The sequence below is a fragment of the Kribbella sp. NPDC051936 genome (genome assembly GCF_040680955.1).
GTDB lineage: Bacteria > Actinomycetota > Actinomycetes > Propionibacteriales > Kribbellaceae > Kribbella.
The window spans coordinates 388,299-616,144 of the sequence record NZ_JBFAXS010000007.1 but is presented as its reverse complement, the minus strand read 5'-3'; the positions used below and the strand labels follow the sequence as shown (position 1 = coordinate 616,144).

At 69.3% G+C, this 227,846-nt stretch carries 212 protein-coding genes and 2 pseudogenes; 115 read left to right on the top strand and 99 right to left on the bottom strand.

Translation table 11 applies throughout. From position 1 onward, the window contains the following. Positions 1–278: 278 nt before the first annotated feature. Positions 279–836, bottom strand: a complete 558-nt coding sequence (locus AB0L64_RS27305; RefSeq protein ID WP_363714486.1) for a dihydrofolate reductase family protein — start codon at positions 834–836, stop codon at positions 279–281. 508 nt (positions 837–1,344) lie between these two features. Beyond that, positions 1,345–1,656 carry an EthD family reductase gene (locus AB0L64_RS27300; protein WP_363714484.1) on the bottom strand — a complete coding sequence of 104 codons (312 nt, stop codon included), beginning with the start codon at positions 1,654–1,656 and terminating at the stop codon, positions 1,345–1,347. 157 nt (positions 1,657–1,813) lie between these two features. Between AB0L64_RS27300 and AB0L64_RS27295 the strand changes: the two genes are divergently transcribed. Further along, the gene (locus tag AB0L64_RS27295; RefSeq protein WP_363714482.1) at positions 1,814–2,167 is read left to right on the top strand and encodes a helix-turn-helix domain-containing protein; all 354 of its coding nucleotides are present in this window, start codon (positions 1,814–1,816) and stop codon (positions 2,165–2,167) included. A 345-nt stretch (positions 2,168–2,512) separates the two neighbouring features. Here AB0L64_RS27295 and AB0L64_RS27290 read toward each other — a convergent pair whose 3' ends face one another. After that, entirely contained in the window at positions 2,513–2,794 is a 282-nt protein-coding gene (locus AB0L64_RS27290; RefSeq protein ID WP_363714480.1) for a hypothetical protein, read from the bottom strand. Between the two features lie 129 nt (positions 2,795–2,923). On the opposite strand from AB0L64_RS27290, the gene AB0L64_RS27285 reads away from it, so the two are divergent. Further along, positions 2,924–3,877, top strand: a complete 954-nt coding sequence (locus tag AB0L64_RS27285) for a cyclase family protein (protein ID WP_363714478.1) — start codon at positions 2,924–2,926, stop codon at positions 3,875–3,877. Positions 3,878–3,968: 91 nt separating this feature from the next. Here AB0L64_RS27285 and AB0L64_RS27280 read toward each other — a convergent pair whose 3' ends face one another. The 3 genes from AB0L64_RS27280 to AB0L64_RS27270 form a co-directional block, all read right to left on the bottom strand. Beyond that, the gene (locus AB0L64_RS27280; RefSeq protein WP_363714476.1) at positions 3,969–4,451 is read right to left on the bottom strand and encodes a hypothetical protein; all 483 of its coding nucleotides are present in this window, start codon (positions 4,449–4,451) and stop codon (positions 3,969–3,971) included. 61 nt (positions 4,452–4,512) lie between these two features. Next, positions 4,513–5,064: a hypothetical protein gene (locus tag AB0L64_RS27275; protein ID WP_363714474.1), complete on the bottom strand. Its 552-nt coding sequence runs from the start codon at positions 5,062–5,064 to the stop codon at positions 4,513–4,515. A gap of 53 nt (positions 5,065–5,117) precedes the next feature. After that, positions 5,118–5,573: a macro domain-containing protein gene (locus tag AB0L64_RS27270; protein ID WP_363714538.1), complete on the bottom strand. Its 456-nt coding sequence runs from the start codon at positions 5,571–5,573 to the stop codon at positions 5,118–5,120. A 186-nt stretch (positions 5,574–5,759) separates the two neighbouring features. Here AB0L64_RS27270 and AB0L64_RS27265 point away from each other — a divergent pair, with 186 nt between their 5' ends. Beyond that, on the top strand, positions 5,760–6,527 hold the full coding sequence (locus AB0L64_RS27265; protein ID WP_363714472.1) for a hypothetical protein: 768 nt from the start codon (positions 5,760–5,762) through the stop codon (positions 6,525–6,527). Between the two features lie 665 nt (positions 6,528–7,192). Here AB0L64_RS27265 and AB0L64_RS27260 read toward each other — a convergent pair. The 11 genes from AB0L64_RS27260 to AB0L64_RS27210 form a co-directional block, all read right to left on the bottom strand. Next, positions 7,193–7,783, bottom strand: coding sequence for an AAA family ATPase (locus AB0L64_RS27260; protein WP_363714470.1), 591 nt, complete (start codon positions 7,781–7,783; stop codon positions 7,193–7,195). 32 nt (positions 7,784–7,815) lie between these two features. After that, the gene (locus AB0L64_RS27255; protein WP_359937681.1) at positions 7,816–8,175 is read right to left on the bottom strand and encodes a YciI family protein; all 360 of its coding nucleotides are present in this window, start codon (positions 8,173–8,175) and stop codon (positions 7,816–7,818) included. A gap of 151 nt (positions 8,176–8,326) precedes the next feature. Next, positions 8,327–8,812: an AAA family ATPase gene (locus tag AB0L64_RS27250; protein WP_363714468.1), complete on the bottom strand. Its 486-nt coding sequence runs from the start codon at positions 8,810–8,812 to the stop codon at positions 8,327–8,329. Between the two features lie 403 nt (positions 8,813–9,215). Next, positions 9,216–9,770, bottom strand: coding sequence for a dihydrofolate reductase family protein (locus AB0L64_RS27245; RefSeq protein ID WP_363714466.1), 555 nt, complete (start codon positions 9,768–9,770; stop codon positions 9,216–9,218). Between the two features lie 171 nt (positions 9,771–9,941). Then, positions 9,942–10,373, bottom strand: coding sequence for a GNAT family N-acetyltransferase (locus AB0L64_RS27240; protein ID WP_363714464.1), 432 nt, complete (start codon positions 10,371–10,373; stop codon positions 9,942–9,944). Then, positions 10,373–10,975, bottom strand: coding sequence for a D-Ala-D-Ala dipeptidase VanX (gene vanX / locus AB0L64_RS27235; RefSeq protein ID WP_363714462.1), 603 nt, complete (start codon positions 10,973–10,975; stop codon positions 10,373–10,375). The genes AB0L64_RS27240 and vanX overlap by 1 nt, the downstream gene beginning before the upstream one ends. Beyond that, positions 10,972–12,039: a D-alanine--(R)-lactate ligase gene (gene vanA / locus AB0L64_RS27230; protein ID WP_363714460.1), complete on the bottom strand. Its 1,068-nt coding sequence runs from the start codon at positions 12,037–12,039 to the stop codon at positions 10,972–10,974. Before vanA ends, vanX begins: the two co-directional genes overlap by 4 nt. Further along, a complete protein-coding gene (locus tag AB0L64_RS27225; protein WP_363714458.1) occupies positions 12,032–13,024 on the bottom strand; it encodes a D-isomer specific 2-hydroxyacid dehydrogenase family protein in 993 nt (330 codons plus the stop codon). Before AB0L64_RS27225 ends, vanA begins: the two co-directional genes overlap by 8 nt. Positions 13,025–13,033: 9 nt before the next feature. Then, the gene (locus AB0L64_RS27220; protein WP_363714456.1) at positions 13,034–13,507 is read right to left on the bottom strand and encodes a VanZ family protein; all 474 of its coding nucleotides are present in this window, start codon (positions 13,505–13,507) and stop codon (positions 13,034–13,036) included. A 202-nt stretch (positions 13,508–13,709) separates the two neighbouring features. Beyond that, the gene (locus AB0L64_RS27215) at positions 13,710–14,837 is read right to left on the bottom strand and encodes a peptidoglycan bridge formation glycyltransferase FemA/FemB family protein (RefSeq protein ID WP_363714454.1); all 1,128 of its coding nucleotides are present in this window, start codon (positions 14,835–14,837) and stop codon (positions 13,710–13,712) included. Beyond that, positions 14,834–15,427 carry a M15 family metallopeptidase gene (locus tag AB0L64_RS27210; RefSeq protein WP_363714452.1) on the bottom strand — a complete coding sequence of 198 codons (594 nt, stop codon included), beginning with the start codon at positions 15,425–15,427 and terminating at the stop codon, positions 14,834–14,836. Before AB0L64_RS27210 ends, AB0L64_RS27215 begins: the two co-directional genes overlap by 4 nt. An 87-nt stretch (positions 15,428–15,514) precedes the next feature. Here AB0L64_RS27210 and AB0L64_RS27205 point away from each other — a divergent pair, with 87 nt between their 5' ends. Both AB0L64_RS27205 and AB0L64_RS27200 read left to right on the top strand, forming a co-directional pair. Next, positions 15,515–16,189, top strand: coding sequence for a response regulator transcription factor (locus tag AB0L64_RS27205; protein WP_363714450.1), 675 nt, complete (start codon positions 15,515–15,517; stop codon positions 16,187–16,189). Further along, positions 16,182–17,276, top strand: coding sequence for a HAMP domain-containing sensor histidine kinase (locus AB0L64_RS27200; RefSeq protein WP_363714448.1), 1,095 nt, complete (start codon positions 16,182–16,184; stop codon positions 17,274–17,276). The genes AB0L64_RS27205 and AB0L64_RS27200 overlap by 8 nt, the downstream gene beginning before the upstream one ends. Before the next feature lie 3 nt (positions 17,277–17,279). Here AB0L64_RS27200 and AB0L64_RS27195 read toward each other — a convergent pair whose 3' ends face one another. Then, the gene (locus tag AB0L64_RS27195) at positions 17,280–17,927 is read right to left on the bottom strand and encodes a dihydrofolate reductase family protein (protein WP_363714446.1); all 648 of its coding nucleotides are present in this window, start codon (positions 17,925–17,927) and stop codon (positions 17,280–17,282) included. Positions 17,928–18,005: 78 nt separating this feature from the next. Next, a complete protein-coding gene (locus AB0L64_RS27190) occupies positions 18,006–18,488 on the bottom strand; it encodes a DUF1990 domain-containing protein (RefSeq protein WP_363714445.1) in 483 nt (160 codons plus the stop codon). A gap of 65 nt (positions 18,489–18,553) precedes the next feature. Between AB0L64_RS27190 and AB0L64_RS27185 the strand changes: the two genes are divergently transcribed. After that, positions 18,554–19,843 (top strand): family 43 glycosylhydrolase, encoded by a 1,290-nt coding sequence (locus AB0L64_RS27185; protein ID WP_363714443.1) that lies wholly within the window; start codon positions 18,554–18,556, stop codon positions 19,841–19,843. Between the two features lie 42 nt (positions 19,844–19,885). On the opposite strand, the gene AB0L64_RS27180 is transcribed toward AB0L64_RS27185, so the two are convergent. The 7 genes from AB0L64_RS27180 to AB0L64_RS27150 form a co-directional block, all read right to left on the bottom strand. Next, on the bottom strand, positions 19,886–21,373 hold the full coding sequence (locus tag AB0L64_RS27180; RefSeq protein ID WP_363714441.1) for a sulfatase-like hydrolase/transferase: 1,488 nt from the start codon (positions 21,371–21,373) through the stop codon (positions 19,886–19,888). Continuing rightward, positions 21,370–22,389, bottom strand: a complete 1,020-nt coding sequence (locus tag AB0L64_RS27175) for an aliphatic sulfonate ABC transporter substrate-binding protein (RefSeq protein ID WP_363714439.1) — start codon at positions 22,387–22,389, stop codon at positions 21,370–21,372. The genes AB0L64_RS27180 and AB0L64_RS27175 overlap by 4 nt, the downstream gene beginning before the upstream one ends. Before the next feature lie 8 nt (positions 22,390–22,397). Further along, a complete protein-coding gene (locus tag AB0L64_RS27170; protein WP_363714437.1) occupies positions 22,398–23,192 on the bottom strand; it encodes an ABC transporter ATP-binding protein in 795 nt (264 codons plus the stop codon). After that, complete coding sequence (locus AB0L64_RS27165; RefSeq protein WP_363714435.1) at positions 23,189–24,007, bottom strand: ABC transporter permease; 819 nt, start codon at positions 24,005–24,007, stop codon at positions 23,189–23,191. The genes AB0L64_RS27170 and AB0L64_RS27165 overlap by 4 nt, the downstream gene beginning before the upstream one ends. Further along, positions 23,991–25,262 (bottom strand): ROK family transcriptional regulator, encoded by a 1,272-nt coding sequence (locus AB0L64_RS27160; protein ID WP_363714433.1) that lies wholly within the window; start codon positions 25,260–25,262, stop codon positions 23,991–23,993. Before AB0L64_RS27160 ends, AB0L64_RS27165 begins: the two co-directional genes overlap by 17 nt. Before the next feature lie 106 nt (positions 25,263–25,368). Continuing rightward, on the bottom strand, positions 25,369–26,391 hold the full coding sequence (locus tag AB0L64_RS27155; protein WP_363714431.1) for a zinc-dependent alcohol dehydrogenase family protein: 1,023 nt from the start codon (positions 26,389–26,391) through the stop codon (positions 25,369–25,371). Further along, complete coding sequence (locus AB0L64_RS27150; RefSeq protein ID WP_363714429.1) at positions 26,376–27,566, bottom strand: multidrug effflux MFS transporter; 1,191 nt, start codon at positions 27,564–27,566, stop codon at positions 26,376–26,378. Before AB0L64_RS27150 ends, AB0L64_RS27155 begins: the two co-directional genes overlap by 16 nt. Before the next feature lie 101 nt (positions 27,567–27,667). On the opposite strand from AB0L64_RS27150, the gene AB0L64_RS27145 reads away from it, so the two are divergent. Continuing rightward, on the top strand, positions 27,668–28,549 hold the full coding sequence (locus tag AB0L64_RS27145) for a helix-turn-helix transcriptional regulator (protein ID WP_363714427.1): 882 nt from the start codon (positions 27,668–27,670) through the stop codon (positions 28,547–28,549). 84 nt (positions 28,550–28,633) lie between these two features. Here the strand turns inward: AB0L64_RS27145 and AB0L64_RS27140 are convergent, their stop codons facing one another. Next, positions 28,634–29,308, bottom strand: coding sequence for a DUF4097 family beta strand repeat-containing protein (locus tag AB0L64_RS27140; protein WP_363714425.1), 675 nt, complete (start codon positions 29,306–29,308; stop codon positions 28,634–28,636). 138 nt (positions 29,309–29,446) lie between these two features. Here AB0L64_RS27140 and AB0L64_RS27135 point away from each other — a divergent pair, with 138 nt between their 5' ends. Beyond that, positions 29,447–30,382, top strand: coding sequence for an ATP-binding cassette domain-containing protein (locus tag AB0L64_RS27135; protein ID WP_363714423.1), 936 nt, complete (start codon positions 29,447–29,449; stop codon positions 30,380–30,382). Further along, complete coding sequence (locus tag AB0L64_RS27130) at positions 30,379–31,122, top strand: ABC transporter permease (protein WP_359937606.1); 744 nt, start codon at positions 30,379–30,381, stop codon at positions 31,120–31,122. The genes AB0L64_RS27135 and AB0L64_RS27130 overlap by 4 nt, the downstream gene beginning before the upstream one ends. On the opposite strand, the gene AB0L64_RS27125 is transcribed toward AB0L64_RS27130, so the two are convergent. The 3 genes from AB0L64_RS27125 to AB0L64_RS27115 form a co-directional block, all read right to left on the bottom strand. Further along, positions 31,106–34,219: a BTAD domain-containing putative transcriptional regulator gene (locus tag AB0L64_RS27125; protein WP_363714420.1), complete on the bottom strand. Its 3,114-nt coding sequence runs from the start codon at positions 34,217–34,219 to the stop codon at positions 31,106–31,108. The two genes, AB0L64_RS27130 and AB0L64_RS27125, sit on opposite strands and share 17 nt — an antisense overlap. 58 nt (positions 34,220–34,277) lie before the next feature. Then, positions 34,278–34,700 (bottom strand): DUF1801 domain-containing protein, encoded by a 423-nt coding sequence (locus AB0L64_RS27120; protein WP_363714418.1) that lies wholly within the window; start codon positions 34,698–34,700, stop codon positions 34,278–34,280. Between the two features lie 95 nt (positions 34,701–34,795). Beyond that, positions 34,796–37,090, bottom strand: a complete 2,295-nt coding sequence (locus tag AB0L64_RS27115) for a PQQ-dependent sugar dehydrogenase (RefSeq protein ID WP_363714416.1) — start codon at positions 37,088–37,090, stop codon at positions 34,796–34,798. 278 nt (positions 37,091–37,368) lie between these two features. Here AB0L64_RS27115 and AB0L64_RS27110 point away from each other — a divergent pair, with 278 nt between their 5' ends. Genes AB0L64_RS27110 through AB0L64_RS27100 form a run of 3 tightly spaced genes read left to right on the top strand, consistent with a single transcriptional unit; the run spans position 37,369 to position 39,050 of the window. Beyond that, a complete protein-coding gene (locus tag AB0L64_RS27110) occupies positions 37,369–37,632 on the top strand; it encodes a hypothetical protein (RefSeq protein ID WP_363714414.1) in 264 nt (87 codons plus the stop codon). Continuing rightward, positions 37,629–38,516, top strand: a complete 888-nt coding sequence (gene sigJ, locus AB0L64_RS27105; protein WP_363714413.1) for an RNA polymerase sigma factor SigJ — start codon at positions 37,629–37,631, stop codon at positions 38,514–38,516. The genes AB0L64_RS27110 and sigJ overlap by 4 nt, the downstream gene beginning before the upstream one ends. Before the next feature lie 27 nt (positions 38,517–38,543). Next, positions 38,544–39,050, top strand: coding sequence for an NUDIX hydrolase (locus AB0L64_RS27100; protein ID WP_363714411.1), 507 nt, complete (start codon positions 38,544–38,546; stop codon positions 39,048–39,050). Between the two features lie 9 nt (positions 39,051–39,059). Here the strand turns inward: AB0L64_RS27100 and AB0L64_RS27095 are convergent, their stop codons facing one another. The 6 genes from AB0L64_RS27095 to AB0L64_RS27070 form a co-directional block, all read right to left on the bottom strand. After that, positions 39,060–41,102, bottom strand: a complete 2,043-nt coding sequence (locus AB0L64_RS27095) for a PQQ-dependent sugar dehydrogenase (protein ID WP_363714409.1) — start codon at positions 41,100–41,102, stop codon at positions 39,060–39,062. 133 nt (positions 41,103–41,235) lie between these two features. Beyond that, positions 41,236–42,048: a MauE/DoxX family redox-associated membrane protein gene (locus AB0L64_RS27090; RefSeq protein WP_363714407.1), complete on the bottom strand. Its 813-nt coding sequence runs from the start codon at positions 42,046–42,048 to the stop codon at positions 41,236–41,238. A gap of 1 nt (position 42,049) precedes the next feature. Then, positions 42,050–42,652 carry a cell wall protein gene (locus AB0L64_RS27085; protein WP_363714405.1) on the bottom strand — a complete coding sequence of 201 codons (603 nt, stop codon included), beginning with the start codon at positions 42,650–42,652 and terminating at the stop codon, positions 42,050–42,052. Positions 42,653–42,665: 13 nt separating this feature from the next. Continuing rightward, entirely contained in the window at positions 42,666–42,899 is a 234-nt protein-coding gene (locus AB0L64_RS27080; RefSeq protein ID WP_241997717.1) for a septal ring lytic transglycosylase RlpA family protein, read from the bottom strand. 285 nt (positions 42,900–43,184) lie between these two features. Next, a complete protein-coding gene (locus tag AB0L64_RS27075; RefSeq protein WP_363714403.1) occupies positions 43,185–44,681 on the bottom strand; it encodes an MFS transporter in 1,497 nt (498 codons plus the stop codon). After that, positions 44,678–45,226, bottom strand: a complete 549-nt coding sequence (locus AB0L64_RS27070) for a helix-turn-helix domain-containing protein (RefSeq protein ID WP_363714401.1) — start codon at positions 45,224–45,226, stop codon at positions 44,678–44,680. Before AB0L64_RS27070 ends, AB0L64_RS27075 begins: the two co-directional genes overlap by 4 nt. A 274-nt stretch (positions 45,227–45,500) precedes the next feature. Here AB0L64_RS27070 and AB0L64_RS27065 point away from each other — a divergent pair, with 274 nt between their 5' ends. Continuing rightward, entirely contained in the window at positions 45,501–46,487 is a 987-nt protein-coding gene (locus tag AB0L64_RS27065; RefSeq protein ID WP_363714400.1) for a TerC/Alx family metal homeostasis membrane protein, read from the top strand. On the opposite strand, the gene AB0L64_RS27060 is transcribed toward AB0L64_RS27065, so the two are convergent. Further along, positions 46,471–47,712 (bottom strand): MFS transporter, encoded by a 1,242-nt coding sequence (locus AB0L64_RS27060; RefSeq protein ID WP_363714398.1) that lies wholly within the window; start codon positions 47,710–47,712, stop codon positions 46,471–46,473. The two genes, AB0L64_RS27065 and AB0L64_RS27060, sit on opposite strands and share 17 nt — an antisense overlap. 265 nt (positions 47,713–47,977) lie before the next feature. Between AB0L64_RS27060 and AB0L64_RS27055 the strand changes: the two genes are divergently transcribed. From AB0L64_RS27055 to AB0L64_RS27010, 10 genes are all read left to right on the top strand, one after another. Further along, positions 47,978–48,865, top strand: coding sequence for a phosphotransferase (locus AB0L64_RS27055; protein ID WP_363714396.1), 888 nt, complete (start codon positions 47,978–47,980; stop codon positions 48,863–48,865). A 345-nt stretch (positions 48,866–49,210) separates the two neighbouring features. Then, positions 49,211–50,209: an ABC transporter permease subunit gene (locus AB0L64_RS27050; protein WP_363714394.1), complete on the top strand. Its 999-nt coding sequence runs from the start codon at positions 49,211–49,213 to the stop codon at positions 50,207–50,209. After that, positions 50,206–51,156 carry a carbohydrate ABC transporter permease gene (locus tag AB0L64_RS27045; protein ID WP_363714392.1) on the top strand — a complete coding sequence of 317 codons (951 nt, stop codon included), beginning with the start codon at positions 50,206–50,208 and terminating at the stop codon, positions 51,154–51,156. The genes AB0L64_RS27050 and AB0L64_RS27045 overlap by 4 nt, the downstream gene beginning before the upstream one ends. A 28-nt stretch (positions 51,157–51,184) precedes the next feature. Beyond that, positions 51,185–52,846: an ABC transporter substrate-binding protein gene (locus AB0L64_RS27040; RefSeq protein ID WP_363714390.1), complete on the top strand. Its 1,662-nt coding sequence runs from the start codon at positions 51,185–51,187 to the stop codon at positions 52,844–52,846. Then, positions 52,847–55,141 (top strand): glycoside hydrolase family 95 protein, encoded by a 2,295-nt coding sequence (locus AB0L64_RS27035; protein WP_363714389.1) that lies wholly within the window; start codon positions 52,847–52,849, stop codon positions 55,139–55,141. It begins immediately after the preceding gene. A gap of 140 nt (positions 55,142–55,281) precedes the next feature. Further along, positions 55,282–56,295 carry an iron-siderophore ABC transporter substrate-binding protein gene (locus AB0L64_RS27030; RefSeq protein ID WP_363714387.1) on the top strand — a complete coding sequence of 338 codons (1,014 nt, stop codon included), beginning with the start codon at positions 55,282–55,284 and terminating at the stop codon, positions 56,293–56,295. Between the two features lie 494 nt (positions 56,296–56,789). Next, on the top strand, positions 56,790–57,482 hold the full coding sequence (locus AB0L64_RS27025; RefSeq protein WP_363714385.1) for a VOC family protein: 693 nt from the start codon (positions 56,790–56,792) through the stop codon (positions 57,480–57,482). A 65-nt stretch (positions 57,483–57,547) separates the two neighbouring features. Further along, the gene (locus AB0L64_RS27020; RefSeq protein WP_363714383.1) at positions 57,548–57,970 is read left to right on the top strand and encodes a carboxymuconolactone decarboxylase family protein; all 423 of its coding nucleotides are present in this window, start codon (positions 57,548–57,550) and stop codon (positions 57,968–57,970) included. 299 nt (positions 57,971–58,269) lie between these two features. Then, the gene (locus tag AB0L64_RS27015; protein ID WP_363714382.1) at positions 58,270–59,163 is read left to right on the top strand and encodes a hypothetical protein; all 894 of its coding nucleotides are present in this window, start codon (positions 58,270–58,272) and stop codon (positions 59,161–59,163) included. A 90-nt stretch (positions 59,164–59,253) separates the two neighbouring features. After that, the gene (locus tag AB0L64_RS27010; protein ID WP_363714380.1) at positions 59,254–59,496 is read left to right on the top strand and encodes a hypothetical protein; all 243 of its coding nucleotides are present in this window, start codon (positions 59,254–59,256) and stop codon (positions 59,494–59,496) included. Between the two features lie 383 nt (positions 59,497–59,879). Here AB0L64_RS27010 and AB0L64_RS27005 read toward each other — a convergent pair whose 3' ends face one another. Continuing rightward, positions 59,880–60,494, bottom strand: coding sequence for a hypothetical protein (locus AB0L64_RS27005; RefSeq protein WP_359937550.1), 615 nt, complete (start codon positions 60,492–60,494; stop codon positions 59,880–59,882). Positions 60,495–60,646: 152 nt separating this feature from the next. Between AB0L64_RS27005 and AB0L64_RS27000 the strand changes: the two genes are divergently transcribed. Beyond that, positions 60,647–61,642, top strand: coding sequence for an endonuclease/exonuclease/phosphatase family protein (locus AB0L64_RS27000; protein WP_363714378.1), 996 nt, complete (start codon positions 60,647–60,649; stop codon positions 61,640–61,642). Here the strand turns inward: AB0L64_RS27000 and AB0L64_RS26995 are convergent. From AB0L64_RS26995 to AB0L64_RS26985, 3 genes are read right to left on the bottom strand one after another with little or no spacing between them, the layout of a single operon-like run. Next, positions 61,631–62,275: a response regulator transcription factor gene (locus AB0L64_RS26995; RefSeq protein WP_359937544.1), complete on the bottom strand. Its 645-nt coding sequence runs from the start codon at positions 62,273–62,275 to the stop codon at positions 61,631–61,633. The two genes, AB0L64_RS27000 and AB0L64_RS26995, sit on opposite strands and share 12 nt — an antisense overlap. Next, a complete protein-coding gene (locus tag AB0L64_RS26990; RefSeq protein WP_363714375.1) occupies positions 62,268–63,380 on the bottom strand; it encodes a histidine kinase in 1,113 nt (370 codons plus the stop codon). Before AB0L64_RS26990 ends, AB0L64_RS26995 begins: the two co-directional genes overlap by 8 nt. Next, the gene (locus AB0L64_RS26985) at positions 63,377–63,862 is read right to left on the bottom strand and encodes a hypothetical protein (protein ID WP_355689116.1); all 486 of its coding nucleotides are present in this window, start codon (positions 63,860–63,862) and stop codon (positions 63,377–63,379) included. Before AB0L64_RS26985 ends, AB0L64_RS26990 begins: the two co-directional genes overlap by 4 nt. Before the next feature lie 159 nt (positions 63,863–64,021). Here AB0L64_RS26985 and AB0L64_RS26980 point away from each other — a divergent pair, with 159 nt between their 5' ends. From AB0L64_RS26980 to AB0L64_RS26940, 9 genes are all read left to right on the top strand, one after another. After that, complete coding sequence (locus AB0L64_RS26980; protein ID WP_363714373.1) at positions 64,022–65,701, top strand: sodium:solute symporter family protein; 1,680 nt, start codon at positions 64,022–64,024, stop codon at positions 65,699–65,701. A gap of 13 nt (positions 65,702–65,714) precedes the next feature. Further along, the gene (locus tag AB0L64_RS26975; protein ID WP_363714371.1) at positions 65,715–65,963 is read left to right on the top strand and encodes a hypothetical protein; all 249 of its coding nucleotides are present in this window, start codon (positions 65,715–65,717) and stop codon (positions 65,961–65,963) included. A gap of 97 nt (positions 65,964–66,060) precedes the next feature. Beyond that, the gene (locus AB0L64_RS26970; protein ID WP_363714369.1) at positions 66,061–66,828 is read left to right on the top strand and encodes a phytanoyl-CoA dioxygenase family protein; all 768 of its coding nucleotides are present in this window, start codon (positions 66,061–66,063) and stop codon (positions 66,826–66,828) included. Next, positions 66,825–67,727, top strand: a complete 903-nt coding sequence (locus AB0L64_RS26965) for an AraC family transcriptional regulator (protein ID WP_363714368.1) — start codon at positions 66,825–66,827, stop codon at positions 67,725–67,727. The genes AB0L64_RS26970 and AB0L64_RS26965 overlap by 4 nt, the downstream gene beginning before the upstream one ends. 341 nt (positions 67,728–68,068) lie before the next feature. Next, complete coding sequence (locus AB0L64_RS26960; protein WP_363714366.1) at positions 68,069–68,929, top strand: trypsin-like serine protease; 861 nt, start codon at positions 68,069–68,071, stop codon at positions 68,927–68,929. A 205-nt stretch (positions 68,930–69,134) separates the two neighbouring features. Next, complete coding sequence (gene leuS / locus AB0L64_RS26955) at positions 69,135–71,615, top strand: leucine--tRNA ligase (protein WP_363714364.1); 2,481 nt, start codon at positions 69,135–69,137, stop codon at positions 71,613–71,615. After that, positions 71,615–72,019 (top strand): YjbQ family protein, encoded by a 405-nt coding sequence (locus tag AB0L64_RS26950; protein ID WP_363714362.1) that lies wholly within the window; start codon positions 71,615–71,617, stop codon positions 72,017–72,019. The genes leuS and AB0L64_RS26950 overlap by 1 nt, the downstream gene beginning before the upstream one ends. A 100-nt stretch (positions 72,020–72,119) precedes the next feature. Then, positions 72,120–72,314 carry a hypothetical protein gene (locus tag AB0L64_RS26945; RefSeq protein ID WP_359937514.1) on the top strand — a complete coding sequence of 65 codons (195 nt, stop codon included), beginning with the start codon at positions 72,120–72,122 and terminating at the stop codon, positions 72,312–72,314. Positions 72,315–72,637: 323 nt separating this feature from the next. After that, positions 72,638–75,226 carry a helix-turn-helix domain-containing protein gene (locus AB0L64_RS26940; RefSeq protein WP_363714360.1) on the top strand — a complete coding sequence of 863 codons (2,589 nt, stop codon included), beginning with the start codon at positions 72,638–72,640 and terminating at the stop codon, positions 75,224–75,226. 629 nt (positions 75,227–75,855) lie between these two features. Here AB0L64_RS26940 and AB0L64_RS26935 read toward each other — a convergent pair. Continuing rightward, entirely contained in the window at positions 75,856–76,374 is a 519-nt protein-coding gene (locus AB0L64_RS26935) for a pyridoxamine 5'-phosphate oxidase family protein (RefSeq protein WP_363714358.1), read from the bottom strand. A gap of 53 nt (positions 76,375–76,427) precedes the next feature. Between AB0L64_RS26935 and AB0L64_RS26930 the strand changes: the two genes are divergently transcribed. From AB0L64_RS26930 to AB0L64_RS26920, 3 genes are all read left to right on the top strand, one after another. Then, entirely contained in the window at positions 76,428–77,270 is an 843-nt protein-coding gene (locus AB0L64_RS26930) for a DegV family protein (RefSeq protein ID WP_363714356.1), read from the top strand. Positions 77,271–77,607: 337 nt separating this feature from the next. Further along, entirely contained in the window at positions 77,608–78,699 is a 1,092-nt protein-coding gene (locus AB0L64_RS26925) for a ComEA family DNA-binding protein (RefSeq protein ID WP_363714355.1), read from the top strand. 280 nt (positions 78,700–78,979) lie between these two features. Further along, positions 78,980–81,160: a ComEC/Rec2 family competence protein gene (locus tag AB0L64_RS26920; RefSeq protein ID WP_363714353.1), complete on the top strand. Its 2,181-nt coding sequence runs from the start codon at positions 78,980–78,982 to the stop codon at positions 81,158–81,160. A gap of 112 nt (positions 81,161–81,272) precedes the next feature. On the opposite strand, the gene AB0L64_RS26915 is transcribed toward AB0L64_RS26920, so the two are convergent. Beyond that, entirely contained in the window at positions 81,273–81,902 is a 630-nt protein-coding gene (locus AB0L64_RS26915) for an isochorismatase family protein (protein WP_363714351.1), read from the bottom strand. A gap of 70 nt (positions 81,903–81,972) precedes the next feature. Between AB0L64_RS26915 and holA the strand changes: the two genes are divergently transcribed. Beyond that, positions 81,973–82,968, top strand: coding sequence for a DNA polymerase III subunit delta (gene holA / locus AB0L64_RS26910; RefSeq protein ID WP_363714349.1), 996 nt, complete (start codon positions 81,973–81,975; stop codon positions 82,966–82,968). Between the two features lie 42 nt (positions 82,969–83,010). Here the strand turns inward: holA and AB0L64_RS26905 are convergent, their stop codons facing one another. Continuing rightward, the gene (locus tag AB0L64_RS26905; protein WP_363714347.1) at positions 83,011–83,988 is read right to left on the bottom strand and encodes an NAD-dependent epimerase/dehydratase family protein; all 978 of its coding nucleotides are present in this window, start codon (positions 83,986–83,988) and stop codon (positions 83,011–83,013) included. 118 nt (positions 83,989–84,106) lie between these two features. After that, positions 84,107–84,367, bottom strand: coding sequence for a 30S ribosomal protein S20 (rpsT, locus tag AB0L64_RS26900; RefSeq protein ID WP_141859325.1), 261 nt, complete (start codon positions 84,365–84,367; stop codon positions 84,107–84,109). Between the two features lie 171 nt (positions 84,368–84,538). Between rpsT and AB0L64_RS26895 the strand changes: the two genes are divergently transcribed. Together AB0L64_RS26895 and AB0L64_RS26890 are read left to right on the top strand one after the other, a co-directional pair. Beyond that, entirely contained in the window at positions 84,539–84,700 is a 162-nt protein-coding gene (locus tag AB0L64_RS26895) for a hypothetical protein (protein WP_363714345.1), read from the top strand. A gap of 82 nt (positions 84,701–84,782) precedes the next feature. Continuing rightward, complete coding sequence (locus AB0L64_RS26890; protein WP_363714343.1) at positions 84,783–87,776, top strand: S8 family serine peptidase; 2,994 nt, start codon at positions 84,783–84,785, stop codon at positions 87,774–87,776. Between the two features lie 44 nt (positions 87,777–87,820). Here the strand turns inward: AB0L64_RS26890 and AB0L64_RS26885 are convergent, their stop codons facing one another. From AB0L64_RS26885 to AB0L64_RS26875, 3 genes are read right to left on the bottom strand one after another with little or no spacing between them, the layout of a single operon-like run. Next, positions 87,821–89,002, bottom strand: coding sequence for a hypothetical protein (locus tag AB0L64_RS26885; protein ID WP_363714341.1), 1,182 nt, complete (start codon positions 89,000–89,002; stop codon positions 87,821–87,823). Next, the gene (locus AB0L64_RS26880) at positions 88,999–89,505 is read right to left on the bottom strand and encodes a SigE family RNA polymerase sigma factor (RefSeq protein ID WP_363714339.1); all 507 of its coding nucleotides are present in this window, start codon (positions 89,503–89,505) and stop codon (positions 88,999–89,001) included. Before AB0L64_RS26880 ends, AB0L64_RS26885 begins: the two co-directional genes overlap by 4 nt. A 36-nt stretch (positions 89,506–89,541) precedes the next feature. Beyond that, the gene (locus tag AB0L64_RS26875; protein ID WP_363714337.1) at positions 89,542–90,447 is read right to left on the bottom strand and encodes a hypothetical protein; all 906 of its coding nucleotides are present in this window, start codon (positions 90,445–90,447) and stop codon (positions 89,542–89,544) included. 109 nt (positions 90,448–90,556) lie between these two features. Between AB0L64_RS26875 and lepA the strand changes: the two genes are divergently transcribed. The 6 genes from lepA (at position 90,557) to AB0L64_RS26845 (ending at position 97,274) form a co-directional block, all read left to right on the top strand. Further along, the gene (gene lepA / locus AB0L64_RS26870) at positions 90,557–92,446 is read left to right on the top strand and encodes a translation elongation factor 4 (protein WP_363714335.1); all 1,890 of its coding nucleotides are present in this window, start codon (positions 90,557–90,559) and stop codon (positions 92,444–92,446) included. Then, positions 92,447–93,355 carry an aminoglycoside phosphotransferase family protein gene (locus AB0L64_RS26865; protein WP_363714333.1) on the top strand — a complete coding sequence of 303 codons (909 nt, stop codon included), beginning with the start codon at positions 92,447–92,449 and terminating at the stop codon, positions 93,353–93,355. 71 nt (positions 93,356–93,426) lie between these two features. After that, positions 93,427–94,005: a TetR/AcrR family transcriptional regulator gene (locus tag AB0L64_RS26860; protein WP_363714331.1), complete on the top strand. Its 579-nt coding sequence runs from the start codon at positions 93,427–93,429 to the stop codon at positions 94,003–94,005. Further along, entirely contained in the window at positions 94,002–95,381 is a 1,380-nt protein-coding gene (locus tag AB0L64_RS26855; protein ID WP_363714329.1) for an MFS transporter, read from the top strand. Before AB0L64_RS26860 ends, AB0L64_RS26855 begins: the two co-directional genes overlap by 4 nt. Before the next feature lie 40 nt (positions 95,382–95,421). Beyond that, positions 95,422–96,048, top strand: a complete 627-nt coding sequence (locus AB0L64_RS26850; RefSeq protein WP_363714327.1) for an MOSC domain-containing protein — start codon at positions 95,422–95,424, stop codon at positions 96,046–96,048. Continuing rightward, the gene (locus AB0L64_RS26845) at positions 96,045–97,274 is read left to right on the top strand and encodes an MFS transporter (protein ID WP_363714325.1); all 1,230 of its coding nucleotides are present in this window, start codon (positions 96,045–96,047) and stop codon (positions 97,272–97,274) included. Before AB0L64_RS26850 ends, AB0L64_RS26845 begins: the two co-directional genes overlap by 4 nt. Here AB0L64_RS26845 and AB0L64_RS26840 read toward each other — a convergent pair. From AB0L64_RS26840 to kduI, 3 genes are read right to left on the bottom strand one after another with little or no spacing between them, the layout of a single operon-like run. Continuing rightward, positions 97,253–98,008, bottom strand: coding sequence for an IclR family transcriptional regulator (locus AB0L64_RS26840; protein WP_359942054.1), 756 nt, complete (start codon positions 98,006–98,008; stop codon positions 97,253–97,255). The two genes, AB0L64_RS26845 and AB0L64_RS26840, sit on opposite strands and share 22 nt — an antisense overlap. A gap of 19 nt (positions 98,009–98,027) precedes the next feature. Beyond that, positions 98,028–98,783: an SDR family oxidoreductase gene (locus tag AB0L64_RS26835; protein ID WP_363714323.1), complete on the bottom strand. Its 756-nt coding sequence runs from the start codon at positions 98,781–98,783 to the stop codon at positions 98,028–98,030. Next, positions 98,780–99,604 (bottom strand): 5-dehydro-4-deoxy-D-glucuronate isomerase, encoded by an 825-nt coding sequence (kduI, locus tag AB0L64_RS26830; RefSeq protein ID WP_363714321.1) that lies wholly within the window; start codon positions 99,602–99,604, stop codon positions 98,780–98,782. Before kduI ends, AB0L64_RS26835 begins: the two co-directional genes overlap by 4 nt. Before the next feature lie 139 nt (positions 99,605–99,743). Here kduI and AB0L64_RS26825 point away from each other — a divergent pair, with 139 nt between their 5' ends. From AB0L64_RS26825 to AB0L64_RS26810, 4 genes are all read left to right on the top strand, one after another. Further along, the gene (locus AB0L64_RS26825; protein WP_363714319.1) at positions 99,744–101,255 is read left to right on the top strand and encodes a sodium:solute symporter family protein; all 1,512 of its coding nucleotides are present in this window, start codon (positions 99,744–99,746) and stop codon (positions 101,253–101,255) included. Between the two features lie 54 nt (positions 101,256–101,309). Further along, positions 101,310–101,495, top strand: a complete 186-nt coding sequence (locus AB0L64_RS26820) for a tautomerase family protein (RefSeq protein ID WP_355485809.1) — start codon at positions 101,310–101,312, stop codon at positions 101,493–101,495. A 165-nt stretch (positions 101,496–101,660) separates the two neighbouring features. Further along, positions 101,661–102,686, top strand: a complete 1,026-nt coding sequence (locus AB0L64_RS26815) for an aspartate-semialdehyde dehydrogenase (RefSeq protein WP_363714316.1) — start codon at positions 101,661–101,663, stop codon at positions 102,684–102,686. Positions 102,687–102,695: 9 nt separating this feature from the next. Continuing rightward, positions 102,696–103,589: a hypothetical protein gene (locus tag AB0L64_RS26810; protein ID WP_363714314.1), complete on the top strand. Its 894-nt coding sequence runs from the start codon at positions 102,696–102,698 to the stop codon at positions 103,587–103,589. On the opposite strand, the gene AB0L64_RS26805 is transcribed toward AB0L64_RS26810, so the two are convergent. After that, positions 103,577–105,100, bottom strand: a complete 1,524-nt coding sequence (locus AB0L64_RS26805; protein WP_363714312.1) for a peptide-N4-asparagine amidase — start codon at positions 105,098–105,100, stop codon at positions 103,577–103,579. The two genes, AB0L64_RS26810 and AB0L64_RS26805, sit on opposite strands and share 13 nt — an antisense overlap. A 180-nt stretch (positions 105,101–105,280) precedes the next feature. On the opposite strand from AB0L64_RS26805, the gene AB0L64_RS26800 reads away from it, so the two are divergent. Next, entirely contained in the window at positions 105,281–107,116 is a 1,836-nt protein-coding gene (locus tag AB0L64_RS26800; protein WP_363714310.1) for an AMP-dependent synthetase/ligase, read from the top strand. Between the two features lie 102 nt (positions 107,117–107,218). On the opposite strand, the gene AB0L64_RS26795 is transcribed toward AB0L64_RS26800, so the two are convergent. The 4 genes from AB0L64_RS26795 to AB0L64_RS26780 all read right to left on the bottom strand — a co-directional run bounded on the left by AB0L64_RS26795 (position 107,219) and on the right by AB0L64_RS26780 (position 110,925). Continuing rightward, complete coding sequence (locus AB0L64_RS26795) at positions 107,219–107,899, bottom strand: IMP cyclohydrolase (protein ID WP_363714308.1); 681 nt, start codon at positions 107,897–107,899, stop codon at positions 107,219–107,221. Positions 107,900–107,933: 34 nt separating this feature from the next. Beyond that, on the bottom strand, positions 107,934–108,827 hold the full coding sequence (locus tag AB0L64_RS26790) for an MBL fold metallo-hydrolase (protein WP_363714306.1): 894 nt from the start codon (positions 108,825–108,827) through the stop codon (positions 107,934–107,936). Positions 108,828–108,931: 104 nt separating this feature from the next. Continuing rightward, positions 108,932–109,609: a Crp/Fnr family transcriptional regulator gene (locus tag AB0L64_RS26785; RefSeq protein ID WP_363714304.1), complete on the bottom strand. Its 678-nt coding sequence runs from the start codon at positions 109,607–109,609 to the stop codon at positions 108,932–108,934. Between the two features lie 17 nt (positions 109,610–109,626). Next, on the bottom strand, positions 109,627–110,925 hold the full coding sequence (locus AB0L64_RS26780) for an amidohydrolase family protein (RefSeq protein ID WP_363714302.1): 1,299 nt from the start codon (positions 110,923–110,925) through the stop codon (positions 109,627–109,629). Positions 110,926–111,096: 171 nt separating this feature from the next. Here AB0L64_RS26780 and AB0L64_RS26775 point away from each other — a divergent pair, with 171 nt between their 5' ends. The 4 genes from AB0L64_RS26775 to AB0L64_RS26760 are packed head-to-tail and all read left to right on the top strand — an operon-like array spanning position 111,097 to position 116,197. Next, positions 111,097–111,357 (top strand): hypothetical protein, encoded by a 261-nt coding sequence (locus AB0L64_RS26775; RefSeq protein ID WP_363714300.1) that lies wholly within the window; start codon positions 111,097–111,099, stop codon positions 111,355–111,357. A gap of 9 nt (positions 111,358–111,366) precedes the next feature. Beyond that, a complete protein-coding gene (locus AB0L64_RS26770; RefSeq protein ID WP_363714298.1) occupies positions 111,367–112,422 on the top strand; it encodes a serine protease in 1,056 nt (351 codons plus the stop codon). After that, entirely contained in the window at positions 112,419–113,516 is a 1,098-nt protein-coding gene (locus AB0L64_RS26765) for a hypothetical protein (RefSeq protein ID WP_363714296.1), read from the top strand. The genes AB0L64_RS26770 and AB0L64_RS26765 overlap by 4 nt, the downstream gene beginning before the upstream one ends. Then, entirely contained in the window at positions 113,513–116,197 is a 2,685-nt protein-coding gene (locus AB0L64_RS26760; RefSeq protein WP_363714294.1) for an AAA family ATPase, read from the top strand. The genes AB0L64_RS26765 and AB0L64_RS26760 overlap by 4 nt, the downstream gene beginning before the upstream one ends. Here the strand turns inward: AB0L64_RS26760 and AB0L64_RS26755 are convergent. Continuing rightward, on the bottom strand, positions 116,188–116,367 hold the full coding sequence (locus tag AB0L64_RS26755; RefSeq protein WP_363714292.1) for a hypothetical protein: 180 nt from the start codon (positions 116,365–116,367) through the stop codon (positions 116,188–116,190). The genes AB0L64_RS26760 and AB0L64_RS26755 overlap by 10 nt on opposite strands. Before the next feature lie 271 nt (positions 116,368–116,638). On the opposite strand from AB0L64_RS26755, the gene hemW reads away from it, so the two are divergent. From hemW to AB0L64_RS26740, 3 genes are all read left to right on the top strand, one after another. Beyond that, positions 116,639–117,865 (top strand): radical SAM family heme chaperone HemW, encoded by a 1,227-nt coding sequence (gene hemW / locus AB0L64_RS26750; protein ID WP_363714290.1) that lies wholly within the window; start codon positions 116,639–116,641, stop codon positions 117,863–117,865. Between the two features lie 99 nt (positions 117,866–117,964). Then, positions 117,965–120,349, top strand: coding sequence for a polysaccharide lyase 8 family protein (locus AB0L64_RS26745; protein WP_363714288.1), 2,385 nt, complete (start codon positions 117,965–117,967; stop codon positions 120,347–120,349). A gap of 79 nt (positions 120,350–120,428) precedes the next feature. Beyond that, positions 120,429–121,766: a M60 family metallopeptidase gene (locus AB0L64_RS26740; RefSeq protein ID WP_363714286.1), complete on the top strand. Its 1,338-nt coding sequence runs from the start codon at positions 120,429–120,431 to the stop codon at positions 121,764–121,766. 73 nt (positions 121,767–121,839) lie between these two features. Here the strand turns inward: AB0L64_RS26740 and AB0L64_RS26735 are convergent, their stop codons facing one another. Genes AB0L64_RS26735 through AB0L64_RS26720 form a run of 4 tightly spaced genes read right to left on the bottom strand, consistent with a single transcriptional unit; the run spans position 121,840 to position 126,509 of the window. Next, positions 121,840–123,099, bottom strand: a complete 1,260-nt coding sequence (locus tag AB0L64_RS26735; RefSeq protein ID WP_363714284.1) for an alpha-L-fucosidase — start codon at positions 123,097–123,099, stop codon at positions 121,840–121,842. Further along, positions 123,096–124,742: an extracellular solute-binding protein gene (locus AB0L64_RS26730; RefSeq protein WP_363714282.1), complete on the bottom strand. Its 1,647-nt coding sequence runs from the start codon at positions 124,740–124,742 to the stop codon at positions 123,096–123,098. The genes AB0L64_RS26735 and AB0L64_RS26730 overlap by 4 nt, the downstream gene beginning before the upstream one ends. A gap of 10 nt (positions 124,743–124,752) precedes the next feature. Continuing rightward, positions 124,753–125,646, bottom strand: coding sequence for a carbohydrate ABC transporter permease (locus AB0L64_RS26725; RefSeq protein ID WP_363714280.1), 894 nt, complete (start codon positions 125,644–125,646; stop codon positions 124,753–124,755). Then, the gene (locus tag AB0L64_RS26720) at positions 125,643–126,509 is read right to left on the bottom strand and encodes an ABC transporter permease subunit (RefSeq protein WP_363714279.1); all 867 of its coding nucleotides are present in this window, start codon (positions 126,507–126,509) and stop codon (positions 125,643–125,645) included. Before AB0L64_RS26720 ends, AB0L64_RS26725 begins: the two co-directional genes overlap by 4 nt. A gap of 286 nt (positions 126,510–126,795) precedes the next feature. Between AB0L64_RS26720 and AB0L64_RS26715 the strand changes: the two genes are divergently transcribed. The 6 genes from AB0L64_RS26715 (at position 126,796) to AB0L64_RS26690 (ending at position 136,471) form a co-directional block, all read left to right on the top strand. Further along, positions 126,796–127,884, top strand: coding sequence for a hydroxyacid dehydrogenase (locus AB0L64_RS26715; protein WP_363714277.1), 1,089 nt, complete (start codon positions 126,796–126,798; stop codon positions 127,882–127,884). Positions 127,885–128,077: 193 nt separating this feature from the next. Further along, a complete protein-coding gene (locus AB0L64_RS26710) occupies positions 128,078–129,913 on the top strand; it encodes a DUF2264 domain-containing protein (RefSeq protein WP_363714275.1) in 1,836 nt (611 codons plus the stop codon). Beyond that, a complete protein-coding gene (locus tag AB0L64_RS26705; protein WP_363714273.1) occupies positions 129,873–130,973 on the top strand; it encodes a LacI family DNA-binding transcriptional regulator in 1,101 nt (366 codons plus the stop codon). Before AB0L64_RS26710 ends, AB0L64_RS26705 begins: the two co-directional genes overlap by 41 nt. Positions 130,974–131,350: 377 nt before the next feature. After that, positions 131,351–132,673, top strand: a complete 1,323-nt coding sequence (locus tag AB0L64_RS26700; RefSeq protein ID WP_363714271.1) for an ABC transporter substrate-binding protein — start codon at positions 131,351–131,353, stop codon at positions 132,671–132,673. 106 nt (positions 132,674–132,779) lie between these two features. After that, positions 132,780–133,799: a LacI family DNA-binding transcriptional regulator gene (locus AB0L64_RS26695; protein ID WP_355689019.1), complete on the top strand. Its 1,020-nt coding sequence runs from the start codon at positions 132,780–132,782 to the stop codon at positions 133,797–133,799. 92 nt (positions 133,800–133,891) lie between these two features. Further along, positions 133,892–136,471: a DUF3376 domain-containing protein gene (locus AB0L64_RS26690; RefSeq protein WP_363714268.1), complete on the top strand. Its 2,580-nt coding sequence runs from the start codon at positions 133,892–133,894 to the stop codon at positions 136,469–136,471. On the opposite strand, the gene AB0L64_RS26685 is transcribed toward AB0L64_RS26690, so the two are convergent. The 4 genes and pseudogenes from AB0L64_RS26685 to AB0L64_RS26670 form a co-directional block, all read right to left on the bottom strand. Next, on the bottom strand, positions 136,446–137,270 hold the full coding sequence (locus AB0L64_RS26685; protein WP_363714266.1) for a DUF3097 domain-containing protein: 825 nt from the start codon (positions 137,268–137,270) through the stop codon (positions 136,446–136,448). The two genes, AB0L64_RS26690 and AB0L64_RS26685, sit on opposite strands and share 26 nt — an antisense overlap. A gap of 9 nt (positions 137,271–137,279) precedes the next feature. After that, a complete protein-coding gene (locus AB0L64_RS26680; protein ID WP_363714264.1) occupies positions 137,280–138,809 on the bottom strand; it encodes an NCS1 family nucleobase:cation symporter-1 in 1,530 nt (509 codons plus the stop codon). 92 nt (positions 138,810–138,901) lie between these two features. After that, positions 138,902–139,672 carry an MBL fold metallo-hydrolase gene (locus tag AB0L64_RS26675; protein ID WP_363714262.1) on the bottom strand — a complete coding sequence of 257 codons (771 nt, stop codon included), beginning with the start codon at positions 139,670–139,672 and terminating at the stop codon, positions 138,902–138,904. A gap of 93 nt (positions 139,673–139,765) precedes the next feature. Further along, positions 139,766–140,065, bottom strand: a pseudogene (locus tag AB0L64_RS26670) (EF-Tu/IF-2/RF-3 family GTPase); the annotation flags it as partial. Between the two features lie 177 nt (positions 140,066–140,242). Between AB0L64_RS26670 and AB0L64_RS26665 the strand changes: the two are divergent. The 10 genes from AB0L64_RS26665 to AB0L64_RS26620 all read left to right on the top strand — a co-directional run bounded on the left by AB0L64_RS26665 (position 140,243) and on the right by AB0L64_RS26620 (position 148,170). Further along, positions 140,243–140,893, top strand: a complete 651-nt coding sequence (locus AB0L64_RS26665) for a ThuA domain-containing protein (RefSeq protein WP_363714260.1) — start codon at positions 140,243–140,245, stop codon at positions 140,891–140,893. Continuing rightward, positions 140,878–141,981 carry a Gfo/Idh/MocA family oxidoreductase gene (locus tag AB0L64_RS26660; RefSeq protein WP_363714258.1) on the top strand — a complete coding sequence of 368 codons (1,104 nt, stop codon included), beginning with the start codon at positions 140,878–140,880 and terminating at the stop codon, positions 141,979–141,981. Before AB0L64_RS26665 ends, AB0L64_RS26660 begins: the two co-directional genes overlap by 16 nt. A gap of 49 nt (positions 141,982–142,030) precedes the next feature. Continuing rightward, entirely contained in the window at positions 142,031–143,053 is a 1,023-nt protein-coding gene (gene hrcA / locus AB0L64_RS26655; RefSeq protein WP_363714256.1) for a heat-inducible transcriptional repressor HrcA, read from the top strand. Between the two features lie 31 nt (positions 143,054–143,084). Then, the gene (gene dnaJ / locus AB0L64_RS26650; protein WP_363714254.1) at positions 143,085–144,227 is read left to right on the top strand and encodes a molecular chaperone DnaJ; all 1,143 of its coding nucleotides are present in this window, start codon (positions 143,085–143,087) and stop codon (positions 144,225–144,227) included. Continuing rightward, complete coding sequence (locus tag AB0L64_RS26645) at positions 144,228–144,944, top strand: 16S rRNA (uracil(1498)-N(3))-methyltransferase (protein WP_363714253.1); 717 nt, start codon at positions 144,228–144,230, stop codon at positions 144,942–144,944. Between the two features lie 50 nt (positions 144,945–144,994). Then, complete coding sequence (locus tag AB0L64_RS26640) at positions 144,995–145,324, top strand: helix-turn-helix domain-containing protein (protein ID WP_363714251.1); 330 nt, start codon at positions 144,995–144,997, stop codon at positions 145,322–145,324. A 98-nt stretch (positions 145,325–145,422) separates the two neighbouring features. Further along, complete coding sequence (locus tag AB0L64_RS26635) at positions 145,423–145,845, top strand: hypothetical protein (RefSeq protein ID WP_363714249.1); 423 nt, start codon at positions 145,423–145,425, stop codon at positions 145,843–145,845. Then, complete coding sequence (locus tag AB0L64_RS26630; RefSeq protein WP_363714247.1) at positions 145,842–146,051, top strand: hypothetical protein; 210 nt, start codon at positions 145,842–145,844, stop codon at positions 146,049–146,051. The genes AB0L64_RS26635 and AB0L64_RS26630 overlap by 4 nt, the downstream gene beginning before the upstream one ends. A gap of 23 nt (positions 146,052–146,074) precedes the next feature. After that, the gene (locus AB0L64_RS26625; protein ID WP_363714246.1) at positions 146,075–146,761 is read left to right on the top strand and encodes a response regulator; all 687 of its coding nucleotides are present in this window, start codon (positions 146,075–146,077) and stop codon (positions 146,759–146,761) included. Continuing rightward, positions 146,761–148,170 carry a HAMP domain-containing sensor histidine kinase gene (locus tag AB0L64_RS26620; protein WP_363714244.1) on the top strand — a complete coding sequence of 470 codons (1,410 nt, stop codon included), beginning with the start codon at positions 146,761–146,763 and terminating at the stop codon, positions 148,168–148,170. Before AB0L64_RS26625 ends, AB0L64_RS26620 begins: the two co-directional genes overlap by 1 nt. Here the strand turns inward: AB0L64_RS26620 and AB0L64_RS26615 are convergent. Beyond that, complete coding sequence (locus AB0L64_RS26615) at positions 148,163–149,290, bottom strand: Gmad2 immunoglobulin-like domain-containing protein (RefSeq protein WP_363714242.1); 1,128 nt, start codon at positions 149,288–149,290, stop codon at positions 148,163–148,165. The two genes, AB0L64_RS26620 and AB0L64_RS26615, sit on opposite strands and share 8 nt — an antisense overlap. Beyond that, positions 149,287–149,796 carry a SigE family RNA polymerase sigma factor gene (locus AB0L64_RS26610; protein ID WP_363714240.1) on the bottom strand — a complete coding sequence of 170 codons (510 nt, stop codon included), beginning with the start codon at positions 149,794–149,796 and terminating at the stop codon, positions 149,287–149,289. Before AB0L64_RS26610 ends, AB0L64_RS26615 begins: the two co-directional genes overlap by 4 nt. Before the next feature lie 104 nt (positions 149,797–149,900). On the opposite strand from AB0L64_RS26610, the gene AB0L64_RS26605 reads away from it, so the two are divergent. The 8 genes from AB0L64_RS26605 (at position 149,901) to AB0L64_RS26570 (ending at position 156,729) form a co-directional block, all read left to right on the top strand. Further along, positions 149,901–150,863, top strand: coding sequence for a hypothetical protein (locus tag AB0L64_RS26605; protein ID WP_363714238.1), 963 nt, complete (start codon positions 149,901–149,903; stop codon positions 150,861–150,863). Between the two features lie 151 nt (positions 150,864–151,014). Further along, positions 151,015–151,941: a PhoH family protein gene (locus AB0L64_RS26600; protein ID WP_363714536.1), complete on the top strand. Its 927-nt coding sequence runs from the start codon at positions 151,015–151,017 to the stop codon at positions 151,939–151,941. Continuing rightward, entirely contained in the window at positions 151,938–152,414 is a 477-nt protein-coding gene (gene ybeY, locus AB0L64_RS26595; RefSeq protein ID WP_355485772.1) for an rRNA maturation RNase YbeY, read from the top strand. The genes AB0L64_RS26600 and ybeY overlap by 4 nt, the downstream gene beginning before the upstream one ends. A 7-nt stretch (positions 152,415–152,421) precedes the next feature. Continuing rightward, positions 152,422–153,726: a hemolysin family protein gene (locus tag AB0L64_RS26590; protein ID WP_363714236.1), complete on the top strand. Its 1,305-nt coding sequence runs from the start codon at positions 152,422–152,424 to the stop codon at positions 153,724–153,726. Positions 153,727–153,745: 19 nt separating this feature from the next. Further along, positions 153,746–154,078, top strand: coding sequence for a cytidine deaminase (locus tag AB0L64_RS26585; RefSeq protein WP_355688989.1), 333 nt, complete (start codon positions 153,746–153,748; stop codon positions 154,076–154,078). Further along, positions 154,062–154,991 (top strand): GTPase Era, encoded by a 930-nt coding sequence (gene era / locus AB0L64_RS26580; RefSeq protein WP_363714234.1) that lies wholly within the window; start codon positions 154,062–154,064, stop codon positions 154,989–154,991. The genes AB0L64_RS26585 and era overlap by 17 nt, the downstream gene beginning before the upstream one ends. Beyond that, a complete protein-coding gene (locus AB0L64_RS26575) occupies positions 154,991–155,659 on the top strand; it encodes a GNAT family N-acetyltransferase (RefSeq protein WP_363714232.1) in 669 nt (222 codons plus the stop codon). Before era ends, AB0L64_RS26575 begins: the two co-directional genes overlap by 1 nt. Before the next feature lie 116 nt (positions 155,660–155,775). Further along, positions 155,776–156,729, top strand: a complete 954-nt coding sequence (locus AB0L64_RS26570; protein ID WP_363714231.1) for a hypothetical protein — start codon at positions 155,776–155,778, stop codon at positions 156,727–156,729. A gap of 55 nt (positions 156,730–156,784) precedes the next feature. Here the strand turns inward: AB0L64_RS26570 and AB0L64_RS26565 are convergent, their stop codons facing one another. Next, a complete protein-coding gene (locus tag AB0L64_RS26565) occupies positions 156,785–157,774 on the bottom strand; it encodes a GNAT family N-acetyltransferase (protein ID WP_363714229.1) in 990 nt (329 codons plus the stop codon). A gap of 158 nt (positions 157,775–157,932) precedes the next feature. Here AB0L64_RS26565 and katG point away from each other — a divergent pair, with 158 nt between their 5' ends. Continuing rightward, positions 157,933–160,140 (top strand): catalase/peroxidase HPI, encoded by a 2,208-nt coding sequence (katG, locus tag AB0L64_RS26560; RefSeq protein WP_363714227.1) that lies wholly within the window; start codon positions 157,933–157,935, stop codon positions 160,138–160,140. Here the strand turns inward: katG and AB0L64_RS26555 are convergent, their stop codons facing one another. Both AB0L64_RS26555 and AB0L64_RS26550 read right to left on the bottom strand, forming a co-directional pair. After that, positions 160,141–160,560, bottom strand: coding sequence for a PPOX class F420-dependent oxidoreductase (locus AB0L64_RS26555; RefSeq protein ID WP_363714226.1), 420 nt, complete (start codon positions 160,558–160,560; stop codon positions 160,141–160,143). A 60-nt stretch (positions 160,561–160,620) separates the two neighbouring features. Further along, on the bottom strand, positions 160,621–161,400 hold the full coding sequence (locus AB0L64_RS26550) for a hypothetical protein (protein ID WP_363714224.1): 780 nt from the start codon (positions 161,398–161,400) through the stop codon (positions 160,621–160,623). 283 nt (positions 161,401–161,683) lie between these two features. On the opposite strand from AB0L64_RS26550, the gene leuA reads away from it, so the two are divergent. The 11 genes from leuA to recO all read left to right on the top strand — a co-directional run bounded on the left by leuA (position 161,684) and on the right by recO (position 174,015). Next, positions 161,684–163,357 carry a 2-isopropylmalate synthase gene (gene leuA / locus AB0L64_RS26545; RefSeq protein WP_363714534.1) on the top strand — a complete coding sequence of 558 codons (1,674 nt, stop codon included), beginning with the start codon at positions 161,684–161,686 and terminating at the stop codon, positions 163,355–163,357. Between the two features lie 247 nt (positions 163,358–163,604). Then, entirely contained in the window at positions 163,605–164,705 is a 1,101-nt protein-coding gene (locus AB0L64_RS26540) for an ABC transporter permease (protein ID WP_363714222.1), read from the top strand. A 4-nt stretch (positions 164,706–164,709) separates the two neighbouring features. Further along, positions 164,710–165,606 (top strand): ABC transporter permease, encoded by an 897-nt coding sequence (locus AB0L64_RS26535; RefSeq protein WP_355688962.1) that lies wholly within the window; start codon positions 164,710–164,712, stop codon positions 165,604–165,606. 5 nt (positions 165,607–165,611) lie between these two features. Beyond that, entirely contained in the window at positions 165,612–166,691 is a 1,080-nt protein-coding gene (locus tag AB0L64_RS26530) for an ABC transporter ATP-binding protein (RefSeq protein WP_363714220.1), read from the top strand. Next, positions 166,688–167,755 carry an ABC transporter ATP-binding protein gene (locus AB0L64_RS26525; RefSeq protein WP_363714218.1) on the top strand — a complete coding sequence of 356 codons (1,068 nt, stop codon included), beginning with the start codon at positions 166,688–166,690 and terminating at the stop codon, positions 167,753–167,755. Before AB0L64_RS26530 ends, AB0L64_RS26525 begins: the two co-directional genes overlap by 4 nt. Beyond that, positions 167,755–167,973, top strand: coding sequence for a hypothetical protein (locus AB0L64_RS26520; protein WP_355688959.1), 219 nt, complete (start codon positions 167,755–167,757; stop codon positions 167,971–167,973). Before AB0L64_RS26525 ends, AB0L64_RS26520 begins: the two co-directional genes overlap by 1 nt. Positions 167,974–168,018: 45 nt before the next feature. Next, on the top strand, positions 168,019–169,884 hold the full coding sequence (locus tag AB0L64_RS26515) for an ABC transporter substrate-binding protein (protein ID WP_363714216.1): 1,866 nt from the start codon (positions 168,019–168,021) through the stop codon (positions 169,882–169,884). Between the two features lie 51 nt (positions 169,885–169,935). Beyond that, on the top strand, positions 169,936–171,384 hold the full coding sequence (locus tag AB0L64_RS26510; RefSeq protein ID WP_363714214.1) for a GNAT family N-acetyltransferase: 1,449 nt from the start codon (positions 169,936–169,938) through the stop codon (positions 171,382–171,384). 67 nt (positions 171,385–171,451) lie between these two features. Further along, on the top strand, positions 171,452–172,441 hold the full coding sequence (locus AB0L64_RS26505; RefSeq protein WP_363714212.1) for an aldo/keto reductase: 990 nt from the start codon (positions 171,452–171,454) through the stop codon (positions 172,439–172,441). After that, complete coding sequence (locus AB0L64_RS26500; protein ID WP_363714210.1) at positions 172,438–173,259, top strand: SDR family oxidoreductase; 822 nt, start codon at positions 172,438–172,440, stop codon at positions 173,257–173,259. The genes AB0L64_RS26505 and AB0L64_RS26500 overlap by 4 nt, the downstream gene beginning before the upstream one ends. A 12-nt stretch (positions 173,260–173,271) precedes the next feature. Next, on the top strand, positions 173,272–174,015 hold the full coding sequence (gene recO, locus AB0L64_RS26495; protein ID WP_355688950.1) for a DNA repair protein RecO: 744 nt from the start codon (positions 173,272–173,274) through the stop codon (positions 174,013–174,015). Between the two features lie 7 nt (positions 174,016–174,022). Here recO and AB0L64_RS26490 read toward each other — a convergent pair whose 3' ends face one another. The 4 genes from AB0L64_RS26490 to AB0L64_RS26475 all read right to left on the bottom strand — a co-directional run bounded on the left by AB0L64_RS26490 (position 174,023) and on the right by AB0L64_RS26475 (position 176,885). Continuing rightward, complete coding sequence (locus AB0L64_RS26490; protein WP_363714207.1) at positions 174,023–174,784, bottom strand: PIN domain-containing protein; 762 nt, start codon at positions 174,782–174,784, stop codon at positions 174,023–174,025. Continuing rightward, the gene (locus tag AB0L64_RS26485; RefSeq protein ID WP_363714205.1) at positions 174,781–175,197 is read right to left on the bottom strand and encodes a hypothetical protein; all 417 of its coding nucleotides are present in this window, start codon (positions 175,195–175,197) and stop codon (positions 174,781–174,783) included. The genes AB0L64_RS26490 and AB0L64_RS26485 overlap by 4 nt, the downstream gene beginning before the upstream one ends. A gap of 93 nt (positions 175,198–175,290) precedes the next feature. Continuing rightward, positions 175,291–176,250, bottom strand: coding sequence for a hypothetical protein (locus AB0L64_RS26480; RefSeq protein WP_363714203.1), 960 nt, complete (start codon positions 176,248–176,250; stop codon positions 175,291–175,293). Positions 176,251–176,270: 20 nt separating this feature from the next. Further along, positions 176,271–176,885, bottom strand: a complete 615-nt coding sequence (locus AB0L64_RS26475; RefSeq protein WP_363714201.1) for a hypothetical protein — start codon at positions 176,883–176,885, stop codon at positions 176,271–176,273. Positions 176,886–177,212: 327 nt separating this feature from the next. Here AB0L64_RS26475 and AB0L64_RS26470 point away from each other — a divergent pair, with 327 nt between their 5' ends. From AB0L64_RS26470 to AB0L64_RS26460, 3 genes are read left to right on the top strand one after another with little or no spacing between them, the layout of a single operon-like run. Continuing rightward, on the top strand, positions 177,213–178,052 hold the full coding sequence (locus AB0L64_RS26470) for an isoprenyl transferase (protein ID WP_363714199.1): 840 nt from the start codon (positions 177,213–177,215) through the stop codon (positions 178,050–178,052). Between the two features lie 36 nt (positions 178,053–178,088). Next, a complete protein-coding gene (locus tag AB0L64_RS26465) occupies positions 178,089–178,334 on the top strand; it encodes a hypothetical protein (protein ID WP_363714197.1) in 246 nt (81 codons plus the stop codon). After that, positions 178,334–179,224 carry a hypothetical protein gene (locus AB0L64_RS26460; RefSeq protein ID WP_363714195.1) on the top strand — a complete coding sequence of 297 codons (891 nt, stop codon included), beginning with the start codon at positions 178,334–178,336 and terminating at the stop codon, positions 179,222–179,224. The genes AB0L64_RS26465 and AB0L64_RS26460 overlap by 1 nt, the downstream gene beginning before the upstream one ends. Here AB0L64_RS26460 and AB0L64_RS26455 read toward each other — a convergent pair. Genes AB0L64_RS26455 through AB0L64_RS26440 form a run of 4 tightly spaced genes read right to left on the bottom strand, consistent with a single transcriptional unit; the run spans position 179,221 to position 182,835 of the window. Next, on the bottom strand, positions 179,221–179,862 hold the full coding sequence (locus AB0L64_RS26455) for a response regulator transcription factor (RefSeq protein WP_363714193.1): 642 nt from the start codon (positions 179,860–179,862) through the stop codon (positions 179,221–179,223). The two genes, AB0L64_RS26460 and AB0L64_RS26455, sit on opposite strands and share 4 nt — an antisense overlap. Beyond that, a complete protein-coding gene (locus AB0L64_RS26450) occupies positions 179,859–181,082 on the bottom strand; it encodes a sensor histidine kinase (RefSeq protein WP_363714532.1) in 1,224 nt (407 codons plus the stop codon). Before AB0L64_RS26450 ends, AB0L64_RS26455 begins: the two co-directional genes overlap by 4 nt. A 53-nt stretch (positions 181,083–181,135) precedes the next feature. Beyond that, a complete protein-coding gene (locus tag AB0L64_RS26445; protein ID WP_363714191.1) occupies positions 181,136–181,957 on the bottom strand; it encodes an ABC transporter permease in 822 nt (273 codons plus the stop codon). Further along, complete coding sequence (locus AB0L64_RS26440; protein WP_363714189.1) at positions 181,954–182,835, bottom strand: ABC transporter ATP-binding protein; 882 nt, start codon at positions 182,833–182,835, stop codon at positions 181,954–181,956. Before AB0L64_RS26440 ends, AB0L64_RS26445 begins: the two co-directional genes overlap by 4 nt. A 207-nt stretch (positions 182,836–183,042) precedes the next feature. Between AB0L64_RS26440 and AB0L64_RS26435 the strand changes: the two genes are divergently transcribed. Further along, complete coding sequence (locus AB0L64_RS26435; RefSeq protein WP_363714187.1) at positions 183,043–184,137, top strand: S-(hydroxymethyl)mycothiol dehydrogenase; 1,095 nt, start codon at positions 183,043–183,045, stop codon at positions 184,135–184,137. Here the strand turns inward: AB0L64_RS26435 and AB0L64_RS26430 are convergent. Further along, on the bottom strand, positions 184,134–185,504 hold the full coding sequence (locus AB0L64_RS26430; RefSeq protein WP_363714185.1) for an MFS transporter: 1,371 nt from the start codon (positions 185,502–185,504) through the stop codon (positions 184,134–184,136). The genes AB0L64_RS26435 and AB0L64_RS26430 overlap by 4 nt on opposite strands. A gap of 135 nt (positions 185,505–185,639) precedes the next feature. On the opposite strand from AB0L64_RS26430, the gene AB0L64_RS26425 reads away from it, so the two are divergent. Next, positions 185,640–186,587, top strand: a complete 948-nt coding sequence (locus tag AB0L64_RS26425) for a sigma-70 family RNA polymerase sigma factor (RefSeq protein WP_363714183.1) — start codon at positions 185,640–185,642, stop codon at positions 186,585–186,587. Here AB0L64_RS26425 and AB0L64_RS26420 read toward each other — a convergent pair. The 7 genes from AB0L64_RS26420 to AB0L64_RS26390 all read right to left on the bottom strand — a co-directional run bounded on the left by AB0L64_RS26420 (position 186,573) and on the right by AB0L64_RS26390 (position 191,885). Further along, positions 186,573–187,067 (bottom strand): GNAT family N-acetyltransferase, encoded by a 495-nt coding sequence (locus AB0L64_RS26420; RefSeq protein WP_363714181.1) that lies wholly within the window; start codon positions 187,065–187,067, stop codon positions 186,573–186,575. The two genes, AB0L64_RS26425 and AB0L64_RS26420, sit on opposite strands and share 15 nt — an antisense overlap. A gap of 83 nt (positions 187,068–187,150) precedes the next feature. Next, on the bottom strand, positions 187,151–188,125 hold the full coding sequence (locus AB0L64_RS26415; protein WP_363714179.1) for an aldo/keto reductase: 975 nt from the start codon (positions 188,123–188,125) through the stop codon (positions 187,151–187,153). Between the two features lie 84 nt (positions 188,126–188,209). Next, positions 188,210–188,644, bottom strand: coding sequence for a MerR family transcriptional regulator (locus tag AB0L64_RS26410; RefSeq protein ID WP_363714177.1), 435 nt, complete (start codon positions 188,642–188,644; stop codon positions 188,210–188,212). A 50-nt stretch (positions 188,645–188,694) separates the two neighbouring features. Then, positions 188,695–189,087 carry a Fur family transcriptional regulator gene (locus AB0L64_RS26405; protein ID WP_359932284.1) on the bottom strand — a complete coding sequence of 131 codons (393 nt, stop codon included), beginning with the start codon at positions 189,085–189,087 and terminating at the stop codon, positions 188,695–188,697. Positions 189,088–189,172: 85 nt separating this feature from the next. Then, the gene (locus AB0L64_RS26400) at positions 189,173–190,177 is read right to left on the bottom strand and encodes a metal ABC transporter permease (protein ID WP_363714174.1); all 1,005 of its coding nucleotides are present in this window, start codon (positions 190,175–190,177) and stop codon (positions 189,173–189,175) included. Then, positions 190,174–190,947: a metal ABC transporter ATP-binding protein gene (locus AB0L64_RS26395; protein ID WP_363714172.1), complete on the bottom strand. Its 774-nt coding sequence runs from the start codon at positions 190,945–190,947 to the stop codon at positions 190,174–190,176. Before AB0L64_RS26395 ends, AB0L64_RS26400 begins: the two co-directional genes overlap by 4 nt. Beyond that, positions 190,944–191,885, bottom strand: coding sequence for a metal ABC transporter substrate-binding protein (locus AB0L64_RS26390; RefSeq protein WP_363714170.1), 942 nt, complete (start codon positions 191,883–191,885; stop codon positions 190,944–190,946). The genes AB0L64_RS26395 and AB0L64_RS26390 overlap by 4 nt, the downstream gene beginning before the upstream one ends. A 51-nt stretch (positions 191,886–191,936) precedes the next feature. Here AB0L64_RS26390 and AB0L64_RS26385 point away from each other — a divergent pair, with 51 nt between their 5' ends. Then, entirely contained in the window at positions 191,937–193,220 is a 1,284-nt protein-coding gene (locus AB0L64_RS26385; protein WP_363714168.1) for a YibE/F family protein, read from the top strand. A gap of 108 nt (positions 193,221–193,328) precedes the next feature. Beyond that, the gene (gene eboE, locus AB0L64_RS26380; RefSeq protein WP_363714166.1) at positions 193,329–194,477 is read left to right on the top strand and encodes a metabolite traffic protein EboE; all 1,149 of its coding nucleotides are present in this window, start codon (positions 193,329–193,331) and stop codon (positions 194,475–194,477) included. Here eboE and AB0L64_RS26375 read toward each other — a convergent pair. Next, positions 194,436–195,674: an FAD-dependent monooxygenase gene (locus AB0L64_RS26375; RefSeq protein ID WP_363714164.1), complete on the bottom strand. Its 1,239-nt coding sequence runs from the start codon at positions 195,672–195,674 to the stop codon at positions 194,436–194,438. The two genes, eboE and AB0L64_RS26375, sit on opposite strands and share 42 nt — an antisense overlap. A gap of 91 nt (positions 195,675–195,765) precedes the next feature. Here AB0L64_RS26375 and AB0L64_RS26370 point away from each other — a divergent pair, with 91 nt between their 5' ends. Beyond that, positions 195,766–196,308 (top strand): helix-turn-helix domain-containing protein, encoded by a 543-nt coding sequence (locus tag AB0L64_RS26370; protein ID WP_363714162.1) that lies wholly within the window; start codon positions 195,766–195,768, stop codon positions 196,306–196,308. A gap of 13 nt (positions 196,309–196,321) precedes the next feature. On the opposite strand, the gene AB0L64_RS26365 is transcribed toward AB0L64_RS26370, so the two are convergent. From AB0L64_RS26365 to AB0L64_RS26355, 3 genes are read right to left on the bottom strand one after another with little or no spacing between them, the layout of a single operon-like run. After that, complete coding sequence (locus AB0L64_RS26365) at positions 196,322–196,618, bottom strand: DUF6703 family protein (protein WP_355688907.1); 297 nt, start codon at positions 196,616–196,618, stop codon at positions 196,322–196,324. A 28-nt stretch (positions 196,619–196,646) separates the two neighbouring features. Then, the gene (locus AB0L64_RS26360; RefSeq protein WP_363714159.1) at positions 196,647–197,750 is read right to left on the bottom strand and encodes a class I SAM-dependent methyltransferase; all 1,104 of its coding nucleotides are present in this window, start codon (positions 197,748–197,750) and stop codon (positions 196,647–196,649) included. Positions 197,751–197,787: 37 nt separating this feature from the next. Then, positions 197,788–200,838 carry an AAA family ATPase gene (locus AB0L64_RS26355; RefSeq protein WP_363714157.1) on the bottom strand — a complete coding sequence of 1,017 codons (3,051 nt, stop codon included), beginning with the start codon at positions 200,836–200,838 and terminating at the stop codon, positions 197,788–197,790. A 36-nt stretch (positions 200,839–200,874) separates the two neighbouring features. Here AB0L64_RS26355 and AB0L64_RS26350 point away from each other — a divergent pair, with 36 nt between their 5' ends. The 5 genes from AB0L64_RS26350 to AB0L64_RS26330 all read left to right on the top strand — a co-directional run bounded on the left by AB0L64_RS26350 (position 200,875) and on the right by AB0L64_RS26330 (position 205,498). After that, positions 200,875–201,186, top strand: a complete 312-nt coding sequence (locus AB0L64_RS26350) for an antibiotic biosynthesis monooxygenase (RefSeq protein WP_363714155.1) — start codon at positions 200,875–200,877, stop codon at positions 201,184–201,186. A gap of 103 nt (positions 201,187–201,289) precedes the next feature. Further along, positions 201,290–202,675, top strand: coding sequence for a glycine--tRNA ligase (locus tag AB0L64_RS26345; protein WP_359932311.1), 1,386 nt, complete (start codon positions 201,290–201,292; stop codon positions 202,673–202,675). 2 nt (positions 202,676–202,677) lie between these two features. Next, positions 202,678–203,343 carry a hypothetical protein gene (locus AB0L64_RS26340; RefSeq protein WP_363714153.1) on the top strand — a complete coding sequence of 222 codons (666 nt, stop codon included), beginning with the start codon at positions 202,678–202,680 and terminating at the stop codon, positions 203,341–203,343. A 1-nt stretch (position 203,344) separates the two neighbouring features. Next, entirely contained in the window at positions 203,345–204,466 is a 1,122-nt protein-coding gene (gene dusB, locus AB0L64_RS26335) for a tRNA dihydrouridine synthase DusB (RefSeq protein ID WP_363714151.1), read from the top strand. Between the two features lie 450 nt (positions 204,467–204,916). Then, on the top strand, positions 204,917–205,498 hold the full coding sequence (locus AB0L64_RS26330) for a dihydrofolate reductase family protein (RefSeq protein ID WP_363714149.1): 582 nt from the start codon (positions 204,917–204,919) through the stop codon (positions 205,496–205,498). Here the strand turns inward: AB0L64_RS26330 and AB0L64_RS26325 are convergent. Beyond that, positions 205,474–205,971, bottom strand: coding sequence for an ATP-binding protein (locus tag AB0L64_RS26325; protein WP_363714147.1), 498 nt, complete (start codon positions 205,969–205,971; stop codon positions 205,474–205,476). The two genes, AB0L64_RS26330 and AB0L64_RS26325, sit on opposite strands and share 25 nt — an antisense overlap. Before the next feature lie 103 nt (positions 205,972–206,074). Beyond that, complete coding sequence (locus AB0L64_RS26320; protein WP_363714145.1) at positions 206,075–206,962, bottom strand: NAD(P)-dependent oxidoreductase; 888 nt, start codon at positions 206,960–206,962, stop codon at positions 206,075–206,077. A gap of 163 nt (positions 206,963–207,125) precedes the next feature. Here AB0L64_RS26320 and ligD point away from each other — a divergent pair, with 163 nt between their 5' ends. Next, on the top strand, positions 207,126–208,103 hold the full coding sequence (gene ligD / locus AB0L64_RS26315; RefSeq protein WP_363714143.1) for a non-homologous end-joining DNA ligase: 978 nt from the start codon (positions 207,126–207,128) through the stop codon (positions 208,101–208,103). Positions 208,104–208,139: 36 nt separating this feature from the next. On the opposite strand, the gene AB0L64_RS26310 is transcribed toward ligD, so the two are convergent. Both AB0L64_RS26310 and AB0L64_RS26305 read right to left on the bottom strand, forming a co-directional pair. Next, positions 208,140–211,421, bottom strand: a complete 3,282-nt coding sequence (locus AB0L64_RS26310; protein WP_363714141.1) for a hypothetical protein — start codon at positions 211,419–211,421, stop codon at positions 208,140–208,142. A 26-nt stretch (positions 211,422–211,447) separates the two neighbouring features. Beyond that, on the bottom strand, positions 211,448–212,020 hold the full coding sequence (locus tag AB0L64_RS26305; RefSeq protein WP_363714139.1) for a TetR/AcrR family transcriptional regulator: 573 nt from the start codon (positions 212,018–212,020) through the stop codon (positions 211,448–211,450). Between the two features lie 110 nt (positions 212,021–212,130). Between AB0L64_RS26305 and AB0L64_RS26300 the strand changes: the two genes are divergently transcribed. After that, a complete protein-coding gene (locus tag AB0L64_RS26300) occupies positions 212,131–213,060 on the top strand; it encodes an alpha/beta hydrolase (protein ID WP_363714137.1) in 930 nt (309 codons plus the stop codon). Here AB0L64_RS26300 and mug read toward each other — a convergent pair. Next, positions 213,053–213,553 (bottom strand): G/U mismatch-specific DNA glycosylase, encoded by a 501-nt coding sequence (mug, locus tag AB0L64_RS26295; protein ID WP_363714135.1) that lies wholly within the window; start codon positions 213,551–213,553, stop codon positions 213,053–213,055. The genes AB0L64_RS26300 and mug overlap by 8 nt on opposite strands. Positions 213,554–213,694: 141 nt before the next feature. Here mug and AB0L64_RS26290 point away from each other — a divergent pair, with 141 nt between their 5' ends. The 6 genes from AB0L64_RS26290 to AB0L64_RS26265 all read left to right on the top strand — a co-directional run bounded on the left by AB0L64_RS26290 (position 213,695) and on the right by AB0L64_RS26265 (position 222,662). Continuing rightward, positions 213,695–214,972, top strand: coding sequence for a serine hydrolase domain-containing protein (locus AB0L64_RS26290; protein ID WP_363714133.1), 1,278 nt, complete (start codon positions 213,695–213,697; stop codon positions 214,970–214,972). A gap of 45 nt (positions 214,973–215,017) precedes the next feature. Beyond that, on the top strand, positions 215,018–216,415 hold the full coding sequence (locus tag AB0L64_RS26285) for a sigma 54-interacting transcriptional regulator (protein WP_363714131.1): 1,398 nt from the start codon (positions 215,018–215,020) through the stop codon (positions 216,413–216,415). A 1-nt stretch (position 216,416) separates the two neighbouring features. Then, positions 216,417–218,375, top strand: coding sequence for a VWA domain-containing protein (locus tag AB0L64_RS26280; protein ID WP_363714129.1), 1,959 nt, complete (start codon positions 216,417–216,419; stop codon positions 218,373–218,375). A gap of 312 nt (positions 218,376–218,687) precedes the next feature. Then, positions 218,688–221,342 (top strand): pyruvate, phosphate dikinase, encoded by a 2,655-nt coding sequence (ppdK, locus tag AB0L64_RS26275; RefSeq protein WP_363714127.1) that lies wholly within the window; start codon positions 218,688–218,690, stop codon positions 221,340–221,342. Between the two features lie 122 nt (positions 221,343–221,464). Then, positions 221,465–222,304, top strand: a complete 840-nt coding sequence (locus tag AB0L64_RS26270) for a class I SAM-dependent methyltransferase (protein ID WP_363714125.1) — start codon at positions 221,465–221,467, stop codon at positions 222,302–222,304. Positions 222,305–222,383: 79 nt separating this feature from the next. Beyond that, positions 222,384–222,662, top strand: coding sequence for a muconolactone Delta-isomerase family protein (locus tag AB0L64_RS26265; RefSeq protein ID WP_355688881.1), 279 nt, complete (start codon positions 222,384–222,386; stop codon positions 222,660–222,662). Here the strand turns inward: AB0L64_RS26265 and AB0L64_RS26260 are convergent. The 3 genes and pseudogenes from AB0L64_RS26260 to AB0L64_RS26250 all read right to left on the bottom strand — a co-directional run bounded on the left by AB0L64_RS26260 (position 222,659) and on the right by AB0L64_RS26250 (position 225,165). Next, positions 222,659–223,441: an acyl-CoA thioester hydrolase/BAAT C-terminal domain-containing protein gene (locus tag AB0L64_RS26260; protein WP_363714530.1), complete on the bottom strand. Its 783-nt coding sequence runs from the start codon at positions 223,439–223,441 to the stop codon at positions 222,659–222,661. The genes AB0L64_RS26265 and AB0L64_RS26260 overlap by 4 nt on opposite strands. Then, a pseudogene (locus AB0L64_RS26255) lies at positions 223,433–223,756 on the bottom strand (acyl-CoA thioesterase/BAAT N-terminal domain-containing protein); the annotation flags it as partial. The gene AB0L64_RS26260 and the pseudogene AB0L64_RS26255, both read right to left, overlap by 9 nt. A gap of 188 nt (positions 223,757–223,944) precedes the next feature. Next, a complete protein-coding gene (locus AB0L64_RS26250) occupies positions 223,945–225,165 on the bottom strand; it encodes a hypothetical protein (protein ID WP_363714123.1) in 1,221 nt (406 codons plus the stop codon). A 163-nt stretch (positions 225,166–225,328) separates the two neighbouring features. Here AB0L64_RS26250 and AB0L64_RS26245 point away from each other — a divergent pair, with 163 nt between their 5' ends. Then, complete coding sequence (locus AB0L64_RS26245; RefSeq protein WP_363714121.1) at positions 225,329–226,855, top strand: UDP-N-acetylglucosamine 1-carboxyvinyltransferase; 1,527 nt, start codon at positions 225,329–225,331, stop codon at positions 226,853–226,855. On the opposite strand, the gene AB0L64_RS26240 is transcribed toward AB0L64_RS26245, so the two are convergent. Next, positions 226,820–227,701 carry an alpha/beta hydrolase gene (locus tag AB0L64_RS26240; protein ID WP_363714119.1) on the bottom strand — a complete coding sequence of 294 codons (882 nt, stop codon included), beginning with the start codon at positions 227,699–227,701 and terminating at the stop codon, positions 226,820–226,822. The genes AB0L64_RS26245 and AB0L64_RS26240 overlap by 36 nt on opposite strands. Positions 227,702–227,846 lie beyond the last annotated feature (145 nt).

The window sequence follows — 227,846 nt, the reverse complement described above, 5'->3', positions numbered from 1 at the left end:
TGAGCGTCCACGAGCTCGCGGACGAGTGGTGTGTCGATGTCGGTCTGGTCGGCGTTGATATTGCGGGGACGCACGTGCCCATACCAGCGATCGAATCTGTCAGCCGTCAACCGAGTATCCAGGTCGTGCCGGGCGATGGATCACCGCGACGGCGAGCATGCTGCGCTCTTCAGAGGCCGGTTCCCATGCAAGGGCCGGCCGCTTGTGTGACCGAGGCGTCGTTCGGCGCGGTGAGTGCGAGGAGGACGCCGCGCTGCCGGTGAGTGGAACCCTGGGATTCAGTGCGCGCGGCGGTAGTGCATGGCCACCACGCCGTTGTGGAGCGGTTCCGCCGAGAGCAGTTCGAGTCGGCGCGTGTTGGGCAGCCCGCCCTGGTACAGCGTCGGGCCGTGGCCTGCGATCCGGGGATGGATGAGCAGCTTGTACTCGTCGATCATGTCCAGCCGGTCGAGCTCGGTCGCGAGCTTGCCGCTTCCGAGGAGGACCCCGGCGGGGGTCGCATCCTTGAGCTTCTGTACGGCCTCGCGCAGATCGCCGGCGAGGTGGTGGCTGTTCGCCCACGGGAAGTCCTTGCGCGTCGAGGACACCACGTACTTGGGCTTGGCCTCCAGCTTGACCGCCCACTCGCGCATGGCCGGCGGTGCTTCCTCGTCGCCGCGGGCGACGGCCGGCCAGTAGCTCTCCATCAGCTCGTAGGTGACGCGACCCCACAGCATTGCCCCGCTCTCGTCCATGAGACGGGTGAAGAACGCGTGCGTCTCGTCGTCGGCGATCCCCTCCTGGTGGTCGACGCAACCATCCAGGGTGAGGTTGAGGCTGAAGGTGAGAAGTCCCATGGCCGGCGAGTCTAGCGCCACTACGGCGGCGTTTCCGTCGTACGCCGCACCGCCTCCCAGGGACGCCATCGGTCCGGAATCCATTGCGCGGAGGGTCAGGGGGTTCGAGTGCCCTAAGCTCCAACCCCAGATTCGAGGCCGGTTCCACTCGGGAGACCGGCCTCCTGCGTGGCATGAGTGACTACTGGCTTGCGGAATCGGCGGGCTCTCGTCCAGATGCTTCCACCATCGAGGCGGGTCCGAAGCTCCATCGAGTCCACCCGAGCGAGGTGAGACCCGAGAGCCCGGCCGAACCGCATGCCGGCACGCATCCGAACCCCGCGCGACCCTCAGCCGCCGCCCCAAGCAGACAACCGCGCTTTCGTGACGAAGCTCCCGGCCACCCGGGGCGCCGCCAGAGCCCTAGCCGTACAGCGTCCGCGGGCGTCCGGATCTACCGAGGCGAGTGCGAGCACCGGTTCCCGCGGACATGGCGCACCGCGGATACGGCGGTGCTTCAGGGCCAGGCTCAGCAGGTGCCGTTCTGCACCGGAAAGTGCATGACGACCACACCGCCGGTGGCGTAGTTGGCGACATCCGCAGACGCCTCGCGGCCCTGCGGAGACGACCTCGCCGCGGTCAGGGCCGCAGCGTCGGCGAACTCGGCCTCGAAGACCGCGAAGTACGGCGTCTGCCCCTGCGTCGCTGTCACCTCGAAGCTGTAGCGAAACGCGAGCAGGCCCGGCATGCGCGCGACCAGCGGGAGATGCTTGCTCACGTAGTAGTCGCGGAAATGGTCGGGATCGGCCGGCTCGGGATACAAGACCAACAGCTTGTGCACAACAACCTCCGTTCAGGGGCGAGCGACCACCGATCGGTCGCACGACCCGGTAGTAATCGCCTCCCGAAGCCAATCCCCAAGCGCTTCGGAAATCGAATCGATGGGCAATACGATAGTGTGTCTGATATCGAAGCAGCAAGAGGGGACGGTACGACGGATGGCGGCACCCAGGCCGGGACGGGCGGTCCGAGGGTCGAGCACCGGCCGCCCACTGATGGCCGCCCTCGACCTGCTCGGCCGTAGGTGGAACCTGCGGATCATCTGGGAACTGCAACATGGGCCGGTCGGGTTCCGTGCATTGCAGGAGCGCTGCGACAACATGTCCTCAAGCGTGCTGCGGCAACGGCTGACCGAACTGGTCGACGCCGCCCTCGTCGAGCAGCATCCGGACACCACCTACGCCCTCACCGAGCTGGGCCACGGCGTCTACCGCGCGCTGCGCCCGCTCGTTCGGTGGTCCGCAGAGTGGGCCGCGACCCTCTCCGCCGCCGATTCCGAAGACACCCGCTAGCGATCGACCCTTGAAGAGCCCGCGGTACGGGTCGATGCCAGGATCCACAGGTACACACGCGGCGCCGGCAACACATGGGTGTACCACTCCAAGGCCTGTCGGGATCCCGCGACGCGACCGGTCACAGTCTGGATCAAGACGGTTCTGCGTTTCCCGAGGGCACCGAGTGGTTGGTCGGTGATCGGCTTTATCGACTGGAACGCCTGCGCCGCCGCGACGTGATCGGCGGCGAGTGGTCACCCCCGTGTTCGAGGTCATGCGGATCCTCGCCGATCTGCACGGGCCCCGCAATGTCCGGCTCGTGGTCTGGTTCGGCGCCTGACCGACCCCTGAGAGCGGATGAACTTACGTCAGACGAAGTGCGTGCTCGAGGTCGGACACGCACGCCCGGAGGTCCTCCACGGCGTCGTAGTGGCGAGTATCCAGATGTTCGAGAGTTCCCCACTGCATCTCAGCCTCGCCGGAGCTCCAGACCGTCAGCTGCCCCGCGATCTCATCCTTGCTCAGGATGAGCCAGGCTGCCGGCTTGTCGGTCAACGGGCCGTCGACGACTTCATGGGCCGCCCCAGCCTCTGCCCAGCGTTCACGCCGTTCGTGGGCGATGGCATGGAGGCTGGTCAGGTCCATGCTGCACATAGTCGCAGGCTTCGAGAGGCGAGTTCCAGCGATGGCGGCCGACCTGGTGGCCGGGGTGGAGGGGAGGGCAGGGATAGCCTGCCTAGGGGTGGTTTGGGTTGTGGGAGTGGAGGAGTTGGGATGGCGGCTGGGCGAGTGGTGCCGACTGAGGATGAGGTGCTCGGGTATTTCGACACGTTGTCCAACTGGGGACGGTGGGGTGAGGACGACGAGCTCGGCACGTTGAATCTCATTACGGACGACGTACGGCTCGCGGCGGCTCGGGGAGTGCGGTATGGGCGGAGTGTGTCGTGCGCGTGGGAGGTCGCCGTACCGGCGGAGATGGAGCGGGCGACTACGACGTGCCCGTGTGCCGCGGATATGCCGGGTGCGGAGCACATGCCGGCGGCGTTTCACGCTGATCGGCACTGGGGTTTCTCCAACGAGCGGCTGGGGATCCTGTTCCACGGCAACACGATCACGCACCTCGACTCGCCGTGCCACATCTACTGGGACGGCAAGATGTACAACGGGCGCTCGCACTCGTTGGTCGACGCGGAGACGGGATCGGCGTGGGGCGCTGTGACGGCGGCGGCGGACGGGATCGTGACGCGTGGTGTCCTGCTGGACGTGGCGAAGGTTCGTGATGTGCCGTGGCTGGAGCCGGGGCAGGGTGTGTTCCCCGACGACCTCGAGGAGGCTGAGCGCCGCCAAGGGGTACGGGTGCAGCCGGGCGATGCGGTGCTGCTGCGGACCGGATACGGCCGCGCTCGGCACGAGGCCGGTCCATCGGGCGGTATCACGCAGGCCGGCTGGCATGCGTCCTGCCTGCCGTGGCTGCATGAACGCGGGGTCGCGCTGATCGGCGCTGATACTCCGCAGGACGTTCAGCCGTCGGGGTACGACGCCGTACTGATGCCGGTTCATGCCGTGAGCCTTGTCGCGATGGGCCTGTGGATGCTCGACAACTGCGACCTGGAGGCGTGCGCGGCGACAGCTGCCGAGCTCGGTCAGTGGGACTTCCAGTTCGCGGTCGCGCCGGTCCGATTCGCGGGCACTTCCGGCAGCCCGGTCAACCCGATCGCGACGTTCTGATGGCAGTACGGCGCATCGAGAGGGCTGAACTCGATGGTCGCGGCCGGTATCGACTGTGCCGATGCCCGCAACGAGTTCACCAACACGTACGTCAGCCGGCCGTCGGCTGTGCCTTGTCGTAGTATCCGGGCTCGGCGATCAAGACAGATTCGAAGTAGTTGCCTTCGGCATCGTCGCGACCTTCGGGGGTTGTCGGGCGCCAGAGGGCGAGCAGCAGGTCGGGGGCGGTGTACGAATGTCCGTTCTCCTCTTCGAGGACTCGGGTCGTCCGGCGCAGGGCTTCCACGAGATCCGTGGCAGGGGTCCGGAAGATGTCCAGGCCGCCGTACGTCACGGTGACACCCGGGTCGGTCGGTCGCCCGAGCTCGATGGCCTCGGCACGATCGTCCGCGTCGAAGTACGCGCTGAGGAACAAGCCGCTCGGATGCATCACGCACCATCCCGCTCGGTCACCTGCAGCTCGGCAGAGCACCTCCGGCCCACCGAAATGCCTCATCGTCGCGACGATTTCGTGGCCCGTCGCGGCGAGTTCGAGCGGGCCGACGGACCTCGGCGGGTGCAGCTCGATGATCACCAGCTCATCATCTCCAGTCGCTGCTGCTGCGTGGAGCGGACACCCGGTGTGTTCGGGGTGCCTAGGCCCTGTCAGGGTCGGCCGCCGGAGTTCGGCGGGCTGTTCCGCGGTGCAGGGCGAGGTGGCCGCCGAGGAATCCTGCGCCGGCTATGACCGCGTTGCCGGCCAGGGCGAGTTTGGCGCCGGTTCGGTGGTTGCCGCGGAGTCGTGCGACGAGGGAGCTGGTGAAGAGGAGGATCGCGGTGTCGGCGCCGAGGGCGTGGACTGCGCCGATGCGGCGTTCGGAGCCTGAGAGGTCGGCCCAATCCGCGGCGCCTGCGAAGGCGGTTGGCAGCGACGCGAGTACGCCGAATCCGGCGAGCAGTGTCGACGCGCGACGCGAACCCGATCCGCCGGTGAGGTCCAGGAGAGACGTGCTGAGCCAGCAGCCCGTCGTCACGTCGGTGAGCGGTGGATGGAGTGAGTGACCGAGTACGTCGCTGTGCAGCGGGCTGCGCTGCATCCGCTCGGTGAACGGCCCGTACGCCAGCTCCTGGGCGCGAGCGATCCGCTCGGCGACCGAGCTTTCCCCGACCGCTCGAGCTACGCGTTGCGGCAAGGACTTCGATGCCACGATTTCACGATAGCGCCGGGTGGCCCTGCCGTGGAAGGAGTCGAGATCCCACCTCAGTGAAGCAGCGCCTCGCGGTGTGAGATGCGTGTGGTGGCCGGCAGGGCCCGCATGCTGTAGGCGGCGGCCATGAGTTGTGCTGCACGGGCCGGTGGTACGCGGCCGTATCCGGTGCCGAAGCCGGGCGCTGCGATGCTGCCGATTGTCGTGTCGCGGCTGACCGCTAGCAGGGCGGCCCAGAAGGCGTCGTGTACGGCGATGTCCATCCCGCCCGACAGCGGCATCGGCACGCGCATCGTCGGTGCATAGACCAGCCATCGGCAAGGGTCGTCGCCGGTGGCAACCATGTTCGCTGTTCCGACCGGTTGATAGCCGTGGTACTCGTCTGCGATGGCCGCCCAGACCGATCGTTGGACATCCGGCCAGTAGTCGGCGAGTGCCCGGTCGACACCGCCGTCCATCTGCCCGTAGCTGTTTCCCGCGGTCAGTACGGCGTCGACGTCCGGCAGCACGTCCAGCAACGACCCTCGCCGTACGTCCACCACGCCGTCGTCGATCTGTGCGGCGAGAACGTACGGCGTGGCTCACGGGCCGGTCGTACGACTCGTCGGCGACTGCTCGCGTAGACCTGGGCGGTGGGAGACTGAAAACTTCGATGTCGCGGCATCGGACTCGCGCCGATGAAGGGGAGTGGTCGGGTGGCGGGTGACCTGGGTGGGACGACGGTGGTCCCTGATCTGACGGTGAACTTGGTCGCGGCCGCGATCGCTGCGGGAGCCGGATGGGCTTGGGTTCCGGTCAAGCGAAGGATCAGGACGCGGCGGGCCCGTGGTTTCTGGCGGATGTACCGCGGGCGGGTCGGGCCGAGCATCGTGATCGGCCGGCACGACACGTTCAAGGACTTCGAGCCGAGCGGGTTCGTGGGTGGCGGCGATGCCATGGCGTTGCGGGAACTGCAGCGGATCTTCGACGAGATCGGCATCGGTTCGCCCGACATCATCCACTCGAACGCGATCGACGCGAACCTCCTGAAGCAGAGCAACCTGATCGGTCTCGGCGGGCCCGACGGGAACTGGCTCACGCGAATCGTGCTCGAGCGTGTCGTCACCACCATTCGGCTCGGCAGGCCGGAGATCCACGAGATCGCGATCGAGGACACCGTCGAGAACGAGGTGTACACGCCGTGGTTCAGGCCGAGCTGGGACGAGGGCGTGGACTACGGGGCGATGTACCGGATCCCGAATTCGTTGTTCGGGAAGGAGGTGCTGCTGATCGCGGGAGCGTTCGGGTACGGCACGTGGGCGGGGGTCCGGTTGCTCGCGGGCAAGGAGTTCCTGCGCCATCCGGCGGTGGCGGGGAATCGCCCGTTCGAGTGCCTGTACCGGGTCGACGTCGTGGGGCGCGATCCCGCGCGCGTCGAGATCCTGACGGTACGAGAACTGGCCGTCAGCCCAGGCGCGACCTGACAGACCTGCCTGGACCTGATGGGACCCGACGCTACGAGACCTGACGGAACCGGTCCGTCAGATGGCGCTGCGCCGGTTGGCTCCCGTCCTGCCGTGGCGTTTGGGCAGGCGGGGCGTCCCGTTGGCCGTGGACGCGCGCAGTCCCGCGGGACCGGCGCCGCGCACGTCGCGCTGCGCCGGTCGGCTGTGCCACGTGTCGTGCTGGCCGGTTGTCCGTCGTGCCGCACCGATCGGCTGTGCGTCACGCCGTACCGGTCGGGTGCGGGCCGTACCGGTCGGGTGTGTGTCAGGCCGTATCGGTTGGGTGTGCCGTGGCGGTTGGGTGTGCCGTGGCGGTTGGGTGTGCCGTGCTGTGCCGCCCGGCCGTGCGTCACGTCGTACTGGTCGGGTGTGCGGCTGGTGCCGTATGGCATCGCCGGGTCGAAGGCGCATGCCGAGGTGCGAGGAGGCGGTCCACCGCTCCGTCGCGTACCGCATCGCGGGGGCCTCTGAACTCCGGCGGGGCGATCGCCTGCATTGGGCCGGAAGGCTTGTCGGGCTCGGGATCGTGTTGGCGTCGCACCCACGGCTGCGATGGGCCGTATTGGTCGGGTGTGCGTCACGCTGCACTGGTCGGTCTGCGGCGTGTTCAGCGGGACTGTGGGGGTACGGCGGTCCGGCGTCGGTCAAGAAGTTGCGCGTGGGGTGGTCATGATTTGGTGGGCGGAAGTTTCTGGGGTCTGGGTGGTGGTGTCTACCCAGAGGTCGTAGTGCATTCCGTCGTGTACGCGTGCCTCGGACCAGCGGGAGAGGCCTGCTGGGTTCTTGCGGGTGACCTCGCGGCGTTCGAGTTCGGCCAGGTCGCAGCGGACTCCAACCGTGAGAACGTCGAGGTCTGCGAGGGTTGTGAACCAGTGGTCTCTCACCTCGGAGCCGAGCATCATCTCGTCGACGATGACCGGGTTGCCCGCCTGGACGAACTCGCGGACGGCGCGGTGGAAGCCTTGCAGCATGCGTAGTCCGATCGGCCCGTACGCGATTCCGCACACGGGTTTGCCGTTGTCGTCGGGCAGGTCGACGTACTGGAAACCCTGCGCGCGATGGGCCCCCATCGAGCCGCCCGCCCACTGGGAGGGGACCGTCGCGAAGCAGGTGTCCAGACCCATCAGCAAGTACGGCTCGTCGAGGGCGTCTTGTAGTGCGGTGCCGAGCGTGGTCTTGCCGGCGGACGAGGCGCCGTTGAGGAAGATGACCGAAGGCTTGGAGGTTCGCGTCACCCGCATGAGGATATCCGCGAGGCGCGATCAGCTCAGATGTCGAGCTCCGGGTCGCGCATGAACTTGCGGACGTCCTGGGCGCAGCGGCAGGCGGTGGCCTGTTTGGCGGCCCACTGGAGCGCGTCGTCGCGGGTGGGGACCTTGACGATCATGAAGCCGCCGATGAGCTCCTTGGTCTCCGGGAACGGGCCGTCGGTGACCAAGCCGTCGGTGGCGACGACGGCGTGCTCCACGTCGTTGTTCTCGTAGTCCAGGCCGCCGCCGAACACGTACACCCCGGCGTCGATCGCCTCCTGGACCACCGCGTGCGCGGCCTTGCCCACCACGGGCCAGTCCTCCTCCGCGAAGTGGTCCATCGAACCCTTCTCGAACGAGATCAGGTAATGCGGCATCTCATCACTCCTGTCCGGCGGCCGATCCGCGCCCGCCTCTCACCTGTGCAACGAACGCCGCACCGCGAATCCGACATGCTGCCGGCCGGATACGCAGGCGGTCGCGGGTACCAGCACATCCGGGTACGCCGTCGTACGGCTGGGGCCGCGATCAGGAGTCGGCGACCTTCAGGACGGTGTCGACGACTTCGCTCAACGGGCGTGCGGTGTCGATGATCGTTCCTTCCGGCACGCCTGCTCTCGTGGCGTGCAGGCGGAGTATGAACTCCCTTTGCTGGGCGTCTCCGCCCCAAGCGCCCCGGTTACGGAGTCTGTGCTCGAGTGTCTCGGCGTCCACGTCCAGCACGATCACCTTGTCGAAGAGATCGAGGAACTTGTGGAGGTTCCGCGATCCGCCGCAGAAGAAGGTGACCTCGTTCGTTGTGTCGGCGACGAGTTCGCGGACCTTGGCGACGTCCCAGATATGGTGCTCGTAGCGGATGTCACCTTCGGTCGGCGTACCGGTTTCCGGGTCTCCCTGATAGGCCAGCTCGTTGTCGCCGTCCACGGCGTTGTACCCGCGCCGCCGGAGTTCGTGGCAAACCGAACTCTTGCCGGTCCCGGAACCTCCTTCGACGAGGTAGTTGCGCTTCGCCATGCGCGCCATCGTAACGACCGGCGGTCGCGCTTGGGTTGCCTCTCGGGGTGTGCGGGTCCGTTCGTTCCCGGAGCGGCCGTGGCGCAGTACGTCCAGCTCGCCGAGGATGCTGGACACGGAGGCCGGGCCGGGATGATGGACGCCCGCCGGCCCTGATCGTCAGCGGCAGACCCGGTGGTCGCCGCAGGGTATGCACAGCCGGGTTTGCTCGGGCTCTTGCCCGGCTGATGTCTGCAGGGCGGTCGGCCGCGGCCCGCGTGCCTTCGGGTGCGAATCCGGGCGCGGTCTCGCGTGTTTGTGCGAGCGGTTCGGGTCTGCGTGGTTCGAGTGCGGGCTGGGGCGGCCGTCTGGTGCGTTTGTGCGGGTGGTTCGGCCGCCCCTGCTCGTCTCTGTTTGGTGCGGTTCAGTTTTGGGTGCGGCGGTAGCGTTCGTAGATCAGGCGGGTGGCGACTGTTCTGGTCTCGATGAGGTCCAGGGGTATGGGCTTGGTGACCGGGGGCAGGAACGGGGTGCCGCCGCCGATGACGACCGGGTGGCGGAGCATGCGTAGTTCGTCGACGAGGTCGAGCTCGATGGCTGCCGCGGCTAGGGCGGCGCCGCCGATACCGACATGCTTGTCGGTCGCGGCCAGCGCTTCGGCGATCTCGTCGGCCAGTGGGGCGGTGGCCAGCCGGGCGTTGCCTTCAACGCTGTCCAGCGTGCGGCTGAAGACGACCTTCGGGAGGGCACACCAGACCTCGGCGAAGGCTGCTCCTCGTTCGCTGTCTCTGAGCGACTTGTCCGTGTCCCAGACGAGCATGGTCTCGTACAGCCTGCGGCCGAGCAGCATGCAGCCCAGCTCGCTGGTCTCGGCGATATGGAAGCGGTACTGCTCATCGTTCGTGTCGCCCCAGTCGAGCCCACCGTCACGGTCGGAGATGTAGCCGTCCGCCGACACACCCATCGAGTAGATCAACATGCCGTCACCCCACCGTTGCCGAACCTCATCATCCCACCACTCCTAGTCTCCGGCAGCCCGCTTCCGGCCACCTCTTATCTGGACTACGAACAGCCCGGCCCCGATCCGACAAACCGCCGGACCCCAGATCCTCGAAGGTACGAAATCCGTCGCCGGCGTCGGCCTTGAGGCCTACCTGAGGGTCCTCAGGAAGCGGGACGAGGTTGTGGACTGGTTGCTGTAGCCGTGGGATTGGTAGAAGGTGTGGGCGGGGGTGCGGTGGTTGGAGCTGGTTACTTCCAGGCGGAGGCAGCCTTGGGTGGTGGCGAAGGACTCGGCGGCCTCCAGGAGCAGGGCGCCTACGCCTTGGCGGCGGGCTTGGGATGAGACGACCAGGGCTACGATGCGAGCCCAGGTGCCTTCGCGTTCGAAGAACGGGATGACGTGGACGGCGATGACGCCGAGGAGACGGTTGTCTGCCTCGGCGACGTACGCCGCCCCGGCCGGGTCCGCTGCCCACGCCTGCAGGCGGGCTGCGGTGACGGCCGGGTCCTGCTGCGGATAGCCCAGTTCTTCGAGCAACGCGTCGATGGCATCGGTACCGCGCGCCGGTCGGATCCGCATCACACGATCGGAAAGTCGAAGTACGTGTCGGGATACGGCTCGTCCCGCAGCGTGTAGTGCCACCACTCGTGGGCGCAGCCAACGAAACCGGCGGCCTCCATGACGGCGCGGAGGTGGTGCCGGTTCTGTGCCTCGAGCTCCGAGATTCCGGGTGCGCCGTGGTGCGAGATCGGGTCCATCAGGTCGTGGCCGCCGCCCATGGCCGCGAGTTCGCCGGTCCCCAACGAGTACAGCGTCAGGTCGACGGTGCTGCCCCGGCTGTGGCCGGATTTCACAGCCACGTAGCCCGACGAGATCATGTCGGTCCGTGCGATGTTCGGGTAGTGGCGCGACTTCGTCCTGCCGTCTTCCGGCTGCGACGACCAGCGCAGGAAGTGGTCCACGGCGCGCTGCGGGCGATATCCGTCCCACAGCAGCAGTCCGAAGCCGCGCGCCTCGGCCTTCCCCGATGCCGTTTCCAGCGCCGCGCACAGCGCCGTGGTCCCGACGATGCGGTTCACCAGATACCCGTCCACGGGTTTCCCGACGAAGTTGTCCCAGGTCGCGTACTTCGCGTCCCAGCGGATCCCGGGCACGTCGACGTACCCGAAGTCGGTGTTCACCGGAGCTTCCCGGTCAGCGTCACCGACACGAGCCGGTCGATCACCTCGCCGAGCGGTACGCCGGCCGCCGCCATCATCCGGGGATACCGGCTGTACGACGTCATGCCCGGGAACGTGTTCACCTCGTTGAGCACCGCCCGCCCGTCCGTCGTGAGGAACATGTCGACACGCGCCAGCCCGCGGCAGCCGAGCGCGCCGTACACCGCCTTCGCCGCCTCCTGGACGAGCACCCGTGCCGCGTCCGGGATGTCGGCGGGAACGATCGGCGTCGAGTTCTCGGAGCCGCTCTCCGGCGAGTCCTCCTGGTGGATCTTGAAGAACCCGTGGGTCAGCGCGATGTGGTCCAGTTCGCCGGTCATCAGATCCAGGTCGTTGCCCATGACCGCGCAACCGATCTCACTGCCGACGACGGCCTCTTCGATCAGGATCTTCGAGTCGAACTGACGCGCGGTCTCCAGCGCGGCCGGCAGCTCGTCACGATGCGAGACCTTGCTGACCCCGAACGACGAGCCTGACCGGGCCGGCTTCACGAAAACGGGGTAGCTGAACTGCTCGGCGTCGACCGGCTGATCTGCCGTGACGATCCAGAAGCTGGGCGTCGCGATCCCCGCGCTCCTGGCGACGGTGTACGTCAGCGCCTTGTCCATGCACTGCACGGAGCTCTGGATGTCGCAGCCCACGTACGGAATGCCGGACAGCTCGAGTAGGCCCTGGATCGCGCCGTCCTCGCCGCGCTTGCCGTGCAGAACGGGAAGCACCACGTCGAGGTTGATCGTCCGGTACTGCCCCACTCTGATCCGCGATCCCAACCGGTCGGACTCCAGGACGAGCAGGCCCTGCGTACTGCTGTCCGGCGACAGCACGACCGGGCTCGACTTGCCGATCTCCCAGTCCGGACCGGGACCGTCGCACAACTTCCAGGCGCCCTGCCGGGTGATTCCGATGTAGTACGGCTCGTACTTGTCCAGGTCGAGGTTCCGGGCGATCTCCTGCGCGGACTTGACCGAGACCGGGTGTTCCTCGGAGTCGCCGCCGAAGAGAATGCCGATCTTCAACTTATCCATGGTGCTCCCTGCTTCCGAAGTTCAGGCAATTGACGATGGAGTTCTCGACTGTGTCGCGGAGTGCGTGGTCGGTGTAGTAGGCGGTGTGCGGGCTGATCAGCACGTTGGGCAGCCGCTGCAGTCGCAGCAGCAGTTCGCTGTCGACCGGTTCGTTGCGGCGGTCGGCGTAGAAGATGCCTTCTTCGCCTTCGAGTACGTCGAGTGCTGCGCCGCCCAGCCGGCCGCTTTCGAGGGCGTCGATCAGTGCGGAGGTGTCGAGGAGTGCTCCGCGGCCGGTGTTGATCACGTACGCGCCGGGCTTGAGTTGCTCGATCCGGCGGCGGTTCAGCAGATGCCGGGTTTCCGCGGTGAGAGGCGTGTGGAGCGTCACGATGTCGCTCTGCAGCAACACGTCCTCGAGTGGGACCCGTAGACGCTTGTCATAGGCAGCGACTTGGCAGCCGAAGCCTTGCAGCCGGTCGATCACCGCGGTGCCGATCCGGCCGGTGCCGACGACGCCGACGGTCAGGTCGCGCAGTTCCCGCCCACGGATCGGTTCCAGGCGGTAGTCGTGGGCGTCGGTGCGGCGGAGGATCGATCTCATGTTGCGGATCGCCATCAGCATGAGCATCACCGTGTAGTCCGCGACGCTGTCGGGGGAGTAGGTGACGTTGCCGACCGTGACGCCGAGCTGTTCGGCGTACGTCACGTCGATGTGGTTGCAGCCGATGCTTCTGGTGGAGATGTACCTGACCCCGGCGCGGCTGAGTGCGCGAAGCGTGCGGTTCGTGACTCTGGTCTTGTGGCCGACGCTGATGCAGCTTCCGGCGACCAGGTCGATGGTGGCCTCGGAGATCGGTGCTGCGGTGATGATCGGGGTGATGCCGAAGTGTGCCGACAACTCCTGGAACAGTGCGGCTTCGTCCGGCTCGCATCCGAAGATCGTGATGCCCGCGAGCCGTTCGGCACTCCGTACGGCGGTCCCTGCCGGTTCGCTGTAGGTCATGCCTTCAAGTCAAGGGGAGGTGGTGTTGCCGGTCCGTATCCGGTTTTCGATATGCCCACGAAATGTGGGGTGCCACCAGGGGCGTGAGGCCAGCGCTGCCAGCCCGGCGCCGAGTGCGTTGAGCAGTACGTCGTCCACCGACGTCACTCGGTCGAGCCGCAGGACGAGCTGCGCGAGCTCGATCAGCACCGAGCAGCCCGCCGCGAGGCCCAGGACCCGCGGGAGCGACGCCAGCCTCGCGAACCGCAGGGGAGCGAAGAAGCCCAACGCTGCGAAGACCAGTAGATTGCCGACAATCTGCAAGGGTGACATCGACAACAGATCGCGCAACGGGACCAGGCTGAGCCGGCCGGCGACCTCACCCGCCCCGCTGCCCGGCAACATCGTCATCCAGACCCAGGGCACCGTCCCGTAGACCATGCCGACGTCGGCGACCGCCATCCACCACACCCGCGCCGACGCACGCCGCGGGACCGCGGGCATGGGCGTGGCGTACGGCGGGGATGCGGGGGTGTGGTGTGGGGTTGGCGGTGTTGACGAGGTTGGTGTGTGGGTTGTGTTGTGGGTGCTTCGTCGCAAGGCCAGTGTGCAGGTGAGGAGTATGGCCAGTGGGGCGGTTGCGACGGTCAGCAGCGCTACGCCGGTGTAGGTGCCGAGCAAGTGGGGCCAGTCGCTGATCATCGTGTTACTTCCGCTTGTTTCTCAGGTGTTCGCGTCGCCTCATGTACAGGTCGAAGGCTCGGTACATCACCGGGCGCAGCGGCAGGTCCCACTCGCCGACGTAGCGCACCGCCTGACCGCCGGTGCCGACCTTGAACTGGATGAGCCCGACGTGCGGATCGTCGGCGGAGAGCGTGGGAGTGATGCCGCGCAGGTCGTAGACGTCGCACCCCGCCGCCAGTGAGTCGCGGATCATTGCCCACTGACAGGCGTTCGAGCCGCGGACGTCGCGTTTCTCGGTCGCGGAGGCGCCGTACGAGTACCACGCGTACGCGCCGACCCGGACCAGGATCGTGGCGGCGACGAGGTCACCGGAATGATGTGCCAGGTAGAGCTTGATCCGCTCGGGATCCTCAGCGCTCATCGCCGCGAACATGGTCTCGAAGTACCCGAGCGGCCGGGGCGTGAAGTGATCGCGCGCAGCCGTGTGGACGTACAAATCGTGGAACGCCTTCAGGTCGTCTCCGGCGGTGACCTCGACACCCGCCTTGGCCGCCTTCTTGATGTTGCGACGCCAAAGCTGGTTCATTCCCCTGAGCACGTCGTCCTCGCTCCGGCCGGCCAGCGGGACCTCGTACTTGAACTGAGGCTGACCAGCGCCGAACCCATCCTCCGGGCTCTGCGGCAACCACCCGGCTGCACTCAGCCGGCTCGTCACGCGAGCGCCCAAAACATCGACGGCACCAGGCACCTCGGTAAGCCGCGCGACCTCCGGATCGGCGATCCCCGCCTTGACCTGATCGGCGCTCCAGCTGTGCGTGCGCAACGGCGGCACAAGCCGGATCGCGAACGCCCCCTGCGCCTTCAGGTACGCCGCCAGCGGATCGAGCCATCTGCTGAGATCACCGGTCCAATCAATGGACGGCCCCTCGGGCAGATAGGCCAACGTATGCCGTTCGAGCCGCGGCACCGGCCGATGCAGAACCAGCCCGGCCCCAACGAGCCGCGGGCCGTCGTACCAGCCGAGCGACTCGCTCCGCCACTCGGTCTTCACACGGCCCCACGCCGGCGTCTGCAGGAAGCTGACCGACCGCTGCGTGCCGATGTACGCGAGGTGCTCGGCGGAGCTGATCGGCGCGACGCTCAGCGTCACCCCTGCATCCTCGGGTCGTGCGTCGGGTCGGCGTACCGCGGCGGGCAGCCGTGGGAGACGGCCTCGGGCCGCAGCTCGTAATGCCACGGCTCGTTGTCGTAGATCTGGCACAACCCGTACCGCGCGCCGTGCTCGGCCAGCCAGGCCGTGGCGTCGGAGCGCCCGATGTCGATCGCCTGCCCCAGAACATGCGGGGACGTGGTGGGCGTAGCGACCCAGCGGGCCGCTTCCTCCATCGAGCCGTACTTCGAGACCGCGTCCCGCAACAGCTGCTTCTGGTACGCCGGTGTGCGCCACCCGCTGTTGACGTAGAACTTGACCCCGTCGTTCCCCGCGTCCGTCGCGGCCCGGCGCAGCGCGCCGAGCAGGGCGGGATCGAGGTTGCCGACTGCCGGGATGTGGTCGTCGAAGACCGTCAGACCCTCGGGTACGGCGCCGTCCGCCTCGCCGAGGGCGGCGCCGGCCGAGAACGACGGGAACGCCAGCGTCTGATGGACGAACACGCCGATGATCGCCACGTTCGCGACGACGAGGGCCGCGCGGATCGACAGTCGGGTACGGCGGCCTGGTGCCGGTGCGCTGACGGACATGTGTCCAGTCAAGTCAGCGCGGTGTTGCCGGCGCGTATCCGGTTTTCGATACGTGCGCGATATGTGCCGCCTCGTACTATCGAGGATGTGCGGGTGCTGATTGTGGAGGACGAACCCGAGATGGCCGACGCCATCCGCGACGGCCTGCGCCTGGAGGCGATCGCCGCGGACGTGGCCGGTGACGGCGACACCGCGCTGGAGCTGCTGAGCATCAACACCTACGACATCGCCGTTCTCGACCGTGACATCCCGGGCCCGTCCGGCGACGAGGTCGCCAAGCGGATCGTTGCCTCCGGCAGCGGTCTGCCGATCCTGATGCTGACCGCCGCGGACCGGCTCGACGACAAGGCGTCCGGGTTCGAGCTCGGCGCCGACGACTACCTGACCAAGCCGTTCGAGCTGCAGGAACTCGTGCTGCGTCTGCGCGCCCTCGACCGGCGGCGCGCGCACAACCGCCCGCCGGTGCAGGAGATCGCCGGACTGCGCCTGGACCCGTTCCGCCGCGAGGTCTACCGCGACGGCCGGTACATCGCGCTGACCCGCAAGCAGTTCGCCGTACTCGAGGTGCTGGTCTCTGCCGAGGGCGGTGTCGTCAGCGCCGAGGACCTCCTGGCACGAGCCTGGGACGAGAACGCCGATCCGTTCACGAACGCCGTACGGATCACGGTCTCGGCGCTGCGCAAACGCCTCGGTGAGCCGTGGCTGATCGCGACGGTGGCCGGTGCCGGCTATCGCATCGACACGGGGCCGAAGCATGGTTAGGGAGCCCGGGCTGAGCGTCCGGCTCAAACTCACGCTCAGCTATGCGGGATTCCTGATGCTCGCCGGCGCCTTGCTGCTGGCCGCCGTCTGGGCGTTCCTGCTGCGGTACGTGCCCGATCGGGCGATGCTCATCGTCCCCGACGGGATCGACGACGGTGTCTTCCCGGTCCGCTCCGTGCTGCTGCGCACGTTCGCGCCGCGGGCCGGCGTCGTACTGCTGATTCTGCTGGTCTTCGGTCTCGCGGGCGGCTGGCTCCTGGCCGGCCGCATGCTCGCCCCGCTCACCCGGATCACCGACGCCACCAGGCTGGCCGCGACCGGGTCGCTCTCGCACCGGATCCGGCTCCCCGGGCCGAGCGACGAGTTCCGCGAGCTCGCCGACGGGTTCGACACGATGCTGGCGCGGCTGGAAGCGCATGTCAGTGAGCAGCAGCGGTTCGCGGCCAACGCGTCGCACGAGCTGCGTACGCCGCTGGCGATCACCCAGACCTTGCTCGATGTCGCCCGTAACGACCTGAACAGCGACAACCGCGTCCTCGTCGACCGTCTCCGGGCCGTCAACAACCGCGCGATCGACCTCACCGAGGCGCTGCTCCTGCTCAGCCGCGCCGACCAGCGGTCGTTCACGCCGGAGCCTGTCGACCTGTCGCTGCTGGTGGAGGAGGCCGTCGAAACCTTGCTGCCGCTCGCCGAGAAGCGCGGTCTGACGATCGAGGTCTCCGGAGGCGTCGCCCTGGCCGGCGGCTCGCGTGCGCTGCTGCTGCAACTGACGACGAACCTCCTGCACAACGCGATCGTGCACAACCTGTCCGACCACGGCACCGTATGGATCACGACCGGCGTTCACTCCGGCACCGCGGAGCTGGTCGTCGAGAACACCGGCGAGGAACTCTCGCTGCGGCTGGTCGCCACGCTCGTCGAGCCGTTCCAGCGCGGCGCCGAGCGGACCCGCACCGATCACGGCGGCGTCGGGCTGGGCCTGGCGATCGTCAACACCATCGCCCGCGCCCACGAGGGGAGCCTGGCGCTGATGCCGCGGATCGGCGGCGGGTTGCGGGCCACCGTGCACGTGCCCGCCGCCCGGTAGGTCTCAGCCCTTCTTGAGCGTGAACGTCAGGTGCGTGACACCGCTCGGGGACGCGACCACCTCGACGGCGTACCTGTCGTCGAGCGCCTCCAGGCCGTCCCACAGCCGCACGCCGCGGCCGAGCACGATCGGGACCTGCGCGACGTGCAGGTAGTCGATCAGGCCCTCGGCGAGGAAGTCCCGGACGACGGTGGCTCCGCCCCCGACACGGACGTCGGCGCCGTTCGCCGCGGCCTTCGCCTGCTCGAGCACCTCGGCCGGGGTCGCGTCGACGAAGTGGTACGTCGTACCGCCCTCCATCTCGACCGACGCGCGCGGGCGGTGGGTGAGGACGAAGACCGGTGAGTGGAACGGCGGGTTCGGGCCCCACCAGCCCTTCCAGTCCGGGTCGTCCTGCCAGCCGGGCGGGCCGAACTTGCCGGCGCCCATGATCTCGGCCCCGATCCCCGGCTCGTGCTGCTCGGCGTACGCGTTGTCGACGCCGCGCGTGCCGCCGGGCAGCCCGTCCGCGGCGTGGAAGAACCGCGTTCCGACCAGCCACTCGTGCAGCCGCTCCCCGGCATGCCCGAACGGCGCCTCGAGCGACTGGCCGTCACCCGTGCCGTACCCGTCCAGCGAAATCGCGAAGTTGTGAACCCGCACTTCGGACATCTGAAGCTCCTTCACATCACCGGCACCGCCTCCCGGCGCCCTCACAGTAAGGTCGGAGCCGATCACCCCACCTTGACATCACCGCGAAAGAGCCCGGAAGTAGCGCTTCCGGTAGAACCGCTGGGCCAGGAGCGCGACAGGGTAGGCGACTCGCCACGCGCCTGGCGCCGCCTGGGTTCGGGAGCGGATCGTCAGCTGGACGGAGCCGTCCGGCCGCCGCTCGACCAGGAAGGTCTCCGTGCCCCGGACCGGATGCCCGCGGAGCGTGCCGTAGGTGAAACCCTTCAGCTCCGGCTCGTCGACGACCTCGAGGATCTCGACGGGTTCTCGGACGCGGAACGGGCCCAGGTGGGCGACCAGCCAGTAGCGGTCTCCAGGAGCCACGCGGTCGACGACGGCGGACTCGACGGAGAAGCCGCTGCGGGTCTTCACGCCCCAGCGCAGCACCTCGGTCGAGGCGAAGGTCCACAGCGGCGATCCGTGGCCGAGACGCACGGTGCGCTCGTACCCGGGCCGGATGCCCTCGTACGTCGCCGCAAGCTCCGGCAAGGCTGGTCTCACACCGCTCATCATGAACCTTTTTGCCGGTTCTTCACCGTTGAAATGAGTCTGACTAGCGTGCGCGCATGGAGATCAACAGGAGAACGGTTCTCGGCGGTTTGGCGGGGGTTGTCGGCGCGGCGGCGCTCCCTTCCACGGCGGCGTACGCGGATGCGGGGCGGTACCCGGCGGCCTGGCCCCACCCCGAGCCGTACGGCGCGGCCGACACGCGGCTGGATCTGTGGCCGCGGGACGACAACTCCTTCGTGCTGCCGCTCGAGCTGCGGCCGCGCGACGCGGAGCTCGGCCGGGTGTGGATGCGCGACACCTACGTGAACTGCTTCAAGGTCAACGGCCGCCCGCTGTACGTCGCGACGGGTACTACGCGCGTACCGGGCCTGCCTGCGGCCGGGCCGTGGAACGACGGCATCTTCGTCTGGACAGCGCCCTCGTTGCACGGGCCGTGGAAACTCGCCGACACGACCGGGATCCGGCCCGACGCCGAGCGGGGCAAGGTCTGGTCGCCCGAGTTCGTCGGCGAGAACACGCCCGGTCGCACCGTCGTCGCGCCGTGGCAGGAGTACTGGTACGACACCCAGTTCGGCAAGCGAGGCCAGGCCTGGGCGCCCGAGCTGCACTACTTCCGCGACACCTGGTACATCGTGGCCTGCATGGGCGACCACTCCCGCAAGGTCGGCTCGTTCCTGCTGATCAGCGAGGGCGGCGTCGAAGGACCGTACCGCCTGGCCGAAGGCAACCTGGACAAGCCGTTCGGGGACTCCTTCATCGGCGGACCGGGCTTCATCCTGCCCGGCGCGTACCACCACATCGACGGCGGCCTGTACTCCGAGGGCGACCAGGCTTGGCTCGTCCTGCACAACAACCTCTACGCGCAGTTCCGCGACGACATGGAGGACATCGTCCCGACGACCGGTCTGCCGGCGTTCCAGCAGAGCCCGTACACCCCAGAGCCGTACCTGGAGGGCGCGTACGTCTTCAAGCACGGCGGGAAGTACTACCTCCTGCACGCCGCCTGGGACCGGGCGTCAACGAACCCGGACGGCACCGCCCGGAACGCCTACGACCCGCCGGCGCCGGGCCGTGTCCAGTACCAGTACGACCTGATCATGGCGGTCTCCGACCACTTCGAAGGCCCGTACTCACACAGGTGGACAGCCGGTGTCGGGGCCGGCCACAACAACATCTTCACCGACGCCGCCGGCCACCTGTGGGCAACGTTCTTCCGCAACCCTGCCTTCGGCTACTGGTCGGACCTCACCCGCGCAGGCGACGCCGCCGTGCCAGGCGTCGTCCGGATGGAGTGGACCGGCCCGAGCAGCAACCGCATCTACGTGCAGCGGCGGAAGAACGCCTGACCAGACCGCGGGGCCCTCTCACTCAGAGGGCCCTGCGGCGCGTTACTTCCGGTACGTCGTCTCGTCGAGGCCGCTCATCGTCGGGTCGTAGCCGACGTCGCCCACGTCGTACATGGAGGTCATCCAGTGGTAGAAGTTGTCGCCCCGCTCGCGCAGCACCGTGTACAGCCGCCGCATCAGCTGCGACCGTACGCCGGCCTGCTCCGGGTGCTCGTACACGTTGAGCAGCTCGTCCGGGTCGAGCTCCAGGTCGTACAACTCGTTCACCGAGTCCGGATTCACCACGAGCTTGTACCGGTCCGTGCGCAGCATCCGTTGCGGATAGGGAAAGTGGTGCCCGTGGAACTCGCAGACGATGTCGTCGTCCCACTCGGCCGGCTCGCCACCTACCAGCGGCAGCAGGCTCCGCGAGTCGACCGCGTTCTTCGGGTCGGCCCCGGCCAGTTCGAGGATCGTCGCGGTGCAGTCGAGCAGGCTGACGAACTCGTTCCGTACGACGCCCTCCGGCTGCCCGGGCACCCGCAGCAGACCGGGCGTGCGGTAGATGTCCTCGTACATCGCCGGCCCCTTGTCGTGCAGCCGGTGCGAGCCGGTGAACTCCCCGTGGTCGCAGGTGAAGAACACCGACGTGTCGTCGGCCAGCCCGAGCCGTTGCATCGCGTCCAGCACCCGGCCGAGTTCGAAGTCGATCAGCGCGACGTACCCCTGGTAGATCGCGATCAGCTTGCGCGTGGTCTCGATCGGCATCGTGTCGAACGTCCAGTGCGCGCTGTAGTTCTTCTGCACCATCGGCTTGCCCTGGAACGTCTCCGCCACCGACCGCGGCAGCTCGACGTCCGCCGGGTCGATCAGGTCGAAGTACTCGTCCGGCAGGATGTACGGCAGATGCGGCCCGAAGAGGTGCAGCGCCAGGAAGAACGGCTTCCCGCCGTCCGCGGCGTACCGCTCGAGCATCTCGATCGCCCGGGTCGCCAGGTAGTGCTCGAACGTCGCCGCGACCGGCTGGTGCAGGCGGGCGGCGAGCAGGTTGCCCGGTCCGCCGTTCGGCAGCGTGCCGCGGATCCGGTCCGAGATCTCGTACGGCGGGAGGTCCCGCTCCGCCAGGTACGCGAGGTAGTCGGGGTGCTCGACCGGGTTGTGCCAACCCGGCAGGTCAGGACCGTCGAACCCGAAGTCACCCGCCGACTTCCGCGTGCCGACGTGCCACTTGCCGATCAGCCCGCAGTTGTACCCGCGGTCGCGCAACGCCTGGGAGAACGTGAAGGTACCCTCGCCCAGGTCTTCGAGATAGCCGACGTTCCGCTCGTAGTTCGCCAGCAGCTTGTGCCGGAACGGCGCCTGCCCGGTGAGCAGGCTGGCCCGGGCCGGCGTACAGATCGCCGTCGGCGTGTACCACCGGTCGAAGCGGGTCCCGGTCCGGGCCAGCTCGTCCAGGTTCGGGGTGGTCCCCAACTGGTTGCCGTAGGCACCGAGCGTGTCCGCCCGGTGCTGGTCGGTCATCAGGAAGAGGATGTTCTTCGGCTCGGTCACTTCGCCACCGAGCCGGAACGTGCCGCGGTGAACAGGTCGCCGGTGTAGTACGTCTTCGGGTCGGTCTTCGACTTCAGCTTGCCGGCCTGGACGAAGTAGTCGGCCATCCCGTTCAGCCACTTGTCGATCGTGCCGTCCTTGGTCTTGGCGTCCAGCTCGTCGACCGACAGCACCTTGACGTTGCCGGCGTCGGCTTTGACCTGGCCGACCGGCACGTTCAGCATCTTCGCGGTCAGCTCGATCGACTCGTCCGGGTTGGCGGAGCGGTAGGCCATCGCGTCGCGCAGGACGGCGATCGTCTTCTCGGTCTTGCCCTTCTGGCCGGACACGACGTCGTTACCGGCCACGAACGCGGTCGGGAACGAGACCTGCGCCTCGAAGTCGGAGTTCTTGGCGAGCTCGGTCAGGTCCGGGACCTGCTTCTTGATCGTCCCGATCGCGGGGTACCAGAAGCCGGCCGCGTCGATCTTCTTCGACGCGAACGCCGACACGATCGTCGAGGCGTCCATGTTCACCACCTTGACGTCACTCTTCGACATCCCGGCCTTCTGCAGCGCCAGCGTCAGGATCATGTCGCCCGACGTGCCTTCCGGTACGCCGACGGTCTTGCCGCGCAGCTGGTCGATCGACGTGGTCCCGGAGCGGGCGATCACCCGGTCGGCGTTGCCGAGCGTGTTGATCGCGATCACCTTCGCCTGCCCGGAGGCCGGCAGCCAGAACGCGCCCGGGCCGATGTAGCCGAAGTCGAGGTCGCCGGTGCCGAGCGCCTGGATCTGCAGCGGGCCGTTCGTGAACACCTTGGTGCTCGCCTTCAGACCGTGCTGCTGCCAGAGCTTCTGGTCGTTCGCGATCGCCAGCAGGCTGGTGCCGTTGTAGTCGGCGATGTAGCCGAAGTTCACCTCCTGCAGTGGGCCGCCGTCGGCCGCCTTGTCATCCGACCCGCCGCAGCCGGCGAGCGCGAGCGTGAGAGCAACGGCCCCGGCGGCGAGGGCCGAGAGCTTGCGTGAGACAGACATGAGCTTCCTCAGGATCGGACGGTGACGGTGGATTCGGCGGCCGTGCGGCCGTCCTGGTGGTAGACGGAGTGCCAGACGCGGTTGCGCAGGTCGGCGAACTCGGCGCTGAGCCGGAATTCCTCCGACCGCGGGTAGGGCAGGTCGACGTCGATCACGTCGTAGATCCGCCCGGGCCGCGCGGCCATCACGATGACGCGGTTCGCCAGGAAGACCGCCTCGTCGACGTCGTGGGTGATGAACAGGACCGTGCGCTGCTCCTGGCTCCAGGTGTCGAGCAGTTGCTCCTGCAGCTTCACCCGGGTGAGCGCGTCCAGGGCGCCGAACGGCTCGTCCATCAGCAGGATCGACGGGTTCACGGCGTACGCGCGAGCGATCGCGCAGCGCTGCCGCATCCCGCCGGACAGCATCTTGGGCAGCGCGTCGGCGAAGTCGCCGAGCCCCACCACGTCGATGAAGTGCTGCGCCCGTTCGCGGCGCTCGGCCTTCCCGACACCGGCGGTCTTGAGCCCGAACTCGACGTTCTTGCGCACGGTCAGCCAGGGGAAGAGCGCGTACTGCTGGAAGATGACGCCGCGCTCCGGCCCGGGCCCCTCGACCGGTACGCCGTCGACCAGCGCGCGCCCCGAGGTCGGTTCCTCCAGGCCGGCCAGGATGTTCATCAGCGTGCTCTTGCCGCACCCCGACGGGCCCACCACGGTGATGAACTCGTTGGCGGCGATGTCCAGCGACACCTGGTCGAGCGCCGTGAACGTGTCCTTGCCCAGGGCAAAGGTCTTGGTCACGGACCGGACGGAGATCTTCATCGGCGCTCCTGCCATCCGGTGAGTTTGCGTTCGGCGGTCAGCAGGATCCGGTCCATCAGCAGTCCGAGGATGCCGATCGAGATCAGGCCGACGAAGATCGTCGGCAGGTCGTAGTAGAGCTGCGCGTTCTGCATCCGGAAGCCGAGGCCCTGCTGGGCGGCGATCAGCTCAGCGGCCACCAGGGTCGCCCAGGCCGATCCGAGGCCGACCCGCATGCCGACCAGGATGAACGGCGTCGAGGCCGGCACCACGACGCGGGCGAAGATGCCGGCGTCCTTGGCGCCCAGCACCCGGGCCGCGTTGATCAGCGTACGGTCGACGTTGACCACGCCCTGGAACGTCGAGATCACGCAGGCCAGGAACGCGGCCAGGAAGATCACGAAGATCTTCGGCGCCTCGCCGATCCCCATCAGCACGATGGCCAGCGGGATGATCGCCAGCGGCGGGACGGTGCGGAAGAACTGGATCCACGGTTCGACCAGTCCGCGCACCACGGCGTACCAGCCCATCAGGAAGCCGACCGGGATCGCCGCGGCGGTGCCGAGCGCGAAGCCGATCAGCACCCGCGTCAGGCTGGCCAGGACGTCCTTGCCCAGCGTCCCGTTGCCGATCAGGGTGATCGCCTGCGCGACGACCTCGGGCGGCGTCGGCAGCTTCAGCCCGGCGAGCGCCAGCGCCCACCACACCGCGATGCCGAGACCGACCGACACCGCGTTCAGCAGCAGGGGAAGACCACCGGCCCGGCTGCGCGTTCGCCCTCCCGCGCGGTCGCGCGGCTTGGCGCCGCGGGCGGTCTGGTCACTGATCACGGCCATCGGCCACTCCTCGGGTCTGCCGCGGACGGATCGCCGCCCGCGAACCGGCGCCGGCGGGCGCCGGCGTCTCTGGGTAGCCCGCCAGCAGCGGCGAGCTGTGGAACAGCGCGGCGAGGGCGCCGAGCGCGCCGTCGTCGTCGGCGAGGCGCGCCGCGCGGACGCCGGGGGAGACGGCGCCCGGGAAGAGCTCGTACGCGACGGTGGCGGCGGCCTGCTCGACAATCACCGGCGCGATCCGGGTGATCTCGCCGCCGATCACGATCTCGGCGGGGTTGAGCGCCATCGCGACGGCGGCGAGGACGCGGCCGACCGCGGCGGCGGCATCCCGCAGTACACGGTCGCCCAGCGGATGCGAACGGGCGACCGCGGCCGCGAGATCGTCGAGGCTCTCGACCGGCAGCCCGGCGGTGCGGCAGGCGGCCAGGATCGCCGGGACCGAAGCGATCGTCTCGAGACAGCCGTTCTTGCCGCAGCGGCAGGAGTCGCCGTCGGCGCGGAGGGTGACGTGGCCGAGTTCGCCCGCCAGACCGGCCGATCCGGAGATCAGGCGGCCGCCGACGACGAGGCCGCCGCCGACGCCGTCGGACAGGCGGACGTACAGGAGGTTCTCGATCGCCTTCTCGCCGAAGATCGCCTCCGCGAGCGCCGCCAGCCGGGTGTTGTTGTCGACGATCACCGGCGCGCCGAACCGCTCGCAGAAGGCCTCGTCGACCGAGGCCTCGTGGAAGCCGTCGGCCGCGGCCCGGTGCGACGGGTAGTCGCGGACACCCGGTTTGCCCGAGTACGGGCCCGGGATCCCGATGCCCACGCCCTGCAGGGCGCCGTAGTGGATGCCGTACTCGTCGCTCAGCCGCTCCACCAGGCCGAACGCGACGTCGAGCCGGGTCGGCCAGTCCACGCGCTCGTCGTACCGGCCGGAGCCCGACGCCACGATCTCGTGCGAGGCGTCGGCCACGACGACATGCACGCGGCGGTGCCCGAAGTCGACGCCCATGAACTGCCCCGACGCCGGATCCAGCGCCAGCCGCTCGGCCGGACGCCCGCTGCCCTCCCGGTGCGCCGCGTCGGTGTCGGTCACCACGATGGCGCCGCGCTGCAGCAGGCTCCCGGTGATCTCCGACAGCGTCGTGCGGGACAGTCCGACCGCGCGGGCGATCTGGTTCCGGCTCAGCGCCCCCTGCTCACGCAGCACCTGGAGGACCCGCTCCTCGTGGGTCCTCCGTACCAGCGCCTGCACTCCTGGAAACGTCTGCACGCTGGCGACGGTAGGAACCCGGAATTATTCCGTCAACACTCCGACAAAATTCACCTCGCTTTCGACGGTGACCTGACGCTCACGCTCCGTGCGGGGCTTCGCGTCGTCAGGGCTGCAGCAGCGCCTTGATCGCCTGGCGCTGGTCCATGGCTTCGTAGGCCTTGGCGGCGTCGGCCAGGGGCAGGGTGAGGTCGAAGACCTTGCCGGGGTCGATCACCCGGCGGGAGATCAGGTCGATCAGCGTCGGCAGGTACTGGCGGACCGGCGCGGGACCGCCGTGCAGGTGGACGCCGGAGAAGAACAGCTCGTCGCCCGGCAGCGCCACTTCGTGGGCCACGCCAACGTAACCGACGTGGCCGCCGGGCCGGGTCGCGCGGATGGCCTGCATCATCGCCTCCTGGGTGCCGACGGCCTCGACGACGCTGTGCGCGCCGTACCCGTTGGTGAGTTCCTTGATCCGCGCGACGCCCGCGTCGCCGCGCTCGGTGACGATGTCGGTCGCGCCGTACTCCAGGGCCAGCTGCTGCCGGGGTTCGTGCCGGCTCATCGCGATGACGCGCTCGGCGCCGAGCTGCTTCGCGGCGAGTACGCCGAGGAGCCCGACCGCGCCGTCGCCGACAACGGCCACCGTCTTGCCCGGGCCGGCTGCTGCCGCCACGGCGGCGAACCAGCCGGTGCCCAGAACGTCGGACGCCGCCAGGAAGGACGGGACCAGATCGGCGTCGGGCATCCCGCCGGTGGCGACCAGCGTGCCGTCCGCGAGCGGAACCCGGGCCAGCTCCGATTGGGTGCCGATGGCACCCATCAGCTCGGCGTGGACGCACCGCGACTGGTAGCCGGCCTGGCAGATCTCGCACGTGTTGTCGGAGGCGAAGAACGAGCCGATCACGAAGTCACCGGGCCTGACCGTGCGGACCTCGGATCCGATCTCCTCGACGACACCGACGTACTCGTGGCCCATCGGCGCCGGGCCGTCGAGCTGGTCGTGGCCGCGGTACGGCCACAGGTCGGAACCGCAGACGCAGGTGGCGCTCAGCCGGATGATCGCGTCGGTCGGCTGCTCGATCGCCGGGTCGGGCCGGTGCTCGACGCGAACGTCGCCGGGACCGTACATCATGACTCCACGCATGGGTGGGAACCTCTCTGGTTGGTGATCAGTGCGAACAGGGAAAGGGCGGTGAGGGCGAGCACGATGGCCGCCATGGGTACGGCGCTCCGCTCGCCGCCGAGGCCCGCGAGCGGAGCGACGACGCCGGCCACGCACCACTGCAGGAAACCCAGCAACGCCGAGCCGGTGCCGGGATGCTCCGGCACATGGGCGGATGCGAGCGCGCCGGCGTTCGGGCCGACCAGTCCTTGAGCGGTCATCAGGACGAAGAAGCCGATCAACGCCACGGGCAGCGGCATGCCCGCGAGAGCGCCTCCGAGCAACGCCACGCCGGCGGCACCGGTCGCCGCCAGCCCGACAAGGACGACCTGTCGCGTCGGGACGCGATCGGCCAGCCGGGCAGAGATCAGGGTGGCGACGGTCAGCCCGACAGCGTTGAGGGCGAAGTCCACCGAGTACGCGACGGGGGAGAGGCCGTTCATCGACTGCAGCACGAAGGCCGACGTCGCGACGTACGCGAAGATCGTGCCCATCGAGAAGGCGAAGACCACCAGGTAGCCGGTGAACCCGCGGTTCCGCAGTACCCCGCTCGTGAACGGCTCGCCGCGCCGCCGGAGGGTTTCCGGTACGCCGACCGCGACTGTCACCACCATCAACGCGGCCAGTCCCGCGACGACCCAGAACGACACCCGCCAGTGTGAGAAGCGCAGGACGGCCGCGCCGAGCAGCGGCCCGACGATCGGCGCGAGCCCTGCGACACCGGCGACCACGTTCATCGCCCGGACCAGCCGAGCCCCCGACGTCAGGTCCACGACGATCGAGCGGGCGATGACCATCGCCCAGCCGCCGCTGAACCCCTGCAGCAGCCGGGCGACCATGAGTACACCGATCGTCGGGCTGAAGGCGCACAGGACGGAAGCCGCTGTCAGTACGACGAGCGAGACCAGTAACGGGCGTCGCCGGCCGACCCGGTCCGAGAACGGTCCGCCGAGCAACTGGCCCAGCGCCATCCCGACGAAGAAGGTGGTCAGCGTCAGCTGTACCTCGGTCGGGCCGGTGTTCAGGTCGCGGGCGACCAGCGGGAACGCGGGCACGTACATGTCGGTCGCCAGCGGCGCGATCGCGGTGATCAGTACGACCGAGGCAAGAACCGTGGCGGTCAGCCTGACGGTCGGACGCACGGCGGTACTGGTCATGTCTCCAGGCAAGCGCCGGGGGAGGCGCTGAAGAAGTCACGCTGGAGAGGTGTATCGGCAGTACATCCCTCGGACGGTTCCGCGCCGGTACTGTCGAGGTCATGGACAACAAGGCCGAGGTCCGTGAGTTCCTGACCTCACGACGGGCGAAGCTGACCCCGTCGGACGTCGGCCTGCCCGCGGTCGGGCAGCGCCGGGTGGCCGGTCTGCGCCGCAGCGAGGTGGCGACGCTCGCGGGCGTGAGCGTCGAGTACTACGCGAAGCTCGAACGCGGGACGATCGCCGGAGCCTCCGCCTCGGTGCTCGAGGCGATCTCGCAGGCGCTCCGGCTGGACGAGACCGAACGCGCGCACCTCCTCGATCTGGCGCGCGCGGCCGACGGTATTCCGGCCTCGGGGCGCCGTCGTCGCCGAGCCTCCGCGCAGTCGGCCGCCCGACCGAGCCTGCAATGGGCGCTGGAGGCGATCACGGACGGGGTCGCGTTCGTCCGCAACCCAGCGCAAGACCTGCTGGCGACGAACGCTCTCGGCCGGGTCTTCTACTCGCCGGTGATCGGTTCGGGCGGCCGGACGCCGAACCTGGCCCGCTTCCAGTTCCTCGATCCGGCCTCGCGCGACTTCTACCCGGACTGGGACCTGTTCGCGCACATGTGCGTCGGCATCATGCGCGCCGAGGCCGGCCGCGACCCCCACGACCGTGCCCTGCAGGACCTCGTCGGCGAACTCTCCACCCAGAGCGAGACTTTCCGGCGGCTGTGGGGCGCGCACGACGTCCGCACCCACGGCAGCGGCACCAAGCGCTTCCACCACCCCGCTGTCGGCGACCTCACCTTCGTCTACGAGGAGCTCGCGATCACGGCCGAACCGGGCCTCGTCCTCCTCGTCTACACCGCCGAACCAGGGTCCCCGTCCGCGGAGAAACTCCGTCTCCTCGCCTCCCTCGCCGCCGACCGGATGGACGAGGGTGTGCAGCTCGACAGGTAGTGCACCGGTGAGACGCTGTACGCGCAGACGGGTCCACGCTCAGGTGCACTAGGTGCTGCCCGAGACGTCCTGTCCCAATGCACGTCAGGCGCGGGTGAGGGTGATGTTGCCGCCGTGGGTGCGGGCGCGGACGGGGACGGTACGGGTCGTGGCTTCGGCGGTGTCCAGGTGGTTGAAGACCCGGCCGACCGAGGTGTGCGCGTCCAGGGCGGCCGCGGTGCCGGCGGGAACGCCGATCGCGACCTCGCCGGTGGCGGTGTAGAGGTCGACGGAGCCGGTGCCGAGGACCCCGACGCGGATGTCGCCGCTCGCGGTCCGGGCGTTCACCTCGGCGCCGGCCGTGTCGACGCTGATGTGGCCGGTGGCTGACTTGGCGCGCAGGGCGCCGGTCACCGTGCCGACCCGGATGTCACCGTTGGCGGTCTTCAGCTCGCACGAGCCGATCTCGCCCTCGACGACGTACTCGCCCTTGGCGGTGTAGCCGTGCAGTTGCGAGCCGGTCGGCAGTTCGATCAGGACCTCGATCGCGCCGTACCGCTTGCTGAAGATCGACCGCAGCTTCGGGTGCTTGACCTGCAGCTTGCCGTCGGTGAACTCGACGACCACCTGCTCGGCGGCCTTGACGTCCAGGTCCCAGGCGGGGTCCGTCGGCCGGATCTCGACGACGGTGTCGGTGCGATCGCTCGCCTTGACGCTGATGTTGCCGAAGATGATGTCGACGGTGGCGGAGATCGGCGCGGGGGTGGCGAAGGTGGACATCTGAGCTCCTTGGGTGTCGGTTGCCGACAACTCTCGCCGCGCGCGCTGACAGGGCCCTGCGACGAGCGCGGACACGCGACTGACACCGTGTAGGCGGCGTGTCAGGTGCGTGTCAGGGCGCCCGCCGAAGGTGTTTCCATGACAACTTCGGCGATCGCGGTCACAGGACTGCGCAAGGCATTCGGCGACAAGACCGTGCTCGACGGGATCGACCTCGACGTCCCCGCGGGTACCGTCTTCTCCCTGCTCGGCCCGAACGGGGCCGGCAAGACGACGACGGTGAACGTGCTGACCACGTTGACCAAGGCCGACAGCGGTACGGTCCGGGTGGCCGGGCACGACGTCGCGACCGACGCCAAGGCGGTCCGGTCCGCGATCGGCGTCACCGGCCAGTTCGCGGCCGTGGACGAGCTGCTGACCGGCCGCGAGAACCTCCAGCTGATGGTCGACCTGACGGCCGGCGCGGCCGAGGGCACGGTCTCCGAGCTCCTGGAGCGCTTCGACCTGACCGAGGCCGCGGACAAGGCCGCGGCGACGTACTCCGGCGGTATGCGCCGCAAGCTCGACCTGGCCATGACGCTGGTCGGCAACCCGCGGATCATCTTCCTGGACGAGCCGACGACGGGCCTCGACCCGCGCAGCCGGCGCACCATGTGGACGATCATCCGCGAGCTGCTGGCCGACGGCGTGACCATCTTCCTGACCACGCAGTACCTGGACGAGGCCGACCAGTTGGCGGACAAGATCGCGGTGCTCGACAAGGGTCGATTGGTTGCCCAGGGCACCCCGGAGGAGCTGAAGCGGCAGATCCCCGGCACCCACGTCCGGTTCCGGTTCGGCTCGGTCGAGGACCTCGACAAGGCCGCGGCGGTCATGCCCGGCTCGACCCGCGACGACGACGCGCTGACCCTGCGCGTCCCCAGCGACGGCGGCACCCAGTCCGTCCGCGCACTGCTCGACCGGCTCGACGAGTACTCGCTCGCCGCCGACGAGTTCTCCGTCAACACCCCTGACCTCGACGACGTTTTCCTCGCCCTGACCGGGCACGACACCGCGGAGGTAGTCGCGAAATGAAGAACCCCTCGATCGTGATGTTGCGCCGCAACCTCAAGCACATCGCGCGGAACCCGACCTCGGTGTTCAACGCCGTCCTGATGCCGGTCGTCGTGATGCTGATGTTCGTCTACATGCTCGGCGACGCGTTCAGCGTCGGCGTCCCGTACGTCGACTACGCGACGCCCGGCATGCTCCTGCTGGCGGTCTGCTACGGACTCGGCGCCGTGGCGACCGCGGTGAACTCCGATATGACCAAGGGCATCATCAACCGGTTCAAGGTGATGGACGTGCCGCGCGGGGCGGTGCTGACCGGACACGTGATCGCCAGCGTGCTGACCAACCTGATCGCGATCGCCGCGATCATCGGCGTCGCGTTCGCGCTCGGCTTCGACCCGTCGGCGAGCTTCGCGCAGTGGCTCGGCGTGATCGGTCTCGTCGTCCTGCTCGGACTGGCGACCGGTTGGCTGACCGTTGCCCTCGGCCTGTTCGCGAAATCGCCGGAGACCGCGGGCCTGGCCTCGGTGCCGCTGGTGATGCTGCCGTTCTTCAGCAGCGCGATCGTGCCGGCCGACAAGATGGGTCCCGGCGTGAAGCAGTTCGCGCAGTACCAGCCGTTCACGCCGATCATCGAGAGCCTGCGCGGTCTGCTGAACGGCGCGCCGCACACCGGTGACATGATCGCCGCGTTCGCGTGGTGCCTCGGGATCGCCGTGGTCGGCTACGTCTGGGCGACCTCGACGTTCAAGAAGCGAGCGTGACCTCGACGAGCTCTCGCCAGCTCGCCTGCCGGCCCTCTTCCGTCGCCTCGGTGAACCTCGCGTCACCGAGGCGGCGGCGCGTCTCCTGCTCCAGCGCGGCCACATCCGGGTTCGAGCGATCGGGCAGACCGCGGACGACGGCACTCGCCGCGAGCAGCCGCGCGGCCTGCTCGTCCTGATCGCTTCGCAGCGCCAGATCCGCGATACCGACGAGCATCTGGGCGATCCCGGGGACGTGTCCGCCCTCGGCCGCTGCCTGGAACGCCGCACTGCGGTGCTGCCAGGCCTGGTCGAGATCCGTGGCCAGATACCCCAGCACGTCCTGGATCGTCGCGCGCAGGGTCGCCTGCTCGGCCTCGCGGCCCAGCATCGCCGTCGCCTGGTCGAGCCGGCGGCGCGCCTCCTCGGCGTCACCGCGCCAGCGCGCAAGCTCCGCTTTGCACAACGCCAGCTCGACGAGTGCCTCCGGCCACGCGACCCGCTCGGCCAGCCGCTGGGCGTCCGCCATCGCGGCCGAGCTCGCGCCCTGGTCGTCGGCCAGCCAGTACAGCTGTGCCTGCCGCGACCGCATCCGGACGACGTCCTCGATCGCGCCGACCTCGGTGGCGACCGCGATCGCCTGCTCGTAGTGCGCGCACGCGTCGGCGAACTCGCCGCGGACCGCGAGCCGGTCGGCCAGCTCGGTGAGCGCGAACGACATGCCCCAGCGTTCGCCGATCGCGCGGAACTCGGACAGCGCGGTCGCCAGCGCCAGGTCGGCGTCCCGGTCGCCGTCGCCGAGCATGATCCGCATCTTGCCGGTCTGCAGCCGTGCCAGCGCCCGTACCCAGGGATCCTTGTCGGTGAGCAGCGGCTCGAACGTGGACACGAACGAGCCGGCCCCTCGCAGCAGGCCTTCCAGCGCGGTCGACAAGGTCACCGCCGGGTGCGGGCTCTCGACCCGCCGGCTGAGGTCCGCGGTCTTGCGGATCCAGTCCTCGGCGTCGAACTGGTCGCGGCCGCGCCCCGAGGTCATGAAGTTGGCCACGAACGCGTACACCACGGCGCGGCTCTCGTCGGACGCCTCGCCCGGTACCTCCGGGGCCGCCAGCAGGAACTCGCTGCCCTCGACCTTGTGCCCGGCGAACCACCAGTACCACCCGGCGGCCGCGGCGAGCCGCATCGAGCCCTCCGCGTCACCCGCCGCCAGCGCCCCGCGCATCGCGCCGGCGATGTTGTCGTGCTCGGCCTCGACGATGGCCAGCCACTCGAGCTGCTCGGTGCGTCGCAGGTGCGGGTCGGCGGCCTCGGCCAGCTCGGTGAAGAACGCGAGGTGGGTACGGCGGGCCGAGTCGGTCTCACCCGCCTCCTCGAGACGTTGCTGCGCGTACTCCTTGATCGTGCCGAGCAGTCGGTACCGCGGCGCGCCCTCGTCCTTGGTGACCACCAGCGACTTCTCGGTCAGCGCGGTCAGTAGGTCGAGCACCTCCCACGACTCGACCTCGCCGCCCGCACAGACCTGCTCGGCCGCCTCCAGGCCGGCGCCGCCCGAGAACACCGCGAGCCTGCGCAGCACCGACCGCTCGGCGTCGGTCAGCAGCTCCCAGCTCCAGTCGACCACTGCGCGCAGCGTGCGGTGGCGGGGGAGCGCCGTACGGCTGCCGCCCGTCAGCAGGCGGAAACGGTCGTCGAGGCGGGTGGCGAGCTGCTCCAGCGACATGGTGCGCAGCCGGGCCGCGGCCAGCTCGATCGCCAGCGGCATCCCGTCGAGCGCACGGCAGATCCGGGCCATCGTCTCCGGGTCGAGCGCGAGGTCCGCGCGCACGGTCCGGGCGCGGTCCTGCAGCAGCCGGACGGCCGGTGACGCGTCGATGTCGCTGCCGTCGACGGGTACGGCGAGCGGCGCGACCGGCCACAGCGCCTCGCCGGTGATACCGAGCGGTTCCCGGCTCGTCGCGAGGATCCGCAGCCGCGGGCACTCGCCGAGCACCCGGTGCGCGAACGTCGCGGCGGACTCGATCACGTGCTCGCAGTTGTCCAGGATCAGCAGCATCGCCCGCTCGCGGACCGCGGCGACCACCCGGTCGGTCGGGTCGGTGTCCGGTACGTCGCCGAGCAGCGCGTCCCGCAGCGCGAGCGCCCCGAGCGTCGCCTGTGCCACGTCCCCGTCGGCGCCGATCGCCGCGAGCTCGACCATCCAGACGCCGTCCGGCAGATCGCCGAGCACGGTCCGGGCGGTCTCCGACGCGAGCCGGGTCTTGCCCGATCCGCCGGGCCCGATCAGCGTCGTCAGGCGGTGCCCGGCGATCAGGTCGCGGACCGCGGCGACGTCGGTCTCTTTGCCGACGTACGTCGTCAGCTCCTCGCGGAGATTCGTGTTCCGCTTCTCGTCGCGCCGGACCAGCTCGCCGCGGAGCAGCGCGACGTGCAGCGCGGACAGCTCCGGCGACGGGTCGACGCCCAGCTCGTCGGCGAGGATCTCGCGGGTGCGCTCGTACGTGCGCAGCGCCTCGGTGTCGCGGCCGGAGGCGACCAGCGCGCGCATCAGGGCGGCGACGAGACGTTCGCGGACCGGGTGCGCGGCGACCAGATCGGTCAGCTCGGTGACGAGTTCCGCGCCGTGGCCGAGCGTGATCTCGGCGTCGTACCGGTCCTCGGTCGCGGTCAGGCGGAGCCCGTCCAGCCGGGTCACGGCCGCGTCGAACGCGCCGCTCTCGGTCAGGCCGACGTCCTGCATCGCGGGCCCGCGCCACAACGCGAGCGCCTCCCGCAGCAGGCGGATGCCCTGCGGGTCCTGGTCGGTGCGGGCGCGGGTGACGAGCCGCTCGAACCGCACGGCGTCGACGGCGTCCGGGTCGAGTTGCAGCCGGTAACCGTCCGTGTGCCCCTCGACCGGCAGCAGTTTGCGGAGGCGGGAGACCAGGCGCTGCAGGGCGTTCGCCGCGTCCGCCGGCGGCTGTTCGCCCCAGATCCAGTCGACGAGCGTTGCCTTCGGCACCACTCGTCCCGCGTCGAGCGCCAGGGCGACCAACAGCCCGCGCAACCGCGCGCCAGGCACGTCGACGACGCTCCCGTCGTCGGCCCGCACCTCGAACGGCCCCAGCATCCCGATCTGCACCCGCCAGATTTTGCCACGCAGGCAGTGCCGGTCCGGCCGCCCGGGTCCGGGCGGCGGTCTAGCCGGCGGCCTTCTTGACCAGGGCGACGATCTTCTTCTCGACGGCCGGGGTGAGTTCGAGCAGGGCGTACGAGGTCGGCCAGAAGTCGCCGTCGTCGAGGGCGGCCGGCGGGTTGAAACCGAAGGTGGCGTACCGGGCCTTGAATTTCGCGGCGTCCTGGAAGAAGCAGACGATCTTGCCGTCCTTGGCCCAGGCCGGCATGCCGTACCAGAGCTTCGGGGTGAGGTCCGGCGCGATCTGCGGGATCAGTTCGTTGAGCCGCTCGGCCATCACCCGGTCGGCGTCGGCCATCCCCGCGATCTTCGCCGCCTGCGCCTCGGCCGGGTCCTGCTTGCTCTTCAGCTCCTTCGCGTGCTCCTTCATCGCGGCCTGCTCTTCCGCGGTGAACCCTTCGTACGACTTCTTCTTCGTGGTGGCCATCGGAGTGCCTTTCTGCTGGTCGGTACCCCAAACACTAGGAGCGGCCGTACCTCCGGTGCTTCTTGAAAACTGATCGATCCGATGACAGGTGCGGATCAGCGTTTGCGGTACGTCGCGGTGTAGGTGGTGTTGACCGCCGGCGCGACGATCGTGTGGCTCTGCGGCCCGCCGTCGGACCAGGAGACGAAGTTGTAGGTGGACTTGTTGAAGACCTGCTGCGCCGGGGCGCTGATGAAGTTCGCCGAGCCCGCCACGACGGTGACCGAGAACGGCGTCGAGCTGGGCGCCTCGTTGACCACGAGGTTCGTCAGCGCCAGCCCACCCGGGTTGGTCTTGAACGTCAGCACGACGGTCCGCGGATCGAGTCGCCTGCTCACGGTCGACGTGAGCCCGCCGGAGTCCCTCGCGGTCAGCGTCAGCTCGAGCCAGCACGGGTAGCTGTGGTCGGGCGCGGTGAACGAACCGCTGGACACTCCGCCGAACGTCTGGACCGTGTGCGTATGGCAGTCGGCCGGCGTGATGCAGTGGTGCATGATCAGCGACCAACTCAGCGCCGCGGCCGGCAAGGTCCCGTCCTGTACGTCGGTCGCGTGGCCCGAGAACGGGATCGTGTCACCGACCTTCCACGTGAGTGAGGCGGCGGGAGTGTCGATCACCGGGGACGGCGCGGTGTTGCCGGCCGTGATCGTCACGGTCGCGGTGTCGCTCGCTCCTTGGTCGTCGGTCACCCGCAGGTTCGGGTGGTAGGTGCCGGCCGTGGAGTAGGTGTACGACGCGGTCGCGCCGGTCGCGTCGCCGTACGTGCCGTCGCCGTTGAGGTCCCACGAGTAGGTGAGCGGCCGGCCCTCGGGATCGGACGACGCGGTGCCGTCGAAGCCGACCGTCAGCGGGACCGGGCCGTTGGCCGGGCTCGCGGTGAACGCCGCGGTCGGCGGCTGGTTGGCAGCGGTGTAGCTGATCCGGTGGACGGTGCCGTTCTCCATGTCGACGTAGAACAGGTCTCCGCCGGGGCCGATCTTCAGGTCGACAGGGTGACCCGCGGCCGCTCCGGTCGAGTCGACGCCGACCAACGTCTGCAGCCGTGCCGGATCGGGCAGGCCGTTCGTCCCGGGCAGCATCGCCCAGATCTCGTTGCGGCTGTGGTCCGCGAAGAACAGGGCGCCGTTGTACGCCGCCGGATACGTCCCGCCCTGGTAGAAGGCGATCCCGGTGATCGACGAGCCGCCGGTGTGACACCCGGTGTAGCTCACGACGCAGGCACTGTGGTTGTAGGCGTAGTACGGCGCGGCGACCGAACCCGGCGCCGAGTACAGCGTCGAGCACTGGTTGAGGCCGGCGCCCTGATAGCCGGCCTGCGCCGCCGCTCCCTCGTAACACGGCCAGCCGAAGTTTGCCGCGGCGGTCGGTGAGACCACCCGGTTGATCTCCTCCCAGGTGTTCCAGCCGACGTCGCCGATCCACAGCTCGTCGGTCCCGGGCCGTTGCGTGATCCGGAACGGGTTGCGCAGTCCGTACGCCACGATCCGACGGGCGTTCGGGTCCGACGACGAGAAGAACGGGTTGCCGCCGACCCCAGCCCCCGTCACCGGGTCGATGCGCAACACGGTGCCGTCGAGCGTCGCCGGTCCGTCGGTACGACGCACGCTCTGGCTCCGCAGTGCGCCGCCCTCGGCGCCGGGCGGAGTAAGCGCAGTCCCGACCGCGCCGGGCGGATCACCGCACGGGTTGGCGCGGTCACCGGCGTACGTCGCGCCGTACTGGCCGTAGTCGACGTTGTTGAAGCTCGCTCCGTCGCCGCCGCTGACGTAGAGGTACCCGTCACGGCCGAACAGCAGCGTGCCGACCGAGTGGCTCGGATACTGCTGGCACCAGTCGTTGATCAGGACCTGCTCGGAGCCGGTCATGACGTTGCCGTTGAGCTGCAGCCGGGACACGCGCGCCGACACGAGGCAGCCGTCGGTGGTCGGGCCGGGTGGTGTCGGGCAGGCGTCGTTCCACACCGGTGCGGTGCCGCCGATCGGGGCGTCGTACGCGTAGAGCACGTAGAGGTACGGGTTCGCCGGGAAGTCCGGTGGGAGCGCCATCCCGAGCAGGCCGCGATCCCAGTAGTCGTCCACCTGCGTCGACAGGTTCGCGACCGTGACCGGGTTCGTGTCGGTCAAGCTCTGGAAGACCTTGATCACGCCGTTCTTCTGGCCGACGAAGATGCGCCCGTCCGGCGCGAACTGCAGCACGGTCGGGTTGGTGAGTCCGCTCAGGACCACCGAGTCCCGGAAGCCGGCCGGCAACGTCGCCGCACCCGCGGACCCGACCTGCGACAGCACGGCCGCGAGCAGCACCAGCACCACGGCCAGGCTGATCCGGCCGCGCCCCTTCCCCTGACGGAGCATGGCGTCCCCCCACCTCTCCAGCGCTCAGACCCCTCCCTGCGCTGCTCCCACCATGCGCCGATCCAGGCCGTCCGTCGAGTGTCTTGCTGTGCGCAACGAATCGGTCGCGGAGCGGATCCCGGACGTGACGGCCGTCACGTCCGGCGACGTCACGAATCGGGGCGGCCGCCCGGTCAGGTGGGCATGAACGCAGACCAAACCGCAGTCCTGACCCGTGGCGCCGGTGCCGAATCGCCGGCGACCAGGTCCTGACCGTCCGCAAGGGCGACTACCTGCTGGTGCCGCCGCTGATGCACCACGCCTGGGGCACGCCGATGGACACCGGCGCCGACGTGCTGATCGTGAAGGCTCCGGGCAACAACCGGTTCGAGTACTTCCGGCTCGGCGATCGCATCCGGCGGGGTGCGGCGTCGCCGGCCGAGGTGCTCGCGACCGCGGAGCGCTTCGACAACCACTTTGTCGACAACCCCGTCTGGCGGCAGGAGCTCGCCGTACGGGAAGGGGACCGGGAGCAGCTCGTCCCGTTCGCGGAGCGTCCGTGACAATTGGCGTCGTGGACGAGGTCGCCGAGTTCGAGCAGCAGCGGCCGCGGCTGTTCGGGATCGCGTACCGGATGCTCGGCGAGGCGACCGAGGCGGAGGACGTCGTGCAGGACGCGTATCTGCGCTGGCGATCGGGGCACGGACCGGTGCAGACGCCGGCCGCCTGGCTGACCACCGTCGTCACGAACCTGTGCATCAACCGGCTGACGTCGGCACGCGCCCGGCGGGAGCGGTACGTCGGCCCGTGGCTGCCCGAGCCGCTTGCTACGGGCAACGATCCGCAGGAGCTCGTCGAGCGACGGGACACGGTGTCGCTCGGCTTCCTGGTGCTGCTGGAGAAGCTGACCGCGCCGGAGCGGGCGGTCTTCGTGCTGCGGGAGGCGTTCGGCTACACGCACCGGGACAGCGCCGAGGTGCTCGGGGTCGACGAAGGGCACGCGCGGCAGCTGTACCACCGCGCGCTCGCCCGCCTCGGCGACGAGCGGCGACGCTTCGAGGCGCGACCCGCGGACGCGACGGCCCTGGTCGACCGCTTCATCGCGGCCACCGTCGACGGCGACGTCACGGGCCTGGAGGCGATCCTGACCGAGGACGCGGCAATCTGGGCCGACGGCGGCGGCAAGGCGATCGCGGCCCGCGAACCGATCTTCGGCCGCTCCAACGCCGCCCACTACCTGGCCGGCCTGGCCGCCGGTCCCCGCGCCCTGACGGCCCGGCTGTCCGTCATCGAGGTCAATGCCGCGCCCGCGATCCTGGTCCACGAGTCCGGCAACCTCACCGGGGTACTCGTCCCCGAGATCCGCGACGGCGCCATCGCCAGGCTCCGCGCCGTCCTCAACCCCGACAAACTCACCTACCTCCGCACCCAACTGGATCAGACGTAGAAACGCTGGGCGTACGACACTGGACCGGTGAACCGACAAGACGATCTTGCCGCCGAGGGTGAGCCGGAGCGGGAGTTCAACCCCGGGATCGCGGCGCGGATGCCGCGGAAGACCGCGGCGGGCGGTGCGCTGATCCGGGACCGGGACGGGCGAATCCTGTTCCTCGAGCCGACGTACAAGCCGACTCTGGACATCCCGGGCGGCATCGTCGAGTCGAACGAGTCGCCGTACGAGGCGTGCTGCCGGGAAGTGCGGGAGGAGATCGGGCTCGTGCTGGACATCGGCCGCCTGCTGGTCGTCGACTGGGTCCCCGCGCACGGCCCGTGGTCCGATTCGCTGGCGTTCGTCTTCGACGGTGGTGTCCTGGACGACGCCACGCTCACCCTCGACCCGACCGAGGCCCGCGCCCACTATTTTCTCCCGCTGGACGAAGCAGCTCCTCGCCTCCGGCCCTCGATGACCCGCCGCCTCACCCTCGCCCAGGAATCCCTCGCCACCGGTATCCCCGTCTACTCCGACTTCGGACGGCGGTGAGGTGCCTGGCTACGGGAACTTCAGGCGGACGATCACGTTGTCGATCGTCGACGGTGTGCCGCCGTTCTTGTCGTTGTTGGTCGACGTGAGCCAGAGCCCGCCGTCCGGTGTGCGCGTGACGCTGCGCAGGCGTCCCCAGCGGCCGGAGAACAAGGCCTGTGGAGTGCCGACGCCCGTGCCGGCGGAGTTGATCTTCGTGACCCACAACTGTTCACCGGTGACCCCGGCGATGTAGATCCAGTCGTTGACGATCTCGACGCCGCTCGGACCGGCCTGCGCCGTCGACCACGTGCGCTTCGGCGCGATGTACCCGCCGCAGTCGCCGATCGTGCCCTCGCACGCCGGCCAGCCGTAGTTCCCGCCCCTCTGGATCAGGTTGAGCTCGTCCTGGCTGTTCTCACCGAACTCGGCCGCCCACAGCTGACCGCGTGAGTCCCACGCCAGGCCCTGCGGGTTCCGGTGTCCCCAGCTCCACACGTACCGCGCGTTGCCGCCGCTGCTGTAGAACGGGTTGTCGCTGGGCGCCGATCCGTCGGGGTTGAGACGCAGGATCTTCCCGTTCAGCGAGTTCTTGTTCTGCGCGTTGCCGGAATTCTTGGCGTCACCAACGGTCGCGTACAGCTTCCCGTCCGGCCCGAACGCGATCCGCCCGCCGTTGTGGTACCGGTTCTTCGCGAGTCCCGTGAGAACCGGCGACGACGTTGTGCCCAGCTGCCCGTTCTCGTACTTCATCCGCACGATCCGGTTGTCGCCGGACGCCGTGTGGTAGAAGTAGACCCAGTGGTCGCCGGCGAAATTCGGTGAGAGCGCGAGGCCGAGCAGACCGCCTTCGCCGGTCGTCGTGACCACCCCCGGCACCTTCCCGAGCGTCGTCTTCTGCCCACTCGCCGTCACCCGCAGGACCTCGAACCGGTCCCGCTCGGTAGCCAGCGCGGAGCCGTCCGGCAGGAACGCCACACTCCACCCGAGATCGACCTTCGCGATGTCCTTGTCGTACGCCGGAATGCCGCCCGCGCCGGTGGTCGCGGTCCGTACTGTGACCGCGTTGCTCGCAGCGGACGCGTTGCCGTCGGGGTCGCGGGCCTTCACCGTGAACGTGAACTCCGTGTTCGCCGCCAGGCCGGTAACCGTCGCGGTCAGCGACCCGGTCGACGCCACCTTCGCCGAGCCCTGGTACACGTCGTACCCGGCGATGCTCCCGCTGTTGTCGGTGGACGCGTCCCAGGCCAGCGACACGCTGCTCGCGGTGACGCCGGTCGAGCGCAGGTTGCCGGGCACGGTCGGCGCTTGCGTGTCGCCGCTGCCGGGGGTGGTGAACGTGACCACGTTGCTCTGCTGCGAGGCGTTGCCCGCGGCATCGAACGCGCCGACCGAGATGTCGTACGCGGTGTTCGCCGTCAGCGTGTCCACGGTCGCGCTCAAGGTGTTGCCGTCGACAACCTTCAGGACGTTGCCGCCGCGGTTGATCTCGTACCGGACCACGCCGACGGTGTCGGTCGCGGCGGTCCAGTGGAACGTGGCGGCGTTCGACTTGATGTCGCTCACCGTCAGACTGCCCGGGGCCGACGGGGGAGTGGTGTCGTCGGTGGTCGGGGTGACGGTCAGCTTGTCGGCGTTCGGCCCGCCGTCGGCAGTGGTCGCGCGGGCGCGGATCGTGTTCGTACCCGCGGCGAGTTGCAGGCGGACGGTCTTGGTCTGCCAGGTGGTCCACGCACCCGTCCCCGGGAACGTGATCCCGACCGCACCGGGTTGCCCGTTGACGGTGAAGTCCAGCGGCCGCGCGGCCGTCGTACCGTTCGCGTACCGCAGCGTCACGTCGGCCGGGCCGGCCGGGGACGTCACGGTCCACTCGACGTAGCTGCCGACGACGTTGTCGTAGTTGACGAAACCGGTGCCGGTGTAGCCGCTGTGGTTGGACTCGACCACGCCTTGCGAGACGGCCGCGTCCTCGGCCTGGTAGTCGGTGGCCGCGGCGGTCGCGGACGGGGGAGAGCTGAGTCCGAGCGTGGCGACCGCGAGCACGGTCACGGCCCAGAGCGAGCGGGGTGTCATGAGGTCTCCTGGTGTTCCGGGGCGGAGGAGCTGCAGGGGACGAACTATTAGGAAAGCTTCCTAACTATCGGAGTCCGTGTCAACAGCACGAAAGCCCCCGCGGACGGTCCGCGGGGGCTTTCGGCCTCGGCTGCTAGGCGGTGGCGAGCACCGTCGGGCGGTACAGCGTCAGGCCGATGTCGTCGACGACGGCGACCCGGATCGACTCCGGGGCGGAGTCGTGGTGCGGTACGGCGAAGACGGCGGTCGCGCGGCGGCCGTCGTACCTGGCGGCGTAGCTCACGAACCGCCAGTCCTCGTCGTCCCAGTAGTCGTGGATGTCGGAGCTCAGCATCCCGTCGACCGCGCGGTACGCCGGGCTGAGGATCACGCGCCGCTGGGTCGCGACGAGTGGTGTGGTGCTGGAGGCCGTACCGGCGTACGGGTGGCTGAGCCGGATCCGGAAGCGCCGCAACGGCAGCAGCCAGTACCGGTCGAGCTCGGCGGACAGCATCGCGAACGCCGCTGCCTCGACGACGAGCACCAGCAATCCCGCACCGGCCGACCACCAGCCGGCGGCTGCCGTGGTCGCGAGGCCGGCGGTTGCCAGGAGCAACAACGCGCGGGCGATCGCCCGGTAGCCGACCGGTTTCGCCGAGGCCTTCATGCACCCGCAGGAGGCCTCGGGGACGACGACCTTCGAGTAGATCAGGAATCCGGTGAAGCCGACGGACAGTGCGACAGCGGCGAACGCCTCGACCGCCCAGGAAGGCGGCAGGAGAAGCGCCAGTGCCAGCAGGGCCTCCACGGCGGCGACGGTGCGGTAGACGGGTTTGGCTCTGGACTCGCCGACCAGGGCCGGCAGGGCGGTGCGGTCGGCCTGGTCGGGGGCTTTGAACTTTCCGTAGGCCGACCAGAGCAGGAGCAGTCCGATCAAGAGCGGCTGCGCAGCCGCTACGGCGCCCATGTCAGTTCGACGTGTAGATGGTGGCGATGTCGATCTCGTTGGTCCCCGGCCGCCAGGCGCCGATCACCTGGGCGTGTCGGCCGACCTTGAGCATCGACAGGTCCGACACCGCCGGCGTGCCGTTGTACACGGCCGCGGTGGTCCCGGCTTGGACGTGCCCGACGACCTTCTGCCCGTGGTGGTCGAGCTGGACGCCGTTGCGGCCGATCGAGGTGATCGCGACGGTCAGGTTGACGATGTTGACCCAGACCGCCTCGGCGGCCAGGATCCCGTCGGGCAGCAGCACACCGCGCGCGTACAGCCCGTCGCCGATCTTGGCCTGGTCGATCGTGGTCGGCCGGAGCTTCCAGACACTCGTCACGCCGGTCAGCTGGATCCGGTGCAGCCGGCCGTCGGATCCCTGTACCTGCAGGAGATCCTGGTTCCGGCCGATGATCAGGCCTTCGGCGAAGTTCGGGTCCGGCTGTCCGGCGTCGGGGAACTGCGCACCGGCCGCGAACGCGGTCTCCGGAGCGAGTGAACCCATCGCGCTCGCGGCGACCAGGCCGGTCGCACCGAGTGCGGCGCGGGTGAGCAGGGCGCGGCGATCCATCGTTGCAGTCATCTCAGCTCACTCCTCAGCCGACGTCGATGTTCGCGGGGATCAGGCCGGCGCTCAGGCTGGCGATCGCGGAGAACGCGGCCGGCGTGAGGTCGAGCAGGCGGTTCGCGGCGCACGTGCCGCCGCAGCAGGCGCGTTCACCGCAGAACAGGTCGGTCTGCGGACCGCAGTCCGCGATCGAGGTGACGACCCGTTTTCCGTTGCACAGGTTGGTGGTGGCGTGCCGGAAACCGCAGGTACGCCGGGTCATCCCGGTGAACCCGCAGCGATCCGGACGGGTGATCGACAGGCACGCGTCCGAGGTGTTCGGCCACGCGTGCTGGAAGCTCCCGGAATTGCACGTGCCGCAGGCACCGTGACCGGTGCTCGCACAGGGTCCCCATGCGTTTCCGCAACAGAACCAGGATGCTTCGCCGTTGAATCCGGCCATGACAGTTCCTCCTAGGCCTAGGGGCGGACAGACCTACAGAACTTCTTTTGTACTCCGATCCGGCGAAATCTCCCAGGGCTCAGCGAAGAAACGGAAACTTTTTGCCTAGCGTTCGGTACTGAGTCGCTGGCCGCGGAGCAGGAACCACGCCGCGACCGCGGTGGCCAGCAGGACGACGGCACCCACGCCGGCCGCGATCGAAACGCCGTGCGCGAAGGACTCCCGAGCAGCGTCGAGCAGGGCGGCGGCGGTCTGCGGCGGAAGCTGCGCGGCGGCCTCGACCGCACCGCCCAACGACTCATGAGCCGCCTCGGGCGTGCCCGCGGGTCCGGTGAAGTTGCGGTACACCCCGGTCACGATCGAGCCGAGCAAGGCGATACCGAGCGCCGCGCCCAGCTCGTACGCCGTCTCCGACACGGCACTCGCCGCGCCTGCCTCTTCCTTCGGTACGGCGGCCAGGATCACGTCGGCCGTCACGGTGAAGGACAACCCGGCGCCTGCTCCGACGGCGAGCAGCGCCGTGCCGAGCAGCGGATAGCCCGTGTCCGCGCTGATCGTGGTGAGAGCCGCCAGCGCCAGGCCGATCGCCGCGAGCCCGCCGGCCACGACGGCGCGCACCGAGAACCGCCGCGCCACCTGTCCCGCGAGCAGACCGGCGACGATCGACCCGATCGCAGCCGGCAACTCCGCGAGCCCAGCCTCGATCGGCCGCAACCCCTGCACCAGTTGCAGGTACTGCGACAGGAAGAAGATCAGCCCCGACAACCCGAGGATCGTGAGCAGGTCTGCGACGACGGCGCTGCTGAATCCACGGCTCCGGAACAGGCTCAGGTCCAGCAACGGGATCGGGAGCCGGCGCTGCCGCCGGACGAATCCGTGGAGCGCGATCGCACCGGCCACGGCCGCGGCGACCGGGACCCAGTCGAATCCGTGCGCCGCGAACTCCTTGATCGCGTAGACGATCCCGACCATCCCGATCATCGACAGCACGACGCTGACCAGGTCCCACGGACCCGGCTCCGGGTTCCGGGACTCGGGCAGCAGGCGAGCGCCGACGACGACCAGCACCGCCATCACCGGCAGGTTGATCAGGAACACCGAACCCCACCAGAAGTTCTCCAGCAGGACGCCGCCGACGATCGGGCCGATCGCCATTCCGGCCGACGCCGCGGCGCCCCAGATGCCGATCGCGAGACTGCGCTCGCGCGGATCGTGGAACAGGTTGCGGATCAGCGCCAGCGTGGCCGGCATCAGCGTCGCCCCCGCGACCCCGAGCAGTGCGCGCGCCAGGATCATCACCTCGGCCGAGGTCGCGTACGCGTTGAGCACCGAGATCGCGCCGAACGCCGTCGCGCCGATCAGCAGGATGCGCTTGCGGCCGATCCGGTCACCCAGGCTGCCCATCGAGACGAGCAGTCCGGCGAGGACGAACGAGTACGCGTCGCCGATCCACAGCAGCTGGTTGCCCGACGGCTGCAGGTCCTCGGACAGGAACGGCGTCGCGAGACCGAGCACGGTCGCGTCGACCGCGACGAGCAGAACGGCGAGCACCAGGACCGCGAGCGCGAGCCAGCGCCCGGGCCGCGTCACTTGCTGCTTCATACCTGTCTCCGTGTCGCGCCACCGAGCAGCAGCTCGGTGATGTTCGTCGTGAAGTCGTTGGGGGCGACGCGTCCTTCGCTGATCGCCCAGGCCGCCGAGACGAGCAGCCCGTAGAGCGCCTCGGTCAGCCAGACCGGGCTCAGATCGATCCGGAACTCGCCGGCCTCCTGGCCGCGCCGGAAGAGGCCGACCATGCGGGCGTCGAGCCGCGCCCAGCCCTCGTTCTGCTCGTCGCCCTCGAAGAGCTGGTTCTCGGAGTACAGGAACGCGAGCAGCCCGGCGGCCGGCTCCAGCTCGCGGACCAAGCGCCGTACGGCGTCCGGGGCCGGACCGTCGTCGACGGCGGCCCGCGCCGCGGCGGCCTCGCACTCGGCGATCCCGAGCTCCTCCAGTGCGCGGATCAGCGCGTCCCGCCCGGCGAACTGCCGGTTCAGGGTGGCGCGGCTGATCCCGGCCGCCCGGGCGACCTCGTCCATGGTCGCGGTGGACTTCCGCATCAACAGGCCCGCGGCGGCCCGCAAGACCTGCTTCCGATCGACTGCCATGAGACGATGGTACCTCATATGAGACATTGGTGTCTCATATGAGTATCCGATCTAGTTCTGCAGCCAGTATTCGGTATACCATGCTGCGAACGCGGCGGGTACCTATAGACTTGGCGCGTTTGTGGAGGGGAGTATCCCCGAAGCGGCAGCGTCGTCATCACGGGAGGCCTGGGCGGCCGAACCGGTGCTGCCGGCCCGGAGTCATCCGGGTGGGAGAGACCTCCGGACCAAGCAGCTGTTCGCCGACGTCCGGAGGTTCGTCATGGTCTCTGTCATGTCCCCAGCCGTCTGGGTGCTGACGATCATCGGGTTGCTCGCGATCGTCGCGTTCGACCTGATCGTGATCGCGCGCCGCAACCACACCGTGACGATCAAGGACGCCACCCGCTGGGTGCTGTTCTACGTCGGCCTGGCCGGGCTGTTCGCGCTCGGCCTGTTCCTGTTCAGCCCGGGACAGTCGGGCAGCGAGTTCGTCGCCGGGTACATCACCGAGTACAGCCTGAGCGTCGACAACCTGTTCGTGTTCGTGATCATCATGGCCCGGTTCGCCGTCCCGAGCCTGGCGCAGGACAAGGTGCTGTACATCGGCATCGTGGTCTCGATGCTGCTCCGCGCGGTATTCATCCTGGCCGGCGCGGCGGCGATCTCGGCGGCCAGCTGGGTGTTCTACATCTTCGGAGCGTTCCTGGTCTACACCGCGGTCCGCCTGGCGATCGAGGGCGAGAACGACGACGAGGACTTCCAGGAGAACGCCGCACTGCGCGGGCTGCGCCGGGTTCTCCCGCTGTCGCACGACTACGACGGCGCCAACCTGACCACCCGGATCGACGGCCGCCGGATGCTGACCCCGCTGGTGATCGTGATCTCCGCGATCGGGATGGCGAACGTGATCTTCGCGCTCGACTCGATCCCGGCGATCTTCGGGCTCACCCAGGACGCCTACATCGTGCTGACCGCGAACGCGTTCGCGCTGATGGGCCTGCGGCAGCTGTACTTCCTGATCGGCGGGCTGCTGGAGCGGATCGTCTACCTGAACGTCGGCCTCTCGGTGATCCTCGCGTTCATCGGCGTGAAGCTGATCATCGAGGCGCTGCACGGCTCGCACATCGACGACATCGGCGCGATCCACCTGCCGCACATCGGCATCCTGACCTCGCTCGGCTTCATCATCGGCACCCTGTTCGTCACCACGGTCGCCAGCCTGATCAAGTCGTCGTACGACAACCGCCGCGAAGCCGTCCGGATCAAGATCGACGAGTGACGGCCTCGTCCGGGACCCGGGTGCGCAGGTAGAGCCCGGGGATCGGGAGGAGGATCAGGCCCGACGCGAGCAGCGCCGCCCGCAGCGACGAGCGGCCGACCGCGCCGAGCGGCGGGCCGCCGGCCACCTGACCGATCGCGTTCGCCTGCGACACCATCGACAGGACGGTCGCGCGGGACCGGGAGTCGATGTGCCGGTTCAGCCACGCGGACTGGACCGGGTACGCGACCGTGCCGGCGACGGTGGTCAGCCACAGTGCCGCCAGCGCCGGCCAGAGGCTGCCGGACAGCGCGAAGCCGACCACACCGACGATCTGCAGCAGCGCGAACGTCGCGAGGATCCCGGTCGGGTGCGCCGCCGACAACCGCTCCGGGGAGAGCCGGTCGAGCGTCACCGACGTGCCGAGCGACAGCAGCGTGCCGATCAGGGCCAGGACCGTGAACCAGAACGCCGGGTCCGACGTACCGAACACGGTCGGGAAGGTGAAGGTCAGCATCTTCACCGACCACAACCGGTCGAACGCCTCGCTCGACAGGCCGCCGATCAGGCTGACCACGACCAGCGTCCGTACGACGGGGCGCCGCCGGGCGACCCCGAGACCGTGCCTGAAGGTCTCCGCCAGGTGCCGGAACGTCTGCCGCTCCGCGCGCGGGGTGCGGTGGAAGTTCTGCTCACGCATGAACAGCGCGAGCAGCAGGCCGAGCAGCATCATCCCGGCGCCGGAGATCACCATCGGCAGCGGCAGGCTGATCAGTCCGAGACCGCCGGCGGTGACGATGCCGGCGATCTTCGCCGCCAGCTCGAACTGCTGCGCCCGGACGAACACGCGGCCGGCCGGCTCGGCCCCGATCTCGTCGGTGATCCAGGCCTGGTCGGCGCCGGAGGTGAACGTGAAGCCGACGCCCCACAGCACCTGCGCGGCGAGGATCGCCAGGAACGCCGGCACCAGGCCCTGGAGCAGGAAGCCGGCGCCGATCAGCAGGAAGCCGATCACGATCGAGAGCCGGCGGCTGTACAGGTCGGCGACGATGCCGGTCGGGATCTCGAAGAGGAAGCAGGCCACCTCGAGCGTGGTCCCGACCAGGACCATCTGCAGCGGGTCGAGTCCGGCGTCGCGGACGTAGTACACCAGGTTCAGGGTGAACGACAGCGCGGCGAGGAAGGACCAGGCGGCGTTGTAGACGTAGTACGTCCGGGTCGGGTCGGCCGATCGGTACGAAGGCATCGCGGGGTGCTCCTGAGGGCGCGTGCGGGCAGGACGAAGCGCGACCAGAGGTCAAACGCTTGGTTTCGGCGCACGCCGTGGTGCGCTGTCAGGAGCGGGTTCGCATGCCGCCAAGAGTAGGGCAGCACCCGGCGCGTCCGCCCTCGAATTACCCGGCCCCGCTTGGTCAGCAGGAGTAGTATCGACAGTGCCTGGCCCGGCCGTTCCCCCGTGATGGTCGGGTCAGGTTCCTGTCTGGCCCCTCCCGAGCTGCGACCATGCTCGGATGCTGCGCACACCCCCGCTCGACGCCTTCGGCCTCGACCCCGCCCGGCTCGAGCCCACCCGCCCCGGTGACGCGGACTCGATCGGCAACGGCAACTGGCACCTCTGGACCCGGGACGGCGAGCACCACATCCTCCGCCGCTACCACGTCCTGCGCACCGAGTCCGACCTGACCTTCGAGGCGCAGGTCCTCGACCACCTGACGGCCCGCGGCTGGAGTGTTCCCGCGCAGCTCGGCCCGCCCGTGCGCTTCGATGACCGGCTCTGGGCGGTCACCCGCTACGTACCCGGCCGACCGCGCCAGGACGAGACCGCGGCGCAACGAGCCGAGCGTGGCGAACTGCTGGCTCGCCTGCACGCGGACCTCGCCGGCCTCGACCTCGGGCGTCGCGAGGGGTTCTTCCAGGCGGCGGACCTGGATGCGATGGGGGAGTTCCAGGACTGGAACCGGGGTGTCGAGCTGCTCCGCGTACAGCATCCGTCGCTCGCCGACCGGGCATCGCGCGCGATGGACCGCGCCAAGCAGCTCGTGGCCGACCGCGAGTTGCTGGATCTGCCGCAGACCGTCGTGCACGGCGACTTCGCGAGCTGGAACCTGCACTTCGACGAGCGGGGGCGGTTCGCCGGGGTGATCGATTTCGACCTGTGCCACCCGGACAGCCGCGCCTGGGAGTTCGTCATCGCCCGCGTGCACAGAGCCCCCGAGATGATCGACGGCTACCAGCGCACTGCCGCGGATCCGCTCAGTGACCGGGAACTGGCTGCGATCGAGTCGTTGCAGGTCGTGCTGCGCGTTCTGATGGTGATGGCCGAGCTCTGGAACGGTCAGCGCGCCGGCCGGTTCGACGAGGCGGCGATCGGGCGGCAGCTGACCAAAGCCGGGTCTTGACATGGGCCGCCGTGGGCGGGTTGACTGCGACATAGTTAACAGAAGAAATAAAATGTGGATCGATCCGGTGTCGGTGGCTCAGAGCGACCCCGGGTGTGATCGGCGTGTGCCCGGATCCGGTGGCTGGCCACCGGATCAGGTGGCGTTTGCCGACCTGTAGTTGCTGGGGGCAACGCTGCGAATCCCTTGTCGGTAAGGGATCTGAGCACATCGGTCACCGTCCGGTATCGACCGGCCGGGGAACTCTTCCGCTGTCCTGGGATCTGTGTCATCCTCCGGGATAGCGAAACCCGAGATCCTATCGGATATCGGTTCCACTCCAGCGCGTGAGGGAAAGGATGCGGAGTGAGCGCAACCTTCGAGGTGAAACCGGCGCCCGCGGCACCGGCGCCGCCGGCGGCGGCAACCGCCCGGAAACCACCGCGAACGAGTCGCCGGACGCAGGCCCGGCGCAGTCTTCGGCGGCACTGGCAGCTCTACCTGCTCGTCGTCGTACCGCTCGCGTACTTCGTGATCTTCAAGTACGTCCCGATCGCGAACGCGGTGATCGCGTTCAAGAACTACAGCCCGATCAAGGGCCCGTGGGGCAGTGAGTGGGTCGGCTTCCGCAACTTCGAGCTGTTCTTCCAGAACCCGGTCTTCTGGACCCTGGTCAAGAACACCTTCCTGCTCTCGGTCTACACGGTGCTGGCGAGCTTCCCGATCCCGATCATCCTGGCGATCGCGCTGAACGAGATCCGCAACGGCCGCTTCAAGAAGATCGTCCAGCTCGTCACGTACGCGCCGTACTTCATCTCCACCGTGGTCGTGGTCTCGATGACGATCCTGGTGCTGTCGCCGCGGCTGGGCTTCGTCAACGACGCGATCGGCCTGTTCGGCGTACCGTCGGTCGACTTCCTCGGGCGGCCGGACTACTTCCGGCACATCTACGTGTGGTCGGACGTCTGGCAGACCACCGGCTACTCCGCGGTGATCTACCTGGCCGCGCTGTCCGGGATCGACCCGGCGCTGCACGAGTCGGCGCGGATCGACGGCGCCAGCCGGCTGCAGCGGATCCGGCATGTCGACCTGCCCGGCATCATGCCGACCGCGGTGATCATCCTGGTGCTCGGCGTCGGCAACATCATGTCGATCGGGTTCGAGAAGGCGTTCCTGCTGCAGAACCCGCTGAACACCGCGCAGTCGGAGATCATCGCCACCTACGTCTACAAGACCGGTCTGCTGAACGCCGACTTCAGCATGGCGACCGCCATCGGGCTCTTCAACTCGGTGATCAACCTCTTCCTGCTGCTGGGCGTGAACTTCGCCGCCAAGCGCATCACCGGAAACGGACTCTGGTCATGAGCGTTACGTTGCAAGGATTCCGCCGTACGTCGTCGCGCCGGCACGAGTCGCAGCGCACGACGATCGAGGAGACGCGCACCGACAAGATCTTCCTGCTCGGCGTGAAGATCATGCTCTGGATCGCGCTGATCGTGGTCGCCGTGCCGCTGATCTACATCGTCGCGAACTCGTTCAGCAGCCCGTCGGCGGTCAGTGCCGGCCGGGTGCTGCTGTGGCCGATCGAGCCTTCGCTCAAGGCCTACAGGGAAGCGTTCAGCGACCCGCTGATCATGAAGGGCTATCTGAACTCGTTCATCTACGCGATCGGCGGCACGCTGATCAGCGTCACGCTGACGATCGCGATCGCCTACCCGCTGTCCCGCCGGACGTTCTTCGGCCGGAACGTGATCATGAGCGTGCTGATCTTCACCATGCTGTTCTCCGGCGGCCTGATCCCGACGTACCTGGTGGTCCAGGACCTCGGCCTGTTGAACACCCGCTGGGCGATGGTGATCCCGAGCGCGATCGGGGTCTGGCAGGTGATCATCGCGCGGACGTTCTTCCGCAGCACGATCCCGGAGGAGCTGTACGAGGCGGCCACCATCGACGGGGCGAGCGACCTGCGGTTCCTGTGGTCGATCGTGCTGCCGCTGTCGAAGCCGGTGATCGCGGTGATCGCGCTGATGTACGCGATCTTCCAGTGGAACAGCTACTTCGACGCGCTGATCTACCTCAAGGACCCCGGCCTGTACCCGCTGCAGATCGTGCTGCGGAACGTGCTGATCCTGAACACCCTCACCGGGTCCACCACCACGACGAGTCTGGCCCAGCAGCTCGAACAGCAACAGCTGGCCAACGTCCTCAAGTACGCGCTCATCGTCATCTCGAGCCTGCCCGTACTGATCATCTACCCGTTCGTCGCCCGCCACTTCACCAAGGGCGTGATGGTCGGCGCGGTCAAGGGCTGATTCAGCCACTTCAGAGAGGAACACAGCAATGCGCTCATCCGTGAGCAAGGTGGTCGCGCTGGCCGCCGCCGGCGCGCTCGCCCTGGCGGCGTGCAGCTCGGACAAGTCGAGCAAGGGTGCGGCGAACGAGACGTCGGCCGACGGCAAGGTCGTCGTCGACACCTTCACGCCGTCCGACCAGAGCACCAACATGGACACCAACGCGGTGACCAAGATCATCAGCGAAAAGTTCAAGATCCAGTTCCGCTGGCAGACCACGACGTACGACGCCGGGCCGGCCAAGGAGAAGCGGCAGATCGCGCTCGCCAGCGGCGACTACCCGGACCTGTTCTTCCTGATCCCGTGGATCGACGCGTTCACCCAGGCGGAGGTGCTCAAGCTCGGCCAGCAGGGCATCGCGGTGCCGCTGGAGGACCTGATCAAGGAGAACGCGCCGAACATCCAGAAGGCGCTGGACTCCAACAAGGAGTACAAGGAGATGTCGACCGCGCCCGACGGTCACATCTACGCGCTGCCGCAGTGGGCGGACTGCTTCCACTGCACCTACCCGGACAAGCTGTGGATCAACAGCGCCTGGCTGAAGAAGCTCGGCCTGCAGGTGCCGAAGACCACCGACGACCTGCGCAACGTGCTCCAGGCGTTCAAGACCAAGGACCCGAACGGCAACGGCAAGGCCGACGAGATCCCGATGACCACCGACACCCAGGACAGCAGCCTGATCGCGTACCTGATGAACGCGTTCGCCTACGACCCGGTCGGTGCGAACAACGGCGTCCGGTCGCTGATCACGCTGAACGGCGACAAGGTCGTCACGCCGGTCACCTCGGACCAGTGGAAGGAAGGCCTGAAGTACATCCACGGCCTGTACAAGGACGGCCTGATCGACCAGGCCGCGTTCACCCAGAACGCGCAGGCGCTGCAGGCGCAGGGCAACAACCCGAAGGCTGTCGTGCTCGGCTCCGTGCCGGTGCTCTGGCCGGGCATCTTCGTCCAGCTCGACTCCAAGGACGGCCGGGACAAGCAGTACGACGCCGTCCCGCCGCTGACCGGTCCCGAGGGCAAGAGCTACACCGGGTACAACCACCCGACGTCGACCGGCTACACGTTCATGCTGACCAACAAGGCCAGCAAGGAGGCCCAGGTCGCGGCGATCAAGATGCTCGACTGGATCTACAGCGACGAGGGCCAGATGATCACCAACATGGGTCCGGAGGGCGTCGGCTGGACCAAGCCCGCCGCCGGTGACATCGCGCTCGACGCGAGCACCAAGGCGCTGTACAAGCCGAAGCAGGACGCGCCGAAGAACATCAGCTGGGGCGCGCTCGGTCAGTACAACAACACGCTGGCCTACCGGAACGCGCAGGTCGTGCCGAAGGACATATACACCGGCGCCGGCCTGGAGCGGCGGCTGTGGGAGGCCACCAAGCTGTACGAGGGCCACGAGGACAAGGCGCAGTGGTTCCCGCAGACCTCGGTCTGGCCGGACCCGAGCCTGAGCGGCGAGCTCGCGACGCTGCAGACCAACCTGAACACGTACGTCAACCAGAACCAGCTGGCCTTCATCACCGGTTCGAAGAACATCGACACCGACTGGGACGCGTACGTGAAGGGGCTGGAGAGCACCGGCATGCCGCGGTACCTGGAGATCAACCAGCAGGCCTACGACAAGTACAAGTCCGGGAGCAAGTAGTTGTCACACCTCCTGTGGTTCCGCAGCCCCGCGGCCGACTGGTTCGAGGCGTTGCCGCTCGGCAACGGGCACCTCGGCGCGAAGGTGTACGGTCGGGTCGCCGACGAGCGGATCGCGCTCAACCTCGACGACGTCTGGTCCGGTGACGGTCCGCGCACGCTGACCGTCCCGGACGGGCCGGCGGTGCTGGCCGACGTACGCCGATTGTTGCTGGAGGACGGCGATCAGCTGGCCGCCACCGAGCGGACCCGTGCGCTGCAGGGGCCGCTGGTGGAGTCGTACCAGCCGCTCGCCGACCTCGTGATCCGGTCGGCTTCGGGTGACCCTGCGGACTACCGGAGGAGCCTGGATCTGCGCACCGGGATCGCCGCCGTCGACTACACGGTCGACGGCGTGCGGTTCCGGCGCGAGACCTTCGTGTCCGCGCCGGACCAGGTGCTGGTGTGGACCGTCACGGCCGACCGGGCCGGCGCTGTCGATCTCGATCTCGCGCTCGACAGCCCGCATCCGGTCGCCGCGGAAGGTGCCGGCGGCAGCTACGGCGTGGTCGGCCGGGCGCCGTCGGACCTGACGATCGAGTACCGCGAGCGGCCGGACCCGATCCGGTACGAGGACGGGCGCGGCATCGGCTTCGGCGTCGCGCTCCGGGCTCATGCCGAGGGCGGTACGGTCACGGCCTCGCCCGACGGGGTCACAGTTCGCGGGGCGGATCGGCTGACGGTGCTGGTGGCCGCCGCCAGCACGTTCGCCGGGTGGACGGTGCCGCCGGGCCGCGACCTGTCCGTCGCGCTCGCGGAGGCGACCGCCGCTCTGGACGCGGTGGCCGTGGACAAGCTGCGTGAGCGTCACGTCGAGGACCACGCCACCCTCTACGACCGGGCCGAGTTGCAGCTCGGCCCGGTCGTCACTCTGCCGACCGACGAGCGGATCAAGGCGGTCGCTGCCGGCGGCAACGATCCGGACCTGGTCGCGCTCGCGTTCAATCTCGGCCGGTACCTGTTGATCGCCTCGTCCCGCCCCGGGACCCAGGCGGCCAACCTGCAGGGCATCTGGAACCAGGACCGCCGGCCGATGTGGGCCAGCGACTGGACCAACAACATCAACACGCAGATGAACTACTGGCTCGCCGACCTGACCGGGTTGAGCGAGTGTTTCGACCCGCTGACCGACCTGCTGGAAGGCCTGGCGGCGTCCGGCGCCGAGACCGCACGGATCCTGTACGACGCTCCTGGCTGGGTGTCGCACCACAACGCGGACATCTGGAGGGCGACCTGGCCCGTGGGCGAGGGCGGTGACGATCCGGTTTGGGCGATGTGCGCGACGTGCGGGGTGTGGCTGACGGCGCATCTCATGGAGCACTACCGGTTCACCGGCGACGTGGAGTTCTTACGGGAACGCGCCTATCCGGTGCTGACGGGCGCGGCCGAGTTCGTCCTGGCGATGCTGGTCGAGGATCAGGACGGTGTCCTGCAGTTCGTCCCGTCGACCGCTCCGGAGCATCACTTCATCCTGCCGTCGGGTGCGAAGGCATCGGTCGACCTCACGTCGACGTACGACATCTGGCTGATCCGCGAGCTGTTCGCGAACCTGGCCGAGGCCGCGTCGGTCCTCGGTCTGTCCTCCGAACTCGTCGAGCGGGCGACGGCCGCCCGGGGACGGCTGCCGAAGATCCGTACGGCCTCCGACGGGCGGCTGTTGGAGTGGCCGACCGACTGGCAACCCTCGGAGCCGCAGCACCGTCACCAGTCGCATCTCTACGGACTGTATCCGGGCGCGGAGATCGACCCGTTGCGTACGCCGGAGTGGGCGGCGGCCGCGCGTGCCTCGCTGGAGTTGCGGACGGCGGGTGCGGTGAACGGCGGCTGGACCGCCGCCTGGCTGGTCGCGCTGTGGGCCCGGCTGTTCGAGCCGGCGCGCGCCGCTGCGGTGATCCAGGACTACCTGAGCCGGTTGGTGTCGGACAACCTGATGCACCGCGACGGCGACATCTTCCAGATCGACGCCAACTTCGGCATCACCGGCTGCATCCCGGAACTCCTGCTGCAGAGCCACACCGACGTCGTCCGCGTCCTGCCCGCGCTGCCGGCCGAGTGGCCCGACGGCTCGTTCCGCGGCCTGCGCGCTCGCGGCGGGCTTGTGTTCGACGCGACCTGGCGCGACGGCAAGCTGACCGAGGCCATCGTCCGAGCCACCCACGCCGGCACCCACCGCATCGCCCTCACCTCCGACCACGTCGTCACCCGCACCCTCGCAGCCGGCCAAAGCGCGACCTTGTGCACTACGTCCGCCCCGTAGAGGCCCGGAGGCACGCGAACTGTGCACAAAGTCGTCCTTGAGCACCGGCCAACCGTTTGGGTGGCGCCCCGGCGGTTGAGCCGTGCACAAAGTGGGCCTGGTTAGGGATGCCTAACCAAAGTTGTGTAGGGTCTGTGGGTGTGAGGAAGCTGATCGGGATCGTTGTGGCGGGTGCTCTGCTGGTGCTCGCCGGGTGCGGCGGCGGGGACACCAAGAGTTCGGACACCGGCGTCGGTGACAAGGAAGTGGCCACTGGCGGGCGGCTGTTCAAGACCGCCGACGCGGAGACCGCCAAGCTCGGGTCGGACGCCGCGCCGGGGGCGTTCCCGCGGACGGTGAAGGGCGCGCTCGGCTCGGTGCAGATCGAGAAGAAGCCGTCGCGCATCGTCGTCCTGGACAGCGGCGAGCTGGACGACGTCCTCGCGCTCGGCATCACGCCCGTCGGCATGGCGACGACGGCAGGCCAGAGCGGCGTACCGTCGTACCTCGAAGACAAGGCGCAGGGCATCAAGACCGTCGGCGGGATCAGCGAGCTGAACCTCGAGGCGATCGCGGCGCTGAAGCCGGATCTGATCCTGGGCAGCAAGCTGCGGGCCAACGACCTGTACGAGAAGCTGAGCGCGATCGCGCCGACCGTGTTCAGCATCCGGCCCGGGTTCCCGTGGAAGGAGAACTTCCTGCTGGTCGCGGACGCGGTCGGCGAGGAGGACAAGGCGACCGGCCTGCTGAACGACTACCAGAAGCGCGCCGACGAGGTGAAGTCCAAGGTCGACGGCGCGCCGACGATCTCGCTGGTCCGGTTCCGTCCCGGGCAGATCCGGCTGTACGGCAACCTGTCGTTCATCGGCGTCATCCTGAAGGACGTCGGCCTGCCGCGGCCCAAGATCCAGGACGTGCAGGACCTCGCCGTCGAGGTCTCCCAGGAGAACATCGGCCAGGCCACCGGCGACTGGATCTTCTACTCCAGCTACGGCAAACCCGACACCACCGACGAAACCAAGATCGTCAACGGCAACCTGTGGAAGTCCCTCGCCGCAGTGAAGGCCGGCAAGGCCGAACGCGTCGACGACGAGGTCTGGTTCCTCGGCCTCGGCCCGATCGGCGCGATGAAGGTCCTGGACGATCTACAGAAACTGCTCGCCGCCAAGGGATAGCACCCCCACGCGTGCTGCGCAGGCGCTCACTTCGTCGCGACACTCCTCAGGCACCTGCTCCGCACGCTCCCACCCACCCCCGGCTTAGCGCCGGAGCATCAGTTTCCGGCTTGCGCCGGGAGTTCCGGGTTGGCGCCGGGTACTTCCGGGCTTGCGCCGGGGGTTGCGGCTTGCGCCGGGTACTTCCGGATTGCGCCGGGTTTTCCGGGCTGGCACCGGTGCTTGCCGGCTGGCGCCTGCGGTCCGCGGCTTTGCGCCGCGGACCGGGGCACGTGGGTGCTGAATCTGAAGGACTGCGCTCGTGGGATCTGATGTTGGACTAGCGGCCTGGGAATGTGGCGGCTGGAAGATGTGGTGACCCACCGGTGCTGCGCAGGCGCCCACTGCTGCCGTGCTCCTCGGCGCACCTGTTCCACCTGCCGTCGGCTCAAGCTATGGACTGTTGGACCAGCGCGGCGGGCAGGGCTGTCAGCGGCGGCTGCAAGGATGCGGTCATGGAACAAGTACTGAGCCGGCAGGAAGCATCGGATGCGGTTCAGGAATCCGGGTGGCGCTTCCTGCTGGGCAGTTTGCGGACATCGGTCCCGGTCGAGTCGTTGGCTCAATCGATCGGCTTGGCAGCGGATGCCGTCGAGGCGTGCGGCGACGACGCAGATGGGCACCTTCGGGTCGACGCTCGCCCCGATCGCGTCGTCTTCACCCTGCAGTCGGTGGAGTGCGCAGCGGTTACCACCACGGATGTCGAGCTCGCGCTGCGGATCACGGCCGTCGCAGAAAAGTCCGGCTTGCACACGGAGCCCGAGATCGGCACGGAAGCACCGCGGTCTGTCCAGGTTCTGGAGATCGCGATCGACGCACTCGACATTGCCGGCATCCGGCCGTTCTGGAAGGCGGTGCTGGGCTACGCAGACGAAGTGGGCAGGGAGGGGCCCGAGGATCCGCTCGTCGACCCGGTCGGTCAGGGCCCCGCCATCTGGTTCCAGCAGATGGAGCAGCCGCGCCCGCAGCGCAATCGCATCCACTTCGACGTTTGTGTTCCGCATGACGAGGCAACTCGGCGCATCGAGACCGCACTGGCGGCCGGCGGTCGACTCGTATCCGCGACGCGTGCCCCCGCCTTCTGGGTTCTCGCCGACCTGGAAGGAAACGAAGCCTGCGTAACCACCTGGCAAGGCCGAGACGGCTGAACCACGCGCAGGCACCCGCTCCACCAGCGGCTCGCAAGGACCGGCCGGGGATTAGCGTCGGGTGCATGACGGCTCCTGACATCAACAGTCCCGAAGAGCAGCTGCGGTACGAGCGCGGCCTGGGGGTTCTCAACTCCGTGGACGGCGGTTCCGCGGCTGGTGTGATGGACGGGCTGGCGGATATCGCGCCCGCGTTGGCGCATCACATCGTGGCGTTCGGCTTCGGCGATATCTACGCTCGGCCCGGCCTCGACGCGAAACAGCGGCAACTGGTCACGCTCGGTGTACTGACGGCCCTCGGCGGCTGCGAGCCTCAACTCGAAGTCCGCCTCCGTACGTCGCTGAACGTCGGACTCACCCCGCAAGAGATCGTCGAAACGCTGATTCACGCCGCCGGATACGCCGGCTTCCCCCGCGCACTCAACGCGGTCGCCGTCGCCAAGAAGGTCTTCGCCGAACAGGACCTGCTCCCAGTACGGGAGGGCTGAGCGAAAAGGTGCGCTCGTCCAGCCCGGGATCTCGTCCTCCACAAGCAGCAGCACCGGCGCCGACTGCGGAGATAGACGGTTCACGTATGGTCGAGCGTGCGCTCCATCAGGCGAACGGGTGCCTGCCGCAACGACCGTTTGTCGGTATGGGGGACGGTTCACCTGATGATTGACACACTTTCGGTTGACCCGTCGATGACTTGAAAGGCGCGATGTTCTCCCGATCCCGGAGCAAGGACCGTCAGCCGCGGGTGCGGTGGCGCGGAACGTTGGCTCCGCCGTCCGGCTTCGACTCTTTGGTGTCCGTCGGGGTCGACGTCAGTGGCCCGGTCGCCCTTTGGGCGTCGACGGAGGGTGCGCCGAAGCTTCATGAGCGCGACGAACAGCCGGGAGGGGCCTCCTTCCCGCGAAGCCGGCCTTCCGCCGAACCTGCGGTGGCGCTCGCGGCGTACAACGACTCCGGGATGGCCTCCACGGCGGTGGTGGTCCCGGCGCTGTCGGTCGCCTATCCGCATGTCCAGCGGTTTCCGGACGGGTCCTTCTTGGTCGTGGGCGCCCGCTGCAACTGGACTGACGCCGGACCCGAGCAGAACGCGATGGTGATCGGGGGCGATGGGCGGATCATCCGCCAGGGATGCCTGGGCGATGGGCTACAGCACGTTCAGGTGGCCGCGGATGGAACAATTTGGGCTGGATACTTCGACGAGGGCGTCTTCGGCAACCTCGGCTGGGGCGGACCGAACAGCCCCGACCCTCTGGGCGTGGCGGGTATCGTCGCGTGGTCACCAGTGTTCCAGAAGACTTGGGAACTGGACCCCGACGAGGGCCTCGTGACCGACTGCTACGCACTCAACGTAGCCCCGGACGCGGTGTGGGCCTGCACCTACACCGACTTCCCGGTGGTCCGGATCGCTGACGGACACGAGAAGATTCACGATACCGAGAACGTGACCGGACCCAGCGGGATCATCACCGCCCACGACCGGGTCGGACTCATCGGCACGTATCGCGACCCATCCGTCCTCATCGTCGGCAGTCTGATGGATGGTGTCTTCACCGAGACCAGCCGCACGAACCTGTGGGCACCCGACGGTGCAGCACTGCCGATGGCTAAGGTCCACTGCCGCGGGTCGGTCACGCACTTCTTCTCCAACCGCGACTGGTACACGTTCGACCTCAACGAGTTCGAGTAGGGACTGACCCATGCGTCCGCGGTCGAACGTCACTTGTAACCGGAATCCCACATACTTGAATGCGTGGCAGACGACCCATCCAGGTCTCGCGTGGATCTCGGCGCCGACAACGGCGATGTTCTCTTCGGCCTGGCGCTCTTCTGCGTGCTGCTCGTCGTGGTCGCAATCGCGGGAGACACAAGCACAGCAGTCGCCCTTCTGATCATGGTGGCGGCCCCATTCGGAGGTCTGGCCTTGATCGTCGCCCTGATTCGCCGCAGTCTCAGGCGAGGCGTATCCGACGCCGCGCGCTGGACCTTCGGATTCGTCGGCCGTTGGTTCTCGTTCTGGTGAGGCCGTGCCTCCGGCCGCCGACCACCGGCGTCGGCCGACGAGCCGTGGCGCCGGTCAGAGGTAGCACGGCGTCAACCGCAGGCAACGCGGCGCAAGGCTGAAGCGATGCCGCCCGCCGCGTACTGCTTGCGTAAGCCGGATCCCCGGCGGTAGCCGGAAGTACGCCGGCGCGAGCTGGAACCCCCGGCGCCAGCCGGAAGCAGATGCTCCGGCGCTAAGCCGGGGTGGGCGGGAGCGCGCGGAGCAGGTGCGCTGAGGAGCGCAGCGACGAAGTAGGCGCATGCATAGCACGCGTCGGTCCTTCACCACACCTTTCACCCGCGGCGTTCCCCGACAGTCCACCAGACTTCTTACCCGCCGCTTCCCCCGACAGCAGGCGCAGGTCAGTCCTCGACCCGCCCGCGATTGCTTACCGGCACATGCGGTGCGTGCTGAGCCACAGCGGTGGCGAGGGCGTCGTACGGCAGCGTCCGCCCGAGAATCTCGTGTGTCCCGGGCCACGGGCACGACGGGCCCCACGCTTTCGTACTGCGGGGGAGGGCGTCCTCGTCGAGGAGCATGACGACCAGGTGCGGCTCCCAGGTGTCCTCGCCCTCGTCGTTGACCTCGTGGCGTTCGAGTCGGCACACGCCGCGGACCTCGCCCCACGGGATCGTGCGGGGCTGCTCGCCGCCGAGGCGGATGCCGGCGTCGTCGACGGTCAGCAGGACGTCGTCGTCGTTCTCCTCGCGCCGTTCCTCGAGCGCCGTGATCGCGCCGACGAGCAGCAGGATCGGCAAGCCGACCGCGAAGATCAGCGGCGTCCCGCCCCAGGCCAGCCAGACCGCTTCGAGCGGTTCCCGGATGGACTCGCCGCGGATCGCCTGGACGACGACGATCGTCAGGGTCAGCGCGACCATCAGGCCGAAGATCACGGTGCCGACGGCGAGCGCGGTCCTGGTCGTGCCGAGCCCGTGGCGCTTGACGACGAACGGCTCGGTGGCCTGCGCGGACTGCATACGGGCATTGTGGGCGCTGTCACCCAAGGGCACCAGTACCCTCACCGATTCCTCATCATTCCGGCTCAGTCCGGTCGTCCGTACGGATGAAATCGCCGCACCCGGCCGGGCACGGACTTTGGTCCGGCCCGGCCGTCCGCCACAATCGCTGCATGCCGGACCGCCAAACCGCTGTCGCCACCCGCCAGCCGTCGTCGCCCAGGAACGCGCGCCGCCGGAAGGGCGCCATGTGGCGGCGCGGCTGGGTGATCGCGGTGCTGGCGATCCTGTCGGCGCTGCCGCTGCTGTTCCACCGTTACGTGCCGAACTCGATCGGTAACCTCGGCAGCCTGCTCGACACGTTCCTGCCGTGGGTCGGTGTCGCGATCCCGGTCCTCGCCGTCGCGGCGCTGGTCCGGCGGTCCGCGACGGCCGGTGTCGCGCTGCTCGTCCCGGCGGTGATCTGGGCGCTGATGTTCGGCGACCTGCTGATCCCGGGCAAGGGCGGCGGGGGAGCGTACGACCTGCGCGTGCTCACCCACAACGTCGACGCGGCGAACCCGGACCCGGAGCGGACCGCGCGGGACCTGATCGCTGCCGACGCCGACGTGATGGCGCTGGAGGAACTCACCGCGGGGGACCTGAAGATCTACAAGTCCGCGTTCGCCAAGCTGTACCCGTACGAGGTGTCCCGGGACACGGTCGCCCTGTGGTCGAAGTACCCGGTGGTCGAGACGAAGTCCGTCGACGTCGGCTTCAGCTGGACGCGTGCGCTGCGCGCCGAGGTCAGCACGCCGGAGGGCAAGGTCGCGGTGTACGTCGCGCACCTCGCCTCGGTCCGGGTCGGCACCAGCGGGTTCACGTCCGACCAGCGCAACAACACGATCAAGGCGCTCGGCCGGCAGATCGCCGACGAGCGGCTCGCGGGCGTGATCGTGATGGGCGACTTCAACGGTACGGCGAACGACCGGAGTCTCGCGCCGCTGACGGCCGGCCTCCGCTCGGCGCAGGGCGCGGCCGGTACCGGCTTCGGGTTCACCTGGCCGTCGGCGTTCCCGATGGCGCGGATCGACCACATCCTGGTGCGCGGCGTCACCCCGACGAAGGCCTGGGTGATGAGCCCGACCGGCAGCGACCATCGCCCGGTCGTCGCCGAGCTACGAATCTGACGCGATCCCCTTCCGGTAGGCGTACCGCACCGCCTCGGCGCGGTGCCGGGCGCCGATCTTCGCGAACGTGTTGTTGATGTGCGTCTTCACGGTCGCCTCGCTGATGAACAGCCGCCCGGCGATCTCGGGGTTGCTCAGTCCCTGCGCGATCAACCGCAGGACCTCGGTCTCGCGTGCGGTCAGCCCGTCGCCGCCGGGATCGGCCGCCGGCGCCAGGCCGGCCACGAGCCGTTTGGTCACCTCCGGGTCGAACGTCGACTGACCGGCCGCGGTGGACCGCAGCGCGGCGCCGATCTCGGCGCGGCCGGCGTCCTTGGTGAGGTAGCCGCGGGCCCCGGCGCGGAGCGCGTTCGCGATCGACGTGTCGTCGGCGTACGTGGTCAGCACGAGGACGGCGACGTGCGGGAAGTCGGCGGTGATCCGCGCGGTCGCCTGCGTGCCGTCCAGGACCGGCATCCGCAGGTCCATCAGCACCACGTCTACGTTGCCCCCGGCAACCAGGTCGACGGCCTCGACGCCGTTCGCGGCCGCGCCCGTCACCTCGACGCCGTCGATCAGCCCGAGCAGCGCGACCAGTCCCTCCCGCACGACCTGCTGGTCGTCCGCCACCACGACCCTGATTGCGTCACTCAACCTCTGCCACCACCAACCAGTCGTCGCCGTCCGGACCCGCTGTCAACGTCCCACCGACCAGGGCCAGCCGCTCCCGCATCCCGGTCAACCCGAACCCCTCGCCGCTCGTCACGCCCTTGTTCCGAACCGACAACCGTACGCCGTCGAGCCGCATCTCGATCGTCTGACCGGGTGCGTGCTTGGCGGCATTGGTCAGCGCCTCACGAGCGGCGCCGAGCAGCGCCACGGTGACGGCGGAGTCCAGCTTCCGCGGGTGGCCCGTGACGGCGACCTGCACAGCTGTCCCGTGGTCCTTCTCGTGCTGCTCCGCCAGTCCGGCGAGCGCTGCGGGAAGCTCCGGCACAGCATCGGCCCGCAGCGCAGCCACGGCGTTCCGCGCCTCGGTCAGCCCCTGTACGGCGAGCCGCCGCGAACGACGTACCCGCTCGAGCGCACCGGCCGTGTCGCCACGCTCCTCCAGCAACGCCTCGGCCACCTCCAGTTGGACGCTCAGTGCGCCGAGCGAGTGCGCCAGTACGTCGTGCAGGTCCCGCGCGATCCGCCCGCGCTCCTCCAGCGTGGCGGCGCGGGCGTGCTCGCTCTGCGCCAACCGGGTCTGCTCCAGCAGCTGCTCGGTCTGTCGCGCCTGTACCTCGTACTGACGCCGGTTCAACCCGAAGGCGACCAGTACGGCCGTCCACAGCAGCTGGGTGAAGTACCAGGTGTCGGACTGGTCGAACAGCCACGCCGACCCGGCGTAGGCGGCTGCCACGCCGATGCCGGCAGCAACGATCGGGCGATTGCCGTGCCGTCTGAAGTCGAGCACGGCAACGTCGGTGATCGCGACCAGCACCAGGACCAGCGCGTTCGACTGCGGGTAGCCGGCGATCAGAGCACTGCTCACGGCCACGACGGACAGCAGTGCGAAGGAGACGTACGGCCTGGCTGTCATCAGCACTGAGCCAGCCAGGAACAGGGCGAAGCTCACACCGAGCACGACCCAGACCCAGCTGTCCGCAGGGCGGGCCGTCGAGAGCACCGCCACGGCGACGCCGCTGGCGAGTACCCGGCCGACCCAGCCGCTCTCTCCGTGCGGACGGGGCGGCAGCAGCGCCTTCAGCTTCACTGGTTGGTGTACTCCTCGGCCATCTGGCTCGCCTTGCTCTGGATGATCAGCGACTGGGTCAACAGGTTCGCACCCATCGAGACCATCAGCGCACCGCCGCCGGCGACCGAGGCGCCGAGCAGGTGGCCGAGACCCGCGAGCCCGAGCCGGACGACCAGGTAGGCCACCATGATGCCGAGTCCGGGCAGGCCGAGCCGGAAGAACACCTTCCCGGCGCGCCGCTCGACCTGGGCGACCCGTCCGGAGCCGACGCCGGCCACGAGCGCCAGCACGGCGCCGGCGACGAGCAAGACGATGTCGAGGGCGCCGAGTCCGGTGTGCCGGTCGTACAGCTGGTAGACGCCGACCCCGATCAGCACGAGCGGGCCGCGCCAGACGTCGGTGTCGGAGTTCTCCAGCTCGGACCAGGACAGCCGCCGGGCGAGGACGACGACCACGACGGCGACCACGACGAGTGCGTTGGGCAACGTTCCGAGGCTCATGTCACGGACGGTAGGTCGGTGCGGTCACCCCTGGGTACCGACCAGGGGTGGAGATCCGGGTGGAGAACCGGCCGGGTCGCCGCCGGGTTGGTTGAAAGTAGGAGTAACGTTCCTCAGCGGTAACAACACGAACAGTCACTGTGGTGATCCGGAGGCCCGATGCTTGCCCAACAATCCATCCTCAGACTGGACGCGACGGCGATCGACTACATCATCATCGCCCTGTACTTCGTCTTCGTGCTCGGCATCGGCTACCTGGCCAGACGGGCGGTCTCCAGCAGCCTGGACTTCTTCCTGTCCGGGCGCTCGCTGCCCGCCTGGGTGACCGGCCTGGCGTTCATCTCGGCCAACCTGGGCGCCATCGAGATCATGGGCATGTCGGCGAACGGCGCGCAGTACGGCATGCCGACCGTGCACTACTTCTGGATCGGCGCGATCCCGGCGATGCTGTTCCTCGGCGTCGTGATGATGCCGTTCTACTACGGCTCCAAGGTCCGCAGCGTGCCGGAGTTCATGCTCCGCCGGTTCGGGAAGCCCGCGCACCTGGTGAACGCGATCAGCTTCGCCCTGGCGCAGGTGCTGATCGCGGGCGTGAACCTGTTCCTGCTGGCCACCATCGTGAACGTGCTGCTCGGCTGGCCGATCTGGGTGTCGGTGATCGTCGCCGCCCTGATCGTGCTCAGCTACATCACGCTCGGCGGGCTGTCGGCCGCGATCTACAACGAGGTGCTCCAGTTCTTCGTGATCGTCGCCGCGCTGCTCCCGCTGACCCTGATCGGCCTGCACAAGGTCGGCGGCTGGGAGGGCCTGGTCGACAAGGTGACCGCGTCGCCGGGCGGCGCCGAGCAGATGAGCGCGTGGCCGGGCAACGCCCTGAGCGGCTTCAGCAACGACTTCCTGTCGGTGATCGGCATCGTGTTCGGCCTCGGGTTCGTGCTCTCGTTCGGCTACTGGACGACGAACTTCGTCGAGGTCCAGCGGGCGATGGCGTCGAAGAACATGTCGGCGGCCCGGCGGACCCCGATCATCGGCTCGTTCCCGAAGATGTTCGTGCCGTTCATCGTGATCATCCCCGGCATCATCGCCGCGGTGCTCGTGCCGGAACTGGCCCAGTTCAAGGCAACCGGCAGCGGCGAGGTCGACTACAACGACGCGCTTCTGCTGCTGATGCGCGACCTGCTGCCGAACGGCATGCTCGGCCTGGCGATCACCGGTCTGCTGGCCTCGTTCATGGCCGGTATGGCGGCGAACCTGAGCTCGTTCAACACCGTGATGTCGTACGACATCATCGAGCGCTACGTGATCAAGGACCGGACGGACGACTTCTACCTGCGGACCGGCCGCTGGGTGACGGTCGCGGGCACAGTGATCGCGATCGGCACGGCCGCGATCGCCTCCGGCTACAGCAACCTGATGGACTACCTGCAGCAGCTGTTCTCGTTCTTCAACGCACCGCTGTTCGCCACCTTCATCCTCGGTATGTTCTGGAAGCGGATGACCGCGGCGGCCGGCTGGATCGGCCTGGTCAGCGGTACGGCGACCGCGATCGTCGTGTTCGTGCTGTCCGAGAACGGCATCATCAACCTGCCCGGTCAGGGCGCCAGCTTCGTCGGCGCCGGTGCGGCCTTCGTGGTCGACATCCTGATCAGCGTCCTGGTCAGCACGATGACCCGGCCGAAGGAGGAGTCCGAGCTGGTCGGCCTGGTGTACTCGCTGACGCCGAAGGAGCAGCGCACCGAGGTGACGCTGCGCGGTGACCACGGCTGCTACCGCCGGCCGGTGCTGCTGGCCGGTATCTCGCTGGCGATGACCGTCGTCCTGAACATCGTCTTCGGCTGATTGGGAGCTTGTGATGGCACGGAAGAAGAAGTCCGGAGCATTCGACATCCGGATCGTGATCGCCGCCCTGGTCGGGATCTACGGCCTGGTGCTGACGATTCTCGGCCTGGTCGAGAAGCAGGCCGAGATCGACAAGGCGGCCGGGATCAACATCAACCTCTGGGGCGGCCTCGGGATGCTGCTGTTCACCGTCCTGTTCGTGCTCTGGGCCCGGTTGCGACCGATCGTCGTACCGGTCGAGGAGACGTCGGCCGGCGAGTAGTCATGTCCGTTCGGCGAACATCGGCGTCCGGTCGGGTCCTCCCGTCCGGACGCCGCCGTTCGTAGGCTCGAAGGACCCGATCAGGAGGTACTCCGAGATGACGATCACAGACGGGCGTCCCGAACTCTCGACGCTCGCGCAGCAGTACGCCGAGAACGGCTTCGTCCTGGTGAAAGGCCTGCTCAGCAAGGAAGAAGCGGCCCACTACCGGCAGCGCAGCCACGACCTGCTGGCGCAGCTGAACCGGTCCGACGACCCGACCTGGGGCGCCGCCCGGGGCATGACCGAGGCGCCGACGAAGCTGCAGCACCTGCACGACGCGCAGTTCTACGACGCCGAGTTCTCGAAGCTGCTGGTGGACCCGCGGTTCACCGACGTGGCCGCCGCGGTGATGGGTGTGGACAACGTCCAGCTGCACCACACCAAGCTGTTCGTGAAGCCGCCGGAGAACGGTTCGCCGTTCCCGCTGCACCAGGACCACCCGTTCTTCCCGCACACCTACCACCGGGTCGGGGCGGCGATCTTCCACTTCGACGACGCGCCGGAGGAGAAGGGCTGCGTGCGGGTCATCCCGGGCAGCCACAAGGACGGGCCGCGCGAGCACAGCCCGGAGGGCTCGTACCACCTGCTGGAGCCCGCGTTCGACGCGGCGACGCCGCAGCCGGCCGAGGCGGGCGACGTCCTGTTCTTCACGTACCTGACCGTGCACGGGTCCGGCGTGAACACCAGCGATGAGGCGCGTACCACCTGGCTGATCCAGTACCGCGACCCGGGGGACCCGCCGACGGTGAAGACCCACGAGTGGTCGCTCGGCCAGGGCATGATGCTGCGAGGAGTCGACCCGACCGGCAGGAGCGCTGTTTGACCCTCTCTCCGATGCTGTCCGGCGTCGCTGCGGCGGACCGGTTCGTCGACCTCGCGGGACTGCTCGAGTCCTGCGAGGTCGACGGCTTCCGCGCGGACTTCCTCAGCTGGGGCCACTACCGGCCCGAGTACTGGCGCAACTACTGGCACACCCACTCGTTCCACGAGGTGTGCCTGGCGTACTCCGGAGAGGGCCGCTTCAACAACGGCACCGTGCAGTACGACGTGACGCCCGGCTCGGTGTTCCTCGCGCGGCCCGGCGACGTCCATGAGATCGAGTCCTCGCGCACGTCGCCGCTCGGCATCGCCTTCTGGGGCTTCACCTTTCGTCCAGGGTCCGACGAGCGAGGGTGGTGGTCAGGGCTGACCCGTGCCGATGGGCCGGTCATGTCCGCGAGAAGCGGTTCGCTGCCGGCACTCATCACGGGCCTGGCTGCGGAGGCGGCTGCGCCGGTATCGGGCTACAGCACAGTGCTGGGTGCACTTGGTGCCACTCTCGTGCTGGAAACGGCTCGTGCGTTCGCGTTGGACGAGGACCTGGCAGTGGAGCCCGTCAGGCGGGACCGTGGGCCGCTGGTGGTGGAGGCGATGCAGCGGCACCTCCGCGACAACCTGTCCCGTCCGATCACCGTCCGGGACGTGGCAGCCGTCGTACACCTGTCGGAGCGGCATGCCGAGCGACTGTTCACGCAGCAGACAGGGGCCTCGATCATGTCGACGCTCCGCCGCCTCCGGCTCGAGCTGTCCGCACAGCTGCTCCTGGACCACACCCTGTCCATCACGGACGTGGCACGCGCCTGCGGCTATTCCGACGTGCGGCCGTTCTCCACTGCGTTCAAACGCAAGTACGGCCGTACGCCGGGTGACCACCGCCGGGCCGGCGGCACAGAGTTCATCTAGCGGCGATCTCGGCCATCCGGCGACGGACGAGTCCACGGACAGCGTCCTCAGGCAACGAGTTCTCGACCGTGAAGCGGACGGTTCCTTTGGCCAGGTCGAAGCCCGGCAGCCACTCACGTACGGCGTCGACCGCAGCAGAACTGAACGGGAAGATGCTGAGGTGGCGTTCAGCGGCACGGAGTACTCGTCCACGGGCCCCATGCCCCGACAGTACGACTACTCGAAGCTAGACGACGTGTCTGAACGGACGATCACACAGGGTAGTCAAACGAAGTCTGGACACCGCGAGGCGTGATTGCTCCAATGCCCTCAGGTATCCCGCATACCCCAGGAGGGGACATATGAGGACACGACTCGGCCGCATCATCGGTCTGTGCGCACTGGCTCTCGGACTGGCCGTCACCCCGGCGCTGTCCGCCAGCGCGATCACCGGCGGTCAACCGGACGGCAACGCGCACCCCAACGTCGGACTGATCCTGTTCTACCAACCGGACGGGCGGTTCCGGTGCACGGCGACGCTCGTCTCGCCGACCGTCGTGGTGACCGCGGCGCACTGCACCCTCGGCACCCTCGGCAAGACCCTGGTGACGTTCGACTCGGTGATCGCCGAGCAGCCGCCGTCGCCGTTCCCGGTCGCCGCCGACCCGTCGAAGGGCTACACGCAGGCGGAGCTCGAAGCAGCCGGCTACAAGTCCGGTACGGCGTACGCGCACCCGCAGTACTCCGACTTCACCGACCTGGCCAACTGGAACGACGTCGGCGTGATCGTGCTCGACCGGCCGGTCACGAACATCGCCCCGGCGAAGATCGCGCCCGCCAACTACCTGAACGCGTACCAGCAGCCCAAGCTGAACAGCACGATCTTCACGTCCGTCGGCTACGGCACCGAGGTCCGCAAGGCCGACTCCGGCCCGCAGAAGCCGACCCCGATGTCGTACCCGCTGCTGCGCCGCTGGGCCGAGGAGCCCGGGCAGAAGCTCACGCCGCAGATCCTGCAGGTCAACGGCAACGAGAACGACAACCGCGGCACCGGCGGCACCTGCTTCGGTGACTCCGGCGGGCCGACGTTCCTCAACAACTACCAAGTGACCGTGACCAGCTACGGCTACACGAGCAACTGCCGCTACCTCGACGGCTTGCAGCGGATCGACATCAAGGTGGTCCAGGACTGGCTGAAGACGTTCGGCGTTCCGATCGGCTGACGGCGTCCGGTGCCGCGCCTGCCCCGGGCAGCCGCGGCACCGGTGCTATCCTGGGCGCTATGCGAGTGAGCCTGCTCCTTAGTTAGCCGTACTGGCATCCAGGCGCAATCTGAGCGCCGGTCAGTGCGGCACCCCCTCCTGTGTGAGGGGATTTTTCATTTCTGGCAGATTTAGGCTCAACAATCCACGAAGCAGGAGTAGGACCGTGACGGAGCAGGTGGAGGACGCCCCGATCGACCGGGGTGGCTACGACTTCAACGCCATGCAGGCCAAGTGGCGTCCGGTGTGGGAGAAGCTGGACCCGTTCAGGGCGAAGGACGACGGCTCGGCGGAGCGCCGCTACGCGCTCACGATGTTCTCCTACCCCTCCGGTGACCTGCACATGGGCCACGCCGAGGTGTTCGCGCTGCACGACGTGCTGGCGCGCTACTGGTTCCAGCAGGGGTACGACGTCCTGAACCCGATCGGCTGGGACTCGTTCGGCCTGCCCGCCGAGAACGCGGCGATCAAGCGCAACGAGCACCCGGCGACGTACACGTACGCCAACATCGAGACCCAGGCGGAGTCGATCCGGCGCTACGCGCTGAGCTTCGACTGGTCCCGCCGGCTGCACACCTCCGACCCGGAGTACTACCGCTGGACGCAGTGGCTGTTCCTGCGGCTGTACGAGCGCGGTCTGGCCTACCGCAAGGCGTCGTTCGTCAACTGGTGCCCGAACGACCAGACCGTGCTGGCCAACGAGCAGGTCGTCCAGGGCCGCTGCGAACGCTGCGGCTGGGAGGTCACCAAGCGCGAGCTGACCCAGTGGTACTTCAAGACCACGGAGTACGCCCAGCGGCTGCTGGACGACATGGAGCTGCTGCAGTGGCCGGAAGAGATCCTGCTGATGCAGCGCAACTGGATCGGCCGCTCCGAGGGCGCGTTCGCGAACTTCGAGGTCGAGGGCCGCGACGAGCCGATCAAGGTCTTCACCACCCGGCCGGACACGCTGTTCGGCGCCACCTTCATGGTGGTCGCGCCGGACGCGAAGCTGGCCGCGTCGCTGGTCACACCGGAGCAGCAGGAGGCCTTCGACACCTACCTGGCGAAGGTCAAGGGCGAGACCGAGATCGAGCGGCTGAGCACCGAGCGGGAGAAGACGGGCGTCTTCCTGGGGTCGTACGCGATCAACCCGGTGACCGGGCAGCGGATCCCGATCTGGGCCGCCGACTACGTGCTGGCCGACTACGGCACCGGCGCGATCATGGCGGTCCCCGGCCAGGACACCCGGGACTGGGAGTTCGCGGAGAAGTTCGGCCTGCCGATCGTCCGCACCGTGCAGCCCGAGGCCGGCTTCGACGGCAAGGCCTACACCGGTGACGGCCCGGCGATCAACAGCGCGAACGACGAGATCAGCCTGGACGGCCTGGAGGTCGCCGAGGCCAAGTCGCGGATCATCGACTGGCTGGAGACCAAGGACCTGGGCCAGCGGACGATCAACTACCGCCTGCGCGACTGGCTGCTGAGCCGCCAGCGGTACTGGGGCTGCCCGATCCCGATCATCCACTGCCCGTCCTGCGGCGAGGTGCCGGTCCCGGACGATCAGCTGCCGATGGAGCTGCCCGACCTGCGCGGCGCCGACCTGCAGCCCAAGGGCGTGTCGCCGCTGGCAGCGGCCCGCGACTGGGTCGAGGTCGACTGCCCGAAGTGCGGCGGCAAGGCCGAGCGCGACACCGACACGATGGACACGTTCGTCGACTCGTCCTGGTACTTCCTGCGCTACCTGTCGCCGGAGTACACCGACGGCCCGTTCGACCAGGCCACCGCCGACCGGTGGATGTCGGTGTACCAGTACGTCGGCGGCAAGGAGCACGCCGTACTGCATCTCCTGTACGCGCGCTTCTTCGTCAAGGCGCTGCACGACATGGGCCTGCTGCGGGTCACCGAGCCGTTCACCCGGCTGCTGAACCAGGGCCAGGTCATCAACCAGGGCAAGGCAATGAGCAAGTCCCTGGGCAACGGCGTGAACCTGGGCGACATGATCGACGAGTACGGCGTCGACGCGGTCCGGCTGACCATGGTCTTCGCCGGTCCGCCGTCGGACGACATCGACTGGGCCGACATGTCGCCGGGCGGCTCGCTGAAGTTCCTGCAGCGGGCGTGGCGGCTGGCCGGAGCGGTCGAGTCGCCGGTCGGTGCCGACCCGTCGACCGGTGACGTGGAGCTGCGCAAGCTGACCCACCACACCATCTCGGACGCGGCCGAGCTGATCGACTCGCACCGCTTCAACGTCATGGTCGCCCGGATCATGGAGCTGGTGAACGCGACCCGGAAGGCGATCGACTCCGGCCCCGGTGCGGCCGACCCGGCCGTCCGCGAAGCGGTCGAGACTGTGGCGGTCCTGCTGAGCCTGGTCGCGCCGTACACGGCCGAGGAGATGTGGGAAGAGCTGGGCCACGAGCCCACGGTCGCCAAGGCCGGCTGGCCGAAGGTCGACCCGGCGCTGCTGGTTCAGGAGTCGGTCACCTGCGTCGTGCAGATCGCCGGCAAGGTGAAGGACCGGCTGGAGGTCGCGCCGGACATCTCCGACGCCGACCTGGAGCAGCTGGCGCTGGCGTCCGAGGCGATCCAGAAGGCGCTGGACGGCCGCGGCACCCGCAAGGTGATCGTGCGGGCGCCCAAGCTGGTCAACATCGTGCCCGCCTGATGGACTCCGTCGTCCTTGAGGTGCACACCGGAGCTCGTGAGGTCGTCCTCGACCTCACGAGCCGGTGTGCGCAGTTCGTCGACGGCCGGGGAGACGGCCTGCTGCACGTGTTCGTGCCGCACGCGACGGCCGGCGTGGCGATCCTGGAGACCGGGGCGGGCAGCGACGACGACCTGCTCGCGGTGCTCGAGGATCTCCTGCCGCGGGACTTCGGCTGGCGGCACCGGCACGGTTCGCCCGGCCACGGCCGCGACCACGTGCTGCCCGCGCTGATTCCGCCGTACGCGACGGTGCCGGTTCTGGCCGGGCGGCTGACACTCGGCACCTGGCAGTCGATCTGTCTGGTCGACACCAATCGCGACAATCCCGACCGGCAGGTCCGGTTGTCGTTCCTGGCCGGTTAGCGGACTACCCGGTAACAAGTAATTCCGGGATTTTCGTGACTTATCGTGATGTTGCCGATCGCGTTACGTTTGCGAAACACGACTCCGCTTGAATTACCGCATGGCTGCCCTTGACACGCTGCGCGACGTCACCGTCGAGCTCCTGGTTCGCGCCACCCGCGGCATTTCCGATGGCAGCCTGCTGAATGCGGACTCCGGTCGCGCCGATACCCGCGCCCGCCTCGACGACTGGTCCGGCGTACTTTCTCTGTACGCCGCCGACAGCGAATCCCCAGCAGTTCGCGCGACTGCTTGAAACGTGCATTTCTGAGTCCACAGGTATTTCCCGTCCGTTGCTCCGGGCAACGAATTGTGTGACCCAGGCCGCATCCCGCACGCCGATCGGAACCCGCACCGGCCCTTCCGTCACGCTATGTTGTGCGGAGGGTGTCTGAGGATCCTGCGCCTACTGCGCGGCACTCGGCGGGCACCTCGACGCACCGGAGGGAAGGGCACGATGCACCACATCGAACCCTCCCCTCCGGCACGCCGAGGCGCTCCGCCGAGCACCTGCTCGCGACGGCGCAGGATCCTCAGACACCCTCCAGGAACGTGAGGCCTCCAGAGGGGTGACGGGCTGTGTCGGACACGGAAAGCCGGGCGGACGGGCGGCGGGGTTTCGCCGATCTGTTGCTCGACTTGAGGGTCCAGGCCGGACTTTCCCAGGAGGAGCTGGCCGATCGGGCCGGGCTGAGCGTCCGGTCGATCCGTGAGATGGAGGCCGGCCGCGTCGCGCGGCCGCGCAAGGACTCCGTCCGGCTGCTCGCCACCGCGCTCGACCTGCAGCCCGACGATACCGAGCACTTCCTCGCCGCCGCGGGCCACGGCTCGGCGCGCCCCGTCGTCCGGCCGACCGTCGCCGCTGCTCAGGTCGTCTCGGTCGCGGACGCCGCGCCGACCGGTCTGCGCTGGCGCGGCACCCGGCCGATCCCGGACGGGCTCGTCGGCCGCGAGCAGGAGCTGTTCGAGCTCGAGGAACTGCTGCGGCAGAACCGGCTCGTCACCCTCGTCGGTCCCGGCGGGGTCGGGAAGACCGAGCTGGCGCTCGCCGCCGCGGACCGGTTCTCGGGCGCCGACACGACCGTCGTGGTCGTCGACCTCACCACGGTCCAGCGCGACGCCGCCGTACCGTCGGCGATCCTGGACGCCTTCGGCACAGCTCCCGGTACGTCGGACCTCGACGACGTCCTGTCCGGCCGCCGGCCCGGCGACCTGGTGATCGTCGAGGACAACGCCGAGCACGTCCTGGACGGTGTCGCGACGGTTGCCAACCGGATGGTGCGCAGCTTCCCGGGCATCGGCGTGCTGGTCACGTCCCGGATCCCGCTCGGCCTGCCGGACGAGGTGGTGCGCCGCGTGCAGGTCCTCGGCGTACCGGCGAACGACCTGAGCTTCGACGAGGTCTCGGCGTCGCCGGCTGTCGAGATGTTCTGCCGTCGCGTGGCCCGCGTGCGCCCGGACTTCAAGCTGACGCCTGCGAATGCTCCGACCGTGGCGCGGCTGTGCCGACGGCTTGACGGGCTGCCGCTCGCGCTGGAGCTAGCTGCCGCGCGGGCCGGCTCGCTGTCGGTAGAGACAATCCTTGCCGCGCTGGATGACCGGTTCCGGTTGCTGTCCGGGCCGCGCCGGTTCGGTGCGCCGCATCAGCGGACGCTGGCGGACACGATCGCGTGGAGCGTCGACGCGCTGTCGGACCCGGCGCGGCAGCTGCTCTACCGGGCCTCGGTGCTCGGCTCGCCGTTCACGCTCGAGGCCGTGGCGGGCGTTTGTACCGGCGAACCGATCGACGAGCTCGACGTACCCATGCTGCTGGCCGAGCTGGTGGAGAAGTCGCTGCTGCAGCCGGTGCACGAGTTCGAGCAGCTGTACGGCGCGCGGTACAAGCTGCTGGAGACGATCCGGGAGCACGCGTACGCCGGGCTGTCGTCGCAGGACGATCTCACCGAGTTCCGTGACCGTGCCGTCGAGTGGTGCGCGACGTACGTGTCGGGGCTGGAAGGCGCGTGGTCGTCGCCGGATCGCGACCGGCGGTACCGGGCGGCGCATGCGAACTCGGCGCTGTTCGAGGTGGCGCTGGCGCGGGCTGGTGAGCTGGGGGAGTGGGACGCCGCGGCGCGGATCGTGCTCGGGTTCCGGATCGCCTGGCAGTACCAGGCGAGTGTGGCCGAGAGCGGGATCCGGTGGGCGACGCTGTGCGCCGAGAACGTTTCCGACAAGGAGACCAGCGGCAGGCTGCTCGCCATCGCGGGCCGGCTGTCCAGCTTGACCGGCGACATCCGTGGCGCGCGCCGGCACTACGGGGAAGCGCGCACGCGGATCGCTGGTGAGACCGAGATGGGCCTGGTCGCGCGGGGCGGCTGGGTGTCGTCCGGCTCGCATCTGCTCGACACACAGAGTCTGGCCGAGATACCGGCGCTGGTGGACGACGCCCGGAAGCATGGCGACGTACAGCGTTCAGCGACGGTGCAGGCGACCTGTGGGCTGGCCCTGCTCCGGTGGGGCCGTCTGGTCGAGGCCAAGGAGCTGCTGCTCGCTTGGGAGGCCGCCCTGGTCAATCCGGGTGTCTACCCGGACGAGATCGCGTACATGGCGCTCAGCCGCGTCGACCTGGAGCTGGGGAACCTGTCCGGCGCACGGCACTGGGCCGAGCTCGCCCGCGACAGCCAGGCGTCGGACGATCCTGAGCGCACCAAGGTCGCCGGCTGCCTGGCGATGGTCGAGTACCACGAGGGCCGGTACGACGAGGCGCGGACGCTCCTCGACCAGGCCGACGCGGACATCCGCGGGCACCGTGGGTACTTCGACTATCTGGTGATGCTCTACCGGTCCCGGCTCGCGCGTGACGCCGGCGAGGTCGAGCAGGCGCGGGTGGCCGTCCTCGACGCGCTGAACCGGCTGCTGCTCGAAGGGCGGGTCGTTTACCTGCTCGAGGTGCTTCCGGAGGCTGTGGCGGTCCTGCACGCGCTCGGTCGCTCCGAGGCCGGGGACGCGGTGTGCGGTCAGCTGCTGGCCTGGCAGCAGACCATGGACCCGCCGATGCTGCCGACCGCGTGGGCCGTGCTGCAGGAGTCCTGCGCGAGCGCGTCGGTCGCGGAGGGGTGGCCCGAGCCGGACCCGGCGGCCGCCGTACAGCGGCTGGCGAACGACGTGCTCGCCGCGCTTTCCTGACGCGGATCTGCCGAAGCTGCCGGGTAACTGCCGGTTGTTCTGCCTCGTCCTGACATGGCCGCCCGGCAAAGAATTACAGCCGTAGGGCAGGTTCCACGAAGCAGAGACCGACACCGGCGACCGGCAGCGAAAGAGGTGGTGAACCCATGAAGAGGCCATGGCGAACCACCGGCCTCCGGCACCCGGCGAAGGCGACGCGGAGGGCCTCCGGCGGCTGGTTGGTGGGGGCGCCGACCGGCGACCGAGAGCTCCGGAGTGCTGCGGACTGCGGATCTGTTCTGCCTGTACCGGGCGCGGTGCACCGTCAGGGCACTGCTTCCGGGGCGGGGTCCCAGCTCAGGGTCAGGCACACGACACAGGGGACGAGTGTCGCGACCCGGCTGGCGCGGAGCAACCGGCGGGTTTGGTCACCCGCCGGCCGTCCGGCCGCTGGGGCCTCCCGGGACCTCGGTGAGCTCGCGGTCAAACCGGTTCTGAGGGAGCCGGACACGGGGAGTAGCTTGCCGAGGCTCCGCCAACTTCAGCTGACAGCCAGGGGGAGTCAGCGGGAGCCGGGCTGTTGACGCACAGGGGACGTCAGTAGCCCGGCACAACCAAGAGCGAGGTGAAGGCCCCGGGAGGGGTGGCCTTCACCTCGCTGGTGTGTCCAGAACAGCCGCCTTGTCGGACGCGTAACCCACCATCCAGGTGGGCTGGAGCCGGCAGTACACGATGTCGTCCCCCCAGCTCGACGGCGAGCTGCCGTAGTGGCTCGTGAGGTGCTGCTCGATCTCCGCGAAGTCCGGATGATCCGCCGTCAGGAACTCGACGTTCCCGTGGCTGAACACCCCGATCCGCTCACCGTCGACGTAAGAGATGCTCGCCGCCGGCCGCTGCCTCAGCTGCCGCGCCTTGGCCGCCGATCCCGAGGTCGTGAACACCCACCGCGCGTGCAGGAAGTGCCCGTCCACCGCGCTGATCCGCGGCTCGCCGCGCGCGGTCACGGTGGCCAGATTGAGCGTGCACATCCCGGTCAGAACCCGCACCAGCTCGCCGGCGTCCAGCCGCCGCGGATCCGTGATGATGGCGCGCAGATGCTCGGTCGACCGCGCGTACGCCGCGTCCAGCAACTCCTGCAACTCGGTGATTTCCCTGTCTGTCTCCTTCATCTTGTGGAGTCTGGCACTGCGCTCGGACATAAACCGTCCGGTAACCTCGCTGCATGGCAGCCCGCGTGCAGGTCGTCACCGACTCCACGGCCGGTCTGTCCACGCACGAGCTGCTCCGGCACCCGCTCACCGTCGTACCGCTGCAGGTCGTGATCGGCGGCACGTCGTACGACGACGGCGCCACTTCGGCGGACGCGGTCGCGGAGGCGCTCAAGACGTTCACCCCGGTCTCGACCAGCCGACCGGCGCCGCAGACGTTCACCGACACGTACGCCGAGTGCGCCAAGGACGGCGCCGAGGCGGTGGTGTCGATCCACCTGTCCGGCGACATGTCCGGCACGTTCGAGGCGGCGATGATCGGCGCCAAGGAGTCCCCGATCCCGGTGCGCGTGGTCGACTCCCGCTCTCTCGGGATGGGCCTCGGCTTCCCGGTTCTCGCCGCGGCCGCCGCGGCCGCCGCCGGTGAGGACGCAGCCGCCGTCGAGGCCGCCGCGCGGAGCCGGATGAAGTCGATCTCGTCGTACTTCTACGTCGACACCCTCGAGTACCTCCGCCGGGGCGGCCGCATCGGCGCCGCCCAGGCCCTCCTGGGTACGGCGCTCGCGGTCAAACCCCTGCTCACGATCAGCGGCGGCCGCATCGTCCCCCTCGAGAAGGTCCGCACCTCCAGCCGAGCCATCGCCCGCCTCGCCGACATCGCCGTCCAACGCGCCGGCGACCTCCCCGTCCAGTTGGCCGTCCACCACCTGGCCAACCTCGAAAAAGCCCAAACCCTCGCCGACGACCTCGCCAACCGCCTCCCCCAAGCCGAGGAAATAGTCCTCCGCGAAGTAGGCGCCGTCATCGGCGCCCACGTAGGCCCCGGCCTCCTGGCGGTTGTAGTAAGCCCCCATTAACCACCCCAATTCACCTCCCGCGCCACGCCCTGCGCCACGGCCGAACCCGCGCACCACGTCCCGCACCACAGCCGTACCGTCGACCCCGGCGTCCCACCCGACCGCCTATCTGACTCCCCGCCATCCGGCCGCCGCTCCCACGCTGGCCACCTGGCGTTCCGCGCCACCCGCCGTCCCTCCACCCGGCTGTACGCCTGTCACCCGGCCGCGCACCGCCCCGCCCGCCGACGATCAGGCGGCAAGCACTTGGTATGACCGTCGGCGCCGAACTGACGACTTCTCCACAGCCTCGAAGTCACAGGTTCCCAAAGGCCCCGAACTCGTACTTTCTCCAGGCGTGAAGGCCTTCCGCCGCATCCCATCCCCCACCCCGGACGCCCGAGCCCGCGCCTTGGCCCGCCTCGCCGCCCGCCCGCACCCGCGCGCCCACCTTCACACCCAGCCCCCCACCCACCCGGAGGAGCGTGACGAGGTGCGAGGCGGATGGACCCCCACTCAACAAATCCCACACACTCCCCGCCCCGACCACCTCGGCGCCGACGACCCGCGTACCGCCTACCGCCGCGCCGACCACACAGATCCCGAGGATGTCCGCGCCGACTACCCAAGCGCCGACGACCCGCCTGCTGCCTACCGCCGCGCCGAGCACCCCGGTCTCAAGGACGCCCGTACCTACGACCCTCGTGCGGACCAGGCTCGCACCGACCAGGCGGACGACGACCCGGTCGGCCAGCCCCGGCTCGACCGGCTGCGTGATGCCCGGTGGACTCTCACCCCACGCCACGTCGCCGTCCTAGCGGTCGTACTACTCCTCGGGCTGACCTGGGTCGCCTGGACCTTTCTCCGAGCCCGCCCCGAACCCGTCCCCGACACCCGCCCGACCACCGCCACGGCAGGCAGCCCCGTAGCCCAACCCAACCCCACCCAGCAGCAACCCACCCCAACCCAACCGGGCGCATCCCAGTCCCCGCAGACTCCCGGCGCCATGCCCACCCAGCCGCCCGTCGTAGTCCACGTCGCCGGAAAAGTACGCCGCCCCGGCCTGATCAAAGCCCCACCCGGCTCCCGAGTAGCCGATGTACTGACCCTCGCCGGCGGCCCACTCCGCGGCGTAGACCTGACCTCCCTCAACCTCGCCCGCCAGGTAACCGACGGCGAACAGATCATCGTCGGCCAACCCGCGCCCACCAACCCACCACCGTCACCCACCCCACCCGACCCGACCACCGCCCCCAACAACGCCGTAAACCTCAACACCGCCACCCTCGCCGAGCTGGACGCCCTCCCAGGCGTAGGCCCAGTCCTGGCCCAGAGAATCCTCGACTACCGCACCCAGAACGGCCCCTTCACCACCGTCGACCAACTCCAGGAGGTCCCCGGCGTAGGCCCCAAGAAGTTCGACTCCCTGAGACCCCATGTCCGCACCTGACCCCACCCCAACTCCCGACCAGCCACCCAAAGACACTCCCGAGCAACAACGCCCAGACGCGCGCCTACTCATCCCAGCGACCGCCGGTTGGCTGACAGCCGCACTCCTGCTCGGCCGCCCCCCGCTCGTCGGCGCACTCGTAACCGCCCTCGCACTGCTCGCAGCCGTAACCCTCGCCCTACTGATCCGCCGCCCCACCCGCACGGCGCTCAGCCGCCGCTTGGCGCCCCACGCCCCAACAAGCTGGACAACCATCGGCTCGCTAACCGTCGCCAGCGGCATGGCCCTCGCCGCCACCCTCCACACCGCAACCCTCCACGAAGGCCCGGTACGCAACCTGGCAGCCAACAACAAAACCGTCACAGTCCGACTCAAGATCACCAGCGATCCATCCCTCAGACAATCCACCACCAGACGCCCGCCGTACGTCGTTGTCAGAGCAACCATCGAGCAGATCCACAGCCGCCCCGGACCGAACCCAACCGGCACCACAAGCACCCGAGTACGTACGCCGGTGCTCGTCATCGGCACCGCGAAGTGGCAACACGTCAGGTACGGCCAGCACATCGACGCAACCGGCAGACTCGAGCCGGCCGAAGGCGGCGCCGAGGTGGCCGCGATGCTCTCGACCCGCTCACCACCGCGGACTGTGGACGACCCGCCGTGGTGGCTCCGTGCCGCCGAGCGTGTCCGAGCCGGACTGCGCGACGCGGTGTCGGACGAGCCCGAGGACGTACGCGGACTCGTGCCCGCCCTCGTCATGGGAGACGTCTCCGGAGTGTCAGCCGACCTGGACGCCGACTTCCGAACCACCGGCCTGACCCACCTCTCGGCAGTTTCAGGTACGAACCTGACCCTCCTCCTCGCGTTCGTCCTCCCGCTCGCTCGACTGATCGGCGTACGCGCCCGCGGCCTCACAGTCGTCGGCCTGCTGACAGTGGTCGTGTTCGTCGTCCTCGCCAGACCCCAGCCGAGCGTGCTCCGCGCAGCCGCGATGGGCCTGATCGCGCTGGCGGCGATGACAGGCGGGCCAGGCCAACGCCGCGCCATACGCAGCCTGTCCGTGGCAGTGATCGCCCTACTGCTCCTGGACACGTCACTCGCGCGCTCGCCAGGGTTCGCCCTGTCCGTGCTCGCAACGGCAGGCATCATCCTGCTCGGACCGGGCTGGCGGAAGGCGCTGTCGAGATGGCTACCCGGTTGGCTGGCCGACGCAATCGCCTGCCCACTAGCCGCGCAGCTCGCCTGTACGCCGATCGTCGCCTGGCTGTCGGGAGAGGTGTCCCTGGTCGCAGTCGCAGCCAATCTATTGGCTGGGCCAACGGTAGGCCCGGCCACGATCCTCGGCTTCATCGCGGCCGGCGTCGCCCTCGTGAGCAATGAGCTGGCACAGGTCGTCGGTTGGGCCGCGGGCTGGCCGGCACGCTGGATCATCCTCGTCGCGCGCGAGGGCGCGGACCTGCCAGGCGCCGCGAACGCCTGGCCCGCGACAGTGGCCGGCATCGCCGTACTGACGCTGCTCTGCCTCGCTCTCGTCCTCGGCCTGCATCGCATCCTCGCCCGCCCGATCGCGATGATCCTGGCGGTGGTGATGCTGGCAGTCGTCGTACTGCGTCCCGTCGGATCCCTCGGCTGGCCGCCCGACGACTGGCTGTTCGTCGCGTGCGATGTCGGACAGGGCGACGGCCTGGTGTTGCGAGCCGGCGACCATACGGCGGTTGTCGTCGACACCGGTCCCGACCCGGCGGCGATGGACAGGTGTTTGAAGGACCTGAACGTCCAGCACATCCCCGTTGTCGTGCTGAGCCACTTCCACGCCGACCACGTAGGCGGCTTGGCCGGTGTCCTCAGCGGTCGGCAGGTCGACGAGATCGAGGTGACGCCGTACTTCTCGCCGCGCGCTGAGTACGACCGCGTGATCGCACTTGCTGCGCGGCACGGCGTCGCCGTGCGTACGGTCACGTTCCACGAGCGACGGGTCGCGGGCCAGGTGAGCTGGACGACGCTCTGGCCGGCGAGAGTGCCGTCCCTGCCCGCCGCAGGCACATCGTCGGCGACGCCCACGGACGAAGGATCGCCGGAGAACAACGCCAGCATCGCCATGATGGCCGAAGTCGGCGGCCTCCGGATCCTCCTGACCGGCGACCTGGAGCCCGAATCACAGCGCGCAGTTCTAGCTACCGGCGCCGATCTGAAAGCAGACGTCCTCAAGGTCCCGCACCACGGCTCAGCCCAACAAGACGCCAACTTCATAGCGGCCGCCAACGCACGCCTGGCCATCATCTCCGCCGGCCGCAACAACGACTACGGCCACCCAGCCCCCAGAACCCTGGACCTCCTGTCCCACACCACAACCCAAACAGCAACCACCAACCTCAGCGGCCCTCTCACAATCACCAACACCAACAACCACCTGGCCCTCACCACCCACCCACCCCCCAACAAGGACCTCACTAGGTGACGATCAGGGGCCGCCACGGGTCTTGGCTCGGGAGGTTGTCGGCTCGGTGGTGGGCGGTCGGTGGTGCGGGTGAGGGGCTGCCTGTGGGGTCGGCCCTTGGCCGTACGGCGCGTCAGAAGGTGACGGATGACGCGGGGGAGGTGTTGTCGGGTTGGTTGCCGAGGGACCAGGCGGCGACTCGGGAGACGATGTGGGCGGGGATCTTGTCGGCTACGCCGGGGACGGCGGGGGCGTCGTACGTGGCGTGGGCGTCGTGCGGGAGGACGACTCGGTAGCCGCGGGCCAGGGCGGTCTTGGCTGTGGCGTGTACGCACATCTCGGACATCACGCCGCAGATCGCGAGCGACCGTACGCCGGCCGACACCAGGATCTCCCCGAGCGGCGTCGCGTCGAAGCCGTCGTCCCGAGGTTTGCGTAGGACGTGCTCGCGAGCTCCCGGCTGCACTGGCAAGAACAACTCCCAGCCCGGTGTTCCCGGCTCGTCGTCGGCGCCGGGCGGACCGTCGTTCTGCAGATGTACGACGACGGCACCGGCCGCCCGGGCGCGATCCAGCAGGCCACGCACCCGATCCAACAGCCCCGCCGCGCCGGGCACCGCATCGGGTCCGGAGACGAACGCAGTCTGCAGGTCAACCACCACCAAGGCGTCAACAGTCAACGCCGGCTCACCGCCCGAGCCCAACGCACCACCCGAGCTCACATCAGTCGTGGTGCCGGGTGGGGTCGAGGGTGAGGTCGTCATAGGAGGCATCCTTGCCGGTTTGGTGCGGGGGCGCACCGGGATTGTCGGGGTGGCGTGGGATGCTGACCGGGTGGCTGCTCGTAAAGGTTCTGCGCCGAAGCTGGGTGATGTGCTGCTGGTGACCGGGGCCGAGTCGTTCCTGGCGGATCGGGCCGTGCGGTCGGCGATCGCGGCGGTGTCGAAGAACGCGGCGTCGGGCGACGGTGCGGTCGAGGTGACGGATCTCGAGGCGTCGACGCTGGACGTCGGGGTGTTCGCGGAGCTGACCGGGCCGTCGTTGTTCGCGAGCGAGCGGGTGCTGGTGCTGCGCGGGCTGGAGAACCTGCCTGCGGAGATGGCGCCGCACCTGATCGAGTACGCCGGGTCGCCGGCCGACGACGTACTCGTGGTGCTGGTGCACTCCGGCGGGCAGAAAGGCAAGGGCCTCCTCGACAAGTTGCGGAAGGCATCGGTCAACGAGGTCGTCGCGACGGCGCCGAAGACGTGGGAGCTTCCGCAGTTCGTGGCGGGGGAGATCCGGCTGCTCGGCGGGTCCGTGGACGAGGGCGCGGCGTCGGCGCTGGTGGATGCGGTCGGGCATGACCTGCGGGCGCTGGCCGGGGCGTGTTCGCAGCTGGTGTCGGATTCGGGCGGCCAGGCGGTGACAGCCGAGCTGATCGGACAGTACTTCGGTGGGCGCGCGGAGGTCACGAGCTTCGCGGTCGCCGACGCGGCGATCGCCGGGCGGACCGAGCCGGCGCTGGAGCAGCTCCGGTGGGCGCTGGACTGCGGTGTCGCGCCGGTGCTCCTCACCAGTGCGATGGCGGGCGGGTTGCGCGGGCTGGCGAAGTACGCGAGTGCGCCGAGTGGCATGCGTGAGGCGGATCTGGCGCGTGAGGTCGGCGTACCGCCGTGGAAGCTGAAGCAGCTCAGGCAACAGTCCCGAGGTTGGACCCCTGGTGGTCTCGCGACCGCGATCAAGGCGGTCGCCCAAGCCGACGCCGACGTCAAAGGCGCCTCAGGCGACGCCGGCTACGCCCTCGAACGCATGGTCCTCACCATCACCCGAGCCCACGGCCGCCGCTGAACCACCTCTCCCCAAGCGCCCCCGAACCAGCGCCCGCCGAGGTCAGACGGACAGAGGGTTGGCGAGGGGGAGTTGGGTGTGGGTGGCGAGCCAGTGGATGGATTCGTGGATGGCGGCTTCCGGCTCGTAGCGGGGAGCGTAGGCCAACTGGGTCTTGGCTTTCTCGATGGTGAAGCACTGGCTGCGGTGGAGGTGGCCCCAGCTGGAGTCGGCGTGGTCGGGCGTGGTGTAGCGGCGGAACTCGTCCCAGGTGACGGATTCGAGGGTGGCCGTCCGGCCGAACCAGCCGGCGGCGATCTCGGCGTAGCCGCGGACCGTCAGCGCGGTCGGGGCGACGATGTTGTAGTCCTCGCCGGCGGCCGTGTCGCGGTGGTCGATGGCTTGCTGGAACGCGTGGGCCACGTCGTCGGCGTGGACGTGGTGCATGAGTTCGGCGCCGCTGCCGGGGACCCGCAGGGGCTCGCCGGCTGACAGCGTGTGCCAGACGGAGGGGTCGAGGTTGCCGAGCGGCCCGGTCGGGTGCCAGCCCGGGCCGACGATGTGGCCGGGGTGCAGCGAGGTGGTGACGAGCCCACCGGAGGTGGTCTCCTCCTTCAGCATCCGCGCGATCTGGTCCTTCGCGATGCCGTACTCGTCGAAGGGCGGCCCGGCGGAATCGCTGTCTTCGGCGATCGGGAGCTTGCGGCTCGGACCGTACCGCCAGATGGATCCGCAGTGCAGGAGATGCCCGGTCTCGCCGCGGAGCCGGCCGACCAGCGCGCTGGCCGATTCGAGCGTGAAGCAGATCAGGTCGACGACGACGTCGGCGCGCAACTCGGCGACCCGGTCGCCGAACGTGCCGTCGCGGTCCTCCTGCTGCCGGTCGGCGAGCACGGCACGGACCTGCTGCCATTCCGGAGCAGCGGTGTACGCCGTCCGCGCGCCGCGGCTGATGTTGACGACCTCGTGGCCGGCGCGGACGAGCCGCGGGACGAGGAAGGTGCCGATATGACCACTGCCACCGATGACGACGATTCTCATGGCACTCCGATCAACGACTCAGGCGATGCGGATCAGGAGGTGTGCGGACACGCAAAAACGATCGGCCGGTCCTGCGGACGGGCCGATCGTTCGGTGGGCCGCAGGAGCGGCCCCGGCGTCAGAGAGAAGCGGCCTTCTTGAAGATGGCCGACTTGCGGTTCGCCGCCTGGTTGGCGTGAATGACGCCCTTGCTGACGGCCTTGTCGAGCAGGCGACCGGCCTTGCGGGCGGTCTCGTTGGCCTTCTCGGCCTCGCCGGCCTCGACGGCCTCGTGGAAGCGGCGAACAGCCGTCTTGAGGGTCGACTTCACGGACTTGTTGCGAAGTCGCGCAGCCTCGTTCTGGCGGTTGCGCTTGATCTGGGACTTGATGTTCGCCACGGAGCAGAGCCTCGATCAGGTGTGTGCGGTCAATACAGGATGGTGTTGCGCGCACGGCTGTACACCACCCGTGGGCACGCGAAGAGCTAGATTACCAAGAAGCCCCGCCCGCAGCCAAACCGGCCTACTTCCGCCGAAGCAGCGGACCCCTCGCCCGTCCGACTACTGTCCGTGATCGACGGCAAGTTGATGCGCATCGACGGCTCGCCGTCGACTCGCGGCCGGCGGATTCTGCTGATCGCGGGCGCGGCCGTTCTCTTCCTGGTTCTTGTCGGATTCGACGCCCGCTGCCTGATCAGGGGTTTTCCCTTGTACCTGCGTCGGCATGCGTGACACCGGCGACACCCGACCGGCATACTCAGGGCCCCGCGAGCCCAGGGCTCCGCCATCGCTCCGTCCAGCCTGGAGGAACTTCGTGACCCGCAAACGACCGGCGATCGTCGTCGCCACCGCACTGATCGCCGCCTGTGCCGGCGTGCCGGTGCTGGTGAGCTCGGCGAACGCCAGCCAGCCGGCAGCGACGCCGGCCGACCCGGACGTCAAGCGCTCCGGTACCGGTTCGTACATCGTCCAGCTCGACGACTCCCCGGTCGCGGAGTACGACGGCGACATCGCCGGTCTCGCCGCGACCCGGGTCGTTCCAGGCGGCAAGCTGCTGAAGACGGCCGCGCCGGTCGTCGACTACGTCAAGCACCTCGCCTCCGAGCGCGACGTGGTGCTCAAGACCGTCCCGAACGTCAAGAAGCTCTACGACTACAGCTACACGTACGCCGGATTCTCCGCCGAGATGTCGTACGACGACGCGGTCAAGCTGGCCAAGTCGTCCGGCGTGAAGAGCGTGGAGCCGAGCGAGATCCAGCACGCGGACACCGTCGACACGCCGCGCTTCCTCGGCCTGTCCGGCAAGGGCGGCGCCTGGCAGCAGGCGGGCGGGATCGACAAGGCCGGCGACGGCGTCATCATCGGCATGATCGACTCCGGTTTCGTCCCGGAGCGGGCGAGCTTCGCGCCCATGCAGACCACAAAAGCATCCGACGCGATCGTCGCGAAGAAGTGGAAGGGCACCTGCCAGGCCGGTGAGGAGGCGCCCGTCACCTGCAACAACAAGGTGATCGGCGCCCGGTACTTCGACAAGGGCATCGGCACCCGCCCGATCCCGGAGGAGTTCAAGTCGCCGCGCGACTACGGCGGCCACGGCACCCACACCGCCAGCACCGCGGCCGGCAACTACGGCGTCGAGATGAGCGTCCTTGGTCGCGACTACGGCAAGGGCTCCGGTATGGCGCCGCACGCCCGCCTGGCGATCTACAAGGCGCTGTGGGCGGTCGACGCGACCGGCGGCGGCAGCGGTACGGACGCCGACATCGTGGCCGCGATCGATGCCGCGGTCTCCGACGGCGTCGACGTCATCAACTACTCGATCTCCGGCAGCGGGTCGACGTACGTGAACGCGACCGGACTCGCGTTCCTGCGGGCGGCCAAGGCGGGTGTGTTCGTGGCGACCAGTGCCGGGAACACCGGTCCGGGCGACGCGACCGTCGGCAAGACCTACCCCTGGGTCACGTCGGTTGCCAACGGCACCCATGACCGCGACATCCAGACCACCGTGACGCTCGGGGACGGCAAGTCCTACACCGGCGCGGGTATCGGTTCCGGTACGCCGTCGGTGCCGGTGGTGCTGGCCAAGGACGCCGGCCTCGCGGGCGCCGACCCGACCAACCTCACGCTCTGCCAGGCGGGCACGCTCGACCCGGCGAAGGTGACGGGCAAGATCGTGGTCTGCGACCGCGGCGTGAACGCCCGAGTCGACAAGAGCCTGCAGGTGAAGAACGCCGGCGGTGTCGGCATGATCCTGCTGAACATCACCCCGGGCACGCTGGACGCCGATCTGCACTCGGTGCCGACCGTCCACCTGGACGACAAGGCCGCGCCCGCGGTGAAGGCGTACGTCAGCGGCACCGCGAACCCGACCGCGACCATCGGTCCGGGTACGCCGGTCCGTGTGAACGCGCCGAAGGTCGCCGCCTCCTCCAGCCGCGGTCCGTCCCCGGCCGGCAACGGTGACCTGCTCAAGCCCGACATCATGGCGCCCGGCACGAACGTCCTGGCCGCGACGACCGCGTTCAGCGCGGCCGGTGGCGAGTACGCGTTCATGAGCGGTACGTCGATGTCGACGCCGCACATCGCCGGTATCGCGGCCGTGCTGAAGAGCAAGCACCCGACCTGGTCCCCGATGGCGATCAAGTCCGCGCTGATGACGACCGCCACCGACAAGGACGCCGGCGGCAAGCCGATCCAGAACGACTCCGGCTCGCAGGCGAACCCGTTCGGGTACGGCGCGGGGCAGGTGCAGCCGAAGCTCGGGATGGACCCGGGGCTGGTCTACGACTCGACGTACACCGACTGGACGAAGTTCGTCTGCGGTTCCGGGCAGGTGCCGAGCACGCACGAGCTGTGCGCGAACGGCAAGATCGACCTGAGCGACCTCAACTACCCGACGATTGCGATCGGCGACCTGGCCGGCAAGCAGACCGTGACCCGGACCGTGACGAACGTCGGCAGCGTCCCGGAGGTCTACTTCCCGAAGGTCGAAGGCCTGACCGGGCTCAAGGTGACCGTGACCCCGCGGATCCTCGTCACGCTCCCGGGCCGCACCACGACGTACAAGGTCACCATCGAGAACAACGGCGCGCCGCTCGAGCAGTACTCGTTCGGCCGGCTGATCTGGAAGTCGGCGAAGCACTCCGTGGCCAGCACGCTGGCGATCAAGCCGTTGACGGTCAAGGCACCGGTCCAGGTCAACGGCACCGGCACCGACGGCTCCGTGCAGGTCCCGGTCACGGCCGGGTACACCGGGACGCTCGCGACCACCGCGGTGGGTCTGACCCCGGCCACGGTCAACGAGGCGGCGTTGAAGAACCCGGGTGGTGTGTCGTTCCCGACGACCGCGCCGAAGGCCAACGACCATGTCGCCAAGTTCACGGTCAATGTCCCGGCGGGTACGACGTACGCCAGGTTCTCCACGTTCGACGCGGACTACCCGGCAGGCACTGACCTGGACGTGTTCGTCTACAAGGCTGGTACGACGACCCTGCTCGGCAGCAGCACCGGGGGCTCCGCCGAGGAGCAGGTGAGCATTCTGCAGCCCGCAGGCGGCCAGGTGGATGTGTACGTCGACCTGTACGCCGGGGCGAACGAGCAGCAGGTGAAGCTCGACCACTGGGAGCTGCAGAAGGCCGAGGGCAACCTGACGGCCACACCGGCCAGCCAGCCGGTCACGGTCGCCGGTCAGACGAACGTCACAGCCAGTTGGACCGGCCTGGCCGCCGGCACGAAGTACCTGGGCCAGCTCCGCTTCACCGACGGAGCCAACGGCTCCGGCTCAACCATCGTCCGCGTGGACAGCTGACACGCGCTAGGGGCGGTCCGGAAACGGGCCGCCCCTAGCCAGGTCTAGGGCTTGTTCAGCGTCGCCCCGGTCGTCTTCAGTACGACGACGCACTCGCCGCTCCGCACGTCACACCGGTAGATCTGCTGCGGCACAGGCAGTCGCTGATTGCCCGGCGGCCGCGTGACCAGCAGAACCTGACTCGCGTTCTCGAAGACCGGCTCCGGCCACGAGACCACCTCCGCGTCGGCAGGCATCCGGAGCTTCGTGCGCTTGCCCGACGCGATGTCGATGGCGAGCTTGACGTCGCTGCTCACGATGGTCGTCCCGTCAGGGGACATCACCGGGTACGACGCGGCGGCCGCGACATCGCAGTACTCGCGCCGCAGCTCGAACTTCCCGTCGCGCAGCACACCTGCCTTCAGGCAACGGTTGTTGCCGCGCCTGGTCGTCAGCCCGACGACGTCGGACGCAGCGGGTACCGCCAGGCCGCCGTCGTACCCGGGGAAGGTGATCCGGGCGACCTGATGAGACTTCGGGCGCCAGCCGTACAGCCCGTACTCGGTGCGTTTGGTGGGATCGCCCAGCTCGTCGACCCGGAACCAGATCCCGTTCCGGTTCCAGCCGAGCTGGGACGGCCGGGTCGGCAGTACCGGGCTGCGCGACACCTCGCGACCGGACTCGACGTCGACGACGACGATCTCGCCCTTGGGGTCGTCGAGGTAGTGGATGACCGCGATCTGGCGGCGGTCGGGCGACAGCGTGACCAGCTCGATCCGCTCCGGTCCGAGGGGGCGGAAGGTCCCGTCCGGCTTCAGGATGCCCGCCTGGGAACCGCCGCCCGCAGGCATGTTCATCCCTAGCCAGCCGTCGTCTACCCGGCCGAAGAAGCCGCCGACGCCCTTCGGCACACGGACCGTCCGGTCGCCGTCGTGCAGCGTGAAGTCCTTCAGCTCGGAGGTCAGCTTCGCGCGGTCACCGGCCAGCGTGTACGGCACCTCGGGCGCGGCGTGCGAGACCGGGCCGGGCGGCGGTCCGGCAGGCACCGGGATCGAGCGGTCCGGCCCCGTCCGGGTCAGGAAGGTCACAGTGAGGACGACGATCAGGGCGATTCCCGCGGCGGCGGTGAGGACCGGCCAGTGCCGGCGCTGTCGGGGTTCGTCCAGGCCGGGGCCCTGGGCATCGTCGGGGACGGTGGCGGCCTGGGTGTGCAGGTAGTCGCGCAGGCGCGTCTCGGTGTCGGTCATCGGAGTTCCTCGAGGCGTTCGGTCAGGACGGCGAGGCCGCGCGACGACGTGGCACGGGCGGACGACTCGCTGATCCCGAGAATCTGGGCGATCTCGGCGAACGCGAGATCCAGGTAGTACCGCAGAACGAGGACCTCACGCGTGCGGCGCGGCAGTCCTTGGAGCGCCTGCTGCACCTGGGAGCGCTCTTCGCTCAGTACGGCGGCGCTCTCGGCGGATGCGTTCGGCGCCTGGTGGGGCGGGATGTAGAGCCGCGCAACCTTGCGTCTTCGCAGTACTGACCGGCTTCGGTTCACCACCGCCGTCCGCAGGTACCCCAGGGCCGCATCGGGCCCGCGCAGGGGCCAGCGCCGGTACAGCTCGGCAAAAGCCTCCTGTACGACGTCCTCCGCCGCCTGCCGGTCGTCCACCATCAGCACCGCCAGCCGGACCAGTCCGACCCAGTGCTGCTGGTAAAGCTCCGACACGGCCGCCTGCGCAGGTGCCGAGCGTCCGATGCTCACCACGTGATTCGTCACACCCCTGAAGACGCGTGGCGATCAGAAACGCTGCATCCGTTCCCGCACCCAGTCGAGGTGGATGATCGCCTGCTCGCGCTGCCACGCCCTGATGGTCGGCAGACCGGGCGGTGCAGGCTGCGCCGCGCCCCACCACAGGCCACCGGCGATAGCCGCGATGAATCCGGTGATCGCCTCGTCGTCCGGCAGCGCCGGCACGTCCACCGAGCTCCGCATGTCCGCGTGCAGGATCACCGTGTCGGTCCAGCGTGGCGCCAGGGCCGGGTGCGCCCAGTCGATGAACACCACCCGGTCGTCGGTCAGGATGAGGTTGTCCGCGCGCAGGTCCCAGTGCGACAGCGCCTTGCCCTCGGCCAGCACTCGCATCGCGGACCGGGACAGCTCCGCGAACTCCTCCACCCGGCCATTCATCCACTCCGGTACGGCGAGACCGTCGGCCAGCACGTTCTCCCAGCGGCTCAGGAAGTCATGACTCCGTACGGCGGCCACCGGTGCGTCCGGCCACGGTGACGGGTCCAGGGCGTCGGTCAGCTCGTCCAGGGCGTCCAGCACCCGATCCGCGGCGGCCTGTTCCCACGGGTGGGCGGGCAGCCGGCCCTCGATGTCCTCGAAGAGCAGCCCGACCCAGTCGCCGTCGTCGTACACGTCGTACAGCAGGGGCGTCATCGGCAGCGGGCCGATGGCCTGCACGGCGGTGATCTCCAGGCGGAACAGCTCCGGCGTCTTCGGGTTCAGCGGCGTACCGACGGCCTTCAGGAAGGCTCTGCGGCCGGAGGCGGTGACCAGGCGGGCGGCGACGCCGGGGGAGAAGCCGCCCTGCTGCGTGACGGCCGTCACCACGACTGAGCCGAGCGAGCGCTCCACCCAGGACCGCACGGCGGCGGGCAGCTTCTCGAACGGCAACCGGACCCCAGCAGCATGCGCCATGCCTCACCACGCTAGCGGCCTGGTGCCACTGATTTTCGAATCCGCTGGACCCGCATGGGATGATTGACCGGATATTCAGGTACCACGAGACGAGAACTGGATCCCCTCCGTGCCAGCTGGCCCCACGAACGTGCCGCAGCCGGGTCGCACCGACCCGTCGCTGATCCGGAACTTCTGCATCATCGCCCACATCGACCACGGCAAGTCGACGCTGGCCGACCGGATGCTGCAGATCACCGGAGTGGTCGACGACCGCTCGATGCGGGCGCAGTACCTCGACCGGATGGACATCGAGCGTGAGCGCGGCATCACGATCAAGTCGCAGGCGGTCCGGCTGCCGTTCACGCCGAGCCCGGACTCCCCGGGCGGCCTGCTCGCCCCGGACGGCACGACGTACATCCTGAACATGATCGACACGCCGGGCCACGTCGACTTCACCTATGAGGTCTCCCGGTCGCTCGAGGCGTGCGAGGGCGCCGTCCTGCTGGTGGACGCCGCGCAGGGCATCGAGGCCCAGACCCTGGCGAACCTGTACCTCGCGCTGAACGCCGACCTGCACATCATCCCGGTGCTGAACAAGATCGACCTGCCGAGCGCGCAGCCGGAGAAGTACGCCGCCGAGCTGGCGAACATCATCGGCTGCGACCCGTCCGACGTGCTCAAGGTGTCGGCGAAGACCGGCGAGGGCGTCGAGGACCTGCTGAGCGAGATCGTCGCGCAGATCGACCCGCCGAAGGGCGTGAAGGACGCGCCGCCGCGTGCCCTGATCTTCGACTCCGTCTACGACACGTACCGCGGAGTGGTCACCTACGTCCGGGTGGTCGACGGCGAGCTGAACCACCGGGACCGGATCAAGATGATGTCGACCGGCGCGGTGCACGAGATGCTCGAGGTCGGCGTGATCTCGCCGGAGCCGCTCAAGACGCAGAGTATCGGCGTGGGCGAGGTCGGTTACCTGATCACCGGGGTGAAGGACGTCCGGCAGTCCCGCGTCGGTGACACCGTCACCTCGAACGTGAACGGCGCGACCCAGGCCCTCGGCGGCTACAAGCACCCGCAGCCGATGGTGTACGCCGGTCTGTACCCGATCGACGGCGACGACTACCCGACGCTGCGCGACGCGCTCGACAAGCTCCAGCTGAACGACGCCGCCCTGCAGTACGAGCCGGAGACGTCCGGCGCGCTCGGGTTCGGGTTCCGCTGCGGCTTCCTCGGGCTGCTGCACATGGAGATCGTCCGCGAGCGGCTCGAGCGCGAGTTCAACCTGGACCTGATCTCGACCGCGCCGAACGTGGTCTACCGGGTGGTGATGGAGGACGGGGCCGAGCACGTGGTCACGAACCCGAGCGAGTACCCCGACGGCAAGGTCGACGAGGTGTACGAGCCGGTCGTGAAGGCGACCATCCTGAGCCCGAGCGACTACATCGGCGCGATCATGGAGCTGTGCCAGCAGAAGCGCGGGCAGCTGCAGGGCATGGACTACCTGTCCGAGGACCGCGTCGAGCTGCGCTACACGCTGCCGCTGGCGGAAATCGTGTTCGACTTCTTCGACCAGCTGAAGTCGAAGACCAAGGGCTACGCGTCGCTCGACTACGAACCGACCGGCGAGCAGTCCGCGCAGCTGGTGAAGGTCGACATCCTGCTGCACGGCGAGACCGTGGACGCGTTCTCCGCGATCGTGCACCGCGACAGCGCCTACGGGTACGGCGTCGCGCTGGCCGGCAAGCTCAAGGAGCTGATCCCGCGGCAGCAGTTCGAGGTGCCGATCCAGGCCGCGATCGGATCCCGGGTGATCGCCCGCGAGACGATCCGGGCGATCCGCAAGGACGTTCTGGCCAAGTGCTACGGCGGTGACATCACCCGGAAGCGCAAGCTGCTCGAGAAGCAGAAGGAAGGCAAGAAGCGGATGAAGATGGTCGGCCGCGTCGAGGTCCCCCAGGAGGCCTTCATCGCCGCCCTCCGCACCTCCGACGCTCCCGAGAAGGCAGGCAAGAAGTAGGTGCCGGTCGAGATCCCGGCCGGTCTGCTGGTCGTCGCTTCTCGTGGGCAGGACTGGGCCGATTGGCTCGATCGGCTTCCGCGGCTGGTGCGGGAGCTGCTCGACGAGTGGCGGTTGCAGGTCGACGGTACGGCGGCGTACGGCAACTGCGCCCTCGTCGTACCAGTGCTCGCCGAAGGGCGTCGGGCCGTCCTCAAGGTGCAGTTCCCGCACTGGGAGGCCGAGACCGAGCACCTGGCGCTGCGCGACTGGGCGGGTAACGGCGCCGTCCAGCTGCTGCGCGCGGACCCGCGGCGGTTCGCGCTGCTGCTGGAGCGCCTGGAGTCCCGCGACCTGACGACGATCGACGCCCTGGACGCCTGCGAGATCGTTGGCCGCACCTACAAGCGCCTGCATGTCCCGGCGGGACCGCAGTACCGGACCTTGTCCGGGGAGTTGCGCCGTTGGGTCGAGGGATTCCGTCAGTTGCCCGCGTCGGCGCCGGTGCCGCACCGGTACGTCGAGCAGGCGATCTCGCTCGCGGAGGACTTCGTCGCCGACCCCGCGACCGACGGGCGGCTGATCCATACCGATCTGCACTACGAGAACATGCTCGCGGCGGATCGTGAACCATGGCTCGTCATCGACCCGAAGCCGCTGTCCGGCGACCCGCACTTCGAGGTCGCGCCGCTGATCTGGAACCGCTGGGACGAGGTTGCCGCCGCCCACGACCTGCGTTTCGCGGTACAGCAGCGGTTCTGGACCGCGGTCGACGCGGCCGGCTTCGACGAGGACCGCGCCCGCGCCTGGGTGATCGTCCGCCAGATGCTCAACGTGCTGTGGACCCTGCAGTCCACCTCGACCGACGAATCCCTGCCGCAGGACTGGCTGACCCGCAACATCGCCATCGTCAAGGCCGTCCAGGACTGATTCGCCCGCTTGGGGTGAGGTAGCAGACATTCGGTTGTGGTTAGTAGTTACTACCTAATAACTTCGAGGCCATGGCGACGCGGATGAGCGGGCGGGAGCGGCGGGTGCAGATCCTCGGGATCGCCGAGGAGGAGTTCGCGGCCGCCGGGTTGTCCGGCGCCTCGACCGAGACGATCGCGCGCCGGGCCGGGATCACGCAGGCGTACGTGTTCCGGCTGTTCGGGACCAAGAAGCTGCTGTTCCTGGAGTGCGTGGACGCCGCGTTCGAGCGGATGCGGCTGGCGATGGTCGCGGCGGCCGGCGGGGCGAGCGGGATCGAGGCGCTGACGGCGATGGGACAGGAGTACAACGCCATGCTCGCCGACCGCACCACGCTGCTGCTGCAGTTGCAAGGCACGGCCGCGGCGGCCGCGGGCGACGGTGAGGTGCGGGACGCCGTACGGGCGAGCTTCGCCCGGCTGTGGCAGTCCGTCGCGGACACCGCGCAGTTGGACCCGGTCACCGTGAAGGCGTTCCTCGCCTTCGGCATGCTGCTCAACACCAGCGCCGCTCTGGACCTCGCAGAGGTGGACGAGCCGTGGTCCCACCAGGCCCGGACCCGCATCCAGCCCGGCCTGTTCACCCACATCACCACCGAGACCAACCGATGAGCACGCAGGCGACTGCCAAGCCCCGGGTGCTGCCCACTTTCCTGGTCTGCGTCGGGCTCATCCTGTCCGTCGTGATCGGGAGCCTCGGCGCTCCGCTGATCACCGCGGTGGCCGAGCAGTACGACGTCTCGCTGGCAGCCGCGCAGTGGACGCTGACGATCGCACTGCTGGCCGGGGCGGTCGCGACCCCGGTCCTCGGGCGGCTCGGCTCCGGCCCGCGCCGGCGTACCGTCATCTTGGCCATGCTGGGCGTGGAGGTCGTGGGAAGCCTGCTGACGGTGCTGCCGCTGCCCTTCGCGTTCCTGCTCGCCGGACGTGCGTTGCAGGGGTCGGGCCTCGGCCTGATCGTGTTGATGATGGCGGTTGCGCGCGACCATCTGGACGATCACCGGGCCGCACGAACGATCGCCTCGCTGTCCGTGGCCTCGACCGTCGGGATCGGCATCGGCTATCCGCTCTCGGGCCTGATCACGGACCTCGGCGGTGTCCGCGCCGCGTACGGCCTCGGCCTCGTCGTCACCGCGGCCGCTTTCGCCTCCGCGCTCTTCGTCGTACCGCAAGCACCGGACCGCCCGTCGGTCCGTCTCGACGTCCGCGGCGCGATCCTGCTCGCGATCGCCCTCCCCGCGCTGCTCCTGGTGATCGGCGAGACCGCCCTGTGGCAGCGGCACGTTGCGCTCGCGCTGGCGATCCTGGTGGCCGCGCTCGCGGTGCTCGCCGGCTGGGCCTTCCTGGAGACGCGAGTCGACAAGCCCTTGGTCGACGTACGCCTCCTGCGCCACCCGGCGATCGCGGCGGCCAACCTGGTGATGCTGATCGGCGGCGTCGGGATGTACCTGCTGTTCAGCCTGATCACCCGCTACGTGCAGACGCCCGCCGCGGCCGGATACGGCTTCGGGCTCGACTCCTTTCAAGCTGGTCTTGTCCTCGTGCCGTTCTCGGTCCTCGGCTTCGTCGCCGGTCGTCTGGTGCCCGCCTGGCGGGATCGGCTCGGACCGCGACTGTTGCTGACGGCAAGTACGGCGGTGGTGCTGGCGGCGTTCGTACTCTTCGCGGTCGCGCGCTCACACCTCGCCGGCCCGGTCGTTGCCATCGGCATCCTGGGATTCGGCGTCGGCGCGTTCTCGGCCGCCATGCCGGTCGTCATACTCGCCGCGACGCCGCAGGGTGAAACAGCCAGCGCGATGAGCGTCAACGCGGTCGTGCGGAGCGTCGGCTTCTCCGCCGGCAGCGCGCTCGGCGGTCTGATCCTGGCTGCGCACACCACGGGCGTCTTCCCGAGGCAGTCCGGGTACGGCGCAGCGGCCTGGATCGGCGTCGCGGCGACTGCGGCGACGCTGCTGATCATCGCCGTACTGTCTCTCCAGCGTGCATAACCAGTGGAACCGCCCGCCTCCCGCGGGAGATGATGCCGGTATGCGGCTGCTGACGGTCAATGTGGTGGAGGAACTGATCCCGGGTCCCAAGGAGACAGGTTTCACCGCGATCGACAAGCGGCCGCAGTCCGGCCGGGTCCGTGTCGGCGAGCTCGGACTCGCCGGCGACCGGGTGTGCGACACCAAGAACCACGGCGGCCCCGACCAGGCCCTCTACGCGTACGCCGAGGAGGACGCGCGCTGGTGGGCGGCCGAGCTCGGGCGCGACATCCCGACCGGCCTGTTCGGCGAGAACCTGCGCACCGAGGGAGTCGACATCAGCGGCGCGCTGCTCGGTGAGGTCTGGCGGATCGGCGACGACGTCGAGGTGATGGTCCGCGCGCCGCGCATCCCGTGCATCACGTTCCAGCACCGCATGCAGGAGCCGCACTGGGTCAAGCGGTTCCACCAGGCCGATTGCCCCGGCGCGTACCTGAAGGTGCTGCGCGAGGGCACGATCGGCGCCGGCGACCCGATCGAGATCGTCAGCCGCCCCGACCACGAGGTCACGATCGCGGAGATGTTCGGCGCCCAGGACCCGGCGAAACTCCGCCGGATGCTCGATTCCGGCGTCGACCTGATGGACGAGCTCCGCGAAACCGCTCACCGCGTCCTCTCCCGAGGATGACCGCGGCGACGGTGACGAAGGGCATCTTGCCGGAGGCGGGGCCGCTGCGTGCCCTGGCGGCCGCGACGTTGCTCAGCCGGATCGGCAACGGGCTGCTGATGACGGTCAGCGTGCTGTACTTCACCCGGATCGTCGGCCTGTCGATCGCGCAGGTCGGGCTCGGGCTGACGGTCGCCGGGTTGTTCGGGCTGCTCTCCGCCGTACCGCTCGGTCATCTCGCGGACCGTCGCGGTCCGCGCGGGCTGTTCGTCGTGCTGAGCCTGATGGCGTGCGGCCTCTCGCTGATCTACCTGTTCGTCCACACCTTCTGGCAGTTCCTGCTCGTCAGCATCGTGCTGACGATGATCGACCGGGGCGCGGGCGCGGTCCGCGCGGCGCTGATCGCCGCGGTCACCCACGGTGCCGGACGGGTCGCGGCGCGCGCGTACCTGCGCGCGGTCACGAACATCGGGATCATGGCCGGGGCGGGCGTCGGCGCGTTCGCGCTGCACTTCGACACCGGTACGGCGTACCGGCTGATGTTCGTGCTCGACGCCGTCCTGACCAGCATCGCGGCGTTCGTCGTGCTCGCGGTGCCGCGGGTGGCGCCGCAGCCGCACGACGACGGCGGGCCGGTGTGGATCGCGCTGCGCGACCGCGGCTACCTCGCGGTCGCCGCGCTGAACGCGGGTATGAGCATCCATTTCGCCGTCCTCGACGTCGCGATCCCGCTCTGGGTGGTCGACCACACCGAGGCGCCGCGCTGGACGGTCGCGCTGCTGCTGATCATCAACACCGTGGTGGTCTCGCTGTTCCAGGTCCGCTCGTCGCGCGGAATCGCCGATCCGCCCACCGCCGCCCGGGCCAGCCGGACCGCCGGATTGTTGCTGCTGGCATCGATGGTCCTGCTCGCCGGCGCGACCTGGGGCAACGCCGCGGTCGCGGTCGGCCTGCTCGCCGCCGGCGCCCTGGTCCAGGTGATCGCCGAGCTGCTGCAGTCCTCGGGCTCGTTCCTGCTCAGCTTCGACCTGGCGCCGGGGCACGCCCAAGGCCAGTACCAGGGCGTCTGGAACACGAGCATGTCGATCAGCACCATGGTCGCTCCGACGGTGCTCGCTCTGTTGCCGCTCGGACTGGGGGTGCCCGGCTGGATCATCCTCGGCGTCTGGTTCGCCGTCGTCGGCGCGCTGTTCGTCCCGATCGTCCGCTGGGCGGCAGGTGCGCGTCAGTTGGTGGGTTCGCGGTAGCCGAGGGCCGCGGAGATCTTGCGGGCGGCCTCGATCGCGGCGGGGGCCATCAGGGCGACCTGGGCGATCGACTGTTCGAGGGACAGCGTGGAGATGCTGACCGCGGCGATCGCGGCGCCGGTGTGGTCGTGGATGACGGCCGCGACGCAGCGGATGCCCGGCTCGTTCTCCTCGTCGTCGAGCGCGTACCCGCGGGCCCTGGTCTGCGCGAGATCCGCCTTCAGCGCGGCGGCCGACGTGTGCGTCAGCGGCGTCCGAGCAGGCAGGCCGGTCCGGGTGATGTGGACGTCGAGCGACTCGTCGTCCTTCTCCGCGAGCAGGGCCTTGCCGATGCCGGTGCAGTGCAGCCAGATCGCCTTGCCGACCCGCGACGGCATCCGGTACGGCTTCGGCCCGTCGAGGCGCGCGACGTAGATCGCCTCGTCACCGTTGAGCAGTCCGACGTGCACCGTGCAGCGCGTCTGCGCGACCAGGTCCGCGAGCACCGGACGGGCGACCGTGGCCAGGTCGACGTTCGTCAGCGCGTGCCCGGCCAGCCGGAGCGCCTTCGGGCCCGGGTGGTACGACCCGTCGTCAGCCTGGGCGACGAACTCGTGCTCGACGAGCGACGCCATGATCCGGTGCACGGTCGACTTGGCCAGGCCGGTCGCGTTCACCACGTCGGTGAACCGCGAGTGCTCCAAGACGGCATCCAGCACCATCAACGTCTTGTCGATGGCCGAGGGCGAACTCATGTCGGACATCCTGCCACTCCTATCTCGCCAGCCATCCACCGTCGACGGCGAGCACGTGGCCGTTGACATAGTCCGCGGCCGCGGACGCGAGGAACACCGCGGCGCCGACGACGTCCTCGGGCCGCCCCCAGCGACCGGCCGGGATGCGTTGCCGGATCGCGGCCTCGCGGTCCGGATCCGCGCGCAGCTCGGTGGTGTTGTCGGTAGCGATGTACCCGGGCGCGATCGCGTTCACCTGGACACCCGCCGGTCCCCACTCGTTGGCCAGGGCCCGGGTCAGCCCCGCGACCGCGTGCTTGCTGGCGGTGTAGGCCGGGACCGTGATCCCGCCCTGGAAACTCAGCAGCGACGCGATCGTGACGATCTTCCCGGTCCGGCGCTCGGCCATCGCGGCCCCGATCGGCCGGGTCACCGCCCAGGTCGAGTTGAGGTTCACGTCGATCACGTGTTGCCAGTCCGCGGTCGTCGTCGCGGCCGCCGGCGCCCGCCGGATGGTGCCGGCGTTGTTGACCAGGATGTCGACCGTCCTGTTGTCGACAATCTCTGTTGCTGCTCGTTCCACCGCGCCCGGGTCGGCGAAGTCGGCGATCACCACGGACGCGTCGCCGCCGCCGTGCTGCTTGATCGCCTCCAGGGTGTCCTCGAGCGCGGCGTCCCGGGACATCAGGATCAGCTCGGCACCGGCCGCGGCGTACCCGGCCGCGATCGCCGCCCCGATCCCGCGCCGGGCCCCGGTGACGAGCGCCGTACGTCCTTCGAGGCTGAAGGACGTCACCGCAGATCCCGGACGTCGACACCGTCCATGTCGCCGAACGCCTGGTTCTCGCCGGCCATCGCCCAGACGAAGCTGTACGACGCCGTGCCGCAGCCGGAGTGGATCGACCAGTTGGGGGAGATGACCGCCTGGCGGTCCGCGACCAGCAGGTGCCGCGTCTCCTCGGGCTCGCCGAGCAGGTGCACGATCCGCTCGGTCTCCGGGAGGCCGAAGTACAGGTAGCACTCGGTCCGGCGGTCGTGGGTGTGCGCGGGCATCGTGTTCCAGGTGCTGCCCGGGTGCAGGGTCGTCACGCCGAGCACGATCTGGCAGCTCTGCACGCCGTCCGCGTGGATGAACTGGTCGATCGTGCGGCGGTTCGCGGTCTGCTGGTCGCCGAGCTCGAGCCGGTTGCCCTCGCCCGGGTTCACCTGCGCGGTCGGGAACGCGGTGTGCGCCGGCGCCGAGAAGACGTAGAACGCGGACTCGGGTCCCTCGAAGACGACGTCGCGGACGCCGCGTCCGACGTACAGGCAGGCGCCGGTGGCCAGCTCGTACTTCGTGCCGTCGGCGGTGACCGTGCCGGGCCCGCCGACGTTGACGATGCCGGCCTCGCGGCGCTCGAGGAAGAACTCGCTGCGCAGCTCGGGATAGGTGTCGAGGATCAGCGGCCCGTGCGTGGGACGGGCGCCGGCGAGCACGATCCGGTCGTGGTGGGTGAGCACCGCGGTGACGGCGCCGGGGACGAAGAGGTCGTCCACCAGGTAGTGGCGGCGCAGTGCGGCCGTGTCGAAGCCGGGCAGCTGCTCGGGATGGGTGGCGTGCCTGATCTGCAGAGTCACGGAACTAGGTTCTACTCCGCAGAACACGCTGTCAACGCTGGAACAGCTTGGAGAAAGGTTCCAGTTCCGTCTCTTGACACCAGGTTCTTGTCAGTGGAACCGTCCAGTCACTCGCCCATCGCCCCTGGGAGGATCCCCGATGACCGCTGTGGACTGGTCGGTCCTGGTCGGCTATTTCGTGTTGATGGTGCTGATCGGGGTCTGGTCACGCACCAAGATCAAGACGGTCGTGGACTACTTCACGACCGGAGGCCGGATTCCCTGGTGGCTGTCCGGCATCTCGCACCACATGTCCGGCTACAGCGCGGTCATGTTCGTCGCGTTCGCGGCCGTCGCCTACACGTACGGCATCACCGTCTACGTCTGGTGGGCGATGACGATCGGCGTCGGTGTCGGCATCGGCGCGTTCCTGTTCGCGGCGCGATGGAACCGGCTCCGCGCGAAACACGGGGTCGTGTCGCCGCTGGAGTACCTCGCGCGGCGCTACAACCTGCCGACCCAGCAGGCGCTCGCGTACTCCGGCGCCGCGCTGAAGGTCGTCGACATCGCCTCGAAGTGGGTCGCGATCGCCGTTCTGCTGAACGGATTCACCGGCGTGCCGATCCGGTGGGGGATCCTGCTGACCGGTGTGGTGACGATGCTGTACGCCACGCTCGGCGGGCTGTGGGCCGACGTGCTCACCGACTTCGGGCAGTTCGTGATCCAGTTCGGGGCCGGTGTCGCGATGTTCGTCGGGGTGCTCGCGCACCTGGACGGCGTACCGACGTTGTGGAAGATGTGGGACCAGTTGCCGGCCGGGCACGGCGACGCGCTGAACGGGCCCTACACGCCGATCTTCCTGATCGCGTTCCTGTTCATCAAGACGTTCGAGTACAACGGCGGCATGTGGAACCTGGCGCAGCGGTACATGGCCGCGCCGTCCGGGTCCGCGGCGAAGAAGTCTGCCCTGCTCTCTTCTGCGCTGTGGCTGGTATGGCCGTTGATCCTGTTCGTCCCGATGTGTGCCGCGCCGCTGCTCGTGCATCCGGGCAAGGCCGAGCAGTCGTACGTCGCACTCGCGCAACTGCTTCTGCCGACCGGGCTGATCGGGCTGGTACTGGCCGGGTTCTTCTCGCACACGATGGCGATGGTGGCCTCGGACGCGAACGCGATCTCGTCGGTGATCACGCGGGACCTGGCGCCGGTGCTGGTGCCGCGCGTGCGCCGGCTGACCGACGCCGCGACGCTGAAGATGGCGCGGATCGTCACGTTCACGTTCGTCACGGTGAGCATGCTGATCGCGATCGCGACCAACGGCGAGGGTGTGGTGCTGAAGATCGTGGTCGACCTGGTCGCCGCGACGATGGGACCGATCGCGATCCCGCTGATGCTCGGGCTGCTGCCGTGGTTCCGGCGCAGCGGATCCCGCGCCGCGCTGGCTTCCTGGGCGATCGGGCTGATCACCTGGGCGATCGTGAAGTACGGCGTCGGCTCCACCGACACGACCCTGGTCGTCGCGTTGCCGCTGGCAACTTCTCTGGTGGTGTACGTCGGGCTCGGGCTAATGCTGCCGGAGAGCCGCGCGGATGTCGACGAGCTGGTCGAGTCGCTGAACACCGACGCGGACGAGACCGACGAGGTCGCCGCCCGCCGATCCGCAGCCCTGTCCTGATTCTGAAACACTGTCCCACGACACGGAACTAACCCTTCTTAGGAGAACCGCCTCATGCCGAACATCACCGTCGAACTCCTTTCCGGCCGCACCCTCGACCAGCGCCGCGAGTTCGTCGCCGCGGTCACCGACTCCGCCATCGCCATCCTCGGCGCCAAGCGCGAATCGGTCCGCATCGTCTTCACCGAGATCGAGACAACCGACGTCGCCAACGGCGGCACCCTGGTCGCGGACGCCTGAGCCGCTGCCGACCGGACCTCCAGCACTCACCAACCTCACGCGGCGGGCGATCGGCCGGGCCGGCTGAGCGTGCGGCCGGCGGAAGCGGGCCGGTTGGTGAGTGTCTGGGGTCCGCTGCGTGAAACCCGCAGGCGCCGGCGGCGCCGACCAACTACTGTCGGGCGCATGCGAGTAGGTGTGTTCGGTGCTACGGGTCAGGTCGGCGGCGTGATGCGGGAGTTGCTCGTCGAGCGCGGCTTCCCGGTGGACGAGGTGCGGTTCTTCGCGTCGGCGCGGTCGGCGGGGACGAAGCTGCCGTTCGGCGAGCGGGAGGTCGTCGTCGAGGACTCCGCGACGGCCGACTTCTCCGGGCTCGAGCTGGCGCTGTTCTCGAACGGGAAGACGGCGTCGAAGGAGCTCGCCCCGAAGGTGGCCGCGGCGGGCGCCGTCGTGGTGGACAACTCGTCCGGCTGGCGGATGGACCCGGACGTGCCGTTGGTCGTCTCCGAGGTGAACCCGGAGGACCTCGCCATGATCCCGAAGGGCATCGTCGCGAACCCGAACTGCACGACCATGGCCGCGATGCCGGTGCTGGCCCCGCTGCACCGCGAAGCCGGGCTGACCCGTCTCGTCGTCTCGACCTACCAGGCCGTCTCCGGCTCCGGCGGCGTCGGCGTGAGCGAGCTCGAGGACCAGGCCCGCGACCTGGCGGCGGTCGGCGGCCGGCTCGCCCGCGGCACCGACGGGATCACCCTTCCCGAGCCCAAGGTGTACGCCGGGCCGATCGCGTTCAACGTGCTGCCGCTGGCCGGCTCGATCGTTGCCGACGGCACCGGTGAGACCGACGAGGAGCAGAAGCTCCGCAACGAGAGCCGGAAGATCCTGCACATCCCGGACCTGCCGGTGGCCGGCACCTGCGTCCGGGTGCCCGTCTTCACCGGACACTCGCTCAGCATCCACGCCGAGTTCGCCGAGCCGATCACTCCGGAGCGCGCGACCGAGATCCTCGGCGCCGCACCGGGTGTCGCCGTCACGGACCTGCCGACCCCGTTGCTCGCGGCCGGCCAGGACCCGTCGTACGTCGGCCGCATTCGCCAGGACCAGTCGGTGCCGGGCAACCGCGGGCTCGTCCTGTTCGTCTCGAACGACAACCTGCGCAAGGGCGCGGCCCTGAATGCGGTCCAGATCGCGGAGCTGCTCGCCGCGCGCTGACCCTGGGACGTGTTCGACCCGCTCCAGTCGAAGCAGTTGCTGGAGGCAAGGATCGGCGCGCGGCGGTTCGCGTCGGATCCGGCGAGTGTCGACGCGTTGGTGGAGCGCTGCGCCGGTCTGCCGCTGGCGCTGTCACTGCTCGCGGCGCAGATCGCGTTGCGGCCGCGACGGGTGCTGGCGTCGTTCGTGAACGCGCTCGGCGACGGTCCTCTGGACGCGTTGGCGACCGCGGACGGCGTCGGCGTACGGACGATCTTCTCCTGGTCGTACCGGCAGTTGCGGCCGGAGCTGGCCCGGATGTTCCGGCTGGTCACCCAGCACCCCGGCACCGAGATCACGCCCGGAGCGGCGGCCGCGCTGGCCGGCGTAACGGTGCGGGATGCCGGGCGGATGATCGCAGAGCTGGTCGCGAACCATCAGCTGATCGAGATCGAGCCGGATCGCTGGGTGCTGCACGACCTGCTGCGTGTCCACGGGCAGGAGTTGTGCGAGCCGGGGGAGGCGGCGGAGGCCTTCGAGAGGCTGCTCCACTACCTCGTCCACACTGGGTTCGCGGCCGCGGTGCTGCTGGCGCCGGGCCGGGTCCGGGTCGAGCTGCCGGAGCTTCCCGCGGACGTCGAGGTGGTCGCGCCGACGACCCGCGACGAGGCGTTCGCCTGGTTCGACTCCGAGCAGCCGAACAATCTCGCCGTACTGCGGGCCGCGGCCGGGCGTGCCGACGTACTGCTGTGGTTGTGCGTCTGGACGATCGCGGACTGCCTGATGGCGATGGCGCGCGTCCAGGACCGCGCCGGCCGCGGCGACGGCGCCCGCGCCAGCTACGCCGCCGCTCTCGAGATCCTGGACGCGCTCGACCATCCGGACGCACAGCTCGTCCGCAAGTGCCTGGCTCAGCAGCGGTAGAAGTCCTTCGTGTACACGCCGTTCACCGCGGTCAGGGTGTGGTCGAAGCAGCCGTTCCCGATCGCCCGGTACCGCACGGTCTGGGTCCCGGTCGCGTGCCGCTGGTCCCGTGGTACGCCGTAGATCCAGGACGCGCGGCCGTCGTACGTCTCGGTGCTCGTGCGGCCCGGCGTCCGGATCGTGTCGTGGATCTTCAGGTCGGTCACGACGTCGTAGCCGCCCGGAATCGTTGCGTTGGGCAAGAAGGTGAGTACGCCGGTCTTGCCGTAGTCGAGCTCGGTGCGGTCGACGCGGCCGTTGCTGGTCGTGGTCGCGGTGTCCCGCCAGGTCGCGTCGAGCACGTCGCGGGACTCGCCCGCGTCCCAGGTGTGCAACGAGGCGTTGCTGAGCGTGCGGTTCACGCTCGTCCGCACACGGCCGGCCGAGGTGTCGACGTACCCGCTGATCGTCATGGTGCGGGACGCGGTGGTGTCGACGGAGCCGGCCTGGTTGGGTGCGCCGGTCACGTCGTCGGTTTTGGCCAGCGGGCCGACGGCGTACGACGTGAGGCCGCCGGTGGTCTGTGCGCGGTGCGGGTCCGTCCACACGTGCAGGTTCGGGACAGTGAACCAGCCGGACTGGCCGACCGGTACGCCGTCGACGTGGACGCGGAACTCGTGCGGCTTGCCGTCGGTGAGCAGGCCCGCGAACGGGGTCAGGTCGTAGTTCAGCGGCTTGATGTCGAACGCGCGCGGCGCGGGGGAGGGGCGCCACGAGTACGGGTTCGACCAGCCGCCGGTGTAGATGTACGGGTACGGCAGCGCGATCCCCGCGAGTTTGCCGTCGATGCTCACGTCGACCTCGCGGTACGGCGATCCGTCGGGGCACGAGTATCCGGTCGCGGCCGGCGCGGACGTGTCCCAGAACTCCTCGCAGCCGCCGCCGGATCCGGTCACGTAGACCTCGCCGAGCAGGCGCGTCGTGTTGCGCGGCAAGGTTGCCGTACCGATCAGGTCGGAGTCCTCGCGGGTCTGGTTCTGCAGCGGGAGCACGGCGTTCGCGGTGGTGGCCGGCGGGGTGTGGTGATCGGCCAGGTAGAAGTCGAGCGTCACGGTGATGTCGAGGACACCGGTGTAGGTGTCGTCGACGACGTTGCCGAGTTCCATGACGACGGGTTGCGGCGTCCGCAGGAGCGGGATGTACGCCGTGACGTCCTTCTCCACGTCCCAGGCGATACCGTCCGCGCTCGGCTCCGGGGTCGACGTACGGAAGACGCCGACGCCGCCGATCGTGATGTGCCCGAGGCGGTCGTACTGGACGCCCTTCACGGCGCCGTGCATCCGCAGCACGACCTTCGACCACGGGCCCTGGCAAGCGGCCGGGGGTGTGTACGTCGCCCGGTACGGGTCGAAGTTGCGGAACTCGTTCCGGACGATCTGCACCTCGCAGTGCCTGGTGTCCGGGACGGCCACCGCCGGCGCGGGCGTCCGCGGGTCGTCGTAGTCCGGGCCGAACTCGGACGGCGGGGTCACCGCGCGGGCCGGAGCGCCCAGAGTGAGGAGAAGAACGGATAGTGAGACAAGAGCCACCGACCGTATGCGCATGTTGCGGAAACGTAATGGAGAAGGTGCAGGTGGGCAAGCGAGTGCCATGGTCAGGACCAGCCGCTTGCGATTACCCTCCGGTTACTTGACCCCCGATGGAGGCCAGTTATGAAGCCTGTTGCCGATTCCGGACAACTCGCGCTCCTCAGCAACCGCAAGGGCACCATGGCCCAGATGTTCCTGGACCGGGTGTCGGCGACGCCCGAGCGGGAGGCGTTCCGGTTCCCGCGTGGAGAGCAGTGGAAGTCGGTGACCTGGCGGGAGACCGAGGCGCTGACCCGCAGGCGCGCCGCCGGCCTGATCGCGCTCGGCGTGCAGCCCGAGCAGCGGGTCGCGATCGCCTCGAGCACCCGGATCGAGTGGATCGAGTGCTACCTCGCCGCCGTCCTGGCCGCCGCCGCGACCACCACGATCTACCCGTCGACGATTCCGGCCGACGTGGCGTTCATCGTGGCCGACGCCGACGTCCAGGTGGTGTTCGCCGAGGACGCCACGCAGGTGGACAAGCTCCGCGCGCACCGCGCCGAGACGCCGTCGCTGCGCAAGGTCGTGCTGCTCGACGGCACGCCGCTCGAGAGTGACGGCGACTGGGTGATCGGGCTCGGCCAGCTCGACATGCTGGGCGACTCCTACCTCGCCGAGCACCCGTCGATTGTCGACGATCGGATTGCAGGCATCACCCCGGACACGTTGTGCACGTTGATCTACACGTCCGGCACGACCGGGCGCCCGAAGGGCGTGCGGTTGCCGCACTCGGTGTGGACGTACGAGGGCGCCGCGGTCGAGGGGATGCGGGTGCTGTCGCCGGACGACCTGCAGTTCCTGTGGCTGCCGTTGTCGCACGTGTTCGGCCAGGTACTGCTCGCCGTCCAGTTCCAGATCGGGTTCGCGACCGCGGTGGACGGGCGGATCGACAAGATTGTCGACAATGCGGCTGTCGTCCAGCCGACGTTCATGGCCGCGGCGCCGCGGATCTTCGAGAAGGCGCACGGGCGGATCGTGACGATGATGCAGGCCGAGGGCGGCGTCAAGGCCAAGATGTTCGACTGGGCCTTCGGGGTCGGCGCGAAGGTGTCCGCGGTCCGCCAGTCCGGCAAGGAGCCGACCGGCCTGCTCGCGGCACAGTTCGCGGCCGCCGATCGGCTCGTGCTGTCGAAGATCCGCGCCCGGTTCGGCGGGCGGGTCCGGTTCTTCGTGTCCGGGTCGGCGGCGCTGGACAAGACGCTCGCGGAGTGGTTCCACGCGGCCGGGCTGCTGATCCTCGAAGGGTACGGACTGTCGGAGACCTCGGCGGGATCGACGCTGAACCGGCCCACGCAGTACCGGCTGGGCAGTGTCGGGCCGGCGTTCCCCGGGACGCAGTTCAAGATCGCCGAGGACGGCGAGATCCTGATCAAGGGCGACGGCGTGATGAGCGGTTACCACAACCAGCCGGAGCAGACCGCCGAGGTGATCGACGCCGACGGGTGGTTCCACACCGGCGACATCGGTCACTTCGAGGACGAGTTCCTGTTCATCACCGACCGGAAGAAGGACCTGTTCAAGACGTCGGGCGGCAAGTACGTCGCACCGCAGGCGATCGAGGGCCGTTTCAAGACGATCTGCCCGTACGCGAGCCAGTTCGTCGTCCACGGCAACCTGCGCAACTTCGTCTCCGCCCTCGTCACCCTCGACCCCGACGCGATCCAGGGCTGGGCCACCGCGAACGGCCTCGGCGGCAAGCCGTACGCCGAGATCGTCACGTCGGACGCGGCCCGCGCCATGGTCCAGGGCTACGTCGACGAACTCAACGCCGGCCTGAACCGCTGGGAAACCATCAAGAAGTTCACCATCCTCGACCGCGACCTCACGGTCGAGTCCGGCGAAATGACCCCCAGCCTCAAACTCAAACGCAAACACGTCGAGACCCAATACTCCGACCTGCTGGACAAGATGTACGAGTAGCGGGTGGTCCGCGAGTCGTGAGATTCGGCTGCCCGAGCCGACCAATATCCACGACTCGCGGCTCGGGTCGTCCGCCGATCGCCACGACTCGGCGATGAGCAGTCAGCGTGTTCTGGCTCGGGCCGCCTCGGTGAAGGTGCTGGTGTCGAGCCGGACCGTGATCGCGGCGACGCGCAGCGACGGCTGCAGGGATTGCCAGAGGTTGTCGGTGATCGCGGACCAGGGGAGTGCGATCGCTGTGACTTCGGGGTGGCCGTTGACGACGACGTTGTCCGCAGTGCCGGCGTACGTCGTCGTGGTGAGGGCGGTGCCTGGTGCGATGCGAGCGGCGTACAACGACGGATGCTCGGTGAGCTCGGGCGCCCCGTCGTACGGCCGCGCGGCCCCGATCACCACATCCTTCAGCCCGGCGGACGTGAGTGTCGCGCCGACGGTGATGCGCGGGGTGCGGATCGGCGGATCGGGCTCGTAGGTCAACCCGCGCAGAGCGACCTGGAGATCGGGTTGCCGGGCTCGCGCGGCGGCCAGCTCACCCACCTGCGTGCCGTTCCCGACGATGACCCAGTCGTCCCCACGGGTCGCCGCCGTGTAGTGGCGCAGATCGTCGACCGCCCCGCCGGACGTGTCCCGCACGATGATCTCGCGCTCGCGCACGACGAGCTCACGCGCCTGCGACGCCGCGGACCGCCCGGTCAACCAGTACGAGAAGAACGGCACCCCGTCCCCATCCCGCCCGATGGCAAGCCCGCGCCCCGGGTACTCGACGGCCCCATCACCCACCATGCCCGCGAGCATACGTGCGCACAGCAGGTCCGTCTCAGGCCGGGCGGCGGGAGCTGTTGATCAGGCGTTGGGTTGCTGTTGGGTCGTGGGCGGGGAGGATGACCAGGCCTGGCAGGTGTTCGGCGAGGGCGAGGACCTGGTCGGTGGTTCGTCCGAGTTCGCCGCGGCCGCCGACGCCCGGGAGTTGGCGGCGTTCGAGCAGGCCGGCTTCGTAGGTGAGGTCGCCGACCATCAGGAGCGGTGGCAGGTCGCGGCGCCGGACGAGCATCGACATCGAGCCGGGTGTGTGGCCGGGCGTCGGCAGCAGGACGATCGACCCGTCGCCCATCACGTCGTACATCTCGGTGAACGGCGCCAGGCCGGGATCGTCGGTCGGTGTGAACCTGACGTGCTTCCAGCGCCGGCCGGGTACGTCGATGTGCGCGCGAAGGAAGCCGCGCGCCTCGGGGGAGAACCCCGACAGCTCGGCCCATTCGGCCGGTGTGATCAGGAGGTCGCCGCTCAGCTGCGGGATACCGCCGATGTGGTCCTGGTGCAGGTGGGAGATGACCGCCTTGTCGACGTCGTTCACGGAGTACCCGAGCGTGCCCAGTTGCGCGTCGAGGGTCTCGTCCGCGCCGATGTGGAACTTGGCGAGCCGGTCGTACACGACGCCGGCGAATCCGTCCGGGAAGTACGACGGGTCGGTCACCGAGGCGCGGTCCTGTCCGGTGTCGAACAGCACCAGCCCGTCGGCGTGCTCGACGACGTACACGTTGATCGGGCGGGGCGGCAGCCACCGGCGGGAGGTGAGCAGCCACCAGTACAGCGGCTTCTTCGTGCCGTGGGCGTGTTCGGGATGGATCTCGACGCTGCCGGTGCTGATGACCGACACAGCGCGGACCGGATCTTCGGTGCCGGCGGGCAGTCTGATCGCTTGCGTGGACATCTGAACTCCCTTCGGGCCCCGACGGATTCGGGGCCGAGGAGATCAGTCTTCGCCCGGCGGCGCGGCCCGTCTGTGACTTTTGTCGTCCGCGGAAGTTGCCGTGGTCACTCCGGATTCCACGTCTGGTCGTGGAGCCCGGTCGGGTCGAGGATGTGCACGGTGTCGGCCGCGGTCGCGACCAGGCCGGCCTGCCGGAACTCCCGCAGTACCCGGGCCACCACTTCACGGACCGAGCCGACGGCGTCCGCGAGTTCCTGCTGGGACACGTGCGCAGCGAGTTCGCCACGTGGGCTCTGCTGTGTGGATGCGAGGTCGAGCAGGTGGGCCGCGACCCGCTGCCGCACAGTGCCGAACGCGTTCACCGCGGTCTGCCGCAGGTTCTCGTACAGGCGACGGCTCAGCTCCTCCGCCAACGCCCACCCGACGCGGCTGTCCGTGCGCGCAGCGGCCGTCAGTAGACCCGCGTCGATCCGAAACAGAGTTGAATCCGCCAGCGTCTGTACGCCGACATTCGCCGGCCCGCCGACGAGTACCGCGATGCCGAGCACGTCGCTGATCCGCGCGTACCGCACCGTCACCTGGCGGCCTTCGGGCGACGACATGAACACCCGCAGCAACCCACGAACGACGAGCATCGCCTGTGGAGCCGCGCCCTCCCGGTACAGCGTGCTACCCGCGGGGTAATCGGCCCGCCGACCCGACGCGAGCAACCGCCCGGTCAGCTCCTCCGGCAACCCACCAAGAAAACTGCCCGCCATCGCAGCAGCCACGTCCACAGCCACCCGTCAAGCATGACAGCTCACGGGGAGTCGGACTCCGTCGCGAGCCAAGCGGGTGGAGTTGCGCCGTACGTCATGTAGCGCTCGCAGACGCGTTGGTTGTTCTTGTTGGTGGGATCGTCGAAACCCAGGAAGGTCAGGGCCGTGCTGCCCATGAAGCTGTCCAGGTGGGTCGGGAACTTGGCGAGGTACGCGGCGCGGACCCTGGTCAAGAAGTGCTCGAAGTCCAGGTGGTTCGCGACCATGTACCAGTCCGAGCCGAACATGAATCGCTGTCGCATCTCCTGCTGTGCGGTGAAGATCTGGTCCAGAACCTCGATGGTGTCGTCCAGGTCGTCCAGGTCGTGGTTGCCGATGTCGGCGTACAACCTCGGATGGACGCTGGTGAGCTCGGCGATCCTCCGCGGCCAGTCGGGTCGGCCGTTCCATCCGAAGTGACCGAGGTTCAGCCGGAGGCCTCCCCATTGCTCCAGGACCGTGGCCCAGCGCTCGGGGCCCGAGAAGTCCATGTAAGCGCGCTTCGCGAACTGGGTCGGGTTCCCGTGAGCGGTGATCGGGACGTCGTGCTCGGTGCACCAGTCGTAGAGGTTCGCCAGCGCGTCGTCGACGCCGAGGGCCTGCTCCGCGCTCATGCCGGGGACGCCGGCCTGCCGGTTGCGCCAGGGGAGGAACCCCATCGGCGGATACATCTTGACGCCGATGCACCCGAACTCGGTCACGGCTTCCTTCACCAGGGCGACCGCGCCGAAGCGGCGCGGATCAAACCCGACGAACGGCAGGACCTGGGCGCCGAGCTGCCCGAGGATGCCCAGCCGGCTGATCTTCTCCTGGAGTTCCAGTTGCTGCAGCGGACTGGTCTTCGGACTGTCATCGAGGCCCTGCAAATCGACGAGCATCGGCGTGAACAGATCGACCTCGGGATAGGTGTCGATCAGCGCTCTCGTCAGTGCCAACCGGTTCTTGCCGAACAGCGCAGCCCAGCTCAGATAGCGACGAAGATCGTCGATGCCACCGAGAAACGACTCGTCCGGTGAGCTCGGCCGCCGGCCGTCAGCAGCCTCGGCTCCGGCGGCCGCGGCGAGAACCGGCTGCTCGTGTTCAAGCCTGGTGAGCAGATCCTCGCCGTCCGCGGCCGCTTGGCTCAGCGCGGATTCCTCCACCCCTTCGTTCTCCCCAGGCCCAGACTCGATCAGCCGGTCGAGTTCGGCGATCTCGTCCGCTCCGGACGCCATCGCCTGGGTGATGTCGGCCAGCGCCCAGGCAAGGGCCTTGGCCAGCTGGCTGCGTTGTCCGGCCACGGCCTTGACGAACCCCCTCACCGGAAGGTCGTCCCCGTTGAATGTATGGCAGTGAATGTCGACGACCGTCACGGCTCCCCCTCGTCGATCGACCCCTGCCGCCATGATGCTCCGCGGACCCGCAAGACGTAAGAGCGCAGCTGGTGACAGTACGTGACGAGCGTTGCTATCTTGGGCTTGGGGGTGGGGGACATGACGCTGCCTGAGCGCGAGATTCCCGAGACACAGCGGGCGAAACAGGGCGACGAACTGGCGCCCGAGGACATCACGCCGGTGAATCGTCCGGTCTACATGCTGGTGATCGGCGGGCTCTTGCTGGCGCTGCTCGTCGGCATGGTCGGTTGGCTCGTCCTGGTGCTGAACGACAAGAACATGCCGGAAGGATTGGCCGTGCTACTGGGATCCATCGGCGGCGCACTGGTCGGTGTGCTGGCGAGCACGAGCAAGAAGTAGGTCCCGCGCATGGCCGATCATCCGCTCGATCGTTATCCGTTGCCGTTCGGCGATCCCGTCGTACAGAACGTCCTGCGCACGCTGACCTCGGTGTATCGACGGTACAAAGACATCGCCGAGGTGGTCGACGACGTCGGTATCGACGGCAGCGAGATCGACTTCGACGGCGCGGCTCAGTCGATCTGGCGTTCGGTGCTGAAGGAAGCCGCCAGGACCGAGCAACTGCGTGCGTTGCTGGAACATGTCGCCACGAAGCAGCCTCGGCTCGCGCCCGTGCTGGCCGACGCGTTGGCGTCGAATCCCGTGAGCCCGCCGGCCGAGGAGGAAACCGAGGGCGGCGGTCCGCCGTGGAAGGGATTCAGCGGGGAGGGCACCGAGCGGCAGATCGTCGAGGGCCAGAACACCTTGCTCGACATCTCCTTCCTCGAGGTCGGTCTGGATCGGGCCCGCTCGATCTGCCTGCTCAAGGTACGGATCGGCAAGAAGCGCTACTTCGGAACGGGTTTCCGGATCGGTGCGGATCTGATCCTGACCAATCATCACGTCGTGTTTCAGGAGAACGCGGGCGTACTCACGCCGGCGTCCGAGATCGAGGCGTGGTTCGGCTGGGAGCTCGATCGGGCCGACGCGCCCAAGCGGCCGTTCGTCGTGGCCTGCGATCCCGGCTCGGTGATCGCGGGCGCCGATCGGGACTGGGCTGTGCTGAAGGCGACCACGCCGATCCCGCCCGAGTTCCCCGCGCTGTCGATCGCCGCCGCGACGGTCGACCTGGCCGTCGACGACCGGGTCTACATCATCCAGCATCCGGGTGGCCGCCCGAAGATGATCGGGATGCACCACAACCTGGTGCGTTCGGTCGACGATTCCGTGGTCCAGTACTGGACGGACACCGAGGGTGGATCGTCGGGCGCACCGGTGTTCGACGAGGAGTGGAACGTCGTCGCGTTGCACCATCGCTGGGTCGAACGGGAGATCGACGGCAAACCGGAGTACCGGAACCAGGGACAGCGGATCGACCGGGTCGTCGCTGACCTCGCGGTGGCCGGGGTGCAGGGGGTGTCATGAGCGGGCAGCTGTGGATCGAGGAGTCCACGGACGAGAAGGACGAACAGACCACGGCGCTCGCGATGTTGCTGGCGGAGCTCGTGCGGTACCGGCGGGACGTCGAGAAGGAGCTGGAGTCGATCGACGAGATCGACGTCGCCGACATCTACTGGGACGAGCAGTTCCAGGCCAAGGCGTTCTGGACCGGGTACGTCCTGGACCTGCGCCGCGGCGGACGCCTGCGGTACGTCGTCGCGCACATGGCGGACCGGTTCCCGGCGCGGCGCGAGGACCTCGAGTACTACCTGAAGCTCAAGCTGACCAAGCGGGGCACGGCCTGGTACGAGCCGCCGGATCCGCTCGACGCGATGTTCGTCGGCTCGGGGATGTCGCAGCCGATGATCAACCGCGGCAAGCTTCGTTCCGAGCTCAGGAAATTGAACAAGGAGGGCTTCCGGACGCTCAACATCACCGGCGGGTCGGCCTCGGGCAAGACGTACTCGTACCAGCTCGTGCAGGTGCTCGCGCGGTCGGAGGGCTTCCCCGTGCTGTTGATCGACGTCGCTGAATGGGGCACCGAGCGGTTCGGCGCGCTCGAGTTGGCGCAGCGGCTCGCCGGCCACTTCAAGTTCGCCATCAGCGCGGACGTTGTCGCCGACGTACCCGATCCGCACACCCGCGCGCGGCTGCTGATGAACGAGTTGCGGGACAACTTCCCGCCGGTGCGGTCACCGCGCTGGATCGTGATCGACGGACTCGACCGGGCCAACGTCGATCCCGACGCGCGCGGGCTTGTCGAGAAGCTGCTGCACTCCGTCGACGTCAACGCCGAGCTGGGTGAGGTGAAACTCGTGGTCACCGGCTTCGACGGCCTGGTGCCGCCGCAGACCCGCAAGGAGCCGATCAGCCCGATCACGCGTCCGGACGTCCGCCAGTTGTTCGCGGTGGCCGCCGCGCACCTCGGCTATCCGGCGACCGACGCCGAGCTCGACGGCTGGACCTCCCAGGTGTGGGACGGACGTGACCCGGTCGCGGACGAGTTCGCGCTCGCCGGCGAGACGATCTACGGGATCGCGCGGGAGACCATCTGCAGCTTGATCGGACAGAGCGCATGACCAGCCTGCCGGAGCCGCGCACGGCCGGGCGGCCGGTCCGGAGCCGTCGTACCCACCTGATCCAGCCGCCCGGCCCGCGGGAGCTGCTCCGGGCTCAGGCCGCCGTCCTGGTCTGGTTCGATGCCTGGTGGCTGGATGTTCCGGGCGAATCCGACGAGGTCGACGAGGTGATCAGCGAGTTCCTGATCGAGGACTGCCGCCGAGTGCGCGGGCCGGACGGCGCCGCGCACTGGGCCTTGGTCGATTCGGTACGCCGACGGACCCTGCGAGACCTCGGCCCGAAAGCCGCCGCCGATGCGCTCCGCCGTACGACGATCAACCCGACAGGGCCCGCGCAGAGCGCCTTGTCCCGCGCGATCGACCCGACGCCGACGGCGGACGGTGAGCCGCCGACGCTGGAATCGCTGTCGGCGGACCTGCAGGTCGCGCGCTGGCTCAGCGACGCCTTCCCGGCCGCCCGGAACGTCGAGGCCATCGAGGCGGCCCTGGCCCGGGAGGAACTGCTCGCCCCGCTGAAGACCTTCGGCGCCCACGGCTTCTACGGACGTACGACGGAACTCGGGTTGCTCCAGGAGCACCTGTTCGGCGGAACGCGACCGCTGGTGATCTCGGGTGTCGGCGGGGTCGGGAAGTCGACACTGCTGGCGAAGTTCATCACCGGGCGGACGGACGGGCTGTTCGCGTACCTCAACTTCGACCGGGGCGCGCTGGAGGCCGACCGGCCTGCCCAGCTGATGTCCGAGATCCTGCGTCAGCTGACAATCCAGCAGCCGGTGCTGTCGGAGCGACTGCGGCCGTTGATCGACGACTTGCGGGTTCAGGAGAACACCGACGAGGAGACCCTCGGCCTCAGCTCGCACGCGTCGGCGCCGACGAGCAGCACCCGGTTGTCCCGGAGTCTGATCGCGCGGGCCGCCAAGCTCATCACGCCGTACGTCAGCGGCGGGCTGCTCGTCGTACTCGACACCTTCGAGGAGGTCCAGCGCCGCCGGATCACCGATCTGTACGTGCTGAAGGACTCTCTCGACCAGCTACTGCGCCTGATCCCGATGACAAGGATCGTGATCGCGGGGCGGGCGCTCGACACCGGACTGGGTGCGGAGCTGGACGCCACGGTGATCTCGCTGACCGAGCTGGACCACACGTCGGCGGTACAGATGATCCTCGACGCGGACGGGGTGGCCGCATCGGTGGAGCTGGCCGAGCGGACTATCGGACTGGTCGGTCGCAACCCGTTGAGCCTGCGCCTTGCGATCGAGATCCTCCGGGTCAGCCAGGCCGATGATCCGCTGCTCGACCTGGAGCTGCAGGAGGGCCAGATCCAGGGCGTCCTGTACCGGCGAATCCTGATGCACATCGACAACCGGGAGGTACGCCGGATCGCGCACCCCGGACTGGTCGTCCGGGTGGTGACGCCGGACGTCATCCGGCACGTCCTGGCCAGACCGTGCGGTATCACCGTGAAGACCGACCGGCACGCGAACGAGCTGTTCCGGCAGCTGGAGCGGGAGGCGACGCTGGTCACGAGCGACGGCCGTTCGCTGCGGCATCGCGCGGACGTCCGGAAGCTGATGCTGCCGAAGCTCCAGCGGGACCAGAAGCCGCAGGTCGCAAAGATCCACCGGGCCGCGTACAGATACTACGCGCGGCTGCGGGGCCCGGCCGCCCGGGCGGAGGAGCTGTACCACCGGCTGATGCTCGGTCAGTCCGGCAGTACCCTCGCCGCCCACTGGGACAAGGATGCGCTGCCGTCCCTGCTGGACTCGATCGACGAGCTTCCCGCGCGCGGCCAGCAGTACCTGTGGGCACAGGCCGAGGGGCGGATCAGCCTGCCGGACGAGATCATGCGCGAGGCCGACGACCAGACCTGGGCGGCCGCGACGGCGCCCCTGATCGCCGCCGAGTTGCGCGCCGGCCGGCCCGAGGTCGCGCTCGATCTGGCGCATCAGCGTCGCGGACCGAACGGCGAGTCGCTGGTGCCGTCGGCCGAGGTGGAGGCGCTCGAAGCATTCCGTGAGTTCGACGAGGCCTTGCGGGTACTGCGGGGCGCCCGGGACGCGGCGTTGCGCCGGCGGCGGTCGGAGGAAGCGGTCAGCCTGACACTCGACGTACTGCGCGTGCTCGAACGGATGCAGCGGTTCCTCGAAGCGGTCCGTGAGGCCTCCGAGCTCCGTGACGCGCTGAGGGCGGGGTACGGCGAATCCGCCCTGGACTATCTGGTCGCGACCACGAGCTATCTGCGGTTGCTGCGCCGCAGCGGCCGGCAGGACAGCCCGGAGTACGCCGAGGGCGTCGCGGACGCGGTACAGAAGGCCGAGAACCTCACACTGCGGGAACTGGGCAGCCGTCCCGGCCTGACCCGCGAGTTGCTCGCCGAGATCGGAACCGCCTCCGAGAAACTCCTCCGGTTCGGGATCGAACAGGTCGGCGTGGCCCGCGGACAGACCGAACGGCTCGACTCCGAGCTCGCCAAGGTGGATGCGACGACCGGCTCGGGCCCGTACGACGACGGGGACGACGACGCCGAGGACGGGGACTACGACGACGAACCGCTGGTCGAGCCGCGGAGCCGAACCGCGAGCAAGGTCGCGGAGTACCTGAACGAGGTCGGACCCGACGACGACCTGTCGCACGCCATCTCGGAGAGCTGGCAGGTGGAGACGGACGGGCTCTACTCCTGACTCGCCGCGAGTGCGGCGTGTTTGCCAATGGCGAGGGATTGGCCTTGGTCGATCATTTGCTCGGCGATGCGGCCGACGGCGTGGGAGAAGGCTTCGGAGTCGTCGGGGTCCCAGTCGATGAGGCGGGCGAGTATCCAGCTGCGGAAGGCGCCGACGAAGCGCTGGAACATCTCCAGGCCTCTGCGGCGCTCAGCGGCAGGCCGGACTCGGCGAGTACTTCGGGTGCCGGGTTGCGCTTGTGGTGCCTTAGGACGAGCGCGGCCGTTGCCGCCCCAGGTCGTCACCTACGTCAGCCCGGTCGCGGCGAGACCGATGAGCAGGATGCCGAGGTAGTCGATGGTCGGCCCGACCTTGGCCTTCACCGACGGAAGGGCTTGAGCGTGGCGATCGCGACGACGGTGGAGGACTACCTGTCCTTAGGTACCCCCGTACGATGGGTGGGTGCCGTCGACATTGCCCGAGGGGGAGGTTGCGCCCCGGGACGGGGCGCTGCCGGATGCTGCCGTCCGGGAGGCGGCGGAGCGGCCGCTGGGGTTCTACCTGCACGTGCCGTTCTGTGCGTCGCGCTGCGGGTACTGCGACTTCAACACCTATACCGCGAAGGAGCTGGGCGGCGGTGGATCGCAGGCGTCGTACGCCGAGGCCGCGGTCGCCGAAGTCCGGCTCGCGCGGCGCGTCCTGCAGGACCTGGACCGGCCGGTCGAGACGGTGTTCTTCGGAGGCGGTACGCCGACCCTCCTGCCCGCCGCGGATCTGGGGAAGATGCTGGCCGCGGTGCGGGACGAGTTCGGTCTGGCGCCGGGCGCGGAGGTGACGACCGAGGCCAACCCGGAGTCGGTGGATCCGGCCTACCTCGAGGCGTTGCTCGAAGCGGGGTTCACGCGCGTGAGCTTCGGCATGCAGAGCGCGTCGTCGCACGTCCTGCGGATCCTCGACCGGCAGCACACACCGGGGAGGGCGTTGCAGGCGGTGAAGGAAGCGACCGCGGCCGGCTTCGAACACGTGAACCTGGACCTGATCTACGGCACCCCGGGTGAGTCGCTCGACGACTGGCGGGCGTCGCTGGAGTCGGCGCTGTCGGCGCAGCCGGACCACGTCAGCGCCTATGCCTTGATCATCGAGGACGGTACGCAGCTCGCGCGGCGGATCCGGCGGGGTGAGCTGCCGATGCCGGACGACGACGACCTCGCCGACAAGTACGTGCTGGCCGACGAGTTGCTGTCGGCCGACGGACTCCGGTGGTACGAGGTGTCCAACTGGGCCCGCAGTGCGGAGGCGCGCTGCCGCCACAACGAGCTGTACTGGCGGGGCGACACCTGGTGGGGGATCGGCCCGGGCGCGCACAGCCACGTCGGCGGGGTGCGCTGGTGGAACGTCAAGCATCCGACCGCGTACGCCGAACGGATCAACGCGGGTGAAAGTCCGGCCCACGCGCGCGAGACCCTCGACGAGGAGACCCGGCGGATCGAGCGGGTGTTGCTCGAGGTCAGGCTGTCGGCGGGGCTGCCGCTGGACGTGCTGGACGCGGAGGGGCGTGCTGCCGTGGACGACGTCGTCGGCAACGGCCTGGCCGTGGTCGAAGGCCGGCCGGCGGGCGACGAGCGGCTCGTGCTGACCGATCGCGGGCGGTTGCTCGCCGATGCGGTGGTCCGCGACCTGCTGCCGTGAAAGTGATCAGAACTGATCACAGTGAGCTGTTGACGACTGTTGTGAGCAGACGGCAGGCTGTGCGGTAAGCGTTTACTACTGCCGCCCGAGGAGTCCGCGATGCCGCCCTTCATCCGTCGTCGACTGTTGCTTCAGGCCGGGCTCGCCGCCGGTGCGCTCAGCACGCTGGGGCTGCCCACCCGCGCGTTCGCCGAGGACGAGTTCGACGTCCTGCGGGCGCGCTGGGCCGAGCTCAGCACCGGTGGCGCGATCGACGCGGCCGATCCGGCGTACGCCGACGCGCTCGCGAACCTGAGCTCGCAGGCCCAGCAGTTCGTCGACACGATGATGACCGCGGCCGACCGGCCGGCGCTCTGGCCGGACCTGCCGCTCAGCCCGAGCAGTGGCAACTTCAGCATCAGTTACACCCGCCTGAAGACGATCGCGCTGGCGCGTGCGACCGCCGGGACCACGCTGACCGACGCCGGCTCGCTGCTCAGTGGCGCGCTCGACTTCCTGAACGCCAACGCGTACAACGAGACGCTGAAAGAGACCGGGAACTGGTGGTTCTGGGAGATCGGCTCGCCGCGCGCTCTGCTGGACACCTGCATCCTGGCGTACGACGTGCTGTCGGCCGACCAGCTCACGAAGTACCTGACGGCCGTCGACCGGTTCGTGCCCGATCCGAACCGGCGGACCAACGCCCCCACGCTCCGCGAGACCGGCGCGAACCGGGTCGACAAGGCGCTGATCGTCGCGCTCCGCGGCATCGTCGGCAAGTCGGCCGCCAAGCTCGCCGCCGCCCGTGACGCGCTCAGCGATGTCGCCGAATCCGGCAAGAACAGCGTCTTCACCTACGTCACCAGCGGCGACGGCTTCTACCGTGACGGCTCGTTCGTCCAGCACGGCAACCTCGCGTACGTCGGTACGTACGGCAACGTCGCGCTTGGCGGTGTCGCGAACCTGATCGCCTTGCTCGGCGGCTCCACCTGGGAGATCGCGGACCCGAACCGCGCCGTACTGCTCGACGCCGTCGAGGCCAGCTTCGCCCCGTTCGTCGTCGACGGTCTGATGATGGACTGCGTGTCCGGCCGGGCGATCTCCCGCGAACGTGCCGGCGACCACCGCAACGGGCACGGCACGACGTCGACCGTCCTGCTCCTCGCGAGCGGCGTCGCCGAGCCGTACGCGTCTCGCTACAAGGCCCTGGCCAAGGGGTGGATCACCCGCGATCGGCTCGACGACTACCTCCCCGGCGCGTCGATCCCCGAGATCTCCCGGGCGAAGGCGCTGCTCGCCGACGCCGCCGTCACACCGGCGCCGGCCGTTCCGCGGCACTTCCAGTTCTACAACCAGGACCGCGTCGTGCACCGCCGCCCGGGCTGGACCTTTGCGATCGCGATGTCGTCGAAGCGCATGGCCCGCTACGAGTGGGGCAACGGCGAGAACCTCCGCGGCTGGTACGTCGGCGACGGGATGACGTACCTGTACAACGACGACCAGTCCCAGTTCAACGACGCGTACTGGCCGACGGTCGACGCGCAGCGCATGCCGGGTACGACGGTCAGCGCGCAGCCGCGGCAACCGGGCGGGTCCGGCAGCGGCACCGGGACGGTCGCGGCGTACGCCGAATGGGTCGGCGGAGCGTCGTACCGGGGCGTCGCCGGTGCGGTCGGTATGCACCTGATCAACCACGACAAGACCTTGCAGGCAAGGAAGTCCTGGTTCTGTCTGCGTGACTCGATCGTGGCGCTCGGCGCCGGGATCAGCGGCACCGACGGCTACCCGGTGGAGACGATTGTCGACAATCGGAATCTCCACGAGAACGGGACGGCCGCGCTGCAGATCGACGGAGGGCCGGCCGCGGACCAGACGTACTCCGATCCGGTGTGGGCCCACTTGGACGGCGTTGCCGGCTACGTCTTCCCGGCCGGTGGTCGTCTGCGGGTGCAGCGTGAGGACCGGACCGGGGCCTGGTCCGAGATCAACGTCGGCAACGACACCGCCGGCTCGACCACGCCGTACAGCCGCCGCTACGCGAAGCTCGTCCTGGAGCACGGTACTGACGTCGGCTCGTACGCGTACGTGGTGTTGCCCAACGCAACCAGCCGGCGGACGGCGGAGTTGGCGGCCGATCCCGGGATGACGATCCTTGTCAACAATCCGAATGTCCAAGCCATTCGATCCCACCGCGAGAACCTCGTGCTGGTGAACTTCTGGACCGCAGGCTCCGTGTCCGAGGTGCCGGGCGGCGCCGGAGCGCCTTCGGTGGCGTGTGACGGGCCTGCTTCGGTGGTGATCGGCAAGGAGGGACCGACGACGACTGTCGCGGTGTCCGATCCGAGCCGGACCGCGCAGACCGTCCGGCTGACCGTCGACCGGCAGGTCGGCGAGGTGATCGCGAAGGATTCGGCGGTCACGGTAGTTGCTGCTGGCAAGCAGCTTGTCCTGGACGTCGCGGTCGGCGGCACCAAGGGTGCCACCCACAGCGTGTCCTTCCACTGAGTTTCGCAAGCAACCGGGGCCGGCCACCAGGGCCGGCCGGGTCGCCGGGTGCTGGCAAGTTCAACCAGGAGGTTGTTCGATGATGCCGCACGCCCGCCCCCTGCAGCTCACCAGGCGACGTGTCCTTCAAGTAGCCGGAGCCGGCCTGGCGCTGGCCGCCGTACCAGCTGTCGCGAGAGCGCAGACCAGTACGATCACCATCCCCGCGCTCCCGTCGGCGCGCACGACCGAGCTCGACCGGACGCAGGACTCGCTCAGCGCCAGCGAACTCCGCCCGACCGGCTTCTACCTGCCGGCGGCCACCGCGCTCACCGTGGTCGTCCACGCCGGCAGCCAGGCTCCGACGCTGGTGATCGGCGCGCCCGACGCCGACGCCCGAAAGGAGTTCAAGTCGCCCCGCGAGTACCCGCTCCAGGTCGGTCGCAACACCGTGACCGACGCCGGCGGCGGTGTCGTCTACCTGAAGCTGATCGGCGGCACCGGTCAGGCCAAGGTCTCGATCGGCGAGCAGGCGCAGCCGATGCCGTACTTCGTCCTCGGCTGCACCGGCGAGGCCGACTTCCAGCGCCAGCTCGACGAGCGCACCACGCCGTACGTCGAACTCGTCGGCCCGCGCGCGATGATCACCGTGGAACGCGCGTCGGCCTTGACGTACCGCACCGAGAACCACACCGACCTGCTGGCCACCTACGAGGAGATCATCGGGATCGAGGACGCGACCAGCGGGTACGACGGATCCGCGCCGGTGCACGCCCGCTTGGCGCACCGGTACCACTTCGTCGGCTACCCGTCGGCGATCACCGGCGTCGGGGCGTACGCGACGCACGGGCACATGTCGTTCCCGCCGCCGATCCAGGACCGGATGCTGACCGTGACCGGCCTGCGGACCCGCGGCTGGGGCATCTATCACGAGCTCGGTCATCAGCATCAGCAGATCACCTACAAGCCGAGTTCGCTGACGGAGGTGACGGTCAACATCTACTCGCTCGCGGTCAACGCGGTCTTTGCCACGAAGTACGGCCAGGTGCCGCGGCTGCACGCACCGGACGCCAAGACCGGGCTGACGCCGTGGCAGAGCGCCCCCGGCAAGCTGCGGACGCCGGGCGTGAACTACGGCACGACGTTCGACCCTTACGAGAAGCTCGTGATGTTCGAGCAACTGCGGCTGGCGTTCGGTAACAGCTTCTGGCCGGACCTGCACAAGCTGGTCCGGGTCGAGCGGCCGTACGCGAGCGACTACACCGACGAGGTACTCCGGCTGCGCAACCTGGTCGTCCTGTCCAGCCAGACGGCCGGCTACGACCTGGGCGACTTCTTCCGGGCCTGGGGCGTCCCGGTCGACGCCGAGGCGATCGCCCGGATCGGCGCGCTGCACCTGACCCCGCCGCCGACCGACCCGTCCGCGATCCGCGAGTAGACAATCCGCGAGTAGACAAAGGACGAAGGCACCCACCGGGTCGAGGTGGGTGCCTTCGTCGTTCGGGGCGGGCTCAGTCGCGCAGGAAGAGCTCGATCACGCAGCTGTCGACCTCGGGGGCGCGGTTCGGCAGCTTGAGCGTCAGCGTGTTCTCCGGCAGGCCGGTGAGGTACGTGTGCCCGGGGGCCGCCGGATCGACGTCCACCCGCTTGACCTCCGACGCGTCGTGCAGGAACTGCGCGTACTCGACGCGGTCGCCCAGCCCGGGCAGATGGAGATGACCCATCGGCCAGGCGAACACGTGCAGGTACAGCCGCCGCCCGTTCTGCGTGTAGCGGCAATCCGCCGGCGGCACGTACGAGCTCGGACCGCAGCCGCGCACGGACCGCTCGTGCAGCCGCACCCAGTCCCCGATGCCCGAGAGGACGTCGAGTGCGCGCGGCTCCCAGGCGCCACGCCCGTTCGGGCCGACGTTGAGCAGCATGTTGCCGCCCTTCGAGACCGCGTCGACGAGCATCCGGATCAGCAGCGCCGGCGACTTCCAGTCGTGGTTGTCGCGGTGGTACCCCCAGCTGCCGTTGAGGGTGTGGCACGCCTCCCACGGCACCTGCGTCCCGTTGCCGGCAGCAACCTCGTTGCCCGGCGGTTGCACCTGCTCGGGCGTGGTGAAGTCACCCGCACCGAGTCCCAGTCGATTGTTGACAAGGATGCCCGGCTGCAGCTCGCGGACCATCGCGAGCAGTTCGGCCGACCGCCACTCGTCCGGGCCCTTGGCGTTGAACCCGCGATCGGCGTAGGAGAAGTCGAACCACATCACGTCGATCTGCCCGTATCCCGTGAGCAGCTCGCGGACCTGGCCGTGCAGGTAGTCGGCGTACTTCGAGACGTCGCGGCCGGCCGTACGGTCGATGAAGTCGACGTCCTTGCGCTGCGGGTGGTACAGGTCGACGGGAAACTCCGGGTGGTGCCAGTCGAGCAACGAGTGGTACAGCCCGATCTTGAACCCGCGCGCCCGGAACGCGTCGACCATCGGCGCGAGCAGGTCCTTGCCCCACGGCGTGTTCGGCGCCGAGTAGTCGGTCAGCTTGGAGTCCCACAGGCAGAACCCGTCGTGGTGCTTGGTGGTGATCACCAGGTAGCGCATACCGGTGTTCCACGCGTCGTCAGCCCAGCGCACCGGGTCGTACAGGTCCGGCTCGAAGTGGTCGAAGTACGGCTGGTAGTCGTCGTCGGTGAGCTGTTCGTACGACTTCACCCACTCGTGCCGCGCCGCGGCCGCGTAGATGCCCCAGTGCACGAACAGCCCGAACCGCGCCTCGGTCAGCCAGCTCATCGCGGGCTCGCACCGCCGCTCAAGGCCGACTCGAACTCGCCGCGGATCTTGTCGCCGCCGTCCTTCGCCCACTTCTGCACCGCGGCTTCGAACGCGCTGATCGGCTTCCGCCCGGCGATCACGTCGTTGCGGACGTCGGTCAGCGCCTGCCCGATGTCGCCGCCGGACTTGTCGTTGGTCGGCGAGATGAGGCTCGCGGTCGGGTCCTTGACCACCATGCCGATCAGCTTCGTCAGGTCCTCGTGCGCGCGCTCGACGTAGGTCGGGAACTGGGCGTTGTAGAGCGCCTGCGGCGGGGCGGTGATGTACTTCCACGGCACCGTCATCTCGGCCTCGCCCTTGCCGGTCAGGGTCGGGTTGCCCTTCGCGTCGCGGGTGAAGTCGACGCCCTCGACGCCGTACGTGAGCAGCAGGTTCTCGGTGCTGCCGAACGGCGCGGCGAAGAAGTTCGCCACCGCGAGCAGCTCCTTGGCGCGCTGCTCGTCGGCCTTCTTCATCAGCGTGTAGGCGAACAGGATGTTGTCCGACCAGGTGTTCGCCTTGCCGCCCTTCGGCGCCATCGGGACGAACGCCCGCGGGTCGTTGTCCGGGTCCAGCCGGGACATGTCCTTGACGTACCCGGAGTACGCCGGGAAGCCGTCGTACACCAGCGCGCCCTTGCCCGCGCGAAACGCGTTCTTGCGGGCGGTGCCGTCGATCCCGTCGGAGCCGGGCACGGTGACGCCGGCCTTGACGAGCTGGACGGCGAACTCGAGGGCGGCCTTGTACTCCGGGGTCTCGAAGCTACGGGTCAGCTTGCCGCCGTCGTCCTTCCAGCCGTTCGGGACGCCGAACATCTGCTGGATCATCGTGAAGAACGTGTTGCCCTTGGAGTTCACGATCGCCCACTGGCCCTGCTGCGGCCTGGTCAGCTCCTTGCAGGCGGCCAGGAAGTCCTCGGCGGTGGCCGGGTACTCGATACCGGCCGCGTCGAAGAGCCGCTTGTTGTAGAAGCCCGCACCGCCGGTGATGCTGCGCGGGATCGGCAGCCCGTAGATCTTGTCCTGCACCACGCACGCCTGCCAGATCACCTGCGGGATGTTCGCGAGGTTCGGGTAGTCCTTGACCTTGTCACCGGACAGATACGGCGTCAGATCGGTGCACTTTGCCGACAAGAAGGCCGGTAGATTGTTGACAAGACTCGAATCCGACAACAGCACCAGATCCGGCAGCTCGTTGGCGGCGAGCACCGTCTGGAACTTCGTCGCCCAGTCGCTGTCCGGGACGATCGTCAGGTCGAGCGTGCCGCCGAGCTTCTGCTCGACCGCCTGCCAGGCCGCGTTCTTGTCCTTGGCCGGCGGCAGCGGGTCGAAGATGTCGGTCATCACGCTCACCTTGCCGCCGGACAGCGGCGGCGTCTTCACCGTGGTGACGAGGTCCTTCGGGTACATCAGGTACCCCGGCGGTACGCCGTCCGCGGTGCCGGCGAGGTCCGGCTTCGGCCCGTCGAAGGCGACGTAGGTCGGCAACGTCACCGAGGACGCGCGGGCGGGCCCGGCCGCCGTACTGCCGTTGCTGCAGGCAACCAGCGTCGGGACGCCGGTGGCGCTCATCACGGCGACGCCGACTGCGCTCCGCAGGAAGCTTCTGCGACTGGTGGTCACGGTGTTTCTCCTAACCCTTGATGGCGCCGGTGAGTACGCCCTTGGTGAAGTAGCGCTGCAGGAACGGGTAGACGCAGAGGATGGGGACGAGCGCCACGACCACGACCGCCATCTGCACGGCCTGGATCGACGCGACCGCCTCGCCGGGCGACTCGGAAGCACCGCCGACCGGCTGTCCTTGCAGGACGTAGAGGCGCAGCACGAGCGGCAACGGCCACTTGCCGGTGTCGCTGAGGTAGAGCAGTGCGTTGAAGAACGCGTTCCAGTGCCCGACCGCGTAGAACAGCGCGACGACGGCGAGCACCGCCTTCGACAGCGGCAGCACGATCCGGAGCAGGATCGCGAGGTCGCCGGCGCCGTCGATCCGGGCGCTGTCGAGCAGCTCGGCCGGGATGTTCTGGAAGAAGTTGCGCAGCACCAGGAAGTTGAAGGCGCTGACCAGGCCCGGGACGATCAGCGACGCGTACGAGTCGTACAACCCGAGCGCCTTGACGAGCAGGAAGTTCGGGATGATCCCGGCCCCGAAGAGCATTGTGAACAATACTGCTGTCAACACGAACCGCCCGCCGACGATCGGCCGGCTGAGCCCGTACGCGAGCGCGATCGTGACGACCAGGTTCAGCGCCGTACCGATGACTGTGATGCCCGCACTGACCAGCAGCGCATGGCTGACCACGCCGCCGGCGAAGATCGTCTTGTACGCCGCCAGCGTCGGCTCGCTCGGGAACAACGGGATGAGGCCGCCGCGCCGGGTGATCTCGGACTCGCCGGCCAGGCTCGTCGCGACGATGTTGACGAACGGGTAGAGCACCAGGAGACAGACGACCGCGATCACCACGCCTTTGATCGCCAGCCCGGCCTTGCTCGGTGCCTCCATCCACGGCGGCCGCTGCGAGGTCTTCATCGGCTGTAGATCCCTTCGTGGCCGAAACGGTGGGCGAGTTTGTTGGCGCCGAGGATCAGCACCAGGCCGATGGCGCCCTTGACCAGGCCGACGGCTGCCGCCGGACCCCATTGGCCGTCGAGGACGCCGTGGAAGTAGACGTAGGTGTCGAGGACCTCGGCCGCGTCGGCGCCGACCGCGTCGCGCTGCAGCAGGATCTGCTCGAAGCCGACCGACAGGATGCTGCCCAGGTTCAGGATCAGCAGCAGCAACGTGACCGGCACGATGCCCGGCAGCGTGACGTGCCACAGCCGCCGCCAGCGGTCCGCGCCGTCGATCGCCGCGGCCTCGTAGTGCTCGGTGTCGATGTTGAGCAGCGCGGCGAGGTAGATGATCGTGCCCCAGCCGGCGTCCTTCCAGATCAGCTGCAGCGTCACCAGCCAGGGGAAGAAGCCGGAACTCGTCATCAGGTCGACGCGTGGCAGACCGAGCTCGCCGAGCAGCTGCGGGAGCAGTCCGGTGCCGCCGATCAGCTGCTGACTGATCGAGATCAGGATCACCCAGCCGATGAAGTGCGGCAGGTACACGACGCTCTGCACGAACCGCTTGACCTTCGGGCTGACGATGCTGTTCAGCAGCAGCGCCAGCCCGATCGGCGCCGGGAAGAACAGGACGAGCTGGAGCAGCGCGAACTTCAGGGTGTTGAGCAAGGCCCGGTAGAAGTCCGGCTCGGCGAACACCGCGAAGTTGCCGAAGCCGACCCACGGGCTCTCCTTGAACCCGAGATACGGCTGGTAGTCCTGGAAGACGATCACGTTGCCGAGCAGCGGCACGTAGTGGAACACCACGAAGAACAGCAACCCGGGCAGCACCAGCAACAACATCACCCGATCCCGCCACAACCGGGCCCCCAACCCAGGGCCTCCGCGCCCGTGCTGCCCTCGGCGGGCGGCTCGGGAGGCTGCCCGGCGGGCGGACCAGGACGTGGCGCGGCCGGGGGAGCGGCTGACGCGGTGCATTGGGCGCCTCCTGATAGTAAACGGTTGCTGTGGTGGTGGCAGCAACCATGAAACGTTCAGCGCCTTGCTGTCAAGCGTTCGTGGAACTTGTCTTGACCGATGGTCGACAGTCTGCCTACGGTTCTTAGTAACCGTTTACTAGGAGTGATCCGTGCCGAATCCTGAACCCGACCGGGGCAGCAGTCCGCGGTTGCGCACGCTCGTGGCGATGCCCGCGGAGACCTGGTCCGAGGTGGTCACGCCGGCGGCGCGCGCCCGTCTCGCTGCCGTCGCCGAGGTGCTCGGCCTCGACGTCCCGGGAGGCCTCGACACCGGCCGGCCGCGGGTCGGGGCGGTCGACGGTGTGCCGCGGCTGGCCGGTTCCTTCGCGGAAGTGGCGGACGATCTGGCCGACGCGGAGGTCTTGCTGACCGGCTGGGGGTGTCCCCGGATCACCGCGGACGTGCTCGACGCAGCGCCGAAGCTGCGGGCGATCGTGCATGCGGCCGGGACGATCAAGACGTTCGTGGACCCGGTGGTCTTCGAGCGCGGGGTGGAGGTGTCGTCGGCGGCGGGCGCGAATGCGGTGCCGGTCGCGGAGTTCACCGTCGCCGCGATCGTGCTGGCGGGCAAGCGGGCTTTCCGGCACCGCGACTGGTTCCGGACCTCGGGCCTGAAGCGACCGTTGCCGGGGGCACCGATCCTCGGCACGCTGGGTACGACGGTCGGCGTCCTCGGGGCGTCCCGGATCGGCCGGCTGGTGCTCGAACGGCTCCGCGGCCTCGATGTCGACGTACTGGTGTACGACCCGTTCCTGGGTCGGGCGGAGGCTGCGGCGTACGGCGCGCGGTGGTGTGAGTTGCCGGAGCTGTTCGCGGCCAGCGACATCGTCAGCGTCCACGCACCACTGCTGCCGGAGACCGAGGGGCTGGTGTCGGCCGAGCTGCTGGCCGCGATGCCGGACGGCGGCGTACTCATCAACACCGCGCGCGGCCCGGTCGTCGATCACGCCGCCCTGGAACGGGAGTGCGTCTCCGGCCGCCTCGATGCGATCCTCGACGTCACCGACCCCGAGCCACTCCCACTCGACTCCCCGATGCTCCGACTCCCCAACGTCTTCATCACCCCCCACCTGGCCGGTGCCATGGGCAACGAATCCACCCGCTTGGGTGACTCCGCGATCGCCGAGATCGAGCGACTGGCCGCCGGCCGGCCCCTCGCCCACGGCATCACCCACGAAGACCTGAGGCGAATCGCATGAGCCGCACCGAGCAGAGGACCCGGCTGTCCGTCGCACGAGGGGATATCCCCGCGAGTTGGGGGTTCTCCGTTGGTGTGCCAGCAGAGAACCCCCACCGCCAGGGGTTATCCCCTCGCGTGACGCCGCGTGCCTGCGGAGTGGGGCGGGGCGCGTGAGCGCCGGGTGGGGTGCGGATGCAGAGCAGGAGGGGCGCATGGGGCAGCTGCGGTTGCCGGCGCCGGATCGGGTTCTTTCTTCGCGGACCGGGTACACGCGGGAGACCTGGCTGGCGGTCGCGGATCACTTGCTAGATTCGTTGGTGCCTTGGTTCACCGCGAGTGGGGCGCAGGTGCGGTTGCCGGGGCGGGGGAGCTGGTCGGGGGCGGACTGTGACGGGCTGGAGGGGTTCGCTCGGTCGTTCCTGCTGGCCGCGTTCCGGATTGCAGCGACCGGGGGAGACGACCGGCTGGTCGAGCGGTACGCGCCCGGGCTGGTGGCCGGTGCGGCGGGTGAGTGGCCGCGGTTGACGCCGTGTTCGCAGCAGATGGTGGAGGCGGCGGCGATCGCGGTCGGTCTGCACGAGTCGCGGGAATGGCTGTGGGACAAGCTCGATGGACGCGAGCAGCAAAATGTTGTCGACTGGCTCAGCGGGTTCGTCGGGTCACGGACGTGGGACAACAACTGGCGGTTGTTCCAGGTGGTCGGTGAGCAGTTCCTCGCCTCCGTCGGAGCGTCGTACGCGCAGGACGACATCGACGCGGGCCTCGACCGGATCGAGGACGGGTACGTCGGCGACGGGTGGTACTCCGACGGCCCCGGGCAGAACTTCGACCACTACATCGGCTGGGCGATGCACCTGTACCCGGGCCTGTGGACGCGGATGGCCGGACCTGCTGCGGCCGGCCGCCTCGAGGTCTACAAGGAACGTCTGCACCGCTTCCTCGAGGACGCCGTCCATCTGACCGGTACCGACGGCGCACCGATCCACTTCGGTCGCTCCCTCTGTTACCGGATGGCCACCGCGGCGCCGTACTGGATGGGCGCGCTCCTCGACGCCACGCCGCTCACTCCGGGTCAGACCCGCCGCCTCTGCTCGGGCACCCTCAGGCACTTCGTCGATCACGGTGTGCCGGACGGCAGCGGCCTCTTGACGCTCGGCTGGCACCACCACTTCCTGCCGACGACGCAGCCGTACTCCGGACCCGCGTCGCCGTACTGGGCGTCCAAGGGATTCCTCGGGCTGCTGCTCCCGGCCGACCACGAGGTGTGGACCGCCCGCGAGGCCGCGGTGCCGCTCGACGAGCACGACCAGATCCGGACGATGCCGGCGCCGGGCTTCCTCGTCCAGGCGACGAAACACGACGGCCTGGTCCGCCTCCTCAACCACGGCAGCGACCACGGAGCCGAAGGCGATCCGCACTACAACCGTCTCGCCTACTCGAGCCGGACAGGCCCCGAGTTCACCGACGAGCAGCTCGACAACCACATCAGCCTGGCCGGCAAGCGGACCCGGATCGAGCGCATCGCCGACGGGCATTCCTGGTGGCAGGCGGGCGAGTCGCGGATCGAGGTCGCGAGCCTGGTGCACGGGCGCATCGAGGTGCGCTGCGTCCTCGTGGACGGCCCGGCCGGAGTCGTGCGGCACGGAGGGTACGCCGTCGCGGGCGAGCACCGCCCCGAGGCGAACACCGGCGATGTCTGGGCGCAGGCGACGCGGATCGATCGGCTGACCACCGCGATGATCGGCCTGTACGGCTACGGCAGCGCCGACGTACGGCGTGGGCTCGACACCAACGCGTTCGGCCCGCATTCCGCCACGCCGTACCTGGACGCCGAGCACGACGGGAAAGGTCCGCGGGTGCTGGTCTCGGCGGTGGTACTGTCCGGCGACACGGTCTGGCCGCGGCAGCTGGCGGAGAGCATCGAGGTGACGGTGGACGGGTTCCACGTCTCCGTGCGGTTCGCCGACGGTACCCGGGCCCGCGTACAGCTGGGTGAGGAGGTGGGTGATGGCGGCGGAACCGCCCCGGACACGGGCGCGCCGGCGTGACCCGGAGGCGGCCCGGACGATCCGGGACGTGGCCGCCCGGGCCGGTGTCTCCACCGCGACCGTCTCCCGAGTTGTCAACGGCAACTATCCGGTCGCGGCCTCGACCCGGGCCGCGGTCGAGCGCGCGATGCGCGACCTCGGGTACGTCGCGAACGCGCACGCCCGCGCGCTGGCCGGTTCCACCACCCGCGTCGTCGGCATCGTGGTCAGCGAGATCGTCGACCCGTTCTTCGCCTACATCGCCCGCGGCGTGCAGGCCGAGGCGCTCGCCTCCGGGCGGCTCTGCCTGGTCTGCTCGACGCAGGGCGGTGAGGCCGCCGAGCTGCGGTTCGTCGACCTGCTGCTCGAGCAGCGCGCCGACGCCGTGATCCTGGTCGGCGGCGCGGTCGAGGACAAGGAGTACTTCGCCGCGGTCGGGCAGCGGGCCCGGCAGCTGGCGAGCAGCGGGTCCAGCCTGGTGCTCTGCGGCCGGCCGGGGCTGGAGGACGGCGTCCCGGCGTACGCCGTGGAGTACGACAACATCGGCGGCGCCGCCGCGATCACCGACCACCTGCTCAGCGCCGGGCACACCAAGATCCTGTATCTCGGCGGCCCGACGAGCCTGTCCACGACCACCGCCCGGCTGCGTGGATTCCACCAGGCCTTCGCGGCCCGCAAGCTGGAGCATGACCCGCGCCTGGTCCGGACCGGCGCGTTCGGCCGGCAATGGGGTTATCAGCAAACGCTCAAAGCCCTCGATGACGGCCTCGGCTTCACCGCGATCTTCGCCGCCAACGACATCGTCGCCGCCGGTGTGTACGCCGCTCTGCGCGAGCGCGGCCTGCGGATCCCGGACGACGTCTCGGTGGTCGGGTACGACGACGTACCGGTGGCGACCGAGCTGCAGCCGGCGCTGACCACGGTCCGGGTGCCGCTGGAGGAGCTCGGGCGGGCCGCCGTTCGGGCCGGTCTGGCGGGGCAGGAGCCGAGTGCGGATCCGTTCGCGCACCAGCAGCCGATGACCACGCTCGGCACCGTCGTCGTGGTCCGCGACTCCGTCGGGCCGCCTGTGAAGCGCTGATCACGCACAGCGAACTGTCAGCGTTCAGTGCCCTCGGTGATCGTCGTGATTCGCAGCGTGACCAGCGATGACACTATGTCCGGACCTGTTCGGCCTCGTATCTCAGAGTGACGACAGGGTGCTTGACATATCCAGTGCGGACCCCTGAGACTCAGCTCACTTTCGCGATCCGAGAGCGCTCTCAACTCCGTCCAAGTTCTGAGGGGGTGTCTGATGGCCCCGCGCCTACTGCGCGGCACTCGGCACGGCACCTCGCCGCACGGGTGCAAAGGCCACGATGCTCCGCATCGAGACCTTCGCCCCCGCGCGCCGATGCACCGCACCGAGCACCTGCTCGCGACGGCGCGGGACCATCAGACACCCCCTAGGAGCTTTGCATGCGGCCCAGTGCCCGCTATCGCCCCGTAGCCGGCGTGCTGGCGTGCGCCGCGATCCTGCTCGTCACCGCCTGCGGCAGTGGTTCCGGCAGCACCGAATCGGCCGGGTCCAGTGCCGACGGGCCGAAGATCGAGCTGACCATCGCCACCTTCAACGAGTTCGGGTACGCCGACCTGTACGCCGAGTACGAGGCGCAGCACCCGAACATCACGATCGTGGAGAAGCACGCCAAGACCGTCGACGACCACGTCAAGAACCTGGACGCGAACCTGGCCCGCGGCACCGGCCTGGCCGACATCGAGGCGATGGAGGTCAGCTGGATCTACAAGTACCTGGCCAAGGACGACAAGTTCGTCGACCTGCGCCAGTACGGCGGGGACGACCTGCGGAACCGCTGGCTGGACTGGAAGGTGGCCGGCGCGACCACGCAGGACGGCAAGATGATCGGCTACGGCACCGACATCGGCCCGGAGGCGATCTGCTACCGCCGCGACCTGTTCGCGAAGGCCGGGCTGCCGACCGACCGCGCCAAGGTGGCCGAGCTGTTCCAGGACTGGCCGTCGTACTTCGCGGCCGGCCGGAAGTTCAAGCAGCGCGTGCCGGGCTCGGCCTGGTACGACTCCGCGGTGCTGACCTGGGAAGCGATGCGCAACCAGCTGATCCAGGCCTACTACTCGAACGAGGACCGCTTCCTCGGCGACGAGAACCCGCTGCTCAAGAACACCTGGAACCAGGTGGTCGGGGGCAGCAAGGACGGGCTGTCCGCGCGGCTGCCGGCCTGGAGCGACGCGTGGAACGCGGCGTTCCGCAGCGACAAGTTCGCGACGATGGCCTGCCCGGGCTGGCTGCTCGGCGTGATCCAGGACAACGCCGGCGCCTACGGCAAGGGCAAGTGGGACGTCGCCGACGTGTTCCCGGGCGGCGGCGGAAACTGGGGCGGCTCGTACCTGACGGTGCCGGCGCAGTCGCCGCACCCCGAGGAGGCCGCGAAGCTCGCCGCCTGGCTGACCGCGCCGGAGCAGCAGGTGAAGGTCTTCAAGAAGATCGGCTCTTTCCCGTCGACGGTCGACGCCTACGACGACCCGCAGGTGAAGTCGCAGGTCAACGCGTACTTCAACAACGCGCCGGTCGGGCAGATCTTCGTCAACCGCGCCCGGAACGTGATCCTCAAGCAGCACAAGGGTCCCCGCGACGGAGAGATCAACCAGATCTTCAGCGCGGCGCTGGCGCGCGTCGACGACGGCAAGCAGACCTCGGCCGCGGCCTGGGACCAGGCGCTCGCCGAGGCGGAGAAGACCGCGAACACCCGCGCCGGCAACTGAAGGATTTCTGCCAACACACCCTCTCCTCCCGGCAACGACCGACGCACGTTCGTCCTCGGACGTACTACGGTGTGAACGCAGGCCAATCGAGAACTGAGGAGGGCCGATGAACGGGTCTGGTTCTCCGACACTGGAGCAGGTCGCGGCGCTCGCCGGGGTGTCGCGGGCGACCGTCTCGCGGGTGGTGAACGGATCGCCGAAGGTGCTGCCGGACACCGTCGCGGCGGTCGAGCAGGCGATCCTGCAGCTCGGCTACGTGCCGAACCGGGCGGCCCGCGCGCTGGTGACGCGGCGGACCGACTCGATCGCGATCGTCGTCCCGGAACCGGACAGCCGGGTGTTCTCCGACCCGTTCTTCGCCGGCATGCTCAGCGGCGTCAGCCGGACGCTCGCGCCGACGTCGTCCCAGCTCGTGCTGCTGATCGAGCCGGCTGCGGAACCGACCGGAGCCGACGACCAGCGTCTGCTGCGGTACCTGCGCGGCGGGCACGTCGACGGCGCGATCGTGATCAGCCACCACGGCCGCGACAACGTGCTGCAGGAACTCGCGCAGCTGCCGCTGCCGATCGTGTTCAGCGCGCGGCCGCTCGGGGTCGACGTACCGGTGGCGAGTGTGGACGTGGACAACGTCGCCGGCGCCCGGACCGGCGTCGAGCACCTGCTGTCGATCGGCCGCCGCAAGATCGCGACGGTCGCCGGACCGCTCGACATGACGGCCGGCATCGACCGCCTGACCGGCTACCAGGAAGTGATGAAGGAAGCCGGTCTGCCCGCGATGATCGCGTACGGCGACTTCACCGCCGACGGTGGCGAGCAGGCAGCCCTGCGCCTACTGGACGAGCACCCGGACCTGGACGGCCTGTTCGTGGCGTCCGACCTGATGGCCACCGCGGCGCTGCGGGTGCTGTCGCAACACGGCCGCCGCGTGCCCGCGGACGTCGCCGTGGTCGGCTTCGACGACTCGGTCCTCGCCACCACGACGACCCCGAAGCTGACCACCGTCCGCCAGCCCGTGGAACAACTCGGCGCCCGCCTCGCCGAGATCCTGCTCGCCAAGATCGGCGGCGCCGAACACACCACGCCGGAGATCTACGACACCGAACTGATCATCCGCGACAGCGCCTGACAGCCACCGGCGCCGGCGTCGCCAACACGCGAACCGCGACCGCCCCACCTCGAGCGCAACGCTGTGGTATCTCTGGGTGAAAGGGGGCGCCCATGTCGACTGACCACGAGATCCGGATCGCGCTGGTTCTGAACGGTGGTGTCAGCCTGGCGGTCTGGATGGGCGGGGTGACGCATGAGCTCGATCTGATCCGGCGCGCGTCCGGCGACCAAGGTGCGCCCGGCCCGCAGCAGTACGACGCGGTGCTCGCGGACCGCTGGCGGGAGTTGTGCCACACCGGCGCGGAGCGGCGCCGCGTGGTCGTCGACGTGATCGCGGGAACCAGTGCCGGCGGCCTGAACGGTTCGCTGCTGGCAACCGCGATCGCAAACGGTTCGACCCTCGACCCCGACGGCGACGATGGTCCGTGGCTGCGCCGGAAATGGGTCGGGCTCGGCTCGCTCGACGTCGGCAAGCTGGTCCCGTCCGCGGGCGCGAAGTCGACGTCGGTGCTCGACGGCAAGTACTTCCTGCGGCAACTCGAGGACCTCTTGAAGGGTGTCGCCGACGCGGGCGAGAGCGACGCCGAGGAGCCGGTGACGCTGTTCGTCACCGCGTCCGGGCTGGGTGTGCAGCAGTTCGAGGCGAAGGACGCGGCCGGGCAGGCGTTCGTCGTACCGGACCATCGCTACCTGTTCGGCTTCACGAGTGAGGACGCGCCGACGTACGACGGTGAGCGCCGGGAGTTCACCGTCGAGGTGAAGAACGGGCTGAAGGACACCGACCTGCTGGCGCGCGCGGCCCGTGCGTCCGCGTCGTTCCCGGCGGCCTTCGGACCGGTGCTGGAGACGCCGGAGCTGGCCGCGCAACCGCCCCGGATCCAGCCAGGCCCGGCCGAGTCCGGCTCCTGGCTCATCGACGGCGGCGTCCTCGACAACGCCCCGTTCGGCCCGGTGCTCGATGTCGTCGCCCGGCGCCCGGTCGCCGGCAAGGCCAGCCGCTACGTGCTGTACGTCGTACCGTCGGCGGGGATCGGGCGCGCGGCGACCGCGTTGCCCGGTGCGAAGGAGCCGAGCTGGCGGGTGGCGGCGCTGTCCGCGGTCCAGTTCCCGCGGGAGGTCGACTTCCGCTCCGACGTCGAGCAGTTGGAGCGGCTGCTCCTGGAGGCGGACGCGTCCTGGTCGGACACCCAGCGGCTGTTCGACCGTTGCCTGAAGCAACCAGAGGATCGGGCGCGGCTGAAGGCGGCGGCCGAGGCGCTGCAGCCGGCCTACGCCCGCGGCCGTGCGGCCGGCGGCGTGTGGGAGGCGGTCACCATCGCCAGTCACGACCAGTCGACCGTGCTGGACGCCGCGACCGCCCTGTCGGAGTCGGAGATCGACGAGATCCTGACCACCGAGCATCCCTGGGTGCCCGGCCCGGACGGCTCGACGGCGGCGATCCGGGACGATGCCGAGGGCAACCCGAGCTGGTTGTGGGGGACCGGCGCCGCCGAGCGCATCGTCCGGCTGATCCTGCGCTCGCTGCGCAACCGGGTCGGCGCCGCGGCGCCGACCGAGCGCGCCGACCTGGAGAAGCGGCTGACCGCGGCGAGCGACTGCCTGATGAAGGTCCAGGCCGTCCGGGACGCGCTGAACGCGGAGCTGGCGGCCGCGGATCTCGACCTGCGCCCGGCCGGCGGCGCCGAGGCGGTCGCGGTCGGGCTGAACGACATCTTCGAGCAGTTGCAGATCCAGCGCGCGCTCGGCGACGCGTTCGCCGCGCTGATCTCGGTGGTCGGCTGGGAGCTCGTCGACACCGCGGTCGAGGTCGAGATCGTGTCCCGCTGTACGTCGGCGCGCACACCGCAGCAGCGCAGCGCGCCGTTCCAATTCCTGCGCCTCGGGCCGGACATCCCGCTCGCGGTGCTGGACGAACTGCAGGAAGGATCGATCGCCAACCAGCTGAAGGACCGCATCCTGTACGGCAGCCAGGTCGGCCACTTCGGCGCGTTCGGCGCGGCCGACTGGCGGCGGTGGGACTGGCTGATGGGTCGCCTGCACTGCGTCGCACATCTCGGTTCGATGCTCGGTGCGGACGCCAACTGGATCCGCGAGACGCAGCGCGAGGTGCTGCGGGCCGAGGGCTGGGAGCTCGACGCGGTCGCCGGCCGGATCGAGCGGCTGGCCAGGGACTTCCCGGTCGATGCCGGCCTCGGTGCGCTGGTGACGATGCGGGACGAGCTGAACGCGTCCCCCGAGGGCCGCGCGATCACCAAGGGCCTCGCCGACCGGATGGTCGACGTGTCGGGCGGCCTCGGTCCGCAGGTCGGCGACTGGGTGAAGGCGGCCGCGGGCCGCAAGCAGCAGCCGGGTTCGTGGCTGCTGCGGGCCGCGCGCTGGTTCACCGAACCGGCACGGCAGACGGTCTGGGACCGGATGGTGCGCGGCGCCAAGCTGAGCCCCGCGCGCCGGCCCGCGATCTTCGAGCCATGGTTGCCCGCGGCAACAGCTGTGGCCGGCGTCCTGCTGCTCGTGCTGTCCGGGCTGGTCGACGCCGTCCGGATCCCGGCCGCGGTGCTGGCCGGCGCGGTGCTGGCGCTGAGCGCGGTGCTCAGCGTGGTGACCTGGTACGTCCGCCGTACCCGCCGCCGGATCCGGTCCTGGATCGAGCGGCGGATGCCCGACATCAGTCCAGCGTCACGAAATCGATGAGTTCCTCGACGCGGCCGAGCAGGGCCGGGTCGAGGTCGGCGAAGCTGTTCACCTTGGACAGGATGTGCTTCCAGGCCGCGGCGACGTCGGCCTGGTCGGTGGCCGGCCAGCCGAACGCCTGCAGCACGCCCTTCTTCCAGTCCTGGCCGTGCGGGATCCGCGGCCACGCCTTGATACCGACCGACGACGGCTTGACCGCTTCCCAGATGTCGATGAACGGGTGCCCGACGACGTGCACGTAGCGGTCGGTCACCTGGGCCGCGATCTTCGACTCCTTCGACCCCTCGACCAGGTGGTCGACCAGCACGCCGAGCCGCCGCCCGGGCCCGGGCTGGAACCGGTTGACGATCTGGACCAGGTCGTCGACGCCCTCGAGGTACTCGACCACGACGCCCTCGATCCGCAGGTCGTCGCCCCACACCTTCTCGACCAGCTCCGCGTCGTGCCTGCCCTCGACGTAGATCCGGCCGGCCCGCGCGACCTTCGCCCGGACGTTGTCGACGGCCACTGATCCGGACGCGGTCCGGGTCTTCTTCGCCGGGCCGGCCTTCTTCGGCGGCTTCAGGCTGACCGGTTTGCCGTCGAGCCAGAAGCCCGGGCCCAGCGGGTAGGTGCGGATCTTGCCGTGCCGGTCCTCGAGGTCGACGACGCCGTGCTCCCAGCGCACGATCGCGCCGACGAAGCCCGAGCTCGGCTCCTCGACGACCATGCCCTTCTCGATCTCGACCTCGACGGTCCGCCCGTTCTTGGGCTTGCGCCAGTCACCCGCGAGTACGTCGTTCCCATACCTGTCAGCCACGCGCCAATGCTAATAACTGGCAGCGGTCGTGGTCGGTGTTGACGCCCGGCTCGGCGCGGTGAGCGTGAGCGCGTAGTAGGCCGCGAATCCGGCGACCAGGCCGACAGCCCACGAGTAGTCGTACAGCGGCTTGAGGAACGGGATCAGGCCGTCGGCCGGGAACGGGCCGGCGCCCGGGTTCGAGTACGCGCCGCCGACCGCGAGCAGCGATCCGAACAGTGTGGCGACGACACCGCGCCAGTTCCAGCCGGCGTTGTACCAGTAGCGGCCGCCGGGCCTGTAGAGGTCGGCGAGTGCCAGGTTCGTCCGGTCGAGCACCCAGTAGCCCGCGATCAGGACGCCGGCCACCGACGCGAGCAGCCCGCCGTAGAACGACAGCCAGACGAAGATGTAGATCGACGGGTCCGAGATCAGCCGCCACGGCTGGATCACGATGCCGATCACTCCGGTCAGCACGCCCGCGGTCCGGAAGTTCAGCCAGCGCGGCAACGCGTTCGCGAAGTCGTACGAGGGACTCACGACGTTGGCCGCCACGTTGCAGGACATCGTCGCGAGGATCGCCATGATCAGCCCGATCGTCACGATCACCGGGTTCTGGAAGCGCCGGGTGAGCTCGACCGGGTCCCAGATCGCCGAGCCGTACAGCACGACGGTGCCGGAGGTGGTGATGATCGAGACCAGCGCGATGAACGACATCGTGGTCGGCAGGCCGATGATCTGCCCCCAGATCTGTTGCCGCTGGCCCTTCCCGAACCGGGTGAAGTCCGGCATGTTCAGCGACAGCGTGGCCCAGAACGCGATCATGCCCATCAGCGACGGCGCGAAGATCTTCCAGAAGTCGGCGTCCCAGCCGAGTTTCGACGGCTGCGACAGGATCGGCCCGAGCCCGCCGGCCTTCACCAGGATCGCCACCATCAGCGCCACGAACGCGACCGTCACCAGCGGGGCCGCCCAGTTCTCGAAGCGGCGCAGGCCCTCGATACCGCGCAGGATCAGCACCATCTGCAGCACCCAGAAGAACGCGAAGCTCAGCCACATGGTCCACGGGTGCCCGCCGATCGCCGGCGCGTCGGTCCAGCCCTTGCCGAACAGTTCGCCGACGATCACGTAGATGGCCTGCCCGCCGATCCAGGTCTGGATCCCGAACCAGCCGCACGCGATGAAGGCCCGCAGCAGCGCCGGGAGGTTCGCGCCGCGGACACCGTAGAAGGCCCGCGCGAACACCGGGAACGGGATGCCGTACTTCGTCCCGGCATGGCTGTTCAGCAGCAGCGGGACGAGCACGATCAGGTTCCCGAGGGTGATCGTCAGGAACGCCTGCAGCCAGTTCATCCCGAGCGCGACCAGGCCGGACGCGAGCAGATAGCTGGGGATGTTGTGCGCCATCCCCATCCACAGCGCGGCGTAGTTGTACGTCGTCCAGGTGCGCTCGGGCAGCCGGGTCGGGGCGAGCTCGGCGTTCGCGTACGGGCTGTCCGCGAGCACGTCGGGATCAGCCAGTTCGACTCGTCCGTCCGGGTGAACAGTTTGCTGGGCCATCTGATCCCACCTCATCCGGTCGGGCGTTGTCCGTTCCGAACAAGTTGCGCGACCGGATGACGTCGTGTCAACGGACAACTACCCGAATGGGGTCAACCCGGGCCGACGAGGGGCAGCGTCGGGCGTTGCGGCGTACCGAGAGCCTGGTAGCCGCGGCGGATCGCGTCCTGGAGCTTGTCGACCGGCCACGGCCAGTCCTCGGTGTGCTTCAGCGCGTCCTCGAGCGGGGTGCCGGCGTGGTGCAGGGTGGAGATCGTGTTCGCGACCTTGCCCAGCTCGATCGCCTGGTCATGGGCGAACTCGAGGTCCACGACCGCGCCGTGGCCCGGGACGATCTTCACGTCCTGCGGCATCATGCCGACCACGGCCTGGATCGTGTCCGGCCACTCCAGCGGGAACGAGTCCTCGCCGTACGACGGCGGCGCCGACTCCTCGAGCAGGTCGCCGACGAAGAACACGTCCACGTCCGGTACGGCGACCACGGTGTCGCCGGAGGTGTGCCCGTTGCCGACGTACAGCAGTTCGACGCGACGGTCGCCGAGGTCGATCACCTTGGCGGCCGCGAACGTCGTACCGGCCAGGTCCTCCTCGGCGGCGGCGTTCTCGTGCAGGTAGACGGTGGCGTCGGTGAAGACGCCGTTGCCGGCCACGTGGTCGAAGTGGGCGTGGGTGTTGACGACCCAGGTGACCGGCGCGTCGGTCAGCTCGCGGATGTGCTCGCGGAGCTGCTCGGCCTCCGCGGTGGTGGCCCGGGTGTCGATCACCAGCGCGCCGTCGGCGCCGACGACCAGGCCGACGTTCAGGTCCCATTCGTCGTACCGGCGGACCCAGGTGCGATCGCCGATCTCGGCCCAATTGCTCATCCACGTCCTCGCTTCGCTCCGGGCGCGGATGAGACACGAGGCACGCTGTGCTTCTTGATGAACTCGCTCCGCTCGTTCATGCCGTCGAGATTACTTGCTCAGCACATCGCCCTTGAGCACCTGGTCCCGGCTGACGCCGCGCAGCAGCAGGCCGACGTTGTCGCCGGCCTTCGCGGTCTGCACCGTCTTACGGAACATCTCGACGCCCGTCACCTCGACCTGCAGCATCGGCTGCCCGGCGCGGGTGAGCAGCACCTGCTCGCCGACCGAGACGGTCCCGGCCTGCACCCGGCCGGTCACCACGGTGCCGCGGCCGGTGATCGAGAAGACGTCCTCGACGGTCATCCCGAACGAGCCCACCGGCAACGTGTCCTGCGGCCGCGGCGGCGCCGGAAAGCTGTTGGCCTCCGCATGCCCGCGCGCGAGCATCTCCTGCGGATCCATCGGATTCTCCCGCTTCCAGAACTTCCAGCCCATCCTTCGACACTAACGGTTGGCAAGCCCTCTACCCGGGACCTAGAGTCGCAACTGTTCCGAACGGAATCTCGAAACTTTCGAAGGGTGGCCGGTGTGACGACACGACGTGCTGTGGTGGTCCGGGGCGGCTGGGAAGGGCACTCGCCGGTCGAGGCGACCGACCTGTTCATCCCGTTCCTCAAGGAGAACGGATTCGATGTCACGGTCTCCGACACGACCGCCGCCTATCTCGACCTGGACGGCGTCGACCTCGTCCTGCAGTGCGTGACGATGAGCGACATCGAGCAGGACCACTTCAAGGGCCTGGAGGCGGCGATCCGCCGCGGCACCGGGTTCGCCGGCTGGCACGGCGGCATCGCCGACTCGTTCCGGAAGAACGTGGACTACAGCTTCATCACCGGCGGGCAGTTCATCTCGCACCCGCACGGCTTCACCGACTACCGCGTCGAGGTGGTCCCTGAGCAGTCTGACCACCCGATCGTCGAGGGCATCACGCACTTCGACGTGCACACCGAGCAGTACTACATCCACTACGACCCGACCAACAACGTCCTGGCCACCACGACGTTCGAGGCGCACCCGGACTACCCGTGGATCGAGGGCGCCGTGATGCCGGCGGTCTGGACCCGCACCTGGGGTGCGGGCAAGGTCTTCGTCTGCACGGTCGGTCACAAGCTCGACGACCTGGAGACGCCCGAGGTCCGCACGATCATCGAGCGGGGGCTGCTGTGGGCGAGCAAGTGACACGCGTCGGGATCGTCGGTACCGGCGTCATCTCGGGGACCTATCTCGACCACCTGGGCAAGCTGCCCGGCGTCGACGTGGTCGCGGTCGCCGACCTGGACCGCTCCCGCGCCGAGGCGATCGCGGAGCAGAACGACGGGATCCGCGCGCTGACCCCCGACGAGCTGTACGCGGCTGACGACATTGAGATTGTCGTCAATCTGACGATCCCGGCCGCGCACGCCGCCGTACACCAGGCCGCGCTGGCCGCCGGCAAGCACGTGTACGGCGAGAAGCCGCTGGCCATGGACCGTGCCGAGGCGGAGCCGCTGCTCAAGTACGCCGCCGCCAACGACCTGCGGATCGGCTGCGCACCGGACACGGTCCTCGGCACCGGCACCCAGACGGCCCGGGCCGTGATCGACCGCGGTGACATCGGCACCCCGCACGCGGCGACCGCGTTCATGGTGACGCCCGGCCACGAGCTGTGGCACCCGGCGCCCGAGTTCTACTACCAGCCGGGCGGCGGCCCGGTCCTCGACATGGGTCCGTACTACGTGACCAGCCTGGTGACGCTGCTCGGGCCGGTCGTGCGGGTGACCGCCCGCGCCGGCCGGGCGAAGCAGCAGCGGAAGGTCCACACCGGGCCGCGGGCCGGGACCGTGTTCGACGTCGAGGTGCCGACCCACGTGACCGGCGTGCTGGAGCACGAGTCGGGCGCGCTGACCACGGTGCTGATGTCGTTCGACGTGTGGGCCGGGCGGCTGCCGCGGATCGAGGTCCACGGGACGGACGGCAGCCTGTCCGTACCGGACCCGAACGGGTTCGACGGGACCGTCGAGATCGTGACCCCGGAGCAGCGCGAGTGGACCGAGGTGCCGGTCTCGGGCGGGTATGCCGGGGCCGGGCGCGGGGTCGGCGTCGCGGACATGGCCCGGGCGGTGCGCACCGGCGAGCCGCACCGCGCCAGCGGCGAGCTGGCCTACCACGTGCTCGACGTCCTCGAGTCGTTCGTCGACTCCGCGGTGCAGGATCAGCCGCTTGATGTGGCCAGTACAGTGACGCGCCCCGCGGCCGTTCCGTTGGGAGCGTCGCCCGAGACCGCCTAGACTGGCACTCTGAAGGATTGAGTGCCAAGAGGCCGAGAGGGTGGTGCGCGTGCTCGACGAACGCAAGCTGGACGTTCTCCGCGCCATCGTCGAGGACTACGTGGCCACCCATGAGCCGGTCGGCTCGAAGACTCTGGTCGACCGGCACAACCTCGGCGTCTCCCCGGCCACCGTGCGCAACGACATGGCCGCGCTGGAGGAAGAGGGGTACATCACCCAGCCGCACACCAGCGCCGGCCGAATCCCGACCGACGCGGGCTACCGGCTGTTCGTCGACAAGCTGAGCACGGTCAAGACCCTCTCGATCGCCGAGAAGAAGGCGATCACGTCGTTCCTGGCCGGAGCGGTCGACCTGGACGACGTGGTCCGCCGGACCGTCCGGTTGCTGGCGCAGATCACCCGCCAGGTCGCCATCGTGCAGTACCCGTCGCTGAACCGGTCGAGCGTGCGGCACATCGAGGTCGTCACGATGAGCCCGCGGCGGTTGCTGCTCGTGCTGATCACGAGCACCGGCCGGGTCGAGCAGCGGCACGTCGAGCACCCGCACGACGTCGACGAGCAGCTGATCGCGGACCTGCGGTCCCGGCTGAACACGGCGCTGGCCGGTCAGCGCCTGACCGACGCGACGGCGTCGCTGGCCGGTGTGCCGGAGCTGTTCGCGCCGGCCGACCGGTCACTGGTCGCGGCGATCGTCACCACGCTGCTGGAGGCGTTCACCGACGAGGTCGGCGAGCAGCGGATCGCGGTCGGCGGCGCCGCCAACCTGACGCGGTACGGCGACGACTTCGAGCGGAACGTGAAGCCGGTGCTGGAGGCGCTGGAGGAGCACGTCATCCTGCTGAAGCTGCTCGGCGAGGCGACCAACCCGCAGACGCTGACCGTCCGGATCGGCCACGAGAACCCCTTCGAGGAACTCGCGACGACCTCGGTGGTCGCGACCGGCTACGGCTCGAAGTCCGAGGTGCTGGCCACGCTGGGCATCGTCGGACCGACGCACATGGACTATCCGAGCACGATGGGCGCCGTACGGGCCGTCGCGCGCTACGTCAGCCAGATCCTGGCTGAGTCATGACGATTTTGCTATCAACCCCCTGGTCTGGAGTATGAGCACCGATTACTACGCCGTCCTAGGTGTCAGCCGTGACGCGTCACCGGACGAGATCAAGAAGGCGTACCGCAAGCTGGCACGTCAGTACCACCCGGACGTGAACGACTCCGAGGACGCGCACCAGAAGTTCCAGGAGATCGGGCGCGCGTTCCAGGTGCTCAGTGACCCGCAGAAGCGGCAGATGCACGACCTCGGCGGCGACCCGTTCGCGGCCGCGGGCGGCGGGCCGGGCGGCGCCGGCTTCGGCCAGGCGTTCACGTTCACCGACATCATGGACGCGTTCTTCGGCCAGACCGGCGGGGCGACCCGCGGGCCGCGGCCGCGGACCCGGCGCGGTCAGGACGCGCTGATCCCGCTGCGGATCGACCTGGCCGAGGCCGCGTTCGGGACGACCCGGGAGCTCAAGGTCGACACCGCCGTGCTGTGCCCGACCTGTAGCGGGTCCGGCGCGGCGGCCGGGTCCGAGCCGGTCACCTGCGAGATCTGCCACGGTCGCGGCGAGGTGACGCACACGCAGCGGTCGTTCCTCGGCGAGGTGCGCACCATGCGCCCGTGCCCGAACTGCCGCGGCTACGGCACCACGATCCCGAACCCGTGCGTCGAGTGCTCCGGCGACGGCCGCGTGCGGTCCCGGCGGACCGTCACGGTGAAGATCCCGGGCGGCGTCGACACCGGGACGCGCGTGCAGCTGTCCGGTCAGGGCGAGGTCGGCCCGGGCGGCGGCCCGGCCGGTGACCTGTACGTCGAGATCGAGGTCGAGCCGCACGACATCTTCACCCGCAACGGCGACGACCTGCACTGCACCGTGACGCTGCCGATGACCGCGGCCGCGCTCGGGACGACGATCGACCTGCCGACGCTCGAGGGCGAGACGACCCCGCTGGAGATCCGGCCCGGCACGCAGTCCGGCACGGCGATGACGCTGTCCGCCCGCGGCGTACCCCGGCTGCGGCACGCCGGTCGCGGCGACCTGATCGTCCAGGTGATCGTCGAGACCCCGACCAAGCTCGACGACGCCCAGGCCGACCTGCTGAAGCAGTTGGCCGGCCTCCGCGACGAGGAGCGCCCGCAAGGCCATGTCCAGGCCACCCACAAGGGCGTCTTCGGCCGCCTCCGCGACGCCTTCGGCGCCCACTAGATGGGTGTCGCGGTCTTCCACCTGGAAGACCTGTCCGGTGCCGAGCTGACCCTCGACGGGGCCGAGGGTCGGCATGCGGCCGTCGTACGGCGGATCGGGCCGGGGGAGCGCGTTCGCCTGACGGACGGGCGCGGCGCCTGGGCCGAGGGGCCTGTCGTCACGGCGAGCAAGACCGGCGTGACGGTGGCCGTCGACGAGCGCGGGAGCATGCCCGCCGCGGCGCCGCGGGTGGTCGTGGTGCAGGCGGTGCCCAAGGGCGAGCGAGCCGAGCTGGCCGTGGAGATGCTGACCGAGGTCGGCGTCGACGTGATCGTGCCGTGGAACGCTGAGCGCAGTCAGTTCCGGGCCAACCCTGAGCGGGTCGAGAAGCTGCTCGTGAAGTGGCGCGCCTGGGCGTTCGAGGCGAGCAAGCAGTCGCGGCGGGCCTGGTTCGCCGAGGTCGCTCCGCTCGCCACCACGGCCGAGGTCGCCGCGTTGCTGGCCGGCGCCGCGCTTCCCGTCGTACTGCACGAAGAAGCCACTGTCCCGCTGGCGTCACTCGAGCCGCCCGCGACCGGTGACGTGGTCATGGTGATCGGCCCCGAGGGCGGCATCGCCCGGGCGGAGCTCAAGGCCTTCGACGTCCAGCCGGTCCGCCTCGGCGACACCGTCCTGCGGACTTCGACGGCCGGCGTCGCGGCCGCCGCCGCGTTGCTGGCGCGCTCACGTTGGCTGTGACGATCCGCGGCGTACGCTGTTAGACAGCAACCGAACACAAGGATCGGACCATGCCCGTCGAGTCAGCCCGCGCCCGCACACTCACCCATGCCGACCCGGCCGAGGTGCCGCTGCAGGTCGCACTTGACGCGCTCGCGGATCCGGTGCGGCGGTCGATCCTGCGGGACCTGGCCGTGCACGACGAGTGGACGCGCGCGTGCGGCACGTTCGACCTGCCGGTGAAGAAGGCGACCGCCAGCCACCATTTCGCCGTCCTGCGGTCCGCCGGGCTGATCGAGCAGCGCGACGAAGGCGCCCGCCGCCTCAACCGTCTGCGCCGGCCCGAGTTCGACTCCGCCTTCCCCGGCCTGCTCGCCGCCACCATCGACCGCGCGGACTGAGCAACCCTTACAAACCCCGAACACAGCGCCGATCGTCCTCGAATTCCCGTCGGGGAGTCTCGTTCCATCGCAACGAACGAGCACGAGGAGCACACATCATGCACAGGTCTGTACGCGGCGCACTCGCGGCCGGTACGTCGGCTGTCGTCCTGGTCGGTGGTCTCGTGGGAGGTACGTCGGTCGCGTCCGCCGACCCGACTCCCACGCCGACCCCCGCCCCGTCGTACAAGCCGGTGACGCTGAGCCCGGAGGAGTCGCAGAAGTTGTGCGCCGAACTCCTGCCCAAGCTGATCGCCCGCCGGGACAAGCTGACGGCCCGGATCAACGGCGGCGCCGACGTGAAGGGCTCGGTGGCGTGGCTCAAGGCGCGGGCCGCCGCGCAGAAGGCGAAGGGACACGACAAGGCCGCCGCCCGGCTGGAGCAGCGGGCGCAACGCCGGACCGAGCGGCTGACGCAGCTCGGCACCGTCAAGACGAAGCTGGAGACCTTCAAGACCGAGCACTGCCAGGTGGCCAAGTGACACGCAAGGCGCTGGTCGTGCTGATCGGTACGGCGGGCATCGTCCTCGGGCTGTCCGCGTGCGGCTCCGCCGACCGGCCGGGAGAGCAGGGGTCCGGCCAGGCTCCGGCGACCCAACAGGTGGGGTCGCCGGAGCAGGAGCTGGACGGGATCGGGTCTACCCTTGACGCGATCGATCGCGAGCTGGCCGGGGACGACACACCCTGACCGCGAATCCCCAGGAGCAGAAGATGACCGCTGCCGGTCGCGGGCTGGTCCTGGTGGTCGAGGACGAGGCGGCGATCGCCGAGGTGATCGCGCTGTACCTGCGCCGCGACGGCTTCGGCGTCCGGATCGAGTCGGACGGCGAAGCCGCGCTCGCCGCGTGGCGACGGACGCGTCCGGTCGCGGTGATCCTCGACATCGGACTCCCCGGGAAGGACGGCGCGGAGATCTGCCGGACGATGCGGGCGGCGGGGGACTGGACGCCGGTGCTGTTCGTCACGGCACGGGACGACGAGGTGGACCGGCTGCTCGGGTTGGAGCTCGGAGCGGACGACTACATCACCAAGCCGTTCAGCCCACGGGAGCTGGCCGCGCGGGTCCGGACCGTTCTGCGGCGGGCGTCCAGCACGGTGACCGCCGCCGAGGTGCTGGCTGTCGGCGCGGTACGCGTGGACGTGACCAGGCGACGGACCTGGGCTGGGGACGCCGAGGTGAATCTGACGTCCACCGAGTTCGACCTGCTCGCGCAGTTGTTCCGGCGGCCGGGCAGGGTGTTCGAGCGGGACGAGCTCTTGAGCTCGGTGTGGGGATACCAGTCCGCCGCCGGCACGCGGACCGTCGACGTCCACATCGCCCAGCTCCGCGCCAAGCTCGGTCCCGCCAGCCCGATCCGCACCGTCCGGGGCGTCGGCTACGCCGCCGACCTCGACTGATGGCGCAGGTGCTCGCCGCCGACGAGCGGGCGGCGGTCCCGGTCGGCCGCGGCTCGTTGACCAACCGGATCCTGCTGACCTGCGTAGCGGTTGCGGGGGTCGCCGTCCTGGTCGCCGGCCTGGTGATGGCCGGGCTGGCGCGGCAGTCGGCGCAGAACGTCCTGCAGCAGTCGCTGGCAGCCCAGGCCGACGTGATCGCCGGCCAGGTGGACCAGCGCGGCCTCGGTCCGCGCGCGGCCGGCCTCGGACGGGTAGCTCAGGTAGTCCGCGGGCAGGGCATCGTCGTCGTGCTGCTGTTGCCTCGGCGCGGGCTGCAGTCCACCGATCCACAGTCCACGCAAGCAGCGAGTGCCGCCGGGCTCGACGCGATCGGCGAAGCGCAGCAGATCTCCACCAAGGTCCGTGTCGGTCGTACGGACTACCTGGTGGAGGCCCGTGGTCTCGCTGACAACTCCGGCTTTGCTCTGGTCGAGCCGGTCCGGCTCTCGGGCGACACGCGGCGCATCCTGTTGCGCAACATCCTCGTCGCGCTCGGCGCCGGTCTGTTGGTCGCCGCGGTTGCGGGCGCCGTCGTCGGGCGGCTGCTGGGGCGCCCATTACGTCGTACGGCGAACGTCGCGGCCGCGATGCGCCAGGGGCGACGCGACCTGCACGCCCCGGTGGAGGGACCGACCGAGGTGGCCGAGGTCGCGCACGCGGTCAACGAGTTGTCGGTGGCGCTGCGGCACAGCGAGGCCCGGCAGCGTGAGTTCCTGCTGTCGGTCTCCCATGAGCTCCGGACGCCGCTCACCGCCGTCCACGGATTCGCGGAGTCGCTCGCGGACGGCGTCGCACCTGACCCGCGGCATGCCGGGCGAGTGATTCAGCGCGAGTCGCTACGACTCGAACGGCTGGTCAGCGACCTCCTCGATCTCGCGCGGATCGGGGCCGACCAGTTCCAGCTGGATCTCACCCGGGTCGATCTGCGGGAGACGCTCACCGCCTGCGCCGAGGTATGGCGTGTCCGCTGCGCCGGCCAGGGCGTGCAGTTCCGCCTGGAACTTCCGCCGGAGCCTGCGGTCGCGACCACCGATCCACGGCGCATCCGCCAGGTGCTCGACGGTCTCGCGGAGAACGCCCTCCGCGTCACGCCGGCCGGTGCGCAGCTGACGATGTCGTTGAGCGGGCAGCGGGGCGCCGCCGTCGCGATCCAGGTTCGCGACGGCGGTCCGGGGCTGGCATCCGAGGACTACGCGGTCGCGTTCCGGCCCGGCGTACTCAACCGGAAGTACCGCGGCAGTCGCCCGGTCGGGTCCGGGATCGGTCTCGCGCTCGCGCACGGCCTCGTCACCCGCCTCGGCGGCACGTTGACCGCCGGACCGGCACCGGAAGGCGGCGCCGCCTTCACGATCGTGCTGCCGGCTACTTGACCAGGATCGACTTGGTGTCGGTGTCGGTGACGCGGCCGTCCTCCGGCGACACGAGGTACACGCTGAGCTGCCACGGGCCAGGGCTGAGCGTGAGCTGGAAGGAGTACGGCGAGAACTTCTGGCCCTCCTTGGTGTTGGCGAAGCTCTTCTTCGTCTCCCGGGTCTTCAGGTTCGTCACCTGGTAGTTGACCGTCGCCTCGTAGGCGGCTGCCACGCCTTGGACCGTCAGCTTGGGCTCGACGGTCTCGTCCTCGGTCGGAGAGTCGATCCAGACGAGCGCCTGGACCTCCGCTGCCTGGGCGCGTCCCAGCGGTGCACTGGTGTCGACCTGGCCGAACAGCTTCTGCACCGAGCGGCCGGCCTGGGTGACCTGGACCGGCGTCTGGTTGTCCTGCAGCGCGCCTTGGACCGTGTAGACGAGCTGCTGAGTAGCAAGCCTGGCGAGCTTGCTGTCCAGCGTCGCCTTCGGGAGCTCCTTGAAGTCGACCGTGACGACGCCGTCCGAGCGGGTGACGGTGTTCAGCGCCGCGCCGCGCCAGACCGAGTAGTAGTCCGGGTCGTTCGGCTGCTTGGAGGTCATGATGCGGACCGCCTGCTCGGCCGGGCGGCCGCTGACCTTGGCCCAGGTGCGGTACAGCCGGACGGCCGACTTCTCCCGCGCGCCGACCTGCTGACCGAGCCAGTAGACCGGCACCACAGCACTCTTGACGGGCGGTTCCGTGACGCCGCGGTCGGTCGGGCCGGCGGTCATGGTGGAGGGGGACGTGCTCGGTGGCCGGGTGGGCGCCGCGGACGGTTCGGGGGAGGCGGGCAGGACCGACGGCGCCTGGCTCTGCGGTGCGCCGGTCGCGGTGACCGTCGTACCGGGGCCTGCTACCTCGTCGCCGTCGTTGGCGGTGTCGTCGGCGCCGTTCAGCATGGTGAAGGCGCCGGTCGCGGCCGCGGTGCCGACCGCGGCCAGACCGGCGGTCATCAGCCAGGGGCGCCGCGCGGCCGGGCGCTGGGCGTGCGCGCGGGCGCGGATCTCCGGCAGCGCGTCGGACGGCTCGATCCGGTCCGCCTCCTCGTGGAGAGCGCGCCGCATCAGCTCGTCGAACGGGTCGTTCTGTTTCTCGTTCATACGGTCTGCTCCAGGAGCTGGCGCAGCGACTTGCTCGCGCGCGCGGCGTGGCTCTTCACGGATCCCCGGCTGATGCCCATCGTGTCCGCGATCTCGGCCTCCGACAGGTCACCGTAGTACCGCAGGACCATCACGGTGCGCTGCTTCTCCGGGAGGGTCCGCATCGCCTCGATCACCCGGTCCGTCTCCGCGGTCCGCAGGACGGCCTGTTCGGCGCTGGGCTCGTCGGGCAGTGACTTCGGGGTGTGTTTGTCCACCACCACCAGGTGGCGCTGGCGGGAGCGGCAGCGGTTCACCACCGCGGCCCGCAGGTACGCGAGGGCCTTGTGCGGGTCGCGCAGCCGATTCCAGCGGCCGTGCATCGCGACGAACGCGTCCTGCACGATCTCCTCCGCCGCCCCGGTGTCGCGCAGCAGCAGGGCCCCGAGGCGGACCAGCGAGGTGTAGTGCGCGGTGTAGACAGCCGTCAGCGCCTCGTCGGCATCCCACGAGGACTCATGTGTCACGCACTCTTCGTACACCACGGCCGGTTGTGCCACGAAAAGACGACGCAAAGACCCTGTCCCAGGTTGACAACAGCCGTGGCCCGAAAACGTGGAATTCTGAGGGGATGAAGCAGCGCGGCGACGGTTCGTGGTCGGGTCATCACGACATCACGTACGCCGCGGTGGCCCGGCTGTACCAGCACCTGTCCGCCCCGGACGGGACCCTCCACGGGCTCCGGCGGGACGAGTACGCCGCCGCGCTCGACAAGGCCCAGGCACACCAGGACCGCCCGGTCGGTGCGGGCCTGATCGAGAACTTCAAGGGGATGGGACTGTCCTATCCGTACGCAGGACCCGGGCCGACCACGCACTCGGCGTACGCGAACCCGAACGCGCAACGCGAACACTTCATGGCGGACCCGTACCGCAAGGGCTGGGACAACCTCGGCACGAACGTCGAGTACGTCCACGAGCAACTTGCCGCGGCGCACGGTGCGTCGGACGCCGAGTTCACGCATCTCGGCGCGGCCGCGCATGCCCTGCAGGACAGCTACTCCGGCGCGCACGCGTGGCGAGAGGACTCGGTGTACGACGGTGATCCGGCCGCGCCGGTGCAGTCGCTGCACGTGTTCACGCCGATGCATGCGGTAGGAATCGCGGACGGGAAGAACACGCACGCCGACGAGTTCGACAAGCCGCCGGCCGCGTCCGGGTCCACCCGGGCCGCGATCGAGGCGACGTACCGGATGCTGCGCAGCTACGAGCTGCACCGGAACCAGGAGCCCGGCGCGGCCGACCGGGCCCGGCGCACCGACCTCGCCCCGATGCTGCGCCCGGCGGCGTCCGGCGTGACCGTCAACCTGCACCCGACCGGCGAATGGGCGGCCGAGCGCGACCGCCGGATCGGGCTCGAGCGCGCCTCCGCCGAGCCGGGCTCCGCGCCGGGGCGCAGCGAGCTGGACCGGCTGAGCGCGGTCCTCGCGGCGACCGCCGACCCGGCCCGGATCACGCCCACCACCGGGGCGCCGGCAGCGAGGCCAGGCGTGTCCGGAGGAATTTCGAGTGAGGGTGTCGGACGGGGCGGCTAGCATGGACAGGGTCAACACCACTGATCTCAGGAGGAAGAGCCTGTCCAGGCCACGCAGTATCGAACCGGAGGCGCGCGCGAACGGCCCGGTGGCCGGCGCCGCCGCCAGCACGCAGGCGTCGCACAAGATCGTCGTGCCGAACAGCATCGACATGGTGGCCCTGCTCGGAGCCCGGGACGAGTTCCTCCGCATCGTCGAGAAGGAGTTCGCCGCCGACATCATGGTCCGCGGCAACGAGATCACGCTCGTCGGTGAGCCGGCCGAGCTCGCCCTCACCGAGCGCCTCCTCGACGAGCTGGTCGCGGTGGTCCGCACCGGCCACGGGCTGACCGCGGACTCGGTCGAGCGCAGCATCGCGATGATCAAGCAGGCCACCGCGGAGTCCCCGCGCGAGGTCCTGACCCAGAACATCCTGTCCAGCCGCGGCCGCACCATCCGGCCGAAGACGCTGAACCAGAAGCGCTACGTCGACGCCATCGACAAGAACACGATCGTCTTCGGCATCGGCCCGGCCGGCACCGGCAAGACCTACCTGGCGGTCGCCAAGGCGGTCCAGGCGCTGCAGGCCAAGGAGGTCAACCGGATCATCCTGACCCGGCCGGCCGTCGAGGCCGGTGAGCGGCTCGGGTTCCTGCCCGGCACCCTGTCGGAGAAGATCGACCCGTACCTGCGGCCGCTGTACGACGCGCTGCACGACATGCTCGACCCGGAGTCCATCCCGCGGCTGATGACCGCCGGCACGATCGAGATCGCGCCGCTGGCCTACATGCGCGGCCGGACGCTGAACGACGCCTACATCATCCTGGACGAGGCGCAGAACACCTCGCCGGAGCAGATGAAGATGTTCCTCACCCGGCTCGGGTTCGGCTCGAAGATGGTCGTCACCGGCGACGTCACCCAGGTCGACCTGCCGAACGGCACGAATTCCGGCCTCAAGGTGGTGCAGGAAATTCTCGACGGCGTGCAGGATCTGGCATTCTGCCGGTTGACATCACACGACGTGGTCCGGCACAAGCTGGTCGGCCGGATCGTGTCGGCGTACGAAACCTACGAAGGCAGTGCTGATTCCCACCGATGAACGTCGAGGTCAACAACGAGTCCGGCGTGGAGATCGACGCGCACGGACTGATGCGGCTCAGCCGGTTCGTGATGTCGTCGCTGCGGCTGCACCCGGAGTGTGAGCTGTCGATCAAGCTGGTCGACGAGGACACCATGGCGCGGTATCACGTCGAGTTCCTGGACCTGCCGGGTCCGACCGACGTGATGTCGTGGCCGATGGACGAGCTGCGGCCGGGGTCCGACGGCGAGTCGGACGACGACCTGCCGCTCGGCCACCTCGGCGACATCGCGCTCTGCCCGACGGTCGCCGCCGCGCAGGGCGCGAAGGCCGGCCACGGCACCTGGGCCGAGCTCGAGCTGCTGACGGTGCACGGCATCCTGCACCTGCTCGGCTACGACCACGCCGAACCCGCCGAGAAAGCGGAGATGTGGGACGTCCAGGGCCGCTTGCTGGAAGCATGGCGCGCACCTGGCAACCGGCTAGAGGCGTGATACCACGATGACTTCCCACGACCTGGTCCTGCTGGTTGTGGCTGCGGTGCTGGTGCTGCTCGCCGGGCTGTTCGCCGGTGCGGAGGCGGCACTGTCGTCGTACTCGAAGGTGCGGGCGAACGAGCAGGTCGAGCAGGGCAACCTGCGCGCGGTCAAGCTGCGCGACCTGCTGTCCGACGCGCCGCGGTACCTGAACTCGCTGCTGCTGCTCCGGCTGAGCTGCGAGATCACCGCGATCGTGCTCGTCACCCAGGCGCTGTCCGGGGTCCTCGAGGTGACCTGGGAACACATCCTGATCACCGCCCTGGTGATGGTCCTGGTCTCCTACGTGATCATCGGGGTCGCCCCGCGGACGCTCGGCCGGCAGCACTCGGACCGGTTCGCGATCCTGTCGGCCGGCCCGGTGATGGCGGTGACCCGGATCCTCGGTCCGCTGCCCAAGGTGCTGATCATGCTCGGCAACGCGCTGACCCCGGGCAAGGGGTTCGCCGAGGGCCCGTTCGCGACCGAGGCCGAGCTGCGGGCGCTGGTCGACTACGCGGAGAAGTCCGCGGTGATCGAGTCCGGCGAGCGGCAGATGATCCACTCGGTGTTCGAGCTCGGCGACACCATCGTCCGCGAGGTGATGGTGCCGCGGACCGACATGGTCTACATCGAGCGGCACAAGAAGCTCCGCCAGCTCACGTCGCTGGCGCTGCGCTCGGGGTTCTCGCGGATCCCGGTGATCGGCGAGTCGCTCGACGACATCGTCGGCGTCGTCTACCTCAAGGACGTGATGCGCCGGGTGTACGACAACGCCCAGGCCGAGTCGACCGAGCGGGTCGAGTCGGTGATGCGGCCGTGCATGTACGTCCCGGACTCCAAGCCCGTCGACGAGCTGCTCCGCGAGATGCAGGCGGCTCGGATGCATCTGGCGATCGTCGTCGACGAGTACGGCGGGACGGCGGGGCTGGTCGCGATCGAGGACATCCTGGAGGAGATCGTCGGCGAAATCACCGACGAGTACGACGAGGACCCGGACTCGGTGCAGCACCTGTCCGACGGCGCCTACCGGGTGTCGAGCCGGCTGCCGATCGACGAGCTGGGCGAGCTGTTCGGCGTCCCGCTGGACGACGACGACGTCGACACCGTGGGTGGCCTGATGGCCAAGCTGCTCGGCAAGGTGCCGATCCCGGGCGCCGAGGTGACGATCGAGGGCCTGTCGCTGACCGCGGAGCGGCCGTCGGGCCGCCGCAACCAGGTAGGTACGGTTCTGGTACGGCGCGAGGAATCCGCGCCGGAGTCCCAGGACCAGAACCACCAGCACGCCTGATCGCCTAGGAGCAATCACCTTGTCGGACCTCTCGGCGGAAGACGCCAAACTCGTCACGCTCGCCCGCGCCGCGCGCGCCCGGACCCGGGCCGCGGAAGGAGCCGCTGTCCGCGACTCCGACGGGCGGACCTACGCCGCCTGCACGGTCGCGCTCGACACCGTCGAGCTGACCGCGCTGCAGCTGGCGGTGGCGATGGCGCTCGCGTCCGGGGTGAAGGGTCTGGAAGCCGCCGCAGTCGTGACCGAGTCCGAGTCCGCGGACGTCAACGTCGTACGGCACTTCGCCGGCGCCAACATTCCCGTAGTCCTTGCCCTCGGCACTGGAGAGGTCCGCGATGTCGTCCACACCTGAGAACTTCAAGGCGGGCTTCGCCTGTTTCGTCGGCCGGCCGAACGCGGGCAAGTCCACCCTCACCAACGCGCTGGTGGGGAAGAAGATCGTGATCACCTCGTCGAAGCCGCAGACCACGCGGCACGCGGTCCGCGGGATCGTGCACCGGCCGGACGCGCAGCTGATCCTGGTCGACACGCCCGGGCTGCACAAGCCGCGCACCCTGCTCGGGGAGCGGCTGAACGACCTGGTCAAGACCACCTGGGCCGAGGTCGACGTGATCGCGGTCTGCCTGCCGGCCAGCGACAAGATCGGCCCCGGCGACCGCTTCCTGGTCGGCGAGGCGGCGAAGGTCGCGAAGACGCCGAAGGTCGCGCTCGCCACCAAGGCCGACCTGGTCGAGCCTGACCGGATGGTCGCGCACCTGGCCGACATCCAGGCGCTCGGCGAGTCCGTCGGCATCGAGTGGGCGTCGATCGTCCCGGTGTCCGCGACCTCGGGGTACCAGGTCGACCTGGTCGCCGACGAGCTCGTGAAGCTGCTGCCGGACGGCTTCGCGCTGTACCCGGACGGCGACATCACCGACGAGCCCGAGGAGACGCTGGTCGCGGAGCTGATCCGCGAGGCGGCGCTGGAAGGTGTCCGGGACGAGCTGCCGCACTCGATCGCGGTGACGATCGACGAGATGAACCTGCGCGAGGACCGCCCCGAGGACAAGCCGCTGCTCGACGTGTACGCGAACATCTTCCTCGAGCGGGAGAGCCAGAAGGGCATCGTGATCGGCCACAAGGGCGCCCGGCTGCGCGAGGTCGGTGCGGCGGCCCGGCGGCAGATCGAGGCCCTGCTCGGGACGCCGGTGTACCTCGACCTGCACGTCAAGATCGCGAAGAACTGGCAGACAGACGCGAAGCACCTGCGCAAACTGGGTTTCTGATGAACCTGCGCAACCCCGTGTACGGCGCGCTGAGCGGCCCGCACGCTTCCTTCGCGGAGATCCGCGGCAACGCCCGGCGCTACCCGACGGCCGTGGCGCCGTTCCTCGCCCTGCCCGGCGAACCGACCGAGCAGGACTGGGCCGACGCGGCGGTCCTCGTCGGCCCCGGCAAGACCGCGGCGCTGATGCGTCCGGCGCTGCCGGTGCCGGACAGCTTCAAGATCGAGGCCGAGATCGACTTGGTCCAGTTCGTCGCGCCGGAGTCGCTGCCGGCCGCGGACCCGGGGGCGGTCGTCCTCGGGCCGGACGACGTCCCCGAGATGCTCGCCCTGGTGGCGCTCACCGACCCGGGTCCGTTCCGCAGCCGCACCATCGAGCTCGGCACGTACCTCGGCGTCCGCCGTGACGGCGAGCTGATCGCGATGGCCGGCACCCGTTTCGCGCTGCCTGGCCACACCGAGATCAGCGCGGTCTGCACCCATCCGGCGTACCAGGGCCAGGGCCTGGCCAGCCGCCTGATCCGCGCGGTCGCCGCGGACATCACGGCGACCGGCCAGATCCCGTTCCTGCACACCGGCGGCGCCAACAGCACCGCCATCCGCCTGTACAACTCGCTGGGCTTCACGCTCTCCAACCGCATGAAGGTAACGGTCGTCGAGGCGGTCTAGCCTGGAATTGTTGCAACAACGTGCAATCGCGGCGTGTCTGTCCCCCGCGCGCGTTATGCTCGCGCACGATCTCGAGGCTCATCGAGGTTGTTCATGTCCTGAGGGGGACTCCCAGTATGAAACTGCAGCGCTTCGCGCTCGCCCTGGCCGGGGTCGGCATGCTCGCCGCCACGGCCGCCGCCGGCCCTGCCGCCGCCGCCGTCCGGTCCACCCCGACGTCCGCGATCGCCGACCCGGCCAAGGGCAACCCGAAGACCACGCCGAACGCCAAGCTCGCCTCCGCCGGATGCGTGCAGGACGTGGGCTTCAACACCCCGACGCCGGGGATCAACGACGTCCTGGTCACGCCGGGCAGGCCGCCGCGCGGTGAGTTCTTCGACGAGTTCCGGTTCGTCGGCACCCGTCTCAACACGACGTGGTACGGCGTGCAGACCGACGCGCACTTCTACTACCACAGCCTGTTCGTGCAGAACGGCACGCTGTACCGCGGTGTCACCTACTTCGACACCGACTACGCGCGGCCGACGTACGCGCGGATCGGCTCCGGCTGGACCAGCTTCACCCAGCTCGTGACGTCGAACTACGCCATCACCGCGCCGAACCGCTCGTACCTGTACGGGCTGAGCACCAACGGCAGCCTGTACCGCTACGCGGCGTCGGGTGCCACCTTCCGGGCCCTCGGTCACTTCCCGGGCTTCAAGGGCTTCAAGGCGATGACCGTGATCTCCGAGACCCCGACGTACGACACGCTGCTGATGACCACCAAGGCCGGTGCGCTGTGGACGGTCCGGATCCCGGCCGCGGCCTCGACCAAGCCGGTCCTGAAGCTCGTCCGGAGCGCCGGCTTCGCTGCCTACGAGTCGCTGGCCGCCAGGGAGTGCGGTGACAAGGGCGGCACGCTGGTGACCGGTTTCGACAACGAAACCGATTCGGTCTACCAGTACGCGATGAGCAAGTTCAACGGCTCGAAGACCGCGGTCACGTCCTACGGACGGGTCCCGGGCGGCACCGTCCCGGGCACCGGCATCTTCTCGGTCACCGGCCACTGGAACCAGCTGGTGGGGGAGTGATCCTCCCGTAGTGCAAAGCCGGGGGCGCCGCTCGAAGCGGCGCCCCCGGCCTGTTTCAGAGGCTCTTCTGGTAGGCCAGGAAGCGCGCGACGATCGTGTAGTTGAGCTGCTCGTTGATGCCGATCATGTGGTTGTTGGACTCGGCGTTCCAGGTGTCGACCTGGGTGAGCGCCGGCTCGGCGTCGCGGAGATTCAGCAGCATCGCGGTCTTGACCAGGGCGCCGAGGCGGTGGCCCCGGTGCTCGCGCGCGACCGCGGTGTCGTGCTGCTCGCCGATGTGCGGGCGCTCGCGCTCGACCGCGACCACCGTGTGACCGGCGAGCTCGCCGGTGGCCTTCTCCCGGGCGATGACGCGGTAGAGGGTGTGGTCGCTCTTCGCCTGCGCCTCTTCGTACGCACGCAACCGCTCGCGGCTGTAGACGTCGTCCTCGATGTCCAGGTCGTCCTTCGGCGCGTCGTTGATGGACGCGGTCACCGCGATCATCCCGTCGAGCATGTCCTCGGGCAGCGCGCCGGTGAGCGTGACCAGCTCGTACGGCGTCGACGCCGCGACCGCCTCGTCGTACAGCGACCGGACGATCGACCAGTCGAGCCCGGCCAGGTCCTGCCGGCGGTTGACCTCGACCGCCTTCTGCTCGTACCCGTGCTTGTGCGCCAGCGCGATCGCGTCCGGCAGGTCGAACCCGCCGAAGCCCATCATCGTGCGGCCTTCGTCGTGGGCGAGCTGCTCGACGTACTCGATCAGCTCCGCCTCGACCGCGCCGTCGCGATGGTCGGGATGGACGGTGAGCTCGAACCACACCTGGTTGGTGTTGTCGTACGTCGGCAGCGAGACCGTGGCCACGGCGACCGCGCTACCGTCGGCGTTGCGTGCCAGGAACCCCCGCTGCGGTTCCAGGTCCCAGCCGTACCGCAGCAGGTTCGCGAACCCGCGCGGCGTCGGGCGCACCAGCTCCGGGCAGTCCTGTGCGAAGGCTGCGCTCTGGACGGCTACTGCGTCGAGGCACCCGGCTTCGTCGTCGGGTGACAGTTCGGTGATCTCCACGCCCACAGGGTCCACCGAGTACGCCGGTTACCGCGACTGCTTTATTCGATGCCACCATGCTCCCCGTCTCACGCCGAGAAGCACTCTTGACTGATTCCAGACTGCGGAGAAGACTCGCGAAGGTGACGCTCTGAGATCAGCGACCGGAAGGTTCGACCATGTCCGACACATCCGGAGTAACCCACCACGGGAGCGAGAGCGAGAACCCGGCGATCGACTCGCCGACGCCGCAGGTCGACCGGCCGAGGACGAACCGGGACTGGTGGCCGAACCAGCTGGATCTGACGATCCTGCACCCGCACGCCGCCAAGTCGAACCCGATGGCGGAGGATTTCGACTACGCCGCGGAGTTCGGGAAACTGGATGTCGACGAGCTCAAGCGGGACCTCGTCGAGGTGATGCGGACGTCGCAGGACTGGTGGCCGGCCGACTTCGGTCACTACGGGCCGCTGTTCATCCGGATGAGTTGGCACGCGGCCGGCACGTACCGGATCGAGGACGGCCGCGGCGGCGCGGGCGACGGCGCGCAGCGGTTCGCGCCGCTGAACAGCTGGCCGGACAACGCCAACCTGGACAAGGCCCGCCGGCTGCTGTGGCCGGTGAAGCAGAAGTACGGCCGGAAGATCTCCTGGGCCGACCTGCTCGTGCTGGCCGGCAACGTCGCGCTGGAGGACATGGGGTTCCGCACGTTCGGCTTCGGTTTCGGCCGCGAGGACGTCTGGGAGCCGGAGGAGATCTACTGGGGTCCGGAGGACACCTGGCTCGGTGACGAGCGGTACAGCGGCGACCGGCAGCTCGGCGGTCCGCTCGGTGCGGTGCAGATGGGCCTGATCTACGTGAACCCGGAAGGCCCGAACGGCAACCCGGACCCGCTGGCCGCGGCGCGCGACATCCGCGAGACGTTCCGCCGGATGGCGATGAACGACGAGGAGACCGTCGCGCTGATCGCCGGCGGGCACACCTTCGGCAAGACCCACGGCGCCGGGCCGGCGGAGAGCGTCGGCCCGGAGCCGGAGGCAGCGCCGCTCGAGGCGCAGGGGCTCGGCTGGAAGAGCACGTACGGGACCGGGAAGGCCGGTGACGCGATCACCAGCGGTCTCGAGGTGACCTGGACGAACACGCCGACCCAGTGGGGCAACGGCTTCTTCGAGAACCTGTTCGGGCACGAGTGGGAGCTGACCGACAGTCCGGCCGGGGCCAAGCAGTGGGTCGCGAAGGACGCGGAGGAGTCGGTGCCGGACGCGCACGACCCGTCCCGCAAGCACCGGCCGACGATGCTGACCACCGACCTCAGCCTGCGCCTGGACCCGGTGTACGGCCCGATCTCGCGGCGCTTCTACGAGAACCCCGACGAGTTCGCGCTCGCGTTCGCGAAGGCCTGGTACAAGCTGCTGCACCGCGACATGGGGCCGGTCTCGCGGTTCCTCGGGCCGTGGGTGCCGGAGCCGCAGCTCTGGCAGGACCCGGTGCCGGCCGTCGACCACGAGCTGGTCGACGACGCCGATATCGCGGCCCTGAAGGAGAAGCTGCTCGGCTCCGGGCTGTCGGTGCGGCAGCTCGTCTCCACCGCGTGGGCCGCGGCGGCCGGCTTCCGCGGCACGGACAAGCGCGGCGGTGCGAACGGTGCGCGGATCCGGCTCGAGCCGCAGCGGAGCTGGGAGGTCAACGAGCCGGCCGAGCTGGCCAAGGTTCTGGGGGTTTTGGAGCAGGTCCAGCAGGAGTTCAACGCGTCGCAGTCGGGCGGGAAGCGGGTCTCGCTCGCCGACCTCATCGTGCTCGGTGGCGGCGCGGCGATCGAACGGGCGGCCGGGAACGCCGGCCAGGACGTCACAGTGCCGTTCCGTCCGGGCCGCACCGATGCCTCGCAGGAGCAGACCGACGTCGACTCGTTCGCCCTGCTCGAACCGCGCGCCGACGGCTTCCGGAACTACCTGCGAGCGGGCGAGAAGCTGTCCGCCGAGACGCTGCTGCTGGATCGTGCGTACATGCTGACCCTGACGGCTCCCGAGATGACCGTGCTGGTGGGCGGCCTGCGGGTCCTCGGGACGAACGCCGACGGTGCGCGGCACGGTGTCTTCACCGACCGCACGGACACGCTGTCCACCGACTTCTTCGTCAACCTGCTGGCGCCGGGCACGGAATGGCGGGCGTCGGAGTCGGACGAGAACCTGTTCGAGATCCGCGATGTCGCGAGCGGCGAGCTCAAGTGGACCGCGACGGCGGCCGACCTGATCTTCGGATCGAACTCGCAGCTACGGTCCCTTTCCGAGGTCTACGCGAGCGCCGACGCGCAGGAGAAGTTCGTGAAGGACTTCGTCGCGGCGTGGGTGAAGGTGATGGAGCTGGATCGCTTCGACCTACGCTGATCAGGCCGGGGCCGGCATTCCGTACGCGTGGTCGACGGCCATCGAGAACATCAGGCGCTTGTCCCGGACCATGGCGGCGCGGTACTCGTCCCAGTCCGGGTGCTCGCCCGACGCGGTCCGGTAGTAGTCGACGAGATCCTCCACGACGTCGTCGTGGGGGTCGGCTGCTACCGGGCTGAGCTCCGCCTTGCCTTCGAGTACGACGTACGAGCGGCCGCGCGGGCCGTCGACGTACAAGCTGGCGCGCGGGTCGCGCCGCAGGTTCTTGGTCTTCGCGCGTCCGTCGGTGAGCGAGACCCGCACGCGGGACCCGTCGAACACGTACGTCACGTTCGACAGTTGGGGCCGGCCGTCGCGCTTGAGCGTGACCAGGACGCCGAGCCCGTGGGTGCCGATCCGGTCGAGGAGCGTTTCCGTCATACCGTAAGCCTAGGAATTCAAGCGCCCTTGAAGGCAAGGCACTCCCGCACCGTGGACATTTCAGAGGCTCACCAGCAGTACGCCGGCCACCACCACGACCAGTCCCGTGACGCGCGGCCGCTCACGCAGGACGACCGCTCCGAGCAGCGTGCCGAGGACGACATTCATCGACCGGCCGATCGCCACGGTCGCGACCGAGGCGACCGACAGCGCGAGCAGGACGAGTCCGAAGCTCGCCGGCACGAGTACGGCGACCGGCGCCGCGCGCCGCCAGTCCCGCGTCGCGCCGCGGTGATCCCGTACGACGGCCGACAGCGCGACGACCTGTGCCACGTTCGCCACGGCGAGGTAGGTCAGTAGGTCGACGTGCAGCGAACCGACGGCGAACGCGTCCCAGAGCGTGTACGCCGCCGTGCACGCGGCGACGCCCAGCCCGAGCAGCACGGCTCGCGCTGGGGTCCGCGATTGCGGGCGATCCATCAGCAGTACGCCGATCAGCACGAGCGCGGCGCCCGCGAACACGCGCGGGCCGGATCCGCCCGCGACTGCTACCAGGGCCGGAGCGGTGCCGCGACTCACGGCGTACACCGTCGAGAAGTCCCCGAAGGCGTACGCCTTCTGCAGCGTGACGGCGTACGTCGTGTGCAAGGCCATGCTCACGACTCCCGCCCACCAGGCCGTGGCCGGCGATGCGCGAAGCAGCAGGACGAGCGACACCGGCAGCGTCAGCAGACCGCACAACCAGATGAACCTTGGACCGCCGAGGCCGCCGCGTTTGACCAGCAGGTTCCATGCGGCGTGACAGCCGGCGGAGGCCGTCAGCAGGGCGAGGGCGATCACGTAGACAGTGTCTACAGGATGCCCGTAGACGCTGTCTACTCGGGCCTCTCGCGCGGTCGGCAGGATGACCCCGGTTCGACGGGCCGGGGGAGTTGTGCATACACTCACTGGCATCATGCGGCACCAGCTTCTCCTCCTTCGCTGCCGCGGCGAGGCCTGACAAGGCCGGTCCCTCGCCGCGGAGTCTTGACGTACGCCGGTCGTCCCTCACGACACCCGTACCTCCCAGGAGAACCCCGTGGCACCGAAGAACCAGCCCCAGCCTGTCCAGCAGCCGTCCGGTATGCCGACCCATCGCTACCGCGCGTTCCCGCCGATCGACCTGCCGGACCGCACCTGGCCGGCCAAGTCCGTCGACCGCACGCCGCGCTGGCTGTCCACCGACCTCCGCGACGGCAACCAGGCACTGGTCGAGCCGATGTCCCCGGCCCGCAAGCGGCGGATGTTCGACCTGCTGGTGACCATGGGCTACAAGGAGATCGAGGTCGGTTTCCCGAGCGCCAGCCAGTACGACTTCGACTTCGTCCGCAGCCTGATCGAGGACGACGTGATCCCCGACGACGTGACGATCTCGGTGCTGACCCAGGCGCGCGAGGAGCTGATCGAGCGCACCGTGCAGTCGCTCCAGGGGTCGCCGAAGGCCACCATCCACCTCTACAACGCGACCGCGCCGCTGTTCCGCCGGGTGGTGTTCAACGTCGACAAGGCCGAGTGCCGCACGATCGCGGTCCGCGGCACCGAGACCGTGATGAAGTACGCCGACGAGATCCTCGGCGACTGCGAGTTCGGGTACCAGTACAGCCCGGAGATCTTCACCGGCACCGAGCTGGAGTTCGCGCTCGAGGTGTGCGAGGCGGTCAGCGACGTGTGGCAGCCCGCCGCGGGCCGCGAGATCATCCTGAACCTGCCGGCCACCGTCGAGATGTGCACCCCGAACGTGTACGCCGACCAGATCGAGTGGTTCGGCCGCAACCTGACCCGGCGCGAGCACAGCACGATCAGCCTGCACCCGCACAACGACCGCGGTACGGCGGTGGCCGCCACCGAACTGGCCCTGATGGCCGGCGCGGACCGCGTCGAGGGCTGCCTGTTCGGCCACGGCGAGCGCACCGGCAACGTCGACCTGGTGACGCTGGGGATGAACCTGTTCAGCCAGGGCATCGACCCGCAGATCGACTTCTCCGACATCGACGAGATCCGCCGCACGGTCGAGTACTGCACCCAGATGCGGGTTCCGGAGCGTCAGCCGTACGCCGGTGACCTGGTCTACACCGCCTTCTCCGGCTCGCACCAGGACGCGATCAAGAAGGGCCTGGAGGCGCTCGACAAGCAGGCGGCGGCCGAGGGCAAGCCGGTCGGCGAGATCGCCTGGGAGGCGCCGTACCTGCCGATCGACCCGAAGGACGTCGGCCGCAGCTACGAGGCCGTGATCCGGGTGAACTCGCAGTCCGGCAAGGGCGGCGTCGCGTACATCATGAAGTCGGAGCACCGCCTCGACCTGCCGCGCCGGCTGCAGATCGAGTTCAGCCGGGTGATCCAGCAGCACACCGACAACGAGGGCGGCGAGGTCGGCCCGCAGCAGATGTGGGACATCTTCGCGGCCGAGTACTTGGCACCCGGTGCGCTGTCGCTGCTGAGCGTCAACTCGACGTCCGGTGAGGGGCAGGGCGACCAGCTCCGGGTTCAGGTCTATGCCAACGGCGTACCGCACGAACTGGTTGGTGAAGGCAACGGTCCGGTGTCGGCCTTCGTGGACGCGATCAAGCCACTGAAGTACGACGTCCGGGTGCTCGACTATCACGAGCACGCGCTCTCCGCGGGCGGCGATGCGCTGGCCGCGGCGTACGTCGAATGCGAGGTCGGCGACGACGTGTACTGGGGTGTCGGCCGGGACGCCAACATCCTCACCGCATCCTTGAAGGCCGTGGTGTCCGCTGTCAACCGCGCCACCCGCTGACCAGCCGGTAACAGCAAGGCGAACTGCCCGTCTCCGTGTCGGAGGCGGGCAGTTGCTGCACTCCCCGGTACCGTTGCGTCACAGACCGCAACGTTGTCTCAACGTTGCCTCAAGTCGTTGACTCGCTGACCAGCTATGCGCAGACTGTCTGCTCAATGCGCAGATCCTTGCAAGACAGTGTTACTAAGTCGAGCTGATCAGGGGTCTGCGCCACCGACTTTCCCTGGTAGTCGCGTGGAGGTGAGCAGTGAGCGGTGCGGTCGACACGTCCGCGGCGAAGCTGATCGAAGGACCTGCCGTCGAACCGAGACCCTCGGCTGCTCGGCGTTTCGTCAACGCCTGGCTGGTCCGAAGACTGTTCAAGGCGGTCCTGACGATCTTCATCGTCACCACCGGTACGTTCTTCCTGGTCCGGCTGCTGCCGGGTAACCCGGTCGAGACGTACATCCAGACGCAGATCGCGCAGACCGGCATCTCGTACGAGGCCGCCGCCGCGCAGGCGCAGAACCTGTTCTCGCTGGATCCGGACGCGCCGCTGCTGTCGCAGTACGGCACCTACATGGTGAACCTGCTGCACGGCGACTTCGGCAACTCGGTGCTGTCGCCGGGGACGACGGTCGCGGAGGTGATCAAGACCTACCTGCCGTGGACGCTGTTCTCGGTCGGCGTCGCCACCGTGTTCAGCTTCGTCATCGGCATCGTGGCCGGCATGATCATGGCCTACCGCCGGGAGAGCTGGGTCGACCACCTGCTGACGTCGATCGGCTCGCTGCTGCACGCGATCCCGAACTACATCCTCGCGATCCTGATCGTGGTGTTCCTCGGCGTGAAGCTGCAGCTGTTCAACCTCACCGAGGCCCGCGGCTCCTACACACCCGGCGTCGAGCCGTCGTTCAGCCTGAGCTTCCTGAACGACATCTTTTACCACGCGACGCTGCCGATCCTGGCCTACGCGCTGACCACGGTCGGCTCCTGGGCGCTGGTGATGAAGTCGTCGACGGTCGAGACGCTCGGCGAGGACTACGTGACGGTCGCCCGGGCCCGCGGCCTGTCCGACTCGCGGATCCGGTCCGGGTACGTCGGGCGCAACGCCGTGCTGCCGCTGTTCAGCCAGCTGGCCGTCTCGCTCGGCTTCGTGGTCGGCGGCTCGATCTTCGTCGAGCGGATCTTCGGCTACCAGGGCATCGGGTTCAGCCTGTTCAACGCGGTCAACGGCCGCGACTACCCGGTGCTGCAGGGCATCTTCCTGGTCGTGACGATCTCGGTGGTGGTGGCCAACCTGGCCGCGGACCTCCTCTACAGCCAGCTGGATCCGCGGATCCGCGTCGGCGGCGAAGGGGAGAAGTGACGACATGACCGAAGCCACCATTCCTGTCACGTCCATCGGGACGACCGGCGTCTCCCGGTTCGCCGGCATCATGCGCTCGCTGCGTCGCAGTCCGGCCGGTTTCATCGGATTCGTGATCGTCGGCCTGATGGTGCTGATCACCGCGATCGTGCCGTTCTTCCTCCCCGAGGTCACCCCGAACGTCAAGGAGATCCTGCTCCCGGCCGGTTCGCCCGGGCACCTGCTCGGCACCGACAACGAGGGCAAGGACGTCCTGATCCAGATGATCGGCGGCGGCCGGACGGTGATCTTCGTCGGCTTCGTCGCCGCGGCGATCTCGACCGCGCTGGCGATCGTCCTCGGCTCGCTGGCGGCGTACCTCGGCGGCTGGGTCGACTCGGTCGTGGTCACGCTGTCCGACGTCTTCCTGACGGTCCCGCAGATCGTCCTGCTCGCCGTCCTCGGCGCCTTCTTCCGGCTCGACTCGCCGATCCTGCTGGCGCTGCTGGTCGGCGGCCTGTCCTGGCCGGTGCTCACCCGGGCGGTCCGCGCGCAGGTGTTCTCGCTGAAGGAACGCGAGTTCGTCGAGGCCGCGCGGCTGCTCGACCTCGGCACGATCCGGGTGGTGTTCGTCGAGATCCTGCCGAACATGGCCAGCTTCATCCTGATGAACTTCATGATCGGCGTGACGAACGCGATCTACCAGCTGGTCGGCCTCTACCTGCTCGGTCTGGCCCCGCTGACGGGCTCGAACTGGGGCATCATGCTCAACCGCGCCTGGATCGCCGGCGCCATCTTCAACGACGCGAGCCTGGCCTGGATCCTCAGCCCGGTGGTCGCGATCATCCTGCTGCTGCTCGGACTGGTGATGATGACGAGATCCCTCGAAGAGATCCTCAACCCGCGGCTCCGGGACCGGTGAGCAGGGTGACGACGACTTCTTCGAGCCCCCGCGCCACGCGCGGCGGCCAGGGCAAGCCACTGCTGTCGATCCGCGACTTCAAGGTCGAGTACCGGACCGGGGCCGGGGCCACGGTGCAGGCGGTCCGCGGTGTCGACCTCGACCTGTTCCCCGGCGAGAGCCTCGCGCTGGTCGGGGAGAGCGGCTGCGGAAAGACGACGTTCGGCCTCGGGCTGCTGCGGTTGCTGCCGCGCCTCGGGCACGCCAGCGGCAAGGTCACCTTCAACCGCAGCGACGGCACCGAGATCGACGTCCTCGGCCTGGACGGCAAGGACCTGCGGCAGTTCCGCTGGCGGGACGCGGCGATGGTCTTCCAGGGCGCGATGAACGCGTTCAACCCGGTCCTGAAGATCCGCGCGCACATGCACGACACGATGCGCGCGCACACCAAGGCCGGTAAGCAGGAGATCGAGGACCGGGCGTCCGAACTGCTCCGGCTGGTCCGGCTGGAGCCGTCCCGGGTCCTCGACTGCTACCCGCACGAGCTGTCCGGCGGTATGCGGCAGCGGGTGCTGATCGCGATGAGCCTGCTGCTCGAGCCCGAGGTGCTGATCCTCGACGAGCCGACCACGGCGCTCGACATCCTCACCCAGCGCTCGGTCGTCGACGTCCTGCACGAGGTGCGCGAACGCCTCGGGTTCTCGATGATCTTCATCTCCCACGACCTGTCGCTGGCCGCCGAGCTCGCGGACCGGGTCGCGACCATGTACGCCGGGCGCATCATCGAGACCGGCGGCGTCCGGGACATGTTCTACCGGCCGCGGCACCCGTACACGCTCGGGCTGATCAAGGCCGTGCCGCCGATCGTCGGCGACCTGCCGGACATGGAGTCGATCCCGGGCGGCCCGCCGAGCCTCGCCGCGCTCCCGAAGGGCTGCACGTTCAGCCCGCGGTGCAAGTTCGCCACCGAGGAGTGCAAGGAGGAGGACCCGGCCCTGATCCCGATCACCGACGAGCCGGGCGACGCGCACGAGGCGGCCTGCATCCACTGGAAACAAGTGCACCTCGAGCGTGAGGTGCCGAGCGACTTGGGGAACGCATCATGAGCGCGCTGGAGAAGTCCCCCGAGACCCCGGAGTCCACCGAGTCCACCGCCCGGACGCCGCTGATGACGCTCGGCGGGGTCAGCCAGGTGTTCAGCACCAAGGCCGGTCCGATTCGTGCGGTCGACGACGTCGACCTGTCGGTCAATCCTGGCGAGGTGCTCTGCCTGGTCGGCGAGAGCGGCTCCGGGAAGACCACCGCGGCGCGGATGGCGGCCGGCCTGGCCCGGCCGAGCAGCGGCGAGGTGGCCTTCGACGGCAAGGACATCTGGTCGATGAACCGGCAGGACTTCAGCGCCTTCCGCCGCAGCGTGCAGTACGTGCACCAGGACCCGTACGCCTCGCTCAACCCGACGCGGACGATCCAGCAGACGCTCATCGCCCCGCTGCTCAAGCACGGTGTGGTGAAGACCAAGAAGGCCGCCGCCGAGCGCGCGGCCGAGCTGCTCACCAAGGTCGACCTGACCCCGCCCGAGAACTACCTGCCGAAGTTCCCGCACCAGCTGTCCGGCGGCCAGCGGCAGCGGGTCGCGGTCGCCCGGGCGCTGACGCTGGACCCGAAGCTGATCATCGCCGACGAGTCCACCTCGATGCTGGACGTGTCGATCCGGATCAGCGTGCTGGCGATGCTCGGCCGGCTCCGCGACGACCTCGGGGTGGGGTTCTTGTTCATCACCCACGACCTGGCGATCGCGAAGTACTTCGGCTGGAACGGCAAGACCGCGGTGATGTACCTGGGCCGGATCGTCGAGTTCGGGCCGACGCCGAAGATCATCAACGCCCCGACGCATCCGTACACCCGGGCGCTGATCGACGCGATCCCCGAGCCGGACCCGGACCTGACCAAGACCAAGGGCCGTGAGTCCCTGCGCAGCCTGGAGATCCCGAGCCTGGCGAACCTGCCGTCCGGATGCTCGTTCCACCCGCGCTGCCCGCTGTTCGAGGACGGGCTGTGCGACGCGACGGTCCCCGCCCTCACCACGATCCGATCCGGCCAGTCCGCCGCGTGCCACGTGGTCGCGCGCGACGGCGTATCAGAGGCCGGGCCGGATGACCTGGGGGCCTGATGTCACCTCAGCTCGGCCGGATGGCCCTCGGCTGGGCGACGTTCCTGGTGCTGGCCAGCGGAGTACTGCTGCTCACGCTGTCGCCGGGCACCCCGGAGTTCGTCGTCACCCTGTTCACCTTGTGTTTGGGCCTGCTACTGGGCCTGGTGGTCGGCGCCGGGATCTTCGTGATCCGGCGGCGGGAAAAACGCGAGGGCGGTAGTCAATCCCACCAGTAGTACCTGACCCACATGGGCGTGCGGTCAGTCCAGAAAGGACGAAGGATGAGTCCCACCGACACCAACGATCCCGGCACCAACGGAACGGGCGCGAGTGCCCTGACCAATGCGGTCTCCCGCCGGCACGTGCTCCAGCTGTTCGGCATCGCCGGTGTCGGCGCCGCCGGCATCGGCTCGCTGACGGCGTGCTCGCCGAGCTCGCCGAACAGCAACAGCGAGGGCGGCGGAAAGTCCGGCAACAAGGAGTTCCACGGGGCGTACCCGTACCAGCTCCCGCCGAAGGGTCACTTCAACCTGATCGCCGGTGTCACCGACGGCATTCAGGCGAGCAACAGCCCGTACTTCGACCTCGTCTACCCCAGCGCCGGCATGTACTACTGGGCCGACAAGAAGTGGGAATGGATGATGGCCGAGTCCGGGACCCTGGACGAGGCGAACAAGACCTACACCCTGAAGCTGCGCTCCGGCCTGAAGTGGAGCGACGACAAGCCGGTGACGGCGAAGGACGTCGTGTCGACGTTCAGCCTGCGCTGGCTGCTGCGGCAGCAGGAGTGGACGTTCCTGACCGACATCAGCGCCAAGGACGACACCACGGTGGTCTTCACCATCGGTACGCCGTCCACCGTGCTCGAGCGCTACATCCTCCGGGCCGGGATCCTGCCGGACTCGGTGTACGGCGAGTGGGCGACCAAGGCCGAGGCCCTGCGCAAGGCCAAGACCAGCCTGGACAGCGCCGAGGGCAAGCAGCTGAACGGCGACTTCCAGAAGTTCCGTCCGGAGAACCCGCCGGTCTCGGGCCCGTTCAACTTCGACGTGAAGAGCATGACCAACGCGCAGATGTCGCTGGTCAAGAACGACAAGGGCCTGTTCGCCGACAAGATCGGCTTCACCAAGGTCGTGCTGTACAACGGTGAGACCTCGGACATCACGCCGGTCGTGATGAACAAGGACGTCGACTACGCCACCCACGGTTTCGCGGTGGCCAGCGAGAAGACCATGCTGGGTTCCGGTTTCCGGATCCTCCGGCCGCCGGTGTACTCGGGCCCGTCGCTGGTGTTCAACTACACCACCCACCCGGAGCTCGCCGACGCCCGCGTCCGGCAGGCGATCGCCTACGTCCTGGACCGCAGCGAGAACGGCACCGTCGCGCTCGGCGACTCCGGCAAGCCCTGCAAGTTCATGGCCGGCTTCTCCGACATCCTGGTCCCGGACTGGATCTCGGACGCCGACCAGAAGAAGCTGCAGGCGTACGAGAAGGACGAGGCCAAGGCCACCTCGCTGCTGCAGGCCGCCGGGTGGAAGAAGACCGGCGGCAAGTGGATGCTGCCGAACGGCAAGCCGGCCGCCTACGACATCAAGTTCCCGACCGAGTTCGCCGACTGGAACCCGGCCGCCACCAACGCGGCCGACCAGCTGAACAAGTTCGGGTTCAACATCACCAAGCGGGGTATCACCTTCACCCAGCTGAACCCGGACGTACTGGCCGGCAAGTTCGACATCGCCATCCAGACCTGGGGCGCTTCGAGCCACCCGCACCCGTACTTCGCGTTCGTCCAGGACCTGTACACGTTCAACTACGTGATCGCGGCGAACTCGGGCGGCAAGGGCATGAACTTCCCGCTCAACCAGACCACCTCGGCCGGTCCGATCGACCTCAAGGCCGTCGTGGACAAGTCCGCCCAGGGCCTGAACCTCGACGAGCAGAAGAAGAACATCACCGCCGCGGCGATGGCGTTCAACGAACTGCTGCCGATCATCCCGCTCTGGGAGCGCTACGGTAACAACCCCGCGCTCGAGGGCACCCGGGTGGCGAAGTTCCCGGCCGACGACGACTCGATCCTGAAGAACGCGCCGTACGCGGACAACTTCGTGATCATGGGCATGTACTCGGGCAAGGTCGCTCCGGTCTAAAGCACTGGCGTTCTGACCCGATTGTTTGGTTGGGTCGGCCGGGTGATCAGCATGCGCGAGATCGACCCGGCCGACCTGGCCTTGTTCGACGAGTGGTACGACGCCTTCCGGGCCGGCGCGGTCGCCGGCCGGGAGGCCGCGCTGGTGACCGGACCTGAGGCGCTCGGGTACTCGCTGCGCAACCCGAGCCCGTTGAAGCGGCGGATCGTGGTCGGCGCGTTCGAGGACGACCGGGTGCTCGGCACGATGCTGTTCGAGTACCGGCTGAACGACAACCTCGACACGGTCGAGGTCGAGATCGACGTTCCACCCGCCCACCGGCGGCGGGGGATCGGCACGGCGCTGTGGCAGTGGGCCGCGACCCGTGCCGCGCAGCTCGGGCGGACGATCGTGCAGGCCGAGGTCGCCGTACCGGCTGCCGGGTCGCCCGGGGCGGCGTTCGCTGCGCGGCTCGGATTCCAGGTCGAGCACGTCGAGGAGCATCTCGTCGTACCGCTGCCGTACGACGATCTGCGCCTGGAGGAGCTGCGCTCCGATGCCGGGCGGCTCGACGGGTACCGGCTGACGTCGTGGGCGGGGCTGTGCCCGCCGGAGCACCAGCAGGCGTACGCCGACCTGCACACCGCGATGGATCTCGACGTGCCGACCGGCGGCATGACGCGTGAGGTCGTGCCGTGGACGGTCGAGAAGCTGGAGGCGAGTGAGGCCCGGATCGACCGGAGCTACCTCGCGCTGGTGACGATGGCGCACACCCTCGCCGGTGAGCCGGCCGGTTACACATTGATCTACCTGCCGCGGGCCGATGCCGTGAACGCCCAGCAGGACGACACGCTGGTCCTGCTGGAACACCGCGGCCACAACCTCGGCACGTTCCTGAAGCTTGCGAACCTGGAACAGCTGGCCAAGCATCGGACGACGCAACGCTTCCTGCACACCTGGACGGCGTTGACGAACGCCCCGATGCGCAAGGTCAACGCCCGCTTCGGCTTCCGTGCCGTCGAGGAGCACCGCGAGCTCGAGCTCCGGCTGCCACGGCTCCGCCCGGCGGCTCGGGGGTTGATCGTGGACGAGAACGAACGCGTCCTGCTGGTCCGGTTCGAGTTCGCGGACGGGCCGCTGTGGGCGACACCGGGCGGCGGCCTGGAAGCCGGTGAGACCGTGGCCGAGGGACTGCGGCGCGAGCTCGTCGAGGAGGTCGGCCTGACGGGCTTCGCCGACCCCGTCCACCTCTGGCACCAGGAAGTAGTTGCCGACGGCCACGCCACGGGCTACGACGGCGTCCTCAACGACTACTTCCTGATCCGCGCGGACCACTTCACCCCGGCCGGCTCGATGACTGCCGCCGAGCTCGCCGCCGAGAACGTCCACGAGCTGCGCTGGTGGACCCTCGACGAACTGCTAGCTCACAAGGGCCGCTTCGCTCCGCGCGACCTCCCGGAGCTGGTTCGCCGCCTGCTGGCGAACGGCCCACCGAGCACACCCACCCAGCTCGACCTGTGAGAGGCCCGTGCGAACTTCGTGAGAACCAGGGCGGCAAGCTGAGGGGCACAAGGGGTAAGTTCGGGGCATGCGTGAATCCCAGCTCGGTGACCTGACCGTTTCCTGCCTCGGCCTCGGCTGCATGGGCATGTCGCAGTCGTACGGTGTCCGCGCCGATGACTCGGAGTCCGTCGCGACGCTGCACGCGGCCATCGACGCGGGCTGCACCTTCATCGACACCGCCGACGTGTACGGCGACGGCGAGAACGAGGAACTCGTCGGCCGCGCACTGGCCGGCCGCCGCGACCAGGTGGTGCTCGCGACCAAGTTCGGCTTCAAGCGCCCGTCGTCGGCGTCGGCGGTGCCGACCGTCGTGGACGGCTCACCGGCGTACGCCGCGGAGGCCCTGGACGCCTCGCTGCGCCGGCTCGGTGTCGACCACATCGACCTGTGGTACCTGCACCGGCGCGACCCGCAGGTCCCGATCGAGGAGACCGTCGGAGCGATGGCCGCCGCGGTCGAGGCGGGCAAGGTGCGGTACCTCGGGCTGTCCGAGGTGAACGGCGACACGGTGCGCGCGGCCCACGCCGTCCACCCGATCACCGCCGTCCAGAGCGAGTGGTCGCTGTGGACGCGGGACCCGGAGACCGTCGTCCTGCCGACGCTGCGCGAGCTCGGCATCGGGTTCGTCCCGTTCAGCCCGCTCGGGCGCGGGTTCCTCACCGGGCAGATCAAGTCCGAGGCCGACTTCCCCGAGGACGACATGCGGCGCGGGCTGCCGCGGTTCCAGGGCGAGAACTTCCAGCGCAACCTGGACCTCGTCGAGCAGGTCAAGACGCTGGCCGCCGCGAAGGGCGTCACCGCCGGCCAGCTGGCGCTCGCCTGGCTGCTTGCCCAGGGCAATGACGTGGCGCCGATCCCGGGAACGAAGCGGCGCAAGTACCTGGCCGAGAACCTGGGCGCCGTGGACGTCACGCTGACCGCCTCCGAGCTGGCCGACCTCGACGCGGCGTTCCCGCCGGACGCGGTGGCAGGCCAGCGGTACCAGCAGGGCGGGATGGACCTGGTGGGCAAGTGATCGGCGTCACCGGGTCGACCGGACAGCTCGGGTCCCGGATCGTCGCGCGGTTGACCGGCGAACCGCTGCGGCTGATCGTGCGGGACCCGGCGCGGGCTCCGTCGGTGCCGGGCGCCACGGTGGCGCAGGCGGCGTACGGCGAACATGCCGCTCTCTTGTCTGCTTTTGATGGCGTCGACGTCTTGATGCTGCTGAGCGCGAGCGAGTCGGCGGACCGGGTGGCGTTGCACAAGGCCACGGTCGACGCGGCGGTGGCGGCGGGTGTGCAGCGGATCGTGTACACCTCGTTCGTCGGGGCGGCGCCCGGCGCGACGTTCACATTCGCGCGGGATCACTGGCACACCGAGGAGCACATCCGGTCTGTTGGGGTCGACTTCACGTTCCTGCGGGACAACATCTACCTCGACTTCGTGCCCGGGTTCGTGGGTTCGGACGGCGTGATCCGGGGCCCGGCGGGGGACGGGCGGGTCGCCGCGGTCGCTAGAGACGACGTGGCGGCCGTCGCGGCCGCGGTCCTGACGTCGGACGGGCATTCCGGCGCTACCTACGACCTGACCGGGCCTCGCGCGTTCACGCTGGCCGAGGCGGCGGCGGTGCTGACCGATGCGTTGGGGCGGAAGGTGCGGTACGAGCCGGAGACGCTGGACGAGGCGTACCGGTCGCGCGAGTCGTACGGCGCTCCGGCATGGGAGGTGGCCGGCTGGGTCACGTCGTACGCCGCCATCGCCAGCGGGGAACTGTCGGGCGTGACGACCGCGGTGCGTGACATCACCGGAGTCGAACCGACCGGCCTTGAGGAGTATGTCCGCGCTCAGTGAGACACTACTGACGTGCCGCTCTACCGGGATCAGGCGATCGTGCTGCGCACCCAGAAACTGGGTGAGGCGGACCGGATCGCGACGCTGCTGACCCGGGCCAACGGCAAGGTCCGCGCGGTCGCCAAGGGAGTCCGGCGGACGTCGTCACGGTTCGGCGCCCGGCTGGAGCCGTTCAGCCACGTCGACCTGCAGCTCGCCACCGGGCGCACCCTCGACGTCGTCACCCAGGCCGAGTCGATCGCGGCGTACGGCGAGGGCATCGTGGGCGACTACGCGCGGTACACCACCGGCACCGTCCTGCTCGAGACCGCCGACCGCCTCGTCGTCGAGGAGAAGGAACCGGCGATCCAGCAGCACCTGCTCCTGGCCGGCGCGCTCCGCGTCCTGTCCACCGGCGAACGCGAGCCGGCCCTGGTCCTGGATTCCTTCTTGTTGCGGTCTTTGGCGATCTCCGGCTACGCCCCGTCCTTCGACGACTGCGCCCGCTGCGGCGAGCCAGGACCCCACCGAGCCTTCAACCCCGCCGCCGGCGGCATGGTCTGCACCTCCTGCCGCCCACCCGCCTCAGCCATGCCGTCCCCCGCCACCGTCACCCACCTGGCCGCCCTCCTCACCGGCGACTGGCCCACAGCCCTCCAAGCCGACCCCAGAACCCGCCGAGAATCCACCGGCCTGATAGCCGCCTTCTTCACCTACCACCAAGAAAACCAACTCCGCTCCCTACCCCACCTGGACCTAACCCCCGGCGGCTCCTGAGCAGCTGCTACTGATCCCGCTCGTTGCCCTTGGTCCGCTCCATGCCGTGAGCATCCGCCTTCCGCGTCTCGGGGGCGGTCGAGGGTGCTTGCGGCGCACCAGGCTGAGCGATGCCTTCGAAGGCGACGTACTGAGCCGTCCCGCGCAGGTCCGCCGTCAACGCCGCCGACCTGCCACGCTGATCCTCCGGCACTACCGCGTTGAGCTGCTGTGCGAACCCCTGCAGCTCCTGCCCTTCGGCCATCGCGTCGATCAGCGCCGGGATCGTGCGCGGATCTCGTTTGTAGCGCTTCAGCATGTCCTGCAGCGCACCCTGAACTCGCTGGGGGTCCTCGTGGAGCTTCCGGCTGAGGAACTGGTTCAGAGGCTCGACGCGCATCGCGTGTGATCCGGTCGACGGCGCGTGGAAGTCTTTGATGTTGTCGGTCACCAGCACATCCGACTCGCTGGACACGGCTCCGGCGAGCACATGCTTGTCCTTGGCGTCGGCGTGCATCTGGTCCTGCAGACCCTGGGGAGGGGCCTCGGTGAGGGCGTCAGGGAACGCGCGGTTCATCGCGTTGATGCGTTTGTCGATGTCCGCCGCGGACAGACCGTCCGGACGATTTCGACGCATCTCGTCAAGGACGTTCTGCGTCCAGCGCGGCTCGAACACCTGGCGGCTCGCCATCGACAGCAGTACGTCGGTCGTCTGCTGCCCACGGATCACGTTCGCGTCCAGAAAGGCTCGTTCGACGACCGGCGACTCGGGCCTTTCCCGTTCAGTCATGGTTGTTCGCCGTCATCGGCGGAGTCGCCGCCCATCAGCTCGTCCAGCGCGGCCTGCTGCTCCGCGTACCGCTTGTTGTCCCACTCGATGAGGTCGGCCAGCCGCACCCAATCGACGTACTCGGTCGACCGGAACGGGACTGCGCCCTGGGCGACGTTCTTTCGCAGGTCGTCCGGCCGCATACCGATCGCCGCCGCGGCCTCATCGATCGGCAACTCCGTCCGCAACGGAACGACCTTGACCGCTTGCCCCGCCCGCATGGCCTCGAGCACGTGCGCCACCGCCCGGTACACCTGCGGCGGGATGTCCTCGCGGACGCCGTCGGGCCGGATCACCGCTGGCCCGCTCGGCGCAGTGTGCCGCTCGTCGTCGTCCAGCAGGTAGATCCGTGAGTCCATCGTCGGCTCGAACATAGCCAGATTTTAGTCGCCGAATGCTTCACACAGCGCGAACTGCAGATTCGTTGTGGATAACCGCGGACTGCCTCCACCGCGAGCAATTCCGCGTCAGCACCGCTCCTCGGCCGGCGCGACCGCGTCGCCCCCATCCGGATCCACGAGCACCGGAACCGCCTCCCCGATCCGCAACTGGGTCGCGGCCTGCTGAGTCATGGAGATCTGCCCGCTATCCCCTAATGTGCTCTGCCAGGTGATATCCCACTGCGCGGTAGCCGTCACCGGATACTTGCAGTTGGCCAACTCCCGCGAGGTCTTCACATACCGATGCCCACAAGTAGGCGAGGCCTTGACCCCCATCGAAGAGTCGTACGGCGTCCCCGGCCCTTCACACCGAACCGTCTTACCGTCGCCCATAGCCCAGTTGACCGCCTTCACCTGAGCCGTCACCGTCACGCTCAACCCAGGCACACTCGCACTCCGAACAATCGGCCCCCAGGTGTTCTCCGACTTGGTCACCCACAACCAAACCGGAATATTCACCAACCCAACCTGCCCGGCATCCGGCGCCGTCTTGATGAGCGGCGGCCCCAACTGCATCTCTCCGACCGCCTGGTACACCAGCGTTACCGGGTCAACCACAACGGTGTCAGGCCGACCAGGCAACCAGACCCACCGCGTCACGAAACGCGTGCCTTGCTCGCGAACACAGTTCCAGATGGCGCCGTCAGTGTGTCCTTGCCATGAGGGATCGCTCTTCGGCGGCTGCGGCTCGAGTCTCGCTAGGTAGCACTGCTGGCTGTTTGACCAGTTGCCGAGGTTCGAGGTACATGACCGTGCGGCGCCACCGTCCATGCAGACTCGTTCGGGCGTCCTCGTGCCCGATTTGGCGGGCTTCTTTCCCGGCTCCGTCGTTGGCCGCTTGTCCTGAACCACGGAGCGGAGCCTCCAGGAGCAGATATGGTAGCTGTTGCAGACCAGGATGTAGTTGCCTTCGGGCTTGGGTATGCGAGTTGTTGCTGCCCACCCCGATGCGACATCTTGCGTTGAGATCAGCGCGAGGGTCGTCACCGCGAGAAGGACGAAACGCCTTAGCATGACCCGAGGTCCTTCTCGTCGATCAAGAACCATTTCTTGGTGGCCTGGCCGACAGTCGGCGCGTACACGACTTGAGCCTGAACCTTGTGGCGATTTCCGTTTGCGGGAATACCGGGAACAGGCTTCCGCGTTGCCTGGTAGCGCAGAGAAATCTTCGAAGTGTCCAGGCAAGCATTCAGACGCACCTCCGGCTGCTCAGCCTTGAGCTTGACCGATGCGATGGAGACCCCCTCCACGCTGGCTCTTCCGTCGGAGTACCAGCCGCGCTCGAGGTTGAATTGCACGTCAGTCAGGACCTGGACGAGCCACTTTCCCCCGGTACCGGCCTGCAGCAGCTTTTCTCTCGACGCGGCGGGCGGATTGTTGAGCGCGGTGTCAATGGCAGCTCGTGCCGAGAGGTAGCGCGACTTGGCGGCCGTGATAGCCGCCTGTTCCTCCGTGGTCCAGGTCGGCGTTGAGGGAGCGGTTGGGGTCGGGGTGGGGGAGGTCGTTGAGGAGGTCGGAGTTGTGTTGGGCTGGCCGGCTTCGGGAGAGCCTTGGCAGGCGGTGAGCGCAGATACGGCGCAGAGGGCTGCTGTGGCTGAGGCGAGGGCCGGTCGGCGGGGCATGTGGTGGGGCTCCGTTCTTGGGTGCTGTTGGTGTAAGGGTGGCATACGGAGGGTGTTCGGCGGGGTGGGTTGTCCACAGGTTGCAGGTTGCTGCAGTGACGGCGCCGGAGGAGCCGTTCGCAGCACCGGGTTGGGCTGATTAGCCGTCTGTCGAATCAGCCCGTACGTACGTGCCCGTGCTCATCACCCCGGTACCTCGTTTATCCGTGCGTTGTCAGCGGCCACGGGCTCAGGCCCGGTACGCGCTCACGCCCGTGCAGCCTCACGCCGTGCGTGCTGGCCTGGTGGCTGGTCGGCTTGGGTGGGGTGGGTGGAAGACTGCGGGGTATGTCGCCTATTGGTCGTCGTCGGGGTCGTGGGTTGGTGGGGGTGCGGGAGCGGAAGGTGGTGGTGGCGCCGGAGCCGCATCCTTCGGGGGCTCGGCCGCCGGGGGTGCCGAAGGAGTTGGTGCCGCGGCATGTGGCGATCGTGATGGATGGGAACGGGCGGTGGGCCAAGCAGCGGGGGCTGGCGCGGACCGAGGGGCACAAGGCGGGTGAGGCGAGCCTGCTGGATGTGATCAAGGGCGGGATCGAGATCGGGGTGAAGTACATCTCGGCGTACGCGTTCTCGACCGAGAACTGGGCGCGGTCGCCGGAAGAGGTGCGGTTCCTGATGGGGTTCAACCGCGAGGTGATCCACCGGCGGCGTGACGAGCTGGACGCGATGGGGGTCCGGGTGGTGTGGTCGGGGCGGCGGCCGCGGTTGTGGAAGAGCGTGATCGACGAGCTGGAGTACGCGCAGGAGCGGACCAAGGACAACGACACGATCACGCTGCAGTTCTGCGTGAACTACGGCGGCCGGGCGGAGCTGGCGGACGCGATGCGGGCGATCGCGCGGGAGGTTGCCGAGGGCAAGGTGAAGCCGGACCGGATCTCCGAGCAGACGATCGCCCGGCACCTGTACGCGCCCGACATCCCCGAGGTGGACCTGTTCGTGCGGTCGTCCGGGGAGCAGCGGACGAGCAACTTCCTGGTGTGGCAGCTCGCGTACGCCGAGATGGTGTTCCTGGACACACTCTGGCCGGACTTCGACCGCCGCGATCTGTGGCGGGCGATCGAGATCTACGCGCAGCGCGACCGGCGGTACGGCGGTGCGGTGCCGAACGAGGTCGCGCCGCAGACCTGAGACCGGGTGGAACCGCGGACGGGTACGGTCGCGTCCATGGTCGTTGGAGGACTCCCCGACGACAGGAGCTGGAGCGTGCCGGAGCACGAGACACCGCGGCAGACCGCGGAGCGGGAACTGCTCGCCGCGCGCGAGGAGGTACGCCGGATGGCCGAGTCCATCCGCGCCAGACTCCCCGCCGACAACCACGACGGGCACGAGCACGACGAGCAGCACGAGCAGCACGAGCAGCTAGACAAGCAGCAAGAGCAGGACGAGCGAGCGGGGCGTTGGGAGAGCTGATGGTGGATCTGGCCGAGGTTGCCGGGCGGACGCATGAGGTCGCGTCGGCGATGGACGAGGCGAAGAACGTGCTCGTACGCGCCGAGCGCGTGCTGGGCGAGCAGGAGGTCTACCACGCACTGACCCGCCGGCTCAGCGACGTACAGTCCCTGGCCGACTCCTCCGAGCGGGTCTCCGCGCGGGAGCAGGACGCGAGTCGCAAGCGGCAGGTAGCGGCAACCGGCAAGGACGTCGCGGAGTCGGACGAGGCGGACAGGGCGCTGTGGAGCACGTTCAGCAACTCGGTGGGTGAGGCCGCGAACATCCCGTCGGCGCTCCGGGAGACGTGGGAGGACCTGGCTGACCTGCGCGACCGCCTGGAACGCAGCAGCAAGCAGCTCGGCACGGCCGCGGAGCACGCCGACGCGCTCGACCGCATGCCGGAGTACGACGGCGACAAGAATCTGCTCGCGAACGTCCGAGGCGTCAAAGGCGTTGTCGACAAGGCACACGAGGCTGTCGCGGAGGTCGTGGAGCGCGTCGAGGCGGTGCGGAAGATCACCTCCCGCTTCGAGCAGGACCCACCTCATCTCAGAAGCGGTCAGATGGCCGAGCGGGTCACGTCGACCAGCAACAGCCTGCGGGGCGAGCTCGTGGCCGCGCAGAGCAGGGTGCGTGAGGCGCACGTTCCGGTCGTGGCCAACAAGGCTGCCGTCGAGAAGGCGACGCAGCAGGCGATCGACGGGGCGGTCGCGGCCAAGGACGCGGAGAGGGACGCCAAGGACCTGGCGAAGAGTGTGCAGGCCGCAACGAACCCCACTCCCAGGGACCAGCAGGTTCAGAGCAGTTCGCAGGAGGAACTGCGCCGCCGGCTGGACGGACCCGCGCAGGAAGCCGGAGTGCAGCGCTAGCGGCCGGGTGAGGGGAGCAGGCCGCGTTCGATCGCCACGGTGACTGCTCGCGTCCGGTCGTCGACGTCGAGCTTGGCGAACAGCCGCTGCAGATGGGTCTTGACCGTCGCCTCGCCGATGAACAGTTCGCGTCCGATCTCGGCGTTGCTGAGCCCGCGGGCGACCGCGGCCAGCACCTCGAGTTCGCGCGGTGACGGCTGCGCCGCGGCCGGCGCTGCCGGCGTCCGCAGACGCGACATCAGCCGCGCTGCGACCGGCGGCGCGAGGACGGTCTCACCGCGCGCGGCGGCCCGGATCCCGTTCAGCAGCTCGACGTGCGGCGTGTCCTTCAGCAGGTATCCCGCGGCGCCGGCCTCGACCGCGTGCAGGATCTCCGTGTCGGTGTCGTACGTCGTCAGCACCAGCACCCGCGTCGACGGGTAGCCGGACACGATCGCCCCGGTCGCGGCCACCCCGTCCATCCGGGGCATCCGCAGATCCATCAGTACGACGTCCGGCACCGTCGACTGCACCAGGGCGAGCGCCTCGAAACCGTCACCCGCCTCGCCGACGACGGAGATGTCGTCGGTGACCGAGAGCATCCCGCTCAGCCCGGACCGTACGACGGGGTGATCGTCGACCACCAGAACCCGGATCACACATCCTCCTGTACTGCCGGAATCAGGACCTGCACCCGGGTGCCGTGACCGGGGCTGCTCTCCACCTCGACGCTGCCGCCGGACTCCTCGACCCGCCCGCGCATGGCGCTCAGCCCGAAGCCGCCCGACACCGAACCCGGCGTGAACCCGGATCCGTCGTCGCGGATCTCGATCCACACCCGGCCGTCGGACAGCCCGAGCGTGATCAGCACCTGCGTGGCCGCCGCGTGCTTGCGGACGTTCGCCAGCGCCTCCTGCGCCGACCGCAACAACACGACCTGCTGCGCCTGCGGCAGCGCCGCGACCTCGTCGTCCGGCAGGTCCAGCGCTACCTGTACGTCGACCCCGGTCTCCGCGGCGAACCGCTCCGCCTGCCGGCGCAGCACCTCGGTCAAGGTTGCCTCGGACAACGCGACCGGCGTGAACGCGGCAACCAGTGCCCGCGCCTCGGCCAGGTTCTCCCGGGCGGTGTCCTCGATCGCCGCCAGCCGGGCCGCGGCGCCGTCGGTCCCGCCCCGGGACAGCTCGACGGCGGCGGCCTGCGCGAGCATCACGATCGACGTCATGCCCTGCGCGAGCGTGTCGTGGATCTCGCGCGCCATCCGCTCCCGCTCGGCCATCACGCCGGCGCTGTGGTGCGCCTCGGCGAGCTCGTCCCGGGCCGACTCGAGTTGCTCGATCAGCTCGGCGCGCTGCTGGCTCTGGGTGATCACCTTCTCGATCCAGATCCCGAACAGCAGGCTGACCACGAGACTGACCAGCATCCACGGCAGGATCTCCCAGAACGCGTCCCAGCCCCACCCGGCGCTCCACAACTGCGCCGTACCGACGCCGACCACGAGCAGCAGGCTGAGGCCGACGCCCTCACGGATGTCCTCGCACAGCAACCAGATCTGCGCCGACGCGATGAACATCAGGAACACCGACTGCGGGTAGATCCCGATCAGCACCATCAGGCAGGCGATCAGGACCAGCCGATAGGTGTACGACGGGAGCGCCCGCCGGGACCGGACCGCGGGCAGCCCGACGAACTGGTACGCCGCGCCGAGCAGCACGACCGTCCCGGCGTACACCGCCTGCCGCGTGGCGCCGAGCTCGCCGGTGAACGACAGGGCCAGCGTCATCCCGAGCAGGACCCAGAACACGATGTGCCAGCCGATCAGTGTCCGTGTCCAGACGGGCTGCCCGGCACCGTCTCGTGAGCTCTGCACGGACCCCATCATCCTCCACGCCAGGATCCAGACCCGCGGTCCGGTCCAGGCGGGGCGGTCCATCAGCCCGCGTCCCGGCGGGTCCAGCGGAACAGGCGCTGGGCGAGGAACAGGCCGACGAGCAGCCAGGCGGTGAGAACCATCGCGCCGGTGCCGAGCTGCCAGGACCCGCCCGGCTCGTTCACCTGGTACCCGTCGGGCAGGAACACCGACCGCATGCCCTGCGCGAGCCACTTCAGCGGGAAGAACTCCGACACCGTCCGCATCCAGGCGGGCAGACTGCTGTAGACGAAGTACACGCCGGAGATGAACTGCAGCAGCAGGACGACCGGCGTGACCACCGCGGACGCCGCCCGGCCGGACTTCGGGACGACCGAGAACGCGATGCCGAGCACCGAGCCGGACGCGGTGCCGAGCACGAAGATCCAGAGGAAGTTCAGCCACTTCTCCGGCGACGTCGGGACGGCGACGCCGAGCAGCAGGCCGGCGATCGTCAGCAGCAGCGCGAACTGCAGGACCGAGGTGACCAGGACCATGCCGATCTTGCCGATGAAGTACGACTGCGGCGACATCGGCGTACCGCGCAGCCGCTTGAGGACGTCCTGGTCGCGCTCGATCGCGATCGCGATGGCCAGCGACTGGAAGCTGGTCAGGAAGATGCCGGAGGCAATCATCCCGGGGGTGAAGTAGGTCGCGGCGGTGACGCCGCCGGAGAAGTCGGTGCCGCTGAACACGGCGGAGAAGATGCCGAGGAAGATGATCGGGAAGAAGAACGTGAAGATCAGCTGCTCGCGTTCGCGAAAGAATTCCTTCACCTCGATTCCGGTGCGGGACAGTCCGACCTTCAGCGGCGACGGCAGTACGGTGCTCACTTCGGGGCTCACGCGAGAGCTCCTTCCGGTTCCGGGGCGGCGCTCGCCACTCCGATGAGTTCCAGGTAGATGTCTTCCAGGCTCGGCCGCCGGACCTGCAGCTCCGGTACTTCCGAGCCGCCGTACTCGGCCATCAGCCGGGCGACCTCGGCGGTCGGGCGGTCGGTGCGTAGCTCGCGCGGGCCGTCCGGGGTCAGCCAGGAGACGCGCGCGGTGCGGGCGCCGCGGCCGCCGAGCGTGTCCGGCGTCGCGACCTCGACCATCCGGCCGTCGGCGATCACGCCGACCCGGTCGGCCAGGTGCTCGGCCTCGTCGAGGTAGTGGGTGGTGAGCAGGATCGTGGTGCCCTCGGTGCGGAGCTCCTCGATCAGAGTCCAGAACTGGCGGCGCGCCTCGGGGTCGAACCCGGTGGTCGGCTCGTCGAGGAACAGCAGTTCCGGGTTGCCGATCACGCCGAGCGCGACGTCCAGCCGGCGACGCTGCCCACCGGACAGGTTGCGTACCCGGGTCCGGCGCTTCTCCTCGAGCCCGACCGCGGCGATCACCTCGTCGGGGTCGCGCGGGTTCGGGTAGTACCCGGCGAAGTGCCTGATCATCTCCGTGACCGACAGCACCGCCTCGTCCCGGGTCGTCTGCGCGACGATCCCGAGCCGCGCCCGCCAGTATCGGTCGCCGCGGGCCGGGTCGGTGCCCAGCACGCTCACCTCGCCCTCGTCGGCCCGGCGATACCCCTCCAGAATCTCCGTGGTCGTCGTCTTGCCGGCCCCGTTCGGCCCGAGCAGGGCGAACACCTCGCCCCGGTGGATGTCCAGGTCGACCCCGTCGACCGCCACCTTGTCGGGGTACCTCTTGACCAGACCGCGCACCCGCACTGCGTCGTCGTTCTCCATACCCCAACTCTGGCCGCCCCCGACCACCCGCCGGGAGCACCGCTCGGCGGACGCCCTGTCCCCCGACCGGTGGACAGGGCGTCCTTGAGCGCCCACCAACCGTTCTCGCGGCCTCGGAATGGTTGGTGGGGGCTCAAGGACGGGGTGTGGGGTGCGGCGGCGCGCCGGGTGGTGACGTGGGGAGGGCCGGGCGGCTAGGTTCGGGGAATGGCTCAGACGGTGCGTGGTGTGGTGGCGGCGGCCAAGGGTGCGCCGGTGACGATCGAACAGATCACGATCCCGGACCCGGGTCCGGGTGAGGCGGTCGTACAGGTGCAGGCGTGCGGGGTCTGCCACACGGACCTGCACTACCGTGAGGGCGGGATCAACGACGAGTTCCCGTTCCTTCTCGGGCACGAGGCCGCGGGGATCGTGGAGGCGGTCGGCGACGGCGTCACCGACGTGCAGCCGGGCGATTTCGTCGTACTGAACTGGCGGGCGGTCTGCGGCAACTGCCGTGCCTGCCTGCGGGGCCGGCCTTGGTACTGCTTCAACACGCACAACGCGCAGCAGAAGATGACGCTGGCCGACGGCACCGAGCTGAGCCCCGCGCTCGGCATCGGGGCGTTCGCGGAGAAGACCCTGGTCGCGGCCGGGCAGTGCACGAAGGTCGACCCGGCGGCGAAGCCCGAGGTCGCAGGCCTGCTCGGATGCGGCGTGATGGCGGGCCTCGGCGCCGCGCTCAACACCGGCAACGTCGGCCGCGGAGACACCGTCGCCGTGATCGGTTCGGGTGGCGTCGGTACGGCGGCCGTGGTCGGCGCCCGCCTCGCGGGGGCCGCGAAGGTGATCGCGATCGACATCGACGAGCGCAAGCTCGCCACCGCGCAGGAGCTCGGCGCCACGCACGCGGTGAACTCCAAGGCGCTCGACCACGACGGCGTCGTCGCGGCGGTGCAGGAGCTCACCGGCGGCTTCGGCGCCGACGTCGTGATCGACGCGGTCGGCCGGCCCGAGACCTGGAAGCAGGCGTTCTACGCCCGCGACCTGGCCGGCACGGTCGTGCTGGTCGGCGTACCGACTCCCGACATGCGCCTGGAGATGCCGCTGCTGGACTTCTTCGGCCGCGGCGGCTCGCTCAAGTCGAGCTGGTACGGCGACTGCCTGCCGACCCGTGACTTCCCGCTGCTGATCGACCTGCACCTCCAGGGCCGCCTGCCGCTGGACCGCTTCGTCTCCGAGACGATCGCGCTGGACGAGGTCGAGGACGCCTTCGCGAAGATGCATCACGGGGACGTCCTGCGCTCGGTCGTCGTCTTCTAGCGAGCTCGGACCGCCCGGGCGAGGAAGCCGGCCGCGACGATGCCGATCGCGGCCGTCAGCGCGATCGACCAGCTCGTCGTGCCGAAGGACCGTAGCGACAGGAACAGCGTTCCGAAGAGCGTGACGCCGCCGACCTGGCTGAGTTGCATGGCGGTGGTGAGGATGCCGCTCGCGTCGGCGGCGCGGGCCAACGGCACGTGGACCAGGGATTGGGTGACGAGCGGGCTCGCGGCCAGACCCATGCCTGCGCCCGCCAGGACGAGACCAGGCCACAGAACGGACAGGCTGACGCCGGCATAGCCGAGCGCGCACAACGCGAGGCCGGCGGGAACGACGAGGTGGTGCACTCGGCGCGGGAGGGCACGCCAGAAGTAGCCGACCAGGCCGAACGTGACGGCGAACGGCAGCCAGGTGAGACCGGCCTGCGCAGGGGATTCACCGAGTTCGTTCTGCAGGTGGAGGGTGAAGGTGAACAGGAACCCGCCCATCGCCAGCAGCGTGCAGACGAGCGTCACGAGACCGGATGGCAGACCGCGGGCGCGCAGTACGTCGAGGTTCAGCAGCGGGTCGCCGCCGCGGTCCGCAAGCCGCCGTTCGAACCGTACGAAGACCACCGCGACCACCACCCCGGCGGCGCTGCAGCCGAAGGTCCAGAGCGGCCAGCCGACCTCCTGACCGACCACCGCCGGCAGCACCATCAGCAGTACGGCGCAGGTCGACAGCGCCAGGCCGATGACGTCGAGACGGCGCGTCGCGCCCGGCCGGTCCGCCGGCACGGACAGCGGTACGAGCAAGGCGAGGCAGATGCCGACCGGGACGTTCACCAGGAACACCGGGCGCCACCCGGAGCCGAGCAGGTTCGCCCCGACGAGGAGCCCACCGGCGATCAGCCCGGCGACCTGACCGGCGGACAGCGTCACGCCGTACGCCGACAAGGCCTTGGCCCGGGCGGGACCGGTGAAATGCGCCTGGATCAGGCTCATGATCTGCGGCACCATCAGCGCCGCCGCGATCCCTTGCACGAAGCGGAACAGCACCAGCGGCAGGATCGCCGGGGCCAGGCCGCAGGCGAGTGACGCGAGGGTGAACAGGATCGCGCCGGTCACGTACGTCCGGCGGCGACCGTAGAGATCGCCGAGCCGCGCGCCGGTGACCAGCATCATCGCGTACGCGACCAGGTAGCCGCCGACGACCAGTTGCAGCCAAGCGCCGGAGGCGTGGAAGCCGGCACCGATGGCCGGCATCGCGACGTTCACGATCGAGGTGTCGAGCAGCGCCATGAACTGGCCGAGGAGCAGGACGGCGAGCATCAGCCCGCGCCGGGTGTCCGGGCCCGCCGGGCGGTCGGTGGTTGTTACAGCGGTCATCAGGTTTCTCCCTTGTCTGCACGGGACGTGGGGTATACCTGGCGGGTCGGCAGGATTCATCGGCGGCCGACCGATGATTTTCGCGAGGTTGCGCGGTACGTACTCCGGAAACCGAACCGTGGGAGGCTGACCTCGATGGACCGTGACGAATTCGACCTGCGGGCCGAGCCGCACCGGCGTGAGTTGCTGGTGCACTGCTACCGCATGCTGGGGTCGATCCAGGACGCGGAAGATCTGGTGCAGGAGACGCTGCTGCGTGCGTGGCGCGCCGCTGACTCGTACGACGAGCAGCGCGCCTCGATACGGACCTGGCTCTACCGGATCGCCACCAACGCGTGCCTGACTGCTCTCAAAGGCAGGGGCCGGCGCGCGCTGCCGTCGGGACTCGTCAGTGCAAGCCAGGATGCCCAGGCGGCGATCGAGCTGAACACGGACGTGGCCTGGCTGCAGCCCTTTCCGACGGCCGGCGACCCGGCCGCTGCGATCGCCGCCCAGGGGAGTCTGCGGCTCGCCCTCATCGCTGCCATGCAGTACCTACCGGCCCGGCAACGTGCCGTCCTGGTACTGCGGGACGTCCTCGACTGGCCGGTCGCGGACATCGCCGAGGCGCTGGAAACCACGACCGCAAGTGTGAACAGCGCGCTTCAGCGGGCCCGCGCCAGGCTGGCCGAGATCGACATCACCGAGGACGACGTCGACGAGCCTGACGACCGGGAGACCAGTTCCGTCATCGACGACTACGTGCGGGCCTTCGAGGCCGCCGACGTCAACGGCCTGACCCGGCTGCTCACCGACCAGGTCGTCCTGGAGATGCCGCCGGCCCCGCTCTGGTACGTCGGGCGCGACGCGTACGGCGAGTTCATGGCCCGCGTGTACGCGATGCGCGGCCCGGCCTGGCGAGTGCTGCCGACCGTGGCCAACCAGCAGCCGGCCGTCGGCGCCTACGTGCGCGGGGACGACGGACGCTTCCACGCGCACAGCCTGCAGGTGTTCACGGTCACCAAGGCCGGCATCACTCACAACGTCGTGTTCTTCGGCCAGGACCTGTTCGCGTACTTCGACCTGCCCTTACACCTTGAATGAGATCCACAGGTCCGGCGGCGCGTCCGGCTTGCCCGGGATCGGCCGAGCCTCCTGCGTCCATACGTCGCCGGAGATCTCGGTGGCGACCCGCTGCCAGAACCTGACCGCCTTCTCGTTGTTGGCCTGGAAGGCGACCTCGCAGGGGCCGGGGTGGTGCGCCAGCACTTCCTGGACTGCCCGCAGTCCGAAGCCGCTGCGACGCACCGGTCGCACCATGAAGAACCCGTTCAGCACATGTACCGGCTGCTGCAGTGCGCGCATGAGGCAGAACCCGACCGGGTTCTCGCCGAGCGAGATGACGTACCCGGCCCACTCCGGATGGCCGGTCAGGGCGTTGTCCAGCCACTCGGTGCGGTAGCTGCCGTCGGGTCGCGGGAGCTGGCCCTGGAACTCGGACATGTCGTGGCGGAACATCAACCACAGCCGCTCCATCACGGGTCGGTCGGAAGGCTCCACACGGCGCACCAGAAGATCGGACATAGGTCTCCTTCGAAAGGGTCGGAAACGCAGAAAAGCCTCCCGCCGGAAGAGTCCGGTACGGAAGGCTTACTGCGGTCAGTGTATCAGTCGCGCGGTGCGGTCTGCCCGGCGACCCAGTTCATGTCCGGGTAGCGGGTGCCGACCGGCGTCAGCTTCGCGAGCGCCTCGACGTCGGCGGCGGACAGTTCCAGTCGCAGCGCCGCGACGTTCTCCTCCAGGTACTTGCGCCGCTTCGTGCCCGGGATCGGCGCCACGTCGTTGCCCTGCGCAAGCACCCAGGCGAGCGCGACCTGGCCGGGCGTCGCGTCGTACCGGCCGGCCACCGCGCGGATCTCCTCGACCAGGGCGAGGTTCGCGTCCAGGTTGTCACCGGAGAAACGCGGCAAGGTGCGGCGGAAGTCGTCGGCCGGAAGGTCCGCGGGCAGCGCGCCGGTGAGCATGCCGCGCCCGAGCGGCGAGTACGGCACGATCCCGATGCCGAGCTCGCGGCAGGCCGGCAGCGCAGACTCCTCGATGTCGCGGCTGAACAGCGACCACTCGCTCTGCACCGCGGTGATCGGATGGACGGCGTGCGCCCGCCGGATCGTCTCCGCGGACGCCTCGGACAGGCCGAGGTACCGGACCTTGCCGGCCTCGACGAGCTCGGCCATCGCGCCGACCGTCTCCTCGACCGGCACGCCGGGATCCATCCGGTGCTGGTAGTACAGGTCGATGTGGTCGACGCCCAGCCGCCGCAGCGACGCGTCGATCGCGGACCGGACGTAGTCCGGCGACCCGTTCACGCCCCGCACCGCGTCGGTGAGCGGATCTCCGGTGATGCCGAACTTCGTCGCCAGGAACACCTCGTCGCGGCGGTCCGCGATCGTCCGGCCGATCAGCTCCTCGTTGGCGCCGAAGCCGTAGATGTCGGCGGTGTCCAGGAACGTCACACCGAGATCGAGGGCGCGGTGCAGTGTCGCGGCGGACTCGGTGTCGTCGGTCGTGCCGTACGCGTAGCTCATCCCCATACAGCCGAGTCCGAGCCGGCTGACCTCGGCGCCTTGGCTACCCAGTTTCATCAGAGTCTTCCCTTCAGATGGCCTTCAGATGGCATGGCTCCGCCGGCCGAGCGTCCGCGACGGTCGGCTGAGCTCAGTGGTCGGTTACGGGGCGGCGGTGCCGCCGTACACGGTGATCTTGTAGTCGGTCACCGCGAGGGCGAGCTGCAGATCACGCAGCTGCCGCTGGATCCGGTCGCGGTGCTCCTGCATCAGGGCGAGCCGCTGGGGTGCGGTGTGGTCCCCCTCGAGCACCAGCTCCAGATAGTGGCTGATCGTGCCGATCGGCATGCCGGAGGCACGCAGCCTGCTGATGAACACGATCCGCGCCATCGCCCGCTCGTCGTAGCTGCGGTAGCCGGCGGCGTCCCGGCGTACGTCGAGCAGACCGATCCGCTCGTAGTACCGCAGGGTGTGCGCGGTGAGGCCGGTGAGCTCGGAGGCCTCCGCGATCGACAGCTGCTCGGGCAGATCCTCCGGCAGCTCGAGCAGGCACAGCAGGTCCCGGTCGATCGGCTCCAGTACCTCGGTCGCGTTCATGTCTACGACCGTATGCCTTCGAGTGCGCTCAAAGGCAAAGGTGACCTACGTCACGCCTTCTGGCACTCCGCGCAGGTGCCGAAGATCTCCAGGGTGTGGCTGATGTCCGCGTACCCGTGCTCGGCCGCGACCTTGTCGGCCCAGCGCTCGACGGCCGGGCCTTCGACCTCGACGGTCCGCCCGCAGTTGCGGCAGACCAGGTGGTGGTGGTGACCCTTCGAGCAGCGCCGGTACGCCGTTTCGCCGTCGGCGGTGCGCAGGACGTCGACCTCGCGGGAGTCCGCGAGCGCCTGCAGGGTGCGGTAGACAGTGGTCAGGCCGACGGCCTCACCGGCGGACCGAAGCTCCTGGTGGATCTCCTGGGCGGTCCGGAAGTCGTCGATCTTGTCGAGCGCGTGCGCGACCGCCGCGCGCTGACGGGTCGAGCGTGTTCCGATAGCCACCGTTCCTCCTGTCATCTCATTACCGCCGTCCAGTCTCTCAGAAGTCAGCAACCCACTGCTGCATCACTGCTGCATCGCTGCTGCATCAGTGCTCGTCCCAGTGGTCGCCGTGCGCCGCGTGCAGATGCCCGTCGTGCACGTAGTCGACATGGTCGCCGTGCTCGACCTTCTTGTGCCCGCACTCCTGGTTGTGCGCGTGCGGGTGCCCGGCGCTCACCACATGCGGCTCCGGCGCCGGCACGCCGATCTCCGGCTCCTCGTCCGCGAGTGGACGCGCGCGGCCGGCCCGCCGTCGCAGCAGCGTCCCGACCGTCGCCGCGACGACGAACCCGGCCAGCGCCAGTACGACGATGGTCGCGCCCGGCGCCACGTCCGCGTTGTACGACGTGACGATGCCGGCGAGACAAGCCGCCACACCGATCACGCATGCGGTGATGAACGTACTGCGGAACGACTGCGTGATCTGTTGCGCCGTCGCGACCGGAACAACCATCAGTGCACTGACCAGCAGCAGCCCGACGGTGCGCATCGCGACCGTCACAGTGACCGCGGCCATCACAGCGATCACCAGGTTGAGCAGCTGGACCCGGAGCCCCGTCGTGCGGGCGAACTCCTCGTCCTGGCAGACCGCGAACAGTTGCGGGCCGAGGCCGATCGCGACGACCAGGACGGCGACGGCCAGGCCGACGACGACATACAGGTCGCTCTGGGAGACGGTGGTGAGTGAACCGAACAGGTAGGTGTTCAGCGTGGCTGCGCCCTGACCTGCTAGTCCGATGAGCAGTACGCCGCCCGCGATGCCGCCGTAGAAGAGAAGCGCGAGCGCCACGTCGCCCGTGGCCTTGCCGCGGGCGCGGACCAGCTCGATGGCGGTCGCTCCGGCGATCGAGACGATGATGGCGGTCAGCACCGGTGCGCTGCCGGTCAGCAGGCCGAGCGCCACACCCGTGATCGCGATGTGGCCGATGCCGTCACCCATCAGCGACAGCCGCCGCTGCACCAGATACGTCCCGATGGCAGGCGCCGACAGCCCGGTGAGCAGGCCCGCGATCAGGGCCCGCTGCATGAACTCCAGCTGGAACATGGTCATGACGGGAGCCACCCCGGTTCGTCGTCGGTGGTGTGCGAGTGGTGGACGTGGGCGTGCGTCTGCGAGGCGTGCGGCGGGCCGTCGTACACGATGCGGCCGCGGCGCATCACGACCGAGCGGTCGATCAGCGCGTCCATCGGGCCGAGGTCGTGGCTCACCATCACCACGGTCGTGCCGCGCGCGACCCGCTCCCGGATCGCGTCGGCGAAGATCTGCTGGCTGGCCAGGTCCACACCCGCCGTCGGCTCGTCGAGGATCAGCAACTCCGGGCCGGACACCAGGGCGCGCGCGATCAGCACCCGCTGCTGCTGCCCGCCGGACAGCTCGGCGACCGCGTCCTTGCGCCGGTCGGCCATGTCGACGACCTCGAGCGCCTCCTCGATCGCCTGCTTGCCGGCGGCGCCGAGCGGCGTGAACAGCCGCCGCTTCGACAGCAGGCCGGACGACACCACCTCGTACACCGTCGCGGGCACGCCGCCGGCCGCGGTGATGCGCTGCGGCACGTAGCCGACACGGCGCCAGTCGCGGAACCGGGGGACCGGCGTCCCGAACAACCGGACCTCGCCGCGGGCCGCGGGAAGCAGCCCGACCACGGTCTTGATCAGCGTGGACTTGCCGGAGCCGTTGGTGCCGAGCACGGCGACCACCTCGCCCTGGCGGATCTGCAGGTCGATGCCCCGAAGCACCAGGCGGCCGCCCAGGTCGACCGAGAGATCGGCGACCTGGACGGCCTTGGCCGGTTCTGCCGGTTCTGCCGGTTCTACTGTCACGAGCAGCCGTTCGCTTTCTGTAGCTCTTGCAGGTTCTGCCGCATCAGGGTCAGGTAGGTTTCCTGGGAGTTGGCGTCCGACAGGCCCTCGATCGGGCTCAGCACGGCCGTCTTGACGCCGACGTCCTCGGCGATCGTCTCGGCCACCTTCGGACTGACCAGCTCTTCGTAGAAGATGGTCGTCACGTGCTGGGCCTTCACGATGTCCTGGACCTCCTTGATCCGGGCCGGTGCCGGCTCCGCGTCCGGCGTGAATCCGGCGATCCCGACCATCGTCAGACCGTACCGCTTCGCCAGGTAGGCGAACGCCTCGTGGCTGGTCACGAACGTCTTCAGCTTGCAACTCGCCAGACCGGTCTTGTAGTCGGTGGCGAGCTTGCCGACCTGGTCGAGCAGGGCCTTGGCGCGCTCGTGGTACCCGGCCGCGTTGGCGCTGTCGACGCTCACCAGCCGGTCCTCGACGGCCTTGACGACCGCGGCGTAGCGCACCGGGTCGAGCCAGAAGTGCGGGTCGAGGGCGTCGTCCTTGTGCGCGGCCGCCTCGGCGCCTTCCTCGTGCTCCTCGAAGTCGGCGCCGGTCGCCTCCAGTTGCGCGGCCGGGGCGACGTCGAAGCCGGCGTCCTTCGCGTTCTGCTCGACGGCCTCGTCGACGGCGGGCTGCAGGTCCTTCTCGAACAGGACCAGCTTCGCCTCGGCGATCTCGCCGACCTGCTTGGGGGTCAGCTCGAGGTCGTGGGGCTCCACACCGGGCGCGGTCAGGGTGGTCACGTGCACCGCGTCGCCCCCCACTGTGCGGGCGATGAACTCGAGCGGGTAGAACGAAGCCACGACGTCGAGCTTGCCGCCACCGGAGTCGTTGGCGGAGCCGCCGCACCCGGCCAGGGTGAGGGCGGCCAGGGCGGTGGCGCCGGCGACAACAGCTCGAAGACCAGATCTCATGACAATCATTTTCATTTAACTGGAACTGATTGTCAAAACAGGGAGTTCAGATTGGCCAGCCGCAACGTCGGGCGACGACGCGCCGACCCCAAGCGCAACCTGCGCCGGGCGCTCGATATTCCGCCGGGTCACGGGCATGGACACGGACATGGACACGGTCACGGGGATCATGTGGTCGACACGTCGGTGGTGAACTCCGACGCGATCGTCGCCCGCCGGGTCCGGATCGTGGTCGCCGCGGTGCTGGTCCCGCTGCTGCTGGCCGCCGTGGTGGCGATGATCGTGATGTGGCCCGGCGGTGACGTGAAGGTCGCGTCGTACCAGACCGCCACGGCGCGCGGCGAGGTCACCGCGGTCAAGGCCTGCCCGAACGTGAAGGACCAGTGCGACGAGGCGACGGTCGAGCTGACCACCGGGGCCGACAAGGGCGCGGTCATCCCGGTGCAGGTGCCGAAGGCCGGCCAGACGTCCATCCCGGTCAAGGTCGGCCAGTCGATCATGCTCGGTGTCCAGGACGCACCGAAGGTCGCCGACCGGTACTCCTATGTCGATCACGACCGGACCAAGCCGCTGTTGTGGCTGGCCGCGATCTTCGCGGTCGCCGTCGTCGCACTCTCGCGCTGGCGCGGTTTCGCGGCGCTGATCGCGCTCGCGGTGACCGCGGTGATGCTGACGCAGTTCATCCTGCCGGCGATCCTGAAGGGCGAGAACGCGCTGCTCGTCGCGGTCGTCGGCGGCACGGTGATCATGGCGATCGCGTTGTTCCTGACCCATGGAATCAATGCGGAGAGTTCGATCGCGCTGTCCGGGACGGTCGCCGCGCTCGGGCTGACGGTGCTGCTCGGCTGGTTCTTCACCAAGTTCTGCCAGCTGAGCGGCCTGGCGTCCGAGGGGGCATCCGGGGCCAAGGCGCTGGCGCCGGACATCGACCTGACCGGGTTGCTGGTCGCCGGGATGGTGATCGGCGCGCTCGGCGTGCTCGACGACGTGACCGTCACCCAGGCCGCGGCGGTCTGGGAGCTGTCGGCCGCGAACCCGTCCGCGAACCGTCGCGAGCTGGTCAGCGCCGGCCTGCGGATCGGCCGGACGCATGTCGCCTCGGTGGTCAACACGCTCGTCCTCGCGTACGCCGGCGCCGCGCTGCCGATACTGCTGATCTTCGCCATCCAGGACCTTCCCGGCCGGGCGGTGCTGTCCACCGAGTCGGTGGCGATGGAGGTGGTCCGCGGCCTGGTCGGCAGCCTCGGGATCATCGCGGCCGTCCCGCTCACGACCGCCCTTGCCGCGATGGCGGTCGCCGACCGGTCCCGCGACCTGGTGGCCTCGCAGGACTAACCGAAAATCAGCCCTTCCGCCTGAGCCTTCAGGCTCTTACGCTGCTGCTAAGTCACGGAGAGTCCGCCTGCGACTACCTTCAGTGGCATCACGGGGTGAGGAGTGCTGATGAGGTTTCGTCATCGGGACGGTTCGACCGTCCACCTGGGGTACAGCGCGACCGTGCATCCGGCCGCGGAGCTCGACGAGCTGGTCGCCGGGCTCGATGCGTGCGCCGGTGCGGTTCGGAAGGCGCTCGGCGTGCCGGTCCTCGGGGTCGGCCTGTGGTTCCCGCACCGGCTCGCCGATCGCCTGGCGAACTCGCCGTCCGCGCTCAGCAAGCTCCGCCGCGCGCTGCACCGGAACCGGCTGGAAGTCGTCACGCTGAACGGCACCCCACACGCCCAGTTCGCCGACAAGGTCGTCGGCACCAAGCTGTACTGCCCTGACTGGACCGATCCCGAACGGCTCCGCTACACGCTCGACCTGATCGACGTACTGGCCGAGTTGCTGCCCGCGGACGCGCCGTACGGATCGATCTCGACCGTGCCGCTCGGCTGGCGGGTGCCGTGGTCGAGGGACCGCAATCGAGCCGCGCGCGAGGCGATCGACCGCGTCGAGCAACATCTCGCCCGGACCGAGACCAGGACCGGCCGGACGATCCGGATCGCCGTCGAGACCGAGCCGGGCTGTGTCCTCGAGATGATCGGTCAGGCCGCAGCCTGGCTGGACCGCTACGCCAGTCCGTACGGTGGCGGGTCGCGCATCGGGCTGGGGCTCGACACCTGTCATCTCGCGGTGCAGTTCGAGGAGCCGGCCGAGTCGTTCGAGCTGTTGTGGCGTGCGGGCGTGGATGTGGTCAAGGCGCAGTTGTCCCTCGCGCCGACGCTCGTGGACCCGTCGGACGCGTCCGGTCGCTACGCCCTCGGTCAGCTCGGCAGACCGAAGTACCTGCGGCAGGTGCGTGAGTGGGGCGGCCCTGGCGTCGACGACGTGGCGCAGGCCAACGAACTGTCCGGTCACGCGGCCTGGCGGATGCATGCGCACTTGGCGGCCCATGCCGCGCCACCGGATCCGTTGAGCGCGACAACCGGCGTACTGGACGAGTGTCTGACCAGGCTGGTCGGCGGCGGGCATCCACTCACGCACCACCTGGAGTCGGAGGTATACGTGTGGCCGCGTGCGCCCAGAACCCAACAGGCGTTGGCGAAACGGATCGCCAAGGAGCTCGCTTGGCTACGTGACCGGCTGACCGCGCTCGGGCTGGATCAGGTCTGAGTAGTCCGGCATCGGGACCGAGCTGAGCGCCTTGCCCACCGAGTTCTGCGACCAGATGAAGCGCTGCACCGATGTGGGCAGCTTCGCCAGCGCGGCGGCTGCGGTCGGCATCAGCCGCAACGCCAGGGGACCGGCCGGAATGATCGTGCGCATCACCTTCGGTGCGAACCGGCGGCTCTGCTCGACGACCGGCCGGATGGTCCGCTCGTAGTTGCGGAGCCCGGACGGCAGATCGCTACGAGCCGCGGCCAGCTCACCCGCCAGGATGTACGCCGCCATGACCGCAAGGCTCGTGCCGCCGCCGACTGCCGGGCCGGGGCAGTAGCCCGCGTCGCCGACCAGGCCGATCCGGCCGCGGTGCCAGGTGTCCAGAGTGATCTGTGCGATCGAGTCGAAGTAGAAGTCCTCGGCCGGCACCAGGTGCTCCAGCAACTGAGGCACCTTCCAGCCGTAGTCGCGGAACTCCTTGACCAGCAAGGCTTTCTGCTCGTCCTTGTCGCGGTAGTCGTAGCGCAACTCAGGCGCGCGGAACAGGAAACCGGCGCGAACCTGACCGGTCTGGTGGACGCCGTAGATGCCGACCAGCTTGCCGACGGAGAAGTGCGACAGCGTGTGGTTGCCGAGACCGAAGACGTCGGGCATCGAGAACACCGCGAGGTATCCGCCGAGCGGCCGGAGCATCGGCTCCTCCGGACCGAAGACGAGCCGCCGGACGTTGGAGTGCAGCCCGTCGGCCCCGATCACCAGGTCGAAACGGCGCTGCGTCCCGGACTCGAACGTCACGTCGACACCGGCGCCGTCGTCGTGCACGGCCGCGATCGAGTCGCCGAACACGTACTCGGCGGTGTCACGCGTGGCGGCGTACAGGATCCGGGTCAGCTCGCCGCGGAGGATCTCCACGTGCCGGCTCGAGATCCCGGCATACATCCGGCTGAGGTCGACCTCGACCGGGCGCTTGCCGAACCGCTCGATCGTCATCGCGTCGAGTCGCGTGCGGGCCGCCTCGATCGCGTCCCAGCAGCCCATCCGGCGGGTGACGTCGGCGGCCGAACTGAACAGGTCGACGGCATGCCCGCCGAGTCCGTGGCGGCCGGCCGGCGTGCGCTCGACGAGCGTCGGCTCGAAGCCGTACCGGTGCAGCCAGTGGGCCAGCACCGGACCGGCCACGCTGGCACCCGAGATCAGGATCTTCTTCATCGTGACAACCTCCTTACTTATCGGAAGGTAAGTAAACGGGGGTGCGATTGTCAATGGCTTACTTACCGGAAGGTCAGCTAATCTTCGGGGTATGCCGAGACGACGGACGGGCGACACCCGGGCGCGGATCCAGCAGGCCGCGCTGGAGCTGTTCGCCGAGCGCGGGCTGCAGCAGACCAGCCTGCGCGACATCGCCGACCGCCTCGGCGTCACCAAACCCGCGCTGTACTACCACTTCGCGTCCCGCGAGGACCTGCTGAACAGCCTGGTCGAGCCGATGATCGCCGACTTCGAGGCGTACGCCGCGGCGCAACGAGCGGCCGCACCGGTCCCGCCGCGGGAGCTGCTCGGGTCCTACTTCGACCTCGCCCACCAGCACCGCGCGCTGATCCGGCTCGCGATCCGCGACCTGTCGGTGCTGCACGAGCTGAAGCTCGCCGACCGCTTCATCGAATGGCGCGGGACGCTCGCCGAGCTCCTGGTCGGCGCGAGTCCGTCGCTGTCGGACGCGGTCCGGTGCATGGTCGCGCTGGGCGGGCTGTCCGACTGTGCGGTGATGATCGACCACGAGCCGGTCGCCGAGCTCCGCGAGGCCGCGGTCGACGCGGCCTACGACAGCCTCGGCCGCCCCTGAAGGACCGCGCGGCTCAGCCGGTCGCGATCCGCGAGACCGCGAACAGCAGGATCACGAGGATCGAGAAGATCCGCAGGAACCGCGGCCCGTTCGTCACCGCCGGCCACGACAGGAACGCCAGCCACCCCAGCAGCAACGCCAGCAACACCAACGCAGGCACCCCCACCGGCACCGGAGCGAACACTCCGACCAGCGCCAGCACCAACGTGATCCCCGGCAACGTCAACTTGGGCGCGGCGTGCAGCTTGGCGACGTACGGATAGCTGATCTTCGTGATCCGCTGCCGCAACGGACTGCTGGGGGTGCTCATGAAGCCATTGTTCCAGGTCGCGGAACCACTACGGGTGCAGCCGGTAGAACCGCCAGAACGGGTGGTCGATCGGCAGCACGTCGACCGATCCGAACCCGGCCTTTCCGGCCAGTCGGCGCAATCCGTCCGGGCGCAGCATCGTGCCGACGACCTCGGAGTCCTCGTCGACCCGGCCCTGTGGCGTGCACCAGATCACGCTGGCCGCGGCCAGGAACCGCTGCACCTCGTCGCCGGGCGCGGCCAGCACCTCGTCGGCGCGCTCGTCCATGACGATCACCGAACCGCCTGGTGCGAGCGCCTCCCGGGCTGCGGTCAGCGCGTCGACCGGGTGCGCGAAGTCGTGCAGGCACTCGAAGAACGTCACCACGTCGTACCGCGTCCCGTCCGCGGCGACCCCGGTGATGTCGCGGACCTCGAAGTCGACGCGGTCGGCCACGCCCTGCTCCGCGGCGTTGCGGCGGGCCCGGGTGATCGAGTCCTCGTCGTTGTCGTAACCGTCGACGCGGACCGCCGGGTACGCCTTCGCGAGCTCGATCGCCGACCAGCCGGCGCCGGTGCCCAGATCCGCGACCCGCGCGCCGCGGGACAGGACGTCGTGCAGGCCGGGAACCGCCGGGATCCACTCGGCGACGAGCGAGTTGACGTAGGCCGGCCGGTTGAGGGCCTCCTGGGCGATGACCGCCTCCTGGCCGTACGCCGTGTACGGGACGCCGGCGCCGCTGCGGAACGCCTCCACGAGCTGCGGGAACGCGTGCCCGACGGCGGGGAGGATCGCGGCGAGCCCGGCAGCGAAGAAGGGGTTCGCGGGGTCGAGCAGCGTCTCGCGGATCCCCGGCGCCAGGTCGTACCGATCGGTCGCGACGTCGGTGCCGTCGATCGTGAGCAGGCCGCTGATCGCCTGTGACTGCAGCCATTCGACGACGTACCGGTGGTCGAGACCGGTCCGGCCGGCGACCTCGGCGCCGGTGGCCGGACCGCTCTCGCCGATCGCCCGGTAGAGCCCGTGGACGTCGCCGAGGTAGACCGTGAAGAGCTCGGCGGCGCCCAGCGCCGCACCGAACATCCGCCCCATCAAGGCTTCCGCAGCGGCTAGGTCGGTCGTGGTGTCGGTCGTGGTGTCGGTGGTGGTCATGTCGATCCCTCCTGAGGTAGGTACTGCCTTCACCACCTCAGGCGCCAGGTGCGGACTGGCAATGCCAGGTGACCTCGTCCTCGGGTTCGTACACACACTGACGGCCGGTGCGGATCGAGACGCGCAGGTGCCGCCCGAGCGCCGGATGAACCTGGTCGATCGCCTTGATCGCGGCCGTGATGCGCATCGAGACCGCTTTCCGGCTCCGCTCGACCGGGTCACCCGCGGTACGGGCCCGTCCGCCGAGTCCGAGTGCGCCGGCGAGCTCACGGGTCAGGAAGTCCCGCTCCGCCCGGTCGTTCTCGGCGCGGGCCAGATCGTTGCCCGCCTCCGCCTCGACCAGATCGTCCTCCAGTTCGAGCAGCCGTTCGCGGTACGCCGTCCGCGCCCGGTCGTCGAGCACCGGGCCGAGGTCGCCGCCGGCCACCCGCCCGGGTCCGGACAGGTCGAGCACACTGACCGGAGTACGCGGCCGGGCCAGCAGGATCGCCAGGTCGCGAACTCCCTTGGAATCCGGCACATGTGCGGTCACTCCGCGCCAGGTCGCCGCCCAGGTCGCACCGAGCCGGCAGAGTTCGCCGGCGTCGACCGCGCGGTGGACCCGACCACCGCCCAGCTCTGCCAGCGCCTTCTCGGTCTCGGCGGTCAGCGTTCCGGCGTCCACCGCCCGGTGCGCGTCGAGCGCGGACTCGAGCAGCCGGCGCGCCTCCGGGCGTCCCAGCTGAGCCGCCAGCCGGCCGAGGAACAGCGAGACGGTCCCGAGACACGCGCCGCCGATCCCGTCGATCACCCACAGATCGGCGTACGGCGCCAGCGCGTCGTACGCGAGTGCCGCTGCCTCGTCGTCGGCGACGAGCCGCGCGGCTTCACCGAAGAACGCGATCGACTCCAGCCATTCGGCGTCCTTGACGATCGCGTCCAGACCGTCGCGGACGCGATGGCGGACGATGCCGCGGCCGCGGTCGAGCACGCCGGCCTGGATCGAGTAGAAGGCGTACGGGCCGTCTGCCATCGGGTTGCCGCCGTACGGCGTCATCACCTCCTCGAGGTACGCGCGCAGCGACGGCATCGTCCCGGTCGCGCAAGCGTGGGCGGACCGCAGCGCGAACACCATCAGGCGGGCGTTCACACTGTCCGCCTCCTCGGCGAGCCGGGACGCCTGGTCGATGCACGCCGTCGTTTCGTCCAGGCGGCCGGTCATCAGTGCGCGCATGCCCTGCCAGATCGGCACCAGCCAGCTGTGCAGGGGCAGGCCGAGTGGCCGCACGGTGTGCGCGAACGCCGCGATCTGCCCGTCTGCCTCCGCGAACCGGCCTTGTTCGAGCAGAGCTACGACTAGTTGGCGGCGGGCGAGCAGCACGAGGGCCACATCGCCGATCGCGGACGCGGTCGCCAGCATGCGTTCGGCGGCGGCGACCCGTTCGGCCACGTGGTCGGGCCCCGCGTGCACGTCGCACCACGCCGCCAGTGCGGCGACCTCGGCGCGCGGATCGCCCGCTTCCCGGGCCAGCGCCACAGCTTGTTCCGCCAGGTCCCGCGGCCGGTCGCCGTGATCGGTGAGGGTCTGCCCGAGGGCGAGCCGGGCGACGGCCGCGGCCTTGAGAGCGGCGTCGGGCAGCTCGGGCACCACCTGTTCGAGCAACTGGGCCTGCTCGATGTCGGTCAGGTCGACCTCGAACCCACCAACGCCGCCGCCCATCGCCAGCACCGCCCTGGCGACTGTCTCCGCCTGACCGGCGGCCGCGGCCTCGCGCGCGACACCACGCAGGGTTTCCCGTCCGCTGGTAAGTTCGCCGGCCAGCACCTGGGCCTCGCCGAGTTCGAGGCGTACCGCCGGATCGATGTCGCCTGCCCAGCGGTAGAAGTGCGCCGCTTGTTCGTAGCCCGAACGGCGCATCGCGGCCCGAGCGGCGATGAGCGCGAACTCCCGCGACAGATCGCCGGCCTCAGGGTGACCGACCGCGGCACGGTAGTGCGCGGCGACCCTTCCGGCATTGGCCTCGAGCAGGTCCGCGCTGCAGCAGGTATCCACCAGCGGCAGACCGTGGGTCACGTTGTGCACCCCGGTCGGGCAACAGCGTCCGGTGAGTTCCTGGGCGGCCCGCAGGTGCAGATCCGACCGCCGTACGGCACCGAGACCGGAGTAGACGACCTCGCGGACGAGAGAGTGTGCGAAACGGAACCGATCACCTTCGATCTCGGACAACCGAGCGGCCGTCGCGTCACCGAGAACGGCCAGGACATCGGTCGTCGCCGTCTGCTCGACGGCCGCCAGCACGTCGAGTTCCACCTCCTCACCGAGGACCGAGGCCGTCGCGAGAACGTCGTACGCCGGTTGGTTGAGGCGGGCGAGGCGCCGTTCGAGTACCTGGCGGACGCCGGTCGGGGTTTCCGTGGACGTCGTACCGCGGGCCGCATGCAGCCGGGCGAGCTCCTGGACGAAGAACGGATTGCCTCCGGTCCGCGCATGGACGTCGGCGGCGTACCCGGGATCCACGCCGGCACCGATCACCCGCTCCACCAGCTGAGCGGTCGCGGCCCGGTCCAGACCGGCGAGCGGCAAGCGGACGAACGCGGGCGGCATCGCCCGCAAGGTCTCCGCGGCGCGCTCGGGGACGTCGACCGCGTTGTCACGGCTGCTGATCAGGAGCAGGCAGTGGAGTTCGGGAACGAGTCCGGCCACGAAACGCAGCAACGTCAGCGTCGGACCGTCGGCCAGATGGACGTCCTCCAGGATGACGATCGCGGGCCGCTCGGCGGTCGCCGCGGCGAGCTGATCGGCAATCTCCACGAAGACAGTGGCCCGGCCAGTGGCCGCCGACTCGGGCAGCGCGGTGCTCAGTCCAAGTGCCCGGAACGCCTGCCGCCACGGCCAGTAGGGCAGGGTCTCCGTCTCAGGGCACCGGCCCCAGGCGACGGCGTACCCGCGATCGCGCACGGTGTCCGCGAAGGCCGATGCCGTGGCCGACTTCCCGATCCCGGCGTCGCCGATCAGGAGCGCACCCTGGCCGCGGCCGCGGTCGACCTCGTCGAGGAGGCCGGCGAGGACGCCGAGTTCCCCGGCCCGGCCGACCACACGCTCATCCATACCGCCACTGTGCGCCGGAGCCCGCCACCGGGGGAAGTGACGATCGCTTACCGTAAGGTGATCCGGGTGTTCGTGGTGATCAGGTTCCGGGTGGGTGAGGCCCAGCAGGCCGCGTTCGGCGAGCGCTTGCAGGCAGCCGTGGACGTGCTGGCCCTGCAGAAGGGGTTCGTCGCGGCCCGCACGGGGCGCAACGTCGACGACCCGGAGCTGCTCGCGCTGACGCTGGAGTTCGAGAACGTCGGAAGTTACCGGCGGGCGCTGTCGCCGTACGACGTGAAGCTGACCGCCGTGCCGCTGCTGTCCGAGGCGATCGACGAGCCGACCGCGTACGAGGACCTGCTGCCGTAGCACGGATTCGGTCGCGGCCACCCCGGACCGATAGCCTGGTTCCTTCCGTAGATCTGTCAGTACCCGTTCTGTACCCGTTCTGTGCCCGTTCTGGAGTCGAAAAGTGCCCGTGGAAACCGTCGATGCCGTCGTCAGCCTCAGCAAGCGCAGGGGCTTCGTCTATCCGTGCGGCGAGATCTACGGCGGTACCAAGTCGGCCTGGGACTACGGGCCGCTCGGCGTCGAGCTGAAGAACAACGTGCGCACCCAGTGGTGGCGGACGATGGTGACCGGCCGCGACGACATCGTCGGCCTGGACTCCTCGGTGATCCTGCCGACCCAGGTCTGGGAGGCATCCGGCCACCTGGCCGAGTTCGTCGACCCGCTGACCGAGTGCCAGTCCTGCCACAAGCGGTTCCGCGACGACCACCTGCGCGAGGACTTCGCCCGCCGCAAGAACAAGGATCCCGAAGCGGTCGAGCTGGCCGAGATCGCCTGCCCGAACTGCGGTAACAAGGGCACCTTCACCGAGCCGCGGATGTTCAACGGGTTGCTGAAGACCTACCTCGGCCCGGTCGAGTCCGAGGAGGGCCTGCACTACCTCCGCCCGGAGACCGCGCAGGGCATCTTCATCAACTTCGCGAACGTGATGGGCACCGCGCGGAAGAAGCCGCCGTTCGGGATCGCCCAGGTCGGCAAGAGCTTCCGCAACGAGATCACCCCGGGCAACTTCATCTTCCGGACCCGCGAGTTCGAGCAGATGGAGATGGAGTTCTTCGTCGAGCCCGGCTCCGACGAGGACTGGCACGAGTACTGGCTGAAGGCGCGCTGGGACTGGTACACCGGCCTCGGGCTGAACCCGGACAACATGCGGTTCTACGAGCACCCGAAGGAGAAGCTGAGCCACTACTCCAAGCGCACCGTCGACATCGAGTACCGGTTCAACTTCGGCGGCAAGGAGTTCGACGAGCTCGAGGGCATCGCGAACCGCACCGACTTCGACCTGACCACGCACTCCAAGCACTCCGGCGCCGACCTGTCGTACTTCGACCAGGAGAAGGGCGAGCGCTGGACGCCGTACGTGATCGAGCCCGCGGCCGGCCTGACCCGCAACGTGCTCGCGTTCCTGCTCGACGCGTACACCGAGGACGAGGCGCCGAACGCGAAGGGCGGCGTCGACAAGCGGACGGTCCTGCGGTTCGACCCGCGGCTCGCGCCGGTCAAGGCCGCCGTGCTGCCGCTGTCCCGCAACGCCGACCTCTCGCCGAAGGCGCGCGACCTGGCCGCCGAGCTGCGGCAGAACTGGAACGTCGACTTCGACGACGCCGGCGCGATCGGCCGCCGCTACCGCCGCCAGGACGAGATCGGTACGCCGTACTGCATCACCGTCGACTTCGACACCCTCGAAGACCACGCCGTGACGATCCGGGAGCGGGACTCGATGAAGCAGGAGCGGGTCGCCCTCACCGAGGTCACCGGGTATCTCGCCCAGCACCTGGTGGGTTGCTGACGATGAAGCCGATTCGGGATCTGGCCGTCTTCGGACTGGTGGCCGTGGCGCTGCTCGCGCTGGTGTCCTGCTCGGACACCAAGCCCGAGGCGGGGACGTCGCCGACGGCGCCCGCCACGAGCGCGCCGCCGTCGAGCGCGCCGATCCCGACCGCGTCGACACCGACGCTGACCGCGCTGCCGACACCGTCGAAGCCCTGGCCGACGCCGAAGGTCACCGGGGAACCGGAGTCCGACGCGCCGCTCGCCGAGCGGATCACGTTCGCGATCGCGAAGCAGGCCCAGGTCACGGCCGGCAAGGCCGCCGCGACGACCGTGAAGTGCCCCGGCATCGACACGGTCGAGACCGCCGGCAAGCACGAGCTGACCTGTACGGTGACGTACGCCGGGAAGCCCTACACCGGCACGCTGACGGTCGACGCCAGGCAGTACTCGGCGTCGTACAAGTTCACCTCGCAGTCGGTCGCGATCGTTCGCGCCAAGGTCGTGGACGCCGTGCTCCGGACCGTCACGGACGCCGCGAAGGTGACCTGCACGATGGACGATGTTGCCGTCGTCAAGCATTCCGGCGAGCCGATCGCGTGCGACGTGACGACCACCGCCAACGCCGTACAGCCTTACAAAGCACAGGTTTCCGGCGACGGACAGGTGCTGGTGGCGAAGGCCTGACATGCTGCACCTGGGAAATCTGACGATCGAGACGCCGGTGGTGCTGGCGCCGATGGCCGGCATCACGAACGCGGCGTACCGGCGGCTGTGCGCCGAGCAGGGCGCCGGGCTGTACGTGTGCGAGATGATCACGTCGCGCGGCATCGTCGAGGGCGACCAGAAGTCGCTCGACATGCTGACGTTCGACGCGCGCGAGACCGTGCGGTCGGTGCAGCTGTACGGCGTCGACCCGACGTACATCGGGCGCGCCGTGCAGATCCTCTGCGACTCGTACGGCGTCGCGCACATCGACCTGAACTTCGGCTGCCCGGTCCCGAAGGTGACCCGCAAGGGCGGCGGCGCGGCGCTGCCGTGGAAGCGGAACCTGCTCGGCGCGATCCTGCGCTCGGCCGTACACGCCGCCACGCCGTACGGCGTGCCGGTCACGATGAAGACCCGGATCGGGATCGACCTCGACCACCAGACCTACCTGGACGCGGGGCGGATCGCTGCGGACTCGGGTGCGGCGGCGATCGGGCTCCACGGTCGTACGGCGTCACAGGCGTACTCGGGGCAGGCGGACTGGTCCACGATCGCAGCCCTGGTCGAGCACGTGGATATCCCGGTGCTCGGCAACGGCGACATCTGGGAAGCCGGCGACGCCTTGCGGATGGTCGCCGAGACGGGCTGCGCGGGCGTGATCGTCGGACGCGGCTGCCTCGGCCGGCCGTGGCTGTTCCGCGATCTCGCGGTCGCGTTTTCCGGTGGTGAGGCGCTCAACCTGCCGACGCTCGGCGAGGTCGCGGACGTGATGCGCCGGCATGGCGAACTGCTCGCGGAGTTGATGGGCGAGCAGCGCGGCCTGCGCGACTTCCGCAAGCATGTCCCGTGGTACCTGAAGGGCTTCCCGGCCGGCGGCGAGCTCCGCGCCGCGCTCGGCATGGTCGACTCACTCGCCCGGCTGGACGAGTTGCTGGAGGAACTCGACCGCAGCGTCCCGTTCCCGGTCGCCGAACTCGGCGCCCCCCGCGGACGCCAAGGCAGCCCCCGCGACCACATCGTCCTCCCACAAGGCTGGCTCGACGACACCGACGGCCTGACGGCCGATCTCGCCGACGCAGAAATCGGCGTCTCCGGCGGCTGATCCCTCCCGGACAGCCGCGAAAGGACACCGCTTCGCGGTGCCTGTTCTTTGGCCGCCTCCGGCGGCGTGCGCAGTGTGACCTGATCGCTGCGGTGCGGTGGATCGTGGCCGGGTGCCGGGTGCCGGGTGCCGGGTGCCGGGTGCTGGGGTGCAAGACGGCTGTTGTTGTCCCGCCTGGGGAAGACGCCGGCGAACGGACCGCGCGTCGCGGCGACTGTTTTGGTCGCCTTCGGCGGCGCGTATGGCTCGCAGCGCAACCTGACCGCGTCGGCGAAGTTGACCGGTGCTCAGCCCTGCCGCCTGGGTGATTTGGATGTGCGAAACGGGTGCAGCCGTCCCGGCCCGCTACCCGTCCCGTCTGCAAGAGAATCTGCTGGGTAGGTGTCGGATCTCGGGTTCGGCATTCGTTGGATGGACAAAGAGCGCACCGGCCTAACCGAGGAGAGCATCATGACCGCGACCTACACCTTCGACATCTTCTGCACGCTCGACGGGTTCGGTTCGTACGACGAGAACGGGGACTGGGGCGGCTACTGGGGCAAGGCCGGGCCGGAGTTTCTCGAGCGGCGGCTGGACTCGTACAACTCGGAGCAGCGGCTGGTGCTGGGTGCGAACACGTACCGGTTGTTCCTCGACATCCTCGGCCCGAGCAGCGCGCCGAAGGTCGACGACCCGGTGAACAACCGGATGATGGCGATGCCGTCGACGGTCGTCTCGACCACGCTCGACGGCCCGCTGGACTGGGCGAACGCAACCCTCGCCCACGGCGACGCGGTCGACGTCGTCGCCCGGCTGAAGGAGGAGTCCGACCTGCCGCTGCGCTCGCACGGCAGCCTCGCGATGAACCGCGCGCTGATGGCCGCCGGCCTCGTCGACCGCGTCCAGGTCACGATCTTCCCGGTCATCTCCGGCCGCACCGGCTCCGACCCGATCTTCGGCGGCGCCGCCGACTTCGACCTCGAACTCCTCGAGTCCCGAACCCTCGACGGCAACACCCAGGAGCTCGTCTACCGCCCGACCCTCCACACCTGATCCAGGTCCTCGACGGATCGCACCCGTACAGCGCCCTCGTCGTCCCCCGGCGGCTCGAACCCGGCAAGGTGCTCCTCCAGGACGTCGACCCCGACGTCCCGCCGCCGCGGATCGACAAGGTTCTCGGCCCGGCGCCGCCGTACAGTCGCGTCGTCCACATCGACGTACAGCAAGGTGAATCCGGCACCCGCACCCGCCGCCAGCGACCGCCACCCGTCCCGCAGGAACCGCGGCGAACTCGTGTCGTCGACGACCACAGACGCCCCCGCGCTCAGCAGCCCACGAACCTCGTCCGACGCCAGCTCGTGGGTCCGGATCCATTCATCGACAGGAATGCCGTCACCGCCCCACAGCCCGCGCCGCTCGTTGATCTCGTCGAGGCTGACGATCCGCGCCTCCAGTCGCGGCGCCAGCACGCGCGCCACCGTGCTCTTCCCGGAGAACGACTTCCCGCACAGTAGAACGAGCCTCACACCGAACACCCAACCACCCATCCCCGCGAACCGACGACAAGTAATGGTGTGTGGGGACAAGTAATACCTTGTCCCCACACACCATTTGGTGTTCCCGGTTCTGTCAGCGGGAGTTCTCGGAGCGCCAGGCGACGTAGTGGGCGACGGCCTCGGGCGTGTCGTATTGCGGGATGAAACCGGTGTCCGCGGTGAGGCGGCTGATGTCCAGGCGCGGGCCCGGCTGGCCGCCGGGCTTGCTCGGGACGTTGAGCGCGTCGGCGAGGTCGCCGTGGCGTATCGGCCGGCCGCTGGAGACGTTGTACGTCGTGTGGTTGAGCCGGTCGGCCGTGATGAGCAGGGCGATCGCGCGGCCGGCATCGGGCGCATAGCACGAGTCGCCGCCGTCCTCGGCGTACAGTGGCGCCGGCGTCTCGCCCCGCAGTACGGCGCTGACATACGGCGGGATGAAGTTGAACGGGGACTCCGGATCCATCAGCGGCCCCCACGTCGACCCGATCCGCAGCACGACGGGGTCGACGCCGGTGCCCTGCAAAGCGTGGGTGGTGATCGGCTCGACCGCCTTCTTGAACGCGACGATCAGGTGCGGCAACTCCGCGTCCGGTAGCGCGAGCCCTTCGTACCAAGGGCTTTCGCCCTGCCCGATGTACACCCCGAGGCTGCTCGCGACCGCGAATCGCCGTACACCCCAGACCCGCGCCGCGTCGAGCGCGTTGAACAGGCCGGTCATGTCGGCCCGGAAGTACGCGACCGGATCGTCGGCCGGGATGCTGCCGGCGAGGTGCACGATGTCGCGGACGGCGTACCGCTGCCCAAGCGCGAGGAACGCGTCCCGGTCGGTCACGTCCAAGGACTCGACCACGACCTTCCCGTCGAGGAACGACGGCACATCACCTCGGCGGTGCGACGTGACGACAACGTCCTCGCCCAGATCGAGCAGCGCGCGGGCGGTATGGGCGCCGATCATGCCGAGCCCACCGGTCACAAGAATCATGCCGTGACGCTACGAGCGGTACGCCGTCCGCGTCTTGAACGAATCCCGCACGATCCCGACCTGGCGCCGACGACGCGCTGTCCCGCGACGCCGCGCGCACACGCTGCAACCCGGAGAGGAAAGGTGGTTCTCGATGCACTGGCGCGCCTTCTAAGCTCGGGGAATGGCCAGCAAGCCGGATGAGACGCGGGACGGGGTCGACCTGACCAATCTGGATCAGCCGCTGTTCGACGGGGCTGACGCCACGAAGCGGGACCTGGTCGACTACCTCGACGCTGTGCACGAACGGATCCTGCCGGAGCTGCGCGGGCGGCCGCTGTCGGTCGTGCGGATCCGGCCGGGACAGCCCAAGTTCATGCAGAAGAACGTCCCGAAGTACACGCCGGACTGGGTGCAGACCGTGCAGGTGTGGGCGGAGGCGTCGAAACGCCAGGTGTCGTACGCGTTGTGCGACGACCGCCGGACGCTGCTGTGGTTCGCGAACCAGCGCGCTGTGGAGTACCACCCGACGCTGATGCGTGCCGAGCGCTGGGACCGCGTCACGCACCTGGTGCTCGACCTCGACCCGCCGGAGGGGGAGACGTTCGCGATGGCTGTCCAGGCCGCGCTACTGGTGCGGCAGGCGCTGACCGACTCCGGGCTGGCGGGTGCGGTGAAGACGAGCGGCGCGAAGGGTGTGCACGTGATCGTGCCGATTGTCGACACTGTGACGATCGAGGACGCGGCGGCTGCCACGCGGGCGATCGCGGCGCGCGCCGAGAAGATCGATCCGGCGATCGCGACCACGGCGTACATCAAGGAGGACCGGCACGGGAAGGTGTTCGTCGACTCGACGCGGTCAGGCGGTGCGACGGTGGTCGCGGCGTACAGCCCGCGGGTCCGTCCCGGTGCGACAGTCTCGTACCCGGTCGGGTGGGACGACCTGGAGAACGTTGCCCCGCGCGATTTCACCGTGCGCACCGCTCCCGCCCTCCTCGCCGACCGCGACCCCTGGGCCGAACAGCTCCCCGAGCCACAAGCCATCCCCGACGACGTACTCGAGGAAGGCCGCGCCATCCCGGTTGCCCGCGTCGCCGCCATGCACGAAGGCAAACGCCGCAAACGCGCCCGCGAGGCCGAAAAGGAGAATCCACCCACCTGATCCGCCCGTACACCGCACCAAACGGCCGGAGTCTGGTTACTCCTGGGATGTAGTGAGGTCGAGGGCGTGGCGGCGGACTGGCGGTGCCGGGTGGTTGCGGAGGGCAACTAGGAGGGCTCGCCAGTCGGGTGGCCAGCCGGCTCGGGGGCCGGCTGTGGTGAGGAGGGCGTGGGCCAGCAGGCCGGATGCCAGGTCGGGGGACCGGACGAGGGACTCGGCGACGTGGAGTACGGCGGCGGGTGTCCAGGTCGGTTCTGTTGCGGACAGGCGGGCGCGGACGAGGTCGGCGGCTGTGGCTGCGGCGAGAGCGTCGTCGGCGACCAGTTCGCGGAGCTCGTTGGTGAGGACACGCAGGTCGTCATGTGAGAGGACCAGGAGCTGCAGACGGAGCTCGAGAAGGTCCGCTCCGGCAAGCTCAGAAGCGACGGCCCGCAGGTGGCTGCGGACGTCGGCGGAGCGGTTGGCGAAGTGAGCAGACAGCTGACGCACCAGATACGTGAGCCGCTGCCGCGCCGGGTGATCCCGGTCCGGCAACGCGTCCGGCAGCGATGGATCCCGTTCGAGACGCACCAGCAGCCGGACAGCCTCGACCACCTCGTCCAGCCCCGCGGGCGCATCGGTAGCCAAGAAGGAGACCAAAGCCGAGACCGCGTCCCGCCACACGCGGCTACGCAGCTCCAGCCGGCTGATGAAGTCCGCACACACCCGAGCTGCTGCGGAGTTGTACCGCGCCCACCCCCGCAGCGCGTGCAACGCCGCCCCGACAACCTCAGGCTCAGCCCGTGTCGTCACAGCGATCAGCAGGTCGGCGTACCGCGAGCGATACGCCACAGGTACGTCGTACGGGCGCCGCGCAGTCAACGCCGTGGCGGTCGCCGGCGAATCGTGAACAGCCTGCTCCAACACAGCCCACGCCGCCGGGTCGTACAGCAAGTACTGCGACACAGTCCGCGCAATAGCCGCCCGCACATCCCGATGCGCACCGGACCACGTCTCTGTGAGTACGGCGCCGGCCCCCGGCGCCCTGAGCTCACCGAGCAGCCGCACGGCCTCTTTCCGCGACGTGACCTTCACACCGTCGCCAGAAAGCACCGGCTGGAGCAGCCCAGGCAGCCGACTCGGCCGCACGAACCGCGCCGCCCGGGCAGCGGCATAAACAGCAACCCGCGCGCGATCGTCCCCTACATGCGCGAGCAGCAGCGGCATGGCCAAGTCAGGTCGTTCCGTCCACGCCAACGCGGCCAGCGCGGCCTCCTGCAGCAGTACGTCGGAACTAGCGAGAAACTCGTCCAACGCGGCCCGTCCCGCCACCGGCACGCGCCCCAGCGTCTTCACCGCCGACGCCCGGTACCACTCCGGCATCCGCTCGTCACGCGCGACGCCGACCAGCAACTCGGCGTACCGGGCCTGCTGTCGTGGCAACCACTGCCGCAGCGCGTAGCTCGGCACCTCCCACGCGGCACTGTTCCGGTCGAACCGGCGGATCCGGTCTGCCGCCGCGAACACCTGGTCGAGCAGATCGGTGCGCAACTCGGTGACGACCCACCACACCGGATGCCAGCGGGCCATCCGTACGTCGCGAGCAATGATCTGCTCAACGCGGGCCGAGCGTGTAGCCGGTGCGTCCAGCCAGTACCGACACGCGGACTGCACGGTGTACTCCTGGTTCGACCAGACCGCCTGCTCCAGCACCTGCTGCAACGGCTCCAGCGACCACACGCGCCGGCCGAAGGCTCCCGCCACCGCAAGCGCCAGACCGAACTCGTTCCGCTTCGCCGCCGCCTCGATCGAATGCCGCAGGACGTCGTACACCTGGACCTCACGCCCGCGCGGCAGACCGTCGACCAGGCCGTACAGGCTCAGCGAGCCCGTGTTCTCGGACAACCGCGCGTGCGCCTGCAGCCCCCACTCCAGTACGCCGGGCCGGTCGTCGACGGCGCCGCGGACGACGGCGTGCTCGGCCAGTTGCGTCAACGCCCGCCGCGTCGCCCATGAGACGTCTCTCGCCGCCAGCGCATCGGTGAGCAACAAGTCCAGCGACTCGGGCAGCGCGTCCGTCAACAGCGTCGGCGGCAACTCCACGACAGCCTGTACGGCGTTGAGTCGCACAGTGTCCTGGTCGTTGCGGACCCGGCCGGCCGCCCACGTGACAGCCTGCACGACCTGCTCCGGCTGCCTGCCGTACCCGGCGGACCGGATCACCGCCTGGTACACCGAGCTGCGCACTGCCGCATCGGGATCACGGACGTCCGGTTCCAGCAGCGCAAACGCCTCGTCAAAGGGCAGATGACCGGCGACACTGCGTCGCCACGCCCCATCTGAGCTGGCTGGCAGTGTCAGCATCCGGCGTGTCTGCTCAGCACGCACAGCGTGTGGCAGTGCCTCCAACAGCTCGGTACTCAGCTGCGCCTGACCCAGGTCGACATGTTGTGTGACCGCGGCGAAGATGACTGCGCGCCGAGACGGTGGCAGAACGCCCAGCACACCGCCGAGCTGCGGCCAGAGGACCCGGCCGAGACTGACGAGGTCCTCATCGGAGTATCTGTGCAGACGACGCCGGAACGCCGGCGTGAGAGCCCGCGACACCGTACGGCGCCGGTCAGGTGCCAGTAGCAGCTGCAGCACGCCCCCGGGATCCAGGTCCGTCAGCGGACCGAGGATGTCGAGCACTGCGATCGGGAGGTCGTGCGCGGGGACGGCCTGCTTGATCAGCTCTACATCGAGCGCTGCAGTGACACCGTGGCCGACGCCCTGCCACCACTCGTCGTCAGCCGGAAGCGTCTGGCGCGCAAACGCCAGCACTGCGTCCGGGTGGTGCTTCGCGAGCTGACGCCAACCACTTGGCGTCACGCAATACGCCAGCTCGGGCAGCAGCCGCTCGACAGTCTCCTGGTCCGTCGCGGCGAGCAGTGCGGTCGCCGCCACGTCACCCCACCGCGCGCGGTGCTCGTCGATCAGCCGTACGGCCAGATGCTCGCGCCGCTGTCGCCGTACCAGGGAGACCAGCTTCGACCGCAGCGCCGCGGGCGCGTCGTCGTACGCGATGCGCAGTTCGTCGTCCGTGACCGGCACCCCGCGGGCGACGGCCGCGAGCGCCCGGCTCTGCACGGCCGGATCCGGGTCGCGCAGCATCCGGCTCACGTACGGCGCCTGGCGCGTGACCTCGGCGATCTGCAGACCGAGGACGCGCTCGAAGGCCGAGCCGCGAGCCAGTTCGTCGAGGAGCCCGGTCAGCTCCGGCGCCCGGTCGGCGAGCAGGCGTACGCGCTGTCCGCGCGAGAGTCCGTCGATCGATCGCAACAGCTCGGGCAGGCGCATGCGCCCATCCTGCCCAATGGGTGGTGTCAGGCCTTCGTCGACGCGTCCAGGATCATCGTCGCGGCTTCCCGGGCGCGCAACGCGGGGTCGGCCGAGCCGGAGATCGCGGCCCGGGTGATCGCGCCCTCGCTGAGCAGGATCAGGTGGTCCGCGAGCCGGTCGGCATCGCCCGCGCCGGCCTCCTGGGCGAGCTCGGTGAGAGCCTGCCGGAACCCTTCCTTGTGCCGCGAGGCCATCTCGGCGACCCGTGGCGACACCGCGCCCAGCTCACCGAACGCGTTGATGAACGCGCAGCCGCGGTAGTCGCGCTGGCTCGACCAGTCGTAGAGGAAGTCGAACACCGCGAGGATGCGCTCGCGCGGATCGGTCTGCGCCTCGACGTGCTCGGCGAGCATCGACTTCCAGAGCGCGTCCCGGCGGTCCAGGTACGCCTCGATGAGGGCGTCCTTGGACGGGAAGAGCTGGTAGAGCCGTTTCAGCGACACCCCGGACGCCGCCCGGATCGCGTCCATCCCGACCGCCTGCACACCACGCTCGTAGAACAGCGCGTCGGCCGCGTCCAGCACCTGCTGCTGCGCCGTCGCCGTGTCCAGAACCATTCCCGCCTCCCGGGGTGACCCGCGCCACCTTGCGCGGAGAACCATCGTTCTCCTACAGTAGCAAACGCAGCGGAGAACGAGCGTTCTCCGCGATCGACAGGAGGATGACCATGACCGTTCTCGAGCCCGCCGCCCAGGCTTTCGCCGATGCGACCGCGAAGCCCCCGTTCCTGTTCCAGCTGTCACCCGAGGAGGGCCGCAAGGCCGTCGACGAGGCGCAGACCACCGACTACCCGAAGCTCCCGGTCGACGAGGAGTGGGTGACCGCCGCGGACGGCACCAAGGCGCGGATCGTCAAGCCGCAGGGTGCGACCGGTGTGCTGCCGGTCATCCTCTACATCCACGGCGCCGGCTGGGTGTTCGGCGACGCGCACACCCACGACCGGCTGGTGCGTGAGCTCGCCGTCGGCGCGGGCGCCGCGGTGGTGTTCCCGGAGTACGACCGTTCGCCGGAGGTGCGCTACCCGCACGCGATCGAGCAGAGCTACGCCGTCGCCCGCTGGATCATTGCCTCCGGCAAGGAGCACGGCCTGGACGCGCAGCGGCTGGCGATCGCCGGCGACTCGGTCGGCGGGAACATGACGGCCGCCGTCACGCTGCTCGCGAAGGAGCGCGGCGACGTGAAGTTCGTCCAGCAGGTGCTGTTCTACCCGGTCACGGACGCGTCCTTCGACACCGCGTCGTACCAGGAGTTCGCCGAGGGGTACTTCCTGCAGCTGGACGGGATGAAGTGGTTCTGGGACCAGTACACGACCGACGAGAACGAGCGCAACCAGATCACCGCGTCCCCGCTGCGGGCGACGACCGAGCAGCTGCAGGGCCTGCCGCCGGCGCTCGTCATCACCGGTGAGGCCGACGTACTGCGGGACGAGGGCGAGGCGTACGCGGCCAAGCTGCTCGAAGCCGGGGTGCCGACGACCGCGGTCCGGTTCGCGGCGATCATCCACGACTTCGTGATGCTGGACGCGCTCCGCGACACCTACGCCGCGAACGCCGCGATCGAGCTGGCGATCTCGACCCTGCGCAAGGCGCTCAACTGATCCGTTCGAGCTCCGCGAACGCCTCCGCGAGTTTCGGCAACGTGTAGTGGGCATTCAGGCCGCTCGGGTTCGGCAGCACCCAGACTCGGGTCGCGCCGATCGTCCGGTCCTGCTTGCCCACTGTCGCCACCCGTTCCCCGAAGGCGTCCCGGTACGCGGTGACGCCGAGGACCGCCAGCCACTCCGGCTGGACGTCGAGGACCTTCTTGACCAGGTTCTCGCCGCCCGCGACGAGCTCGGCCCGCGTCAGCTCGGCCGCCTTCGCCGACGGCCGGTCGACGACATTGGTGATCCCGAGCCGATAGGTGAGCAACTCCTGCTGCTCACTCGGGTGCAGCTGCCGGGGTGTGAACCCGCTCCGGTGCAGGGCCGGCCAAAACCGGTTCCCCGGCCGGGCGAAGTGATGCCCCGTCGCCGCCGACATCAGTCCCGGGTTGATCCCACAGAACAGCACCCGCAACCCAGGGGCGATCACATCCGGAATCCCGTCCACGCGCCACAGCCTAGGCGGGCCCGAACGACAGGAGGTGTCGACCGGGTCGAACCGATCTGCCGCTCGACGCTCGCTCGTCCGGGCCGGCTGGACCGGACACCTCCTGTCCTTCGGCACCCCACCAGCACGTAGGTTGGGCCCATGCCTGACTGGTCTGCGCGGTTGAGCGAGTTGGCGGCGGCGGCCGAGGTCACCGGCGCGGTGCTCGGGATCTGGCACGACGGCGAGACGACCATCGCGCCGTACGGCGTCCTGAATGCGGCGACCGGTGTCGAGACCACGGCCGACTCCCTGTTCCAGATCGGCTCGATCAGCAAGCCGTGGACCGCGTCGATGATCGTGCAGCTGGCCGCCGAGGAGCGGCTGCGGCTGGACGACCCGCTCGTCGAACTGTTGCCCGAAGCGCCGGTCGACCCACGGATCACGATCCGTCACCTGCTGACCCACACCAGCGGCATCGACGGCGACCTGTTCACCGACACCGGCCGCGGCGACGACTGCCTCCAGCGGTACGTCGCTCTGCTCGCCGGCGTCGACCAGCTCTTCGAGCCCGGTACGGCGTACTCGTACTGCAACGCCGGCTTCGTCCTGCTCGGCCGGCTGATCGAGGTGCTCGACGGCCGGAGCTGGGACGAGTCGCTGAAGGCCCGCCTGGTCGAGCCGCTCGGCCTCGCCCGAACGGTGACACTGCCGGAAGAGGCGATCCTGGAACGCGCCGCGGTCGGTCACCTGGCCACCGACGGCTCGCGGGTGAAGACCTGGCAGTTGCCGCGCAGCATCGGACCGGCCGGGACGATCAGCGCGACCGCCGCCGACCTGCTCGAGTTCGCCCGGATGCACCTGACCGACGAGCGGTACGCGGTCATGCAGGAGCCGCAGGTCCCGTTCGCGGCAGGCATCGGCGGCTTCGTCGATCTCGGCCTGACCTGGCGGATCTACGACTGGGGCGGTCGCCGGCTGTTCGGGCACGACGGGTCCACGATCTCGCAGCTGGCGTTCCTGCGGATCGACCCGGAGGCGCGGCTGGTGATGTGCCTGCTGACCAACTCGGGCAACGGCACCCGCCTTTTCGAGCCACTCGCGTCCGAGGTGTTCACGCAGTACGCCGGGGTCGCGCATCCGCCCGCGCCGGAGCCGATCGACGTACCCGTCGACGACCGCCACGCAGGGCGGTACGAACGCGCCAGCGTACGGCTCGACGTCGCGAAGCGTGACGACGAGCTGGTGATGATCTACACCGCGACCGGTGACCGGCTGCTGTTCTCCGAGGACCCCGAGCACGAGTACGAGCTGCGCCCGACCGCGCCGGCCGACGGCGACCATTTCGTCACCCGCGAGTCGCCCGCGCACCCGTGGGTGCCGGTCACGTTCCGGCCCACGCACGTCTTCACCTCGGGCCGGGTCACGCCCAGGCGGTGAGATAAACCGCTCGCGATTTGGGGTGACCGAGCTAACGTCATCAGGGTGACTAGTGCACCTGCTGAACTTCCTCGTAAGGCCGGTGACCTCCGGGCCGCCGGATATCTTCCCCGGTCGATCAAGGCCGAAATCCGTGACAACCTGCTGAAAGAACTCCGGGCCGGGCGTGATCCCTGGCCCGGCATCGTCGGCTTCACCCGCACGGTGATCCCGCAGCTCGAGCGCGCCCTGCTCGCGGGGCACGACGTCGTCCTGCTCGGTGAGCGCGGTCAGGGCAAGACCCGGCTGCTGCGCACGCTGGTCGGTCTGCTCGACGAGTGGACCCCGGTGATCGAGGGTGCGGAGCTGCCTGAGCACCCACTTGACCCGATCACGCCCGCCTCCCGCCGCCGGGCCGCCGAGCTCGGTGACGACCTGCCGGTCGCCTGGCTGCACCGCTCGTTGCGGTACGCCGAGAAGCTCGCCACCCCCGACACGTCGGTCGGTGACCTGATCGGCGACGTGGACCCGGTGAAGGTTGCCGAGGGCCGCAGTCTCGGCGACCCGGAGACCATCCACTTCGGGCTGGTGCCGCGCTCACACCGCGGCATCGTCGCGATCAACGAGCTGCCCGACCTCGCCGAGCGGATCCAGGTCGCGCTGCTGAACGTGATGGAGGAGCGCGACATCCAGGTCCGCGGATACACGCTGCGGCTGCCGCTCGACGTGTTGCTGGTGGCAACGGCCAACCCCGAGGACTACACCAACCGCGGCCGGATCATCACGCCGCTGAAGGACCGCTTCGGCGCCGAGGTCCGAACCCACTACCCGCTCGACATCGACGCCGAGGTGGACGTGATCCGGCAGGAGGCCGAGTTCACCGCCGAGGTCGGCGAGCCGCTGCTGGAGGTGCTGGCCCGGTTCGTCCGGCACCTGCGCGAGTCGACGGCGATCGACCAGCGGTCCGGCGTGTCCGCCCGGTTCGCGGTCGCCGCGGCCGAGACGATCGCCGCGGCCGCGCTGCGCCGGTCCGCGATCACCGGTGAGGAGCCCGCGGTGGCCCGGCCGGTCGACCTCGAGGCGGTGCCCGCCGTACTGCGGGGCAAGCTCGAGTTCGAGCCCGGGGAGGAAGGGCGCGAGATCGAGCTGCTCGAGTACCTGCTACGCCGGTCCGTCGCCGACACCGCCCGCGAGCGGTTCGCGGGTCTCGACCTCACCCCGCTGGCCCACGCTGTTGCCGATGGCAACCTTGTGACGACGGGTGAGCGGGTGCCCGGCCGGGAGGTGCTGGCCGCGCTGCCCGAGCTGCCGGTCCTGCACGACGTCGCCGCGCGCGCCGGCGTGGAGCCGGACGACTCCTCCGGCCGGATCGCCGCCGCGGTCGAGCTCGCCCTGGAGATGCTCTACCTGTCGAAACGGGTGGCGAAGGACGCCGACAACGACACCACGATCTACGGGGCCTGACATGTCGGCGTCCATCCCGGAAGGCTGGTCCTACGGGCCGTGGCACGACGGGCCTGATCCGCTCCAGGCGCCCGCGGACCTGCGGGACGCCCTGGACGAGATCGGCCGGGACGTCATGAACGGCTCGTCGCCGCGGTCCGCGCTGGAGGAACTTCTCCGGCGCGGCACCCGGAACACCCAGGGCCTCGACGACCTGACCCGCCGGTTGTGGGAGCGCCGCCGCGAGATCCAGCAGCGGCACAACCTCGACGGCACCCTGCAGGACGTCCAGCGGCTGCTCAACGAGGCCCTGGAGGCGGAGCGGCGCGAGCTGTTCCCGAACCCGTCCGACGACGCGCGGTTCAAGGAAGCCGAGCTCGACGCGCTCCCGTCCGGTACGGCGGCCGCCGTACGGGAGCTGGCGAACTACCAGTGGGACTCGGCGGAGGCCCGGCAGAAGTACGAGGAGATCCGCGAGCTGCTCGGGAAGGAGCTGCTCGGGTCGCGGTTCGAGGGCATGAAGGAGGCCCTGCAGCAGACGACGCCCGAGGACGTCGAGCGGATCAACGAGATGCTCACGGACCTGAACGCGCTGCTCGCGGCGCATGCGCAGGGGCGTCCCGACGTACCCGAGCTGTTCGACGAGTTCATGGCCAAGCACGGCGAGTTCTTCCCGGAGAACCCGCGGAACGTCGACGAGCTGATCGACGTGCTCGCGCAGCGGGCGGCCGCGGCGCAACGGATGCTGAACTCGATGACGCCCGAGCAGCGGGCGGAGCTGATGGAGCTGTCGCAGCAGGCGTTCGGCAGTCCGCAACTCGCGCAGCAGTTGTCGCAGCTGGACGCCCAGCTGCAGGCGCTGCGGCCGGGGGAGGACTGGTACGGGTCCGAGCAGATGAGCGGTGACGATCCGCTCGGTCTCGCCGACGGCGCCCGGGCGATGTCCGATCTGGCGGAGCTGGACGCGCTGGCCGAGCAGTTGGCGCAGTCGTATCCGGGGGCGCGGCTGGAGGACATCGATCTCGACGCGCTCACCCGTCAGCTGGGCGACGAGGCGACCGTCGACGCGCGCCGGCTGAGCGAGCTGGAGCGGCAACTGCGGGACCAGGGGCTGATCGAGCGTGCGCCCGACGGCTCGCTGCGGTTGTCGCCGAAGGCGTTGCGACAGCTCGGGCAGACGGCGCTGGCCGACGTACTGCGGACCGCGCGCGGATCCGGTGAACGGGACGCGGCCAACGCGGGCGCGGCCGGTGAGTTGAGCGGGTCGTCGCGTCCGTGGGAGTTCGGCGACACCCAGCCGTGGGACGTGCCGCGCACCGTGCGGAACGCCGTACTGCGGACTGCTTCGCGGAGCGGTTCGGTGAAGCTCGACGTCGCGGACGTGGAGATCGCGGAGACCGAGCACCGGGCGCGGGCCGCGGTGGCGTTGCTGGTCGACACGTCGTGGTCGATGGTGCAGGAGGGCCGCTGGCTGCCGATGAAGCGGACGGCGCTCGCGTTGCACCAGCTGATTTCGACGCGGTACCGCAACGACGCGCTGCAGCTGATCACCTTCGGCCGGTACGCCGGGGTGGTCGAGCTGCCACAGCTGATCGGTATGGAGGGCACCTGGGAGCAGGGCACGAACGCGCACCACGCCCTGCTCCTCGCCGGCCGGCACCTGCGGCGGCACCCGGATGCGCAACCGGTCGTGCTGATGGTGACGGACGGGGAGCCGACCGCGCACCTCGAGCCCGACGGTACGGCGGAGTTCTCGTACCCGCCCGAGCCGGCGACGCTCCGCAAGACGATCTTCGAGGTCGACCGGCTCGCGAAGCTCGGCGCCTCGCTGACCGTCTTCCGGCTCGGCGAGGACCCGCGGCTGAACGCGTTCGTCGACCTGCTGGCCCGCCGCAGCGGCGGGCGGGTCGTCGCGCCGGACGCCGACGGTCTGGGCGCCGCGGTGGTCGGCGACTACCTCCGCACCCGCCGCAAGCTCTAGTACGACCCCAAAAGCGGACCTTGGACCCGGGACATCCCGGTCCAAGGTCCGCTGCGTTGTGGGCGGATCGCTGATTGGCTGGGAATCGTTGGAAACAGGGTCCGTTGTCCTGCGTTGTCAACGCTGTAAGGGTTTTCCGGCCTTCGAGCTGTGGGCATCGTCACGTCGGCATGGTGAGACCAGTGTTCAACTGGACTGATTTTTGGGCTTACTCTGAAAGCACGCCCCCGCCGCCGGAGTCGACGGGCCAGCGGGCGATCTTCCCGCGCCTGAAAACGCTGCAACCACCCGCCTGCAACCCAGGGAGTGACCGTGCCGAAACTCGTCTACGACTTCGCCGAAGGCAACAAGGACATGAAGGACCTGCTCGGCGGAAAGGGCGCGAATCTCGCCGAGATGACCAACCTCGGCCTGCCGGTGCCGCCGGGCTTCACCATCACGACCGACGCCTGCCGTGCGTACCTGGAGACCGGCGCGGTGCCGGCTGAGCTGGCCGAGGAGATCGACCGGCACGTCGACCTGCTGCAGCAGAAGATGGGCAAGAAGCTCGGCCAGGCCGACGACCCGTTGCTGGTCTCGGTGCGCTCCGGCGCGGCCGCGTCGATGCCCGGGATGATGGAGACGGTCCTCAACGTCGGCCTCAACGACGACTCGGTGAACGGGCTGGCCCACCAGTCCGGCAACCCCCGGTTCGCCTGGGACGCGTACCGGCGGCTGATCCAGATGTTCGGCAAGACCGTGCTCGACATGGACGGCGAGGTGTTCGAGGAGGCGCTCGACGCCGCCAAGGAGGCGAAGGGCGCACGAACCGACCTCGATCTGGACGCCGACGACCTGAAGGCGCTGGTCGAGACCTTCAAGCGGGCCGTGCACGACCACACCGGCCGGGAGTTCCCGCAGGATCCGCGGACCCAGATGGACCTCGCGATCGCGGCCGTCTTCGGTTCCTGGAACGCCGAGCGCGCGGTCCTCTACCGCCGCCAGGAACGCATCGACGGCAACCTCGGCACGGCGGTCAACATCTGCTCGATGGTGTTCGGCAACCTCGGCATGGACTCCGGCACCGGCGTCGCGTTCACCCGCGACCCCGCGAGCGGCCAGCAGGGTGTGTACGGCGACTACCTGCAGAACGCGCAGGGCGAGGACGTGGTGGCGGGCATCCGCAACACGGTCCCGCTCGCCGACCTGGAGCAGATCGACAAGGCGTCGTACGACGACCTGATGGGCATCATGGCCACGCTCGAAGGCCACTACCGCGACCTGTGCGACATCGAGTTCACCGTCGAGCGCGGCAAGCTGTGGATGCTGCAGACCCGGGTCGGCAAGCGGACCGCGGCGGCCGCGTTCCGGATCGCGACCAGCCTGGTCGACGAGGGCGTGATCGACACCGACGAGGCGCTGCGCCGGGTCAAGGGCGCGCAGCTCGCGCAGCTGATGTTCCCGCGGTTCGACGCCGACGCCGGCAAGGACCGGATCACCAAGGCGATCGGCGCGTCGCCGGGTGCGGCGTCGGGCAAGGTCGTGTTCACGTCGGCCGCCGCGGTCGAGGCCGCGGAGAACGGCGAGAAGGTGATCCTGGTCCGGCGCGAGACCAACCCGGACGACCTGCACGGCATGATCGCGGCGCAGGGCATCCTGACCAGCCGCGGCGGCAAGACCTCGCACGCGGCCGTGGTCGCCCGCGGCATGGGCAAGACCTGTGTCTGCGGCGCCGAGGAGCTCGACGTGAACGTTGCCCAGGGCACCATCAAGGTGAACGGCACCGTGATCGAGGCCGGTGAACTGATCTCGATCGACGGCACCACCGGCGAGGTGTTCCGCGGCGAGGTCCCGGTCGTGCCGTCCCCGGTCGTGCAGTACTTCGAGGGCACGCTGGCGCCCGACGCCGGCGACGAGCTGGTCGCGTCGGTGCACCGCCTGATCAAGCATGCGGACGAGGTCCGGCGGCTCGGCGTCCGGACCAATGCGGACACCGCGGACGACGCGGCGCGGGCGCGGCGGTTCGGCGCCGAAGGGATCGGGTTGTGCCGGACCGAGCACATGTTCCTGGGGGAGCGGCGCGAATCCGTCGAGCGGCTGATTCTCGCCGACAACGACGCCGACCGGGACGCCGCGCTGGCCGAGCTGGAGCCCCTGCAGCGCGGGGACTTCGTGGAGCTGCTGGACGCGATGGACGGGCTGCCGGTGACGATCCGGCTGATCGACCCGCCGCTGCACGAGTTCCTGCCGTCGATGGAGGAGCTGGCGGTCAAGGTCGCCGTGGCGCGCGAGCGCGGCGAGGAGCCGGAGCACGACGCCAAGCTGCTGGCCGCCGTCGAGCGGCTGCACGAACAGAACCCGATGCTCGGGCTGCGCGGTGTGCGGCTCGGGCTGGTGATCCCCGGTCTGTTCGCGATGCAGGTCCGGGCGATCGCGCAAGCGGCCGTCGAGCTGCGCGGGCGCGGCCAGGACCCGCGGCCGGAGATCATGATCCCGCTGGTCGGCGCCATCCAGGAGCTGCACCTGGCCCGCGACGAGGTCGAACACGTGCTCGCCGAGGCCGGCATGGCCGGGGAGATCCCGATCGGGACGATGATCGAGCTGCCGCGGGCCGCGGTGATCGCGGACCAGATCGCGGAGGCGGCCGACTTCTTCTCGTTCGGCACCAACGACCTGACCCAGACCACCTGGGGCTTCAGCCGCGACGACGTCGAGGGCGCGTTCTTCTCGCGGTACCTGGAGAAGGGCATCTTCGCGGTGTCGCCGTTCGAGTCGATCGACCGCGAAGGCGTCGGCGCGCTGGTCCGCACCGGCGTGGACCGTGGCCGGGCGACCAAGCCGGACCTGAAGCTCGGCGTCTGCGGCGAGCACGGCGGCGACCCCGACAGCATCCACTTCTTCCACGAGGCAGGCCTCGACTACGTCTCCTGCTCGCCGTTCCGCATCCCGGTCGCGCGACTGGAGGCCGGCCGGGCGACGCTGGACTGACGCCAGGCGGACCTGCGCCACCCACCAACCCTCGCGCGCTCCGGCCCGGCACGCTCACGAGAGCGTCAACCCGGGGTGCAGCGGGTGGTTGGTGAGTGGCCCAGGTCCGCTAGCCTGCCGCGATGAGCCTGCGAACGACCTTCGGCGAGGATCCCGAGCTGTACGACCGGGTCCGGCCGTCGTATCCGCGTGAGCTGTTCGACGAGCTGGCACGAATCGTCGGCGGCCGCCCGAAGGTCCTGGAGATCGGCCCCGGCACGGGCCAGGCGACCGCCGCCATGGTCGAACGCGGCTGGCAGGTCACGGCCGTCGAACTCAGCCCGGGGCTCGCGGGAGTACTGCGGCGGAAGTTCCCCGCGATCGAGGTGATCGTCGCGGACTTCGACACCTGGCCGCTCCCGCCGCCGTCGTACGACCTGGTCATCTCGGCGACCGCGTTCCACTGGCTCGACCCGCAGACGCGTGTCCAGCGCTGCGTGGACCTGCTGCGGCCCGGCGGGGCGTTGGCGGTCGTGTCGACACATCATGTCGCGGGCGGGTCCGAGCAGTTCTTCGCCGACGTGCAGTCCTGCTACGAACGGTTCACCGACGACGCGACGGCGGACGGGCTGCCGGCCGCGGACGACGTACCAGACGATCCGGCAAGCCTTGCGAAAACAGGGCTTTTCGGGTCTGTCGAGTTCCGCAGGTTCGTCTGGAACGCGGACTATTCGACGGCCGAATATCTCGAACTTCTGTCCTCGTATTCGGGTCATCGGGCCTTGACAACACAGCGGCGTGACGGACTGTACGGCTGCATCGGTGCTCTCATCGACGCGGCGGGCGGTTCCATCACGAAGAGTTACGTCAATCAACTGTCCGTAGGAATTTCCTTTACCAACCCCTTGCGTAGCGGCCGGTCGCCTGGTGAGAATATCCGGGCGGGAAGGGAGATCACTCGTCGACTTTCGGGTCTGACCTGAACCAGCCGCTGTGGCGGCTCGTGACTCCCTTTCCCGCACCAAATCTTCTTGTTTCCAAGGGCCTTGTAGAGTTCTGCGCATGGCCCAATTTGTCGTGCAGCTGCGCTTCGACGTCGCCGAGACCGACCGTCGGATGGAGGTCCGTCCGGCCCACCGCGAGTACCTCGCCGAGCTGAAGGCGGCCGGCAAGCTCGTCGCCGCCGGCCCGTTCGCCGACCAGACCGGCGCGCTGCTCGTGTACGACGTCGCCGACGAGGCCGAGCTCCGCGACATCCTCGCCAAGGACCCCTACACCCCGGCCGGCGTCTACGAGATCGGCACCCTTGCCGAGTGGCAGCCGCTGTTCCCGTTCAGCTAACGCTGCAGGGAGGCGAGCAGCGCCAGGGTCTTCGTCCAGCCCCGGCGTAACGCGGCTTCGTTGGCCGGCCGGCTCCCGCCCAGGTCGTAAGGGCCGACGATCGGGTGGTTGATCTTCGTGCCGTGCGGCAGGTACGGCGCCCCGCCGACGCCGTGGCCCGCGGCGTCCACGATCACCGCCTCGTGGGGGAAGGCGCTGTGCGCCTCGTCGAGGCGCAACATGATCAACTCCGCGGACTGCTTCGAGTCCCACGTGAGGTCGCTGCCGCCGGCCACCGCGAGGACCGGTCCGCTGACACCGTCGACCGGGATCGGGTCGTTCACCGGCAGCGGCTTGCCCTGGTACGTCCAGGCCGCGCCGCCCGAATGTGGGAAGGAGCCAGTCACGGAGGCGCCCGGCGCCAGCAGCACCGCTCCGTGGACGAGTCGCGGGAAGTGGTCGGCGACCAGGAGCGCGGGCTCACTGCCGAACGACGTGCCGAGGGCCACGATGTGCGCCGGGTCGACCTCCGGCTGCCTGCTCAGCCATTGCGCCGCCGCGGCGAAGTACTCGAGTGGAATCTCGCGCACGTCCTGCGGCACACCCGGCGCGTGAAAGTACGCCAGGTCCAGCACCGGGTAGCCGTGCGACGCCAGCAGGTACGTGCTCGACGGCGGCGGCAGTCCTCCTTCGGAACCTCCGAGCAGCAGGACGGCGGGATGCTTGGCGCCGTCCGGCTTCGGGGCGACGTACAGGCCGGTCAGCTTGTCCTTGGCCCTCGTGAGTGGCCTCGCCGTCACACCGGGAGCCACCCAGCGCCGCGTGATCGTCGTACTCGCGAGACGTTTGCCGTCGCGGTCGACGAACAGGTCGAGGTGTTCGACCGCCTGACCGTCCTCGACCGGCGGGAGGTACGACTGGTCGTCCGGGGACCCGTCCGGCGGGTTCATCGACCAGAACAGACCCATGCCGTCGGTGTCGTGGTAGCTGCCGGCCGAGGGCTTCGCGGTGTCGAGATCCACAGTCCCGTGGTCGTCCGCCGTGAACGTCACCTGCCCGTGCCACTTCCGCCCGTCCCGGTCCACCGCCTCAGCTCCGACCTCCAACGGCTTGCCCGCCGGGAGCTCCGGTCACTTTGACGTGCACTTGCTGATCGGCGAGCGCTACAGCCTGGTCGACGGTGAGAGTGACGTGGGTTGTGCCGGGCGTGCATCCGGTCGCCGCCAGCAGACAGCCGGCCGCCGTCAGAGCCACGCTGGATCGCTTCACGGATCCAGACTGGCACTCCGCGGAGTCACTGCTGTCAGGCCTCGGCGTTTTCCAGGTCGAGGTGGTCGACGTAGGCCCAGAGCCAGGCCAGGGGAGCCAGGACGAGTTCGGGCTCGTCGTCCTCGTCGGCGATGAACAGCATCGAGGCCTCGCCGTTGGTCAGATCCTCGATGACCGCCTCGCACATCTCGAGTGCGACGTCGAACGGCAGCAGCCGCGGCCCGTTCTCCCAGCGCGGCTCGGGCAGCGGGAGCACCGGCGCCTCGTCGGTGCCGCCCAGGTCGACCGAGACCTTCTGCAGCTCCTCGTACAGGTCGAACGAGATCAGCCCGGCGACCGGCCGCCCGTCCAGGCCGACCAGGTACGGATCGTCGGCGCCCTCGCGGAACGCGTCCCGGATGTCCGGCATCGCCGCCTTGAGATCGGTCGCCTCGAGGTACGGCGCCTCGTCCGGCTCGTCGGCCGCCTCCGCCTGGACCAGGCCGCTGCGCATCCGGTCGAACTGGTGCAGCAGGCTGTTGAGCTCGTCGTACGCCCCGCCGCCCGGCGTCTTCTGCGCGCGTGCCTCCAGGTCGCGCAGGTGCACGATCAGCTCGTCCTCGAAGTGCAGCTCGTACCGCGGGAGGCCCGGCTCGCGGCCGGCGTTGATCTGCGCGACCAGCTGCGTCGAGACCGGGCCGATCCGCTCCGCGAGCACCTCGAGCGGCGTCGTCGGCTTCTCCTCGTCGTCGTGCGCGCAGGAGTCGTCCTCGGTCTTGCCGTCGCCGTCCATCGCGAGCAGCACCTGGAAGGCCTGGAAGGACAGCAGCGCCGCGGTCGCCATCGTCCCGTCGCCGATCAGCATCAGCGGGTTCCCGCCGGCTTCGGTACGGCGCAGGTGGTCCGGCATCAGCGTCGCGGCCTGCTCGACGTTCACCTGGCTGGCCAGCGACGACAACCCGTGGTCCGCGTCGACGCCGAGCAGTTCGACGAGGCGCTCCGAGCTCATGTCGAAGTTCGAGCGCAGGTAGTACCGCAGCCAGCCGGCGTCCACCGGGTTGCCGAGCAGCTCCGCGATCCGGGCCCGGAAGTCGGCCAGGTCGGCGATCGCGAGCACCACGAGCACCGGCTGGTCGCCGTCGCCGATCACCAGCGGCCTGGTGTCGCCGTTGTGGAACCCGTCGATGACCTGGTGCAAGCTGTCCGCGGCCGCCGCCAGCGGCCATGACTCAGCCTCGAACTCGCTGACCACGCCGGCGGAGGTGTCGTCGGGCATCTGGTGGGTCCTCTCCGGGTGGCGGCGGGAGTTGGGGGTAACTGTAGGCTGCGGGCGTTTCACCAGGTCACATGGGTCCTGTCCGGTCCTCGAGTGACGTTCGCTACGCTGGCACCGGCGGGTCGATGCAGTGATATCTCATATGTGAGATATGGTCCGGGGCATGACCGATGACTACCTGAGCCGGATCGGAAACCTCATCCGGGACGCCCGCAAGCATCGCGGCTGGACGCAGACGCAGCTCGCGGAAGTGCTGAACACCAGCCAGAGTGCGGTGAACAGGATCGAGAAGGGTCATCAGAACCTCACCCTCGAGATGCTCGCCCGGATCGGCGAAGCACTCGACTCCGAAATTGTCTCTCTCGGCGGCGGCCCGGTCCACCTTCGCGTGGCCGGCGGCCGGCGGCTTTCCGGCGCGATCGACGTCAAGTCGAGCAAGAACGCCGGTGTTGCGCTGCTCTGCGCCTCGCTGCTGAACAAGGGCCGGACGACGCTGCGCAAGGTGGCCCGCATCGAAGAGGTCAACCGCCTGCTCGAGGTGCTGAACTCGCTCGGCGTGCGGACCACCTGGCTGAACGACGCCGGCGACCTGGAGATCGTGCCGCCCGCGCACCTCGACCTCGGCTCGATGGACGCCGACGCGGCCCGCCGGACCCGCTCGATCATCATGTTCCTCGGCCCGCTGCTGCACCGCGAGGACGCCTTCGAGCTGCCGTACGCCGGCGGCTGCGACCTCGGCACCCGCACCGTCGAGCCGCACCTGACCGCGCTGCGCCCGTTCGGGCTCGAGGTGAAGGCGACCGGCGGGCAGTACCACGCGCTGGTCAACCGGGCGATCGCGCCGGGCAAGCCGATCGTGCTGACCGAGCGCGGCGACACCGTAACCGAGAACGCGGTGATGGCCGCCGCACGGCACGACGGCGTCACGGTGATCCGCAACGCCAGCCCGAACTACATGGTCCAGGACCTGTGCTTCTACCTGGACCTGCTGGGCGTGCGGATCGACGGGATCGGCACCACCACGCTGACCGTGCACGGCAAGCCCGACATCGACGTGGACGTCGACTACGCGCCGTCGGAGGACCCGATCGAGGCGATGAGCCTGCTCACCGCCGCGATCGTGACGAAGTCCGAGATCACCATCCGGCGGGCGCCGGTGGAGTTCCTCGAGATCGAGCTCGCGCTGCTGGAGGAGATGGGGCTCGACTACCAGCGCAGCGCGGAGTACCTGGCCGAGAACGGCCGTACCCGGCTCGTCGACCTGACCACCCGGCCGTCGAAGCTGCACGCCCCGATCGACAAGATCCACCCGATGCCGTTCCCGGGCCTGAACATCGACAACCTGCCGTTCTTCGCGGTGATCGCGGCGACCGCCACCGGGCAGACGCTGATCCACGACTGGGTGTACGAGAACCGCGCGATCTACCTGACCGACCTGAACAAGCTCGGCGGCCGGGTCAAGCTGCTCGACCCGCACCGGGTGATGGTGGAGGGGCCGACGCACTTCTCCGGCGCCGAGATCATGTGCCCGCCGGCGCTCCGGCCGGCCGTCGTCACGCTGATCGCGATGATGGCCGCGAAGGGCACGTCGGTGCTGCGCAGCGTCTACGTGATCAACCGCGGCTACGAGGATCTCGCCACCCGGCTGAACTCGCTAGGCGCTCAGATCGAGACCTTCAGGGACATCTGAGTCCTGCGCCGAGTCCTGGGCTGGGTCCTGGGCCGAGTCCTGGAGGAAGGCGACCGCCTCGGCGATCACCGCGGGGTCCGAGAGGATCCTGCGGTGGCCGAGGCCGGTCGTCGGCAGGAAGTGCGCCCGCTCGCCGTAGTTGCGGAGCAGCAGGCCGGCCTGCGCCGGGTCCACGACGTCGTCCTCGTCGTTGTGGATCACCAGCAGTTCGGCCTTCCCGGTGGTGACCGAGAACCGGGTCCAGATCCCGCCGTCGCCGTCGAAGTAGCCGCGCTCGATCGACCGCCGCAGTTCCCGGTTGATCTTCGGGCCCAGTCCGAGCGCGGCGCAGAACGCGTCCGCCAGGTAGCCGAAGTCCGCGATGCCGCTGATCATCACCAGCCGCTTCGCCGCGACGCCCTCCCGGACGGCGTAGAGCGCGAACGGTACGCCGAGCGAGTGGGCGATCACGCCCTCGAACGGCCCGTGGCGTTCCTCCAGCGCGCGGATGATCCGCTGGTGGCCGAGGATCGACGCCACCTCGCCGTCGGAGTCGCCGTGCGCGGGAGCGTCGTACGACACCGGGCTGTAGCCGAGCTCGAGCAGGCGCGTGACGAATCCGGCGTACCGCGAGGCGCGGGAGCGCCAGCCGTGGACCAGGAGCACCGGGCGCTGTCCGTCGCCCCAGGCGTAGGTCTTCACATTGTCGACAATCTCCACCTGCGCGGCGTCGTGGACCAGCTGCTCGTCCGCGCGGACCCGGCCGCGGGCGAGCGGGCGTCGCCAGAGCTTGAACGCGAGCCGTCCGCCGAGTCGCGGCGACAACACTCCGATTGTCTGCAATCCGACGCTGACCAGCTTCTGCATGGAAACCCCTCCGGAAACTATACGAACGGTCGTATTATTAGTTTCCATCAGACTAGCAGTCAATGCACTCAGGCCCTGTCTGGTGATCCATCGCCTACTGCGGGGCACTCGGCACGGCACCTCGCTACGGCGCTGGATCACCAGA

What these genes read in the sequence shown, in the direction of transcription:
- AB0L64_RS27305 (WP_363714486.1), bottom strand. Translation starts at nt 836, where the DNA reads ATGGGACTTCTCACCTTCAGCCTCAACCTCACCCTGGATGGTTGCGTC.
- AB0L64_RS26745 (WP_363714288.1), top strand. Translation starts at nt 117,965, where the DNA reads ATGCCGCCCTTCATCCGTCGTCGACTGTTGCTTCAGGCCGGGCTCGCC.
- AB0L64_RS26390 (WP_363714170.1), bottom strand. Translation starts at nt 191,885, where the DNA reads ATGAGATCTGGTCTTCGAGCTGTTGTCGCCGGCGCCACCGCCCTGGCC.
- AB0L64_RS26245 (WP_363714121.1), top strand. Translation starts at nt 225,329, where the DNA reads ATGACCGATGACTACCTGAGCCGGATCGGAAACCTCATCCGGGACGCC.
- AB0L64_RS27140 (WP_363714425.1), bottom strand. Translation starts at nt 29,308, where the DNA reads ATGTCCACCTTCGCCACCCCCGCGCCGATCTCCGCCACCGTCGACATC.
- AB0L64_RS26320 (WP_363714145.1), bottom strand. Translation starts at nt 206,962, where the DNA reads ATGATTCTTGTGACCGGTGGGCTCGGCATGATCGGCGCCCATACCGCC.
- AB0L64_RS26410 (WP_363714177.1), bottom strand. Translation starts at nt 188,644, where the DNA reads ATGAACGCGACCGAGGTACTGGAGCCGATCGACCGGGACCTGCTGTGC.
- ybeY (WP_355485772.1), top strand. Translation starts at nt 151,938, where the DNA reads ATGAACGTCGAGGTCAACAACGAGTCCGGCGTGGAGATCGACGCGCAC.
- AB0L64_RS26815 (WP_363714316.1), top strand. Translation starts at nt 101,661, where the DNA reads ATGCGAGTAGGTGTGTTCGGTGCTACGGGTCAGGTCGGCGGCGTGATG.
- AB0L64_RS26740 (WP_363714286.1), top strand. Translation starts at nt 120,429, where the DNA reads ATGATGCCGCACGCCCGCCCCCTGCAGCTCACCAGGCGACGTGTCCTT.
- AB0L64_RS26960 (WP_363714366.1), top strand. Translation starts at nt 68,069, where the DNA reads ATGAGGACACGACTCGGCCGCATCATCGGTCTGTGCGCACTGGCTCTC.
- AB0L64_RS26615 (WP_363714242.1), bottom strand. Translation starts at nt 149,290, where the DNA reads ATGAACGAGAAACAGAACGACCCGTTCGACGAGCTGATGCGGCGCGCT.
- AB0L64_RS26775 (WP_363714300.1), top strand. Translation starts at nt 111,097, where the DNA reads ATGACGCTGCCTGAGCGCGAGATTCCCGAGACACAGCGGGCGAAACAG.
- AB0L64_RS27290 (WP_363714480.1), bottom strand. Translation starts at nt 2,794, where the DNA reads ATGGACCTGACCAGCCTCCATGCCATCGCCCACGAACGGCGTGAACGC.
- AB0L64_RS26520 (WP_355688959.1), top strand. Translation starts at nt 167,755, where the DNA reads ATGTCACCTCAGCTCGGCCGGATGGCCCTCGGCTGGGCGACGTTCCTG.
- AB0L64_RS26690 (WP_363714268.1), top strand. Translation starts at nt 133,892, where the DNA reads ATGTCGACTGACCACGAGATCCGGATCGCGCTGGTTCTGAACGGTGGT.
- AB0L64_RS26600 (WP_363714536.1), top strand. Translation starts at nt 151,015, where the DNA reads ATGGTGGCCCTGCTCGGAGCCCGGGACGAGTTCCTCCGCATCGTCGAG.
- AB0L64_RS27295 (WP_363714482.1), top strand. Translation starts at nt 1,814, where the DNA reads ATGGCGGCACCCAGGCCGGGACGGGCGGTCCGAGGGTCGAGCACCGGC.
- AB0L64_RS26885 (WP_363714341.1), bottom strand. Translation starts at nt 89,002, where the DNA reads ATGACCGACACCGAGACGCGCCTGCGCGACTACCTGCACACCCAGGCC.
- AB0L64_RS26370 (WP_363714162.1), top strand. Translation starts at nt 195,766, where the DNA reads ATGCCGAGACGACGGACGGGCGACACCCGGGCGCGGATCCAGCAGGCC.
- AB0L64_RS26375 (WP_363714164.1), bottom strand. Translation starts at nt 195,674, where the DNA reads ATGAAGAAGATCCTGATCTCGGGTGCCAGCGTGGCCGGTCCGGTGCTG.
- AB0L64_RS26555 (WP_363714226.1), bottom strand. Translation starts at nt 160,560, where the DNA reads ATGACGGAAACGCTCCTCGACCGGATCGGCACCCACGGGCTCGGCGTC.
- AB0L64_RS26570 (WP_363714231.1), top strand. Translation starts at nt 155,776, where the DNA reads ATGAAACTGCAGCGCTTCGCGCTCGCCCTGGCCGGGGTCGGCATGCTC.
- AB0L64_RS27150 (WP_363714429.1), bottom strand. Translation starts at nt 27,566, where the DNA reads ATGACCAGTACCGCCGTGCGTCCGACCGTCAGGCTGACCGCCACGGTT.
- dnaJ (WP_363714254.1), top strand. Translation starts at nt 143,085, where the DNA reads ATGAGCACCGATTACTACGCCGTCCTAGGTGTCAGCCGTGACGCGTCA.
- AB0L64_RS26535 (WP_355688962.1), top strand. Translation starts at nt 164,710, where the DNA reads ATGACCGAAGCCACCATTCCTGTCACGTCCATCGGGACGACCGGCGTC.
- AB0L64_RS26705 (WP_363714273.1), top strand. Translation starts at nt 129,873, where the DNA reads ATGGCGGCGGAACCGCCCCGGACACGGGCGCGCCGGCGTGACCCGGAG.
- AB0L64_RS26905 (WP_363714347.1), bottom strand. Translation starts at nt 83,988, where the DNA reads ATGAGAATCGTCGTCATCGGTGGCAGTGGTCATATCGGCACCTTCCTC.
- AB0L64_RS27020 (WP_363714383.1), top strand. Translation starts at nt 57,548, where the DNA reads ATGACGGCTCCTGACATCAACAGTCCCGAAGAGCAGCTGCGGTACGAG.
- AB0L64_RS26980 (WP_363714373.1), top strand. Translation starts at nt 64,022, where the DNA reads ATGCTTGCCCAACAATCCATCCTCAGACTGGACGCGACGGCGATCGAC.
- AB0L64_RS26430 (WP_363714185.1), bottom strand. Translation starts at nt 185,504, where the DNA reads ATGACCGCTGTAACAACCACCGACCGCCCGGCGGGCCCGGACACCCGG.
- AB0L64_RS27070 (WP_363714401.1), bottom strand. Translation starts at nt 45,226, where the DNA reads ATGGCAGTCGATCGGAAGCAGGTCTTGCGGGCCGCCGCGGGCCTGTTG.
- AB0L64_RS27135 (WP_363714423.1), top strand. Translation starts at nt 29,447, where the DNA reads ATGACAACTTCGGCGATCGCGGTCACAGGACTGCGCAAGGCATTCGGC.
- AB0L64_RS26330 (WP_363714149.1), top strand. Translation starts at nt 204,917, where the DNA reads ATGACCGCGACCTACACCTTCGACATCTTCTGCACGCTCGACGGGTTC.
- AB0L64_RS27075 (WP_363714403.1), bottom strand. Translation starts at nt 44,681, where the DNA reads ATGAAGCAGCAAGTGACGCGGCCCGGGCGCTGGCTCGCGCTCGCGGTC.
- AB0L64_RS26985 (WP_355689116.1), bottom strand. Translation starts at nt 63,862, where the DNA reads ATGAGCCTCGGAACGTTGCCCAACGCACTCGTCGTGGTCGCCGTCGTG.
- AB0L64_RS26840 (WP_359942054.1), bottom strand. Translation starts at nt 98,008, where the DNA reads ATGAGTTCGCCCTCGGCCATCGACAAGACGTTGATGGTGCTGGATGCC.
- AB0L64_RS27255 (WP_359937681.1), bottom strand. Translation starts at nt 8,175, where the DNA reads ATGCCGCATTACCTGATCTCGTTCGAGAAGGGTTCGATGGACCACTTC.
- AB0L64_RS27285 (WP_363714478.1), top strand. Translation starts at nt 2,924, where the DNA reads ATGGCGGCTGGGCGAGTGGTGCCGACTGAGGATGAGGTGCTCGGGTAT.
- AB0L64_RS26695 (WP_355689019.1), top strand. Translation starts at nt 132,780, where the DNA reads ATGAACGGGTCTGGTTCTCCGACACTGGAGCAGGTCGCGGCGCTCGCC.
- AB0L64_RS26575 (WP_363714232.1), top strand. Translation starts at nt 154,991, where the DNA reads ATGAACCTGCGCAACCCCGTGTACGGCGCGCTGAGCGGCCCGCACGCT.
- AB0L64_RS26605 (WP_363714238.1), top strand. Translation starts at nt 149,901, where the DNA reads ATGAAGCAGCGCGGCGACGGTTCGTGGTCGGGTCATCACGACATCACG.
- AB0L64_RS26790 (WP_363714306.1), bottom strand. Translation starts at nt 108,827, where the DNA reads ATGTCCACGCAAGCGATCAGACTGCCCGCCGGCACCGAAGATCCGGTC.
- eboE (WP_363714166.1), top strand. Translation starts at nt 193,329, where the DNA reads ATGAGGTTTCGTCATCGGGACGGTTCGACCGTCCACCTGGGGTACAGC.
- AB0L64_RS26755 (WP_363714292.1), bottom strand. Translation starts at nt 116,367, where the DNA reads ATGTTCCAGCGCTTCGTCGGCGCCTTCCGCAGCTGGATACTCGCCCGC.
- AB0L64_RS26875 (WP_363714337.1), bottom strand. Translation starts at nt 90,447, where the DNA reads ATGGCGCATGCTGCTGGGGTCCGGTTGCCGTTCGAGAAGCTGCCCGCC.
- AB0L64_RS26935 (WP_363714358.1), bottom strand. Translation starts at nt 76,374, where the DNA reads ATGAAGGAGACAGACAGGGAAATCACCGAGTTGCAGGAGTTGCTGGAC.
- AB0L64_RS26420 (WP_363714181.1), bottom strand. Translation starts at nt 187,067, where the DNA reads ATGTCCGATCTTCTGGTGCGCCGTGTGGAGCCTTCCGACCGACCCGTG.
- AB0L64_RS26525 (WP_363714218.1), top strand. Translation starts at nt 166,688, where the DNA reads ATGAGCGCGCTGGAGAAGTCCCCCGAGACCCCGGAGTCCACCGAGTCC.
- AB0L64_RS26355 (WP_363714157.1), bottom strand. Translation starts at nt 200,838, where the DNA reads ATGGATGAGCGTGTGGTCGGCCGGGCCGGGGAACTCGGCGTCCTCGCC.
- AB0L64_RS26590 (WP_363714236.1), top strand. Translation starts at nt 152,422, where the DNA reads ATGACTTCCCACGACCTGGTCCTGCTGGTTGTGGCTGCGGTGCTGGTG.
- AB0L64_RS26950 (WP_363714362.1), top strand. Translation starts at nt 71,615, where the DNA reads ATGGACTCCGTCGTCCTTGAGGTGCACACCGGAGCTCGTGAGGTCGTC.
- AB0L64_RS27155 (WP_363714431.1), bottom strand. Translation starts at nt 26,391, where the DNA reads ATGCGTGGAGTCATGATGTACGGTCCCGGCGACGTTCGCGTCGAGCAC.
- AB0L64_RS27185 (WP_363714443.1), top strand. Translation starts at nt 18,554, where the DNA reads ATGGAGATCAACAGGAGAACGGTTCTCGGCGGTTTGGCGGGGGTTGTC.
- dusB (WP_363714151.1), top strand. Translation starts at nt 203,345, where the DNA reads ATGCTGCACCTGGGAAATCTGACGATCGAGACGCCGGTGGTGCTGGCG.
- AB0L64_RS26490 (WP_363714207.1), bottom strand. Translation starts at nt 174,784, where the DNA reads ATGACTGAACGGGAAAGGCCCGAGTCGCCGGTCGTCGAACGAGCCTTT.
- AB0L64_RS26505 (WP_363714212.1), top strand. Translation starts at nt 171,452, where the DNA reads ATGCGTGAATCCCAGCTCGGTGACCTGACCGTTTCCTGCCTCGGCCTC.
- AB0L64_RS26300 (WP_363714137.1), top strand. Translation starts at nt 212,131, where the DNA reads ATGACCGTTCTCGAGCCCGCCGCCCAGGCTTTCGCCGATGCGACCGCG.
- ligD (WP_363714143.1), top strand. Translation starts at nt 207,126, where the DNA reads ATGGCCAGCAAGCCGGATGAGACGCGGGACGGGGTCGACCTGACCAAT.
- AB0L64_RS27045 (WP_363714392.1), top strand. Translation starts at nt 50,206, where the DNA reads ATGAGCGTTACGTTGCAAGGATTCCGCCGTACGTCGTCGCGCCGGCAC.
- AB0L64_RS27055 (WP_363714396.1), top strand. Translation starts at nt 47,978, where the DNA reads ATGCTGCGCACACCCCCGCTCGACGCCTTCGGCCTCGACCCCGCCCGG.
- AB0L64_RS26710 (WP_363714275.1), top strand. Translation starts at nt 128,078, where the DNA reads ATGGGGCAGCTGCGGTTGCCGGCGCCGGATCGGGTTCTTTCTTCGCGG.
- AB0L64_RS26820 (WP_355485809.1), top strand. Translation starts at nt 101,310, where the DNA reads ATGCCGAACATCACCGTCGAACTCCTTTCCGGCCGCACCCTCGACCAG.
- AB0L64_RS26975 (WP_363714371.1), top strand. Translation starts at nt 65,715, where the DNA reads ATGGCACGGAAGAAGAAGTCCGGAGCATTCGACATCCGGATCGTGATC.
- AB0L64_RS27130 (WP_359937606.1), top strand. Translation starts at nt 30,379, where the DNA reads ATGAAGAACCCCTCGATCGTGATGTTGCGCCGCAACCTCAAGCACATC.
- AB0L64_RS26770 (WP_363714298.1), top strand. Translation starts at nt 111,367, where the DNA reads ATGGCCGATCATCCGCTCGATCGTTATCCGTTGCCGTTCGGCGATCCC.
- AB0L64_RS27095 (WP_363714409.1), bottom strand. Translation starts at nt 41,102, where the DNA reads ATGACACCCCGCTCGCTCTGGGCCGTGACCGTGCTCGCGGTCGCCACG.
- AB0L64_RS26470 (WP_363714199.1), top strand. Translation starts at nt 177,213, where the DNA reads ATGTCGCCTATTGGTCGTCGTCGGGGTCGTGGGTTGGTGGGGGTGCGG.
- AB0L64_RS26290 (WP_363714133.1), top strand. Translation starts at nt 213,695, where the DNA reads ATGCCTGACTGGTCTGCGCGGTTGAGCGAGTTGGCGGCGGCGGCCGAG.
- AB0L64_RS27115 (WP_363714416.1), bottom strand. Translation starts at nt 37,090, where the DNA reads ATGCTCCGTCAGGGGAAGGGGCGCGGCCGGATCAGCCTGGCCGTGGTG.
- AB0L64_RS26860 (WP_363714331.1), top strand. Translation starts at nt 93,427, where the DNA reads ATGGCGACGCGGATGAGCGGGCGGGAGCGGCGGGTGCAGATCCTCGGG.
- AB0L64_RS27005 (WP_359937550.1), bottom strand. Translation starts at nt 60,494, where the DNA reads ATGCAGTCCGCGCAGGCCACCGAGCCGTTCGTCGTCAAGCGCCACGGG.
- AB0L64_RS26635 (WP_363714249.1), top strand. Translation starts at nt 145,423, where the DNA reads ATGCACAGGTCTGTACGCGGCGCACTCGCGGCCGGTACGTCGGCTGTC.
- AB0L64_RS27210 (WP_363714452.1), bottom strand. Translation starts at nt 15,427, where the DNA reads ATGTCCGTCAGCGCACCGGCACCAGGCCGCCGTACCCGACTGTCGATC.
- AB0L64_RS26855 (WP_363714329.1), top strand. Translation starts at nt 94,002, where the DNA reads ATGAGCACGCAGGCGACTGCCAAGCCCCGGGTGCTGCCCACTTTCCTG.
- AB0L64_RS26460 (WP_363714195.1), top strand. Translation starts at nt 178,334, where the DNA reads ATGGTGGATCTGGCCGAGGTTGCCGGGCGGACGCATGAGGTCGCGTCG.
- AB0L64_RS27225 (WP_363714458.1), bottom strand. Translation starts at nt 13,024, where the DNA reads ATGACCTACAGCGAACCGGCAGGGACCGCCGTACGGAGTGCCGAACGG.
- AB0L64_RS26250 (WP_363714123.1), bottom strand. Translation starts at nt 225,165, where the DNA reads ATGCCCGACGACACCTCCGCCGGCGTGGTCAGCGAGTTCGAGGCTGAG.
- AB0L64_RS26485 (WP_363714205.1), bottom strand. Translation starts at nt 175,197, where the DNA reads ATGTTCGAGCCGACGATGGACTCACGGATCTACCTGCTGGACGACGAC.
- AB0L64_RS27145 (WP_363714427.1), top strand. Translation starts at nt 27,668, where the DNA reads ATGGACAACAAGGCCGAGGTCCGTGAGTTCCTGACCTCACGACGGGCG.
- AB0L64_RS26475 (WP_363714201.1), bottom strand. Translation starts at nt 176,885, where the DNA reads ATGCCCCGCCGACCGGCCCTCGCCTCAGCCACAGCAGCCCTCTGCGCC.
- AB0L64_RS26675 (WP_363714262.1), bottom strand. Translation starts at nt 139,672, where the DNA reads ATGAGCAATTGGGCCGAGATCGGCGATCGCACCTGGGTCCGCCGGTAC.
- AB0L64_RS26365 (WP_355688907.1), bottom strand. Translation starts at nt 196,618, where the DNA reads ATGAGCACCCCCAGCAGTCCGTTGCGGCAGCGGATCACGAAGATCAGC.
- AB0L64_RS26515 (WP_363714216.1), top strand. Translation starts at nt 168,019, where the DNA reads ATGAGTCCCACCGACACCAACGATCCCGGCACCAACGGAACGGGCGCG.
- AB0L64_RS27060 (WP_363714398.1), bottom strand. Translation starts at nt 47,712, where the DNA reads ATGCCTTCGTACCGATCGGCCGACCCGACCCGGACGTACTACGTCTAC.
- AB0L64_RS27220 (WP_363714456.1), bottom strand. Translation starts at nt 13,507, where the DNA reads ATGCCCGCGGTCCCGCGGCGTGCGTCGGCGCGGGTGTGGTGGATGGCG.
- AB0L64_RS26720 (WP_363714279.1), bottom strand. Translation starts at nt 126,509, where the DNA reads ATGTTGTTGCTGGTGCTGCCCGGGTTGCTGTTCTTCGTGGTGTTCCAC.
- AB0L64_RS27040 (WP_363714390.1), top strand. Translation starts at nt 51,185, where the DNA reads ATGCGCTCATCCGTGAGCAAGGTGGTCGCGCTGGCCGCCGCCGGCGCG.
- AB0L64_RS26915 (WP_363714351.1), bottom strand. Translation starts at nt 81,902, where the DNA reads ATGACGACCTCACCCTCGACCCCACCCGGCACCACGACTGATGTGAGC.
- AB0L64_RS26625 (WP_363714246.1), top strand. Translation starts at nt 146,075, where the DNA reads ATGACCGCTGCCGGTCGCGGGCTGGTCCTGGTGGTCGAGGACGAGGCG.
- AB0L64_RS27085 (WP_363714405.1), bottom strand. Translation starts at nt 42,652, where the DNA reads ATGACTGCAACGATGGATCGCCGCGCCCTGCTCACCCGCGCCGCACTC.
- vanA (WP_363714460.1), bottom strand. Translation starts at nt 12,039, where the DNA reads ATGGATAAGTTGAAGATCGGCATTCTCTTCGGCGGCGACTCCGAGGAA.
- AB0L64_RS27120 (WP_363714418.1), bottom strand. Translation starts at nt 34,700, where the DNA reads ATGGCCACCACGAAGAAGAAGTCGTACGAAGGGTTCACCGCGGAAGAG.
- AB0L64_RS26800 (WP_363714310.1), top strand. Translation starts at nt 105,281, where the DNA reads ATGAAGCCTGTTGCCGATTCCGGACAACTCGCGCTCCTCAGCAACCGC.
- AB0L64_RS26415 (WP_363714179.1), bottom strand. Translation starts at nt 188,125, where the DNA reads ATGAAACTGGGTAGCCAAGGCGCCGAGGTCAGCCGGCTCGGACTCGGC.
- AB0L64_RS26450 (WP_363714532.1), bottom strand. Translation starts at nt 181,082, where the DNA reads ATGGGGTCCGTGCAGAGCTCACGAGACGGTGCCGGGCAGCCCGTCTGG.
- AB0L64_RS26970 (WP_363714369.1), top strand. Translation starts at nt 66,061, where the DNA reads ATGACGATCACAGACGGGCGTCCCGAACTCTCGACGCTCGCGCAGCAG.
- AB0L64_RS26265 (WP_355688881.1), top strand. Translation starts at nt 222,384, where the DNA reads ATGGCCCAATTTGTCGTGCAGCTGCGCTTCGACGTCGCCGAGACCGAC.
- AB0L64_RS26240 (WP_363714119.1), bottom strand. Translation starts at nt 227,701, where the DNA reads ATGCAGAAGCTGGTCAGCGTCGGATTGCAGACAATCGGAGTGTTGTCG.
- AB0L64_RS27175 (WP_363714439.1), bottom strand. Translation starts at nt 22,389, where the DNA reads ATGTCTGTCTCACGCAAGCTCTCGGCCCTCGCCGCCGGGGCCGTTGCT.
- AB0L64_RS26510 (WP_363714214.1), top strand. Translation starts at nt 169,936, where the DNA reads ATGCGCGAGATCGACCCGGCCGACCTGGCCTTGTTCGACGAGTGGTAC.
- AB0L64_RS26850 (WP_363714327.1), top strand. Translation starts at nt 95,422, where the DNA reads ATGCGGCTGCTGACGGTCAATGTGGTGGAGGAACTGATCCCGGGTCCC.
- AB0L64_RS26765 (WP_363714296.1), top strand. Translation starts at nt 112,419, where the DNA reads ATGAGCGGGCAGCTGTGGATCGAGGAGTCCACGGACGAGAAGGACGAA.
- AB0L64_RS26620 (WP_363714244.1), top strand. Translation starts at nt 146,761, where the DNA reads ATGGCGCAGGTGCTCGCCGCCGACGAGCGGGCGGCGGTCCCGGTCGGC.
- AB0L64_RS26305 (WP_363714139.1), bottom strand. Translation starts at nt 212,020, where the DNA reads ATGGTTCTGGACACGGCGACGGCGCAGCAGCAGGTGCTGGACGCGGCC.
- AB0L64_RS27195 (WP_363714446.1), bottom strand. Translation starts at nt 17,927, where the DNA reads ATGTCCGAAGTGCGGGTTCACAACTTCGCGATTTCGCTGGACGGGTAC.
- AB0L64_RS27090 (WP_363714407.1), bottom strand. Translation starts at nt 42,048, where the DNA reads ATGGGCGCCGTAGCGGCTGCGCAGCCGCTCTTGATCGGACTGCTCCTG.
- AB0L64_RS26425 (WP_363714183.1), top strand. Translation starts at nt 185,640, where the DNA reads ATGGACCGTGACGAATTCGACCTGCGGGCCGAGCCGCACCGGCGTGAG.
- AB0L64_RS26845 (WP_363714325.1), top strand. Translation starts at nt 96,045, where the DNA reads ATGACCGCGGCGACGGTGACGAAGGGCATCTTGCCGGAGGCGGGGCCG.
- AB0L64_RS26440 (WP_363714189.1), bottom strand. Translation starts at nt 182,835, where the DNA reads ATGGAGAACGACGACGCAGTGCGGGTGCGCGGTCTGGTCAAGAGGTAC.
- AB0L64_RS27170 (WP_363714437.1), bottom strand. Translation starts at nt 23,192, where the DNA reads ATGAAGATCTCCGTCCGGTCCGTGACCAAGACCTTTGCCCTGGGCAAG.
- AB0L64_RS26280 (WP_363714129.1), top strand. Translation starts at nt 216,417, where the DNA reads ATGTCGGCGTCCATCCCGGAAGGCTGGTCCTACGGGCCGTGGCACGAC.
- AB0L64_RS27080 (WP_241997717.1), bottom strand. Translation starts at nt 42,899, where the DNA reads ATGACCCGGCGTACCTGCGGTTTCCGGCACGCCACCACCAACCTGTGC.
- AB0L64_RS26735 (WP_363714284.1), bottom strand. Translation starts at nt 123,099, where the DNA reads ATGAGCTGGCTGACCGAGGCGCGGTTCGGGCTGTTCGTGCACTGGGGC.
- AB0L64_RS26760 (WP_363714294.1), top strand. Translation starts at nt 113,513, where the DNA reads ATGACCAGCCTGCCGGAGCCGCGCACGGCCGGGCGGCCGGTCCGGAGC.
- AB0L64_RS26310 (WP_363714141.1), bottom strand. Translation starts at nt 211,421, where the DNA reads ATGCGCCTGCCCGAGCTGTTGCGATCGATCGACGGACTCTCGCGCGGA.
- AB0L64_RS26270 (WP_363714125.1), top strand. Translation starts at nt 221,465, where the DNA reads ATGAGCCTGCGAACGACCTTCGGCGAGGATCCCGAGCTGTACGACCGG.
- AB0L64_RS26945 (WP_359937514.1), top strand. Translation starts at nt 72,120, where the DNA reads ATGGCTGCCCTTGACACGCTGCGCGACGTCACCGTCGAGCTCCTGGTT.
- AB0L64_RS26465 (WP_363714197.1), top strand. Translation starts at nt 178,089, where the DNA reads ATGGTCGTTGGAGGACTCCCCGACGACAGGAGCTGGAGCGTGCCGGAG.
- AB0L64_RS26360 (WP_363714159.1), bottom strand. Translation starts at nt 197,750, where the DNA reads ATGACCACCACCGACACCACGACCGACACCACGACCGACCTAGCCGCT.
- era (WP_363714234.1), top strand. Translation starts at nt 154,062, where the DNA reads ATGTCGTCCACACCTGAGAACTTCAAGGCGGGCTTCGCCTGTTTCGTC.
- AB0L64_RS27165 (WP_363714435.1), bottom strand. Translation starts at nt 24,007, where the DNA reads ATGGCCGTGATCAGTGACCAGACCGCCCGCGGCGCCAAGCCGCGCGAC.
- AB0L64_RS27025 (WP_363714385.1), top strand. Translation starts at nt 56,790, where the DNA reads ATGGAACAAGTACTGAGCCGGCAGGAAGCATCGGATGCGGTTCAGGAA.
- AB0L64_RS27200 (WP_363714448.1), top strand. Translation starts at nt 16,182, where the DNA reads ATGGTTAGGGAGCCCGGGCTGAGCGTCCGGCTCAAACTCACGCTCAGC.
- AB0L64_RS26725 (WP_363714280.1), bottom strand. Translation starts at nt 125,646, where the DNA reads ATGAAGACCTCGCAGCGGCCGCCGTGGATGGAGGCACCGAGCAAGGCC.
- AB0L64_RS26920 (WP_363714353.1), top strand. Translation starts at nt 78,980, where the DNA reads ATGGCCCTCGCCGCCACCCTCCACACCGCAACCCTCCACGAAGGCCCG.
- AB0L64_RS27250 (WP_363714468.1), bottom strand. Translation starts at nt 8,812, where the DNA reads ATGGCGAAGCGCAACTACCTCGTCGAAGGAGGTTCCGGGACCGGCAAG.
- AB0L64_RS26640 (WP_363714251.1), top strand. Translation starts at nt 144,995, where the DNA reads ATGCCCGTCGAGTCAGCCCGCGCCCGCACACTCACCCATGCCGACCCG.
- AB0L64_RS27245 (WP_363714466.1), bottom strand. Translation starts at nt 9,770, where the DNA reads ATGTTGATCTACTCGATGGGTGTGTCGGCGGACGGCTACATCTCCGAC.
- AB0L64_RS26930 (WP_363714356.1), top strand. Translation starts at nt 76,428, where the DNA reads ATGGCAGCCCGCGTGCAGGTCGTCACCGACTCCACGGCCGGTCTGTCC.
- AB0L64_RS26795 (WP_363714308.1), bottom strand. Translation starts at nt 107,899, where the DNA reads ATGGTGGGTGATGGGGCCGTCGAGTACCCGGGGCGCGGGCTTGCCATC.
- AB0L64_RS26645 (WP_363714253.1), top strand. Translation starts at nt 144,228, where the DNA reads ATGGGTGTCGCGGTCTTCCACCTGGAAGACCTGTCCGGTGCCGAGCTG.
- AB0L64_RS27000 (WP_363714378.1), top strand. Translation starts at nt 60,647, where the DNA reads ATGCCGGACCGCCAAACCGCTGTCGCCACCCGCCAGCCGTCGTCGCCC.
- AB0L64_RS26435 (WP_363714187.1), top strand. Translation starts at nt 183,043, where the DNA reads ATGGCTCAGACGGTGCGTGGTGTGGTGGCGGCGGCCAAGGGTGCGCCG.
- katG (WP_363714227.1), top strand. Translation starts at nt 157,933, where the DNA reads ATGTCCGACACATCCGGAGTAACCCACCACGGGAGCGAGAGCGAGAAC.
- AB0L64_RS26680 (WP_363714264.1), bottom strand. Translation starts at nt 138,809, where the DNA reads ATGGCCCAGCAAACTGTTCACCCGGACGGACGAGTCGAACTGGCTGAT.
- AB0L64_RS26340 (WP_363714153.1), top strand. Translation starts at nt 202,678, where the DNA reads ATGAAGCCGATTCGGGATCTGGCCGTCTTCGGACTGGTGGCCGTGGCG.
- AB0L64_RS26825 (WP_363714319.1), top strand. Translation starts at nt 99,744, where the DNA reads ATGACCGCTGTGGACTGGTCGGTCCTGGTCGGCTATTTCGTGTTGATG.
- AB0L64_RS27065 (WP_363714400.1), top strand. Translation starts at nt 45,501, where the DNA reads ATGTCCCCAGCCGTCTGGGTGCTGACGATCATCGGGTTGCTCGCGATC.
- leuA (WP_363714534.1), top strand. Translation starts at nt 161,684, where the DNA reads ATGCCGACCCATCGCTACCGCGCGTTCCCGCCGATCGACCTGCCGGAC.
- AB0L64_RS27240 (WP_363714464.1), bottom strand. Translation starts at nt 10,373, where the DNA reads ATGCGGATCCGACCGGCGCGCGGTACCGATGCCATCGACGCGTTGCTC.
- AB0L64_RS26700 (WP_363714271.1), top strand. Translation starts at nt 131,351, where the DNA reads ATGCGGCCCAGTGCCCGCTATCGCCCCGTAGCCGGCGTGCTGGCGTGC.
- AB0L64_RS26400 (WP_363714174.1), bottom strand. Translation starts at nt 190,177, where the DNA reads ATGACCATGTTCCAGCTGGAGTTCATGCAGCGGGCCCTGATCGCGGGC.